Source organism: Arcanobacterium pluranimalium, assembly GCF_016907845.1.
Lineage (GTDB): Bacteria > Actinomycetota > Actinomycetes > Actinomycetales > Actinomycetaceae > Arcanobacterium_A > Arcanobacterium_A pluranimalium.
Genome location: NZ_JAFBCS010000001.1, coordinates 57,672 through 288,357, shown reverse-complemented (window position 1 = coordinate 288,357; position 230,686 = coordinate 57,672). Strand labels below are relative to the sequence as shown.

180 protein-coding genes, 1 tRNA gene, 3 rRNA genes and 1 riboswitch (1 of these 185 running past the window's edge) are annotated in these 230,686 nt (G+C 51.5%); of the genes, 97 read left to right on the top strand and 87 right to left on the bottom strand.

Features of this window, described 5'->3' with window-relative positions; translation table 11 throughout:
• Both JOD55_RS01180 and JOD55_RS01175 read left to right on the top strand, forming a co-directional pair.
• Window positions 1–83, top strand: the 3' end of a protein-coding gene (locus tag JOD55_RS01180; protein WP_204397926.1) for a ribonuclease H family protein. 391 nt of this gene lie to the left of the window's left edge; only the last 83 of its 474 coding nucleotides appear in the window; the start codon falls outside the window, past its left edge; the stop codon is at window positions 81–83.
• An 88-nt stretch (window positions 84–171) separates the two neighbouring features.
• Complete coding sequence (locus JOD55_RS01175; protein WP_204397924.1) at window positions 172–2,292, top strand: S9 family peptidase; 2,121 nt, start codon at window positions 172–174, stop codon at window positions 2,290–2,292.
• Window positions 2,293–2,379: 87 nt separating this feature from the next.
• Here JOD55_RS01175 and mtnN read toward each other — a convergent pair whose 3' ends face one another.
• Window positions 2,380–3,780: a 5'-methylthioadenosine/S-adenosylhomocysteine nucleosidase gene (gene mtnN, locus JOD55_RS01170; protein ID WP_204397922.1), complete on the bottom strand. Its 1,401-nt coding sequence runs from the start codon at window positions 3,778–3,780 to the stop codon at window positions 2,380–2,382.
• Between the two features lie 235 nt (window positions 3,781–4,015).
• Window positions 4,016–4,441, bottom strand: a complete 426-nt coding sequence (locus JOD55_RS01165) for a Fur family transcriptional regulator (protein ID WP_204397920.1) — start codon at window positions 4,439–4,441, stop codon at window positions 4,016–4,018.
• A 741-nt stretch (window positions 4,442–5,182) separates the two neighbouring features.
• On the opposite strand from JOD55_RS01165, the gene nrdH reads away from it, so the two are divergent.
• The 6 genes from nrdH to JOD55_RS01135 all read left to right on the top strand — a co-directional run bounded on the left by nrdH (window position 5,183) and on the right by JOD55_RS01135 (window position 11,401).
• The gene (nrdH, locus tag JOD55_RS01160) at window positions 5,183–5,431 is read left to right on the top strand and encodes a glutaredoxin-like protein NrdH (RefSeq protein ID WP_204397918.1); all 249 of its coding nucleotides are present in this window, start codon (window positions 5,183–5,185) and stop codon (window positions 5,429–5,431) included.
• Between the two features lie 171 nt (window positions 5,432–5,602).
• Window positions 5,603–6,004 carry a class Ib ribonucleoside-diphosphate reductase assembly flavoprotein NrdI gene (gene nrdI / locus JOD55_RS01155; protein WP_204397916.1) on the top strand — a complete coding sequence of 134 codons (402 nt, stop codon included), beginning with the start codon at window positions 5,603–5,605 and terminating at the stop codon, window positions 6,002–6,004.
• Window positions 5,989–8,136 carry a class 1b ribonucleoside-diphosphate reductase subunit alpha gene (gene nrdE, locus JOD55_RS01150; RefSeq protein ID WP_204397914.1) on the top strand — a complete coding sequence of 716 codons (2,148 nt, stop codon included), beginning with the start codon at window positions 5,989–5,991 and terminating at the stop codon, window positions 8,134–8,136. The genes nrdI and nrdE overlap by 16 nt, the downstream gene beginning before the upstream one ends.
• A gap of 101 nt (window positions 8,137–8,237) precedes the next feature.
• Window positions 8,238–9,215, top strand: coding sequence for a class 1b ribonucleoside-diphosphate reductase subunit beta (nrdF, locus tag JOD55_RS01145; RefSeq protein ID WP_131281767.1), 978 nt, complete (start codon window positions 8,238–8,240; stop codon window positions 9,213–9,215).
• A gap of 8 nt (window positions 9,216–9,223) precedes the next feature.
• Window positions 9,224–9,841 carry a low molecular weight protein-tyrosine-phosphatase gene (locus JOD55_RS01140; protein WP_239538927.1) on the top strand — a complete coding sequence of 206 codons (618 nt, stop codon included), beginning with the start codon at window positions 9,224–9,226 and terminating at the stop codon, window positions 9,839–9,841.
• Between the two features lie 291 nt (window positions 9,842–10,132).
• The gene (locus tag JOD55_RS01135; protein WP_204397912.1) at window positions 10,133–11,401 is read left to right on the top strand and encodes a hypothetical protein; all 1,269 of its coding nucleotides are present in this window, start codon (window positions 10,133–10,135) and stop codon (window positions 11,399–11,401) included.
• A gap of 152 nt (window positions 11,402–11,553) precedes the next feature.
• Here JOD55_RS01135 and JOD55_RS01130 read toward each other — a convergent pair whose 3' ends face one another.
• The 7 genes from JOD55_RS01130 to JOD55_RS01100 form a co-directional block, all read right to left on the bottom strand.
• Window positions 11,554–12,456, bottom strand: a complete 903-nt coding sequence (locus JOD55_RS01130; protein WP_204397910.1) for a hypothetical protein — start codon at window positions 12,454–12,456, stop codon at window positions 11,554–11,556.
• Window positions 12,434–12,577: a hypothetical protein gene (locus JOD55_RS01125; RefSeq protein WP_204397908.1), complete on the bottom strand. Its 144-nt coding sequence runs from the start codon at window positions 12,575–12,577 to the stop codon at window positions 12,434–12,436. Before JOD55_RS01125 ends, JOD55_RS01130 begins: the two co-directional genes overlap by 23 nt.
• Window positions 12,513–12,857 carry a peptidase inhibitor family I36 protein gene (locus tag JOD55_RS01120; RefSeq protein WP_338022247.1) on the bottom strand — a complete coding sequence of 115 codons (345 nt, stop codon included), beginning with the start codon at window positions 12,855–12,857 and terminating at the stop codon, window positions 12,513–12,515. Before JOD55_RS01120 ends, JOD55_RS01125 begins: the two co-directional genes overlap by 65 nt.
• 314 nt (window positions 12,858–13,171) lie before the next feature.
• The gene (locus JOD55_RS01115) at window positions 13,172–14,497 is read right to left on the bottom strand and encodes an ABC transporter substrate-binding protein (RefSeq protein WP_338022169.1); all 1,326 of its coding nucleotides are present in this window, start codon (window positions 14,495–14,497) and stop codon (window positions 13,172–13,174) included.
• A gap of 42 nt (window positions 14,498–14,539) precedes the next feature.
• Window positions 14,540–15,433, bottom strand: a complete 894-nt coding sequence (locus tag JOD55_RS01110; RefSeq protein ID WP_204397906.1) for a carbohydrate ABC transporter permease — start codon at window positions 15,431–15,433, stop codon at window positions 14,540–14,542.
• Complete coding sequence (locus JOD55_RS01105; protein ID WP_239538926.1) at window positions 15,430–16,464, bottom strand: carbohydrate ABC transporter permease; 1,035 nt, start codon at window positions 16,462–16,464, stop codon at window positions 15,430–15,432. The genes JOD55_RS01110 and JOD55_RS01105 overlap by 4 nt, the downstream gene beginning before the upstream one ends.
• Window positions 16,439–16,927, bottom strand: a complete 489-nt coding sequence (locus tag JOD55_RS01100) for a SprT-like domain-containing protein (RefSeq protein WP_204397904.1) — start codon at window positions 16,925–16,927, stop codon at window positions 16,439–16,441. Before JOD55_RS01100 ends, JOD55_RS01105 begins: the two co-directional genes overlap by 26 nt.
• A 96-nt stretch (window positions 16,928–17,023) precedes the next feature.
• On the opposite strand from JOD55_RS01100, the gene JOD55_RS01095 reads away from it, so the two are divergent.
• Window positions 17,024–18,280: an NAD(P)-binding domain-containing protein gene (locus tag JOD55_RS01095; RefSeq protein ID WP_204397902.1), complete on the top strand. Its 1,257-nt coding sequence runs from the start codon at window positions 17,024–17,026 to the stop codon at window positions 18,278–18,280.
• Window positions 18,281–18,302: 22 nt separating this feature from the next.
• On the opposite strand, the gene JOD55_RS01090 is transcribed toward JOD55_RS01095, so the two are convergent.
• The 3 genes from JOD55_RS01090 to JOD55_RS09380 all read right to left on the bottom strand — a co-directional run bounded on the left by JOD55_RS01090 (window position 18,303) and on the right by JOD55_RS09380 (window position 19,361).
• Complete coding sequence (locus JOD55_RS01090) at window positions 18,303–18,608, bottom strand: helix-turn-helix domain-containing protein (RefSeq protein WP_204397900.1); 306 nt, start codon at window positions 18,606–18,608, stop codon at window positions 18,303–18,305.
• A 4-nt stretch (window positions 18,609–18,612) separates the two neighbouring features.
• Window positions 18,613–18,960: a type II toxin-antitoxin system RelE/ParE family toxin gene (locus JOD55_RS01085; RefSeq protein ID WP_204397898.1), complete on the bottom strand. Its 348-nt coding sequence runs from the start codon at window positions 18,958–18,960 to the stop codon at window positions 18,613–18,615.
• A 152-nt stretch (window positions 18,961–19,112) separates the two neighbouring features.
• Window positions 19,113–19,361 (bottom strand): DUF2087 domain-containing protein, encoded by a 249-nt coding sequence (locus JOD55_RS09380; protein ID WP_204397896.1) that lies wholly within the window; start codon window positions 19,359–19,361, stop codon window positions 19,113–19,115.
• A 308-nt stretch (window positions 19,362–19,669) separates the two neighbouring features.
• On the opposite strand from JOD55_RS09380, the gene JOD55_RS01075 reads away from it, so the two are divergent.
• From JOD55_RS01075 to JOD55_RS01025, 11 genes are all read left to right on the top strand, one after another.
• Window positions 19,670–20,287: a hypothetical protein gene (locus tag JOD55_RS01075; protein ID WP_204397894.1), complete on the top strand. Its 618-nt coding sequence runs from the start codon at window positions 19,670–19,672 to the stop codon at window positions 20,285–20,287.
• 849 nt (window positions 20,288–21,136) lie between these two features.
• Complete coding sequence (locus tag JOD55_RS01070; protein ID WP_204397892.1) at window positions 21,137–21,643, top strand: hypothetical protein; 507 nt, start codon at window positions 21,137–21,139, stop codon at window positions 21,641–21,643.
• 199 nt (window positions 21,644–21,842) lie between these two features.
• Complete coding sequence (locus JOD55_RS01065) at window positions 21,843–22,517, top strand: hypothetical protein (RefSeq protein ID WP_204397890.1); 675 nt, start codon at window positions 21,843–21,845, stop codon at window positions 22,515–22,517.
• Between the two features lie 341 nt (window positions 22,518–22,858).
• On the top strand, window positions 22,859–23,392 hold the full coding sequence (locus JOD55_RS01060) for a hypothetical protein (RefSeq protein ID WP_204397888.1): 534 nt from the start codon (window positions 22,859–22,861) through the stop codon (window positions 23,390–23,392).
• A 1,119-nt stretch (window positions 23,393–24,511) separates the two neighbouring features.
• Window positions 24,512–25,321 (top strand): hypothetical protein, encoded by an 810-nt coding sequence (locus JOD55_RS01055; protein ID WP_204397886.1) that lies wholly within the window; start codon window positions 24,512–24,514, stop codon window positions 25,319–25,321.
• A gap of 129 nt (window positions 25,322–25,450) precedes the next feature.
• Window positions 25,451–25,651, top strand: coding sequence for a hypothetical protein (locus tag JOD55_RS01050; protein ID WP_204397884.1), 201 nt, complete (start codon window positions 25,451–25,453; stop codon window positions 25,649–25,651).
• Window positions 25,652–25,659: 8 nt separating this feature from the next.
• A complete protein-coding gene (locus JOD55_RS01045) occupies window positions 25,660–27,009 on the top strand; it encodes a hypothetical protein (protein WP_204397882.1) in 1,350 nt (449 codons plus the stop codon).
• A gap of 21 nt (window positions 27,010–27,030) precedes the next feature.
• Window positions 27,031–27,477 carry a hypothetical protein gene (locus JOD55_RS01040; protein ID WP_131281802.1) on the top strand — a complete coding sequence of 149 codons (447 nt, stop codon included), beginning with the start codon at window positions 27,031–27,033 and terminating at the stop codon, window positions 27,475–27,477.
• Window positions 27,474–28,355 (top strand): hypothetical protein, encoded by an 882-nt coding sequence (locus JOD55_RS01035; protein ID WP_204397880.1) that lies wholly within the window; start codon window positions 27,474–27,476, stop codon window positions 28,353–28,355. The genes JOD55_RS01040 and JOD55_RS01035 overlap by 4 nt, the downstream gene beginning before the upstream one ends.
• 116 nt (window positions 28,356–28,471) lie before the next feature.
• Entirely contained in the window at window positions 28,472–29,668 is a 1,197-nt protein-coding gene (locus tag JOD55_RS01030; RefSeq protein WP_204397878.1) for a hypothetical protein, read from the top strand.
• On the top strand, window positions 29,656–29,907 hold the full coding sequence (locus tag JOD55_RS01025; RefSeq protein WP_204397876.1) for a hypothetical protein: 252 nt from the start codon (window positions 29,656–29,658) through the stop codon (window positions 29,905–29,907). The genes JOD55_RS01030 and JOD55_RS01025 overlap by 13 nt, the downstream gene beginning before the upstream one ends.
• 38 nt (window positions 29,908–29,945) lie before the next feature.
• Here the strand turns inward: JOD55_RS01025 and hrpA are convergent, their stop codons facing one another.
• Entirely contained in the window at window positions 29,946–34,166 is a 4,221-nt protein-coding gene (gene hrpA / locus JOD55_RS01020) for an ATP-dependent RNA helicase HrpA (protein ID WP_338022168.1), read from the bottom strand.
• Between the two features lie 229 nt (window positions 34,167–34,395).
• Window positions 34,396–35,835: a cation:dicarboxylate symporter family transporter gene (locus tag JOD55_RS01015; RefSeq protein ID WP_204397874.1), complete on the bottom strand. Its 1,440-nt coding sequence runs from the start codon at window positions 35,833–35,835 to the stop codon at window positions 34,396–34,398.
• 183 nt (window positions 35,836–36,018) lie between these two features.
• Here JOD55_RS01015 and JOD55_RS01010 point away from each other — a divergent pair, with 183 nt between their 5' ends.
• The 5 genes from JOD55_RS01010 to JOD55_RS00990 all read left to right on the top strand — a co-directional run bounded on the left by JOD55_RS01010 (window position 36,019) and on the right by JOD55_RS00990 (window position 41,631).
• Window positions 36,019–37,161, top strand: a complete 1,143-nt coding sequence (locus tag JOD55_RS01010; RefSeq protein ID WP_204397872.1) for a lipid II:glycine glycyltransferase FemX — start codon at window positions 36,019–36,021, stop codon at window positions 37,159–37,161.
• Between the two features lie 207 nt (window positions 37,162–37,368).
• Window positions 37,369–39,528: an anaerobic ribonucleoside-triphosphate reductase gene (gene nrdD, locus JOD55_RS01005; protein WP_204397870.1), complete on the top strand. Its 2,160-nt coding sequence runs from the start codon at window positions 37,369–37,371 to the stop codon at window positions 39,526–39,528.
• A gap of 33 nt (window positions 39,529–39,561) precedes the next feature.
• A complete protein-coding gene (nrdG, locus tag JOD55_RS01000) occupies window positions 39,562–40,104 on the top strand; it encodes an anaerobic ribonucleoside-triphosphate reductase activating protein (RefSeq protein WP_239538925.1) in 543 nt (180 codons plus the stop codon).
• Between the two features lie 122 nt (window positions 40,105–40,226).
• Entirely contained in the window at window positions 40,227–41,261 is a 1,035-nt protein-coding gene (locus JOD55_RS00995) for an endonuclease/exonuclease/phosphatase family protein (protein ID WP_204397868.1), read from the top strand.
• A gap of 55 nt (window positions 41,262–41,316) precedes the next feature.
• A complete protein-coding gene (locus tag JOD55_RS00990) occupies window positions 41,317–41,631 on the top strand; it encodes a hypothetical protein (protein WP_204399785.1) in 315 nt (104 codons plus the stop codon).
• A 54-nt stretch (window positions 41,632–41,685) separates the two neighbouring features.
• Here JOD55_RS00990 and JOD55_RS00985 read toward each other — a convergent pair whose 3' ends face one another.
• The 10 genes from JOD55_RS00985 to purB all read right to left on the bottom strand — a co-directional run bounded on the left by JOD55_RS00985 (window position 41,686) and on the right by purB (window position 57,161).
• The gene (locus tag JOD55_RS00985) at window positions 41,686–42,795 is read right to left on the bottom strand and encodes an App1 family protein (protein ID WP_204397866.1); all 1,110 of its coding nucleotides are present in this window, start codon (window positions 42,793–42,795) and stop codon (window positions 41,686–41,688) included.
• Between the two features lie 145 nt (window positions 42,796–42,940).
• Window positions 42,941–43,696, bottom strand: coding sequence for a GntR family transcriptional regulator (locus JOD55_RS00980; RefSeq protein WP_204397864.1), 756 nt, complete (start codon window positions 43,694–43,696; stop codon window positions 42,941–42,943).
• Window positions 43,697–43,736: 40 nt separating this feature from the next.
• Complete coding sequence (locus tag JOD55_RS00975; RefSeq protein ID WP_204397862.1) at window positions 43,737–44,759, bottom strand: substrate-binding domain-containing protein; 1,023 nt, start codon at window positions 44,757–44,759, stop codon at window positions 43,737–43,739.
• Between the two features lie 208 nt (window positions 44,760–44,967).
• Window positions 44,968–47,109 carry a beta-glucosidase gene (locus JOD55_RS00970; protein WP_204397861.1) on the bottom strand — a complete coding sequence of 714 codons (2,142 nt, stop codon included), beginning with the start codon at window positions 47,107–47,109 and terminating at the stop codon, window positions 44,968–44,970.
• 166 nt (window positions 47,110–47,275) lie between these two features.
• A complete protein-coding gene (gene pgm / locus JOD55_RS00965; protein WP_204397860.1) occupies window positions 47,276–48,955 on the bottom strand; it encodes a phosphoglucomutase (alpha-D-glucose-1,6-bisphosphate-dependent) in 1,680 nt (559 codons plus the stop codon).
• A gap of 82 nt (window positions 48,956–49,037) precedes the next feature.
• Complete coding sequence (locus tag JOD55_RS09280; RefSeq protein ID WP_204397859.1) at window positions 49,038–51,893, bottom strand: lysylphosphatidylglycerol synthase domain-containing protein; 2,856 nt, start codon at window positions 51,891–51,893, stop codon at window positions 49,038–49,040.
• Between the two features lie 69 nt (window positions 51,894–51,962).
• On the bottom strand, window positions 51,963–54,617 hold the full coding sequence (locus JOD55_RS00955; RefSeq protein WP_239538924.1) for a heavy metal translocating P-type ATPase: 2,655 nt from the start codon (window positions 54,615–54,617) through the stop codon (window positions 51,963–51,965).
• Window positions 54,618–54,619: 2 nt separating this feature from the next.
• A complete protein-coding gene (locus JOD55_RS00950; protein ID WP_204397851.1) occupies window positions 54,620–54,850 on the bottom strand; it encodes a heavy-metal-associated domain-containing protein in 231 nt (76 codons plus the stop codon).
• An 82-nt stretch (window positions 54,851–54,932) separates the two neighbouring features.
• Entirely contained in the window at window positions 54,933–55,685 is a 753-nt protein-coding gene (locus JOD55_RS00945; protein WP_239538923.1) for a DedA family protein, read from the bottom strand.
• A 48-nt stretch (window positions 55,686–55,733) separates the two neighbouring features.
• Window positions 55,734–57,161 (bottom strand): adenylosuccinate lyase, encoded by a 1,428-nt coding sequence (gene purB / locus JOD55_RS00940; RefSeq protein WP_204397849.1) that lies wholly within the window; start codon window positions 57,159–57,161, stop codon window positions 55,734–55,736.
• Window positions 57,162–57,392: 231 nt separating this feature from the next.
• Here purB and JOD55_RS00935 point away from each other — a divergent pair, with 231 nt between their 5' ends.
• From JOD55_RS00935 to JOD55_RS00925, 3 genes are all read left to right on the top strand, one after another.
• Window positions 57,393–58,475 carry a histidinol-phosphate transaminase gene (locus JOD55_RS00935; protein ID WP_204397847.1) on the top strand — a complete coding sequence of 361 codons (1,083 nt, stop codon included), beginning with the start codon at window positions 57,393–57,395 and terminating at the stop codon, window positions 58,473–58,475.
• Between the two features lie 525 nt (window positions 58,476–59,000).
• Window positions 59,001–59,753 carry a type I 3-dehydroquinate dehydratase gene (gene aroD, locus JOD55_RS00930; RefSeq protein ID WP_204397845.1) on the top strand — a complete coding sequence of 251 codons (753 nt, stop codon included), beginning with the start codon at window positions 59,001–59,003 and terminating at the stop codon, window positions 59,751–59,753.
• Window positions 59,754–60,115: 362 nt separating this feature from the next.
• A complete protein-coding gene (locus JOD55_RS00925) occupies window positions 60,116–62,149 on the top strand; it encodes an acyltransferase family protein (protein WP_204397843.1) in 2,034 nt (677 codons plus the stop codon).
• Between the two features lie 22 nt (window positions 62,150–62,171).
• Here JOD55_RS00925 and JOD55_RS00920 read toward each other — a convergent pair whose 3' ends face one another.
• The gene (locus JOD55_RS00920) at window positions 62,172–63,266 is read right to left on the bottom strand and encodes a CobW C-terminal domain-containing protein (RefSeq protein ID WP_204397841.1); all 1,095 of its coding nucleotides are present in this window, start codon (window positions 63,264–63,266) and stop codon (window positions 62,172–62,174) included.
• Window positions 63,267–63,318: 52 nt separating this feature from the next.
• Here JOD55_RS00920 and rpmB point away from each other — a divergent pair, with 52 nt between their 5' ends.
• The 5 genes from rpmB to ykgO all read left to right on the top strand — a co-directional run bounded on the left by rpmB (window position 63,319) and on the right by ykgO (window position 64,578).
• Window positions 63,319–63,555: a 50S ribosomal protein L28 gene (gene rpmB / locus JOD55_RS00915; RefSeq protein WP_204397839.1), complete on the top strand. Its 237-nt coding sequence runs from the start codon at window positions 63,319–63,321 to the stop codon at window positions 63,553–63,555.
• The gene (rpmG, locus tag JOD55_RS00910; RefSeq protein WP_204397837.1) at window positions 63,555–63,725 is read left to right on the top strand and encodes a 50S ribosomal protein L33; all 171 of its coding nucleotides are present in this window, start codon (window positions 63,555–63,557) and stop codon (window positions 63,723–63,725) included. Before rpmB ends, rpmG begins: the two co-directional genes overlap by 1 nt.
• Window positions 63,725–64,030: a 30S ribosomal protein S14 gene (rpsN, locus tag JOD55_RS00905; RefSeq protein ID WP_204397835.1), complete on the top strand. Its 306-nt coding sequence runs from the start codon at window positions 63,725–63,727 to the stop codon at window positions 64,028–64,030. Before rpmG ends, rpsN begins: the two co-directional genes overlap by 1 nt.
• A gap of 174 nt (window positions 64,031–64,204) precedes the next feature.
• Window positions 64,205–64,456, top strand: coding sequence for a type B 50S ribosomal protein L31 (locus tag JOD55_RS00900; RefSeq protein WP_204397831.1), 252 nt, complete (start codon window positions 64,205–64,207; stop codon window positions 64,454–64,456).
• Window positions 64,456–64,578 carry a type B 50S ribosomal protein L36 gene (ykgO, locus tag JOD55_RS00895; protein WP_124054563.1) on the top strand — a complete coding sequence of 41 codons (123 nt, stop codon included), beginning with the start codon at window positions 64,456–64,458 and terminating at the stop codon, window positions 64,576–64,578. The genes JOD55_RS00900 and ykgO overlap by 1 nt, the downstream gene beginning before the upstream one ends.
• A gap of 126 nt (window positions 64,579–64,704) precedes the next feature.
• On the opposite strand, the gene JOD55_RS00890 is transcribed toward ykgO, so the two are convergent.
• Window positions 64,705–65,595, bottom strand: a complete 891-nt coding sequence (locus JOD55_RS00890; RefSeq protein ID WP_204397822.1) for a DUF559 domain-containing protein — start codon at window positions 65,593–65,595, stop codon at window positions 64,705–64,707.
• A gap of 155 nt (window positions 65,596–65,750) precedes the next feature.
• Between JOD55_RS00890 and JOD55_RS00885 the strand changes: the two genes are divergently transcribed.
• The 4 genes from JOD55_RS00885 to JOD55_RS00870 all read left to right on the top strand — a co-directional run bounded on the left by JOD55_RS00885 (window position 65,751) and on the right by JOD55_RS00870 (window position 80,164).
• On the top strand, window positions 65,751–66,854 hold the full coding sequence (locus JOD55_RS00885; protein WP_204397820.1) for a putative sulfate exporter family transporter: 1,104 nt from the start codon (window positions 65,751–65,753) through the stop codon (window positions 66,852–66,854).
• Window positions 66,855–67,162: 308 nt separating this feature from the next.
• Window positions 67,163–67,630 (top strand): PaaI family thioesterase, encoded by a 468-nt coding sequence (locus JOD55_RS00880; RefSeq protein WP_204397818.1) that lies wholly within the window; start codon window positions 67,163–67,165, stop codon window positions 67,628–67,630.
• 536 nt (window positions 67,631–68,166) lie between these two features.
• Window positions 68,167–78,285 (top strand): SdrD B-like domain-containing protein, encoded by a 10,119-nt coding sequence (locus tag JOD55_RS00875; RefSeq protein ID WP_204397816.1) that lies wholly within the window; start codon window positions 68,167–68,169, stop codon window positions 78,283–78,285.
• Window positions 78,286–78,760: 475 nt separating this feature from the next.
• Window positions 78,761–80,164, top strand: coding sequence for an ATP-binding protein (locus JOD55_RS00870; RefSeq protein WP_204397814.1), 1,404 nt, complete (start codon window positions 78,761–78,763; stop codon window positions 80,162–80,164).
• Window positions 80,165–80,443: 279 nt separating this feature from the next.
• Here JOD55_RS00870 and JOD55_RS00865 read toward each other — a convergent pair whose 3' ends face one another.
• The 19 genes from JOD55_RS00865 to JOD55_RS00775 all read right to left on the bottom strand — a co-directional run bounded on the left by JOD55_RS00865 (window position 80,444) and on the right by JOD55_RS00775 (window position 104,752).
• Window positions 80,444–81,025 (bottom strand): nucleoside/nucleotide kinase family protein, encoded by a 582-nt coding sequence (locus JOD55_RS00865; RefSeq protein WP_204397812.1) that lies wholly within the window; start codon window positions 81,023–81,025, stop codon window positions 80,444–80,446.
• A 234-nt stretch (window positions 81,026–81,259) separates the two neighbouring features.
• Window positions 81,260–83,368, bottom strand: coding sequence for a neutral/alkaline non-lysosomal ceramidase N-terminal domain-containing protein (locus JOD55_RS00860; RefSeq protein WP_204397810.1), 2,109 nt, complete (start codon window positions 83,366–83,368; stop codon window positions 81,260–81,262).
• A gap of 285 nt (window positions 83,369–83,653) precedes the next feature.
• Complete coding sequence (locus tag JOD55_RS00855; protein WP_204397803.1) at window positions 83,654–84,154, bottom strand: GNAT family N-acetyltransferase; 501 nt, start codon at window positions 84,152–84,154, stop codon at window positions 83,654–83,656.
• Window positions 84,155–84,308: 154 nt separating this feature from the next.
• On the bottom strand, window positions 84,309–85,532 hold the full coding sequence (locus JOD55_RS00850) for an ABC transporter permease (protein ID WP_204397801.1): 1,224 nt from the start codon (window positions 85,530–85,532) through the stop codon (window positions 84,309–84,311).
• Window positions 85,529–86,209 (bottom strand): ABC transporter ATP-binding protein, encoded by a 681-nt coding sequence (locus JOD55_RS00845; RefSeq protein ID WP_204397798.1) that lies wholly within the window; start codon window positions 86,207–86,209, stop codon window positions 85,529–85,531. Before JOD55_RS00845 ends, JOD55_RS00850 begins: the two co-directional genes overlap by 4 nt.
• A complete protein-coding gene (locus tag JOD55_RS00840) occupies window positions 86,206–87,480 on the bottom strand; it encodes a peptidoglycan-binding protein (protein ID WP_204397796.1) in 1,275 nt (424 codons plus the stop codon). The genes JOD55_RS00845 and JOD55_RS00840 overlap by 4 nt, the downstream gene beginning before the upstream one ends.
• A 179-nt stretch (window positions 87,481–87,659) precedes the next feature.
• Window positions 87,660–88,565 carry a hypothetical protein gene (locus JOD55_RS00835; RefSeq protein WP_204397789.1) on the bottom strand — a complete coding sequence of 302 codons (906 nt, stop codon included), beginning with the start codon at window positions 88,563–88,565 and terminating at the stop codon, window positions 87,660–87,662.
• A gap of 294 nt (window positions 88,566–88,859) precedes the next feature.
• Window positions 88,860–89,780, bottom strand: coding sequence for a hypothetical protein (locus JOD55_RS00830; protein WP_204397787.1), 921 nt, complete (start codon window positions 89,778–89,780; stop codon window positions 88,860–88,862).
• 39 nt (window positions 89,781–89,819) lie between these two features.
• On the bottom strand, window positions 89,820–90,248 hold the full coding sequence (locus JOD55_RS09375) for a peptidase inhibitor family I36 protein (RefSeq protein ID WP_204397785.1): 429 nt from the start codon (window positions 90,246–90,248) through the stop codon (window positions 89,820–89,822).
• Window positions 90,249–90,380: 132 nt separating this feature from the next.
• Window positions 90,381–91,283, bottom strand: coding sequence for a hypothetical protein (locus JOD55_RS00820; RefSeq protein ID WP_204397782.1), 903 nt, complete (start codon window positions 91,281–91,283; stop codon window positions 90,381–90,383).
• A gap of 62 nt (window positions 91,284–91,345) precedes the next feature.
• A complete protein-coding gene (locus JOD55_RS00815) occupies window positions 91,346–91,720 on the bottom strand; it encodes a peptidase inhibitor family I36 protein (RefSeq protein WP_338022167.1) in 375 nt (124 codons plus the stop codon).
• Window positions 91,721–91,921: 201 nt separating this feature from the next.
• The gene (locus tag JOD55_RS00810) at window positions 91,922–92,863 is read right to left on the bottom strand and encodes a hypothetical protein (RefSeq protein WP_204397780.1); all 942 of its coding nucleotides are present in this window, start codon (window positions 92,861–92,863) and stop codon (window positions 91,922–91,924) included.
• On the bottom strand, window positions 92,863–93,855 hold the full coding sequence (locus tag JOD55_RS00805) for a hypothetical protein (RefSeq protein WP_204397778.1): 993 nt from the start codon (window positions 93,853–93,855) through the stop codon (window positions 92,863–92,865). The genes JOD55_RS00810 and JOD55_RS00805 overlap by 1 nt, the downstream gene beginning before the upstream one ends.
• 559 nt (window positions 93,856–94,414) lie before the next feature.
• Entirely contained in the window at window positions 94,415–96,625 is a 2,211-nt protein-coding gene (locus tag JOD55_RS00800) for an amidohydrolase family protein (protein WP_204397776.1), read from the bottom strand.
• Window positions 96,626–96,791: 166 nt separating this feature from the next.
• Window positions 96,792–97,661, bottom strand: coding sequence for a carbohydrate ABC transporter permease (locus JOD55_RS00795; protein ID WP_204397774.1), 870 nt, complete (start codon window positions 97,659–97,661; stop codon window positions 96,792–96,794).
• Complete coding sequence (locus tag JOD55_RS00790; RefSeq protein WP_204397772.1) at window positions 97,658–98,692, bottom strand: carbohydrate ABC transporter permease; 1,035 nt, start codon at window positions 98,690–98,692, stop codon at window positions 97,658–97,660. Before JOD55_RS00790 ends, JOD55_RS00795 begins: the two co-directional genes overlap by 4 nt.
• Before the next feature lie 226 nt (window positions 98,693–98,918).
• Window positions 98,919–100,199 (bottom strand): ABC transporter substrate-binding protein, encoded by a 1,281-nt coding sequence (locus JOD55_RS00785; RefSeq protein ID WP_204397770.1) that lies wholly within the window; start codon window positions 100,197–100,199, stop codon window positions 98,919–98,921.
• Window positions 100,200–100,253: 54 nt separating this feature from the next.
• A complete protein-coding gene (locus JOD55_RS00780) occupies window positions 100,254–101,486 on the bottom strand; it encodes a glycoside hydrolase 5 family protein (RefSeq protein WP_204397768.1) in 1,233 nt (410 codons plus the stop codon).
• Window positions 101,483–104,752 carry an alpha-mannosidase gene (locus JOD55_RS00775; RefSeq protein ID WP_204397766.1) on the bottom strand — a complete coding sequence of 1,090 codons (3,270 nt, stop codon included), beginning with the start codon at window positions 104,750–104,752 and terminating at the stop codon, window positions 101,483–101,485. The genes JOD55_RS00780 and JOD55_RS00775 overlap by 4 nt, the downstream gene beginning before the upstream one ends.
• 140 nt (window positions 104,753–104,892) lie before the next feature.
• Between JOD55_RS00775 and JOD55_RS00770 the strand changes: the two genes are divergently transcribed.
• The 10 genes from JOD55_RS00770 to JOD55_RS00725 all read left to right on the top strand — a co-directional run bounded on the left by JOD55_RS00770 (window position 104,893) and on the right by JOD55_RS00725 (window position 119,155).
• Window positions 104,893–105,915, top strand: a complete 1,023-nt coding sequence (locus tag JOD55_RS00770; RefSeq protein WP_204397764.1) for a substrate-binding domain-containing protein — start codon at window positions 104,893–104,895, stop codon at window positions 105,913–105,915.
• Window positions 105,916–106,111: 196 nt separating this feature from the next.
• Window positions 106,112–109,279 (top strand): endo-beta-N-acetylglucosaminidase, encoded by a 3,168-nt coding sequence (locus JOD55_RS00765; RefSeq protein ID WP_204397762.1) that lies wholly within the window; start codon window positions 106,112–106,114, stop codon window positions 109,277–109,279.
• A gap of 77 nt (window positions 109,280–109,356) precedes the next feature.
• Window positions 109,357–110,613 carry an Nramp family divalent metal transporter gene (locus tag JOD55_RS00760; protein ID WP_204397760.1) on the top strand — a complete coding sequence of 419 codons (1,257 nt, stop codon included), beginning with the start codon at window positions 109,357–109,359 and terminating at the stop codon, window positions 110,611–110,613.
• A gap of 163 nt (window positions 110,614–110,776) precedes the next feature.
• Window positions 110,777–111,022: a hypothetical protein gene (locus JOD55_RS00755; RefSeq protein ID WP_204397758.1), complete on the top strand. Its 246-nt coding sequence runs from the start codon at window positions 110,777–110,779 to the stop codon at window positions 111,020–111,022.
• The gene (gene kdpF, locus JOD55_RS00750) at window positions 111,022–111,111 is read left to right on the top strand and encodes a K(+)-transporting ATPase subunit F (protein ID WP_204397756.1); all 90 of its coding nucleotides are present in this window, start codon (window positions 111,022–111,024) and stop codon (window positions 111,109–111,111) included. The genes JOD55_RS00755 and kdpF overlap by 1 nt, the downstream gene beginning before the upstream one ends.
• A complete protein-coding gene (kdpA, locus tag JOD55_RS00745) occupies window positions 111,108–112,751 on the top strand; it encodes a potassium-transporting ATPase subunit KdpA (RefSeq protein WP_204397754.1) in 1,644 nt (547 codons plus the stop codon). The genes kdpF and kdpA overlap by 4 nt, the downstream gene beginning before the upstream one ends.
• The gene (gene kdpB, locus JOD55_RS00740) at window positions 112,748–114,997 is read left to right on the top strand and encodes a potassium-transporting ATPase subunit KdpB (protein ID WP_204397752.1); all 2,250 of its coding nucleotides are present in this window, start codon (window positions 112,748–112,750) and stop codon (window positions 114,995–114,997) included. The genes kdpA and kdpB overlap by 4 nt, the downstream gene beginning before the upstream one ends.
• A 72-nt stretch (window positions 114,998–115,069) precedes the next feature.
• Entirely contained in the window at window positions 115,070–115,672 is a 603-nt protein-coding gene (locus tag JOD55_RS00735) for a potassium-transporting ATPase subunit C (RefSeq protein WP_204397750.1), read from the top strand.
• A 68-nt stretch (window positions 115,673–115,740) separates the two neighbouring features.
• On the top strand, window positions 115,741–118,494 hold the full coding sequence (locus tag JOD55_RS00730; protein WP_204397748.1) for an ATP-binding protein: 2,754 nt from the start codon (window positions 115,741–115,743) through the stop codon (window positions 118,492–118,494).
• Complete coding sequence (locus JOD55_RS00725; RefSeq protein ID WP_204397746.1) at window positions 118,472–119,155, top strand: response regulator transcription factor; 684 nt, start codon at window positions 118,472–118,474, stop codon at window positions 119,153–119,155. Before JOD55_RS00730 ends, JOD55_RS00725 begins: the two co-directional genes overlap by 23 nt.
• Before the next feature lie 53 nt (window positions 119,156–119,208).
• Here JOD55_RS00725 and JOD55_RS09275 read toward each other — a convergent pair whose 3' ends face one another.
• From JOD55_RS09275 to JOD55_RS00690, 7 genes are all read right to left on the bottom strand, one after another.
• On the bottom strand, window positions 119,209–121,059 hold the full coding sequence (locus JOD55_RS09275; RefSeq protein WP_204397744.1) for an ATP-binding cassette domain-containing protein: 1,851 nt from the start codon (window positions 121,057–121,059) through the stop codon (window positions 119,209–119,211).
• 15 nt (window positions 121,060–121,074) lie between these two features.
• The gene (locus JOD55_RS00715; protein WP_204397734.1) at window positions 121,075–122,124 is read right to left on the bottom strand and encodes a FecCD family ABC transporter permease; all 1,050 of its coding nucleotides are present in this window, start codon (window positions 122,122–122,124) and stop codon (window positions 121,075–121,077) included.
• Window positions 122,121–123,110, bottom strand: a complete 990-nt coding sequence (locus tag JOD55_RS00710; protein WP_204397732.1) for a FecCD family ABC transporter permease — start codon at window positions 123,108–123,110, stop codon at window positions 122,121–122,123. Before JOD55_RS00710 ends, JOD55_RS00715 begins: the two co-directional genes overlap by 4 nt.
• A gap of 18 nt (window positions 123,111–123,128) precedes the next feature.
• A complete protein-coding gene (locus JOD55_RS00705) occupies window positions 123,129–124,160 on the bottom strand; it encodes an ABC transporter substrate-binding protein (protein ID WP_204397730.1) in 1,032 nt (343 codons plus the stop codon).
• Window positions 124,161–124,233: 73 nt separating this feature from the next.
• Window positions 124,234–124,995 carry an ABC transporter ATP-binding protein gene (locus tag JOD55_RS00700; protein WP_204397728.1) on the bottom strand — a complete coding sequence of 254 codons (762 nt, stop codon included), beginning with the start codon at window positions 124,993–124,995 and terminating at the stop codon, window positions 124,234–124,236.
• Complete coding sequence (locus JOD55_RS00695; protein WP_204397726.1) at window positions 124,992–126,062, bottom strand: FecCD family ABC transporter permease; 1,071 nt, start codon at window positions 126,060–126,062, stop codon at window positions 124,992–124,994. Before JOD55_RS00695 ends, JOD55_RS00700 begins: the two co-directional genes overlap by 4 nt.
• Window positions 126,059–127,219 (bottom strand): ABC transporter substrate-binding protein, encoded by a 1,161-nt coding sequence (locus tag JOD55_RS00690; protein WP_204397724.1) that lies wholly within the window; start codon window positions 127,217–127,219, stop codon window positions 126,059–126,061. Before JOD55_RS00690 ends, JOD55_RS00695 begins: the two co-directional genes overlap by 4 nt.
• A gap of 407 nt (window positions 127,220–127,626) precedes the next feature.
• Between JOD55_RS00690 and JOD55_RS00685 the strand changes: the two genes are divergently transcribed.
• Complete coding sequence (locus JOD55_RS00685; protein WP_204397722.1) at window positions 127,627–128,934, top strand: MFS transporter; 1,308 nt, start codon at window positions 127,627–127,629, stop codon at window positions 128,932–128,934.
• A gap of 72 nt (window positions 128,935–129,006) precedes the next feature.
• On the opposite strand, the gene JOD55_RS00680 is transcribed toward JOD55_RS00685, so the two are convergent.
• The 3 genes from JOD55_RS00680 to JOD55_RS00670 all read right to left on the bottom strand — a co-directional run bounded on the left by JOD55_RS00680 (window position 129,007) and on the right by JOD55_RS00670 (window position 132,480).
• Complete coding sequence (locus JOD55_RS00680; RefSeq protein ID WP_204397720.1) at window positions 129,007–129,462, bottom strand: carboxymuconolactone decarboxylase family protein; 456 nt, start codon at window positions 129,460–129,462, stop codon at window positions 129,007–129,009.
• Between the two features lie 187 nt (window positions 129,463–129,649).
• Window positions 129,650–131,371, bottom strand: a complete 1,722-nt coding sequence (locus JOD55_RS00675) for an aminotransferase class V-fold PLP-dependent enzyme (protein ID WP_204397718.1) — start codon at window positions 131,369–131,371, stop codon at window positions 129,650–129,652.
• Window positions 131,368–132,480 carry an ATP-binding protein gene (locus JOD55_RS00670; RefSeq protein ID WP_204397716.1) on the bottom strand — a complete coding sequence of 371 codons (1,113 nt, stop codon included), beginning with the start codon at window positions 132,478–132,480 and terminating at the stop codon, window positions 131,368–131,370. Before JOD55_RS00670 ends, JOD55_RS00675 begins: the two co-directional genes overlap by 4 nt.
• 258 nt (window positions 132,481–132,738) lie before the next feature.
• Here JOD55_RS00670 and JOD55_RS00665 point away from each other — a divergent pair, with 258 nt between their 5' ends.
• The 3 genes from JOD55_RS00665 (at window position 132,739) to JOD55_RS00655 (ending at window position 138,758) form a co-directional block, all read left to right on the top strand.
• Window positions 132,739–134,193, top strand: coding sequence for a peptidase U32 family protein (locus tag JOD55_RS00665; RefSeq protein WP_204397713.1), 1,455 nt, complete (start codon window positions 132,739–132,741; stop codon window positions 134,191–134,193).
• Window positions 134,194–134,333: 140 nt separating this feature from the next.
• The gene (locus JOD55_RS00660) at window positions 134,334–137,447 is read left to right on the top strand and encodes a DEAD/DEAH box helicase (protein WP_204397711.1); all 3,114 of its coding nucleotides are present in this window, start codon (window positions 134,334–134,336) and stop codon (window positions 137,445–137,447) included.
• Window positions 137,448–137,534: 87 nt separating this feature from the next.
• The gene (locus JOD55_RS00655; protein ID WP_204397709.1) at window positions 137,535–138,758 is read left to right on the top strand and encodes an SdrD B-like domain-containing protein; all 1,224 of its coding nucleotides are present in this window, start codon (window positions 137,535–137,537) and stop codon (window positions 138,756–138,758) included.
• Window positions 138,759–138,974: 216 nt separating this feature from the next.
• Here JOD55_RS00655 and JOD55_RS00650 read toward each other — a convergent pair.
• The 4 genes from JOD55_RS00650 to JOD55_RS00635 all read right to left on the bottom strand — a co-directional run bounded on the left by JOD55_RS00650 (window position 138,975) and on the right by JOD55_RS00635 (window position 142,142).
• Window positions 138,975–139,048: transfer RNA gene (locus JOD55_RS00650), tRNA-Gly, on the bottom strand.
• 99 nt (window positions 139,049–139,147) lie between these two features.
• Window positions 139,148–140,053 (bottom strand): FAD:protein FMN transferase, encoded by a 906-nt coding sequence (locus JOD55_RS00645; RefSeq protein ID WP_204397708.1) that lies wholly within the window; start codon window positions 140,051–140,053, stop codon window positions 139,148–139,150.
• A gap of 47 nt (window positions 140,054–140,100) precedes the next feature.
• Window positions 140,101–140,670, bottom strand: a complete 570-nt coding sequence (locus tag JOD55_RS00640) for an FMN-binding protein (RefSeq protein ID WP_204397701.1) — start codon at window positions 140,668–140,670, stop codon at window positions 140,101–140,103.
• A gap of 143 nt (window positions 140,671–140,813) precedes the next feature.
• Window positions 140,814–142,142 (bottom strand): ferredoxin reductase family protein, encoded by a 1,329-nt coding sequence (locus JOD55_RS00635; protein ID WP_204397699.1) that lies wholly within the window; start codon window positions 142,140–142,142, stop codon window positions 140,814–140,816.
• 252 nt (window positions 142,143–142,394) lie between these two features.
• Here JOD55_RS00635 and dcd point away from each other — a divergent pair, with 252 nt between their 5' ends.
• The 16 genes from dcd to JOD55_RS00555 all read left to right on the top strand — a co-directional run bounded on the left by dcd (window position 142,395) and on the right by JOD55_RS00555 (window position 160,260).
• Window positions 142,395–142,982 (top strand): dCTP deaminase, encoded by a 588-nt coding sequence (gene dcd / locus JOD55_RS00630; protein WP_204397690.1) that lies wholly within the window; start codon window positions 142,395–142,397, stop codon window positions 142,980–142,982.
• Between the two features lie 282 nt (window positions 142,983–143,264).
• A complete protein-coding gene (locus tag JOD55_RS00625; protein ID WP_204397688.1) occupies window positions 143,265–146,483 on the top strand; it encodes a Na+/H+ antiporter subunit A in 3,219 nt (1,072 codons plus the stop codon).
• Window positions 146,483–146,971, top strand: a complete 489-nt coding sequence (locus JOD55_RS00620) for a Na(+)/H(+) antiporter subunit C (RefSeq protein WP_204397686.1) — start codon at window positions 146,483–146,485, stop codon at window positions 146,969–146,971. Before JOD55_RS00625 ends, JOD55_RS00620 begins: the two co-directional genes overlap by 1 nt.
• The gene (locus tag JOD55_RS00615) at window positions 146,968–148,533 is read left to right on the top strand and encodes a Na+/H+ antiporter subunit D (protein WP_204397684.1); all 1,566 of its coding nucleotides are present in this window, start codon (window positions 146,968–146,970) and stop codon (window positions 148,531–148,533) included. Before JOD55_RS00620 ends, JOD55_RS00615 begins: the two co-directional genes overlap by 4 nt.
• The gene (locus JOD55_RS00610) at window positions 148,533–149,213 is read left to right on the top strand and encodes a Na+/H+ antiporter subunit E (protein ID WP_204397682.1); all 681 of its coding nucleotides are present in this window, start codon (window positions 148,533–148,535) and stop codon (window positions 149,211–149,213) included. Before JOD55_RS00615 ends, JOD55_RS00610 begins: the two co-directional genes overlap by 1 nt.
• Window positions 149,213–149,662 carry an MrpF/PhaF family protein gene (locus tag JOD55_RS00605; protein WP_204397680.1) on the top strand — a complete coding sequence of 150 codons (450 nt, stop codon included), beginning with the start codon at window positions 149,213–149,215 and terminating at the stop codon, window positions 149,660–149,662. The genes JOD55_RS00610 and JOD55_RS00605 overlap by 1 nt, the downstream gene beginning before the upstream one ends.
• Window positions 149,663–149,667: 5 nt before the next feature.
• The gene (gene mnhG, locus JOD55_RS00600; RefSeq protein ID WP_204397678.1) at window positions 149,668–150,045 is read left to right on the top strand and encodes a monovalent cation/H(+) antiporter subunit G; all 378 of its coding nucleotides are present in this window, start codon (window positions 149,668–149,670) and stop codon (window positions 150,043–150,045) included.
• A gap of 177 nt (window positions 150,046–150,222) precedes the next feature.
• Window positions 150,223–150,477, top strand: coding sequence for a DUF4235 domain-containing protein (locus JOD55_RS00595; protein WP_204397676.1), 255 nt, complete (start codon window positions 150,223–150,225; stop codon window positions 150,475–150,477).
• Window positions 150,478–150,684: 207 nt separating this feature from the next.
• Window positions 150,685–150,930 (top strand): hypothetical protein, encoded by a 246-nt coding sequence (locus JOD55_RS00590; RefSeq protein WP_204397674.1) that lies wholly within the window; start codon window positions 150,685–150,687, stop codon window positions 150,928–150,930.
• 71 nt (window positions 150,931–151,001) lie between these two features.
• A 16S ribosomal RNA gene (locus tag JOD55_RS00585) occupies window positions 151,002–152,535 on the top strand.
• 219 nt (window positions 152,536–152,754) lie between these two features.
• Window positions 152,755–155,844: ribosomal RNA gene (locus tag JOD55_RS00580) — 23S ribosomal RNA — on the top strand.
• Between the two features lie 93 nt (window positions 155,845–155,937).
• Window positions 155,938–156,054, top strand: a 5S ribosomal RNA gene (rrf, locus tag JOD55_RS00575).
• Together the 16S, 23S and 5S rRNA genes form the textbook arrangement of a ribosomal RNA operon.
• Before the next feature lie 99 nt (window positions 156,055–156,153).
• A complete protein-coding gene (locus JOD55_RS00570; protein WP_204397672.1) occupies window positions 156,154–156,540 on the top strand; it encodes a YccF domain-containing protein in 387 nt (128 codons plus the stop codon).
• Between the two features lie 112 nt (window positions 156,541–156,652).
• A riboswitch (TPP riboswitch) is annotated at window positions 156,653–156,757 on the top strand.
• A gap of 50 nt (window positions 156,758–156,807) precedes the next feature.
• A complete protein-coding gene (locus tag JOD55_RS00565; protein ID WP_204397670.1) occupies window positions 156,808–157,839 on the top strand; it encodes a thiamine ABC transporter substrate-binding protein in 1,032 nt (343 codons plus the stop codon).
• Between the two features lie 146 nt (window positions 157,840–157,985).
• Window positions 157,986–159,575, top strand: coding sequence for an ABC transporter permease (locus JOD55_RS00560; protein WP_204397668.1), 1,590 nt, complete (start codon window positions 157,986–157,988; stop codon window positions 159,573–159,575).
• Between the two features lies 1 nt (window position 159,576).
• Window positions 159,577–160,260 carry an ABC transporter ATP-binding protein gene (locus JOD55_RS00555; RefSeq protein WP_204397666.1) on the top strand — a complete coding sequence of 228 codons (684 nt, stop codon included), beginning with the start codon at window positions 159,577–159,579 and terminating at the stop codon, window positions 160,258–160,260.
• A gap of 67 nt (window positions 160,261–160,327) precedes the next feature.
• Here the strand turns inward: JOD55_RS00555 and JOD55_RS00550 are convergent, their stop codons facing one another.
• Window positions 160,328–161,353, bottom strand: coding sequence for a glycerophosphodiester phosphodiesterase (locus tag JOD55_RS00550; protein WP_204397664.1), 1,026 nt, complete (start codon window positions 161,351–161,353; stop codon window positions 160,328–160,330).
• A 24-nt stretch (window positions 161,354–161,377) separates the two neighbouring features.
• Window positions 161,378–162,700: a DUF4921 family protein gene (locus JOD55_RS00545; protein ID WP_204397662.1), complete on the bottom strand. Its 1,323-nt coding sequence runs from the start codon at window positions 162,698–162,700 to the stop codon at window positions 161,378–161,380.
• 142 nt (window positions 162,701–162,842) lie between these two features.
• Between JOD55_RS00545 and JOD55_RS00540 the strand changes: the two genes are divergently transcribed.
• The gene (locus JOD55_RS00540) at window positions 162,843–164,270 is read left to right on the top strand and encodes an MFS transporter (protein ID WP_204397660.1); all 1,428 of its coding nucleotides are present in this window, start codon (window positions 162,843–162,845) and stop codon (window positions 164,268–164,270) included.
• A gap of 93 nt (window positions 164,271–164,363) precedes the next feature.
• The gene (locus JOD55_RS00535; protein ID WP_204397658.1) at window positions 164,364–164,792 is read left to right on the top strand and encodes a cupin domain-containing protein; all 429 of its coding nucleotides are present in this window, start codon (window positions 164,364–164,366) and stop codon (window positions 164,790–164,792) included.
• 220 nt (window positions 164,793–165,012) lie between these two features.
• On the opposite strand, the gene JOD55_RS00530 is transcribed toward JOD55_RS00535, so the two are convergent.
• Together JOD55_RS00530 and JOD55_RS09270 are read right to left on the bottom strand one after the other, a co-directional pair.
• Window positions 165,013–165,954, bottom strand: coding sequence for an ROK family glucokinase (locus JOD55_RS00530; protein WP_204397656.1), 942 nt, complete (start codon window positions 165,952–165,954; stop codon window positions 165,013–165,015).
• Window positions 165,955–165,984: 30 nt separating this feature from the next.
• Window positions 165,985–166,635: a molecular chaperone TorD family protein gene (locus JOD55_RS09270; RefSeq protein WP_204397649.1), complete on the bottom strand. Its 651-nt coding sequence runs from the start codon at window positions 166,633–166,635 to the stop codon at window positions 165,985–165,987.
• 226 nt (window positions 166,636–166,861) lie between these two features.
• On the opposite strand from JOD55_RS09270, the gene JOD55_RS00520 reads away from it, so the two are divergent.
• Complete coding sequence (locus JOD55_RS00520) at window positions 166,862–167,515, top strand: TetR/AcrR family transcriptional regulator (RefSeq protein ID WP_204397648.1); 654 nt, start codon at window positions 166,862–166,864, stop codon at window positions 167,513–167,515.
• Window positions 167,516–167,634: 119 nt separating this feature from the next.
• On the opposite strand, the gene JOD55_RS00515 is transcribed toward JOD55_RS00520, so the two are convergent.
• From JOD55_RS00515 to JOD55_RS00500, 4 genes are all read right to left on the bottom strand, one after another.
• Entirely contained in the window at window positions 167,635–168,750 is a 1,116-nt protein-coding gene (locus JOD55_RS00515; protein ID WP_204397647.1) for an IS1249 family transposase, read from the bottom strand.
• A 263-nt stretch (window positions 168,751–169,013) separates the two neighbouring features.
• Window positions 169,014–170,027 carry a dimethyl sulfoxide reductase anchor subunit family protein gene (locus tag JOD55_RS00510; RefSeq protein ID WP_204397646.1) on the bottom strand — a complete coding sequence of 338 codons (1,014 nt, stop codon included), beginning with the start codon at window positions 170,025–170,027 and terminating at the stop codon, window positions 169,014–169,016.
• A 2-nt stretch (window positions 170,028–170,029) separates the two neighbouring features.
• Window positions 170,030–170,668, bottom strand: coding sequence for a DMSO/selenate family reductase complex B subunit (locus tag JOD55_RS00505; protein ID WP_204397640.1), 639 nt, complete (start codon window positions 170,666–170,668; stop codon window positions 170,030–170,032).
• Window positions 170,669–170,670: 2 nt separating this feature from the next.
• Window positions 170,671–173,265 (bottom strand): DMSO/selenate family reductase complex A subunit, encoded by a 2,595-nt coding sequence (locus tag JOD55_RS00500; protein WP_204397638.1) that lies wholly within the window; start codon window positions 173,263–173,265, stop codon window positions 170,671–170,673.
• Between the two features lie 519 nt (window positions 173,266–173,784).
• Between JOD55_RS00500 and dnaK the strand changes: the two genes are divergently transcribed.
• The 5 genes from dnaK (at window position 173,785) to JOD55_RS00475 (ending at window position 178,851) form a co-directional block, all read left to right on the top strand.
• Complete coding sequence (gene dnaK / locus JOD55_RS00495; RefSeq protein WP_204397636.1) at window positions 173,785–175,683, top strand: molecular chaperone DnaK; 1,899 nt, start codon at window positions 173,785–173,787, stop codon at window positions 175,681–175,683.
• 234 nt (window positions 175,684–175,917) lie between these two features.
• On the top strand, window positions 175,918–176,544 hold the full coding sequence (locus JOD55_RS00490; RefSeq protein WP_204397626.1) for a nucleotide exchange factor GrpE: 627 nt from the start codon (window positions 175,918–175,920) through the stop codon (window positions 176,542–176,544).
• A 14-nt stretch (window positions 176,545–176,558) separates the two neighbouring features.
• Window positions 176,559–177,566, top strand: coding sequence for a DnaJ C-terminal domain-containing protein (locus JOD55_RS00485; RefSeq protein ID WP_204397624.1), 1,008 nt, complete (start codon window positions 176,559–176,561; stop codon window positions 177,564–177,566).
• A gap of 77 nt (window positions 177,567–177,643) precedes the next feature.
• On the top strand, window positions 177,644–178,159 hold the full coding sequence (locus JOD55_RS00480) for a heat shock protein transcriptional repressor HspR (protein WP_204397615.1): 516 nt from the start codon (window positions 177,644–177,646) through the stop codon (window positions 178,157–178,159).
• A gap of 65 nt (window positions 178,160–178,224) precedes the next feature.
• Window positions 178,225–178,851 (top strand): NUDIX hydrolase, encoded by a 627-nt coding sequence (locus JOD55_RS00475; RefSeq protein ID WP_204397613.1) that lies wholly within the window; start codon window positions 178,225–178,227, stop codon window positions 178,849–178,851.
• Between the two features lie 64 nt (window positions 178,852–178,915).
• Here JOD55_RS00475 and JOD55_RS00470 read toward each other — a convergent pair whose 3' ends face one another.
• Window positions 178,916–179,686, bottom strand: a complete 771-nt coding sequence (locus tag JOD55_RS00470) for a carbohydrate kinase family protein (RefSeq protein WP_204397611.1) — start codon at window positions 179,684–179,686, stop codon at window positions 178,916–178,918.
• Window positions 179,687–179,786: 100 nt separating this feature from the next.
• Entirely contained in the window at window positions 179,787–181,010 is a 1,224-nt protein-coding gene (gene purT / locus JOD55_RS00465) for a formate-dependent phosphoribosylglycinamide formyltransferase (RefSeq protein ID WP_204397609.1), read from the bottom strand.
• Between the two features lie 211 nt (window positions 181,011–181,221).
• Between purT and JOD55_RS00460 the strand changes: the two genes are divergently transcribed.
• Complete coding sequence (locus JOD55_RS00460) at window positions 181,222–184,362, top strand: ExeM/NucH family extracellular endonuclease (RefSeq protein ID WP_204397607.1); 3,141 nt, start codon at window positions 181,222–181,224, stop codon at window positions 184,360–184,362.
• 143 nt (window positions 184,363–184,505) lie between these two features.
• Here the strand turns inward: JOD55_RS00460 and JOD55_RS00455 are convergent, their stop codons facing one another.
• Window positions 184,506–185,978, bottom strand: a complete 1,473-nt coding sequence (locus JOD55_RS00455) for a catalase (RefSeq protein WP_239538920.1) — start codon at window positions 185,976–185,978, stop codon at window positions 184,506–184,508.
• A 225-nt stretch (window positions 185,979–186,203) separates the two neighbouring features.
• Between JOD55_RS00455 and JOD55_RS00450 the strand changes: the two genes are divergently transcribed.
• From JOD55_RS00450 to JOD55_RS08980, 3 genes are all read left to right on the top strand, one after another.
• Complete coding sequence (locus JOD55_RS00450; protein ID WP_204397605.1) at window positions 186,204–189,854, top strand: MucBP domain-containing protein; 3,651 nt, start codon at window positions 186,204–186,206, stop codon at window positions 189,852–189,854.
• Window positions 189,855–189,962: 108 nt separating this feature from the next.
• Window positions 189,963–190,442: a GNAT family N-acetyltransferase gene (locus JOD55_RS00445; protein ID WP_204397603.1), complete on the top strand. Its 480-nt coding sequence runs from the start codon at window positions 189,963–189,965 to the stop codon at window positions 190,440–190,442.
• Window positions 190,442–191,503, top strand: coding sequence for a glutamyl-Q tRNA(Asp) synthetase (locus JOD55_RS08980; protein WP_239538919.1), 1,062 nt, complete (start codon window positions 190,442–190,444; stop codon window positions 191,501–191,503). The genes JOD55_RS00445 and JOD55_RS08980 overlap by 1 nt, the downstream gene beginning before the upstream one ends.
• On the opposite strand, the gene ybaK is transcribed toward JOD55_RS08980, so the two are convergent.
• Window positions 191,484–192,008, bottom strand: coding sequence for a Cys-tRNA(Pro) deacylase (gene ybaK, locus JOD55_RS00435; protein ID WP_338022166.1), 525 nt, complete (start codon window positions 192,006–192,008; stop codon window positions 191,484–191,486). The two genes, JOD55_RS08980 and ybaK, sit on opposite strands and share 20 nt — an antisense overlap.
• Window positions 192,009–192,349: 341 nt before the next feature.
• Here ybaK and clpB point away from each other — a divergent pair, with 341 nt between their 5' ends.
• Window positions 192,350–195,001: an ATP-dependent chaperone ClpB gene (gene clpB, locus JOD55_RS00430; RefSeq protein ID WP_204397592.1), complete on the top strand. Its 2,652-nt coding sequence runs from the start codon at window positions 192,350–192,352 to the stop codon at window positions 194,999–195,001.
• Between the two features lie 80 nt (window positions 195,002–195,081).
• Window positions 195,082–196,320, top strand: coding sequence for a TIGR04053 family radical SAM/SPASM domain-containing protein (locus tag JOD55_RS00425; protein WP_204397590.1), 1,239 nt, complete (start codon window positions 195,082–195,084; stop codon window positions 196,318–196,320).
• Here the strand turns inward: JOD55_RS00425 and JOD55_RS00420 are convergent.
• From JOD55_RS00420 to JOD55_RS00410, 3 genes are all read right to left on the bottom strand, one after another.
• The gene (locus tag JOD55_RS00420) at window positions 196,290–196,775 is read right to left on the bottom strand and encodes a hypothetical protein (RefSeq protein ID WP_204397588.1); all 486 of its coding nucleotides are present in this window, start codon (window positions 196,773–196,775) and stop codon (window positions 196,290–196,292) included. The genes JOD55_RS00425 and JOD55_RS00420 overlap by 31 nt on opposite strands.
• A gap of 144 nt (window positions 196,776–196,919) precedes the next feature.
• Entirely contained in the window at window positions 196,920–197,999 is a 1,080-nt protein-coding gene (locus tag JOD55_RS00415) for an inositol-3-phosphate synthase (RefSeq protein WP_204397586.1), read from the bottom strand.
• A gap of 275 nt (window positions 198,000–198,274) precedes the next feature.
• Window positions 198,275–198,847, bottom strand: coding sequence for a TM2 domain-containing protein (locus tag JOD55_RS00410; RefSeq protein WP_204397584.1), 573 nt, complete (start codon window positions 198,845–198,847; stop codon window positions 198,275–198,277).
• A gap of 204 nt (window positions 198,848–199,051) precedes the next feature.
• On the opposite strand from JOD55_RS00410, the gene JOD55_RS00405 reads away from it, so the two are divergent.
• From JOD55_RS00405 to pyrB, 6 genes are read left to right on the top strand one after another with little or no spacing between them, the layout of a single operon-like run.
• On the top strand, window positions 199,052–200,293 hold the full coding sequence (locus tag JOD55_RS00405; protein ID WP_204397582.1) for a dihydroorotase: 1,242 nt from the start codon (window positions 199,052–199,054) through the stop codon (window positions 200,291–200,293).
• Window positions 200,290–201,132, top strand: a complete 843-nt coding sequence (locus JOD55_RS00400; protein WP_204397580.1) for a dihydroorotate dehydrogenase electron transfer subunit — start codon at window positions 200,290–200,292, stop codon at window positions 201,130–201,132. The genes JOD55_RS00405 and JOD55_RS00400 overlap by 4 nt, the downstream gene beginning before the upstream one ends.
• Window positions 201,111–202,043 (top strand): dihydroorotate dehydrogenase, encoded by a 933-nt coding sequence (locus JOD55_RS00395; protein ID WP_204397578.1) that lies wholly within the window; start codon window positions 201,111–201,113, stop codon window positions 202,041–202,043. Before JOD55_RS00400 ends, JOD55_RS00395 begins: the two co-directional genes overlap by 22 nt.
• Window positions 202,033–202,761 (top strand): orotidine-5'-phosphate decarboxylase, encoded by a 729-nt coding sequence (gene pyrF, locus JOD55_RS00390; RefSeq protein ID WP_275587003.1) that lies wholly within the window; start codon window positions 202,033–202,035, stop codon window positions 202,759–202,761. The genes JOD55_RS00395 and pyrF overlap by 11 nt, the downstream gene beginning before the upstream one ends.
• A 59-nt stretch (window positions 202,762–202,820) precedes the next feature.
• Window positions 202,821–203,483: an orotate phosphoribosyltransferase gene (pyrE, locus tag JOD55_RS00385; protein ID WP_204397571.1), complete on the top strand. Its 663-nt coding sequence runs from the start codon at window positions 202,821–202,823 to the stop codon at window positions 203,481–203,483.
• 1 nt (window position 203,484) lies between these two features.
• The gene (gene pyrB / locus JOD55_RS00380) at window positions 203,485–204,690 is read left to right on the top strand and encodes an aspartate carbamoyltransferase (protein ID WP_204397569.1); all 1,206 of its coding nucleotides are present in this window, start codon (window positions 203,485–203,487) and stop codon (window positions 204,688–204,690) included.
• Window positions 204,691–204,760: 70 nt separating this feature from the next.
• On the opposite strand, the gene JOD55_RS00375 is transcribed toward pyrB, so the two are convergent.
• The 7 genes from JOD55_RS00375 to JOD55_RS00345 all read right to left on the bottom strand — a co-directional run bounded on the left by JOD55_RS00375 (window position 204,761) and on the right by JOD55_RS00345 (window position 210,671).
• Complete coding sequence (locus JOD55_RS00375; protein ID WP_239538918.1) at window positions 204,761–206,161, bottom strand: MFS transporter; 1,401 nt, start codon at window positions 206,159–206,161, stop codon at window positions 204,761–204,763.
• 79 nt (window positions 206,162–206,240) lie between these two features.
• On the bottom strand, window positions 206,241–207,188 hold the full coding sequence (locus tag JOD55_RS00370; protein WP_239538917.1) for a sugar kinase: 948 nt from the start codon (window positions 207,186–207,188) through the stop codon (window positions 206,241–206,243).
• On the bottom strand, window positions 207,188–207,856 hold the full coding sequence (locus tag JOD55_RS00365) for an L-ribulose-5-phosphate 4-epimerase (protein WP_204397565.1): 669 nt from the start codon (window positions 207,854–207,856) through the stop codon (window positions 207,188–207,190). The genes JOD55_RS00370 and JOD55_RS00365 overlap by 1 nt, the downstream gene beginning before the upstream one ends.
• Window positions 207,857–207,858: 2 nt before the next feature.
• A complete protein-coding gene (locus tag JOD55_RS00360) occupies window positions 207,859–208,785 on the bottom strand; it encodes an L-ribulose-5-phosphate 3-epimerase (protein WP_204397563.1) in 927 nt (308 codons plus the stop codon).
• Window positions 208,782–209,435, bottom strand: coding sequence for an orotidine 5'-phosphate decarboxylase / HUMPS family protein (locus JOD55_RS00355; protein ID WP_204397555.1), 654 nt, complete (start codon window positions 209,433–209,435; stop codon window positions 208,782–208,784). Before JOD55_RS00355 ends, JOD55_RS00360 begins: the two co-directional genes overlap by 4 nt.
• A gap of 1 nt (window position 209,436) precedes the next feature.
• Window positions 209,437–210,423: a phosphotriesterase family protein gene (locus JOD55_RS00350; protein WP_204397553.1), complete on the bottom strand. Its 987-nt coding sequence runs from the start codon at window positions 210,421–210,423 to the stop codon at window positions 209,437–209,439.
• Complete coding sequence (locus tag JOD55_RS00345) at window positions 210,420–210,671, bottom strand: hypothetical protein (RefSeq protein WP_204397551.1); 252 nt, start codon at window positions 210,669–210,671, stop codon at window positions 210,420–210,422. Before JOD55_RS00345 ends, JOD55_RS00350 begins: the two co-directional genes overlap by 4 nt.
• A 62-nt stretch (window positions 210,672–210,733) precedes the next feature.
• Between JOD55_RS00345 and JOD55_RS00340 the strand changes: the two genes are divergently transcribed.
• A complete protein-coding gene (locus JOD55_RS00340) occupies window positions 210,734–211,687 on the top strand; it encodes a sugar-binding transcriptional regulator (RefSeq protein WP_204397549.1) in 954 nt (317 codons plus the stop codon).
• A 40-nt stretch (window positions 211,688–211,727) separates the two neighbouring features.
• The gene (locus JOD55_RS00335) at window positions 211,728–212,561 is read left to right on the top strand and encodes a serine hydrolase domain-containing protein (RefSeq protein WP_204397547.1); all 834 of its coding nucleotides are present in this window, start codon (window positions 211,728–211,730) and stop codon (window positions 212,559–212,561) included.
• Between the two features lie 181 nt (window positions 212,562–212,742).
• On the opposite strand, the gene JOD55_RS00330 is transcribed toward JOD55_RS00335, so the two are convergent.
• Both JOD55_RS00330 and JOD55_RS00325 read right to left on the bottom strand, forming a co-directional pair.
• Window positions 212,743–213,702, bottom strand: coding sequence for an exonuclease domain-containing protein (locus JOD55_RS00330; RefSeq protein ID WP_204397544.1), 960 nt, complete (start codon window positions 213,700–213,702; stop codon window positions 212,743–212,745).
• Window positions 213,703–213,780: 78 nt separating this feature from the next.
• Window positions 213,781–214,596, bottom strand: a complete 816-nt coding sequence (locus JOD55_RS00325) for an exodeoxyribonuclease III (protein WP_204397537.1) — start codon at window positions 214,594–214,596, stop codon at window positions 213,781–213,783.
• A gap of 202 nt (window positions 214,597–214,798) precedes the next feature.
• Here JOD55_RS00325 and JOD55_RS00320 point away from each other — a divergent pair, with 202 nt between their 5' ends.
• The 3 genes from JOD55_RS00320 (at window position 214,799) to fbaA (ending at window position 217,698) form a co-directional block, all read left to right on the top strand.
• Window positions 214,799–215,566, top strand: a complete 768-nt coding sequence (locus JOD55_RS00320) for an SDR family NAD(P)-dependent oxidoreductase (protein WP_204397535.1) — start codon at window positions 214,799–214,801, stop codon at window positions 215,564–215,566.
• Window positions 215,566–216,402, top strand: a complete 837-nt coding sequence (locus JOD55_RS00315; RefSeq protein WP_204397533.1) for a TrmH family RNA methyltransferase — start codon at window positions 215,566–215,568, stop codon at window positions 216,400–216,402. Before JOD55_RS00320 ends, JOD55_RS00315 begins: the two co-directional genes overlap by 1 nt.
• 270 nt (window positions 216,403–216,672) lie before the next feature.
• On the top strand, window positions 216,673–217,698 hold the full coding sequence (gene fbaA / locus JOD55_RS00310; RefSeq protein WP_204397531.1) for a class II fructose-bisphosphate aldolase: 1,026 nt from the start codon (window positions 216,673–216,675) through the stop codon (window positions 217,696–217,698).
• A gap of 153 nt (window positions 217,699–217,851) precedes the next feature.
• On the opposite strand, the gene JOD55_RS09265 is transcribed toward fbaA, so the two are convergent.
• Both JOD55_RS09265 and JOD55_RS00300 read right to left on the bottom strand, forming a co-directional pair.
• Complete coding sequence (locus JOD55_RS09265) at window positions 217,852–219,039, bottom strand: ATP-grasp domain-containing protein (RefSeq protein ID WP_204397529.1); 1,188 nt, start codon at window positions 219,037–219,039, stop codon at window positions 217,852–217,854.
• 24 nt (window positions 219,040–219,063) lie between these two features.
• Entirely contained in the window at window positions 219,064–220,047 is a 984-nt protein-coding gene (locus JOD55_RS00300) for a lipid II:glycine glycyltransferase FemX (RefSeq protein WP_204397522.1), read from the bottom strand.
• Window positions 220,048–220,305: 258 nt separating this feature from the next.
• Here JOD55_RS00300 and JOD55_RS00295 point away from each other — a divergent pair, with 258 nt between their 5' ends.
• On the top strand, window positions 220,306–221,592 hold the full coding sequence (locus JOD55_RS00295; RefSeq protein ID WP_204397514.1) for an adenylosuccinate synthase: 1,287 nt from the start codon (window positions 220,306–220,308) through the stop codon (window positions 221,590–221,592).
• Window positions 221,593–221,809: 217 nt separating this feature from the next.
• Here the strand turns inward: JOD55_RS00295 and JOD55_RS00290 are convergent, their stop codons facing one another.
• Together JOD55_RS00290 and JOD55_RS00285 are read right to left on the bottom strand one after the other, a co-directional pair.
• A complete protein-coding gene (locus JOD55_RS00290; RefSeq protein WP_204397512.1) occupies window positions 221,810–222,538 on the bottom strand; it encodes a DUF3800 domain-containing protein in 729 nt (242 codons plus the stop codon).
• A 120-nt stretch (window positions 222,539–222,658) separates the two neighbouring features.
• A complete protein-coding gene (locus JOD55_RS00285; RefSeq protein WP_204397510.1) occupies window positions 222,659–223,810 on the bottom strand; it encodes a hypothetical protein in 1,152 nt (383 codons plus the stop codon).
• 330 nt (window positions 223,811–224,140) lie between these two features.
• Between JOD55_RS00285 and JOD55_RS00280 the strand changes: the two genes are divergently transcribed.
• From JOD55_RS00280 to JOD55_RS00265, 4 genes are all read left to right on the top strand, one after another.
• Window positions 224,141–225,997, top strand: a complete 1,857-nt coding sequence (locus JOD55_RS00280) for a phosphoenolpyruvate carboxykinase (GTP) (protein ID WP_204397508.1) — start codon at window positions 224,141–224,143, stop codon at window positions 225,995–225,997.
• Between the two features lie 152 nt (window positions 225,998–226,149).
• Entirely contained in the window at window positions 226,150–227,055 is a 906-nt protein-coding gene (locus JOD55_RS00275) for a phosphoribosylaminoimidazolesuccinocarboxamide synthase (protein WP_239538916.1), read from the top strand.
• A 156-nt stretch (window positions 227,056–227,211) separates the two neighbouring features.
• Window positions 227,212–227,988, top strand: a complete 777-nt coding sequence (locus JOD55_RS00270) for a TetR/AcrR family transcriptional regulator (protein WP_204397506.1) — start codon at window positions 227,212–227,214, stop codon at window positions 227,986–227,988.
• A 230-nt stretch (window positions 227,989–228,218) separates the two neighbouring features.
• On the top strand, window positions 228,219–230,570 hold the full coding sequence (locus JOD55_RS00265) for a bifunctional metallophosphatase/5'-nucleotidase (protein ID WP_204397504.1): 2,352 nt from the start codon (window positions 228,219–228,221) through the stop codon (window positions 230,568–230,570).
• The last annotated feature ends 116 nt before the right edge of the window (window positions 230,571–230,686 follow it).

Genomic DNA, 230,686 nt, shown 5'->3' with positions numbered 1-230,686 from the left:
GGGTGCGTGGGCACAGCGGTGATGAAGCGAATGAGTTTGTTGATCGGGCCGCGGTTGCACAGACGCAGGCGCATTCGAAGTAGATCGTCTGATTCGTGTGAAGTAGATGCTCATACTCCCATATAGTTGATTATCAATATCTAATTTGACTCGGTTTTGTAGACTGGGTACATGAGTGAAGTACAAACCTATCCAGCTTATCCAGCTTATCCAGCTTATCCAGTGCCGGATCGCCAGCCCCAGCGGCGCGTCTTTCATGGCGACGAATTTATTGACGACTACGAGTGGCTCCGTGACGAAGAAAACCCCAAGGTCATGGAGCATATTTCGCAAGAAAATGCCCATTACGAAGAGTGCACGAAGCACCTAGCGGGTTTGCGTAAAACTATCGTTGACGAGATTGCTCGCCGCACCCAAGAAGACGACGTTTCTCCAGCAGTTCTGCAAGGCGACTACTGGTACTGGACGCGCACTTGGGAAGGAAAGAGCTATCCGGGACTCTTCCGCACGCGCGTCGTCGATCCAAATATGCGACCCAATCCGCAAGAAATCACGGATACAACCGTTGTATACGATGGCAATATTTTGGCTGCCGGGAAGGAATTTTTCTCAATCGGATCAACGGCGATTGCGCCTGACGGAAAGTTGGCTGCGCTCGCGATTGACGATTCTGGCGATGAAACATTTACGCTGCGTATCCACGATATTGACACAGGTGCAGTGGTTGATGACTCTCTCAAGGACGTCGCCTACGGCTTAGTGTGGAGCGCCGATTCGCGCCATATTTTCTATATGCGTACTGATGAAGCCTGGCGCAGTTTCCAAGTGTGGCGACATGAACTCGGTGCGGATCCCACCCTTGACCAGCTTATTTACCAGGAAGACGACGAAAAATTCAACGTCGGTATTGCGCGTTCTAACGATGGGTGTTGGCTTTCGGTGTTGGCTGGCTCCACGACGCAGTCCGAACAGCGTTTACTGTCTTTGCACGACGTCGATGCGGAAATGATCGTGGTCTGCCCGCGTACTGAGAATTTAGAGTACGCGGCTGAACCAGCAGGAGATCACCTGCTCATTACCCATAATTCAAATAATCCAGACTTTGAAATTTCTCGAGCGCCGATTGCGACCACCACCCCGGAGCAGTGGGAATCCGTTTTTAGTGCCGCCGATGGCGAGCATATTAATAGCGTGAGTGCTTATCGAGATTTTGCAGTAATTCAGATGCGATCTGGTGGTTCGCAGCAGCTTCGGCTGATGAAACGCTTAGGTGATGATTGGCAAAAACCGCAGGTTATCCCTGGTGCCGAACTCGCTTCAATCGAACTGAGCGCAGATGCGAATTGGGAGACGACGTCGATTCTGTTCTCCGTGGAGTCACTTATTCGCCCGGTCACCTATCAAAATTACGATGTGGTTTCTGGCGAGATAAGCATCGTGAAAGTCACTAACGTTCCTGGTTACGACGCCGGGGCGTACGTTGAGTACCGGGAATGGGCTACGGCGCAAGACGGTACGAAAATCCCGCTGACTATCGCTCATCGCGCTGATCTTGATCGCGCCGGGCATAACCCAGGATTGATTTATGGATATGGTTCCTACGAGATTTCGATGGAACCGTGGTTTAGCACTGCTCACCTGCCAATTCTTGACCGTGGCGTCGTGTATGTGGTTGCACATATTCGCGGTGGCGGAGAGATGGGGCGAAAGTGGTATGAGCAAGGAAAAATGCTGCATAAACGCAATACTTTCACCGATTTTATCGACGCCGCGCAGCACGTGGTCGATTCTGGGCTCGTCGATGGTGAAAGGATCGCGGCTGAAGGTGGTTCTGCTGGCGGCCTGCTGATGGGCGCTGTTGCGAATTTAGCACCGTGGCGATTCCGAGTTATTCATGCGGCTGTACCATTTGTGGATGCCTTGACCACAATTTTGAAACCAGAGCTTCCCCTGACCGTTGGCGAGTGGGAAGAGTGGGGAAATCCGATTGAATCCCAAGAAGTGTATGAGTATATGAAGTCATATTCGCCGTATGAAAATATTCAAGCGGTGGAATACCCTGCGATTTTGGCCTCTACATCAATCAACGATATTCGAGTGAGTTTCGTTGAGCCTACAAAGTGGGTCGCTAAATTGCGCGCAACGGTTACCAATGATTTTGGTGCGCGGCCGATTTTGCAAAGAACTGAGCTTGTTGCAGGTCATGGTGGTGGTTCTGGCAGGTATAAGCGCTGGGAAGACCGCGCTCACCAGCTGGCTTTTATGTTTGATCAACTCGGCATTACTGAGTGATTCTGCAGGTAGCAACTAAAATACTGGCGGAAAGTAGCACGGCGCTACTTTCCGCCAGTTCAGTTCACCATTGCCGGCTAAGCTAAGTTATTGCTGGTCAGCCACGGTAGCCAATGCTGAGCGCCACGATCCGTAACGCTGGCGAATTGCAGCTCCTGAGGGGTATTTGCGGTTTCCTGGTAGCGATTTGAGCCATTCAGAATATCCAGCAAATGAAGTGGTTTTATCGTTTTCTTGTGCATAGACGCGGTATTTGATGAGCGCGTTCGTGTAGTCAGTTTCTGTGAACTTGAGTCCGCCGCGCGCTCGGCCACGCTGTGGTTTGAGCCCGATCGACTGTAGGGCATCATTCCAGTATCCGTTGAAACGCTTAATGAGGGTCTGTGATGTAGGTGGCCAACTGTACTGACCGCGGCTACTCGACATCCCCAACTTCTCTTGAATGAGTGCGCGGGTGGAGTCGTAATCTTTGGCTGAAAGGGCACATTGCGTGCCATTGCATTCCTTGATCTTTTCGCGAGCTGCAGCGATGTAGGTCAAAACGGTGTCTAGCTGCTCAGAAGTAGCGAAGTGAAGATGTTGGCGTACAACTTCCACGTAGTCGACTGGCAGTTTAGTTAAATCGGCTTCTGTGAGCTTATTTTTTACGCCAAACATGAGGTAAAGCGCGGCCTTAAGTGCAGTGTTATCGAAGAACTGTTGCACATTGCTCGTCTCGAAATCGATGGCCAGTTGTGCTGCTCGGCGCAGAATTGAGAGAGTTGTGCATGCTGCTGCCTCGGCCACTTCGGAAAGTTCGGCATGGAATGTGACTGATTGTTCATCTGGCTCGCCACACAAATCAGAGATTCCCCGCACCGAAATAAAAGGAATACCCCACACGTTCGCTACCTGCGCAAATGCCTGAGATTCCATATCTGCTGTGATTGCTTCGGGGAACGCCTCGCGTATATCTCCCACATTGGAATCAGTAACGAAGAAGTCTGACGAGAGCATTTGACCAATACGTACAGTGGTTTCAGCTGTAATGAGGTCTGCGGAATCGGTTGGCATCACGCCGTCGTGAATATCGTTGATGAGATCTCGCGCCGAGGAGAGAAGAATTTCGGATCCAGGGAAGACGGCGGGCTGGCCCGGAACTTGACCACGTGCGTATCCGAACGCGGTTCCGTCCGCGCCACCATTGACGTACTGACTTCCAATGACGACTTGCCCTACACGCGCGTCTGGACTGAGGCCGCCTGCTGAACCTATGTTGATAATGGCTCGTGGCAGGTAATGGGTGAGAGCCCACGTGAGCTTAGACGCTGCTGAAACCATTCCGATGCGGCTTACCAACAAGAGGAGGGAAATTGAACCCCGTTTTACGAGATAGCAGTCTCCACCTGGGGAAGGGATAGTGGTGATTGTGTAACCGTCAAGGAGTGACCGGAAAGTGGCCATCTCCTCTGGCATTGCCGCAACTATTAGGGCGTTTACGCCGTTCATATGTATGTATTCTCCAAATATATTGATGGGATTGGTGAGGTGCTGTACGAAGTGATCCGTTCATCCGTTGTTCTTTGTATCTCGCCCAGAACAAAGCTGCTCTAAATTGACATAAGAGAACGGACTGTCCACTTTTTATAAGCTCTTCACACCCATTGTAGCGTGTAGTTAATACTGTTCTGCAAACGAAAGACTCATGTCTTCTATATTACTTGCTTGTTTAGGGTATAATTCCCTATTTTTCCAACTTCTTAACGCAGCGCGGGCAGTAGCCCCAGAACGTCACTTCTGCCTCGTCGATGAGGAATCCGTGGGAGTCTGAGGGTTCTAGGCACGGTGCTGAGCCTACTGCGCAGGGTATATCGATAACCGTGAAGCATGTGTGGCACACCAGGTGGTGGTGGTTATCGTGGGTGGCGATTTCGTAAAGCGGCACAGAACCGGCAGGCTCGATCTTTCGTAACAAGCCTTTTGCCGTGAGTGTGTGTAGTACGTCGTAGATTGCCTGGGTGGATACTGAACCTAATTTGGAGACCACGCCGTTTTTGATTTTTTCCGCGTTGGTGTGTGGTTTTCGGGAAACTTCTTCAAGCACAGAGATGCGTGGTCTAGTGACGCGCAAACCTGCTTCGCGTAGAGCTTCCGAAAACTTTGAATTCATAGGCTCTATTGTTCCTAGTTTTGCTCGAGGCTTCAACATTTCATGATCTTTGTAACCGTGGTTAAATGTCGGTCTTATACCGCTGCTTCTCGGTGGTGAGTGCGTTCTTTGTTGGTGGTCTGCTATTGGCGTGCCGGTGGCGTACGGGTGATCTGTTGGTAGCTTTTGCGCGACACTCCCATCGGCGCGACACGCCGATTTGTGGAGACAAAAATTTTGGAAATTTTCTCGCAGTGGAGAGTTTTTTAGGGAGAACTGTCCACAATTGTGGATATTTTTGTGCACATAGTGGGGAAAGTGGCTAAATATTTGTCCACATCTTGTGGATATGTGGATATTTTGGGTCGTAAAAATCTTTGGCTCATGAACATTCGGCACGCATTTTTGGCAGGAACCGGATTGCACAATAGAAACGTCCAGTTCTAATTCAGTGCCAAACTATGTTTTCTTGGAGCGGTCGTGGATATTGTTGCGAGTTAATAGTGGATTAGTTTGGGGCGGGGTTAGGGGTGAGAGAAAGTGCTCGCAAGGAATCCACATTCTACTCACTTTTGCACCTCGAAAAACAGTGAGATAGAACGCGGCGGCACGCCATCTAGTGGTCTCGAAAAACTTCCACCACTAGGTGTAGTGTCTATATTCGTACCTCGCAGATAGTGTGCGGCGGGCTGATAGATGGCCTGTGGCGAGCTATTTGTGAATATGAAAGTTGATTTATAGCAAATAGTGGAAGGAGAGCCAATGAGCATCACCGTTTATACAAAGCCCTCCTGCGTTCAGTGCAATGCAACCAAACGCGCTCTTGATAAGGGCGGTTTGGAATATGTTGAAGTTGATCTGACGCAGGACGAAGAAGCCCTGGCTACAGTCAAAGCACTTGGCTACCAGCAGGCTCCGGTTGTATTTGCTGACGGTGATCACTGGGCAGGTTTCCGTCCAGACAAAATCAAAGCGTTGATTACGGTCTCCGAAAAGGTTGCAACAGCTTAAATTTCTTAGTGCCGTTGCCGAAGAGCTATTTTCTTTCGGCAACGGCACTAGGGCAACTCTCTAGTAGTGCTAAGCCAATAAAACTGAGCAACAACAGCAGCAACTAGAGAAGCATTGAGAAGCAAAAAGGCAATTAAAACAGCGCAGCTTCAGGCAGGGAAGGCAAAATCGATGGTTAACATCGTGTATTTCTCATCGGCAACAAACAACACTCGGCGCTTTGTTGAGAAATTAGGTTTTCCTGCTCAACGTATTCCTCTCTACCCCTACGAAGATTTTCTTGAGGTGGACGAGGAATATGTGCTTATTGTTCCTACGTATGGCGGAGGAAACGAGCGAGGAGCTGTGCCGAAACAGGTTATTAAATTCCTCAACAACGAAAAAAATCGTTCCCTTATTCGCGGTGTGATTTCGGGTGGGAATACTAATTTTGGTGAGGCATACTGTTTAGCTGGAGACATAATCTCAGCAAAAACTCATGTGCCTCATATGTACAAATTTGAGCTACTGGGCACGCCATTGGACGTGCAAAAAGTTCGTAAAGGATTGGAAGAATTTTGGACACAACTTTAACAGACACTGGTGAAGAAATTACTGATCCAGCGCTTGACTACCATGCGCTCAATGCCCAGTTAAATCTTTACGACGCCGATGGCAAGATTCAGTTCGACGCCGATCGGCAAGCTGCGCGTCAATACTTCCTTCAGCACGTCAACAAGAACACCGTTTACTTCCACGACCTGGAAGAGAAGATGGAGTACTTGGTTGAAGAAGGGTATTACGAAAAGCGTGTGCTTGACCAGTACGATTTTGATTTCATCAAGAGTCTTTATAAAGCCTGCTATGCCCACAAATTCCGTTTCCCAACATTTTTGGGTGCTTTTAAGTACTACACGTCCTATACGTTAAAGACTTTTGACGGCACTCGTTATCTTGAGCGGTTCGAAGATCGCGTATGCATGGTTGCACTCACTCTCGCTGAGGGAAATGAGCAGCTCGCGATGGAGCTCATGGAAGAAATTATTGAGGGACGCTTCCAACCGGCAACCCCCACATTCCTCAATGCGGGTAAAGCAGCACGTGGTGAGCTTGTTTCTTGTTTCTTGCTGCGCGTGGAGGACAACATGGAATCAATTGCACGTGCAGTTAATTCCTCGTTGCAGCTTTCAAAGCGTGGTGGCGGAGTGGCGCTTAACCTCTCGAACCTTCGCGAGCTTGGTGCTCCGATCAAGAAGATTCAAAACCAGTCTTCGGGCGTGAATCCAGTTATGAAACTGCTCGAAGACGCATTCTCTTATGCGAATCAGCTTGGTGCTCGCCAAGGAGCAGGAGCTGTTTACCTGCACGCTCATCACCCAGATATTTTGCGTTTCTTGGATACCAAACGTGAAAATGCGGACGAAAAGATCCGAATTAAAACGCTCTCACTCGGCGTCGTCATTCCTGATATTACGTTTGATCTGGCGAAACGTAACGCTGATATGTATCTCTTCTCTCCGTACGACGTCGAGCGCGTCTACGGAGTGCCGTTCACCGAGATTTCGGTGACCGAAAAGTATGAAGAAATGGTGAACGACAAGCGTATTCGTAAATCGAAGATCAACGCTCGCCACTTCTTCCAAACGCTGGCAGAGATCCAGTTTGAGTCTGGGTATCCGTACATTCTTTTTGAAGACACCGTGAACAGGTTGAACCCAATTGAGGGTCGGATCACGATGTCTAACCTGTGCTCGGAAATTCTCCAGGTTTCACAGCCTTCTGAGTTTAATGCGGATTTGTCGTATGCCAAGGTAGGAAAGGATATTTCCTGCAATCTTGGATCGCTCAATATTGCGCGCACGATGGATTCGCCGGACTTCGGCAAGACGATTCGTACGGCGATTCGCGCGCTGACCGCCGTCTCCGATCAATCGGATATTTCCTCGGTTCCGTCCATTGAGCGTGGAAACCGGATGTCGCATGCGATTGGTTTAGGGCAGATGAACCTCCATGGATATTTGGGGCGCGAGCGGATTCATTACGGATCCGAAGAAGCGCTTGACTTCACCAATATGTATTTCTACACGGTGGTATACCATGCGGTGAAGAGCTCAATGGAAATTGCTAAAGAGCGTGGTGAACGTTTCGATAACTTTGAGAACTCTGATTATGCCAAGGGAACTTTCTTTGATAAATACACTGATCAAGAATGGGTTCCACAGACGCCGCGCGTTGTAGAGCTGTTCAAAGAGATTCACATTCCAACTCAAGAAGATTGGCGTGAGCTAAAGGCTGACGTGCAAAAGTACGGCATGTACAACCAGAATCTGCAGGCGGTGCCACCGACTGGTTCGATTTCATACATCAACAACTCAACGTCGTCGATCCACCCGATTGTGGCGCGAATCGAGATTCGAAAAGAAGGCAAGATCGGGCGCGTCTACTACCCGGCAGCCTATATGACCAACGACAATCTCGAATACTACAAAGATGCCTATGAGATTGGCCCAGAGGCGATCATTGATACGTATGCTGTGGCAACGCAGCACGTGGATCAAGGCCTATCGCTCACGCTGTTCTACCCAGACACAGTAACCACCCGCGATGTGAACAAGAATTACATCTATGCGTGGCGTAAAGGCATCAAGACGCTCTATTACATGCGAATTCGCCAGGCTGCTTTGGATGGAACCGAAGTCGAGGGTTGTGTTTCGTGCATGCTCTAAAGGTTCTGTAGAGATTTATGAGTCTCGAAAAGATCTGTAGCTTTTCCTAATATGGTTACGTGAGATAAGCACGTGAGCCAACGACTGCAAAGAAGGTATCGATGAATCCGCCAAAGTTGAAGCTGGTAGATAGCGTTCAAGCTATTAACTGGAACAAGATTACCGACGAAAAAGACCAAGAAGTGTGGGATCGTCTCACTGGTAACTTCTGGTTGCCTGAGAAGATTCCACTCTCGAACGACATTCAATCGTGGAACACTCTTAAGCCACACGAGCAGATGATGACGACGCGTGTTTTCACTGGTCTTACGCTGCTCGACACGGTACAGGGCACGGTTGGTGCTGTGTCTCTCATCCCCGATGCGATCACGCCGCACGAAGAGGCTGTTTACACCAATATTGCGTTTATGGAGTCGGTGCACGCGAAGTCGTATTCGTCGATTTTCTCTACGCTTATTTCCTCTGAGGAGATTGAAGAGACTTTCCGCTGGTCAGAGGAGAATGAGTACCTTCAGAAGAAGGCGAAGATTGTGCTCGATTACTATCGTGGCGACGATCCGGAGAAGCGCAAGGTTGCTTCAACCATGCTTGAGTCATTCCTCTTCTACTCGGGTTTCTATGCACCAATGTACTGGTCGGCTCATGCGAAGCTTACGAATACTGCTGATTTGATCCGCCTGATTATTCGTGACGAAGCTGTGCATGGCTACTATATTGGCTACAAGTACCAGCAGGCAGTGAAGAAGTCCTCGCCGGAGCGCCAGCAAGAGCTCAAGGATTACACTTTTGAGCTCCTCCTTGATCTGTACGATAACGAAGAGGGCTACACCGAATCGCTGTATGACGAAATGGGTCTGACCGAAGATGTCAAGATGTTCTTGCGCTACAACGCGAACAAGGCTCTGATGAATCTCGGATATGAAGCCTTGTTTGGTCCAGATCAGACTGCAGTAAATCCAGCTATTTTGGCTGCTCTTTCCCCAAGTGCGGACGAGAATCACGACTTCTTCTCTGGGTCAGGTTCGTCGTATGTGATCGGCACAGCCGAAGCCACCACCGACGACGATTGGGATTTTTAGTCAGGTTCATGATGACTTTTCGTGTGCTCGTCGTCTGTACAGGTAATATCTGCCGCTCGCCTATGGGTGAAATCGTTTTGCGGCAGCGGCTGCGCGACGCTGGAATCGATGAGGTTGAGGTGCGATCGGCCGGCGTTTCCACTGAAGAATCTGGAAATCCAGTGGATTCGCGGGCGTGCGCAGTGCTGGCCGAACATGGTTACGATACATCCAAATCTCACCGGGCACATCGTGCCACCGACGACGAGCTGCGAACTTCTGATTTGATCTTGGCTATGACGGTTGGTCACGCTCGCTCGTTGCGGCGGATGGTGGAATCTGCAGGTGGCGATATTAGCCGTATCCATTTGTGGCGCGAGTTTGACGGCACGGTTCCTTTTGCTCAGGGAGGTGTGTTTTCCGACGCCGGTGCGCTGGGGACACGCTCTGAGGTTTCCGGTGTTAATGGAAGCGGGAAGAGATCGCGTTACAGTGATTTTTATTCTTCGGACGGTAGGCTTGACGTGGCCGACCCATGGTACGGCGGAAAAGATGGGTTCTACGCCACGCTTGATACTGTTGAGCAGGGTGCGGACGGCATCGTACAGTGGTTGCGAGGTAGTGCGGAACTCGCTTTGCGTAAGTGAGGTGACGACGGCGTCGTCGTGCGTTACATGTGGTTGCTAACTTGCGGTTCGAACTAAGGTGTGGAACTTGCGGCTGATAGCTGTAAACAACAAGCGAAAAGTAAACTTTTTGTGAACATTTCATGATGTGATCGGATACGTCTCGTATCGCAAGCAAATTGTTGAGAATGTTGATTTCTTAAATAAGTAAGTGGTACTTCTGGTATTGGGACTAATATCCCAAATTGAGCAATTCGACCAAATGGTTTATTACTCAACTATTTTATTGGATAGTTCTCCAGGAGGAACAGCATGAAAATTGCGAAGAAGATTACTGGGGTGGCAAGCGTTGCTTTGCTGGCCTCGGGTATCACAGCAATTCCAGCATTTTCAGCGACGTTCATTAACAGCACGCCGGAAACTGCACGCATTGATAGCCAACTGCCGATGGTTCACACCCTGCGTGGGTCGGATCATCTCAAGGCTAATATCTTGAATCCACGGCCGGTTTGTAACGCAGGTGAAGATTACCGCACCATCGTTTACAAGGTGAATGACCACTTCTTACCGGTCGGTACGATTTCAACTACCAACCAAACCCAAGCAGACATCCCGCTCACCCAGAACCTTTCCAAGACGCAATCCATCAGCATCACCATCAAGGGTGATCGTACTGAAACAGCAGGTGCGAACATTGGTGGAGATGTGTCTGGGAAAGGTGGAAAGGGAAGCTTCGGAATTTCCTACAGCCTGGCACAAAACCTTGGCTTCAACATCTCCTATTCGCTCTCGTGGCAGGTAGGCCAGCAGATCGGCCCATACAAGGTGCCAGCTAACCACACCGGTGAAGCAACCTATGGTTTCCGCGCTATCACCATGACGGGAACTCAGCAGTTCTGTAAGGCGAACGGTACGTGGTCCGATGCGCTGCCTTGGATTTCGAGTGCGCCTGTGAAGAATGAAGTACGAGTCAAGCTCTACGATCTGGCATCTGGATCGATGAGCGAGACGTCGAATATCGGTGTTCAGGCTACCTCTGCAGAGTATCAGCAGGTTATTGAGCCAGAAGTGACTACTCCAAAGGGTGAAGCTCCAGCGGCTCCGCTCGCCAAGGATCTCTCGGTACGGCTCACCGCCGCTGCTGGTAAAGTCCCAGGATTCGCTGGGCTGGTGGCGCTTCGCGTGAAGAACGTGGGCACCGAACAGTACTACGGTGAATATCCAGCAGTGCAGTTCTTGGTGAAGGTCAAGACGGCTGACGGGCCAAAGGGTGTGGATCGCTTGATTACGCCTGGATACTTCAACGGTGCTTACACCGAGGATCTTGGATTTGATCGTAAGACGTCAACTCGTAGCTTCCTTGTGACACTCTCGAATCCAATTGAGCCAGGTGAGGAGAAGCTGATTGCTAACTTGAACTTCGGTGATGGCAACACCAAGCTTGGCCGTTTGACTAACACCATTGAAGTGTCGCAGATTAAGCGCGTTGACGGAGACACCTCTACCTACAACGACATTCGTATGAACTCTCCGGAAATTACTACCACTGACGGTGGTGCTGCACATAACGGCATTTTCTGATGAGGGATTTCTGAGCTGAGCGATATCGGGTTTCGACATGATCTGAATTCGATATTGGTGACGCGAAAAGGCGGGGTGGCTGCCACTTTGAACTTTCACCATGTGAAAGGAAGTGGCAGCCACCCCGCCTAGTTCAGCTATTGCCAGCTGTGTTATTTCATTGGTTTGAAAAGTTCTGGGTGAGTATTGATGTATTCTTTGGCGTTGGTGACTGCATCGTCAATGTGTTTGCGTTGTGCGATGAGTTCATCAGCGTATTTGGTGATGATGGGTGCTTGAAGGTTGGCCCAGATTTCTACGAGCCGTGGAGTAGCGTTGAGTTCTTCTTGACACTGCGCTGCTTTGATAGCGGCAGTGAACGCTTCGGGAGTGCGATCATCTGAGGTGAATCCTTCAACATAGCCAGGGGAATCTTGACTCATTTTTAACCCTTTTGACTCATAACAGGAAGCAATCTCCGAAAAAACTTGCTGTGCGCGCTCGTCCTTCTTCACCTCGCTATATGTGTTTGAGATTTCATCTATCCAGGGTCCTTTTTGTGCGACAGTGTCAAGATCGAATTGGCTAACTTCCGGTTCTGGCCGACACGTTTCCACCATCTTGTCCTTTTGATTGTCTGGAACTTGACTATTAATAGCTGCTGGATGATTGGTGGGCATTTGCTTCGGCGGAGTTGATTTTAAATCTGGATTGCCGAAAGCATTTTTCTCGGCCATAGCTTTCGTCCATGGGCCAAATTGAGAAAAGGCTAATAATTTTCCATTACCCACACGATCGGGGGTCCATCCTACCCATGGGATACCCAGTTTTTCTCGAGCGCATTTCGCCATTGCTGCGCTTCCTGCCGAGAGTAAAATTTGCTGGTCTGCCAAGTTGAATGTGTAACGGTCGCTGGGGAGAGTAATGGTTAACGTGTCATGATTAATGTCTGGTTTAAGATTTAGTTCGTTAGGTGGTGAAGAGCTTTTATTTTCTTCACCACCTAACGAACAACTGGAAGCAAAAAAGCAAAGAATTACTGACAAAGCGAGACTAATTGTTTTCGGTGATTTCATTTAGAATCGTATTCTTTCTGTCGGTTTTGAATGCTTGTTTTGCTTTCAACAGATTTTTAGCAACCGCCGTAGGTGATGCGACTAATTCGGTTACTCCAGTTTTGTCCTGCGTAATCGCCATAACCAGCACCGTTGCTCAGATTGGGATCCTGATAGTTGTATCCCATTAGTGTTCTGCTAAACAGATAGAAGTATGGTCCCTCATTCACAAACCGAGAATCATAGAAGAGGGTTATACTGCAACTTGCACCGTTGGCTACTACCGAGTTTGCGCGATTGTCAATTCCTGAGTAAACAGGTGAGGAATGATCCTCGTTGTATGCGAATCCGCCGTTGTAGTCGTTATATGTCCAAAGGCAGGACGCACCTAGTTGGCAGTTTGCATTGCCAGCGTTAGCGATTGGTGCGGTTGCGAGTAGACTAGTTGTTGCGAGTGTTACGGCCGCGAGGGTTGCCTTAATGCTCCGAGTTTTTTACTCATTGGTTTTCCCTTCGTATAAAAGAGTTTTTAATCAGACGTCTTTGCCTGATAGAAACATATTAATAGTGTCTCAAGCCTCGTGCAATCAATTTGAGAATCATTTTTTAATGATTTACCAACATATGAACTGACCTTTTGCCTGTGGAAAAATTCGAGGATGTTTTCCTATATATGCATCCAATATGGGATATTTCCTTATCAGTAAACCCCTTCTGAATCTTAGCTATTTAGAAACTATTTCATTGCAGAGTTGCCGGCATTTTGGGCATCGGTTAAGCCTTGTTTGACTGGCACTGAACCCAAGAACAGATCCATGAGCTTTGGCATTGCCTTTTCAAGGCCAGCATTGACTTTCATGCCGCGTGGAGCGGGTGTCGTTTTACCAGCGGCGGCATCAACAAACACGGACACATCCACGTTCTTTTTTGCCCAGTAATCAACAAATGCTCGCTGAGCATCTTTCGCTCCAGGGAAAGCAACTCCTTCTGCTGCAAGTGGGCGTTGCCCATCAGCACTTCCAAGCCAAGCGAGCACCTTCTTTGTAGCTTCAGGATTCTTCGTCTTGGCATTTCCAACGGCAGCCACACCGTGAACTACCCCCACACGTCCTTGCGGACCTGCAACCATTGGCGCAACACCCCAGTTAATATTGGCAGACTCTGAGATCTTCTTTAATGAATAAGGACCAGACTGGAACAGTGCCAATTCGCCACGTGCAAACATATCGCGGGTGAGATCACCTTTTGTATTGGTTTCACTTGCTGGCGGTGCTACATGATATTTGTTAATCATGTCGACGACGTACTGGAACGCTGCTTCTCCTGCAGGTGATGCGAAAGCGAAGGTATCGTCGTCGTTTTGCAGTTTGCCACCATTTTGGGCGAGAAAATCGAGCCAGATGCCTTGTAGATCAGCTTGCGCATTGAAGCCAAAAACTTTCGTTGCGGCTGGATTGAACTGCGGCGCGGTAGCGTTATGACCTTGAGCATCAACGGTAAGCTTCTTAGCTGCAGCTAGGAGAGTATCATTACCGCTTGCGTTCGGTGCCCAGGTGAGTTTGCTCGGATCTACACCTGCTTTTGCCACGAGGTCTTTGTTGTAGAACAGTGCGATAGAGTCCCACAGCTGGGGGATTCCCCAAAGTTTGCCGCCCCGCGTGTAGAGATCGACGATCGATTCTTGCCAAGCGTCGTGTTTATCCCCGATAGCTTGGGAAATATCCATAATGTTTCCGGCTTCGGCAAGTTGTGCGAAGTTTGAGGAGTTCACCCAGTAAACGTCCGCTGCTTGACCTGAGGAAATATCAAGTGGAAGCTGTTTCCAGTACGAGTCCCATGGCACCACGTCTACTTTTACAGAAATATTCGGATTCTTTTTCTCAAATTCTGCAAAGGATTTTTTATATGCAGGAGCTGCGGAATCGTCCCATAAACGGAACGTGACGGTGGTTTTTTCGCCGTCGTCTTTCGAGGACTTCGAATCGGTAGCGGGCGAGCAGGCCGCTAAACTTAGCGCAGCTACTGCTGCTAGGGCAAAGGACTTTTTGAGTGATCGGATCACGATTACCTCTTTGAATCAGACAATGATGGTTTTATAGAAAGTCTATACTCTGGTAATGCCAATGGAGCGGATAATTTGCTTGTTGAATAACAAGAAGAGCACCAGAAGTGGGAGCACGCAGAGCGTCGTTGCTGCCATAACGAGCGTCCAGTTGGCAGAATACTGAGTTTGGAGAGCTGCGGTTGCCACCGTGAGCACATGCCACTGGGGATCTTGGGCGATAATATTGGGCCACATGAAGTTGTTCCATTGTGAAACAACCGTGATGAGCAGCAAGGTTGCCAAAATTGGCTTATTGGTTGGCAGCACGATACTCCACAACTGCCGCCAAAATCCGGCGCCGTCCAAGGTAGCGGCGTCAAGAAGTTCTTGCGGAACAGAGCGGAAATTTTCACGGAGTAGGAAAATGGCGTAAGGCGATCCGAGCATAAAAGGCACTACAATTCCGGCAAAAGTATTGCGCAAACCTGCAGCACTTATTGCGCCAAAGAGCGGGATCATAGTAACAACCGCAGGAATCATGAGCGTACACACGTACGCCCAAAAAATAGTATCGCGTCCCGGAAAGCGCAGTCGTGCAAAAGCATAAGCTGCCAAAACGGAGGACGTCATTTGCCCAATAACCATCACCAATACCACTTGAATTGTGATAGCGAGTGGCACGATAAAAGAGTGATCGGTAAAAAGGCTGGTGTAGTTATCAAAAGTGACTGGCGTGGGAAGTGCTAATGCGCCGTCGTTAACTAGCTGTTTCTCGGTTTTGAAAGAAGTGAGAATAGAAAATACAAAAGGAATAAGAGTGAGCAAAGCACCACCGATGAGCAGCAGATACGTCACTACATAACTGAAAAATCGCCGCGGCATGCGAGACTGTGGTGTGCGAGGTGACTGCCGCACCGTCGTCTGCTGTGAAAGCTCTGTTCGGGACTGTTTCATCGCTCATCACTCATTTCATACGTGATTCGCGTGCGGAAATAGCGCTGTTGAGCCACCGTAATCAGCACGACGACGATCGTGAGCAGTACCGCCATAGTTGCTGCTTGTCCGATTTGCGGAGAGGTGAAAGCAGCAGAATATATGCGTGCTGCGATGACGTCGGTTGTGCCGCCTGGATAGCCAGGGTTTCCGCCAGTGAGACCAAATACGAGGTCATAAACCTGAAAAGACCCAATAAGCGACGTGACCAGCACGAAAAAAGTGGTTGGGCGAATGAGGGGCAGCGTGATGGAGAAAAGTCGGCGCACCGCACCAGCACCGTCTAATACGGCAGCTTCGTAGATGGACGCCGGGATCGCTTGCAGGGCAGCAAGGAAAAACAGGGAAATATAGCCCACATTTTGCCAAATGTACACAAACGCAACTACTGGTAAAGCAGTAGATTCATTGCTCATCCATGCAGTTGTAGTGCCTAAAACGTTGTTTATCAATCCGGTGCGAGGGGCGAGAAGCCACGACCACACAATGCCAAGAGAAAGCGGCGCAGCAATCCACGGTAGTACGAAGCACAATTGCAAAAAGCGCGATCCAGGAAGTCTCCTATTCAAACCAAGGGCAATGAGCAGGCCACATACTATCGCGCCGGGGATAGCGAGAACTGAGAACACCGCCGTCGTAAAAATTGAACGCCAAAATTCTGGGTCACTAGAGATGGAGATGTAGTTATCAAAACCCACCCAGTGTGGAGGCGAGATCAGGTTCCATTCGGTAAAAGACAGCACAAGCACGGCAAATACTGGCACGATGAGAAATAATCCCACGCCAATAAAACTTGGCAGAAGCATTGTATAAGCGGTGCGGATTTCCGCTTTTCTTGCACTTGTGCGGGAGCGATTCTGAGCAGAAGCAGGAACAGAAGCAGGCGAATCGCTGGCGTCCTGTGGTGTGCCATTAAGTGAATGAACGTGCCAAGTGGAAGCTTGACCAGGTGACGTATGTGCCGGTTTAGTACGTGAGAAGTATTTTGCCATGAGGGCGTAGCACCTCCCCGTTTCGCTGATTCGTCCATACTAGAGCGAAATGAGGTGAAAATGATCGTGAGCAGCGTGCACATGACTGCACAGAGCGAGGGCGCCGGTGACGTTCCACCGTGTGCCCGTGGGGACACACACCAATCCAGAGCGGTTCAACAGCAGGAGCGTTGCGAATACGCGCTCGCGGCACTCCGCCGATTTGAGTGCAGATACGTGCCCAGTGTGCATCATGCCCATGACCAGGCCCGGCAAGCACGTGAGCGATCTCGTGCAAGATAACACTCCGCACTTCCTGCTCGGAATAAAGCTCCATTAGCGCTGACGAAAGAGAAATCTGCTTTTTCGTAAAATTCGCCATCCCAGCTCGCCGTTTCGCACCATCAAAAACGAGCGCCCAAGAACCTAGCCCGTGGCGATGCATCAAGCCACGTGCCAGAGTTTCTACGCTCGTCAGATCCATAAGTTAAGAATAAACGTAACTTCCCGCTAATTTCCGTTGCCAACCGAGCATGTTCTTCAATGTGGGCAAATGCTCGTTGTGATGTACCGTTGAGATATGCACGATAGCGCGAATTATCACGACTTTACGCCCTCAGCACACAAAAACGAACACTACGCTGACGTGGTAGTGATTGGTGCTGGGCAAGCGGGTCTATGCTCCGCCTATGAACTGTTGCGACGTGGCTTTGTGGGCTACGCGGGCGACCGGCGTCGCCCTGAAAATGCTGATAATGGAGCTGCTTATGTGTGCGGCGATCAAGGTGACTCGGAGAATCTTGAAGCTCGCGAGAAGAATCTTGCGGGTAAAAATGGGCCAGGAGCAGGTACTTTTGTGGTGCTTGACGGTGAAGTTGGACCTGGCGGCGCGTGGCGGCACCGGTGGCGCAGCTTGACGATGTCAACTATCAACCATATTGCCGATTTGCCTGGAATGCCGGTGGGTGAAATTGATCCGGCAGCGCCGTCGTCGCTCTTTGTGTCGCAATATTTTGCGGACTATGAACACGAGTTTGACCTGCCGATTTTACATCTGGTGAGGGTTGTAGCCGTGGAGGACGTGCCGGAAACTGGGCTGCTACGGGTGAGGACGACGTCGGGCACGTGGTATGCGCGGCGCGTCATTAACTGCACGGGCACGTGGACGCGGCCCTTCGTGCCGCATTATGAAGGCGCGGAACTGTTTCGTGGCCAGCAATTTCACACCCAGAATTACCCAAGGGCAGATCGGTTCTGGGGTAAACGGGTGATGATTGTTGGTGGTGGAATTTCGGCGTTGACGCACCTAGATGAGGTGTCGCGGGAAGCGAAAAAGACGATTTGGGTTACTCGCACTCCGCCGCGTTGGCGTGAGGACGATTTTTCACCGATGAACTCGTTGAGCATTGAGGCGGGTCGGGCAGTTGAGCAGCGCGTACGTGAACGGGTGGAGGTTGGGTTGATGCCTTTGCCGGTGGTTGCGGAAACCGGGCTGCCGGAGAATGACATGGTGCGCGACATGCGTGCGCGCGGCGTGCTGAAAAGGCGCGAGATGTTCGATCGGCTCGATAAACACGGTGCGTGGTGGGGCGAGAAGTTTGTGCAGCTTGACGCGATTATTTGGGCAACTGGTTTTCGGGCTGAGTTGCGGCATTTGGCGCCGTTGAAGTTGCGTTCTGAGCGTGGTGGTGTGCAGATGCGCGGCACGCGGGCAGTGTGCGACGAGCGGGTGCACCTGTTGGGATACGGGCCAAGTGCTTCGACTATTGGGGCGCGTCGCGATGCGCGCGTGGCTGTGCGAGAGATTGCGCAGGAGTTATCGGAGAGTGGGAGCTAGGGGCTTGATAACTCAGAAGTTATCAAGCAATGCGGATTCGAGCATCTCCTCGCTCAAATTCGAGTGATAAAGTGCCGCCGATTGCGTTGAGATATCCACGAATTGTACTAAGTTTTGCGTTTTCAATATCGCCCTGTTCGATTTTGGAAACTTGGCGTTGAGATACGCCGATTCGTTGTGCGAGTTGTTGTTGGGTAATGCCTAAGCTCTTGCGTAATTCACGAAGTCGATATGCGCGGACTTCTGTGAGCATTTGTTCTTTGTATTTATCCACTTCGGTTCGGTCGACTGGGTGGGCTTCGAGGAATTGTTCGAGTGTCATTGCCATGGTGCTATCCTTCTTGTTTTGCGAGGTATTGATCGTAAAGCTTATCTGCAATAGGAATGTTCTTTCTATACCATCTGTTCCATTGGTTAGATTTGTCCCCACCAATCAACATAATTGCCCTGCGCTTAGGATCAAATGCGAATAAGATTCGTAGTTCTGTTCTTCCTGAAGATCCTGGTCTTAACTCTTTCATATTTTTGTGACGTGATGCCGTCACGCTATCAACTAATGGACGACCTAAGGTGGGGCCGTGTTCTTGTAAAAGTTCTAACGCCGCAATGACTTGTTGTTGCGACTTTTTATCTAGCGAAATAATCCATTCAGTGATGAGCTCGACATCCAGATCCCACATAAATATATTTTAGAACTTGTAAGTTCTAAAATCAAGAGGGGGAACAAGCTTTGTAGGGCTAGTGCTTGTTCTAATGCGACAGCATTATTGGCACGCTTGTTCAGCAGTTTTGTGTGGTTGTTGTCGCCTATCGAATCTAGTTTTATAAACATTTATAGAGTTTGGGCAGCAGCGATTGAGTGACTGAGCCGATAGGAAGTGCCATCGTTGAGCCTTTCCAGAAGTCCGGCATCGATAAGGTAGCGCCTAAGGGTGGCGAAGTCGTCGGTCACTACTTTCAGCCGCTCGTTAACTTGTGACTCTTGCAGATTGTCACTTTGAGAAAACAGGCGTAGTGCGAGATAGTCGAGGTGACTAACAACGACTGCTCCAGCTGGAAGAAAGTGATTTATCAAAACCATTTGGGCTATGACGAGGTAGTTTTTCTTGCTGAAAGTAAGTATTTTGAGTTGCAAGAAATGCCGTCTTTCTACGAAAATCTCGCTGGCAGTGTGCCCTAAATATATGAGAGTGTTGTGCGAAGCGTTTCCGCCCAAGACCTGGTTTCAGAAAGACGACGGAGCCTCTCAGTAGCGTTGTAAGTTGCGCTAGTTGCTTTGGTTTACTTTGGTGCGAAGCCAAATACGCGACAAAATCTGACACCGCTGTGTAGGATAAAGCAATCTATAGCGATAAATATTCGCACTGTGTGATGGAAAGTGGGTTTCGCATGTCTTGGTGGGAAATAGTTGGATGGACTGGTTCCGTGCTCGTCGTCGTAAGCTTGATGGTTCCCAGCGTGCGTAGATTCCGCATTCTTAATCTCACAGGCTCGTTGATCGCAACGATTTATAACGTGTTCTTTGAGATCTGGCCGTATGCGGCGATGAATGGTGCAATCGTGCTCATCAACATTTACTGGTTATGGCGATTGAGTCAACAAGGTGAAAGTGAAGAACGCGGATATTCCGTGGTGGCGGTGAATGATGATAATTCAATAGTGCAGCGTTTTCTCTCACGCAACGGTGCCTCTATATCCGCTGCTTATCCACAGTTCACCAAAGATGCGCTGATCGGAACACGATCTTTCTTAATAATGCACGACGAGGAAATAATCGGACTATTTGCGGTACGGCTCGGTGAGGACGCGAAAGCTAACGTCGTTGTTGACTATGTAACAGAGCGTTTTCGAAATTTTACTCCAGGCAAATTCATTTACACTAACCACAAGCTTTTTGCAGATTTGGGTGTGCGCACGCTTTTGCTTCCTGCCAATGACACGTCGGACGTGGCTTACTTCAGAAAACAAGGCTTTGATGGCGATATTGTTCTGACGAAGAGTTTCTAGATTGCACTGATCCCTGAAAGTTGGACGGTTATTTGTTTTGTTTTTTGCGTTGGAGATAGATATAGCACCCGATAATCCAGATTAATGTTGCCACGGCAAGTACGGTAATGATGATTTTCGTTTGCGTATGGATTCCTCCAAAGAAGAATGGGAGTGCCCATAAGAATATGATTGAAAAGCTTTGAAAAAGAGCGGCTTTTATATCGTCCATGATTTTTCTTTCTCTCGCTAATATCCTGCGCAACCTAATAGTGTTAAGCCCAGACGTGCGAGTGAGTTAGCATGTCTGAGTGAATCAGCGTGGCAGATTCCTTTCACATCCATCCACGCTTTTGTGATCGCAGTTACATTCTAAAAGGTTGCTGTGTCATGGTTAATGAAACGTAAATATTCTCATTAACTATTCACGCATATGTGTTATCGTTCTCTGCGTGTTTTAATTTCGACGATGGGTGTGCCGGAGTGTACCCTTGTTGAATTTCCGGCAAGTTCCTGCTCCCGCCTGCGAGTTACGAGAAAATTCAGGGTTGATTTAGTTGTATGACGACGACGTAGCCCCAGTAAAATATGCAACAGGATATGGAGGCGGGGATAAATATGTATAGCTTTCGGAAAACATTAGAGTATAAGAACTCTGGTTACAGGGCCTCGTTTGCCTAGGTGGGTCTGTTAATCAAGGAATATTTTCCTCAAGATACGAAAATTTCTAAGCATAAGAGTACCTTTCGGATTCGCCCTTTCTGTGGGCAAGTTTATTGGTTACAGCTGAAGATATTTCACTCCTCATCGAAAATCGGTTTCTCAATAAGGTGTCGTTATCGTGTTCATGGAGCCGGCTACTCTCACGTGGTGAAAATTTCGCAACAAAATGAGAGTCGAGATTTTTCGGACGAGTGTCAGAGTTTGTTGAATGAACTTGTTTATATTGTTTCGTGCATGGCTCATGAGCGTATTTATGTTCATGGTGAGGGTAAGAAATTTTCTTTAGCATTTCCCGTAGCGCCTGGTAGTGAAAAGTTTTATGTGCACACGCGCACGTGGCGAAGTATGCATGTTGATTTTTATGAAGATTCGTTCGAGATTCGTAGTCGCGATAACGTGATTGGCGGCTTTGAGCGGCTTCTGTTGTTCAAACCGCAACCAGGCCAGGTTGGCGGTGTTTCTGGATTTATCACAGAGTTGGAAGAATCGAATGATGTACCGCAGCAATTCACGAACGGCTTTGACTCCAATTACACCGAAAAAGGAATGATTCTAGGATCATTTTGGAACGTTGCGATTACTAAGCGGGACTATATTTGGTTTATTGCCGGTATGTTCATTGCCATTTGGGTGTTTGACCATTTTTCTTCATAGAAGCAAGAATATTTCTAGAAACTTAAATAAAGCGTGGTTCGCTGATTGATCTTCGATTAATCGAATGTTTGGGAAGATATAGCTGCCGTTTTGTGAATTAATATAGAACCCCACGATGAAGTGGATTTATTGGGAGATGTGCAAAGTCCCCCTTGTAGGCAAAAATTTAAGAGATTAAGAGGGAGGTCCTCTCATGCGTGTGAAAGCTCTTGATGTTTTAGATCCTGAATTTTATGGAGGAGGGTTCGATTATCCTCGTTTTAGAGCAAACAGAAACTACCTGGTTCTGGCGAGGTATACCAACATCCAGTATCGCTGGTTTCGTGACCCTTTGGTAGATGAACAGTTTTACATTTTACACGAGGATTGCGATTTTGATCCGTATCTTTCTCGTAGGGGTTCGTATCCGATGTTCTTTCCAGTGAGACTCTTCGAGGTAACAGATGGAGATTGTCTCACGTGGGAGACGCGCGAATACAAAGATCGGAAAGGGCGTGTAGAAAGAGTTATCTCAGCTGATAGTAAATTCTTTGAATTGCTCGACATGCCGGCATTTTTCGACAACATCACTGATGGTGCACCTGAATACTTCGCCGCTCTTTACGAAAAATTCCCGCCCGAGACGTGGTTTGAGGGAGGAGAAGTTGGATATGAGAAGTTCGCTTTGCTTTTTGATGAGTATAAAAAGCTTGTTGATGAATCGTGGAGTTACAACGGAGATCCTACTGAACGGTTAGATACTCTCTCGCGACTGCGACGCGAAATCGGGCAGCTTGAAGGCTCGGTTGAATTTCCGGCAAGTTACGATCCAGAACAGCTTTCTCAATATGATGCAGATGTAGAATCGCTCAAAAACTGGCTGATCTCAAGATAAAATCAAATAATTCTCGCCAGTACAAGTATAAAGATTGAATAGGTCTTTGTTATGTACGCCCAGAACAAAGATGGTTCTTTGCCGTTCAAAAAATACGCTTCGCCGTTGCATGACGTAAATTGCCGAGTTGTTATAGATTCAACCGCACTCAATATTGCACCACTTCGTGGCAGTTGACGATCTTTCATGGCCTGACACGTCGGGGTTTTGAGTTTTCTATTCAGAGGTTCCGTGGGCGTGATATTCGAGGTGGTGAGAGCTGTGCTTACGTGTAAAAGTGGCCGACTATTCATAGGAATGAGCGTCTCGAATACCGACGTCTTACGGATTTTATTTACTTATTGAAAATCGGAAAGTTCTTCCTTTCGGTTACTGATGTCCAAACCGTGGTGGCGTTTCCAAAGAATTTAGCGTGCGAAGTTTATGACGTCTATATTTGCGTTCACCCTTTGGGAATGACGCCGCAGCGCGTAACCATTGAATCGTGGTCGAGTGATCAGGTTCAGCGTAAGCTTGATGTGTTTGACTTTAAGCGTGAAGAGTTCGATTTCTTGGTTGAGAAATTTTCGCACGTGCTTGATGAGCCTGTGTGGACCTTACATCCTGAGGAGATTGAAGACTTGTGGGTCGATGTCTCCATTCGTGAACAGATCAACGATTGCTTGAGTATCCTTCATACGAAGGGAGACGACGTCGATACACCGCGTTTGGCTCGTATCGATTCTTTGTGGCGAAGTTCGATCAAGAACTATGTGGATACGGGTGATCCTGTGTTTTATGGCTATTCACAGGGAATTGATTCGGATCATTGGTGGTTCCATCTCGATGAAATTGCTTCAATCCCCGATGATTCATTTCCGGTGTCCTATCCATAATCTAACTTTGAATTATATGGTGTTTTCTAGCTATATAGAGATGGAATATGGAATACTTAATGCTTCGATGCTGCGATGGAGCGGCTTGTGAAAGTTTCGATGTTGTTGAAATGATGCGGATAGAATCCAGTGCGCTTCAACTAAAATGAGGGCATGGGTGCTTATCGAATGAAAATTAGCCTTAGGGACGGTATCTATGGGTAGATACGATGAGCGACGTAATCGTCGTCGAATAAATAAGCTGAACGTGCTTCTATCAGATAAAGAAAAGCAAACAAATCTTGTTGTTCGAAAATTCAAGTTTGAGAATTCGGTATTGCGATCCGGTTTTCACTTAACTGGTTTCTACCATGGTCAACGAATTCGGTTGAGTAATTATACTTATTTCCCTTGATTGCATAGTTGTGATGATTCGAAGACGATTGCATCTAGATGTGGTCTCGAGTTCCCGAAATCGTACACTCGTGAAGAGTTTGAAAAGTACGCGTTTATTGGACGAGATGATGAAAATATTCGGATTGCTTGGTGTAACTCTGAAACAAAACTCTGTGCACTTCAGACATTCAAACAACCTTGGTTCTTGAATTTGTTCTTGAAGAAACCGCGAACTGAAATCTGGCGATATGACCGAGTTCGGCAGGAGTTAAATCCAGTTGAGCGCGAACTCGCGATAAGTGATTTTGTTTCGCCTCCATCGACATTGAGTGGCCGTCGATGGGTGCACAGAAATATATGGCCTCATAAAATTTCGGGGAAAACATTCTTCTTGATCTTGGTTCTTTGTACACTGTGGTCGTTATTGGTTCGGTTGATCTTTGATTTGATTTGGCCAGTCACGTGAGTAATCTTTGCCCAAGCTTCCAAGTGTTGTGCTAACTGCTTGATTATCACCCATTGACGCTACGATGAAGCGGCTCGTGAAAGTTTCGGTGTTGTTGAAATGATGCGGATAGAATCCAGTACGTCCCAGTTGACCCAAGAAGCAACTTTTTCAGTCGTTCGAGTTGGAAAGGGCATAGAGTACCGATTCAATCGGGTAGAAGCGAACGTATAATTAGTCGATTCCATTTTGACTTATTGAGATACTAAACATGGCCTGCTTTTATAAAGGAGTTTGCTATGAAAGTTCGACCTTTGAATGACGTCCGTCGTTCCTCGGCTAATGGCGAGTTAACTGAGCTCCACAGCACAAAGGAGTACGTGGTCTATGCTCGTGACGACGGCGGAAAATCACCTAAATATTGGCTCATGCCAGAAAGAGGAAGTAGCTTTTCATACGAATTCAATATCTATGATTCAAAGTTATTTGCTGTTACGGACGATTCGGAAGACGGGTGGATCGAATTCCCATACAAACGGCGTAATTTTGTGATGCGAATATTGAATGGTTCACCGTTCGGGGAAGGACTTAGAGGCACACCTAGTTTTATCGAGTGGTTTGGTTGGCCACGTGGAGAGCAAGAACTGTTCTACGAGGGTGAGTTCGTTAGTATGGCAAACTATTTCGAGCTTTTCCCAGAATTAGAACCCGAGTTTTCCTCCCGATACGCTTCAATTGATGAACTGGTAGGGCGTGCAGCCATCACAAATATCAATAGTATCGAGTTGCTGGAATTCATCGAGCAGCGCGGTTATCAGCTAGTGTTCAAACAAATGGACAATTTTTACTCCTATGTAGAAGCTGAGTTTGAGCTTAGCGATGGAATCCAAGTTGGCTTGGGTTTTGATTTTCTTGGTGAGTTAATCTATGTGAACGTCATGCAAACCAGCTTTGAGAATCTCGCTCGGATTGACGGGTACACTAGTGCCGATTTCATTCGCCTTGCAAAAGAACTCGTCACGGGAGAATACACCATAGTTTCTAAGTCACGACGGCGATCAACCTTGGAAACTGCCAGTGGCTTTAAGAGCTTCATTAGACGGAAGTGACTCTTGAAACCGTGCGCATGGGGTATCTTTAATCAACTGATTATTATTTTGGTACTACAAAGGAAATGTTCATACACGCAGATGGATAAAAACTTGGCGTGATGATCATTTGTAATGGAGTGAGTGAAAATGAACGACTTATCGTCAATCAACGACAGTCTGATTGATTTGATTAATGAATGTAATAGCCGTTACCCAGGCTTCATGCATGTAAATGAGACGACGGCGAAACTGAGCGTTTGGATTCAATTTACCAGGTGCGCGGTGCTCACGATCCATTACGGAATTTCGCGCGTCATCGGATGCGGTATCGTGCCGAAGAATTTCTAGGGACACTTATGAATGAAATTCCACGTGGACAGCGGTTTAAGCAAGAAATCGCCCTAAAGCTAGAACGCTTACTGAGTATCCCTCACGAAACGCTAGAGCACGACGACGGTGTTGTTGAGTATCTTTTTGGCTCGAAGTGTTCTTTCAAAATTCTGTGTTTGGATGAAAAGTTTGGTATTTGCGCTGAGTTTCAAGAAATATCTGTGGGTGCGGGGATCGGGATTCCTCGGGTGCTATATTTGCTTGGGAACACTGTAGAGAGCGCCGTGGATTTCTTCAATCATCTTGTGGATTCGCTGTTTGATGGTATGATCTACACCTCGTCCGGTGTTGGTTATTTCCGTGTTGACTGGCTTCCATATCGTTATCTCGCCATTCCCTCGCGAACGAAGTCAGGGAACTTTGACGTGTTTTTCTTAAAGCCTTCTCTTGTTGATGTGAAAAGGCGTTCGCGGTCTTGGAAACTCGACAAAGTTAGAAAATCCTTGGTGGCGCTTAACGTTGACACAATGTGGATTGAATACATGCTTGATCGTTATTGCCAATTGGTTTGGACTATTGAAACGGATTATCCGATTCATGCAGATGATGAGTTTCACAATTCTAAAGATTGGCAAGAAATTTTCTCAGAATGTGTGTATGCGCGAGAACAACTAAATAACTCGATCCCAAAGATGGTTCGGTTCGGTTTAGGCGCATGGGTCAACTATGTCCGTGTCCTTGACCAACTCTTACAACATGCGTTGACGACTTATGAAATAGAACGTTCCATACTTGATTTTCTTGCCGCGCATGAACATGAGCCGGCTTATAAATGGTGGTTCAAGCTTGCCGAAATTTCACTACTTTCGAAAGCTGATTTGCTGACGTTGTATGTGGAAGCTGGTGATGGTACCTCTAAAGAACCAAACTCAGACCTACAAGATCGTGATGTGATGGTGCATCGGTACAGTTCTGATCCTTTTGAATATTCAGATCGTGAATGGCTTGAATCAGTCGAAAAGCTCAATATTGCAACGTTTATAGAAAAAATATACGATGATGAAACTGGGAATCTCAGGCGTGTGAAAGCTCAATATTCTGTTCTTGATATTGTTCTCGGATTTGATCAAGATGGAAAATTTTCTACATTTGAAGTTCCTCATTTTCATCCTCAAAGACATCAAGCTGTGCGCGATCTGGAAGCATCGGAGCTTCGACAAATACTGATCGCTATCTTGATTGGGATGTCTGGGCTACATAAAGGAAAGTTCGTAGCACGACTTGAGGTATTTTTGCCTGAAAAGAAAGTTGTATTTTGGGCTCAACGTATTGTTCTTCAGTATGTAGTTTTAAGGAAATTCTTTCTGAAGCGATGAAGTGAAGGGAACGGTGTGTAGATGAATCTCACCGATGAATGGCTAAAAGAGCTTCACAGCAAAACGTGTACGGTGCTGCGCGTTTTGCATCATGGTAAATCACTCGTAGTTGTTTTTACGAAGCCTTTTCCTGCCCATGCGCTTGACGGAGAACAGTTCCTTGTTTTTACGCTTACCTTTTCGGGTGTGCAGCATTACCAGCAGAATTACCAATCGAAAAATACTCTGCACCACAGTTCAGCGGTGAAATCAGATCCCCTTGATCGTCAAACTTCTCCCTCTGATTCAATGTTTTTGCTCAATGCGCTCGAAATTTCTGGGTTGGATGCTACTTCCACCATTGAAAATTCCGACTTGGTTTCGTGTGCTTTTCCCTGCGATGTAAAGCTTGTTATTGGAAGTAAAGAGTTTTCCTTCACCTGCGACGACATTGCCTTAGACACCTATGCTCAGGACGGTAAAGAATGAAAGTTCAGCTCATATCGACAAGTGTGGAATACGACGTCGTACTGATCCAAAAGACCTGGAAGAATACCTATTTTTATCTCGCAAGCTATTCCGACGACGCTCGCCTCGTTCCTTATGGTTCTCGCGTGCCGCAAAGGCAAGTGAGGGTGCTGGATCCTGCGCAACCAAACTGGGTTTCTCCTCGAAAAATACGCGGTTACTTAGGAACTATCACCACTGATGAGCGTTTAATTTCTTACCTGGAGAGAGAACCATATTTTCTTCGCTCACTCAGGGAAGGAGTTCGCGGACCTGTTGAAATTATTAATCTAATTTTTGCGTCAGACGACACCGCTTTAAGTATTCTTAACGATAAGCGCGATGTCAGTGGTCTACTAGTTTCTCAACAACAAGTAGAGCGATATGTGCGTAGCGAAATGCGGGCTTTGATTTCACGCATGAGCGAGACGGACTGTAACTGCCGTTTTGTCGATGACGTAGTTCGATTCTCCCAAGATAATTGGTGGCTATCCCTCAGGAATGATTCGATTGTCGGTTATGAACTTATGGTTCACGTTCAAGAAGGCGACAAGAGTGTTGGACTTTGGGTTAACGAGGATACGGATGCCTATCCGCTTTTCGAAGCTGACGAAGCATGGCGAACCTTGATGTTCGTGGATGCTGCAAAAATCGTTGTAGACGCGCTGTTTAATGGTGAGATTTACAGCGGAGCGGTTGCCGGGAAAAGCTATCTTGCAGTTCCCGCTGGTGAGGACGATTTGTATATCGTTTGTGAAGGAGAACTAAAGCGCCGTCGTCAAACATTGACGATGACGAATACAACCAAGTGGACCCGTGACCAAGTGGTAGAAATGCTTGTTCCTATTCAAGTTAAGTAAGTAAATCGTGGTGACTGAAATTGAACGACCTTGACTTTCTCAAGCTTTGCAGTGATTTGCCGCTTTTCCATGATTCATTGCAGCGTATTGAACACTTTGACGGTGTATTTTGGAAGGTGAATTTTACACATTCGGCTTCGTGCGATGAAGGATTTGTATTTCATTTTGCCGATGTAGGTGCGTCGGTAGGTCTTGGATCTGTGCCCGGTTATGAGTTTCAAGAGCTCAACGGTAAATGGTCGAGCATATTCCAAGGCGCATGCTGGGTGCTAGATTCGCTGCTTTCGGGAAATATCTATACGCAGCGCATCAATAAAAAGAATGCCTGCGTAGCGATTCCTTCAATGTGGCAGCCAGATAGTTATGACGTATATTTTTCCGATCTTTCACACAAAACCAGTCACGGACATTGTGAGCAATGGACGGCAGAGCAGGTATTTGCACACTTAGTAAAGATCGATTTTTATCGTGATTTGCTTGCGTCGCTCATTAACTTTTACCGGTACGATCTAGAGTTCGACATGGGTATTGGCCCATCTTACGAAAGCGATATTCGTGAAGTTGTGGAGTTTAGATCCCTCATTAGCCGAGCCCTATCAGATATGCACCAGCGCGATATGCACGTTGATCTACGTGTTCTCCGCAAATGCGACGAGCTGTGGCAGGGGCAGTTGGGGGAGTTTTATGCGCGGGGTGGTTCGTTTGTGGGTGAGGTTCCGTTCTCGGATGAGCCGGCTGTGAAGTGGTGGTGTCATTTAGCGAAGTTTGATTCGCTGTCTGGTTCTGATTTGGCGACGGTTTTTGTTGAAGAAGGCGATGATGACGGCGGTGTGGTTGCGTTTCGTTGTGATGATCTGGGTGTGTGTTTAGGTTTAGAGACTTGGCTTGATTGTTTGCGTGATCGTGGCTGTGAGGTGGTTGTTGAGGACGTTGCCGATGGTGTTGATGGTGTGGGGGTGCGTCGTCGTTGGCAAAGGATTGTGGTTCGTGCTGGTTGGTGTGTGGTTCGTCTTGGTGTTGTGGATGGGTCTTTGACTGGGTTTGGTGTGGATGGTTTCGTGTTTCCGCAGCTGTGGCTTGGTAAACGGCTCACGGACGCGCAGATACGCGAACTCACCGAAGCTGTTGTGACCGGTAAGGACGCTTATTTGTGGCACGCTGGTAACTGTGGTTTGCTCACGATCAATATTAACGAGCGTTTTATATGCGGAATTGGGAAAATTTTGATGTTTATCGCTGGAAAGGGAGTATCCCAGCAACAGTTGAGCGACCAGTGGCGCAGTGGGCGCAACCAAAGGTTATGGCGAAACTGAAACGATTCGATGCATATGTGAGCTGGTATAACTCTGTTCTAGGTCAGTATCGAGGAGGCGTTCGCTCGGGTTGTGCCGAGTGTGACGATGAAGATTTTGAGGAAATGATTTTCTTACGCGGAGAACTCAACAAACTGATTCCGTGTTTGATTCAAACGGGACGACATGTTGATATGCAAGAAATTCGCGCTTTAGATGCCGCATGGCAGCAACAGCGTGATGAGCAACGGTGCGACTAGCTACCGTGACTTCCTCAAGCTTTGCACTGATCCGCTAGCTACCTCCCGAGTAGCTTCTTAATCCTCTGAGGTGAGACTTTCACGCGCGTGCCTAGCTGCTGAGCAAATAGCGAAACCCGCAATTCTTCCACCAGCCATCGTGCTTGCACCAATACGGCTGCGCGCGCGGCGTCGTACTCCACCTGCTCAAACTCTTCGCGCTCGCGGTTTACCAGCTCTTCAATATCCGCCACCTGCCATGCGAGCGCATCGTCAGCCGCCGGATTATTAGCCGCTTTCGTGATGCGCAGGCCTGCGGCCTTCAAGAAACGCGGCAAATCGGGCAAATACTCCTCGGGAGTGGCAAAAATGAAGCCATCAAAAATGAGCGCGGTAATCTGTTCACGCACGTCATGCACCGTATTGATCAGCGCCACCGACGTATTCTCCCGGATCAAAGCCTCAACATCTCCCCAGGCCTGCAATACGCGCACCACAATCTGTGCCAGCCGGTACGTCTCGTCTTCAATACGGTCGCGCACATAAGCGCGTAGCTGCTCGAACTCTGCCGCACGTCGAACTCTACCCAGCGGAGTTTTTTCTTGTTTCGCCCATTTCTGCGCAACGTTCCGTGCCGCTGTAAGTTGCAAATCTGCCACAAGAGCTGCGGTATTTTTATAAGGCGACGCCGCGAGCGTGAGCGACTCTGCCCCGGTCCAACGTGAGGTAATGCGCCCCTCGGGAAGCGCCGTCTGCCTGTACACGAGGTGGATGACGCCGTTGCGGTGCTCGCGTACCTGCTCAGCGGGTTCAGCCAACACTCGTAGCTGCACAGAACCACCCGTTACAACGAACGCCGGATACCCGCGCACAACCATGGCATGCGGGCCCTCTGTTTCGATTACCGCAGGCAATTCGCCCTCTTTTATTTGAGCCCAATCGTGGATATCGTCCACCGAATCGCTGAGGATTCCTGCGCGAGATTTCGCTTCAGCAGCGATCTGCGCCTTGCGGGATTCCACTTCCCGCTGGCGTTGATCCTTGCGCGCACTTGCCTCCTGATCAGCCAAAATAGCGTCTCGCGCTTCGTCGAGAGCGCGAGCCACCGCTCCCTTGACCACTGATTCCACCGCGGAGCGCGTCTGCGGAGCTAAGGCTCGTTGTAGTGCCGTAAGTGACGTGCCCTCGTCAAGCACGGCGCCGCGCTCAGAGCGCACACAGAACGTGATCACAAGGTGAGGCGGCAACTCCACCTCAGCCCAAGCGTCGTCGTCGATATCGAAACCACGCAACGTGCGCACAGCCTGTGTGAACGCCTGCGCGAAACTTGGCGCACCCACCTGCCCGTGCGCAACAGAATCCCAAGGCGGTAACAGCGCCACGATCTTGCTGGCCACGTCCGGTGCTGGCACCAGATTGCGCCGCACCCGCTTCGGCAGCGCGCGAATCGTTGCGACCGTGAGCTCCTCAATCATGCCCGGCACGAGCCAGTCAAAGCCCGCATCCTCCAATTGCGGCAGGAGAGTAACTGGCACGTCAATCCGCAGGCCATCGGTATGGCTACCTGGGCTAAAGCTATAAGTAATCGGGAGTGTTACGTCGCCTTGTACCCATTCCTTGGGGAAATCAGCATCATCCACACTCGTTTTGCCAAGTAAGAACTCTTGCGTGAAATTCAGCAGATCAGGGCGTTTATGCTGTGCTTTCTTCCACCACGAGTCGAAATGCCTGCCCGAAACGATGGAACCGGGTAGCCGCTCGTCGAAGAACGTGAATTGCGCGGCGTCGTCTGCCACTAAACCGTGCTGGCGAGTGCGTGCCTCCACCTCGAGCGCCTGCTCAAGCGCTTGTTTATTGTGCTTGGCGAAAGCGTGGTGCGTGCGCCACTGATTCTCCACCAGACCATGCCGGATAAACATCTCGCGGGCGAGCTCGCGCGCTTCAGGCGTACCTACCTTCGCCAGCAGACTCTGCCGATCCGCCACGATGGTCATGCCATAAAGCGTAACTTTCTCGTGTACCATCGCCGCACCCTGGCGGTTTGCCCAGAACGGCTCGGAATATTGCGTCTTGACCAGGTGTTTCGCGGCGCGCTCGATCCACGCTGGATCAATCTGGCCCACCGTGCGGGCGAAGAGTCGCGAGGTTTCTACCAGCTCAGAGGCCATAACCCACGCTGGAGTGCGTCGGTGCAAGCCTGATCCTGGCCAGATTACGAAATGAGTGCCGCGCGCGCCAGCGTAGTCACGCTTGCGTTCGTCCCAATTTCCCAGGTTGGAGAGGAGTCCGACCAGTAGCGCCCGGTGGATTGCGTCCGCAGCGGGAGCGTCCGACGACGCCGCCACAGCTTTCACCGCGTCGGTCACGTTGCGGTTTTGGGTAACGTCCGCACCTGTTTGAACTGCTTCTTCGATCTGCCGAACTGTGGGTATGGTGATCTGTTTGAGAGCTAAACCGAGCGGCTTGGCAAGTTGCCGAAGCTGCGTTACTACGTCTTGCCACTCACGGAAACGCAGCCAGTTGAGGTATTCGCTGCGGCATAAGCGGCGAAACGCGGATCCAGAAAGATCGCGTTGTTGGGTGCGCAGGTAACGCCACAAATTGAGATAGGCGAGGAAGTCTGAGCGTGGATCGGTAAAGCGTGCGTGGAGTTGGTCTGCTTGCGCCTGAAATTCCGCAGGTCTTTCGCGCACGTCCTGCACAGACATCGCAGCTACCAACACCAATATTTCTGCAGCGCAGCCGTTATCGGCTCCGGCAAGCAAAATTCTTCCTAGGCGAGGATCGATAGGCAGACGTGCGAGTTGGCGGCCAATTTTTGTGAGTCGTGGCTTGCGGGCGCCGATACCTAATTCAACCGCACCGATTTCTTCGAGTAACTGTAATCCGGCTCGAATGGCGCGCATATCGGGTGGATCAATAAATGGGAAGTCTTCCACGGCACCCAAGCCCAATGAGGTCATTTGTAGGATTACCGCAGCTAAAGAAGTGCGTTGAATTTCTGGCTCGGTAAATTGCTCGCGGCTTGCAAAATCGTCCTCAGAGTAAAGGCGAATGGCGATACCGTCTGCCACACGCCCGCATCGCCCGGCGCGCTGATTGGCTGAGGCTTGCGAAATCGCCTCAATCGGGAGGCGTTGCACTTTGGTTTTATTGGAAAAGCGCGAGATGCGGGCTGTGCCTGGGTCGATCACATAGCGAATACCAGGCACAGTGATAGACGTTTCGGCAATATTGGTGGCGAGAATGATTCGCCGATGCTGGTGAGGTGCAAAAATGCGGTGCTGCTCGCCAGCTGAAAGCCGAGCGAAAAGGGGCAGCACTTCCACCGCTCCTGGAATATTGGAGCTCCCACCAGGTTCGATATAGCGCACGCCCAGATCATCACGGAATGCTTTCTGTGTTTCGTGAATCTCGCCCTCACCGGAGAGAAACACCAGAATATCGCCAGGGCCTTCGGCGAAAAGTTCCTCGGCGGCGTCGATAATCCCCGTAATCTGATCGCGCGGATCGGCTGGTGCGTCCACGTATTGTGCCTGCGTATTGGTGTGTTGCGTGGTATCTCGCCCCGCGTCTTGCCCGACGACGGTATGCTCTCCTGCGTGACGTGAGTGACCTTCGTGCGCACCCAACTCGGCGTCGGTATCGAGCGGTCGGTAACGGATTTCAACTGGATAGGTTCGCCCTGAAACCTCGATGATCGGCGCTACTTTTCCAGCCCCGCCGCCGTACATATACGTGCCAAAATGCTCGGCAAAGCGCTGCGAATCGATGGTCGCCGACGTAATAATGAGCTTGAGATCAGGGCGTTTTGGCAGTAGCTGCGCGAGGTAGCCGAGTAAGAAATCAATATTGAGCGAGCGCTCATGAGCCTCGTCGATAATGATCGTATCGTATTTGCGCAGCTCAGGATCAGATTGGATTTCTGCAAGTAAAATGCCGTCGGTCATCAACTTCACCAGAGTGGAATCGGAAACTTCCTCAGTGAAGCGCACTTGGAAACCGATTGCCCCGCCCAGTTTCACGCCCAACTCAGAGCAAATACGCTCAGCCACTGAGCGCGCTGCGATGCGTCGTGGTTGAGTATGCCCGATCATTCCCTTGATTCCGCGCCCAATTTCCAAGCAAATTTTCGGAAGCTGGGTGGTTTTTCCCGAACCAGTTTCGCCCGAGATGATTACTACCTGATTGTTGCGGATCGCTTCAGCAATATCGTCTTTGCGCGCAGATACAGGGAGTTCAGCGGGGTATGTGATAGTGGGAACGGCTTTTTCTTTCACGGGGTAATTCTGCCATGTTCTGTGGCGTCGGGAAATTTACGGAATATACAAGGGGTGGATGTTGCGTTGGGTGTGGGCGCTGAGGGTGTGTAGGACGCCGGTGGTGCAGATGGTCAGGAAGCTCGCTTTGGTGTGTGGTTGTGGTCTCCTTGCTGGGGAACTGAGCGTACGGCATCTAACGCAATCGCACTTCAACACCGCAGCCCAGTGCGCCCATACCCAATACCACCTAGTACGCTGCGTGGTTCTTGACTTCGTCGGGAAGCACTGGCTGCGGCGTTGGAAGCATACGGTCGGCTGGGTTAATCGGTTTTGGCGGACGCTTGAGGTTGTACTCAGTATCGTGTTCATCCACGCCAATTGCCGAATAGTCGAATGGGTGCTCACCGTGCAACACTGCCTGCGCACGCTCAAGGTCGAGCGCGTTCGTCCATTGCCCAATCACAAAGGTTGCGATGGCATTTCCTGAGAAGTTGGTGAGCGCACGCGCTTCAGACATAAATCGGTCGATTCCCACAATCACACCAACGCCGTCGAGCATGTCGGGGCGGTATGCTTGCAAACCTCCTGCTAGCGTGGCTAGTCCTGCGCCGGTGACGCCCGCCGCACCCTTCGAGGCAATAATCATAAACACGAGCATGCCGATTTGCTCGCTCATCGACATCGGCTTGCCCATCGCGTGTGAAATAAACACCGCCGACATCGTCAAATAGATCGCGGTTCCGTCGAGATTGAAGGAATAGCCCGTCGGCACCACGATGCCCACGGTAGGTTTCGCCACGCCCGCGTGCTCCATTTTCGCCATCAGGTTCGGGAGCGCAGATTCTGACGACGACGTTGCCACGATCAGCAGGTATTCACGCGCGAGGTACTTCATCAGGAGGAATACGTTGATCCTCGTGGTGGCATAGAGGATCGATCCCAAAATCACCACGATAAACAAGAAGCAGGTGATATAGAACGCCACCATAACCAGACCGAGCTGTGCGATAGCCTTAGCGCCAGTTTTGCCTACCACTGCGGCTATTGCACCAAATGCGCCGATTGGGGCGATCCAAAGAATCATGATAAGGATTCGGAAAACAAGTTTTTGGAGGAGACCGATGGCACGCAAAATTGGCTCGCCCTGCTTTCCCAGGCGTTGTACCGCAAATCCCACCAAAAGGGATATAAACAGTGTTTGTAGCACCGAGCCAGAAGTGAGCGAGCTAAAGATCGTATTGGGAATGATGCTTTGGATGAACGCAATAGTGCCGCCTGCACCTTCCGCTTTCTGTGCGAATTCAGCTCCGGCGCCTGGCTCGATTTTGAGGCCGTCTCCTGGGTGAATGAAGTTGCCAACTATCAGACCGATAGCTAGCGCGAAGGTAGACATTACGAGGAAGTAAACGAGCGCCAACAATCCCGTTTTTCCTACCGACGCCGCCGAACGTACCGAGCCGATTCCCAGCACAATCGTGCAGAAAATTACTGGCGAGATCATCATCTTAATGAGACCTACGAACGACGTGCCCAGCCATGCGAGGCTTGTTGCAAAGCTTGGAGCAGTTAGACCAAGTGCAATACCTGCGATAACTGCCACTATCACCATGATGTAGAGCCAGTGTGTACGGTCGCGCCGTGGCTTTTTCGGCTCAACGATTACGGGATCGTTTTCATGAATTGCCATCATAACCTCCGTTGGTTGATGTAGTATGCGATAAACATCCTCAGAGCTGCGAGTCTATCCGAGTCTAAAGTCCTATTCAATGACTTTTGGAATTTTGTGGGTGATTTGTGACGTGTTTGCGAATAAGATCAATCACCCGAGGAACCTTGCGTGAAATACTGGTTTACGTAGAGAAGGTGGACAATGTTTACAGTGCAGGATGTAGATTTCGCTACTTTTGAGCGAGAAGCCGAAGAAAACGGCGTCGAACTGCCCCTCGAGCAAACCGAGATCTGGGCGAAGTTCCAAGGTGACGTGCCAGGGCGAACCCCTTGGAAGAATCTAGTGGTCAAGAGCTCTGACGCTGCTAAGTCTACCTGTGCATTGGTGAGTTTCATTGAGTACGAAACCCACGGCTATCGCTATCTACGAGCAGTTCACGGTCCGATTTATGTGGGTGTGGCTTGCGTAGAGGCTGAGCGTGCGCAAAATTCCGCTGATGCCACGCATTCTCTCAATCCTTCAACTTCGCCTAATTCCTCAACGTCGCTCAGTCCCGCAGTCTCCTCGCCACATAGTCTTGTTAATCCCGCCTGGGAGCGTGAGATTCTTGCTGCTATCAGTGCTTTTGTGAAGAAAACCCATCCTAAAGTGGTGTTTATGCGCCTTGCAGTGCAGCACTACTTTTCTGCGGAGTGTGCGTCGTTATGTTATCCAGTGCTTTCTACCCGACCTTATGATTCGACGGTGATTATCGATCTTCGCGGCACTACAGACGACGTTCTCTCCCGTATGAAACGGCGCGGACGGCGCGATGTGAACAAGGCGCTAAGGGAGTCGCCGGCAGTGTGCGCGGACGAAACAGAGCAGGCCGCGGCGTCATTCGTCGAATATTATTCGGTCATGGAAGATACGGCACAGCGTGACGGCTTCGTACCGGCACCACAGGGCGATTTTGAGCGTATGTTGGCGTTCCTCGGGCCTGAGCATTGCCGTGTGTATGCGGCACGCGTTGATGGACAATTGGTGGCGTGGTCGATTGTGACGATTCAGCATACTCGCGCCACCCGCTATTATGCCGCGATGTGTACGTCGGCAATGCGAGATTTTGTGAGTGATCTGCTCGTTTTCTACGAACTTTGTGAGCTTCCAAAGCGTGGCGTGATCGATTATGACCTGATGGGAATTGGTAGTTCGTTTAACGAATCTCTTCTCGGACTCAATCCGTTCAAGACGAAGTTTAGTCAAGATGTAGTTTCGGTAGCGCCCGACGCCGATATCCCGCTTCGGCAGGTGTTCTATCGGTGTTTGCGTGTCGCTAAGTGGCTACGATCTTTCAAAAAATGACCATCGCTTCGCAGCAATATTTGCCGCAAAAATGACTCTTAGATCACGCCCGATTTGGGACTTAAGGGCTATGTGTGGGCATTTCTCCAGCAATGGGAAATTTGGAAAAATTCGCAGCAAATAAAACGGGTGTGTTGGAACTAGATAAGCGCACCTCGCGAGCTCTAAACTCAACATCTAGTGGTTGATAATGAAAGGAAGCACAAGATGTTGGTTGATTCGATAACCTCTGCCGGCACAATGGTCGTGAAGCGAGACGGGCGAAAAGTACGTTTTGACCCTTCGAAGATCTATCGCGCCGTCTACCTTGCATTGAACAACCAAGGAATCGACGACCATCCTTTCGTGATGCAAGCAGTTCGCGGCGTCATCGCTGCACTTCCTGAGGGTGAACTGGACATCGCCACGATCCAGACGGCGATTGAAAACTTCCTGATGTCGTCCAAGTATCCAGACGTAGCGCGTGCTTACATCGAATATCGTCATGATCGCGACATTGCACGCGAAGAGAATATGGATGTCACACACTCGGTTGGAAAACTCCTCAAACGCGACAAAACTGTGGTTAACGAAAACGCTAACAAGGATTCCACTGTGTTTAATACACAGCGTGACCTCACCGCAGGTTCCGTGGCAAAAGCTTATGCCTTGCGCTCGATGCTTCCGCGCGCAGTGGCAAATGCCCACATCAAAGGCGAGATTCATTTCCACGACCTCGACTACAACCCTTTCCAGCCGATGACCAATTGCTGCCTGATCGACATTGAAGGCATGCTCAAAGACGGTTTCCAGATCGGCAATGCGCGAGTCGAATCGCCGCGCTCAATTAACACCGCCACGGCACAAATCGCTCAGATCATCGCAAATGTGGCGTCCTCGCAGTATGGAGGGGCTTCGGTTGATCGTACCGACGAAGTGCTCGCTCCCTATGCCGAGATGAACTTTGCCAAGCATATGCACGACGCCGAGCAGTGGGTGGCTCCCGATCTACGCCAAGACTACGCATGGACGAAAACCCGCAAAGACATCTACGATGCCATGCAATCGCTCGAATACGAGATCAACACGCTCTATTCGTCGAACGGTCAAACACCTTTCGTCACTCTTGGGTTTGGGCTTGGTACCAGCGAGTTTGAACGCGAGATCCAGCGGGCAATCTTGCAGGTGCGCATTAAAGGAATTGGTCGCGACCGCCATACAGCGATTTTCCCCAAGCTGGTATTCGGTTTGCGCCGCGGCGTTAACCTTGACGCAGCCGATCCTAATTACGACATCAAACAGCTCGCGCTGGAATGCTCCACGAAACGTATGTATCCTGACGTGCTCTCGTATGACAAAATCACCGAACTAGAGGGCGATTATAAAGCTCCGATGGGCTGCCGTTCATTCCTGCCAAAGTGGGTTGATCCAGAAACCGGCGAGGCGGTGAACGCGGGACGTAACAACCTTGGCGTCGTCACCCTCAATATTCCGCGTATCGCTATTGAAGCTCACGGTGAGCAGGAGCGCTTCTGGAGAATCTTCGATGAACGAATGGAAGTGGTCAAGCAGGCGCTACTCTTCCGTATCAATCGTTGCGAGGACGCTACCCCTGCTAACGCGCCAATTCTGTACAAGTACGGCGCGTTCGGGAAGCGGGTGGATGACGCCGAAACGAGCGTTTCCGAGTTCTTCCAGAATCATCGTGCCACCGTGTCGATCGGATATATTGGCCTGTATGAGGCTGCTACCTGCTTTTATGGTCCAGACTGGGAGTCGAATCCACAGGCAAAGGAATTCACGCTCGATATTGTGCGCCGGCTCAATGATTATGCAGCTGAGTGGAAGAGAGAGTATCCGTACTGGTTCTCCGTTTATTCGACGCCGTCGGAGTCGCTAACTGATCGATTCTGCCGCCTTGATCAGGCAAAATTTGGCAAGATTGCCGATATTACCGACAAAGACTACTACACAAATTCCTTCCATTACGACGTGCGCAAGAAGATCACGCCTTTTGAAAAGATCGACTTCGAAAAGGACTATGCACAGTACACCAAGGGTGGATTCATCCATTACTGTGAGTATCCGAAGCTAACACACAATGTGGCAGCGCTCGAGGCGGTGTGGGACTACGCATACGATAAAGTGGCATATTTGGGCACAAACACCCCGATTGATCACTGCTATAACTGCGGTTTCCAAGGTGAATTCAATCCCACAGCTGAGGGCTTCAAATGCCCTGATTGTGGCAATGAAGACCCTGCTACCTGTGATGTTGTGAAGCGTACCTGTGGTTACTTGGGAAATCCTCAAAAGCGCCCGATGGTGCATGGCCGGCATGTGGAAATTTCTTCGCGTGTGAAACATATGGACGGGCCGCTGCAATGATGTTCGAACGGTACGGTGTCCCCGAGGTGAGAATTGCCTGAAAAGGACGAACACGGAATTGTGCAGCCCAGCCCCTGTGAATGGAGCGGGGCTGCACTGTCACAGGGATATATAGCGGATTACAAGCCGTTTAATTTTGTGGACGGCGAAGGCGTGCGCTGCTCGCTTTACGTATCAGGTTGCCCATTTCGCTGTCCTGGCTGTTACAACCGTGCAGCTCAGAGCTTCAAATACGGCACTCTCTACACTCAAGAACTCGAAGAGAAAATTCTTACCGATTTAGCTCAGCCTTATGTGGCAGGACTCTCGCTACTTGGCGGCGAGCCTTTTCTCAACACGCCCATACTTATCCCGCTGGCGAAGCGTGTGCGCGATACTTTCGGCGCGGACAAAACCATTTGGGTGTGGTCAGGATACACTCATGAGCAGCTCTTAGCCGATACGCCCGACAAGCGCGAACTGCTCGATTTATGCGATGTGCTGGTTGATGGACCTTTTATACAGTCTCTCTATCACCACGATTTGGCGTTTCGCGGATCGAAAAATCAGCGCATAATTCACCTGCGCGCCAAGTAATTCTCTAGTACGCTCAGGAAGCGTTCAGCCAGCATAAGGAAACTCCCAGCGAAAATCGGTAGGATCAAACTTGCGGTCAAGAGCTGTATGAATATTTGAGTCTCGGAGGAATTAGGAAGTATATGGGCATCATTTTGGGAATTGCTTCGCTTCTATGCGCGCTGTTTGCGGCGATCACAGTAAAACCAGATTTTGTTCCTTTTCTTCCAAATCCCGTCTTGACTGAACCGTTTGCGCAACTCTTAGCGATGCGAGGCGTGCTGGCGGTAGTTTTTGTGGGACTCGGCGTCTTACTGCTGTTGATCAGCGTTATTTTGCGTGGGTTCCTTCGCAGATTTTGGCTCACGCGAATTTCGGCAGTGGTTTTGATTATTGCGGGTCTTATTCACGCCGGCGTGGTGTGCGACCGCGGCATTAATAATCCTGACCGCTTACCCAAAGATCAAGGTATCTCGGGCGCGCAGCATGGCGATGGCTCGCTCACAGTGCTTTCTTATAACACTTTGGGTGGGGCTACAAACACCGATCAGTTGGCCGATGTGATCGTCAACAACGGGGTAGACGTGGTGTCGCTTCCAGAAACCTCCACCAAACGTGGCCAAGAACTACTCGCTGAACTGCAAAAACACGGAATGAAATTCCAGATATTCACCACAGAAACACCGAAGTGGAACCCAGAATTTAGCTCTACTATCCTCCTTGTCTCGGAATCGCTCGGAAAGTACAAAAAGGTTTCACTACCGATGCAGGACGTACCGGAACTTTCAATCGTCAGTGCTGAACCGGCGTCGGGAAATGGACCGAAAATCATCGCCGCACATCCAATCGCTCCGACGCATCGCAACATAGACCTATGGAAACGGGAAATTTCGGCCGTCTACGGACTTTGTGAATCGCAGAAAAATTACATACTAGCAGGGGATTTCAACTCAACTGTGGATCACCAGAACGCACTCGGCGCCAATTGTGCGGACGCCGTCGCGGAAGCAGGATCGGCAGGTCTGGGTACCTGGCCAGCAAGTATGCCAGCGTTGTTGAGCGCCCCGATTGATCGAGTTCTTCACGACGGCGCTACCTACCGAGGGCAAAAGGCGACGACGGTGCGTATCGGAAACTCCGATCACCGCGGCATTCTTGTTCGCTTAGGGCAACAGTAAATGAGTTATTTTCCAAGTTTACGTAGGATTGAAGAAACCCGTTGAAGGAGTGATTATGGGATTTTTGAGAACCTTGACTGTAGCCGGTATTGGATATGTGCTCGGTGCACGTGCGGGACGCGAGCGCTACGAGCAGATTAAGACGCAGGCATCCAAGGTCTGGAATTCGGCGAGCGTACAGTCTGGGCGTGAAAAGGCAAAGGAAACGGCATCGCAGACTTTCCATCAGGCTTCCGAAGCTGCGGCAGCCAAGGCTAAAGGTGCAGTTCAATTTGCTTCGGAAATGGTCAAGGAAAAGACTGCTGAGCTGAAAGAACGATCCACAGATTCGGATTTTCAGCCAGAGATTAAAGTTGAGCCGATTAATTAATCACTAGCGTTAATTAATCACAAGCGTGCACTAGCTTGAAAAATATGGAGGCGGTCACGGGCGAATTTCGCGAAATTTCGTGAGAAGCTCGTGGCCGTCTTTTCCGCGGATAACTGGCACACCGTGGCGCTCAATATCGGAATCTTCGCGGGCGCTTTCCTTAGGATCGGGAGTACCGTGAGAAAGAACTTGTTCTACCGGGTTGAGCTCTCGCAATGCGATGAGATCGACTCGTGATGGGTGTTCGCGGGCAAGTTCGTCGTAGATGAGAGGATCGTGTTGGCCGTCGTCGCCCACCAAAGTCCACTCGATATTGGGGAACATAATCAAAAGATTTCGCAGCTGCGTCTTTTTGTGCTCCTGGCCTGAGCGGAAAAGTCCGGTGGGAGTTGGCCCCCAATCCGTCATAAGCAGCGGACCTACCGGGAAACGGAATGTGGAAAGGAATATTTCCAGAGTGGAGAAAGTATTCCAAGCGCCCGTCGAAAGATAAAACACCGGTGCATCGGGGTGCTCTTGCAAAATATTTCGGTAGAAATTAGCCATACCCGAGACAGTCTTACGTGAGTTTGTGTGCACCACAAAGGAATTCCACGCGGCAAGAGCAGCACGCGGAAGCCACGTGACCATAATCGTATCGTCAATATCCGAAACCAGACCTTTCGTTGCCGTTGGAGAAACGATCATCACAGGTGCTTTGACGGCTTCACCAGCAGCGGGAATGAGTTCTACTTCGTGCCAGCCGGGTGTGAGGCCATGATTTTCAACAAGTAAGTCAATGTAACCATTGCGGTCAGTACGAGTCTTAATACGTTTGTCGCCCACAACAACTGTGACTGGCAGGAAACCCACCTGAGTGGTGAAGAATTGCCGCCAACCGCGCTGCGCTTCGGCTCCTGTTTCAATTGCCAGCTCAGCTATATCGCGAACGGCATTAATAGCAGGATTTTTGTGTACTGAATTGCGTAATTTGTCTAGATCAAATAAGGAAGAGCCTTCCTTTGGATCTGCCATCAGCGCGCGTGCCAGGATTTTTACAGCTGAGGTTGAGCCATAGCCACTGAACGGGACGATTTGTGGCAGCCAGCCCTCCCGGCGTCGTCGAACAATTCCGCGCCGGTTAAAATTTTCCTCAATTGAGCGAGCGATGTCTGCAAGAGCCATAGCATCATCCTACTTGGTTTGAGGAATGGGCAGGTAGTTGGAAAAAGTGGGCTAGAACAGTATTTTTATACTTGTTACGACTTGCGAAAGGGTCCAGCTTGCGCAAACGACATGACTTGTCACAACTCCCGCTAAGCCACAGCTGCTACGACGCAGGAACTTGTGAAAAAACTGTGGAGTCATAGCGGTACCGGTCACCCCGATAAGAGTGGTACCCCCATTCGACGATCTTTCCCTCGGCGTCAAAAGCCGTGCGCTCAATGGTGAGTATCGGATCGCGAGTGGTGATGCCCAAAAGCCGCGCAACCGGGCGCTTTGGGCGCTGCGCGCCAACGCTTTGCCGTGTTGAAGCGATGGTAATTCCGAGCTGCTGCAAATGCTGATATAACCCCACGGTGAGCAGCTGTTCAGGGTTCGGTGCGTAGTGGAACGGAAGCCAGTTGTAAAGAATCGCAACCGGAACGCCGTCTTTCGATCTTAAACGCTCCAGTTCAAGCACATCAGAGCCAATCGGGCACTCCAAGCGCCGCGCGATAGTTTCATCTGCCTGCCATTTTTGGTATCGCAGGATTTGGGTATTGGAGACGCCACCGGAACGCCGTATGTCGTTGAATAACGACGACGGCTCCTGGAGTCTGTGTCGCGGTTTAGGGGCGACGACGGTACCGAAACCCCGGCGTCGTAAGAGCAGACCCTGATCAACGAGAGTTTGTAAAGCGTGCCGGGTGGTAGGCCGCGAGACTCGCAGCCGTGAAGCAAGTGAAAGTTCGTTTTCAATCAAAGTCCCCGGTGCGATATCGCCGGCGATGATTGCCTGCTGTATTGGATAGGAAATTTGCTCGTGGAGGGGAACGTCAAGGCTACGATCAAGCGAAATTTGTGGTTTCCACACTTGTGCCATTTTTCGTGCTCCGTTTGTTTTTCGTTCTCAACTCGCGTTCTTACAGCATACGCGATTCGAGGGGAATCTGCGCTCGCGGTCCGGTGCTTTGACGTTCCACGAACGTCGTCGGCACTGTGATAACGCGCCGGTCGCGCCGTGAACGGTTATCGGCCTGCCAGATTAGTGAAAGGGCAGCTTGCTCTCCGATTTCGTAACTTCCCGATGAGAGCGATGATAGCTCAGGTTCGGCGATAGTGCAGGTGATCGAATCGTCGATTCCGATAACGGAGACGTCGCGAGGGACGTTAAAACCTTTCTTCGCCGCTGCTTTCATGAAACCACAGGCCATGAGGTCGTTATATGCTAAGACGGCGGAGGTAGGGTTCGTGCACCATTCGTCGGCTGCTCGTTGGCCGCCTTCAAAATCAGGCGTGTAGTTTTGGGTACGGATAAGTGATATGCCTGTTTCTGCAGCTTTGGCTTGGGCTGCGCGCCACCGCATGGCATTCGCCCACGAGAGTTCTGGGCCGCACACATACGTCAATTTGCAATGGCCAAGACGTGCCAAATGTTCACATATTTGCCCGATTCCGTGCGACGTATCAGGCACCACGCAGGTGTGACCCTCCGAGTATCGATGCAATAATACGAGAGGCCGCGTCTTTTCAATTTTCAGGATTGAAGCAGGTGATAAGCGTGAAGCTGCCAGAGCTATCCCATCTACGGTATCGAGAATATGCATCACAGATCGCCGCTCAAGAGCTTCATTTTCCTGAGAGTTGAGAATGATCACCGAATAATTATTCTTCGTTGCGGTGGCCTGAAAACCTGCGAGCATCGAAGCATAAACGGGATTCGAGAGATCCGCGAGCACAAATGCGAGCGTATGGTTCTCTTCGCGCTGATCAGAATAGGAAGCACCCACTGCGTGGAAGCCCAATTTACGAGCCACATCGAAAATATGTGCCGAAGTATCAGCGCTCACTCGTCCCGGATTGGAAAACGCGCGCGAAACGGTTGATGGAGAAACCTTAGCTTCCCGGGCAACATCATAAATTGTGACTCGCTTCGGCTTCGGCACACTTCCCACCACCTTGGATTCGACTTTGTATCGGCGTTCATTACGCGCAATCTCCGGTATTTCCTTACCTAGATACTATCAATAAGCTTCAGAAATAGCGGAGATTGCGCTGTAAACAAATATCTAATCCCAGTGAGACGCTGACCTTTGAAAAAGACGTGAGTGAGACGCTGACCTTTGAAAAAGACGTGAAGAAACTCGCGTTCCTTTAGAGGTCTATTGTGGCCGTGAGTGGGGTGTTTTCGGAAGAATTGCCCACGTAAATCGTGTATTCGCCTGGCATCGTGACGAAGTCGTCCACGTTGCGATCCCAGACGCCGAATGGGTGCGACGACGCCGCGAGATCAAGCGTCACGGTCACGCGTTGCGTCTCACCTGCGGGCAGATAGACGCGCTGGAAACCGACGAGTCGTTTTGGTGGCTGCCCTGCAACCGGAATCCCGAGGTAGACCTGCACAACCTCGGCACCCGCGCGTCGTCCTGTATTAGTGACGTTTGCGGCGACGCGTACCTTGCCATGAGCACCGGCTCCGGTGTGAACGTCGTCGGTAGTGACCTCGAGGTGCGAGATATCGAACGTGGTATAAGACAGGCCGAATCCAAACTCAAACATCGGTTTGATCTGCTGGGATTGATGCCAGCGGTAGCCCATATTGAGGCCTTCGGAGTATCGCATAACTGGATAACCAGCACCTTCATCAACGCCAGGATAGCGTGACGGGTCATTCGCTACACACGTGTCGTTTTCCGAGGCAGGGTAGCTAATGGGGAGTTTAGCTGAGGGATTGACGACGCCGAAGAGCACGTCCGAAACTGCGTGACCGTCCTCTTCGCCCTGGTTGAAACATTCAAGAATGGAGCTCACTTTATCGCGCCACGGCATCATGATCGGATCGCCGTCTTTGAGCACGAGCACGGTGCGTGGGTTGATGCCCAACAAAGCGTTGAGCATTTCGTTCTGACGCTTTGGCAGATTCGCATCCGGCTGGTCTTTGCCCTCAGTTGTGATCAGACCAGCCATCACAACGACTGTGTCGGCAGCGGCAACAGCGCTTCGTGCTTCGTCGAGGTTGCTCATATCGTCAGCGACGGTAAATACCTCGACGCTGTTGGAAGCTCCGAGCTCTTCGAGAACGTCAATCATGCCTTCGCGCGGCGGCACTTCATAAAGTGGAATCACCTGCGAGGAGCCGCCGCCACAGTTGGCAATATTATTCGCAAAATCGTCGATTCCCACAATGAGAATATTTCCGGCGGTAGCTGGGTCGAGCGGGAGTAATGGCTCGTCTCCAAGTTCGGCAACGGCGTCGTTCTTCAACAGAACAATCACGCGAGCTGCGGCTTCGCGGGCGAAAGCTCCTCCGGCTTCGACGTCGATCGGCGTAACTTCGTAAACATTATCAAACTGCCCAAACTTAAACATTTGGGTGTAACGGCGAATGAGGGCGCGATTAATGGTTTTCTCTTCCAAAATGCACTGGTCGAGAGCATGTTGGATATTGTCCATGTTCATCCAATTGTGATCAGGCATTTCGTGATCCAAGCCCGCGTTGAGCGACTGCGCCGTTGAGCGCACAGCCCAAAAATCGGACTGGACGTAACCAGTGAAGCCCCAATCTTCGCGCAAAACTTTCGTGAGCAACCAATAGTTTTCACAGCCATAGGTTCCGTTGAGACGCTGGTAGGAGCCCATGAGGCAGCCAACTTCGCCATCCTTAACGGTCATTTCAAAGGGAAGCAGGTAGAGTTCGCGCATCACATTCTCGTCGCACTGCACATCGTAGCGGAAGCGCTGTTCTTCTTCGTCGTTCAAGGCAAAATGCTTCGCTTCGGCGATGATTCCCTGGTCTTGGATTCCGCGGGTTACGTTCACGCCCATGACGCCTGAGAGATATGGATCTTCGGAGAAATACTCAAAATTTCGCCCGCCGGTGATGATTCGGGCAAGGCACATTCCAGGACCTTCCAGCAGGTGCTGGCCAAGTGCCCTGGTTTCAGTGCCAGCCAGTTCGCCGTAGCGATAGGCGAGTTCAGGGTCGAATGTGGCAGCCAGTCCGAGTGTAGCTGGGAGCGCTGTTGCAGGTGGAGACGGCGTGCCGTCGCCCATTCCCACGCCTACAGGTCCATTCGTGATATTGAAACGCGGAATACCTAGCTCTTCAACTGGATCGGCGTGACGCCAAATGCGCAGCTGGTTGATTTCTGGATCGTCAATGTCGAGCTTGTAGGGGTTGATGGTTTGCATAGCACCGCCAAGCTGATCAACTTTTTGCTCGAGCGTCATATGCTCAACGAGGAGACGGGCGCGTTCAGCCGGTTCGAGTGAGGTATTTTCCCAAGGACGGGTCATGTGAACTCCTTTTGTGCATCCTTGCAAGGATTTCTGCCTTATTTTTCTAATCTAGGCAGAAATCCCAGATTATGTGGTTGGATTGCCAAAAGTTGCCACACGCTCCCACCTGACCTGCTCAGGCTGATCGAGCCGAGCTGATCGAGCCGAGCTGATCGAACGAGGATCACGCGCCCAGCGCGGCGCTCACCACTTTCTTAGCCTCTTCTTGCACCTGAGCGAGATGTTCGGCGCCTTTGAAAGACTCGGCATAAATCTTATAGACGTCCTCAGTTCCGGATGGACGCGCAGCAAACCAAGCATTTTCAGTGGTCACTTTCAAACCGCCAATTGGTGCATCATTTCCTGGCGCTCGCACCAAGCGGGCAGTGATCGGTTCACCTGCGAGTTCAGTAGCGGTAACATCGTCAGGAGATAGCGCGCCAAGTTTGGCTTTCTGCTCCTTGGTGGCCGCAGCATCGATGCGCGCGTAGGCCGATTTGCCGTATTGATCGGTGAGTTCGCGGTGCAGAATCGAGGGCGTCTTACCAGTCACGGCGAGAATTTCTGCTGCTAGCAGGTTCATTACCAGGCCATCTTTATCGGTGGTCCACACTGTGCCGTTCTTACGCAAGAACGAAGCACCTGCCGACTCCTCGCCACCAAAACCGGTCGTGCCCGAAATCAGCCCCGGCACAAACCACTTAAATCCAACCGGCACTTCTACCAGCTTCTTACCCATGCCTGCCACAACCCGGTCGATCAACGACGACGAAACGAGCGTTTTGCCCACAGCGTCGGTATTCCACTGCTCACGGTGGGTGAAGAGGTATTGGATAGCGACGGCGAGGTAGTGGTTCGGATTCATTAGCCCAGCATCTGGGGTGACGATTCCGTGTCGATCCGAATCGGCGTCGTTGCCGGTAGCAATATCAAACGCCGTATTTCCCTGCGCGTCTGTGGTCATACGCTCAAGCAAAGATGCCATCGCATGAGGTGAGGAGCAGTCCATGCGGATTTTTCCATCCCAGTCAAGCGTCATAAAACGCCAGGTAGGATCCACCTCAGGGTTGACGACGGTCAAGTCGATTCCGTAGCGTTCAGCGATCGCTCCCCAGTACTGTGCGGAAGCGCCACCCATCGGATCAGCGCCAATGCGCACACCGGCGTCGCGAATAACATCAAAGTCGACGACGGACGCAAGATCCTCAACGTAAGAGGAAAGGTAGTCGTGACCACGCGTCGTCTCCGCCGCTACTGCCTGCTCAAACGGAATACGCTTGACGCTCTTCCAACCTTCGCGCAAAATCTCGTTGGCGCGAGCGGCGATCACGCTGGTTGCATCAGAGTCGGCCGGCCCGCCATGTGGGGGATTGTATTTGAATCCGCCGTCTCGAGGTGGGTTGTGTGAAGGAGTAATGACGATCCCATCAGCCAACCCAGGGCCGTATGTGCGCACGCCGTCGCTCTTACCTGCGCCATTAGCAGTGAGGATCGCGAGCGACACCGCGGGCGTCGGAGTCCAGGAATTGCGCGCGTCGATGCGCACTTCAACTCCGTTAGCTGCCAATACTTCAAGGGCTGTGCGTTCAGCTGGCTCAGAAAGCGCATGGGTATCGCGCCCGATATAGAGCGGGCCGTCGATACCTTGACTATTGCGATATTCAACGATTGCCTGAGTTGTGGCAACGATATGAGCTTCGTTGAAAGCGCCATCAAAAGCGCTTCCGCGATGCCCTGAAGTGCCAAAAACAACCGCTTGATCAGGGCTATTTACATCAGGTTCGCAATCGTAATATGCACTAACGAGTGCATCAACGTCGATAAGATCTTCTGATTGAGCAGGTTTGCCAGCGCGTTGGTTCATATGCTTATTGTCTCATTGAAAACGACTACGCGAAAGATTTCAGGGGTAAGCCCATGAAATTCGCAGTGTTTTGCTGCGAATATCAGATGATATTTCGCCGATCAGCGATTCTCAAGGCCAACCAACCGATCGGCACGCGACCCCAGAATGTGAACAGGCGGTAGAGCACAGCAGTGGAAAATGCCACCGAATATGGAACGCCGGCGATGGCTAAGCCACCCGTCAACGCTGCCTCAACTGGTCCGATACCGCCCGGCGATGGCACAGCCGATCCAACTGAGTTCGCCACAAGATAAGTAACGGCCAAGGTAACGATAGGAAGTTCATACCCAAAGGATTTGAGGGCGAAACCAAAACACAACACAAAGGCTGCGCTCATAATCACCGAGCCAGCGAGTCCGAGTAAAATGCGCTGCGGGTGAGTACCAAGCCATAGCATTCGCGGCCAAACTTGGATTAGCGAGGGCTTCACTTTGGCCCAAATCCACGTGCGCAGCTTCGGGATCAAGAAAAGCACCCCGATCACTGATAATACAATTCCGATCACCGTTAGCGTCGGTGCTGATGGCGCGGAGAAAGAGGTGATTTGGCCAGAGACGAGTGTGAGCACAAAAAGTAGCAATAAGGTAGTGACCAACTGCGCTAGCTGCACTAACGAAACCGTAGCGAGCGCCGCCGTCGTCGCCACCCCTCGTTTTTGAAGAAAACGCAAGTTCAATGCAGCAGGGCCAATACCTGCTGGCGCCACCAAAGTAACCACTGAGGCTGCTACCTGCACCAAAACCGAATCGCGCAGCGGTAAGCGTTCGGGAGTGTAGGCTTTGAGCGTGATACCAGCGCCGATGTACGTCACTAGGCCTGCGATAAAGGAAGAAACCATCCAGAATACCGAGGCCTCTTGAATCGCTTCGGAAACGTCTTGAAAATTCATCGAGCCAAGCAGCAAATATATTGCTACCACGCCGATAGTTACGGTCACGATCGTCTTGATCGAGAAACGGCGCAAGGTAACTGGTTCGGCGGAGCTCGTTTCAGGAACTTCGATTTGCAGGGAATCGCGCAGCTCTTGGAATTTTTTATTGCCTTTGAAGGCTTCGCGCGTTTGGCTTGGCATGATCGTGCGCTGCAAGAATGGTGCAAGAGACACGATTTGGTCGAGTGGAATTGAGCGTTTCAGTGAAGCGACGGCGCGCTGAACTCCGAAAACGCTAGCAAACATCGAGACGGTTTGCGCAAGATCAATGCGTCGGGCGGTGTCGGGTGCATTGATTGAACCAGCTTGCCAGGCTCGCAGTTGCAAGCCTTTTTCGGTGACGGTCACGTGATTACGCGTGATACTTCCGTGGCATAAACCGTGCTGGTGAGCGAGCAATAATTCGCCCCAAAAGGCATCGAGCTGGGCATCTGTAATGTGTGCCGTGCTGTGTTCTGAAAGCACCGGATCTGAAATCGCCCGGTTAATGACCAAGATTGAGGATTCATTTCCGCTGGTTGAATGAAAACGCACGGGCGCAATCCCTGCATGCTCAGTGCTGAGCATCATGAGAGTCATTTGTTCGGCGGCTTCCGCCAAGGTTTGAGGGCGACGACGGAATGCCAGCTTAAGCCTTATCTTTTCCCACGCACCCTCAAGCAGACCGAGGATTTTACGATCTTCATCGAGCACAAAGACGTGAAAGTGTTCGCCATGAACATCGGTGGCTATGTAGTTGCGCGAGACTTCGCTTGACGAAGTAAACGTGAACTTCTGGCAGGCAGTCTCCCGCAGCGAGCGAACGTCGATGTGTGGTGCATCGGAGATACTATCGGCGGCCTGGAGATTTTCGGCGGCAGATACGAGATGCCGCGCGTCGATCTCGGTTTTGTACTCGGAGGATTCGTGGGCGGTTGCGCTGGTTGCGTCGCTGCCGCTGGTTGCGGTGCCTGGCGTTTCGACTCCTACGGTTGTGCTGGTTGTGCTGGTTGCAGAAGTTGCGGCGCTGGCGCCGGTTGTTGTGCCGCTGGCGCCGGTTGTTGTGCCGCTGGCGGCTTTGTCGCTTAAGGCATCGTCAGCATCGCTGGATTGGGACTGTGCGCCAGATCCGGTGAGGAATTTGCGCAGTTGCACGAGTCCTTGCAGGTCAGAATACCCAATGGGGGCTGTTGTGATAACGTTCCATGCTCTGATTTCTTCGTCGTCGCGCAGGGCGTCCACTCGAATCAGCTCAGCGACGTCGATTTGTGCACGGCGAACGAGGTCTACCAGGTCTTTTCCGGTCGCTCGATCCGGCTCGGAGCCAATCAACCAGCGCGCAAACATACCGGCTGCAATACCGAGCGAAACGGTGATCAGCGCTCCGGTGATTGTTTGTTGCCCTTGTAGCACCGAAAATATCACGACGGCGCCGAGTAGCCACCAGCCGATTCGCACAATTTGTGAGCGTTTACTTGAACCCATCACTGTGAGGAATGCGCAGATCACCGACACATATGGCAGCAACGAAATGAACGACTGAATCGTCAGTGCCTCCACATATTGGCTGGTAAACGTCGATTGTGGCCACCACCGTTCGGCCACCATCGAAATAAGTTGGGCGATTCCTACGGCTATGGTTGCAGCGAGAAGCGCCGTGCCAATCGTGCGCCAGCGGCGTCGTACGACGGCGTAAGCGAAGAGAAACGCTGGTAGAACGAACGAGACGAGGCCTTCGAGCACATTGACGGGTACGAGAAGCACGGTTTGGATTACCGACGACGTCGCTGTACGCACGTCCGATGTGACGGCGAGCGTGGTGGTTTGAGCGTAGACGGCCAAAAATCCGGAAAAGATTGTGAAGAGCAGCGCAAATATTGCTCCAACGAGGTCGGCCGGATGGCGTACCCACTGCTGTGGAGCGTCCACTAAAACCACAGTTCGGCGTGGCCCTAGTGGCATTTGATTGCTGATTTCATCATTCACACAGCTTATTTTACTTGGAGATACGCAAAAATTCTGTATTGTTTGCTTCTTGTGGTGCAGGTAGCTAGGTTAGCGAGCAGCGGAGCGCAAACGCAGTGAGTTGAGCACTACAATGACCGACGACGACGCCATCGCTGCGGCCGCGAGACCAGGGAGAATAACCCCCGCCACAGCGGCTGGAATGGCGATGAGGTTATAACCAAATGCCCACGCAAGATTTTGTTTAATGATTCTGAGCGTGCGTTTTGAGATGTTGATTGCCGCCGGAACTGCGCGAATATCGGAATGAACGATCGTGATGCTTGCAGCGTCTTGTGCCACGTCTGCTCCGGATCCGAGCGCGATGGAAAGATCGGCGGCCGCTAGAGCTGCGGCGTCGTTAACTCCGTCTCCAACCATCGCCACATGTTTGCCCTCACCTTGGAGTTCCTTAATGATTTGCAGCTTGTGGTGAGGTAGGACGTTTCCACGTGCAGCGATATTGAGGTCAGCGGCGATTGCCTCAACAACTTGGGTAGAATCTCCGCTGGCAATCAGCGCGCTAATGCCAAGGTTGCGCAGGTCTTGAATAGCTGCACGCGCTTCAGGGCGCAGCACGTCGCTGATGTTGATGATTCCTATGGCCAGCGAATTTATGGCGACGACGATACTCGTTTCGCCGCGTGAGTTTGCGTTTTCTACGGCTTGCTGAGCTGGTTCAATATTGACGCCCTGCTCATGGAGCCAAGCGAGGCTTCCAGCACGAACTATTTGGGCTGGAGTCGCGGTGCTAGGCGCTGTGCTCGATGTTGTGCTGCTGGGTGTTATGTCGCTAGGCGCTGTGCTGTGAGGCGCTGTGCTGTGAGGCGTTGTGTTGGGAGTGCCGCCGGTTGCGCTGTTCGGTGCGCCGGGTACGTCACGTATGCCAGGTAGGCCGTCAAGCATGAGGCGGGCGCTAACTCCGCTACCTGCGTGAGCAAGGAACGTACCTGCTTGCAGCGATACGCTCGGTCCTGACGGCGTCGTGGGAACGTCGTCTGGCAGCTGATAACGCACGATTGCTTGCGCCAGCGGGTGCTCAGAATGTTTTTCTACCGCTTGGGCAATAGCCAACACGGCGCGTTCGTCAAATACATCAGCACAAGCCTGCACGCTCGTAACCGTCATGACGCCGGTAGTGAGCGTGCCAGTTTTATCGAGCACAACGGTATCTACTGAGTGTGCCGTTTCTAGAATCTCCGCTCCCCGAATCAAAATGCCACGCTGCGACGCCGCTCCCGACCCCACCAAAAGAGCAGTAGGCGTAGCCAAACCGAGTGCGCAAGGGCAGGCCACCACCAGCACAGTGATCGCTGCGGCCAAAGCCATCCCCATAGGGTTGTCGAAGACAAAAACACGCACAAGTAGGGTGAGCAGCGCAATCACCAAAACACTTGGCACAAATACGGCCGATATGCGGTCGGCGAGATTTTGAATTTGGGCTTTGCCGGTTTGTGCCTGTGTGAGCAGGCGTCCCATCTGCTGCAAGGTCGTTTCCGCACCTACGCGCGTGGCACGTATAGTGAGCGAACCGGACGTGTTGAGCGTAGCGCCAGTGACGGCGTCGCCCTCTTTGACCTCGATAGGAACCGATTCGCCGGTGAGAAGCGAAGCGTCGACGCCCGAATGGCCTTCCACGACGATCCCGTCGGTGGCAATTTTCTCGCCCGGCTTGACGAGAAAAACGTCTCCCACCTGCAATTCCTCGATTGAAAGAACTGCGTCCACAGCTTTGCCAGATGCCCTGCGTAGAATATGTACACGCTTTGCGCCCAGCTCAAGCAGGGAATGGAGTGCGTCGCGGGCAGTGCGGCGAGAGCGTGCTTCGAGCCAACGCCCGAGCAGAAGGAAACTCACAATCATCGCAGCTGACTCGAAGTACAAATGTGGCTGGTCAGCATGCATAAGACCGTGAATTCCGCTCATGTGCATGGTGTATCCCAGTTCGCCAGCACCGCCGAGAATGAGTGCCCAGATAGACCAGCCCATCGAGGCAATCACGCCGAGCGAGACGAGCGTATCCATCGTCGACGAGCCGTGGCGAGCTGCCCGGAATGCCGCTCGATGGAAAGGATATCCACCCCAGAAAGCTACGGGCACGCTCAGCGCAAAAACTAGCCATTGCCAGGCGGGAAATTGCGCGCTGGTGATCATCGATAACGCCACGATTGGCACAGTGAGCAGCATGGATACGATCATACGCAGCCGCAGATCGGCGATTCGGGCTGCGTGGGCGCGCTGGGTAGCTTCTTCGTATGCTGCAATATCGCTACTTGGAGCAGAATTCTGTGCGCCTAACTCGCTGAGCAGGGTTCTTTGCAGGACTTGCGCGTTATATCCGGCTTTTTCGACCACTGCCACGAGATCGCTATCACTCACGCTGCGCGCGCTTTCAGCGATGCTCACGTGCGCTTTTTCGGTAGCGAGATTGACGACGGCGTTCACACCTGCGAGTTTGTTGAGTTTCTTTTCTACTCGCGCCACGCACGAGGCGCAGGTCATACCAGAAATTGCCAGATCAACCTCGGCGTATAGCTCCTCAGGTGACCCATCCGTTGACTCATTGGGCAGCCCGTGAGGTGGCACGTGAGGCTGTGTGCGAGGTGACTTGCGGGATGACTCGTGAGCTGGCGCGTGAGGTTGCTCCTCGGGTTGCATCTCAGAGGTGTGCGCCTGCGCAGAATCTGGCAAGTCGGTATCGTGCATGGTTATCGAAGAATTTCTTCCACGGTGTAGTTGCCCGCTTCGGCCACAGCTTCGCGAAGTTCTACATCAGAAAGGTCGGAATCGGTAATAACGGTCACTGTGGAGATTCCTTGAGCTTCAAGTTCAACCATTACGTTGGACACGCCGTTAAGTTCGGTGAGTTCGTCTGTTACGTGTTGGGCGCAGTGACCGCACGTCATTCCAGATACTTTAAGTTCGATATTGGATGGCATATTTTTCCCTTTCAGTGGCACTGGATCGGCTGGTACCGAACGTGCTGATCGGTTACTAAGAACGTGCTGACCAGGTACCGAGTCAGCTAACGCGACTGAGGGAATCGTCGTCGGTATTCTCGTTAAGAGAGTTCTTTTTGGCCTTATTGCGGCGAACTTTCAGCACTATCCACACGATGATCGCAACAACAACGATTCCAGCAACGATCTTAGTGAGAATTCCGATGTAATCTTCGACGAGATTCCAGTTTTCGCCAAGCGCATATCCGGCGTAGATCAGTGCGGTGTTCCAAATCGCTGAACCTACGGTTGTGAACAGCAAAAAGAGCGGTAAATTCATCTTCACCACACCGGCTGGCAGTGAAATCAATGAGCGGAAAATTGGAAGCATTCGGCCAAAAAAGACGGTTGACCGGTCGTGTTTATGGAAAAATGCCTCAGTTTTATCAATGTCGGCGGTGTCGAAGAGGGGGAGTTTCCCCATGATTGCGCGGGTGCGCTCGCGGCCAATCCAGCGCGCGGCTCCGTAGAGCAAAATCGCGCCGATAACTGATCCTACGGTTGCCCAAATAATCGCAGCTAGAATGCCGAATTGAGTGCCTTGTGAAGCGGTGAATCCAGCCAGTGGCAAAATTACTTCCGACGGAATCGGTGGAAAAAGATTTTCCGCGGCAATGAGCAGGGCGATTCCGACTCCGCCGAGCGATTCCATGATCGTAACCGTCCAGGCAGCGATGCCGGAAAGGTCTTGGGTGGAGGTGCTCGACTGAGTCAGAACCGGATTGGTCAAAACCGGATTGATCTGCATGAAAGCGTTGAGAAAAGCAGGATACATAGCGCGCCTAACAGCTCAGGAAAAGATTGAGTTCGGCTGCGCGATGGCTCAGCCGTTACTCAAAAAATCTACCAGTTGCGTTGCGAGTCCGGTGTAGTTACTCGGTGTGAGCTTGAGTAAACGCTCTTCAACTTCTTGAGGCATGGACAATTCTTTGATGAATTCGTGCATGTCTTGCTCGGTGACGTGACGTCCACGAGTGAGATCCTTAAGGCGCTCGTAGGGGTTTCCCATACCAGTTGCGCCGGCGATTGCGGCTGCGCGCATGGCCTGCTGAATTGGTTCGCCGAGTACTTCCCAAGAGTTGTTGAGATCGGCTTCGAGTCTGGCGGGATCGACGTCAAGCCCGGCAACTCCGCGTTGGAGGTTTTCCAGAGCAAGCAAGGAATGACCAAAGGCCACGCCAATATTGCGCTGGGTGGTGGAGTCGGTGAGGTCGCGTTGCATACGTGACGTTACTAAAGTGGCAGATAGCGAATCGAATAATGCGCATGAGATTTCCATATTCGCCTCTGCGTTTTCGAAGCGGATCGGATTCACCTTGTGTGGCATTGTTGATGAGCCGGTAGAGCCTTGTGCTGCAAGATTCTGTTTGAAGTATCCCAGCGAGATATAAGTCCAAAAATCGGTGGCAAGGTTGTGCGCGATGCGGTTGAAACGAGCCACATCTGCAAAAAGCTCAGCCATCCAGTCATGAGATTCAATCTGGGTGGTAAGTGGATTCCACGTGAGCCCTAAACCAGTGACGAAAGCTTCGGACAAAGCCGGCCAATCGGCGTCGGGAATTGCGGCGACGTGCGCACCAAAAGTGCCGGTAGCGCCGTTGATCTTGCCAAGAAACTCCGTTTTTTCGATGCGGCGCAGCTGGCGACTCAAGCGGTAAGCGAGTACGGCGACTTCCTTGCCCAGCGTGCTCGGAGTGGCCGTCTGCCCATGCGTGCGGGAAAGCATGGGCTGTTGTGCCTGGTCATGGGCAAGTTGTGACAACTGTGCCACGAAGTCTCGTGCCTTGGGAAGCCAAACCTGGTGGACGGCGTCGCGAACGGTCACCGCGTAGGCGAGGTTGTTGATGTCCTCCGAGGTGCAGAAGATGTGCACGATTTCGTGCAGCTTGCCCAGCGAGGTTTCGCCAAGGGAGTGCTCGGCGTTATCGAGACGGCGCTTGAGGTAGTACTCTACGGCTTTGACATCGTGTTTCGTCTCGTTTTCGATCTCTTTGAGCTCGGCGATGTCGGCGGCACCGAAGTGCCGCACGATCGCTCGTAAATATTCGATTTCATTGGCGGTGAGCTTGGGAGCGCCGGGAAGCACGCCGTTGTTAGTGAGGAAAATTAGCCATTCGACTTCGACGTATACGCGCGCCCGATTCAGCGCCGCTTCGGAGAGATGGTTGGTGAGTGGAGCTACTGATGACCGGTAGCGTCCGTCGAGTGGTCCGAGAGCGATTGACGGTTCTATCTGTGCAAAATCTTCCATGATTCTATTCTTTCATGAGGCTCGGGATGATCTTTATCGATTGCGATTGGTGGACGCTTTCATCTCAAAACGTGAGCAGGGGAGGTTGGGGTGTTGTGTGGGTGGCGTGGAGGCGGGGATGGCTCGTGGTATTGGCATGACGGTGCGGTGGTGGTGTGCCGTGTGGGCTGTGGTTTTGGGCAATTTCGCTTTCCCCTTTTGAAATCCGTACAAAGTGGGCATTATTAGATTATGGAATTTCCTCATGAGTCTTTTTTCCGCCCAGAAATCTTAAATCTCCCTGCTTATGTGGCTGGGAAGAGAGCTCATGATCCGGGTGTTATTAAATTGGCGTCGAATGAATCGCCGTTTCCAACATTACCGGCAGTACAGGCCGCAATTGAAGCCCATCTTGGCGGATTGAGTCGCTATCCTGATATGGCAAATGCTCTGCTCACCAGCAAGATTGCTCAGCTCCACGACGTCGATGAATCATGCGTCATTATATCTAATGGTTCTGTGGCGCTGATCGAAAAAATTCTCAGCGCGGTGTGCACTTCCAATTCCCAGGTAGTTGTGCCTTGGCGATCTTTTGAGGCTTATCCGATAGCTATTAGCATGGCCGGTGCTCAGGCGGTGAAAGTGCCATTGCGCAACGACGGAAACGCAGATCTTGCTGCGATGCTTGGAGCGATTAACGCTCGCACGCGAGCAATTATTGTGTGTACGCCAAATAACCCAACGTCGTCGGCATTGAATCATACCGAGTTGCGAGATTTCTTGATTCAGGTTCCCCCGCATATTCCCGTGCTTCTCGATGAGGCTTATGTGGATTATGTGGAGATGGACGATCCTGTGCGGGGCATTGAGCTGGTGAAAGAATTAGGCAATGTGATTTCTTTGCGCACGTTTTCAAAAGCCTATGGTTTGGCAGGTTTGCGTTGTGGGTATGCGGTGGCGGGTGCCGAGGTGAGCCGTCATTTGCTTGCGTGTCTCACTCCGTTCGGCGTTAATACATTGGCGCAGGTAGCGGCAGTGGCTGCGCTTGATTCGGTAGCGGAAGTGTGGCGTCGTGTTGAGATTACGAAGCAGGAGCGCGCGAACGTCGTCAACGCATTGTGTGCATTGGGGTGGCGCAGTGCCAAGCCGCAAGGGAATTTTGTGTGGTTTGATTTGCGTGATGGTGTTGATGAGACGCAGAGGTTTACCCTGCTCTGTGAGGATGAGGGGATTACTGTGCGCACTTTTGCAGGTGAGGGTACTCGGGTGACGATCGCTGAGCCAGAGGGCTCCCTGCGCCTGATTCGTGCGTACAGTGCTTTTCGGAGGATTTGAGAAGTACTGAGCTCTGCTTGGTTGTTTTTATTGTCTGTTCTGCCCAGGTGTTGAGTGTGCTTGGTTATTCTCGCCTGTGGCTTTGTGTTCGCCGAAGCATACTGATTTGCAGGTAAGTGGGCGGCCTTGTGTAAGGAAGTTTGCGGCTTTATGGAAGGTAAGTGGGCGGCCTTGTAGGAAAATGCGTGCTCAAAACGTATGTTTGATTTCCAAGAGCTGAAATAGGCAGACACTATCGATAGTGGTTGTTAGGATGGAACGAGCGGTCACGCAATATTTTGGTGCGATTTCGGCAAGTAGTCGAAATATATCGAGATGTTGCCGAAATCGCCCCAAAAAATGATGAGAACGACACGAAGGTCCGAAGGAACGTCTGAAAAACGCCTGAAAAACGTCCGAAAAGGCGTGAATGTCCGAAAGGGCGTCTGGAAGATTGGCGTGAAGGTTCGAAGGAAGGTCCGAAAGGACGCTGCGAATATCTAAAAACGTCCCAAAAGACACGAATGTCGGAAAGCAGGAGGGTGCATGATTTTCGATGAATCGAAGAAGCCGTCGGTCATTGTGCCTTTGACCGGCACCACTACGCAGATGCTGATCGAGCAGGCATGCGCTGCCGAAGCCGCCGGTGCGGACGTCATCGAGTGGCGGATCGATTTCATGATCGGCGCCCATCAAAACCTTTCGTTCACCTCGCTCGGTCGCGAGATTATTGAGCCAATCCTTGAAAATACTACGGTTCCCTTGCTGCTCACAATCCGTACGATGGAACAAGGCGGGCAAGTGAAGCTCTCCGACGGGCGGTATCGGATTTTACTGGCCGAAATGCTAGACACCTTGAATTACCTGCAAGTTCCCGCGGAACGAATCGGCATTGATCTGGAATTCCGCTTTGAGGGTACGCCGGCTCTGTGCGTGCGCGCCCAGAAGTTGGGCTACACGGTGGTGTTATCTCATCACGATTGGAACGAAACACCTGATCTTGAAGTCATGTATCTTCTGTTTGACGAGATGCTCGAGCTCAAAGGTGCAGTAGCTAAGCTCGCTGTGACGCCGCGTGAGGAGTCCGACGTCGATGCGCTGCTTGCCACTGCACGCAAGGTTTCGCGTGAGCGCCGTCGCCCAATCATCGCACTTTCGATGGGTGAGCTGGGTAAGCGCTCGCGACTAGAGGGGTGGAAGTTTGGTTCGATTGCCACTTTTGCTGCGGTTGGCGAGGGGTCGGCTCCGGGACAGCCAAGTGTTGCAGAGTTGCGCGAGGCGCTTAATGCTGGTGGTTAAGCCTGTGAAATGCTGTGTCACTTAGCACTACCACGCTATGCAACACCGACACTGCGTCTGATACTACGCCATGCAGCACCGGTGCTCCGTCACTACCGTGCAGCACTGGTCGCACCACGCACCGGCACCACGTTACCGCGCTGCACCACCCGGCGCACCGGCATCGCCCGACGCGACACGCACGCCAAAAAATAATTGTAACAATTCGGTTGCAATATCCGAGTGATAATCACGGATATATACCGAAAAATCTTGGTGGTCATACCCAGGTATGACCCATTTCGCTCAAGAATCAATTTAGGGAATGACGAGAAAATATTTCCTTGTTTTAGACTGAGATGGTGGGAGGACGAACGAACAGCATGCAAATCCACAAGCCTGAAAATAACACAATCTCACCGTCGCAAACTTTTCGCTTAGGTGGTCTTGATGGGCTGCGAGCAATAGCTTGTATCGCGGTCTTGATTTACCATACGTGGGCAGTAGTTTTGCCCGGCGGCTTTCTTGGCGTGGACGTCTTTTTTGTTCTTTCTGGCTTTCTTATCACCTCGCTTTTGGTCAAAGACCTCGAAAATTATGGCACGATCAGGATCGGTCGATTCTGGATGCGGCGTTGGCGCCGGTTGTTTCCTGCCGTTTTCACCTCAGTGTTTGTGACGGTGCCAATCGCGGCTCTGATCAACACGGATATTTTGGTGAAACTGCGCAGCCAGGTGGCTGGAGCTTTCACTTTCACATACAACTGGGTGGCCATCGCAACTGGTTCTACATACTTCGAGCAGGGATCGCCTAACCTGTTGACTAATATGTGGACACTCGCTGTTGAGCAGCAGTTCTACATTTTATGGCCGCTAATTATGGTGGGATTGTGGTGGCTCAATCGCACTTTACGAATTGCATCTCCGCTGCTCTTAGCGGCAGTGTCGGTGGGGCTGATGGCGTATGCAGTCGCCGATGGTGGGGACGTCACGCGCGCCTACATGGGCACCGACTCGCATGCGTTTGGCCTGATGATAGGCGCCGCTGCAGCTATTTTCTGTGGTTCTGTGCTTGACCCGGCCGAAAAACCGGACGATCGGCGCGCTCTTATTTCGCCGAACGTCATGGGCGCACTGGGCGTGCTCGGTCTGCTGGGCGTGTTTGCCAGCTTCGTTTTTGCTGATGAGCATCAAATGGTCACCTATCCGTGGGTGATGCTCGCGGTGGTGTTGTGCTCGTTGTTCGTTGTGATGGGGATGACGGCGCCCTACCAGCAAGCAGGTACGGTTGCGTATCGTTTGCGCAGTTTTCTAGATTTGCGTGCTTTTACGTGGATTGGTGAGCGCTCTTATGGCATTTACCTTTGGCATTGGCCATTGGTGGTGATCTGGCAGACCGTATTCCCCGATGCGCATCCTGCTATAGCCACCCTTGTGATCGCCGCAATTTCTGTTGTTGCTGCCGCTTTGAGCTTCAGATTTGTTGAGAATCCGATGCGTTACAACGGGATTAATGCCACGTTGCGGCTTTGGTTTGGGGCCTTGCGCACGCAAGTTTCGTCGATGCGTCAAGCTAACGACGGCGATTCCGCAGTTCTCTCGAAAAAATGGTTTGCTGCCACACGGCTTTTTGCAATGGTTCTATGCTCCTCGCTGTTTATATATGCGCTGGTAGCTGCGCCAGTCGAGTCCGAGGTTGAGGCGGGATTCCAAAAAAGTGAAGAAGTGGCTGCTCAGCAGGGTGCGCAGGCCGGCGCTCAGCCAAACGGAGGAGCGCAGCAGGGTAACGGCACGCAACCTAATCCTGGAGGTGCTCAACCAGGGCACCCGAATGGCTCCGCTGCGCAGCCTGGAGGTGGCGCGCAATCCAACAAAGACTTAGTCACGAAAGCAAATGCCAAGGTAGCAGGAGAAAATATCACAGTTTTGGGTGACTCCGTGATCGCTATGGTCGACCCGGTCATGGCCAATAAATGGCCAGGTATCGTGGTTGATGGGCAAAAGAACCGCTCCCAGCACTCGATCTCCCCGCTGATTCAGCAGCATTTAGGCGATAATACGCTACGCCATTACGTGGTGATTGGAGTGGCGAATAACGGCGCCGTGCGCGATGCGGATATCGACCGCTGGCTTCAAGAAATTGGTCCAGATCGTGTGATGGTGCTGATCACTGGGCATGGCACGGCTCGCACTACGTGGATTCCAGAGTCAAATGCTGCGATTGCGCGCGCAAAGGAACGTCACCCTGATCAAGTGGTGATAGCCGACTGGTACACGATTGTGGAGCAGAATCCTGAAGCCGTCTATCGTGATCGCACGCATCCCAACCCGGATGGAAATCCGCTTTTTGTAGCAGAAGTTGAGAAAGCACTCAACGAAGGCTCAAAACTGGCGCCGTCGGTAGAGGCGAAGAAGTAGCAAGTGGATGCGGCGTGCGCATTTAGTCTTGTTCGCGTCCCTCGCCAAACCACTCGCCCAAACCGTCGTCGGCACCGACCCACGCGTATGCGTCGTCGTGATTATCAATAAGGATTGCGTGAAATGCCTTTTCGATCTTTTCGCAGGTCTCGGGGTTTCCGACGCCAGTGACGATCAAGTGGCAACGTGGTGACAGTGGCGCGGAATCTTCGGAAACGTACAGCTCAGACCATCTGCCGGCGTCGCCTACGCTCACGACACCGCCGATAGCTTCCCAAGAGCAGATGCGGTCGGGACGTGACGGAAGCCAAAAACAGCCGCGTGCGCACACGTTCTCTCCGGCCAGGTCAGCGACCATGTCGCGAAGTCGCTCGGGGTGAAAAGGGTTCTCAGAGTAGAGATCGAGAGTCCAGGTTCCGTGTGAATCTGGTCCGCCCCAGGCCTGCGTGGTGGCAGGGTGGATGCGGTCGACGCCGTCGGCCGGGTCGTGCTCGATTTTGCGAATTTCGTCGAGGAGTGGCTTGTCAATGCCGTTGAGGAGGAGTACGTCGTGGGGGCGCAGATGTTCGATGAGTTCCTGCCCAAGCCCGTTATCAGGGCCGACGGTGAGGATAATGTCTGCGTAGCCCAGGTTCATCATGTGCACCTCGGCAAGGCAGCGCTCGTCGCCGTCGAAAAGATTGGCATTCACTTCGCGCAGCTCACGGTGGCCAAGGAGGTCGTCCGACGCGGTCGCGGAGTCGATAATATGCGTGACTCCAAGGAGTTTGATGGGTGCGCCGGGGATTAGTTCGAGTTCGGTGCTCAGACCAGGAACAAGATGGATGAGTTCAACGCCCGGTGGGAGGAGGAGAAGTGTTTCGGGGCTTGATGTCGCGCGGCGAAGTGTGAACTCGATGATGGCCGAGCGTAGTGCGCACGTTGCGCAATCGCCGTCGATAGGAAACTCGTGAACTTCGCTCGTTTCGAAAGGTGAGAGACTCGAGAAACGTACGGCGCCGTCGTCGGTGAATGCGCTGGTGAAGATGGAAGCGCCGTCGGCAGAAAAAATGAGCGCGGTGAGGTCGCGAATACTTTCGTCAAGTGTTGAAATGATTCCGAGAGAATGCTGAGTCATTTTGGTCACTCCAGATTGCGAATAATGAGAGTCGTTCTATATAGTGCCATGTATGACTACATATTGCCAAGTTACCGGGAAGAAGCCGTCCTTCGGGAACGCTGTATCACATTCCCACCGTAAAACCCGACGTCGTTGGGATCCGAACCTGCAGACGAAGCGGTATTTCGTGCCTTCCCTTGGACGCACGATCAAGCTCACCGTATCCGCCACCGGCATCAAGACCATCGACAAGCGTGGAATCGATTCCGTGGTGGCTGAAATGATCGCACGAGGAGAGAAAATCTGATGGCTGCAAAAGCAAAGGACGTTCGCCCGATTATCAAGCTAATTTCCACAGCTGGCACCGGTTACACCTATGTGACGCGCAAGAATCGCCGCAATAACCCTGAGCGTATGGTGCTGCGCAAGTATGATCCGATGGTGCGTAAGCACGTTGAATTCAAGGAGTCGCGCTAATGGCAAAACGCTCAAAGATTGAGAAGAACAAGCAGCGAATCGCCATTGTTGAGCGTTACGCCGAAAAGCGTGCGGCTCTCAAGGCTGCGAGTGTGAATCCGCACCTCAGTGAAGAAGAGCGGGAGGCTGCGATGTTTGCGCTGCACCGCTTGCCACGTGATGCTTCGCCGACGCGTGTGCGTAACCGCGATGTTGTGGACGGGCGTCCGCGTGGGTACCTGCGCAAAGCTGGCATTTCGCGCGTGCGCTTCCGTGAGATGGCTTCGCGTGGAGAACTTCCGGGAATTCGCAAGTCGTCTTGGTGATGGGTGTGGGCTTGCGTGCGCACCTGTTGATTGCCTGTGCGTGAGCCGGTGCGTGAGGTTACACGTGAGCCGGTGCGTGAGGCTACACGTGAGCCGGTGCGTGCACTTGCCTAATTATTAGCATCTACCTTTAGGCCACGTTGATAATAATTGTCGGTGTAGAAAGAAAAAAATATGAAACCAAATATTCATCCGGATTACCATCCGGTAGTTTTCCGTGATCGCAGTGCAGATTTCGCGTTTTTGACCCGATCAACGGCTACGTCTGACCGCACGATTGAGTGGGAAGATGGCAACACCTATCCTGTGATTGACGTGGAAGTTTCTTCGCAATCCCACCCATTCTGGACGGGCAAGGGTCGCATTGTTGACACCGCTGGACGCGTTGAGAAGTTCCAGCGCCGTTACGGTAAGAAAGTGAACTGATGAAAGTACGTGCATCGTTAAAGTCGCTGGTCAATCAGCCAGGCGCACAGGTTGTGCGTCGCCGAGGCCGCATTTACGTGATTAACAAGCAAAATCCACGTATGAAAGGCCGTCAGGGCTGAGTGTGGCTTGGGTAAGCCGAGTCTTGCTTTTCAAATTGTTGGGGCTGTTTTCGCAACATCTGCATATATATCGAGATGTTGCGAAAACAGCCCCAGCTTTTCGTTTCGTTTGCCGTCTTTCCAATGTCAACGCCGTGAGGCTGCAGGTACTCGGGTTAGTCGGTGATGAATACGTGCTTTCAAAGTATTCGAGAGCACTTTTTGCGTCTCGTCCCATGTGTCCCAAATCTGCTCATAACTGAGCCGAATAACGTGATAACCAAGCGCCAGAGCAGCCAGATCGCGACGACGATCGTTACGATAGCGATCATATTGGCTGTGGTGAGCAGCGCTATCACACTCAACAATAAGCGAATTTCCCACGAGAAGATCTACGCGCCCGACGTCCTCGATATGTACCTGCGCCTCAACTTTCACTTTCCTCAGCAGGAAAAACAGTCGAACTCGTGATTCGCTTCCTGATTCAGAACTCGCGCTAAGATACCTGCTTAGTGCCGCTTTCTTTATTCCGCGGTGGGTCAATGCGGCGCGCGCATCGCTTAGCGACATGATTCCTTGATTTATGGCGGATTTGAGCGCGATGAAGCAAGTTTCTCGATCGTGACATCGCAAAGCGTGACCCATCGCCTCGTCGAAACTGCATATAGGATATGGAGATAAACGCTGTACACGATGCGTGTAGACTTTTCCATAAGCTGCCGAAATATGCCGAGATTCGACGAATTTGTCGAAAAGAATAGGCTGCGTCCGTGACTTTGATATCTCCAAATGCAACCCCGCGTCTCGTTCCACCCATATTCGGTAGTATTTACAGGCGCTCAAACATCCAATGCGCGCTCCTAGCCGAATAGCTGTGACAACAGCAGGATCTGCATTGTCCACTGCATACCAGTTATAGCCGATCCGAGTCAGGGTGCCATTTCGGATGGCTTTATGGAGTTGTGATTCAGTAGCAATTCCCATATCTGGTAGGTCGGCGCGTCGTAAAACGCCGTGAACGTAAGGACTTATGTGCATTTAATCATTACAGCGAAGTTGCAAGACTGTCCGCTTCGCGTTGAATGCAGTTGTTGATAAACCTGTATTTTCGCGCCGTTGTGGACAACTAGGAGCAGCACGCCTCAATGAACTTCCTCAGTTTATGGTACGCTTTCGCCGTATATACTGGCACAGTGACTACCAGACTTCGCCATACAACTGAACATTTTCGCCAATATGTCCCAGGTTTCGCTGTTTCCACGGCTGCCGCTATCGCGGCGGTAGCGATCAACAGTGCGGTTCCCACGTTGAGTGCCCTGCTCTTAGCCATCATTTTTGGAGTGATCGCTCGCAATACGAACCTTCTCCGGTCAGGTATGGAAGCAGGTCTGGCGGTTGTCTCGAAACGCTGGCTGCGGATCGGCATCGTGCTTCTCGGATTTCAATTGGTCTTGACCGACATAGCCAAGCTTGGTTGGGGCGTGCTCGGAACGGTAGTGTGCGTGGTTGCACTGGGCATAGTCACGTCTGTGCTGCTTGGGCGGATGATGGGTGTTTCGCCCACGCTGGCTTTATTGATAGGCTGCGGATTCTCGATTTGTGGAGCGGCGGCAGTAGCGGGCATGGATGGATCGATTGACGCTGACGAGCGTGACGTCGCCACTGCCGTTGCGCTTGTTGTTCTGTTTGGCACTGCCATGATTTTCGTTGCACCGGCGCTGGTGCTTGGCGTGGGCATGGACGCACGCACTGCCGGAGTCTGGGAAGGCGCCGCGATTCACGAGGTAGCACAAGTAGTTGCGGCTGCCGGCATCACCGGTGGTGGAATTGTGAAGACGGCGGTGGTGGTCAAGTTGGCGCGGGTGCTTATGCTGGCTCCGGTGATCACGCTCGTTACGCTTTTCGCAACGCTACTGGGTGTGCACCCTGCGGCGTCGCCTGCCCGCACCATAGTCGAACCACGTGTAGTTGAACCGCCCGTAGCTGACAGAGCGTTCTCGACCGCACGCTTGAATTGCCCGACCGCCATGCTCACGAAGCGTCCTCCATTAGTGCCGCTTTTCGTGCTCGGTTTTATCGGCGCTGCGGTAATCGCGACGTCTGGCATTGTGCCAGCTCAAGGCTTGGCTGCAATAAAGGTTGTGCAAACATTCCTACTTGCCGCAGCAATGTTTGGCCTTGGCTGCGGAGTGAAAATTGTTGAACTTCGCAAAGTAGGGGTGAAACCGCTGGTATTGGGCTTGGTGGTGTCTGTTGTGGTGGCGATGGTTGCTTACGTTGGGGCAATCTTAAGCTAGCGATTTCTCGTGTTGGAGAATAGCAACGAAGAAAAGACGAAGAGAATTGGTGCGTTTTAGGCAACATTTCAACATATATACAGTAGTTGCGAAAACAGCCCCAAGAATCGGGCGTTGGCGTTCGTAAAGTGCGCGCTAACTGTGCATCGCCACATAACCAAGCAGGTGTTCCACTTATTCCATACACCCACTACCTCGAGCACCTCCGCGATTCCCCATGCCACGCCCCATCCTCCATGCGCGCAACTACCCGGTGTGGACGTATGCTGTATTAGGATCATCGAAAATATTTCAGGCAGAGGTAGGAAATGAACCTTGAAGATATTTTGGCCACCACCGCAAATCCGCAGGAAAGAGCCGCGTTTTTTGCTGCGCTTCCTGACGTCACGGCCGAATTGGGTGAAATGTGCGGTTCGGACGTGGTCTCTCAAGGCCTGCGCGCGCATCTCGTTGGCGCTGACCTGATGGTCTGCTCTTTGCCTGTAGACGGAAACCGCCAGTTCATGGGCTTGATGAACGGCGGGTCGACTGCTTTACTTGGTGAAACAACAGGTTCGTCCGCTGCCGTGCTTGCGTCCCCAGAGGGGAAGACGGCGGTGGGTATCTCTATCACGGTAAACCACCATCTTCCTGCAAAAGAGGGGCGCGCCTATTGCGTGGCGACGAAAGTAAGCCAGACGTCATCATTCATCACTTACAATTTTCTTTTCTTCCGCCATGACGGGAAGCTCTCTGCGTCAGGAAATCACACCTGCGCGATCATCGATAAGCGTTAAGCCGTAGAACTCCACAAACCTTAAAGATCCACAAACCCTAGACGTCAACAAACCTTGGACGTCCACACGTTTTGGGGCGCTTTTGTAAACATCTCTACATATATCGAGATGTTTACAAAAGCGCCCCAAAAGTAACGATCCTCCGCGTGACCTCATGCCGTGTTACCTTATGCCACGCCGGCATCCCCCAACGCGCAATGCCTCCGCCGACGCACCAATACCCCATATCCAAGCACCCACCCAACACGTCGCCCAGCACCCACACACCCAACCAACGCCCCCACAACCCCTCATCCTCGCCCCACCCACACCCAACCAACCCCTAAAATGTGACCCCCGCACCAAAATTTTTATTAATACAATTATTGTTGAACATTCAGCCATTTTCTTGATACCCTGAGTCTTGATATATGTATTTGCCCTAGTTTTATTGGTTTGATTGATTGTTACTGACGAGGAAGGGTAAATACGCTAACCACGCAGATGCAAGCTTGAGGGTGTCAAGTATTGCACCGTGATCCTGTGAGAGGGATTGGATGTTAAAGCGAATCACCGGGCAGATCTCTGCCAAGTTTTTAGCCCTGATTGTGTCATTGTTATTATTGTTTCCCGTTGGCATGGCGCAGGGCGTTGGCACGAATGGTGCTATTGACCTCCTTGCCGGCGTGAAGCCTGCAGGAACCTCAACGAAAGAAGTTGTGGGTGGAGCGCAAGCGGCTGGCCTAGGCGAACTGGTCGAAGTTTCGGCCACCGCATCGTTCCCTAAAGCCGTTGAGCAGCGTGAATATGTGCGTCCGGATGGCTCGTTCGACGCCACTACTTTCGTGCACCTTAACGTCTCTGGCCTCGAGAACTGGCAGAATCTACAGCTTTTCGTCAACGATAAGCCTGTTGCTGCGGTGATGGCTGATCCGGCTGCTTCCACAGCGCCGGGGTCAACGGTGCACCCGTGGAATGCTTCGAGCTGGGTCATTCAAAATCTTGGCACTGCCACCGATCCCGATTATGTAGCTTACGCGCCACTCGGTGCTGTGGCTGGTCTTGAAGCTGGCGGCACGGTGAAGTTCGCTGTTTCTGGCGTGGTTCCAACCACCGCGAAGCCAGGTAGCGTTATTGATGTCTCCTCCATTGTGGCTGGTTATGCTTCTGGCACGGAGACTTTTGTGGCTTCTCCTGAGGTGGGCAAGGTCGGCGTGGCTGATCCGAAGCTTGCTGTCTCGAAGTCAGCTACCCCTGCTGACTCTGTGGCTCCCGGCTCTACTGTGACTTACAACGTGAACGTCTCCACTTCTGGTGGTTCTGCTTTTGGCGTGCAGGTCGTTGACACTCTTCCTGCTGGTGTCACGGTCGTGAACGCTGGCGGCGGCAAGTTTGATGCTGCTGCGAATACGCTTACTTTTGCTATGGGTGATTTGGCTTCTGGTGGTTCGCGTCAGGTTACCTATTCGGTCAAGGTTGGCGATAGCGCTTCTGGTGTTTTAGCGAATACGGCCACGGCGTCTGGTTACGCTGCTCCTGAGGTTGCGGGTGTGTCTCGGGTTGCGTTGAAGAGCGTGAGTGCGACGGCGAGTGTGTCGGTTACTGGTAAGCAGCCAAGTATTTCGGTTTCGTCTGCTTCTGATCTGGTGCGCAATGGTGGAGACGTCGATTATATGATTGACGTTCTTGTGCCTGCTGGTACTACTCTGAATGAAACTACTGTGATGGCCGCATTGCCGCAGGGCACGCAAGCTATTGGTAAATGGCATCTTTGGACGCGCTCGGTGACCATTGGTGATGGCACTACTCAAACTCCGTTGAGCTATGAGCAGTTGAGTGCTGTTGACTTGGGCTCTGTAAGGAATATGGGCTGGTATTTTGCTGCTCCTATTGCGCCGGCTGCTACGGATCGCCATATCCAGATCAAGGTCACCTTCGACGTTTTCGGTAATGCGGGCGATCAAGTGGTGCTTCCGGTAGCGTTGGGTGCTAACCCTGCTCCTATTTTGGGTCAAGCTAAGCCGGATCCGCGTGCGTGGCCAGACTACACCTACAATGCAAAGGCGAGCGATCCGGTGACGATCGGTTCGATTATTATTGAGTCGGTGCCGGTAGAACCTGCTACTACGTGGGTTCCGGAGCGAAATAGTGCCACGCCGAAGAAGATTGCTTTTAAGGTAACTAATAAGGGCAACTTGCCGGCCACAGAATTGGCTTTACGGCGAAGTGCTGATGCTGAACCGTTTATTAGATTTACAAGTGATCGCACCACAGATGCAACGCTTGTTCCAAACCCTCGGGTGAAAGAAACCTATGTTACTGGGCATTCTGCCTGGTTCTATATAATCGATTCCCTAGCTCCAGGTGAGACGGTTACGATCGAGCGTAATCTTGATGCGCCGATCAACAATACTTATATTGGGCACGAGGATAAGAATCTGGTCAATTTCTGGCTTGAACCGCAGTGGTACGGGCCATATGGTAATGGAGCTGTTTCTCTTCAAGATAATTTGCCGTACCAGCGGATTTTCTCAAAAGAAGCAGTAACAATTAGCTATCCAAAGCTCACATTTGATGCTCAAATTGAGGGTAGCTCCACCTTTGCCACCATCGACCACCCCACGTTCACCTATTTGGTGACGAACCCTGGCGATGCGCCGATGTATGATCCGGTGATTAACCTTAAATGGTCTGGAACGGCTGGTGACTGGGGTCAAAACCACTCTATTACTGCAAAGTTACCTAATGGCACCACCGTAGCGGGAGCTATCACGTATAACGGCGCCGGCAATCCGACGACGGTCAAATTTAATGGAGTAAGGATTGGTCCAGGCGAGACGCTCACTGTAACGGATCTTGTTGGCACTAATACTTTCGTTCCAGGTGGCTGGACCCTCGATGCCGACGTGAACGCCGCTGATAGCTTCGGAGCCCGTTACATTGGGAGCACAAACCAGTATTGGCTCACGGGTCAAGACTCGCTGTCGGGCACGATTGGTAAGGTCACGCTGGTAGCGTCCAAGCTCCCTACTGATACTAATCATGGCACGATTGTGTCTGGTAAGACCTCCGAATATGCGTTGACTATTCGAAATTCCGGCACAGTAGATGCAACGAATGTGAGCATTTCTGATTCTTTGCCGGCACATTTGACGTATGCGGAAAGCCTCATGACGGGCGGAGTGCCGCAGGTGAACGTGCGCGGCACGTCTGCCGTGCCGACTGTCTCCTTGGTGAGCGGTTCAACTACTGCTAAGAAATGGCTGATTTCCTCTATTCCTGCGGGAACTTCGGTCACGTTGACGATCCCGGTTCAACATGATGGTTCTACTCCAGTAGCCAATGAGGTGGCGGCATCTAATTCGGTTGTGGAATCTGCTTATGATCCGGCACAGACCGTAACTGGCTATCTGGATGTGTTGCCGTTTGTAATCCGCCCGTCGGTGGTGAAAACTGCTGATAAAACGCATGTGATCCCAGGCGATACCATCACTTATACAGTGGATATAACTTTGCCTGCTGGGCAAACTGAAACGCAGTATGGGTTATCGCTGATCGATAAGCTGCCACGTGGAGTGAAGCTCGTATCTCAAAGTGATCTCTCTGTGGTAGCTGGTGCGCAAGTTGTGGCGCAGAAGATGACCACAACCGATAATGCTGTGAATGGCATCAGCACTATCGGTTGGAATCTCGGCACCTGGCAGGCTAATGCTCCGGTGAGCACGGTCTTGCGTGGCACGTATACCGTTCAGGTAGATAAGTATTACACGGGCAGCTCAGAACTGCTAACGCCACCAACGGGAACGATCGTCACGGAGCTGTCCCTCGATAAACTCGGTGGAAATCTTGTGAACTCTGCTGGTATGTGGTGGTCGAGCGATTCGGCATTCACAGCGCCAGCTGCTGCACCAGAAGTGGCTAACCTTGCTGGTTACACTGGGCGCAGTGAGTTTGCGGTTGCAAAAGTGAATGTTGATTCTCCTGATTTGACTGTAACTAAGACGGTTGATGCGCAGGTATGGGATCCAGGTGATACTGCTACGTTCACTGTGAAGATCACAAATAAGGGTGATCTGGCGGCAACGAATGTGCTTGCTCACGATGATCTCGGTAGCAGCTCAGGCACAGGTTACAAGCTCACTGACGTAGCAGTTGCGTCGGTCACTGGTGGTACCGCTACGGTGGCAAACGGAAAGATCTCTATTGCTGCTGATTCGATTCCTGCCGGTGGAACGCTGACGCTGGTGTACACGGCGAAAATGCCGGTATCGGGTGACCTCAAGGCAACTTATATCAATGGTACTCCAGTCCATGCCAAGGTAGTGAACCAGGTGACGATCGATTCGTTCACCGCTCCAAATATGGCACTGGCGTGGACGAACCCAATCACCGCGAGCGTAACCACCTACGTGCGCGCACCGTATTATTGGACCTACGATGTGAACATTGAACAGTGCCAATCGGGGCTTACCAAGGGTCAAGCTGCAGGCTTGAGTTTCACTGCAACGATAGGAAATCACAACTTTGGTGCATCGATGTCACCTCAGCAGGGTACAGCCTATGATTCGGTGATGACTTTACAAATCCCGATCGGTATTTCCGTTACCTCGGTATACGTTGGGTCGCCATTGAATAAGACGTTCCAGGTGGCAGATGTGCTGGTATCTGGTGATGGTTCCACTACTAAGCAGACCTTGAAGATTCCATTAGGTGATGTGCCTACAAATGCCAATGTAAGTATCCAGGTTGCTGGTGTTGCAGCGAAGGATATTACTGCTTATGGTTTTGAGCAGGCGAGCTTCCACCTCACCTGGAAAGATTCTCTAGGTTCCGTCAACTATGGTGCAAACGTAGGAACTCCCGTGGCATATGTAATGGACGGGTGGTCGTCGTGCTACAAGTCCATGCCAAACCTCAATACTACGTATGGCCCACAGACTGCGAAGCCAGGAGCTACTGTTACATTCAACGGCACTTTCATGAGCAATATGTTTAATGTGTCTGGTAACGGTACGTTTGTTGACACTTTCCCTGCCGATGTTACCTATGTGCCAGGTTCTGCAAACTTGGTGGATACGAGCACCGGAAAGACCTTAGTGATCGGCACCGACGTAACAGAAACGATCACTACTGTTGGCACCGGCGTTGATGCGTACCAGGTTGTAACGTGGAAAATTCTGCCTGATCTTCCAGAGAAATCCGCTATCACAATAGCTGTAAACGCTGTTGTTGATGCAGATGCGAAAGTGGCAAACACTGTTTATAACAATATGAGTGTGTACTACGATTCCATGAAGCAATTCTGGAGCGATGGCACATTGCGTGGGCAAAGTGCGCTGTATATTCTCGATCCGAAGAGTATTAAGCTCGACGGAAATATCACGCCAAATGAGGTGATCGCTGGTCAACCTGCCAAAGCAGAACTGATCCTCACCGTACCCGCAATGGACAAGCTCACGGACGTAGCTTGGAATGTAAGTACTGAAGGTGACTATTTCCAGGCAGGAACACCCACCCTGGAGTGTGTAAGTAACTGTAGCGATATTCCGAACCTGCCGCGAAGCCTCTCATGGTACACCGATACAAATTACAACGTGGTAAAAGCCCCCGGATCTACTGGAATGCTTTACACAAGCATTAAATTCAACAATATTCCAATCACTGCTACGGAACGCGTATTCAAATTGAGTTACGATTATGTTTCACGCGATCCTAATTCAGTGGCAAATGGTTGGACCCCACATGATGGAAGTTTCAATTCGTGGGCGGCTCATTACGTTGCTGGCGCGTTGAACTCTCAGTCGACTAAATTCGCATATATCATCTCAGAAGCCGCTGAACCTGTGGTCGGTGCGCAGTGTAGCCCGTCAGTGGTTGGGCCGGTACAGGCTGGTGGCGCTCCAAACGTCACCTGTACCTATACGGTGACGAACCCATCTATTAAAGCAACCATTAACTCGTATACCTTGGTTGCGGATCCACGTGAGCAAAGCGTGCAACAGTACCCAGGTGCTCAGTCCACCATCGGCTGGAAAGTTGTGGACGCTGGCACCGGCACGGCAGGATCGGATGCTACTGTGCGCTGGAATGATGTGACTCCACTCAAACCAGGAGAGTCGCGCAGCTACACGGTGAAATACATCGTTGATGGTATTTCTCAAGCGCAACCCGTTGATTACTATGGAAATAAGGTATATCAGCCGGCTACAGTAGATGTGCGAGTGACCGATTGGGTGCTGTATTCCCCCGGTTCCTTACTCGGGCAATATGCGATCAGCCGCACCTGGGATCAATCGGCGAATAATGTGAATCCGGTGATCAACTTTGCGGTGCCAAGCTTAAGTATCCAGCAAGGCGCAATTATGCCTTTGAGTCGGGATATTTCGCGCCCAAATGATTCAGAGCGCAATCCGTATGGCTTTGAAATCGATAGACGAGAGCATCATTTCCAGGATCTGTATACAGAATTATCACGTTACCCTGAAATGTATCCCGGAAATGAGAATGGAAACTCTTCCTACCGACCTGCTGTTGAACCAGAAGCGATGATGGTGACGCCGGGTAAAGCCTTTACAATGGCCACAGCTATCGATGTAGCTGGCGCTTCGTTGATGAATTCGATGCAGATTACTGCCAAGTTACCGGCTGGATTTACGTACGTTCCAGGTTCAGCTCATCTAATTGACCCAATAGACAGTTATTCAGGTTCATATGGTCTTGGGAAAAACTCGGCGGGGCAGTATATCGAGTTGCGTTCCGGCAATGTCGTGCCTGCATTCAAAGATCCAACAGTCGGTGCGGCGGTAAAGACTACCTGTACGAGCGATCATACTGATCCAAGCGATCTGGCATCGGTGAATACAGGCGGAGAAGCGTTGAGCTGGCAGCTTACTCCAGCTGATCTGCTTATGGATCCATATTACAACCAGTTTGCCGCAGATATCTCTCATAAGATTCTTATTTACGATGTGATGCCGGCACCGTCTTTAGCTGATTGTGTGAATAATAACTCCTACGTGTGGGATCATTGGAGCACCTTCAAAGATTTTCTCACTCAGGGGGGCGCTGATCCAAGCGGCATTGATTATTCCCAGATCAAATTGCGGGTGACTGCTTTCACTACAGAAGCAAATGGCTCCATGGAGTTGCTGGATCGCCCTGGCGACCCAATGCTCGCCTCAGATACGGATAATGTGACGATTTCTGATCCACTCAATGTGAATTCTGGCCCAGATGATGCCCCAGTGAAAGCTGGCTCAGCTGCTGCTGCCTTTGAAGTCACTGCCTCTTATTCAGCTGGTAATATCTCTCCAGATTTGACGATTATCGATACGATAGACGGTGCTGCTAATTACAAGCCAGGTACGGCGACAGCTATCGATGCTAAAGGCACGGTGGTGGCACTGACCGAAGAAATTATCTCCCAAACTGCCACCCAAACGGTAGTGAAATGGACTATTAAAGGAACCACGGATCAGAATAAACGCACCTATCAAGGTACTGGTGGAGAGAACGCACTTAGTGGCAATCCTGCGCCTGTAGTGACGTTAGTTCCTTCATCAGTGAAGATCAGAATCCCAGTGGAGATTCCGACTTCCACGCCTGAAGGCACCAAAGTGACCAATACTGCTCAAGTAACTTCACATGAATTCACCTCTCCTCTAGGCGCGCTCAATTATATGGTGCCTTGGTATGCGTTAATGCTTAATGATCAACCAGAACAGTACTACACCTATTCAATGATGCCATTCCGGGAGATCACTAAGACTGACGTTGGCTCACTTATTGTGCGCAACCCATCGGCACCTCCAGTGATCACTATGAAAGTTGATCCAACGGTGGCACCAGGTGGTACCTACACGGTGTCAGGCCCATTGGCTCTGCCAGCGAACCTGGCCTGGTCAAGCGCCTACGTGCTCTTCACGGTACCTGCCCGCGTGGAAGTAACCGATGCGAAGATTGATGTGTGTGAATCAGGCGCCAACTACTGCACCGATCTCGCTAAGCAGGTCAAACTGTGGGATCCGGTGAAGAACGCAGATGGCACCACCACCTACGGTTACTGGCTCGGTGATATCGGTGCATCTGGTGACGTGCGCACCTTGAGCAATACGTTCAAGCTCCACACCACGAATCCAGATGGCACCCCATCCGTGGTAGCAGGAGATCAACTCCCTGTGAAAGCCACCGTCTATTCCGACACGGACGCTGCCACCGGCACGGGCACCGCAGAAGTTGCGGCAAACCTGCTCGGTTCGCTCACCACAGGTGGAGGACTCCTGCCATCAGGCTTCGGTGCAAATACGCCAGCGCCTATCACAACTAAGGCCACGGTAACGCCACCTACGACGATACCTACCGCACCGCCGTCGTCCACCTACTTCCCGCCAGCCGTTTCGAATGGCGTGACTGTAGTTGGCGAACCGAAGTTGGCAATCACAAAGTCCACTCCGACTCCACAACCGGTAGCGCTCGGCGGACGCATCGACTATGTAGTCACAGTGACCAACAATGGCACCGCACCTGCATACGGTATTGCGTTGACCGACAAGGCCGATCAGAACCTCGTCAACGTATGGGTAGACGATCTTGGCGGCATGGTGCTGCGCAAGGGCTGGACGGCAGCCGCTCCGTGGATGGAACTGCGGGCGCCAGTCATTGATCCGGGTCAGACGCTTACCGTGACGTACCACGGTACGGTGTCCACCGCGATTGATCAGTCGGTCTCGATTGTGGATCACCTGACGAACACAGTGCAGCTAGGGGACTTCGCCTCACAGCCTGCCCCGTACCCAACCGGTACCCGGATTTACCCAGGCTCGACCGTTGGCACCCAAACCACCACGGTGAAGATCGCTGCACCAGGCGTGGCTATTGCAACCAACACCGGTGCTCAGTGCGACAACCCGGTAGCGATCGGTGCGCCAAACCAGACCATGCACTGGTGCTCAACCATCACGGTTTCGCCACAGTCGGCACTGAATAATGTGGTGCCTACAGTGAAATTGCCGTCCGGCTGGACTCCGGTTGCGGGATCCTACATGGTTTCGCAGGTAATGAACCCAGGTGACACACCAACGCTCACTCCGGTGACGCCGGTCTATGATGCGGCTACGCAGACGCTCACGTTCCCACAGCTCGCGTCCATGCCAGCTGGTTCCTCGTTGCGCTTCGTATTCGATGCAACGCCATCGACGAACGCTGAGGCACAAGGCACGATGGTTACCTCCGTAACTGCGAGCACGCCGTCGGGATTGAATATTTCCGACTCGCAACCGACCGCATACACGCTGGTAGGCACCGATCTGGGCGTAGTAAAGACGCCTGCGATGATCTCGCGTGGATTCACTGGCGCTGCTGGTGCGGACGTTGTGTGGAAGGTCGTTGTTTCTAACACCTCGTCTGTGGATCAGACCAACGTGCACGTGGTTGATACCCTCCCAGGTAAGACTGGCGTGGGCAATGTGACCATGAAGAACGTGGCCGTCGTGGCTGCGGGTGGGGCAAGCACTCCAGCTCCTGCAACGGTAACCGCCGGTGCAGACGGACGCGAAGTCCTCACCTGGGATATTGCTTCCTTGCCGGCTGGTAGCCAGGTAGAGTTCACGGTGACGGGTACAATCAGTGCGCTGACCACCACCGGCATCGATGTAGTGAACTGGACCAACGACGTTCAGGCAATGTCGAACCTCGTCACAACAGCAGTTGTGGCACAGGCGAAGTTCGAACTCCTGCGCGGCGCCACGATCGCCAACACGATCTGGGATGATCTGAACGGCAACGGCATCCAAGATGCAGGCGAGCCTGGTTTGGCTGGCGTGGAAGTTCAGCTCACCAAGGACGGCCAGGCCGTTACGGACGTGAACGGCAACCCTGTGTTGACGGCTGTTACAGATGCGGACGGTAACTACCGCTTCGCTGATCTGCTTGCAGGTACTTACCATGTGGCAGTTGTGCAACCTGCTGGCGTGACGCTCACCGATACGGGTAAGGGTACCGATAAGGCGCTCGACTCGGACGGAATCACATTCGATGTGACTGTGGCTAATGGCCAGGTAGAAAGCTCATTCGATACGGGCATGTACAAGCCTGGTAACGTGAGCGGCGTCGTCTGGAAAGATGCGAACGGCGACGGTATCCGTGACGCAAGCGAAGAAATTTTCGCGGGCGTAACGATCACCCTGCTCGACGGCACTGGAAAGCCGGTACTCGACGCTTCCGGTAATCCAGTGAGCGTAATCAGCGGTGCAGATGGTAGCTACACGCTCACTATTCCGCGCCCAGGCGATTACACGCTGGAGTTCAAGACTCCTGACGGATGGATGAGCGTGCCTGTTCATGCTGGAACCGATACTGCGATTGACTCAGACGGCCCGTTGGCTGGGCTGAGCGTGATCTCCGGTGCGAAGTTTGTGAACGTAGACGCCGGATTCAAGCCAGTACCAGTGCCACCAGCTCCGGTTGATCCGACGCCGACCCCGGTAAATCCAGCGCCTGTGCCGGTGCCTGTGGCTCCGACGCCAGTTCTGGAACCAGAGCAGCCGGCAGCTGAGGCTCCTGCAAAGGGTCTTGCCCGCACTGGTTCGCAAGTACTCGGTTCGGTGCTCGGCGCGATGATGATGGTTAGCGCTGGTATGGTGCTGGCTGCCCGCCGTCGTAAAGAAACCGAGGTGTGATAGTAGGCGCTGGGCGCTAGGGATAGCGCCGCGCTGGGCCTCATGCCAGACACCGGCTTGGACGTTAATCTGAGCTGGTAGATACTAAGCCGAGGAGGATTGCTGAGACGATCAGCAATCCTCCTTTGGCATGCAAAAGTAGTGTTTTGTTTGTTACCTGGGGAGCGTCGCTGTTAGTTGACGGTTGGTTGACGGTTGGGGAGAGCGGCTGTTGGTGGCGTTGGTTGGGGCGTTAGCTGTTGTTCATGGCTTGGTTGTTGTTAGTTCCCGTTGGCGAATGTGATTGTTATAGCTTATTTGGGGATGTATTAAGGCTCTGACCAGTGTTTTTGCGTCTACTATAAAGTACTATAAAGCAAAATGTTAGAGCACTTTATAGTAGCGTTAGAGCTTTGGTGAAATCGAGTAAACCTGCAGCTCAAAGGTGGTACTTAAAGTTAGCTCTAAAGTACTATAAAAATGTTATAGTTATAGCATGTTGCCATCTGATGTAGATAGGGCTTTGAGTCTCCCGAAAAATCAAATCGCTCAAGCGCTTAACGAAATTCCTGAAAATCAATGGTTTGAACGAAAAACAGGAGCTATTCAGCCGCCTCAGTTAGCGATTCCAATTGTTGCGATGGCTAACTCAGAGGGTGGAATTATCGTTGTTGGACTGCATGGTGGAAAAGTCGTTCCGGTGTCCGATAAAAGTAGCAACGACTTTCGTCAGGTTGCCTTAGACTACACCACTCCTACCGTTCGAGTTCAAGTTCAAGAGCTTATGCTGGACGAGGGGAGAATTCTTATTTTTCGTGTATCTCCCGGAGAGTATGTTTATGAGACAAACAAAGGTGAGTGTTTTCAACGTGTTGGTGACGAGTCGAGAAAACTAACTTATTCTCAGAGACAGCAACTGGAGTGGGATCGCGGGCCGCAGATATTTGATGGAGTAGCTGCACCAAATATTGACTTTGATGACTTAGATTTTGAGCAAATTGATCAATATCGTGCCGCTTTAGGGGCTACGGATATTAAAAGGGCGCTTCAAGCTCGAAATCTTCTTACTGTTGATGGAAAGGTGACTGTAGCAGGTTATCTGTTATTTGCGAAACAACCGCAAGTGCTCTATCCGAACGCGTGTGTGCGAGTGTTGAAATATACCGAGAATGAGCGTGGTGTGGGGCGCTATCAAAATTTGGAAGTTGGCGCAGATGTGCGTTGTGAAGGTTCTATCCCGCAGCAAATTCACGAGGCTGTTGCGGCTATTGAAAACTTTATTCCGAAAAAGCGTGCGTTGACCGAGGCGGGAGTTTTTGAAAACATACCAATTATTCCACGAGACGCTTGGCTCGAAGCCTTGATCAACGCCGTCGTGCATCGTTCGTATAGCATGGCTGGTGATTATTGCCGGGTGGAAATATTTCCAAATAGAATCGAAGTTACAAGTCCAGGCAGGTTTCCAGGGCAAGTAGATCCCTCAAATGCTGAAATGATTGTACGATATGCAAGAAATCCGAGGATTGCTCGTGTGTGTGCAGATTTGGGAATAACACAAGAACTTGGTGAGGGTATTCGACGTATTTTTTCTGAAATGCGTAGAGTTGGGCTATTGGATCCTCTGTATGTGCAATCTGCAGAAGCGGTGCGGCTGACTTTGCCTGCCACGCAAGCGGTGTCTCCAATTCTTGCAAATGAACTAGGCCCGACCAGTATGGAAATTCTCGATAAATTACGGTTGGCGCAACGTCCACTTGGAACTGGGCAAATCGTTGACCTTGTTGGAAAAGCGCGTCCTACGGTGATCCGCAACTTAAATCGATTGCGTGAGGCCGAATTGATTCGGTGGGAAGGCGAATCGCCTCAAGATCCGCGTGCGGTGTGGATTTTGATTCAGTAGTACAGGTTGGTGAGGGTCTTGCGTGGATATGGCTTTCGATGGGTGATGAATTGTTACATCCTTTTGAGTGTTATAGCTTATTTGGGGGTGTATTGAGGCTCTGACCAGTGTTTTTGCGTCTACTGTAAAGTACTATAAAGCAAAATGTTAGAGTACTTTATAGTAGCGTTAGAGCTTTGGTGGAATCGAGTAAACCTGCAGCTCAAAGGTGGTATATATCTATTACAGGAAGTTTTACTTCGCTTCTGTTGAATGTCTCGTTTTTGGGGTAAGAGTCGCTTAGCTTTGGTCGGTTGAGAGTCGAATATCAGCGATCTGCGTAACGTTGAAGTGTTCGTAAATGGCAGTCTCCTGATCCGCCCAAACCTGCCAATACTCCGACCAGTCATAGGAATCGCGCGCCTGTACGCGCTGCTTGCGCACCCGCGCGTCGGCCTCAACCCATACGGTGAAATCGCAACCGGTAGCTCCTGATCCGCAACCAGTTACAAGGTATAACGACGCCGGTGCCACCAGTTCCGCTGCGCGCCACACGTTCGCTTCCCAATCCCAACGGGAAGTTGTGACGCCGCTCGTATCGCGTAACTCGTGAATAAGTGCGCGCACTCGATCCACTGCACCAGCCAGATCAAACCAACCGGCGGCCCATTCTTCGACTTCAAAAATCGCGGTAGATATGCCAATTGTGTGAAAATCCGCCGCTAGTGTGTGTGCTAGCGTGGTCTTTCCGGAACCGCTGCGGCCATCTACGGCAACGAAAAAAGGCGTTGGCGTATAGCGCTCATGTTGGCGGCGCAGTTCATTAAACAACTCGTGATAGCGTGGCAGTTCTGGCCACTCCTCGGAAGGGATCTGATCCATAAAAGAATCCTTGCAAATACCAACAGCTGGTGCAACGTGCCAATGTTTCACGTGAAGCAAAGCTTCACCGATTGGCACGTTGCACCAGCTAAGTTAGCGCTGCACAACCCGGAAGAATTGCCGAAACCCTAAGGCGCAGTAGCCTAAGGCCTAGTACCTTAAGGTGCAGTACTTTAAGGTGCTGCACTCTAAAGCGCTGCAAATTCAGCGGAAGTCAGCGAAAAACCGAGGAAATCAGCGAACTTCAAACGGTTGTGAGGCTCCTGAGTAGGGGCTGATCACGCCATTCCAGCCATTCTTCCAATCTCCCTCTTGAACAAGGCGATAGGTGCCAGCTGGCGTGTCGTTGCGGATACGCCATTCAACCGTAGTACGCGAGTATGACACGCCTTCACGCTTCCAGATAAACGACGTATCCCAGTCACGGTCGGTGAGATAATCAACCCACACGCCGTTCTCGAGACGCTGTACTCGCAAGAATGTGCCGAGTGTGCGGAAGTTGTTCTTCGGGTGTGCGCCACGGAATTCGGCACGGGCGGTGTCACCTGCAGTATAGCTAGCATGTGGTTGCACAAGTACTTGGCCAAATTCTTCCTTAGCTGGCTTATCATCAAGCACAACTCCTGGACGCTGCACCCACAGTTTCGTATTAGGAAGCGTTGGGAGCGCGTCGTCTACCACCGGCTTATTCTCGATCATCGCGTGTGAAAGACCATCCAACTCCTGCATAAACGCACCAAGCTCATGTGGTCCAAACTCTGTCGATGCACCTTCGTATTGCTGGGTTGCATACTCGGCGCGCGTGGTTAGATAGCCGGCATAACCGTTAGCCGGACCGGACAATTCAACGGTATCCACGCCGTCGTCGGCAAGAATCTTCGCCACGCTTTCTTTCATGTGCCGGGCAGACATCGTGGTGGCCTCAATCGGAAGACCCAAAACTGCTAGATTGCCAATACGGACAATCTGGACCGGCAGCACAGTAGGCGTCCAGCCAATCTTGCCGTCCGGAACCAAAATTGGCTTCTCCGCCTGGCATGGATCATCGCCCAAGGAGATAGTCTTTCCAACCAGGCGAACTATCGTGCCAGCAAAGGACTGATCGATCTTATTAATCGTGTCGAAAACATTGAACGTACCCTTAGTCATGCCCTCATAAACACCTGGAATATTCGACGGTCCATTTTCACCACCAGGAGCGAATGAGAAACCGCGCGCAGAAACGCACAATTTCTGTTCGCCCTCACCGCTCGTATACGGGGCATGCACCGCATAACCAGGCATTTTCACATAGCGGGTGCGCGAATCAATGCGTCCATGAAGTGGCTTGCCGCCGGCGTTAAATAGCTCAACAGCTTTGTCGAGTTGCTGTTGACCTGCGATTTCGGCATTCTGATAGTCGTCGGGTAGACCCTCAAAGCCTGGTGCCGACACAGAATTTCCTTGAGCTGCCACCACATCACCCGTTGCAGAGTTAGCGAAAGCTGCAACGAAAGCGTGGGGATCGGCAGGATCGGATCCCATCTTCTTCTCGAACATGTACTGGGCGTAGCCCTTGTTATCGCCCGAGATGAGCGTCCAGTGAATATTGAACGAGGTAGGGTGTGTGGAGAACCAGTTCAGCACGCCGAGCGGCTTGCCAGACTCGGACTTAAACGCCAGCTGCGTCATGCCGGTGGATACGTTGTCCGCATAGTTTCCGGCGTCGGGATTGGCATTATAGCCAGGCAAAGAACGATTCTTCGTAGCGCCCTTCAGCTCGCCCTGCTGGAGCTGAATGGTGCCCGGTTGAAGATTATTGTGTGCACGCTCGATTGATGCGACGATCCCGGCGATCATCGTGTCTACAATGCGCTGGTCGTAATTGTAGCCAGCGCCGTCGTTGCTCGCGATGCGATACAGCTCGTCAACTGCCATGCCGCCATTGCCGACATGCGTGTGGGTGGCGCTGATGAGCACGTTATTGCTGTTGTACAGATCGCCGTACTTTTGCTTGAGTTTTTCAAGCACGCCAAGCCGAATATTAGGGAAGATTGCGCCTGTATCGACGCTCACTAGCACCACGCGATCCTTGGTTTCAGGATCGCCGACTATAAACGTGTGCGAATAAAGGCGTTCATGAAGTCCAGTCATTTCTTGGCCGGAGGCATATCCAAATGAGCCTGTTTCTACAACAGCACCGGTCACGTCATAAATGCCTGTGCCAACCAAATATGTTGACGCATCTGCCGATTCGGTGTCGGCAAAGGCATTGTGGGCGATGGGAGCTGCTGTGAAAATGGCTGCCGAAAGCGTGAAAGCTGCAATTCCTGCAGCCAGACGCCGTGTGAGCTTACGTGCCATTGTTACTCCTCGTTGAATAAGTATCCAGGGCAAACCACGCAAAATGGCATGTGCTGGAAGTGTTGACGATTGCGCATGGATACGAAATCGGTTAATTCAACATTATAACAGGAAGGAGTGATGTGGGCTACAATCCTCAGCAGCGTAAATGTGTCACCGGGTTCTAGGTAAGTGGTGGGATTAATGGCTGGTCTGTGGGGTTGGGTATGGTTCCGCGGGCTTGTGGCGGGCCCGCGGGGTTTTGGGTGCTAGGTGCGGTTAGGTGTGGCTCTGCGAGGGTGGCCGCTAGTTGAGCCGAAGCGTCATAATGACGCCGGTGTCCGCCGGATCGGTGCCCACGACCGTAAATCCAAAACGTTTGTAGATTTTCACCGCCCGCAGGTTTTCGTGGTCCACGTGCAGCGCAATAAATTCACACCCTTGAGTTTTGGCCAGTTCGCATGCCGCAATGAGGAGTTTTACTCCCAGTCCGCGGTGAATATTACGCGGCTCAACGGCGATTGCTAGCTCTGGAATGTTTGGGTCAAGATTTGCAAAACCTACGGCATCTTTGTTTGCCCAGTGGCGGAGCCAGACGCCGCCTGCTGGTACGCCCTCTGGCTCAAGAGCGATGACCCCGCCGTCGTTCTCGGGACTCCAATCGGAGACGTATCCTTGGGAAAGTTTGCCAAAAAGGGAGCTCACGGGTTTGGATTCGTCGCCATAGACGTCGGTGAGGTAAAAGAGCCGGTGGATGTAGGTGCGATCCTGTTCAGTTGCTGCGCGGAATGTGAAGTGATTGGTCATGTACTTAGCTTATGTGAAGTTTCGGGCTGGCGCGTGGTTACGGAATTCTGCTTTTGCTGTTTCCTTTTGCCCTAACTCAGGCGCTGGCTTACTTCGTCATCTAACACTTCCCATAGCGCCGATGTGTAAGGAATCGCTTAAGTTAGGGCACACCTTAATCAGAGCGCACTGCAATAGCTGGATGAATGGCCGACGCGCGAATCGCGGGATACGCCGATGCCACAATCCCAACTACTGCGCCGAGCACAGGGCCAAGTGCGATCCAGCCGAGATTGAGGTGCGCAGTCCAGTCGCTGATTATTGCAACGACCACCATGATACAAGCGGACACAGCGCTACCGATCAGACCGCCAAGCACGCCAGTGAGTGCACCTTCGACCCAGAACACTGAGGCAACTCGGCTGCGGGAGCTTCCGAGTGCGCGCCGCACGCCAATTTCGGTGGTGCGCGCTGTTACCGATACGATCATTGAGTTTGCAATGAGCAATATCGTAAGCACAATCAGAAATGCGCCGACCCAAGCAGCTTGCCTTGCGAGCTGGCCTGATACGTTGTCTCTAATTTTTTGCACAGAGGCCACTTGGGAAGCTAATAGCTTTTCAGTAGCTTGCGGCATGATGGCTACACGCGCCGCATTCGACACTTGCACGCCAGCGCCGATTTTGGTGCGAATGAGAATTTCTGAACCGCGATCAGTTTTCGTCATGTTCAATGCGGTTTGGTAGGGGATCATAACGTCATTGTTGAGACCGTTCTTCGTGTCGATAACTCCCGCTATAGAAAATTCCGTATTGTTGATCAATATGGAAAGTCCCTCGAAATCTGTGGTGTCCGGGATTTCAAGCTTTTCAGCTGCGTCTTTTCCAAGAAAGGCAACTGGATATGAGCTGTTGAGCATCCATGAGGTAGGCGGCTTGGTGATTTCAGCTGCATCAAAGTAGCTTTCGGTGATTCCAGATAGCTCAAGAGCTACATGGTCAATAGCTGCAATTGGCCGGGTTATTTCTACGCTCATTATGGACTGAAAATTGATTTTCCGACCCACGGCATCAATTGTGGATATTTTCTTGAGTCGTTCTTCAGTGTCCGGTGGGAAGAACTGCTGGATCGTACCGGCTTTTATCTCTTCGGGAGTGCGGTCGGGCACGGCTTTTTCGGCGGGAGTGACCAGCACCTGATTGATCGTCGACGCTGCGATGTCCGCATCTACTTGGTATGCCGCATTTTGGGCGATTCCAACTGATGCTAATAGCGCGCCGGTGCTCAGTGCCACTGCGCTGATCATTAACACGGTGCGAGCCATGCGTGCTCGCAGCTCAATAGCTACGTCAACGAGCAGATCGACGAACGATAGGTGGTGTTTACGTTTTTTACTCATTGGCCGCTCTCCATCGAATCGATCTTGCCGTCACGCAGGTGCACTACGCGGTCTGCCCAGCGTGCGAGCCGGTCATCGTGAGTGATGACGACGATGGCCACGCCTTTGGCTGCCTGTTGATCGAACAGGTCAAGTACGATTTTTGCGTTGAGCGAGTCCAAGTTTCCAGTGGGTTCGTCGGCAAGAAGCACTTGCGGGTGAGTAATGATGGCACGCGCAATGGCGAGTCGTTGTTTTTCTCCGCCGGACAGTAGGCGTGATAGTGAGTGTTTACGTTCGAGTAGACCCACATTGCTCAGCGCGTCGTTAATTGCGGATTCGCGTTCCGCATGCGGAACGCCGGTTATGGAGAGTTTTAGGTCGAGATTTTCCGCTACAGTGCGGTGTCCGAGCACGTGGTAGTCTTGGAAAACGAATCCGAGCACGTCGGATCGGAGGTGATCCCGGCGTCGTCCGCTCAACGATTGCGTCTCGTGGCCTGCAAGTTCGTAGGTTCCCGACGTCGGAACGTCGAGTAGGCCCATGATGTTGAGTAGCGTCGATTTTCCGGCACCAGAGTAGCCGAGGATTGCAACCTTTTCACCAGCATCAACGTCGAGATCGACGCCGTGGAGGACTGGCACAGGTGGTGTTACGTTGTAGGTTTTGCGAATGTCTCGCAGGTGAAGCACGCTCATTTTGCTACAACCACAACGTCGTCTGTTTTGAGCGTATCGCCCTCCAGTAGTGCGAATCCCTCCGAAATACGCGCCACTTTTATTTCGACTTTCTTGCTTTCGCTACCTCGCTTAAGGATTACGTAGGTTTTTCCTGCTTCTTCTCGCAGCGCGGTGATTGGAATTGCGTTTCCTTCTGTTGCGTTTGCGGTGCTAGCAGCGGTAAGCACAACTTCTTGCCCGTCTTGGAACTGCTCGCCAGGTATGGCCACGGTAATGTCGTAGCCAGGTACTTGCGAGTGCTCGCCTTCGGAGGCTTGACGGAATTCGCTAACGCCTATAACGCTCACTTTCTGACCAGTGCTCGTGGAACCCGATTGGGCGATATCTACACTCGCGCCCACGCCGAATGAAGCAATATCTGCAACGCTCACGCGCGCAACGGCAACGGCTTGACCTGAGCGCAGTGTGGCAAGTGGGGCTTCTGGGGTGATGTGCTGATTTACTCCCGCGATTGAAACTATAGTTGCTGGGCCAGCGGTAAGCGAAATGAATTCTGCTGCCCGGATCGGCGGCAACGGTGGAGCCGCAGGTAGCGTCGGTGCTGGTGCAGGTGCTGTCTCTGTACTCACGCTTCCTTCGCCGCGGCTAGACGCTGGTGCGCTGGCAGGAGCTGGAGTTGCGGTGGCTCCTGATGATGGCGCGGCACCCGCCGGTGATACTCCCGTGGACGGCGGGGTGGATCCTACTCGTTTGTATAGTGCTTTCATTGCGTTCGCAGTACGAGCGTCGTAAACGCCGGTGATTTTCCCTTTGTAGAGTCCAAGGCGAGCAAGTGCGCGCTGGATTTCTTTGACGTCCGCCCCGTCGTTGCCTTCGTTGATGTCGCGGTAGAGATCGAATGGCAGGTCAAGCGCAATTACTGGCCGACCCGACACAAAAGCGAGTGTTTGCCCTGAGTTGAGCGTTTCTCCAGCGTTGCGGGTAACGCGTGTAACGACGGCCTGGTTACCCTCGGAAGCAGTAACGACGACGGCTCGTGAAGCTCCTAGAGATGCCTTGCCTTTAGCTTCAACCATGACTGCTGGGAAGTTGCGTTTTTCAACTTTTGCGGTGATTTCTGGCTTGTACTGAGAGTTCTCGATGGCTTCTTCGTTTTTGGAGTGAACAAATGTGCCCGCGAAGAATGCTCCTGCCACCACAAGCAAGGATATGAATACCGTGAGGAATATCCACATGAATTTTTTCTTCTTATTTTCACTTGTGCTGGTAGTTACTTCTTCGTGACTCATGGTTTTTCCAATTGTTGATTCGAGTTTTGCTGTGGTGCAAAACGATTTAGGTGACTGTTATAGGCGTTGATCTGGCTTAGTGTGGGGTGGCTCAACGCCACCCCACACCATAGAGATTGGTGATTATGTGTGTTGGAAATATCCTATCTTTTGGTTCCCGCTAAATTTGATGGCCGATATTATTTCGGCAGTTCAAAGAGTTCTGGGTGGGCGTTGATGTATTCTTTTGCATCTGAAAGTGCCTTGTCTATTTTTTGGCGTTGGGCGATGAGTTCATCGGCGTATTTGGTGATGATTGGCGCTTGGAGGTCTGCCCAGATCTCTACCAGACGTGGAGTGGCGTTGAGTTTTTCTTGGCACTCTGCTGCTTTTATTGCGGCTGCGAAAGCTTGAGGAGTGCGATCTTCAGCGGTGAAACCTTCAACGTATCCAGGCACTTCTTTTTTAGACTGAAGTCCTTTTTCTGCGTAGCATTGCTCAATTTCTTTGAAAACTGCTTGTGCTCGCTGATCCTTCATCAGCTCATATCTGGTATTTGCAAGAGGAGTGGTCCATGGGCCGCTGGGTGCTATATTTTCAAATTCGAATTTGGAAACGTCTGGTTGGTCGCTGCACGTTTCGTGCATTTTCTCAATTTGGTCGTCGGGAACAGTGCTGTTGAGATTGCCAGGGTGGTTTGCTGGTTTTTGCGTAGGGGTGGTGGTTAGTGAGGGATTTCCGAATGCGTTTTGGGTGGCGAGTGCTTTTGTCCAGGGGCCGAATTCGGTGAAGGCGATGTTTTTTCCATCAGCCATATCTGTGATGCGCCAGCCTACCCAGGGGATTCCGAGTTTTTCTCGAGCGCATTTTGCTGTTGCTGCGCTTCCTGCCGAGAGGAGTGTTTGGCGGTCGGATTCGGTGAGGGTGTATCGGTCTGATGGGAGTGTGACCATGAAGTTTGTTTTGTCGATGTCTGCTTTGAGGTTGAGCCCGGCGGGCGCTGAAGAGGTTTCTTTTTCTTCAGTGCCCGCTGAGCAGCTTGAGGCACAAGCGCATAGCGTTAGCGAAACGGACAAAGCAATCAGTTTATGGATTCTTGTTTTCATGTCAGCTTTCCTGTCCCTTTATGTGTAGGTAACACTGCTAGAGCTTGTGGCCATTAGGATTCGTCTTCGAATTCGGATGACCACGATTCAGGTATCAAGCAATCGCTTGCAGTATTGTCACTGATTTTCTTGCTACCTCCAGTTTAAGTTATTGCGCTTTAGCCGCTGTCATACCCTGGTATGAATTTTCGAAAACAAAAGTACACAACTCCGATATTTGCTGATGTTTGCAACACTATTAGGCATAAGTCACCATGATCCTCTCGATACTGATACCGCCGGCTTGTTTGATGCTTATTTTGGTGGTTCGAAGAGTTCTGGGTGGGCGTTGATGTATTCTTTTGCGTCTGCTACTGCCTTATCGATTTTTTGGCGTTGGGCTATGAGTTCGTCGGCGTATTTGGTGATGATTGGTGCTTGGAGTTCAGCCCAGATTTCTACCAGACGTGGAGTGGCGTTGAGTTTTTCTTGGCATTCAGCGGCTTTTATGGCTAGTTGGATGGTGTTGGCATCTATACGGTCAACGTCGGCTCCCTCTACGTAACCAGGGTGGCCTGGATACATTTTGAGTCCGGCCTCGCTAAAGCATTGTTTTAGTTCATCGATAATTGCTTTTGCTCTTTCGTCTTTGAAGAGTTGGTTGCGCGTATCGTTAAGTTCTGCGATCCATGGACCATGTGGTGCGAGGAATTCAGGGTCGAATTGTTTGACGTATTCTTTTTCGTGGCAGTAGGGTCCCATTTTTTCGATGTCTTTTTCAGGAATTCTTGAGTTGTATATGAGTGGGTCTTTGGCATTAGGGTCTGAAGGTTTGTTCAAATGTTTGGTAGCTGGATGGTAGATCGACGGATTTTCGAAAGCGTAAATCGATGCCATCTGCACTGTCCAAGGACCAAATTCAGTAAACGCTGGAGGTTTTCCAGAAAATGTTCCTGGAGCTGCGCCAATCCAAGGTATTCCTAATTCGGTGCGAGCACAATAAGCTACTGCCGCGGTTCGTGCTGCTTCGAATGTGTAGAACTCTTGGCTGAAAGGCTTGACGTATGCAAATCGTTCACTCGGGAGCGTGATCGAATAATGTTCCTTGTCAATATCCGCTTTAATGTCAAGGTTATTGTCCCTGGATTGTCCTATCTGACTGTTATGTGAACAGGACATTAAAGATATTGCAAGGGCAATGCCTATAATTCCAGATGTGATTTTGCGAATTTTCATGATTGTCCTAAATTGTCAGCATTGCCCTTGCGCTTGTTGTTATCTACAGTCTGCGTAGGTGACGCGGCTGATGCGATTGTCCCAGTTTTGGTCTCTAAAAGGTCCTTCGCCTGCTCCATTGCTCAACAATGGGTCACGAAAATTGAAACCTTCCAAATACTGGCTACGTAGAAGTATATAACTGCCGTCATTCCCGTCTCGCCAATCAAAAAACTGTGTAAAGTGGCAAGATCTCCCATTTGCTGCGATCGATGAAGCTTGGTTGTTCATGTAGGCAATTACTGGCGAGGAATGATCTGTATTGTATCCATACCGTCCATTGTAGTTAGATTCTGACCACATACACGACGCGCCGAGTGGGCATGCTCCTGTTCCTGCGTTTGCGATTGGTGCTGCCACGACTAGGCTGGTTGCAGCGAGTGCTAGGGCTGCGATGGAAGCCTTAAGGCTTCTTGTCTTTTTGTTCATCTTTATCTCCTATGATAAGGACGTTTTCAGCATTGATAATTAAGCGGTTTGCTTAATTATCAATTATGGTAGCGCACACACAATCTCAATGGAAGCAATTTTGATAAATATTTCCATTAATTTAATGTTTAATTATTTTGGTGGTTCGAAGAGTTCTGGGTGGGCGTTGATGTATTCTTTTGCGTCTGCTACTGCCTTATCGATTTTTTGGCGTTGGGCGATGAGTTCGTCGGCGTATTTGGTGATGATTGGTGCTTGGAGTTCAGCCCAGATTTCTACCAGACGTGGAGTGGCGTTGAGTTTTTCTTGGCACTCTGCTGCTTTTATTGCGGCTGCGAAAGCTTGAGGAGTGCGGTCATCCGAGGTGAAGCCTTTCACATAACCAGGCGCTTCTGGATTCATTTTCATTCCTTTGGACTCGTAGCATGAAGCAACCTCAGAAAAAACCTGCTTAGCACGATCGTCCTTTAATAGCTTCTCACCTGCTTCAGTGAGTTCAACCGTCCACGGACTCTTGGGTCGTAATTTTATAGGGTCAAACTGACTTACTTCTGGTTTAGGGTGGCAAGTTTCGACCATCTTGTCCATTTGATTATCTGGAATTTTGCCGTTAAGTATTCCTGGGTGGTTGGGTGAAACATTTGTAGGAGGAGCTGATAGGATGTCTGGGTTGCCGAATGCATTATGCTCGGCCATAGCTTTTGTCCATGGGCCAAACTCAGAAAAAACTGTTCTTTTTCCACCGCCTACGTGGTCTAAACTCCATCCCACCCAGGGGATATTAAGTTCTTCTCGTGCACATTTAGCCACGGCAGCACTTTGTGCAGATTCAAGGAATTGTCGATCAACGTTATTGAGAATATAACGAGAAGCTGGAAGCGTAACGGTCAGAGCTTCTCGATCAATGTCTGCTTTAAGATTAAGGTCGGTTGATGAGGAATGTTCTTGTGGCTCTTCCTCATCAACCGAACAACTTGAAGCACACAAGCAAAGAGCCACCGATAGAGCAAGCGTGGCAATTCTTCGGGGTATCATGACATATTCCAATCTTTCCTATCGGTTGGCTTTATTTCTTCGCTTTTGTTTGCTTTTACTAGTTAATAGCAGTGCATGTAGGTGACACGACTAATCCGATTAGACCAATTCTCGCTAGCCCATTCAGGATATTCTTCTGGTCCTACCCCAGCACCATTGCTTAAATTAGGATCTTGATAATTACTACCAATGCGTGTTCTGCTATATAACATAAAATAGCTGCCAGAATTGCCGTCTCGATAGTCGTAAAATGCTGTTACGGGACAGCTAGCGCCATTTGCTACAACTGAATTTGCTCGATTATTTATCCCTGAGTATACAGGTGATGAATGATCTTCGTTGTAGGCAAATCCGCCATTGTAGTCATTTTGTGTCCATAAACAAGAGGCACCAGCTTTGCAGTTTCCCGTTCCTGCGCTTGCGATTGGTGCTACCACGACTAGGCTGGTTGCAGCGAGTGCTAGGGCTGCGATGGAAGCCTTAAGGCTTCTTGTCTTTTTGTTGATCTTTATCTCCTATGATAAGGACGTTTTCTTCGTTGATAATTAAGCGGTTTGCTTAATTATCAATTATGGTAGCGCACACTCGATCTTAATGGAAGCGATTTTGATAAATATTTCCATTAATTTAATGTTTAATTATTTCGGCAGTTCGAAGAGTTCTGGGTGGGCGTTGATGTATTCTTTTGCGTCTGCTACTGCCTTATCGATTTTTTGACGTTGGGCGATGAGTTCGTCGGCGTATTTGGTGATGATTGGTGCTTGGAGTTCAGCCCAGATTTCTACCAGACGTGGAGTGGCGTTGAGTTTTTCTTGGCACTGCGCTGCCTTGACTGCCATTGTAAGATTTCTTGGAGTGATTTCATCTGGAATGACTCCCTCAACGTAGCCAGGAACTTCCGAACTCATCTTAAGTCCTGCTTGGGTAAAACATTGATCCAATTCACGGATTACATTTTGTGCTCGTTTGTCTTTTAATAGCTGGCTACGCGTGTTGTTCAGCTCTTCGGTCCATGGGCCGTTAGGAGCCAGTTTGCGAGTGTTGAAATGATTTAATGTTTCTTCTTTAGCGCACTGGTCGTTGACGGTTTGTCGTTGTTGCTCGGTGAATTGGCTGTTGTATTCGAGTGGGTCTGTTTCTCCTGCTGGAATTTTGATTCGTGTTTCAGGTATTAAGGCATTGAACATAGAAGGATTCGAGAAACCATACTTTTCTGCAATTTTTACATTCCACGGTCCAAATTCGGTGAAAGCAAATGGTTGACCGTCGCTGAGTCTCCAAGTGGGGACGCCCATAATCGGGATATTTAGCTTATTTCTTGCGCATTCTGCAATGACTGCGGATTCAGCGGATTGGAGTATTATTTCGTCGCTACTTAACATTTGGATATTTGCATAACGATCACTCGGGAGCGTGATCGAATAGTGTTCCTTGTCAATATCCGCTTTAATGTCAAGCTCGGTGGAGGGAATGGATTTTTCCTCCACCGATCCTGAGCAGGAACATAAACCCAAGCATGCCAAAAGAATAAGACTGACCGTGCGCACCTTGCAGATTGCCATTTTCTTGTGTGTGTTCATTACGGTCCAACACTTGTATTAGTGCGTTTCCACTCGTAGAAGTATTGAGGATTCTTCGTAACGAATTCGCGTGCTTGTTGCACCATCTCGTCTATCCGACGGCGATTCTCAACAAGTTCGTTAGCATATTTTTCGATCATTGGAGCTTGCAGCTCAGCGAGGGCTTCAGCAAAGCGTGGAACTGCATTGATCTTCGTTTTGCAATCAACTTCTACCAGTGCCATCTTTATCTGCTCAGCATCAATGATTTCAACCCGTGCACCTTCAATCGATCCTCTGAAATCTTCACTAGGTTTGTAGCCTGCCGCTATGTAACACTGCTTGAGTTCTTCAAGAACAGTTTTCGCTTTGGCACTTTGCTCGAAGTTAGATGAATAGCTCGCGACCTTACCAAATTCGGGTACGTACATTGCAGAAAGTGGATATTTATCGGTTTCAGGGTTTGATGAGCATTCTTCTTGCATCTTTTCAAAATCCTGCTCCGAAATTTGTGAATTTGGATTATCGGGATCAATCACTGGATGCTCTTTCAAATACTGAGCTTCTTTTGCTGCTTCTTCTGGAGACGTCATTTTTGGCCCAACATAAGGCTTAGTGATGGGTCTGGTTGCGTAGCCGAGCCGTTCTGTGCGCTCTTTGATCCATGGGCCAATTCCGTTCCATACAACATCGTTGGGGTCGCCCTTGCTCAATGACGCCTTCCATGGAATTCCGAGTTTTTCATGGGCACATTTCGCCATCCCACCCGTACTTGCTGCAGTGATCAGATTCTGCTCTTCATTAGAGGGACCGAACCTATCGAGAGGTAGCGTCACTCGGCCCGTTTTGAAATCGACGTCGGCTTTCAGATTTAAGCCCGATGTAGCTGATTCGCTGGACTCCTGGGTTTTCTCAACGGCGCTAGTTTCGTCCTTTGCGGTGTTGCTTTGACATGCGCCCACGAGCATGGCGCACAGTGCAAGTGATGCCACAAATAGTTTACTTGTTTTCATAATCCTAGCTTTCACGTTCTTAGTAGCGCCTTGAGCGCTCCTGCTTCGTTGCGGGGAAAGTGTCATTTCTGAAATATAAAGTCTGAAATACTAAGTCGTTGTTGATTATAACAGTTCCTGATTGCAACAAATATAGATTCAGCTGAGCGAGTCTATATTTCAATCAAAACAGCTGCATACGCGGTAAACAGCGCACTAGGCACGCCGCACACCCGCCAAACCGCAAGCACAGCAAACCGCAACCCCGCAAAACCACATACCCAACACGCCGCAAACCCACCAAACCACGCGCTCAGCGCTCCACCAACAAAAAGAAGTGTGGGGTATGACGTACACTGCGCTTTAGCGCGCGTGCCATCATACCCCACACCCTGTGCCGATTTGCTGCTGCGATTTTGTGTAGATTCACTACTCGAACCCACAGTAGGCGTGTCACCGCAACACCACGGTAGATTCACCATCGCAAAACTGCAGCATCACCGCAGATTGCCACCGCAACGCCGCTGTGGTTTTGTCACCGCAAAATCACAGCAACATTAGCGGTACGCATACGTGGTGCTTAATGCTTATTTCCATAAGCAACTGCACCTTCCCAGGTGCGCACGTATGCTTCCGTTGAGCTCATGAGCTCTTTCTTCATCTGTGGTGCGTCCTTTCCTGCTTGTTGTAGCAGGTCAGTGAGGTAATCTGCCAGTAAGCCGTAATGAGACATGCCATCCTTGTTGAAATCCCACGTGCGTTCACCAGTCACGTTGCGGTCAAACACTGCTCCCGACGGCGCGGTGATCGGGTACTTCAAAGGATTCGTTGCGGCATCCTTGCGAGCCACAGGCAAAGGTCCCATACCGTTAATATCAGTGCCGAGACCAAAATGGTTCAACGACGGCGTCACGCTATGATCCGAGCGCCAATCGTTCACCTGTTTATCAGTAGGAGACAAGTAAGACGCGTAGAATCCTCCCTGCTTAATGATCTCTTCATAGAACAGCGGATCAGACCAGGTGTGATTAGACATCACGCCAGGGTAGCCGGCTTCTTTTGTGATCTCGAGAGTGCGCTTGATCGTCTTCACGCTCATATGATCAACGTTAATCACCATGCCCCGATCCATGAGCTGGCGAATCAAGTATTCACCAAGCTCGGTAAGCCCTTTGCGGTTGCAAATCTTGCCTGAAGGATAAATTGGCAGCGCGCCGTCGTAATCCTTGCCGAAAACTTTCTTGTAGACGTCGAGCAGCTTGTCGTTATTCATAACGAGTGGAAGGTCGGCTGGCCCCTCACCCTCACACTTTTCTACCTGGAAGAACGTGCCATTGGAGACGACGTTTCCAAAGGTCATAATCGTGCCGGTGGTTCCATTATCGAATCGCGTGCCACCAAAAGCATTATCGAACTTGTGAATAGGGAAGACGTTGGAAACTCCCATCTTCTCCAATTCATCAAGACCTTTATCGATGTCTTCCTTTGAGCAGCTGGTGATGCCAGTGCAACCAAATAATTCCGACACCTCAATGCCGATTGATACTGCCATCTTTCCGCTCGCCACAATACGGCGCATATCTGCCGGAGTGCGGGCGATCTGCAAGAATCCCTTTCCAGGGCCGCCGTTTTGTGCGTCCACATAATCAATAAGCTGTTGCATTTGAGCTGCTTGCGCACGCACCTGCTCCATCTCGTTGCAGCTTGTGCCCTTAATCGGGTAAATATCGCAAATCACTCGGTTGCCCACATATATAACATTGAGCGCACGCACGCCTGCTTTCCATGCGCGCTCCAGCCCGGTGTAATACCCAGTTTGGTGAAGGAGCGCAGTAGGCGTTGGGCGGTTGGTGAACGTAGGCCAGCCATCAACATTTCCATACATCTTTGTGCCTGCTAATAGCATCTCAAAGAATGTACCTGCACCGGTTCGATGCGACTCACACGGCGCCAAAGCCTCTTGAATCCCACCTGGGTGGAAAGGCTTTCCGCAGAACAGATGCCCGCCAAAACCCCATACCGAGAGCAAATGTTGGTGTGCGTCGATGATTCCATTCAACGTTCCATCAGGGTTCACCGTAGGCTCGGTCGGCTCGGATATCATGTTGATTTGCCCATGCGGAATTTGTGCGCAGCCGCTGGCGGGAATCAGTGTAAATGTGGTGTTTTTATAAGAATCTCCACCGCCCACGGCAAGTTTTCCGAAGCGGGTACCTAGCTGCTGCCCGGTCTTGGTGGCAACAATCGTGAAGGCATCACCTTTGGGCGTGATGGTCCAATCTGCACGATCACCATAGTTCTTTCCTGCCCATACTTCGTCGAAAATAGAAGCAAAAAGTGGGCGTCCTTGCTGATCAACGAGACGGTAGCGGCCCAAAGTGGTGGCTTCGAAAGCGATTGGGGTGGCCTGCCCTTCCTCAGCATTCGTTGGATAGCCGATATCCGCAGTGCTCACGAACTTGCGGCTGCTCGGATCGTTGGCTGCATCTGGAGTATTAATACGCATCGTGAAACAACGATTGTCGAGGGAAACGTAAGGCGTAAGGGTGGCTTTCGGCATCGATTCCGTTAGTCCAGCGCCAAGTTGCATCGAATTGTAGCTCGTCACGGTGGCTGGTTTAGCGTTGTCCGCCGTCATTAACGAAAGTGTGTCCTTATCTTGCTCTGATTCGGTGGCGACGGCGTTCGATAGCGTCGCGACCGAAAGCAACGGTAGCGAGACTGCTACCGCTAATATTTTGCGTATTTTGCGCCGAGTGCGCGGTTTGTGTATGGTGTGGGAATTTGTCATATTCTTGCCGTTCTACTACATCGTCGTTGATGTTTGCATAATTTGGATATTTACTCCAAACGTAGCAAAAAGCACAATAATTTATTGCGTGCAACCGATTGTAGCACATATATAGAAACGGCGGTATTGTTTGCAGATTTCTTCCCGAAATGATGTGTTTTTCGAATTATCCTTTCACGGCACCATCGGCAACGCCACGGAAAAAGAACTTTTGTGTGAATGCGAAAAGCACAATAATCGGCAGGAGAGCAAGCATGGTTCCAGCTGCTACAACGCGTGGGTTAGCTGCAAAAGCAGAATTGAGGTACTGCATGCCCACAGTGAGTGTGTACTTCGCTGGATCGGAGAGAACTACGAGCGGCCACAAGAAGTCATCCCATGCTTGAATAAACGACATTAATGCCACTACGGAAGCCATTCCGCGCACATTTGGCCACACCACGTAGCGTAGCCGTTGCAAAGTATTTGCGCCGTCAATCGTGGCCGCATCTATTACGGCGGATGGGATAGAGCGGCAGGCAGTAGCCATGAGGAGCACGTTGATCGCGGTGATGGCGGTTGGTAAAAATACTCCAACGAGCGTATTTGCCAAGCCCATCGACTTAATGGTCAAGTACTGCGAGGTGAGAGTCACTTCGCCAGGCAGCAAAAGCGTGGAGAGGATAAAAGCGAGTGCGAAGCCACGCCCGCGGAAGCGAAGATTGGCGAGGGCATAACCGGCACACGTGGAAAATACGATATTCGTAATAACCATCGTGACCGAGACGAACAGTGAGTTCCACGCATACTGCACAACTGGAATTGCGCGCGTTACTTCACCATAATTCGCCAATGTAGGATCTTGTGGTATCAAATTGGGAGGAAAGGAGTAGATGTCTTCCCAAGGCCCTTTTAGTGACGTGGACAGTTGCCACAAGAAAGGTCCAACTGCGATCACTAGCATCAGAATTAAAAGTGCATAGCGTCCAATGATCCCCAGCGTGCTCGAGCGTTCAATCCCGTTACCGCGAAGTATTTCAAAACGCGACTGTTTCATTGCAGATTCTCCCTTTCTTCAGGGGCGACGTCGGTGCCAACGGTTGTGGGAGCCGCATCTGTAGTAACGTGACCACTTGCTACGCGACCACTAGCCACGCGAGCTTTTGCGGTGCGACGTGCGAGCTTCGCCGTCTTACGAATTCTGAGCGTTTCGCGGATTTCCTCGCCTTGATTGATATACAAGACGAAAAGCAAAGGAATGATTGTTAACGCGAAGAGCACAACAGAGATAGCCGAAGCGTAGCCAAGATTTCCGTTCAGGCCTTTGCCAGTTTGCTGAATAAGCATTACCATCGATTGAGATTTACCACCGGGCCCACCCGAACCATTCGTGAGTACGTAAATCTCTGAGAATACGCGCATAGCTGCCACGGTGATCAGTGCCGATACCAGCATCATAGCGCCACGTACCCCAGGAACGGTCACGCTCCAAAAGCGGCGCCACCAGCCGGCACCATCAAGAGCAGCAGCTTCATACAATTCTTTCGACACGTTTCCCAAAGCTGCAAGATAAACCACCATGTAATAGCCCAAGCCTTTCCAGATGGTCAGTGATGCAGCGGAAATAATAATGAGCCACCGGTCAATCAAAAAGTCGATTGGAGCATCTGTGATACCAATAAACTGCAAAGATTCGTTGATAATTCCGCGAGAATCAAAAAGCCAACTCCAAATGATTCCCACCACTACAACTGACGCAATGACCGGGAAATAATACGTGGTGCGAAATAGAGAAATTCCGGGAACCTTCTTCTCAACAAGCAGCGCCAAAAGCAAAGGGAGAAAAGTCAGCAGTGGAACGCATAAAACAACGTAAAGTAGGCTCGTCACCAGTGCATATATGAATCGTTCGTCGGAAAACAACTGTGTGAAGTTATCAAATCCAATGAAGTGTGGTGTGCGAAGCGGGCGCGCATCAGTGAAAGCGAGATATACCGTATTCAAGAACGGCCAAATCGCAAAAACTGCCACCCAGATCAGGGCTGGCGCGAGTAATAAATAAGGCGTATACCAGCGTTGAAACTTCATAGTTTTTCCTTGCGGTTTGGATTTGAGATATAGGTGAGAGCGGAGAGGGGAGGAGAAAAGGAAGGGGAAAAATGGGACGACAGCGAACCTGTGAGCTGGCTGGTTGGGCAGGGAATCCATTCAGCTAAATCGATTCCCTGCCCAGTTTTGCCAGGTTTGGCGAACTGTGCCTACGTAAGCAAACTGTGGCTATTCCAGCAGGCGTGCCTACATAAGCGAACTGTGCCTACTTTTGCAGGTTCTTGTTGGCGTAGTCCATAGCCTTGTCAAGAGCTTCTTGAATACCAATCTCGCCCTTGACTGCAAGTGCCATTTGCTGCTTAAGGTACTTGTCCATGTCATAGGTGAACTGGATCGGGTACTCAGGGGTTGCCTTGCTCAAAGCTTCAGCGGCAGCGGTAGTTGCTTTCTTTTGCAATTCATTCTTCACTACACCAGTGAAGGATTCTGGCTTTGCATTCGCTTCGTTGGTACCAGGGAAGAAGCCCTGCGCGATCTTCACGAACTCAATTTGGTTTTCATTACTGGTCAAGAACTTGGCAAAGGCAAGAGCGGCTTCAGGAGACTTCGAGTTCTTCGCAACCGAAATTCCCTGAATAAACAACGGCGGGTGACCGATACGCGGCGTCGCTACCGTCGTCGCTAGCAGCGATGGAGCTTCTTTCTCCAGCTCGGAAGCGAAACCTGCCGAAGCGGTGGTCCACGCCGTCTTACTTGCTTTGTAGAGGTGCGAGTTTCCTTGGTAATCCGCGTTTAACGCCTCAGCAGGCATTGCACCTGCTGCGTATGCGTCCTTGTAACGCTGCACTACTTTGACGGCTTCTGGCGAGTTAAACACGAACTTGCCATCCTTGATGATCTCCACGCCGGCGGATGACAGCGTGCCGGTTCGCGGCACGTCCGAAATCATCTTCACCTGGCCATTAGTTGCCTTTGCAACCTGATTGGCCATAGCGAAGAGAGAATCTAGATCGGTTGGCAGCTTGTTGATATCAATGCCGGCTTTCTTGATCAGGTCGGTGTTGTACCAGTTCAGATCGGTACCTAAGTACCAAGCGTAGGCGTACTGACCCTTCATACCTGGGTAGCGGTACGCATCAGTTGCTTGCTTAACGTAAGCGTCAAGCGATTTTGCATCTGCCTTTTCAAGATCGGTTAGCATATCTGCCTGCGCCAACTTATATGCAAACTCAGGCGGGAGATTGATTACGTCCGGCAGCTCATTGGAGTTAGCTTGCTGGAGGATTTTGTCCTCATAACCATCGCCAGGCTGATCGATCCACTTGACCTTGACCTTTGGGTTTGCTTTTTCAAAGTCGGCGATGATCTTCTCAAAATATGGCGTGAAGCGGTCATTCTTCAAGCTCCACGACTGGAACGTGATATCGCCCGCAACTTCTCCCTTACCGGAAGCCGAATCGGACTTGCTGTCTGAGCTACCGCCCGTACAAGCGGTCAATGCGAGAGCACATACTGCTGAAATAGCAGCAAACTTTTTGAATCGCATGTCTTCTCCTTTGAAGAGTGTTGTTGAAGATGTCTGGTCTTGACGGCAAAGAAACTAATCCTCACCTCCTCGATCAGCTAACCGCAGCGCCCGTACATCGCCGTCTAAAGCAAGGTCAATCCATGTGTCGAAGATTTGACCATAGGGGTTGCTGAGGTTTCGAGTGTTTTCATCGACGACGACGGTCAACGATTCGCGTTTAACTCCGGCCTCGTTCTGTGCGGCGTTGCGGCGCACGACATTACTTGCCTCGGCGTCGTCAACAAAAGCCCATTTCTTAGCCGAGACTTTGAAAGCTTCGCCAATCGGTTTAATATTTCCGTGTTCGTCAATGAGACCCAGCGAATGCTCAAAATAGGGGAAATCGACTAGCTCAGAGCTGACGTCGTGTGAGCACCACCAGGTAATGGCTTCAAGGTTAGGGCTGACGCCCCCGCCACGAGCACCCATGAGGGCATCAACCGTATCAATAAGGAATTCAGGAGCTTTCCCAACCGACACGTAGTTTTCGGGAGCACCCACCTCTTGCAGCCAGATTGGCCGGTGTGGATCGTTGCTCCACGCCGCAGCTAGTTCGCATAAATAACGAGCAAACCACGGAAGTAGGGGAGAGTCAACGCCGTAGCGCGGACCAAGTGCGCCGAATACCCACGAGTGTACAGTAGTGGAATCGCCACGTGTTACTGCTGCTTGCGGGCCAAATGGTTGCGATGGTTCGAACCATAGATCGTCGTCATGCGATTGCACGTGACGCCCGTGCGGCCAGACTCGTTTCGCTTCGCCCAACAGTGAATCAAGCCAGGTCAAAGCCTCTTGGGGAGAAGTCTTGTGGCGGTGCGGATGGCGTTGAGCAGCAAACTGCATGAACTCGTTGCCCAGCGTCAAGCCCGTGGTGCCTGGAATATCTCGTAGGGCTTCACCGAGCACGCGCACGAGATCCTGCTGAGCAGCCACAACCTGCGGATCGGTGAAAATATTGCGATCATGCCAGGTGGAAACCCACGAGGGGAGGAAATCGAAAGACGAAAGATGCCCTTGTAGCACGTCGATACTTGACTCTAATCCTGCTTCATGCGCTAACTGTGCAGTTGTGACCACTGCATCCACTGCCGCAGTGCGAATGAGATTACGATTGGGTTGCAAGAGCGGCCAAAGCGGGAAAATTCGCACGTGATCTGCGCCGATGCTCTTAATCTGTGCAAAATCGGCGGCCACTGCACCAGCGTCAAAATCGAGCCAAGAATAGAACCAGCCTTGACGTGGCGTGTAATTAACTCCGAATTTCATTGCTCCTCCAAGCTGAACCGCAACGTTGCGACCTGGAATGCTCCCAGCTCAAGTGTGTAGTTTTCGCCGTCGCGTTCGATGTGAGGTGCGCTATCGACGTCTTCGTACAGCAAGTTCGTACAACGCACGTTGTGAGCGTGGTTGATGCGCAATTTCGCCGCTCGCGGTCCACCTTCGGCTTCGTAAATACGCACGACGACGTCGCCCGAACGATCCGGCGCGAGCGCGACGGATTCAACAATGGCACCATCAACTGCGATAAGCGGTTCACATACGAAGGTACTTGCGACGTTGCCTTCAAAGTTACTTGCGAAATTCTCTGCGAGTTCATCTGCTAAATCCCCTGTGAGCCGTGCATAACGCTCACCAAGATTTAGAGTCTGTCCCTCTTGCGTGGCACGCAGCACCGAAGCCCCCGGAACAATGCGGAAATTCCACGAATGTCGGCCTTGGTCTTGCTCAGGATCAGGGAACTTTGCCGACTTCACCAGCGTTGCTCGTACCAAACTCCACGTGCCACGCTGTGCATTGGCATGTCGCGTGACATCCCAGCCGTATGTGGAGTCGTTCGCAATCGCCAGGCTCTGTGTAGAATTAGCTAAACGCAGCCAACGATGTGCAGAAACTTCAAATCGGTAAGCATCCCATGAGGTGTTTTCGTGCGTCGGGCGTTCGATATAACCCATCTGGGTTTCGTATTGCGCGCGATCTGTGTGGATATTCGTGGGGAAGGCGATCTTGAGGAGTTTTTCCTGCTCATGCCAGTTGGCTTCCACGTGAAGATTAAGCGCGTCGTCGGTGATCCGCCACGTGAGCCGAACTTCTGACGAATCGAAGCGGGCGCTGGCGTGAACGCGCACTTCACCGGCGTCTTCCTCAATCGAATCGAGAGTCATATCGCTCACTACCGTGCGTGAACCGCGATAGAAAGGATCGATATCCCACGCGTCCCACATATTGGGGAAATCTTGGTGAAGATGAAGTTCGCCAGCTCGTTCACCTGCGGGGATGTATTCGGTTCCGGCGTGGTCGCGCATGCTTGTGCAGCAGCCGGACTCATCGAATACGAGCGTTAGCGACTTGGTGGAGACAGTGCGCGACTCATTATCCACATGGAGTTGCGCAGGTTCACCTACAGCAATTCCTATGCTCATTGGCTGCACGCCCCGGCACGTGAACGACGAAGCATTGGCGATAATGGCAGGCTGATAATTTCCGACGCCGCCGCCCGTAGGCACGCAGGCTGCGTCACGATCGAAAGTGTTTTGGCCAAGTGTATTTTCTGCAAGTACGCTGAGCGCTTGCCCAATCAACCACTCACATACCGCCGCGAGCTTAGCGTGCAACTCGCGTACCTCTCGATATGCCCATGCAACAGAAGTCCCAGGAAGAATATCGTGGAATTGGCACAACAACAGATCGCGCCATGCGAGTTGCAATTCCTCGTAGGGGTAATCCATCAATTTGCGAGCAGCAGCCGTAGCACACCAGAGTTCAGCTTCACGCAAGAGCGCTTCACTCCGACGATTTCCCTGCTTAACGCTGATCTGAGATGTGAACGTTCCACGATGGAGCTCAAGATATAGTTCACCAACCCAAACAGGGAGGTCTGTGTAGTCGCTTTCGGCACGCTCGAAGAACTTATGTGGAGATTCCACAACCGTGCGCGGTGCACCTTCCAGATTCTCAACACGAGCGAGTCGCTCCATCATCTCACGGGTAGGGCCGCCACCGCCGTCGCCATAACCGAAAGGAAGCAAAGAGCATGTAGCTTTGCCCTTGTCTTTAAAATTCTCAACAGCATGGATGAGCTGGGCGCCCGTTACTTCTGATCCATATGTATCGGCAGGTGGAAAGTGGGTGAAGATGCGAGTTCCGTCGATTCCTTCCCAAGCGAGCGTGTGATGAGGGAACACATCTACCTGGTTCCATGAAATCTTCTGGGTGAGGAAACGTTCAATCCCTGCTTCTTTTGCAAGCTGTGGAAGCGCGCCCGAATAGCCGAACGAATCTGGCAACCAGATTTCTTTGCATCGCACACCCAGCTCTTGCTGGAAGAAATTCAATCCCTCCACTAACTGTCGGCACATGGCTTCGCCACCAGGGAGAACGGCATCAGGCTCTACCCACATTCCGCCAACTGGCACGATCGAACCTGTTCGCACGCACTCGCGAATCCTTTCAAATAATTCAGGATCAAGTTCCTTAACCCATGCGACGTGTTGTGCGGCGGGGAGTGCAAAAACTAATCCAGTGCCATCTTCGATCAGGCGGACGACGTTCGCTAGCGTTCGCACTACCTTGCGTTTTGTTTCTCGAATTGGCCACAGCCATGCCGAATCGATGTGGGCGTGCCCGACGGCGCTGAGCCTGTGCGCGTTTGGAAGCGCCGGTTTGGCCAGCTCAGGAGCAAGAATTTCACGTGCGTGGTGAGCAGTTCCGGGAATATCGTTGAGATCGAGAGCGTCGAGCGCTCGGTTCAGGCAGTGCAAGATGTTCCACTCGCGGTCACCGAAATGTGGCTGAGCGTTGATTAGCTCAATGAGCACAGAAATATCGAGCGCTAATGCATAAACATCGCTGTGGCGGATTGTTAAATCGGCTTGTGCCAGAGTGTAGAGGTCTGTGAGCGACGACGTGAGCTTATCGCCGTCGTAGGATGGTTGGAATGGCGGAACTGCTAGTAGTAGCGGATTCGCGGCGGCTTCGATGTTGAACTCGACTGTTTCGCCTGGATTTTGGGGTAGCGGTATCCAACGGTTCTTAGGATTGAGGGCTTTAATCGCTTGACCGGCTTGGTTACGTACTAGCCCCTCGCATTGAAAGCCTGCAGAATGATCGGCCCAGCCGAGGTCTATCACTGCTTCGAATACGTCTGTGCTGTTTAGGGTGAATTTAGAGGGGTTGTTAGGAGCTGATTCAGAGGCACTGAGATCAGGGATCGTGGTTTTTACTGTAAACCAGACTGTTTCCCACGGCGCACCCCATGACTGGCCTGCATTTATATGCTCAAATTCGCTCCAAGGAATCTTGGTGAAGTCAATTGGCTCACCAATAACGATGCGATTTTGTGTATGGATTCCTTGTGCTGCGTGTGTATCCTGCTTTTCGGGCGTTGTATATACGCCCTGTGTAGTGTGCGTTTCGCGGGGGACGCGCCAGTACTTAATATCAAGTGGGGCGACGACGGTGTGCTGTGCAGGCAGGACCTTCTCGCGCAGAGTGCGTTCCACGCGCTGCGTAAGAATCTGACGGTTATCGTGCACGGATCCTCCTCATGAGAGTGCCTCATTGAAATCTCTTATTCTGTAGCATATGAACTAAACCGTTTTAGTGCAAGACTTTGCGTGAAATTTGTGCGAAAGTGTTTCTAGGAAATTAAACGATTAAGCAAATAGGGGTGCGAGTGTCGCGACCAACGATCAAGGATATTGCCAAATTGGCTGGGGTCAGCCCTGCTGCTGTCTCTTTCGCGCTTAACGGACGTGCGGGAGTGTCTGATGCGACCCGGCAGCGGATTCTTGAAACGGCTAAAAATATTGGTTGGGTGCCAAATGCTGCGGCAATTGCGCTCTCTGGTTCGCGAGCTGGTGCTGTTGGGCTGGTGATTGCTCGACCTGAATCTGCGTACTCCAATGAGCGATTCTTTTTTGAATTCATCGTGGGATTGCAGCGTTCATTGCGTGAAGCGGGTCTTGATCTGGTGTTCCATACAGCTGAAAACCTTGCTGAAGAACTGTCTATGTATCGACGTTGGGTGGCACAGCGCAAAGTCGATGGCGTTGTGCTGATTGATCCTCGAGCTGACGATCCTCGCTTGGCGCTTCTGCAAGAGTTAGGATTACCTGGAGTGATTGTTGGTGAACAGTTTCCGGGATTTGGTGCTGTGATTGCTGATGATGCGGCGATGATCAGGGCTATTGTTGAGCATCTGGACGAAAAAGGTGTGCAAAGAATTGGTTATGTAGCTGGAAATGGCGCGCTTTTGCACACACAAAAACGGTTTAAGGCACTTCGAACAGGAGCGCAAAAATTTAGTATGGACGCTGTGATTGCGCAGGACGTGGACGTCACAGAGGCTTCCAGCTACAGTGTGGTGGAAAGCTTGCTGGCTGCGTCAGTGCCACCAGATGCGCTGGTATTTGACAATGAGATTTTGGCATTAGGTGGTGTTCAAGCAATCCAAAACTGTGGGTTGAAAGTCGGTGTGGATGTGCTCGTGGTGTCCTGTGAGGATTCGGATGTATGTAGAGTGCTCAATCCGCCTATTTCTGCAGTGAGCAAATCTGCACGTTCACTTGGTGAACACGCTGGTAGTGTGCTTGCTCGTTTCTTTGACGATGGCGAGTATTACCCCATTCGCGAAGAGCGTGCACGTTTGATTGAGCGCGCCTCAAGCATGGGTATGGTGATTAGCGTTCGTCGCTAACTCGACTCGCTGAGTTGATTTGATTTGCGAACTGATGGGAAGAAAATTCTCTGCTTTGGGGTAGTTTGGGCGATTTGCGAAAAATCCTTGTCAATGTCTCTTGCTATTGATTAGGCTAGAGTTCACTAAACCGATTTAGTTTCTGGATTGATCGGTTGATGTTGAACTGAAGTTGACCAAAGCGAAGGGGCTTGGCATGCGTTCCGTGCGTCGTCGAATAGCAGTTATTTCCACATTTTTCCTCACTATTGCTGCGGTTGTGCCGGCATATGCTGCAGATTCCTATCCGCCGTTAGGTGAAGCTGCAGTGGGTACTGCACAACCCGTCGTCTCAGGATATAGAGTTCAAAGCATCCGAGATTGGAGTCCTGACTCAGATCCCTTTGCCCAGCAATTACGAGCAACTATACCTCTTCAAAAGAGAATTCCCGCCAATGCGCACACTCAAGTAAAACCAATGCTTGACGGTAAATCAGAAATTATGTTGATGCAAGGGGACTATGGAAACTCCTTTTTCGGATCCACTCCGTACAACAACACTTTTTCTGATCACACATTCAATTTTTGGCAGTACGCCGATTACTGGTCTCCGTGGCATGGTGCGGCTTCGCACGGCGTTCCGCAATCAATTTACGATCCGGCATCGTCGAATTGGCAGGATCGGGGATTCGAGTTTGGAATTCTGAGCATACCCACACCTGAATATACAAATGCGGCGCACCGTAATGGAGTAAAATCTATTGCCGTCATCTATTTCGATCCCTATTTCCGGCCGGGTCTTACTTTCGGTGAAATGTTTGACAAAGATCCAAAATCTCACGGGTACGTCATCGCTCAAAAGCTTGTGGAAATGGCGAAATATTATGGATTTGACGGGTACTTTTTAAATCAAGAAGAGCGTGGGACTGATCCGAGCGAGTTCAAAGATTTCATGGCTTTTCTGACGCGTCAAGGACTTTACACACAGTGGTACGATACAAACTCGCAGTTCAACGCAGATAAAGCTCAGTGGTTACGAGATCCTAAACATGGAAGAATCCACAATTCAGTATTCGTTAACTATGGCAATGACGGTAAAGCGATGAATGCATGGGCTACAGCTAACGGCTTTGACCCATATCGGGAAGTTTTTGCGGGAGTAGAAGCCAATCAGACCGGTTTTTCCGGAACGGGAGGTGTGGATAAAGGTTTTATCTCGCAAGCCAATCATTCTCCTCTCACATCGATAGCGTTATTTACGCCGTCGGACTACTATCAGCGCGGATTAGATGATCAAATTGAGCAAATAACAGGCAGAAAAGATAAAGATTTGCCGTTTATGCAGCAAGATTCCTATCAATGGATGATTTCTGAACGCGAACGTATGTATTTTTCGGGTCCGAAACAGGATGTGACATCCACGGGCGCAGAAAATCTCGTTACCAGAGAAGATGTGGGAATTACCAAGACTGGGTGGATCGGAGTGGCAGATTTTGTGCCGGCCAGATCGGTGATCTCCGGGAAAAACTTTTATTCGGTGTTTAACACAGGTAAAGGAATGCGCACTTACCAAAATGGGCGAATTAGCTCTGAACAAAAGTTCTCCAATATGGGCGCGCAGTCGATTCTTCCCTCGTGGCAATGGTGGATAACTTCGAATGACAAACCCACACTGAAAGCAGACTTTGATTATGGCAAAGAACTGCGAACCGATGTGTGGGGTAAAACTATCCAAGCTCCTTTCGTGCCGATTGGCGGATATGATGGAGGAAGTTCGCTCGTTCTTTATGGTGCTGCCTCACAACCGCAAACAATTCGACTGTTCAAGACGGATTTGAGTTTAGATCTGAATTCAAAAGCGGCTGTGGTGTGGAAAAATACGCAAGCTTATGCAAATGTGCAGCTAGCCGTGGTATTCGCTGATGCTCCAACTGAAGTCGTTACCTTCCCATTAGGAGATTCGTCAAGGAATTGGCAAGAATCCGTTGTTGAGCTGGGAAAGTATTCGGGGCAAAAGGTTGTAACTTTAGGAATTCAAGTAGAAAACGCAGCTCAAGATAAACAATCGACACAAGTGAATATAGGGAAGCTTGCCATCAGTGACGGCTTACCTGCGCCAAAAGCGCCACGAGGGCTGCGAGTAGATGAGTATTACGCAGACGGCCAGATGAATATCTCTTGGGAAGCTGCGTCATTTGACTCGGTAGATTCATATGTAGTGGAAGCGGTGGATCAAGATGGAGCTGTGCGCGAACTGGGCCGTGGATATGGGCGCTCGCGGTATGTGAAGAATGTGGGTACAAAAGACGATTTTGTACTTCAGGTGCGTGCAATTGGTAAAGATGGACAATCATCTGCACCTGCAAAAGTGCTTGTAAAGCAGTCAATGTTGCCGCAGAATCTCACTATCGACACTGCACTTGATGAGCAGGGAAATTTTGTGCAGGCAAAAAATGCTGGTGCTGTGAGTGTTTCGTGGGATCCTGTATCGAATGTGCGTGGATACGAGATTCGTCTAAAAACCCTTTATGTTGATTCTGCTAACCCCTATCATGGAGAAGCTAAAGTTAGAGTTGATGCATCCCAAACCGATGTGACTATTCCTGCACCTTTGGAGGGTGAACGATTCCTTATCTGTGTGAAGCCGCTTGGAATTGAAAGCGGCTCGGTTAAAGAATCCTGCCAAAGAGGAAGGTATCACGATAGTTATGCCGCTCCAATGCTGATAAATGACATAAAACTCCTCTCTGAACGAAATTTCCACCTGCAGAATCCAACGTCCACTGATTGGCAAAAAATAACCTCGCATGGCGATGAAACATGGGTTGCAACTCGTGGTAAGAATAATAATTCTCGTTGGGGAAATAATGATGAAAACGGGCGTTTGACCGTGGATCGATCGGTGGTTAATAGCATTTCCTATACGCTCACCGATTATGCGGGTAATGTTTCGCAACCTGTGGAACTCGTTCCTACTGGACAAGGGCTAAAAATTGTAGATCAGGCTGCTCCGGAAGTTTGGGGAACGCCATGGAACGCACAGGTAGTTCTGCCGGGCAGAGAAATAGTGCCGATCCAGATCACCACGCGAGACAATATTGGCACAGTCAAAGTGTCTGTAACAGTAGAAGACCCACAGCATGTGGGAAGATTGAGCATGCCTGTTCCGAAACTTTCCACTCATTGCGCACAGAGGGCTGCAAGAAAAACTCTGGTCTTTGACGAAAAAACAGGAACAATTTTTGGTACTCCAAATTGGAAAGGTGTGCGCAACGTCGTCGTAACTGCTACGGACGAGTCCGGAAATTCGAAGAAAATGTCGATTCAAATAACGGGGAGTCGCAGAGCAGATTTTTGGTCAGCCATGCAATGTAACCTGCATTAATATACAAGACTCTTCTGGTAGGTATAAAATTTCGGGCATACGAAAATAAAAGTTCATGCAACCGAAAATAGGTGAATATGCCGGTCTCGACCCCTCCTTGTGAAACGCCTCTACCTCCCGCTACGAAGCAGAAGTCCAACCGAATCATCGGATTGCTTGGTCCAGCATTTGTGGCAGCAGTTGCCTACGTTGACCCAGGTAACGTAGCTGCTAATATCACTGCGGGATCAACGTACGGATACCTCCTGACGTGGGTGTTGGTAGCGGCGTCGGCAATGGCGGTACTGATCCAGTATCAATCGGCGAAGCTCGGAATCGTAACCGGAAAATCGATACCGGAATACTTAGGCGATACCTTGCGCCCGACCGCGCGTCGTCTGTACTGGTTGCAGGCAGAAATCGTGGCTGGCGCAACCGATTTGGCAGAAGTAATCGGCGGCGCGATAGCTCTTCATCTGCTATTTGACCTCCCACTCGTGTGGGGAGGCGTGATCGTAGGCGCTGCGTCAATGCTGTTTCTCGTACTCAAAGATCGCCGCGGTCAAAAAATCTTCGAAAACGCAGTGATTGTGTTTCTTACAATCATCGCCGTCGGCTTCCTTTCAGGGCTATTTGTAAGCCCGCCGGCTGCACATGACGTGGCTCGTGGGCTTATCCCCAATTTTCAAGGCCAAGAATCGGTGCTGGTAGCGGCCTCGATGCTTGGTGCAACCGTTATGCCGCACGCGATCTACCTCCATTCCTCGCTCGTGGGCGACCGTTACGGAAATGAACACAGCGAATCGAGAATTCGGCGGCTGTTGCACGCTTCCAAAGTGGACGTAGTAGGCGCCCTCGCGCTCGCAGGCGTAGTGAATATCGGGTTGCTACTGCTGGCTGCGTCGGCACTGCGCGGAGCGGACGGAACCGACACTATCGAGGGTGCGCATGCTGCGGTTTCATCAACTTTCGGCACAGGAATTGGCTTCCTTTTCGCACTTGGTCTCCTCGCTTCTAGTCTCGCTTCCACATCAGTAGGTGCTTATGCAGGCTCGGAAATTATGCGCGGGCTTCTCAAATTCCAAGTGCCGCTCTATGTGCGCAGAATAGTGACGATCATTCCAGCCATTATTATTCTCGCTATGGGCGCCGAACCTACTTGGGCGCTCGTGATCTCACAGGTAGTGCTCTCGTTTGGAATACCGATGGCGATCATTCCGCTCACGCTGCTCACGCGCAGTGAGAAAGTGATGGGAAAGTGGCGCGACGGCGGTGTGATCGGCTCACTGATGGTGGTCGTTTCGCTGCTGATCGTGGCGCTCAACTTGTGGTTAGTAGTGCTCACGCTGCAGTGAAGATTTGGCTAAATCACAGTAAATCGGTTGAATCACCGTAAAAATATGCACCTGTGGATCACGGTAAAGATGTGTGCCTGCCGCAATGAGATCTGTCAGACACCGCGTTAAGAGTGCGTCAAGATTGATTTCGTACTGCTAGCAGCGGCGTTGTAATGAAATCATGATCTACGATGTACTTTTGTTGATCGTGACGCTCGCCCTCGGTGGCGTGCTCATGCCCATTATTTATTCGCTATATACGGAATCGCCCACACAGGCGGTGCACTCTGCACAATCCGCACAATCGGCTTCACCCGTGCAGTGCACGCAATCTGCTTCACCTGCACGATCTGCATTACCCGCACAGCCTACCCAGCCTACTCAGCCCGGTGAAAAACCAACCGGAACGAACTCGGGGAGGCGCTGATGTGGGAATCAATAGCAGCGCTCGTGCTTGGAGTTGGCGCAGTCATCTACCTCTTGGTCGCACTATTTGATCCGGAGCGATTCTCATGAGCGGATACATACCTTACGTGATCGTATTTGCAATGCTCGCTGCCGTATACGTGCCCTTGGGAAATTACATGGCGCGTGTGTTCACCAGCGAAAAACACTGGCGAATCGAGCAAGTGTTCTACCGGCTTATCGGAATAAACGCGCAGCAAAGCGTGGGATGGCGCAGCTATGCCCAGTCGGTCGTGGCATTTTCAATAGTTTGCATCGTCGCTTTATACCTCATAATTCGGCTTCAAATATTCTTACCCTGGCATTTTGACGTCCCACCAATGCGACCAGACCAAGCGTGGAACACGGCTGTGTCGTTTGTGACCAATACGAACTGGCAAACTTATTCCGGGGAGACGGCGATGACCCTCTTCTCGCAAATGTTCGGCTTGGCAGTACAAAACTTTCTCTCGGCTGGAGTGGGCATTTGCGTTGCGGTTTCCCTGATTCGTGCCTTGGCTGATACCCGCGGGAGTGGCCATATCGGCAACTTTTGGGTAGATCTCACCCGGTGCGTGATTCGTGTGTTGCTTCCACTGGCAGCTCTCGCCACTGTGTTCTTGATCAGCCAAGGTGTGGTGCAAAACCTGCATGCGCCAGCGTCGTATCACTCTTTCTCAAGTGGAACTTCGCAGTTGTTGCCGGGTGGCCCGGTAGCCAGCCAAGAGGCAATTAAAGAGCTGGGCACTAATGGTGGAGGATTTTTCAATGCCAACTCAGCGCATCCTTTTGAAAACCCCACTGAGTACACCAATATTATGGAGATATTCCTGATTCTGGTGATACCGGTATGCCTCACGCGCACTTTCGGAGTGATGGTGAAACACAAAGCGCAGGGTACCGCCGTCTTAGGAGTAATGGCCAGCATTTTTGCGATTTCGCTTGCGGTGGTGAATTACGCCGAAGCTCATATCGGTATATCCGCTGGTGGTGGACTTGAAGGGAAGGAACTGCGTTTCGGTGTGGCACCGTCGTCGCTCTTTGCCGTGGCCACAACCAGCACTTCTACAGGCGCGATCGACTCTGCCCACTCGAGTTATTCGCCCATCGGGGGAGCAATGCTCACGTTGAATATGATGCTGGGCGAGCTTTCGCCTGGTGGCGTGGGTACGGGCATCTACACGATGCTGATCATGTTCGTGTTATCAGTGTTTATTGCGGGTCTGATGGTTGGGCGAACGCCAGAATTTTTGGGCAAGCGGATTCAAGTTCCGGAGATCACCTTGGTGTCGCTATTTATCCTGGTTATGCCAGTTTTGGTGATCGCCGGGGTGGGTGTATCGACGGTAATTCCTGGGATACGCCAAGCGCTGTCTACTGGCGGCCCGCACGGTTTCACGGAACTCGTCTATGCCTTTACGAGCGCCTCGAATAATAACGGTTCAGCTTTTGCTGGCATCCATGCCGACGCTCCTTGGCTCACGATTTCGCTGGCAGTGGCGATGTTTTTGGGGCGTTTTTTGCCAATCGTCTTCGCGCTTGCGCTGGCCGGAAGATTTTCACGCGCCAACGCAATTCCCGAAACTGCTGGCACACTGCCAACTCATCGACCTTTATTCATTGCGGTAGTGGTAGGAATTTGTCTGATAGTTGGCGCATTAACTTTCCTCCCCACCCTTGTGCTCGGCCCAATTGCGGAGGCTGTACTATGAACAATTCAAATTCGACGAACCAGAAAAACGGCAAAAAATCCGCACTTGCCAGGCAGGCGTGGGAAGCGATTCCTATGGCAGTGCGCAAACTTGATCCGCGTGCGCTTATCTACACCCCGGTCATGTTTTTAGTGGAAGTAGGAGCAGCATTTACGCTGGTATTAGCGATATTGCATCCCTCGGTGTTCTCGTGGTCGATTACGGCGTGGCTGTGGTTTACAGCGTTTTTCGCTACTTTGGCCGAAGCTATTGCGGAAGGTCGTGGAAAAGCGCAGGCTGCTTCCTTGCGGGCGACGCGCACCAGCCTTATTGCCAACCGTGTGGTGAATGCGCAAGCAACGACGGATGTGGAAAATTTTTGCACCGAGCCTTTCCCCTCCGAAGATTTGCGGGTGGGCGACGTCGTGCTCGTGAGCGCCGGCGAGCAAATTCCTGCTGATGGCGACGTCATTTTCGGGGCTGCGAGTGTAGATGAATCTGCGGTTACTGGGGAATCTGCGCCGGTTATCCGGGAAGCGGGCGGTGACCGTTGCGCCGTCACTGGTGGAACTCGCGTGCTCTCGGATCAAATAGCCGTGCGTGTGAGCAGCAAACCAGGTGAGAGCTTCATTGATCGAATGATTGCTTTAGTTGAGGGTGCTTCTCGGAAGAAAACACCCAACGAAATGGCGTTGTCGATTTTGCTGATCGTGCTTTCGTTGATATTTCTGGTGGTAGTTATTGGTTTAGGGCCAGCTGCGGCGTTCGCCGGGGTGCGTTTGACGCCGATCGTCTACGTTGCGCTGTTGATCTGTTTGATTCCGACGACGATTGGCGCGTTACTTTCGGCCATCGGTATCGCTGGTATGGATCGTTTGGTGCAGCATAATGTGTTGGCAATGTCTGGACGCGCCGTTGAAGCGGCGGGCGACGTCTCCACATTGCTGCTGGATAAAACGGGCACTATCACTGTTGGCGACAGGCAGGCGGTAGCTTTTGAGCCTGCTCCTGGCATTGTGCAAGCAGATTTGGCACGCGCTTGCCAGCTTGCTTCGGCAGCTGATGAAACTCCTGAGGGGCGTTCAATTATGAAGTTAGCCCGAGAATTGGGAGCACCTGAACTGCATGATAGAGACTACCGTTTTGCTCGATTTATCCCGTTTACTGCAAAGACGAGGATGAGTGGCGTACTCTTCGATACGAGTTCCGGTTTTTGCGCAAGTTTCGATGCAAGTGGCGATGCAAGTCTCGGCGCTCATGTTGGCACTAATCAAGAGAACACCAACAACAGCGACGCTACTGTAGGTGCAGGCAAGCAAGACACAGCAACGGGCATAGTTAAAGGCGCAGCAAAAGAGATTCTCGCTCTTGTTGCCCGCAGTGGTAACGCTGTGCCTGAGCAGTGCGAAGAATTAGTTGAGAGCATAAGTCGTAGCGGCGGAACTGCACTAGGCGTAGCAGAGATTGAAACGAAACAGCCCAATAGCGAAACGTGTGGCTCTGGCGAATTGCCTGATATCGTCGTCGCCCGAATGCTGGGGATTGTGCATTTGAAAGACATCGTCAAAGACGGCGTTGCTGAGCGTTTCGCGCAGCTGCGCACAATGGGTATTCGTACTGTGATGATCACGGGCGATAACGAACTGACGGCGCGGGCGATAGCTCGTGAGGCCGGCGTCGACGACGTGCTCGCCGAGGCTACTCCGGACGACAAAATGGCTCTCATTAAGCGCGAACAAGCTGGTGGGCACATGGTTGCGATGACTGGCGACGGAACCAACGACGCTCCTGCGCTTGCCCAAGCAGATGTGGGAGTGGCGATGAATACCGGCACGTCGGCCGCGAAAGAAGCTGGGAATATGGTTGATCTTGACTCTGATCCCACCAAACTGATCGATATTGTTCATATTGGAAAGCAGCTCCTCATTACGCGTGGAGCGCTCACCACTTTCTCTATCGCGAATGACGTTGCCAAATATTTTGCGATTATTCCGGCGATGTTTGTGGCTGCTTTTCCGGGTCTGGAGATTCTGAATGTGATGCATTTGCACAGCTCAGAATCGGCAATTCTTTCTGCCGTGATATTTAATGCGCTGATTATTGTGGCGTTGATACCGCTTTCTTTGCGCGGTGTGAAGTATCGTCCCGGTTCGGCTGCAAATCTTTTAGCTCGTAATTTGGCCATATTTGGATTGGGTGGCCTTGTGGCTCCGTTTATTGGAATCAAAATTATCGATCTGGTGGTCGGCGTTGGGCTTGGGATTTAGCGATGGACGAGTTCGTGCATTGGGGTTTAGTGATCCGTGGCCGCGGATCTGTGATTAGTGAAGGAGGGCGTGATGTCGCTCAGTAGAATGAAGCGTGTGGCGCTCACTGCCACGAAAATGTTTATCGCCTTTACAGTGTTGCTGGGTGTGATATATCCACTGGTATTTGTGGGGGTGGCGCAGGTTTTTGCAGATAAGGCGCAAGGTTCGCTCTTGACGCGCAATGCAGACGCGCAGGTCGTTGGATCGACATTGCTCGCTCAGCCGGTGTCGAAGCCTGGGTACTTCTACTATCGCCCGTCGCATGCCGGTGATGGATGGGATCCGATGCAATCGGGGTCCTCGAATCTTTCCCCGGGGAGTACCGAGCTGCGCGATATGCTGGCGCAACGGCGTCGAGATATTGCGCAACGTGAGCAGGTTCGAGAAGAAAGCGTTCCGGTAGATGCGGTGACGGCGTCGGGCTCTGGTCTCGACCCGCATATTTCGCTCAACTATGCGCGCTTACAGGTAGCTCGGGTGGCGCTTGAGCGCAAAATGACTCGCGAAAAACTCGAACAGATTGTAAATAGCCAGGTAGAGCGGGTATTTAATGGGTACGCAGACGGGCAGATCGTCAATGTGACGACTTTGAATTACGCCTTGGATATGGTGGCTGGAAGTGGCAAGGAGTAGGGTAAAACCGTGGTCGTTGTACGAGCGATTTGTCTGGAGTATGCATTTTTATGCGAAAGAAGTAGCGCATGGTAGAACGCGGGCGGCTCAAGGTCTATCTCGGATTCGCTCCGGGAGTTGGAAAGACGTACACCATGCTTCGCGAAGCACACGAAGTATCGGCTCGCGGCACGAAAGTGATTGTGGGCGTCGTCGAAGATCATGGCCGCCCCCATACGAAAGCGCTCATCGACGGCCTAACGGTGATGCCCCGCAAAGAAATACGCATTGGGCAATCCACCTTCGGTGAGCTAGACGTCGATGCGTGTATAGCAGCTGCTCCCGAAGTGGTTTTGGTCGACGAGCTGGCGCATACGGTAGTAGTTTCGCCAAAGGCACCAAAGACGACGACGGCTGCGGTCACGAACACGAGCATGAGTAAGAGCACGAGCGCGACGACGGCGAGCGCGGTTGCGCCAGATCCCACGACGACGGCGAGCGCGCCAAGTCCCGCCACAGAAGCTACTCAAACAAAGCGGTGGCACGACGTCGAACGCCTGCTCGATGCCGGTATCGACGTCGTCTCCACGCTGAACGTGCAGCACATCGAATCGCTGAACGACGTCGTCGCTGCCGTAACTGGTACCCGCCAACGCGAGACCGTGCCTGACCACGTGTTACGCAATGCAGACGAGATCGAATTGATTGACCTCACCCCGGATGCGCTGCGGATTCGTCTTTCAAAAGGCGATATCTATCGCGCGGAGCAAATCGAAGCAGCGCTTTCAAATTATTTTCGGCTCGGAAACCTCTCTGCACTGCGCGAACTTGCGTTACTGTGGCTGGCAGATCGCGTCGATGAAGGGCTTGCCAAATATCGGGCGGCAAAAGAGATCACCGACAATTGGCCTGCTCGCGAGCGTCTCATCGTGGCCGTTCGTGGATTGCCAGGAGATGAGACACTCATTCGCCGTGGGGCGCGCATTATTGGTCGTATTCCTGAAGGGGAGATGATCGTGGTGCATGTGGCCAGCGGAGACGGGATTCGCCTTGCGAATAGCGACCATTTGGAAAGGCTGCAAGAGCTTACGGAGTCTTTAGGAGCGCAGTGGCGGCTGATCGTGGGAGACGACGTCGCCGCAACTCTCGTTGATTTCGCACGCAGCGTTAATGCCTCACAACTCGTGGTTGGTCTTTCGCGACGCGCGGTGGGCTTCGTTGGCGGTTTGACCTCAAAAAGGCTGATCAAAGCCGCAAAAGGCATCGATGTGCACATCGTTTCGGCAGAACCTGCGCATCGATCAACAAGGGAAAAGCTCATTGAGCAGCGTTACACGAGGTCAACATTGCGCCGAGCGATGAGTTGGCTGGTAGCAGTAGTGGGACCAGTAGTGCTAGCGGGACTTGTTTCACTGTGGAACCCCTCAGAAGAATACTTGAGCACGATATTACTCAGTAATTTGACCGTGGTTGTTTTTACAACACTGCTGGGTGGTTTATGGCCAGGGATAGTGTCTGTGCTGCTGGTTTCCTTTCTCGTGAACTGGTTTTATACCCCGCCTGTACACACCCTAACTATCACTGAACCGGTGAATATTGCTCAGATTGTGCTCTTTTTCGTGATTGCTTCGGCGGTGGCGTGGGTTGTTGATATTGCAGATCGGCGCGCTGCGCTCGCGGCGCGAGCGCAGCGTCGCGCCACTTTGCTAGCAGACCTCGCCTCAGGTGTTATCTCGGGTGGTGATGATCTGCGTGGCTTATTGGAACGCTTGCGGGAAACGTTCACCCTTGAAGCGGTTGATCTACAACGCTATGACAAGCGCTATAACCGCTGGATAACCGTTGCGTCGAGTAATCGTGCTCGAATTGGCAGCCAAAACTGTGGGGTAGATTCTTCGTCCAATCCAGAGCAGGAGACGGCTCTCGAGAAGCCAATAGTGTCTGAAGCATCGGCATCTCAAACAAAAATTACCATCGACGATACGATGCGATTTGTGACGCAGGGCAGAGCACTTACCGCTGAGGACATCGAAATTATTGAAGCTCACGGGCCGCGCATTGTGATTATTCTCGACCGGCAAGAAATTGATGCAATGCGCAGAGCAACAGCTGCCCTTGAGGCAGGTAACCGGGTGGGAAGTGCTGTATTAGCGGCAGTTTCACACGATTTGCGCACACCGCTAGCTGCTATTAAAGCCGCCGCATCAACATTGGCACTGGACGATATTCAGTTGTCGAATGAAGATCAGCGCGAATTGATCGAGAGCCTGTGCGCATCGACCGATAACCTCGATATTGTTGTTGGAAATTTGCTTGATATGAGCAGGCTAAATTCAAATGCGGTGCGGATACATCGGGTGGCCATCGACGTTGGCGACGTCGTTGACGCAATGCTACGCGAGCTTAACGACGCTGCTGCCTGGATCGACGTCGACCTCCCTGAAGACCTCCCTTTGGTGGAAGGGGATCCGGGTCTGATACAGCGAGTTTTGGCGAATCTGGTAAATAACTGCCGGCGTCACGCGCCAGATTCGCGAATTCGTATAGTGGCTGGTGCTGTCTGGGATACCGTGGAAGTGCGGATCGTGGATCACGGGCCAGGAATACCGCGGGAGAAATGGGATGACCTTTTCACTCCGTTCCATAATATTTCTGACCGGCAAGCTGGACTCGGGCTGGGATTAGCTGTTGCCCACGGTTTTGCGCAGGAGATGGGCGGCGACCTCACAATTGAGGAGACGCCGTGTGGTGGCGCCACTTTTGTGTTGAGTCTCAGGGTGGCGAAAGATACGGGATTCAAGGCAGCTAAGGAAAATGAGCATGGTAAAAATATTGGTTGTTGAAGACGACGTGCAGCTCGCCTCGACGCTGGGCGTGATTTTACATTCGCACGGTTATGAGGTGGTGTATGCGCGGCAGGGAGCTGAGGCGATCAAGTTGGCCTCGGCGGCGAGTCCGCAATTGGTGCTACTGGATTTGGGTTTGCCTGATATTAGCGGTTTAGACGTGCTGCGCACTGTGCGTACATGGAGTGAAATGCCTGTTGTGGTGGTTTCGGCACGCCATGAAATTGAAGCGAGAATTAATGCACTCGACGAGGGCGCAGACGATTTCGTGACCAAACCATTTGATGCCGGCGAGCTGCTTGCTCGCATTCGAGCTGCATTGCGGCGCGTACATCCGGCCGGTGAGGAGACGCCGGTTATTGTGACGCGCGACGGATGGATAGAAATCAATATTCCGGCAGCTACATTGCGTGTTGATGGAAAACTGGTGAAACTGACTCCCACGCAATGGAAAATCGTCTCCTATCTCGCTCATCGCCACGACCGCCTAGTGCCGCAATTAGAATTATTGAAGGCCGTGTGGGGAGATGCTTACGAGAAAGAGACGAATTATCTGCGCGTCTTTCTCTCCCAAATTCGGGCGCGCACTGAAAAAGATCCATCCCAGCCCCAATATTTTATTACCGAGGCTGGGATTGGGTATCGATTTGTCTTGTGAGCCTAAAACTGCAGCTCATATAGGTGCTGGCGTATGTAGCAGCGTTCCAAGGTTTAGGAGGCTTCAGCGCGGCCGCGCCGCCAATAGCCCATAAATGCAATATTCTTTCGGTCTATTCCTCTTTCTTGTACTAAATAACGGCGCAGCTCTTTAATCTCACCGGCTTCACCAGCGAGCCACGCATAGAACGGCGTTTCCCCAGCCGGAACGGTCTCCCAGAGAATAGTTGTATCTACATCTACGTCTGTTAGTTCTTGAAAATTGGATTTGCACGATGTGGCAGTGTGAATATCGGGCAAGACCTCGTGACTAACATCGCGAATTGCATTGAGAAGTAGGTTGGGATCCTCGCCAACGAGCCACTTTATCTGCACATTTGATTCTGAATGTATTGCAAGTGCATCACGTTCGTGCCCAACTTTGATGAAAGCATGGCCGAAGTAACTTGAGTCAAGCGACTCTAAAATCGATGATATCGCAGGTAGTGCAGTTGAATCTCCTGCAAGGAAGATATGGCGAGCTAAACCTGGGCGAAATTCAATTCCGCCATAATCGTCAGTAGTGAGTTTATTATTGGGGCCTAAAATCACTACTGAATCTCCAAGTTGTGCATCTCTAGCCCACTGGGCTGCTTGACCGCCCTCATGCACCACAAAATCTATATCTAATTCAGGAACGCGCGCATGCGAATGTGTGCCACAAGAACCATCAACCTCGTCATTTTGAGAGGAACGAAAATCGCGCACGGTATACGTGCGAAGCACCCCACGCTCAGATTGGGGAATTTTTAGCCAATCCTTATACCACGATTGTAGATTAGTGGAGCTGAGCGATGCCGTTGGGCGCAATAGCTGTAGATGATCGACTGCGCCTGGAACAACGATTTTGATGCGTAGGTCAAGTGGATGTGAGTTAGTGCCAAAATTTACTAATTCTTCACCCTCGAAGGTGATACGCATAAAATTGGGCGAAAGTTGAGTTTTCTTGGCAACCTTGACTGAGAAAGCTAAAGTTGGTGCCACGTCGAGTGCCAACCGTTTAGGTTGAGGAACCACGAGCGGCGTTGCGGTATGTGGATCGGGAATTATTGTGGCATCGAGATCGAAAACCTCACGCATCAGTTCTGAATTCACCACCGTTTGGGGTGCGCCTTGTGCATGAATTTGCCCATTTTTGATTGCCACTAAGTGATCGGCATACCTCGCGGCTAAATTGAGATCGTGAAGTACGATCACCACAGTCGTACCGCGCTCGCGGTTGAGTTTCGTGACGACGTCGAGCACGTCCAGTTGATGTGTGAGATCGAGATACGTGGTTGGTTCATCAAGCAGCAGAACTTCGCTTTCCTGTGCGAGAGCCATAGCAATCCAAGCGCGTTGACGCTGCCCGCCTGAGAGTTCTTGCACATCACGATCAGCTAAATCAAAGATGCCGGTAGCGGACATCGCGTGGTCGACGGCGTTTCGATCCTCTTGGTTTGAGATAGCGAATATGCCTTGGTGAGGGAAGCGTCCTCGCGTTACGAGATCGCGAACAGATATACCATCTGGTGCAATGGGGTGTTGGGGCAACAATGCGATTTTTCGTGCCACGGATTTAGGACTTTCCCGGTGAATGTTTTTGCCATTGAGCAGTACTTCGCCACGACGGGGGATGAGTAGTCGCGAAAGTCCACGTAAAAGAGTGGATTTTCCAGATCCGTTCGCACCCACGATAATCGTGATTTTTCCAGGAGGTACAGTAAAACTGACGTCTTGGATAATTGGGGTGTCGGTGTATCCAAGCTCAAGATTGTGAGCTTCGAGCGTCACGGGAGAATGTGATGTTCCTGCGCTCCGAGAAACGTCGGAGCGTGAATGTGCTGGTATAGACCAATTGTTGCGAATGCTTTGGAGTAGATTCACGAAAATACCTCATTATTATTCATTGCGAAGTTGTGGGCTTTTAACTAGGAGAACAAGCAGGAAAGGTGCCCCAATAAATCCAGTCACAATACCTGCTGGAACTGACACAGGTATTAAAGTATGCGCAGCTAAATCTGCGCAGAGCACCAATAATGCACCGATAGCGCTGCTAGCCCATAAGAAAGCACCAAGAGGGCAACGTTTACGGAACGCTCTTGAGAGCAAAAAACGTGCAATCGGACCGCTGAGGAACGCGATGAATGAAATAGGTCCAGTCACCGCAACTGCTACTGCGTTGATAACAACTGCCAGCACAATCAAAACAATACGAGACTTCACCGCGCGTACGCCAAGTGAGGTGGCGACGTCGTCTCCCAGCTCTAAAATGCTCAGACGTGAAGCGAAAAGAGCCACGAGGCACAGCAAGAATATCAGGCAACTGCTGAGAATAACTGCCCGTTCCCACGTGGAAGTATTTAGCGAACCAACCATCCAGTGAAGAGCGTCTTGGGCGATGCGGACGTCAGCCCGACTCAACACAAAGGTGATGGTGGCCTGTAACGCCGCTGCAACACCAATACCTATGAGTATGAAACGCCCACCTTGACCACGTGAAATACCCAAAACAAGTGTGGTTGTTATCAGCGCCCCAGCGATCGAAATGCCGAAAAGAGCTAATCCTTGAATTGCGAATATCGTCATGGCGAGTACTGTTGCGGCTGATGCGCCAAAACTTACGCCGATGACGTCGGGAGATGCCAAAGGATTGCGCAATAGAGTCTGAAATATTGCACCCGAAATACCGAATGAAATGCCGGCAAGAACACCAACGGTTGCTGCTGGAAGGCGATGGTTGAACACGATGAAGTGGAGGTGAGGTACGTCCTCGCCCTGCAAGAGCAGAGCAAGATCGCCAGTGCGTACCAAGGGATCACCAAGCATTACTCGCAGTGCGAAAACGAGAATAACTGATGTGCTGATCGCACATAATACGAGTGCGATGCGTAGTTTCTGTGAATGAAGCAAAGACTTGCGGTGAATAGTATTCGCATTTTCTGAGCTCATAGTTGCACCTGCTTTCTGGTGCGCACTAGCGCAATAAACACCGGCGCTCCAAGGAAAGCCGTCATGACGCCCGCTTGTATCTCAGTAGGCGGTAGGATAATTCTGCCAATGACATCAGCGCCGATGAGGATTAGTGGTCCGAGGATGAGGCTTAAAGCGAGGATCTGTTTATAGTCGCCGCCAATAAGCAGGCGTGCGGTGTGTGGCACAATGAGCCCTAAGAAACCTATCGGTCCAGCGAGTGCAGTGGCAGCTCCAGCAAGGAGCACAACAGTTATCGCCAAGAACATCCTAGCCTTATTCACATTAATTCCAAGGCTAGTAGCAGTAGCATCTCCTAAAACGAGAATATTAAGCAATCTTGCTGCAAACGCTATGACGACGAGTGCACCTAATCCGATAAAAGGTGCAATGATGAGCGTTTCATATACGGTGCGAGCACCTAATACGCCCATCTGCCACATCCGAAACTGATTTACTGCCTGTTGATCGATCAGTAAAATAGCGCTGGTTATAGAACTTAGCCCGGCGGTGAGAGCTGCTCCAGCAAGTGCTAAGCGAACCGGCGTAGCTCCAGTCTTTCCAAGTGAGGCAATGGTATATACGAGAGCAGCGGCGCAAGCTGCGCCAATGAAGGCGCAGCTTGCGTAACCAAGTACAGATCCGGTTCCGAAAAGGTAAATGCTCAGCACCACCGCACTGGCAGCACCTGCATTAAGACCAAGCAGACCTGGATCGGCTAGTGGATTACGAGTCATTCCTTGCATTACGGCACCAGATAACGCTAATGCGATTCCTACCAAGAGACCTGTTAAAGTACGCGCTAAGCGCGAGTGAATAACAGCCAGATCTGGGCCAGGAACCTGCGAGGGGTCAATCCAAGAATGCCATAGTGTTTCTATGGAAATAGGGCGTGCACCAACAGCCACTGAAAGGATACATGCACCAAGAAGCAGTGTGGTGCAGGTGATAATATGCCAACGCATATGCCGAATGCCTACTCGTTAATTGCGAACGTTCTTGACTGCTTTCACTACATTTGGCACGAAATTATCGATCGCCCACGGCAGGCTGAGAATCGAAGCAGCTGAGATCGAAAGTGTGGTGTGATCATCGTTAGTGACTACGAGTTGATGATTCTTAACAGCTGGAATCTGGCCAAAAAGTGGGTGAGCTTCGATATCTGAAATTTTGGTGTCTTTTGAGATCCAGGAGTAGAAGATATCTGATTTGAGTTCATCGGATCGTTCGGGCGACCATTCGAAGAAGAATTTACCTTTTACGGTGTTGTTAGCGACGATCGGTGCTTCAGTGAGTCCAATCGAGGCAAAGAAATGACCGCGCGTATCTGCGCCGGTGTATACGCTGATGTTATTGGTAGCTGGATTGAGGTTTCCCGCTATAAAGCTAACGCCTTGGAAATTGTTTTTCTTACCAACATCTTTCAGCTGCGTTTCTAGGCTAGCGATCATTTTTTCGGCTTTTTCGTCCTGGCGCAGGGCTTTACCTACGGCTTTAGTCGCCTCTTGCCATGTGGTGGTGTAATTGGGCGCGATTGGGCCAATGACTGGGGCAATTTGTGCCAGCTTATCGTACTGCTCCTTGGAAATGCCTGAGTACGCTGCAACAATCAGATCTGGCTTGACCTGCGCGATGGCCTCATAATTGACTCCATCTACTTCCGAATACTGTTTGGGTGCTTTATCGCTACCCCATTGCGCATTCAGTTCTTTGAGCTTTGCATCGATCCAATCGGTAGATTTGTTCTTATTTCCACCCCAGTCGACTGCGGGAACACCGACGGGCACGGTGTCGAATGCCAGGACGGTATCGGTATTAATCCACGATACCGTTGCGATACGCTGGGGAACATTCTTTATTGTAGTAGTGCCGTATTCGTGTTTGATTTCGACTGGAGATTCCGATGAACTCGTGGTGTTTTTGCTAGCGGGTGTCGAGGTTCCGCAACCACTGATCAGCAGCACAGATGCGAGAGCTGCACATGCGGCAGCTGTCAATCGATTGAATTTCTTCATACTTTTCCTTCAGTTTAGTTAATGAATTTTGGGGTTATTTGATAAGCGACGGCATCACGCAGTGGACGCAAACTCAAGCGATCACCGGGCATACCACCACATGGTCGTTTTGCCGGATAATCGTCGTCTCAACGTGGTAAACCTTGGCAAGCAATTGGGGGTTGAGAACCTCTTCTGGCGTTCCGCGCCCTGCAACGCGCCCATTTTCTAAGAGCACGATTTCATCGCAGAAAGCTGCGGCGAGGTTGAGATCGTGCAAGATGACGAGCGCCGTACCGGATTGCTTTTGCACGTTGCGTTTAACGATTCGCAATACGTCTAATTGATGTTGAAGATCCAAAGCCGAAGTTGGCTCGTCAAGCAGCATGATGTCTGGTTCTCGGACGAGCAGTTGGGCAAGACCCACGAGCTGACGTTGGCCGCCGGATAACTCACCGAGGTAACGATCTGCGAGATGAGCGATACCTACATCGGAAAGTACGCGAACGGCGTCGTCAATATCTCCAGCATTCAAACGCAACCCGCCGGTTCGTCGCGCCGCCACCATCACCGATTCGAGCACAGTGAGTGATACGCCGTTGGGAATGCCTTGCGGGAGATACCCCAGACGCCGCGGCGCGCTTAGCTGCGATGCGTCCGTTTTCTCGCCGTGGAATGTGATCATGCCAGTGTGCGGCTGTATTCCAGCAATTGCCTTGACGAGCGTGGACTTTCCAGAGCCGTTTGGGCCGATCAGTCCCACCATCGATTTCAGCTCTGGCAGATCGATCCCATTTAACACTTGCTGCTTGCGGTATGAGCTGCACAGATTGGAGATGGAAATAGATTTATTCATCGGATTCCCCCAAAAGCTGTACGTTTCTTACCGAGAATGATCGTGAGGAATACTGGCACTCCAACCAGGGCAGTTACGATTCCGACCGGTAGTGATACGCCTGGAACGAGGATTTGGCTTAGTGCATGTGCGCTGGAAAGTAGTGCTGCGCCAGATAGAACAGACGCAGGAAGCACGAAGCGCTGATCGTCGCCTACTAAGATGCGGGCAACGTGTGGTCCCACTAGTCCGATGAATCCGATAATTCCAACGAAAGATACTGCTGCGGCAGCGAGGATCGACGAGATCATAAGTACGCCGATGCGCAGGTTCCCCACTTTCACTCCAAAGGCCTGAGCTTGGCTTTCGCCGAGGCGAAGAGCTGTGAGGCTCCAGCCGAGCACGCGGAAGATCGGTATCGAGATCACCAGTAAAATTCCCATGACGACGACGGAGGCCCAGGTTGCGCGGGTGAGCGAACCGAGCGTCCAGAATACGATCTGGGTGAGAGATTCAGAGCTTGCTCGATATTGCATGAGTGCTAGGAGAGCCTGGAATCCAAAGACGAGTGCGATACCAAGTAGAACCATGGTTTCGGCAGATCCGCCGCGGCCCGCCGACACTGCCGCAATGATACAAGCAGCCAGTAGAGCCATAAGGCCGGCGCTGGCGGTGATAGTCCACTGGCCTGCGAAGCTGAGGTTTCCCACAATTGCTAGGGCGGCGCCGAATGCGGCTGCGGCAGATACGCCAAGTGTGAAAGGTTCGGCGAGAGGGTTGTCTAGAATTGTTTGCATTTCGAGTCCGGCAATGCTCAGTGCTGCTCCAACTAAAAATGCTAAGAGGGCAGATGGAAGCCGGAGGTTGACCACTACTGTGCGATGTTCGGCTGGGGCATTGGGATCTGTGAGGGCACGGAAAACTTCGCTCACGCTGAGATTAAGTGGGCCGAGCATGAGCGAGATAAAGAATGATATGAGGGCAATTGTTGCAAGAATTGCAATGATTATGATGCGGCGTTGGCGCCGGCGCCGCCACGCCAACAGGGCGTGGCGGCTTTCAGATGTACTGGCGATATTTTTGGTCATTTGATTGAGGTGATGAAAGTTCCTGATACTGGCCAAGGCATGAAGCGGTCATGGAATGATTTCCAATTGGCTTCTGGATCTAGGTCTGCAAATTCTTGTGGATGTGCCCATTTTGCAAATGCCTGGATTGCCACGAAATTGTAGGGAGCATCGTAGAACTGGTGGTAGACGCCGTGAACGCGACCGTCGTCGTAGGCTTTGAGATGATCGAAACCTGGCTGTGATCGCAAAGCGAGGAGCGAATTGCGAGCTGAGTCAGGATCGGCGTTGTAGCCAAGATGTAGGAATTTGACCTTGTCGTCTTTTGGCTTTTGGTGACCCCATTCGCCGCCCGTTGCAACGATCATGTTTGGTTGGGAGGTGATGATTTGCTCTGCGGTGAGTGCACCCTCTTGACCTGGGAGAAGATCGTCGGAGATGTTTTTGGTTCCGACGGCGGTGAGCATAGCACCGAAGTTGGAGGTGGAGTATGTGTTGCAGCATGGGGAAATGCTCGGTGCGCGCCAGAGGAATGACGTTGGCTTATTTTTGAGTTCCGAGCCCTTTTTGAGCACAGGTTCTACCTGCTCTTGGTAATATTTGTTGAATTCTTCGGCTTTTTCTTCGTATCCAAAGATTTTGCCGAGCAGGGTGACTGTGCGGGTGGTGTTTTCCAGTGGCTTGTATCGGAAATCGGTTACAGCATATTTGATTCCTGAAGAGTCAAGCTTTTCGGTTAGGCCAGACTTTTGGGCGGCTTCGTAGGCGTCGAGCGTGATAAGGAAAATATCGGGATTGTGGGCGACGAGGCCTTCGATAGATAGGTCGTTCGTGTATACGCTACCAATGGTAGGAATGTCTTTCGCCTTCGGGAATTTTTCGAGGAGCTTGTCCCACACATCGGGTGCGGCTCGCTTCATGTCGGTACCCCATGCCACGACTTTTTGGGTGGGGTTGTCTTTATTGAGGAACAAAAGAGAATAGGCTTGGCGCGATTCGCCGAGGATGATGCGTTGAGGTTGTTTGTCGAGCTTAACTGTGCGTCCGGCGGCGTCGTTGAGTACGAGGCTAGCAGAGTCTTGTTTCTGGGAGTCTGACGATTGTGAAGCTCCTGAGCATGCTGCCAACGAGATGGCGGCAGTGGCGCACAGCGCTATGAGCTTTGTGAGGGGCCGCATAAGGGTCCTTTCCGGAATGCTTTGACGTACAAATACCTACCTGGCTTAAGGTAAGGCTTACCTAAGGTATCAATGTTGAAACGCGGGCTCAAGTGGAAAGGTGTGTATAAATCCGCAGCGCACCGAATTATGCAAGGAATAGCTTGCGAAATTCTGGTGAGATGATTTGCTCACAGAAAAAAACCAGCAGGGCAGAATTATTGCCAGATAGCCGTGAAATGCATCGCCACTCAAAGTTGATATAGCGGAGTTTTGTCCTAACATTCCGTTCCGCAACGCGGTAGTCTCGCCTGTGGTGACCGGCGTCGAAATCCGGCCGCCACGACGGAAAGACGCACCCATCGGCGTCGTTCCATACAAGACGCAGGGGAAACTCCTTGCGTCAAAACACAGCAAGAGGTGGCTACGTGAGTATCCTACAGAAGAACGGTTTCGAAACTAGAGAGCAAGTTTCGGCATTCTTCACCATCGTTTTCTCAGGTCAACTAGTGTATTCGGCGTTCGAATCGCTCAAAATCCCGTTCTACGACAAGCTCATTTCCTATTACGGTTTAAGTGATACGCAATTTGGCCTGCTCTTCACTATGCTCGGCGTGGCAATGTTTTTCTACATTCCTGGGGGCTGGGTAAATAACCGATTCAATGTGCGCGTGGTGCTGATCGGTGGTTTGGTGTATCGCCTGTTCAGTTCGCTATTTATTATTCTGGTGCGCCCATCTTTTGGCGTTTTGATGTTCGTGACGTTCACGTGGGGAATGCTCGATGCTATTTTTTGGCCGGCCGTAGTCAAAGGAGTGGCACTCTACTCGGGACGAGCCAACAAGGGCGTAGGGCTTGGCACCCTCGCTGCGCTTCGTGCCGGAGGAGAAGCCGTGCTCAATGGTATTCTCATCGGAGTTTTGACGCTTGCCGGTGGGTCGATGCTCGTATTTAAAGCCGGAATGATTGTGTATGCGCTGCTCACGATCCCAATGATTGTGTTCATTTATCGATTCGTTCCAGGCGATCCACGCGTTGAGGGTCACGTGCCAGATGATTACGACGCCGTGCACGTGGGTGCGAAACAAGCTTTTCTCGCGTTAGTGGATACGCTCAAAATTGCGCGAGTATGGAGTGCCGGAATCTGCGGCATGTGCGTGTACTGGGCATATATGACGCTTTTCTACACTGAGCCGTATCTCACGCGGGTGTACGGGATGAGTGAGGAGGAAGCTTCGTGGTTCTCAGTAGTTAGCACAATCGTGTTCGGCGTAGCTGGTGGAATTATTGGCGGCTTGATCTCGGATAAGATCGTAAAATCTGCAGCAAAGACGTTGCTCATCGTTTCGCTTTCTGCCACAGTGATCATGATTTATTTGGCGGTCTTGCCTAAAAACTCTGCCTGGCTGGGTGGTGCAGTAATCGGAATCGTGGCACTCACATTTGTGGTGATTATGGGCGCCGGAATCCAGCAAGCTCCTGTGGCAGAGCTTCATCTTCCCACTTACCAAGTGGGATCGGCAATGGCCGTCAACTCGTTCCTCGGTTTTGCGTGCATTTTATGGGCGATGACTATCAATGGGTGGATACTTGACGCTCATGAAACTGAACCGGCAAAAGCGTTCACTCAGATATTTATGCTGATGGCCGCAGTGAGCGCAGTTGGTGCAATAGCTGCAGGCCTGCTTGTGTGGCTGAATAAGCGAGTGGTAAAGACGCCGACTTTGGCAGCTTAGAATCGGCATGCGCGTGTTTAACAGCTATCGCCGTTAAACACGCGCATGAGTCGTTACTGTGTTGGTTTTTGATTATCTGGCTTTGCGCACAGGATGCTCAGACATAATCGACACCCGGTTATAGGTGTTGATCAGGATAATCGACCATTCCAAAGCGGCTACTTGTTCGCGGGAAAACACTTCAGCTGCTCGCTTTGCTGCCTTGCTATTCTTTTCTCCGGCTGGAAGTAAGGTGATGGTTTCAGCCAGTTCGATAGCGGCGCGCTCCTCCTCGGAGTAAGTGTCTCGAGCTTCACGCCACGCAGGAAGAAGATCGATTTTCTGTTGAGGTAGACCGGCTTGAAGTGCCCGTGGAATATGCACAGATAAGCAAGTGGCGCACTGATTGAGCTGGCTTGACCGAATCAATGCCAATTCGACTGTAGTCGGATCTAGGCCTACCTCATTGCTCACCTGTTTTGATATCTCAGAAACGTTGTTTAATGCTTCGTAAATCTGTGGAAAAGTTTTATCAAGATAGAGTTTCATAAAAACACTTAATCCTTTCTTCGTCGTCTTAATTCTGTATGGAACATGTATTATATACGCCGATAAGGTTCATATATATCGAATCGGACGTATCCATCATTATCGACGTTCCTGAATATTTGCTGGATGTGCTGCAAGCTTATCCAAGTATTTGAATCAGTTTGAAAGTTATCTCTGGTAAAGTCGATTAGTCCAAACAGGCAGACGGAAGCACAAACGTACGCAAAGCATCGAAAGCTTCGTTGACGACGCCGTCGTCGGAAATACTCGTGACGCCATTGGCGAACACGTGCTGCGCGTCGTTAAGAATCTGATCCATAGTAGGCGTGACTGGACGCGGACGCTGCGGAAACACTAAATCGCCATTGCGATCGTAAGCGAGCTGATTCAGGTGAAGCGAATGATCTTCACTAATGCGGCGATGGCGCCAGATACCCGTTGTAGGATCGAAACGATACTCGGGCAGTAGTCGCCAGCCGTGCTCGCCCACCATACGCACCGCTTCAATAATGAAATCGGCCGTCGCCTCGTCAATAAAATAGTTGAAACCAAGGCGAGCCCAGCCCGGTTTGATGCCCTCAAACCCAGCCGTAATAAGTTCTTCAAAGCGAGGCGTGAGTGAAGCGTCAATCCCGAGGAGTCGGTGGCCATACGGCCCGGCACACGAGCAACCACCTCGTGCTTGAATGCCGAATAGGTCGTTGAGCAGCGCAACTGTGAAGCCGTGGTGAAGCGCATTGCCCTGAGGATCGCGAGCTACGAATGAAATAATAGGCAGACGCGGCACGTCGAGCGGGCCAAGGATACAAATGCCGGGTTCCTTGTTCCACACTTCTAAAGCGCGCTGGAGAAAGCCCTGTTCTCGCTGGTGGATTTTGGCCACACCTACTGCCTGCTTGAGCTGCATGACGAGTCCTGCCCGGATCGATTCGACGATCGCAGGAGTCCCCGCCTCCTCGCGGTGGATAATATTGGTGAGGTAATCGTGATCATCCGGACCAACATAGGCTACCGTGCCGCCACCAGGCACAACGGGTACGCGATTTTTGACGAGCGCACTTCGAACTGCCAGCACACCAGGCGTACCTGGTCCACCCACGAATTTGTGCGGGCTAAAGAAAATCGCATCAGCATAGGCAAGCGGGCGCTGCGGTGAGGCGTTCATATCCAAGCTGATATAAGGCGCACAAGCAGCATAATCAAAAAATGCGAGCGCTTCGTGTTCGTGGAGCAGCTCAGCGATTGCGTGTACGTCGCTGAGTATTCCAGAAACGTTCGACGCCGCCGAGAACGAGCCGATTTTCAGCTCCCTATCTGCGTATCGTTCGAGTTCTTCGCGCAGATGGTCAAGATCGATTCGCCCAGCACAATCTTCACGAATGGCGACGACGTCGGCGATCGATTCGCGCCAGGGCAGTTCGTTGGAATGGTGTTCGTAAGGACCAACAAACACAACCGGGCGATCGGCGTCGGGAATATGTTGCGAAAGCTGGTATCGGTCCTCCAATACGCTGGGGATACGCAGCCCCAGAATGCCAATGAGTTTGTCGATTGCGGCGGTGGCGCCTGCGCCGGTGAAAATAACGTTGACGTCGGAGCCGGCACCTAGCGCGGCAGCAATGATGTTGCGCGAGTCCTCACGGAACTGCATGGTTTGTGCGCCTGTGCTGGAGGTTTCTGTGTGCGTATTGGCGTACCAGGGGAGTACGTGATCCTTGATGAAATCTTCAATGAACGTGAGGCTGCGGCCAGAGGCTGTGTAGTCGGCGTAGATAAGCGGACGCACGCCGTAGGGGCTTTCGATTGGTTCGCCGTCGCCAATCACTGACCTGCGAATATTGAGCAGCAATGCGTCGATAGACGAAACTCGGATTGGGGAGGAGTGCTGCGTGAGCTTTTGGTTGTTCATGAGATTCCTTGTGTCATTGATTCAATAAAGTTTTGGAAGAATGGTAGATCCCAACCAACGACACCGCGACGTCGTTCGCCGATAATGCCTGCGTCGATAAGGCGCCGACGATACTTTCCCACTTGGGCGCTTGACCAGTTTAGCCGTGTGGTTATGTCGGAAATTGCGCTTTCGTTGGCATCAGGCAACATCGCTTCGAGGAACTTAATATCGCTTGGTGAGAGTTCGTTGTATGTAGTGCGTAGAATCCGGTCTTCCATTTCTATTTGAGCAATTCTCACGCCTTGCTGAACATCTTCCAAGGTAATTTCTACTTGGGTGGGGGCGATATCCCACGCCCGAAAACCGACTAGTTGGAGGAGGTAGGCGAAGCCGCCGATATTAGAAACAGCGCAGGTGAGAGCTTCGTCGGATATGGTACGTCCGCCGTCGTTAATTGTTTTGAGAAGAGTTAAACGCACATCGAAGTCTGCGATGTTTCCTAATTTATGGATATTGGCACGGCGTACGAATGAGGCTGATTTACTGCTAAGTAGCTGGGAAACTGCTTGTGGTAGACCTGCCATGATCAGTGCTACTTGCCGATTCTCGCGCACGAAATGTTGATACACTGCCGCGAGCTCGATCATCTCGTCGAGAGTTGGATCGATTTCGTCAACAGTGATGAGCAGCCCGGAGCTAAACTGTTCGAGAGCATCGAGTAACTGAGTCATCCTGCTTCGCCAGTTTGAAAGCGGCGTTTGCTCGTTATCGAATTCGACTTCGACGAGTTTGGGGATACCGAGCTTTTTGATGCGTGCTGTAGTTTTAGTGTCGGAAATTAGGTCATTTGCTTGGCGTTTTGCAATTAATTCGATATCGTCAAGCATTCCGGGCAAGGCGGTCGTGCTTGCTGTTATCCATCCGTGTTCAGTAGCAATTCGGGCTGTTTCCGATAAGAGAGTAGTTTTTCCAGTGCCGCGAGCGCCCGAATATATTGCAGTAAGTTCTGGGTGACGGGAGTTTGAACTAAACGCCCGGTCAATTTGTTGCATCAGGTAGGTGCGGCCAGCTAGGTGATCAGGAGTCTGCCCAAAACTTGGTGTGAACGGGTTGGGAAATTCTTCCACAGCTAAAGCTCCTAATCGTTGTAGATGTTGTTCTATAAAATGTCTTGCCTCTTACTGTAAGTATCGCACATGTTTGGTTAAAAGTGGTTAAAAGTGGTTAGGAACGGTTAGGAACGGTTAAAAGCGGTTAGGAATGGTTAGGAACGGTTAAAAGCGGAAAGTGTGACCACTGTAAAGTCAGCATGGTCGCTGTGACGAGAGTAGCTATTCTTACTTCGAGGTATCCACCGCACACCCCTTAGACTGGACTACGTGTTCATGAATTTTCCACCGATAACTCGACGTCAAAAACCCGAAGTACTTGCTCCTGCGGGTAATCTCGACACTTTGAAGACCGCTATTGATTACGGTGCCGATGCCGTCTATTGCGGTGGCCAAGCCTTTGGTATGCGCACGGCGCCGAAAAACCTCACGCTCGAGGACTTTGACGAAGGCGTGAAATATGCACATGAACGTGGGGCGCGCCTTTTCGTGACCTGCAACATTTTGCCAACTAGCAGCGAAGTTGCGGATATGAATGCCTATATGGCGCAACTCGGCGAAATCGGCGTCGACGCCCTCATCGTCTCAGACATCGGCGTGCTCATGGCGGCGCGACAGGTGGCGCCGAACACCGAAATTCATATTTCCACGCAAGCCGGCGTAACGAACTTTCAAGCAGCCAATGCACTCGCGCAGCTTGGAGCTTCACGTGTGGTTTTGGCGCGTGAACTCGATTTGGCTGCTATCCGCGATATTCGTGCCAACGTTTCACCTGAGCTGGAAATTGAAGCGTTTGTGCACGGTTCAATGTGTATGGCGTTCTCTGGACGCTGTTTGATTTCGCAGCACACAACCGGGCGCGATGCGAATCATGGCGACTGCGCGCAGTCTTGCCGCTGGAAATATCACGTGGTTGAGGAGAAGCGACCAGGGCAATTCATCCCGGTTGAAATCACCGATCAGGGCACGTTCTTGTTCAATTCCCAAGACATGAATCTGCTCGCGCATGTGGACGACGTGCTTGACGCTGGCGTGACCAGCTTAAAGATTGAGGGTCGTGCTAAAGGTGCCTATTATGTTGCAGCGATGGCCAATGCGTATAAATGCGCTGTTAATGAGTATATGGTGCAGCGTGGTTACGAGGATAGTGACGGCAATGTGCTGAAGCCTTTTGATAGCCGCGAAGTTCTCGAGGCTTCCTTAGCGGCGCGCGCGGAACGAGCGCTTGAGACGGATAGCATGGGTGGCACAGATAGTATCGGTGGCGCGGATGCGGTAGACGACGCCGGAGCCACGTTGCGTCCACAAGGTGCAGTTTCTTTGCAAAGTGCCTTGCCAAAGGTCGAATTCCCACAGTGGTTGCTTGAGGAACCGGAAAAAGTTACGCACCGTGAATACTGCACGGGTTTCTATTACCCCGAAAGCCCTGCTAGTGAGAACATTGTGTCCGGTGGGTATATCAACACGTGGCGTTGGCTTGGAAACGTGGTTGGTTACGACGCAACTGAACGTCGTCTGCGTATCTATGCGAAAAACAAGATCGCGCCCGGTATGGAAATTGAATTTTTGTTCCCGAACCACGCGCCCGTCGTCTACGTAGTACCTGAACAGGGGTTGCAAGACGAACGTGGGCACGCGGTAGCGGAAATTAATCACCCAGCGCATGAGTTTTCGATTCCATGCGACGACGCGATCCCGGCCGGGTCGATGATCCGCGCGCGGATGCGGTGATCCCTTTTCTAGAGAAATACTTTAAGAAGTTCATTCTTTAGCATATTTACAAGCCTTGAGTCGGGCATGCCTAACTAAAAATATTTACCAGTGGTAGATAAACTAAATAAATCAGATACTCGCACTGAAAAGGCATGCTCATGAACAAAACTGATATTCTCGACGCATGGATCATGGTTGAGCATCTTTCCGAAGGTGATATAAATCCTCATCATGCCAACCTCGTCAAGTTTGATAATATTGACGACCGAGATTTTTTCCGTCTTTTTCGCACGGCGATAGAAAAGAAGAAGCTGGCCAATAATCCGCATGCTGGTTTGGTGTTTTACGCCGATATTTTTGATTTTGGGGATGTAGTAGATTTTCTACGCCACGAGTTTAGGCTTCCAAAATTAGAAGAAGACTTGAAATATGGAAATAAATTCAGTTTCGTTCTGTGTTTTGGTTCGAATCTCACCTATGATGGATCGAAATTCTTTTTTACTGAAAGTGGATACATCAAAAAGCGATCAAAGCTTCCGTCACAATCTGAATTTAAACGGTTTGAAGTAGATTTCGGTAACAGAATTGCGCAGGCTTTTCAGGATCTTGAAGGTGATGCCGATCTATTTAACAAAACATTAGAAAATATTTTGGATCAAGCGGGTATCTCATTAAAGAATTGCGCATTTGAAGTAGTGAAAAACCTCGATAGTGACATCGCAAATCTTCATTCATTTTTCATTGCAGACCTTGAATCTGCAAAGGATATTTCGGCGAAAAACTTGGACGCATATCTATATGGCGGCAATCCCGTTAAACGGATCAATCTCGATAGCAACAAGGATTCCTCTAAGTTTAATGGTGCAGCTCTTGAAGCGATTTTGGATCCCGAGAACTATCCACTCGGAAGATTTCCAAGCAATACGGACTACGGTCTTTCTTTGATGCAACAGGTTGCAGTCAATCTGTGCATTGGTTTTGACTATCAAGATATCCGCAGTGTTAATGGCCCGCCTGGAACTGGAAAGACTACTTTGCTTAAGGACATTTTTGCTGAACTCGTGGTGAAACAAGCGCACAATATCTGTCGTCTCGATAACCGTATGATTAAAGGAACTGCGGCAACAGTATATTGGGATAAAGCGAGTATCGGAGAAGTGCCCGATTCCATCGCAAAGGATAGCATCGTCGTCTTGAGCTCTAACAATGGTGCCGTTCAAAACATCGTCAAAGAACTGCCTCTATCCAAAGGACTAGATGCGCGACTCCTAGATGATCTTCTGTATGTGGATTATTTTACGGATATCGCTAATGCGGATGTTCAATCCATGTGGAAAAAGGCCGAAAATGGGAAGATGAAACACGTAGTCGTGTCGAAACCACAGCAACAGAAAAACTGGGGCATGTTCTCACTTGAGGGTGGCAAAACCGCAAATATTAACAATATGCTTGACCGTATCGAATTAATGCGCGATTATCTCACACAAACGTATCAGCCTAACCCGGCTATTTACGAGATATTTGAGGGGCAATATCGGCGCGTTAAGGACATGCGCGCTAGAGCTTCCGATATAAAACGGGCGATTGAGGAGCGAATGGAAGTTGAGAAACAACTGAAGCATCTCCAGAGCGAATACCCGAAACAAAAAGTGGTCAAGACGCAGGAAGTAGAGACTGTAGTTCAAAAGGTAAAAGGACTTATTGCTCAAAGCGCTCAACAGGTTGCGGATTGGGAGGAAAGTGGCGCTCGTATTCGTGTGGCGCGTTTGGAGCTAAGTGATCGAATTATTGATCATGAAGCGAAGTTATACCACAAAGAGAAAGAGAAACCTGGTTTCTTCGCAGGGAGGAAAGCGCGGAAGAAACACCGCGAAGACATGGGCGAGATGCGTCGTGACTATCGGGTATTACTTCATAAAGATAAGAAGCTGGCAGAGGAAGAGAGCACGATAGAACGCCGCGTGCTGCAGGTTCATACAGTATGCGCGCAAGCTGAGCTAGAACGTGTCGATATTCAAGAGAAATTTGAAAAATGGGATCGGAATATACAGTCCCAAATGGCAGAGCTCGGCAAACGAATTAATTCCTTGCGTGCAAGGGAGAGTGAACTGAGTGGAAAACCGCTAGATCTTTCGTTATCTTATGACGAGCTGCAACGTTCGAGCCCTTGGTTTGATTCAAAGTATAGAAACGCGCAGTCGCAATTATTTGCTTTGGCATTGGCGGTGCGAAAAGAGTTTCTGTACGAGAATGTTAAGAACCTTCAAGCCGCTATTAATATTTGGTCTAGGCAGGATGCTTACGCCGACAATAAACGTGCAATCAAGGCTGCGTGGAACTGGATTAGTATGGCTATTCCAGTTATTAGCTCTACGTTTGCAAGCGTTTCGCGGATGTTGCGCAATATTGGACCACGGGAGCTGGGCCATGTTTTCATTGATGAAGCGGGTCAAGCCTTGCCGCAAGCGGCAGTAGGAGCAATATACCGAGCGCGTGATGTGACGGCGGTTGGTGATCCATCTCAGATCAAACCAGTTTTGACGTTGCAGTCTAATGTCTTGACTATGCTTGGCAACTATTACCAGACGAGCGAGCGGTACCTGTCGGAAGCAGCATCGGTTCAAACTCTGGTAGACATGGCCAGTCAGTATGGCTGTTATCCCAAGGTTAACGATCCTGAGTCGTGGATTGGGATCCCGTTGTGGGTACACCGACGTTGCCAGTGTCCAATGTTTACTATTTCGAATGAGCTTTCCTATCACGGGCAGATGGTGCAAAGTGACGATTGTGCTGGGGAAGCGCAGTGGATAGATATTGGTGGGCGAGCGAATAATAAGTATGTGAAAGAACAAGGTGAGTTTCTTCGTCAGCAGCTCCAGGCCATGATCTTGCAAGATCCGAGTATCAATGACGCGCGCGCAAAAGACGTCGTCTACGTTATTTCTCCTTTCAAGAATGTTGCCGATTGTTTAGCTAAAGAGCTCGACAAGATTGGATTTACTCGCAGAGTTGCAGGAAAACCAACGAACATCGGGACGATCCATACATTCCAAGGTAAAGAGGCTCCTATAGTGTTTCTCGTGCTTGGTGCAGATGAGAATAGTAAAGGAGCAGCAGCTTGGGCAGTGCGAGAACCGAATATGATGAATGTGGCTGCGACTCGAGCAAAGCAGAACTTCTACATCATTGGTAACAAATCGCTCTATGAGAGTCTTGGTAGCGAAACTGTGCGCAAGACGATTCGAATTATTGACGGGCACAATGCCGCATAATCTCACTTTTTCTAAGTGGTTTTTATGGGCAAAATAAATATAATGTAGTTGAAATTTCTTTTATTTATTATTGTTGAGGTGTTCATAGTGAGTCGTAAACTTGCATCGAGCGTATCTGCGCTTTTATTTGCTATCGTGACGCTTCTGTACGGCGCAATTTGTGTGGCACCAAAAGCCCATGCTGAGATGCCGGTGTTTATCATAGGTGACTTGGTGTGGGGAGATTTGAACGGTAACGGCGTTCAAGAAATGGGTGAACCTGGATTTATTGGCGTTACTGTTTCGGTAACTCACCTAGACGGATCTCCAGTTATCAATCCTATTACGAACACTCCGATTGATCCTGTGGTCACGGACGACTTTGGAATGTACTCGATTGTTATTCCTTTTGATGCTTCTGATCCAGCCAACACTAGTCCTGAGGCGACGCAGTTTATCGTTCATTTCAGGCCGCCTGACGGGTATGTGCCAACTACGGTGAACAGTGGCGACCCAATGTTGGACTCAAATGGTTCTGATGCTTTGGTCAATAGTCTCACTTTTGCGAAGTATGAGGATAATTCCATCGATGCGGGTTTTATCCCAGAAGTAAAGATGGATGTAACTACGACTGACGCAACTGGACGTGCTGCGCCGTCGTCGTCCATGACGGTGGAAGTTGACGCAAGTGCCCCATCCGTGGATCTCGTGCACAAGGTGACGAACACGGGTAAAGATGAGCTACTCGTTAAGAATCCGTCATACCAGGTGCTTGCTAATACTTCGGGAGTGATCGGGAAAAATCTGAATTGTGACTTCAGTGCGTTGGGTGAGGCTGATAGTAGCGATTATGTGGGTATTTTACCCGTCGGTGATAGCTTCACGTGTACATCACAAATCAACGATATTTCTACCACGGAACACATTAGTGAATTGACGGTCGATGCGGTTGGTGTCTGGACAAATAAGGATATTGTTGGGCGATCAGAGTTCCATGCCATCGTTCCGAGAAGTGTTCCTGACAACCCGTTGCCTGAAAACCTGCCAGAAAATCCGATAACTGGGCCTGTGCCTACTACGGGGAATCCTGACGTTTCTACTGGAATTGCGACGCTCACCGGTTCGGTGAACGGCTCGACGACGCCTTCCGTTGCGTCCAGTAGCGTAGCGGGAGCTTCGTCCTCACAATTGACGACGACGCCGGCACCCCATTCCGTCCAGGGGCAGGAACTTGCAACGACCGGCTCGGTGAAAGCGGGAATTTTGCTTGCCTTAGCTGGCTGTTTGTTTGTGGCAGGACTGGGCGTGCTGAGTCGGGTCAAGGATCGTTGATTTTCAGGTAAAGACTCGTCGGCTGGTTGTGGTGGCCGGTTAGTCTGGCGCGTGCGTGTACTGGAGTGTGCAGGTGTGCGTTCTGCATTTCTATCGAGGATATATTTTCTGATAACAATATGTTCTCTACTCGACCTGGCATACTGCCAAATCTGACGTGCTACTAAAGTACACTCGTTAAATATGTGATGGAGTTTGTTAGTGTCCATGTCATAGTGGAGCGGGTGACGGGAGTCGAACCCGCCTCTGCAGCTTGGGAAGCTGCCGTTCTACCGATGAACTACACCCGCGAACGCGTTTGCGTGCCAGTAAATCTTAAGCTATTCGCGCCCCAATATTCAATTCTGCATGCTCGAGGCATTCCTTAGCCTAGCCTCCAAAATCCGCCGTCATTCCCACGCACCTATTCGCCAAGCATGCTCGGTGTCCCCAGTGTCGACGCCGAAGGCGCTGTATCCGCCAAGCTCACCAAACCATTGGGCTCCCTCGCGTCCACAAACCACTAGGGCTGTTGAAGCTATCTCTGCCACTCCGGCGTCGGGCCCGATCACTGTGGCAGAGCGTGCGCGCAATCCGTTTGCGCCAAACGGATTCACGATATGCATTCCGCGCTCGTAAGTGCCTGACGTCGTAATCGCCGCGTTCGTGACCTCGAAACTTGCCGCGATCGCGCTGGCGTCGTCGGGATGCCGCACGCCGATTCGCCACGGAACGGGCGTGCTTTCTGCCTTCGATTCCGTGCCAACGTTGTACAGCCCTGCCTCACCGACCAGCTCACCAGTACCAGCCGCCTCAGCCACACTGTCGCCAGCCACTCCCGCGTGTCCGCGGTTAACCACGTCGCCACCTGCATTAACACTGAAATTATCTATTCCATGTTCGCCCAAAATGAGCGCCATTTTCTCGGCAGCCCATCCTTTGACGTAACCCGACGGGTCAAAACCTCCTGGTACTGCCCATGGATCGAAAGCGCCCTGAGTGACCGCCTTTCCCCATTCGCAGGCTTCGATCACCTCAAGCAGCATGGCGTCGGCGCGATTGTGCCGATCGAGTTCGTAGCGCTTGCGCCAACCGCTGCGATACGCGGTAACAGCGGAATCGTAGCGGAAAGTAGATAGCGTGGCATCGACGTCGTGCATAAAAGTAACGCACTCGGCAAACGCTTGGTCAATCTGTGAATCTGCTGGTAAAACGCTACCGGGCAACTCGCGCACGTCAATCGTAACCACGGTACCCCAGATATCTTCGCTGTGCCGACGCGCTCGCGTGTTCGCTCGCAAAAGTTCAACATTCATCGCACAATTCCTATTACTATCTCGCGTTTCCTATTGCGTAATTCCAGCTACTTAATGCCAGCCTGATCCAAGGCTGCCTGCAGTGACTGCTTGAACGCTTTCACGCTGTATGTAGCACCGGAAATGCCCGACACTTGCGCCGACTGCTTCTGCAAGGCTTCTTCCACGAGAGTTGGCATCGCCCGGCTGTTGATCTGCTGAGATTCGTGGTCACCGGGGACTTTCAACACTTTGATGTCGGTGATTTTTCCGTCGCTCACCCACGCCCGCACCTGCGTAGTTCCATATCTATTCCGCGCGGTACCGTCGTAAGCGGTGCCTTGTGCCGAAGTTGTTGACGACGACGTGCCAGACGACGTGCCGGACGGTGCCTTGCCGGATGACGACGCCCCATTAGCACCGCTGCTTGCCTGGCTCGCTGGTCCGTTCGTCGACGTGCCAGTATTGCTGTTCATTCCAAAACCGGAATCTTGCTCTGCCTGTGCAAAAACATCTGACCCCTGATCGGGACCTTGAGAATTTTGCACCAGCTGCAGAACCGGGTTAGAGGCGAGCACGCCGAGCGTGCCCAGCAAGGTTGCACTTCCAATAGCGATGCCTTTTCGAGTTGTTTTCATGATGTTTCTATCTGTTGAGTTCGGGTCAAAATAATCTGTCAAAATAGCCTGTTGAGTCTGCTTCAAAATAGCCGATTGAATCTGGTTGACAATCTGGTTGATTGTCTGGATAGCAATCTGGATAACAAACGGACTTGGCGTATTTACCAGTCGAAATGTTCAACGTGTACGTTCTGGGCGGGCACGCCGAGCTCGGTTACTGCCGCTTGCACCGTCTCGTTAAAAGCATTTGGGCCGCAAATATAGATGGCTGCGCCACGCACGTCGCCAAGCAATGTGCCCAGCATCTGCGCATCCATGGGGTAGATCGCACGCGAACCAGGCAAAATATGCACACGCGTCTGTGGAGTTTCTTCCAAAGCTCTGAGATCGGCTCTCAATGCCACTTCGGCGTTATTTGATACGCGATACACCAGGTCAACCGGCTGTGTGCCAGCAATAGCCCTCGCCAAGGAGATAATCGGAGAAATCCCGATTCCGCCAGCAATCAGCACCGTGCGGTTCGTGCCAAGCGCGTGTGCATCGGTGGAAGCTCCATAAGGCCCCTCAATATAGGCGCGCGTACCAGGCTTTATAGTTGCAAGCGCTCCCGAGGCATTGCCCAAATTCTTCACGCTGATTCTCATCCGGTCATTAACAGGCGTTCCCGACACCGAATATGGATGGGACTCGTAAGCCAAGCCTGGAGCATCGAATCGCCAGTTGAAGAACTGTCCGGGCGCAACTTTGAGCTTACGCAACTGGGAGCCACGCACGACGATGGATACGACGTCGTCGCTCTCTCGAATAACTTTCTCCACCACGAGCTTGTGCCTGCGTGAGCGCAGGTAGGGCACTGCAACGCGATACCAGGCGATCATTCCAAAGACGACGCCGTAGCACGCCACCCACAAAGCCTTTCCGAAACCTTGTGCGAACGGTCCGCCAATTTCGACTTGGTGGAGGAACGCAAAAAGCACCGCCAAATACATATAAAGATGGATGGTCCACCAGGTTTCGTGCTTGAGATGTTTACGTGCACGATTCCACGACGTGATCCCCGCGACGAAAAACAGAATCAGACCGATGAGCGCTGCAAATACCCATTCCATGGTGAGCACATCGTTCCACAGGGCGTTAAACCAGTTGCTCATCGCGGAAAAACCGCCCGCAGCGTCCAGTACGACGAGAAAGACGTGTGCGATGATCAGCCACAGCGCCCACGGGGTATAGCGTTTATGCCATACCACCAGGCGGTCTTGGCCGTATGCGCGCTCAATGATCGGAAGGCGCGAAATGAGTAGCAGCATAATGAGAATGTCGTACGTGCCAATAACTGCTGCAAGAACGGAGAGGTTATAAATCCACGTGCCACTTGCGCTCGCGAGATTGAGGAGGGTCAGACCCAGTAATATTCCGCCGATGAGGCCGACGCCGCACAGGGCGAGTAGTGCGCGACGTTCGAGTCGCTGGGTGTCACGTTTCGTTTTCATGAGATTAATTAGAGTGCCGGAGACTCTTGTAACCCTAGGAGTTTTCTGGGAGTTGACTGGATGTGATTTTCTTATTGGGAATTGGGTGTGTCGCACAGTGATTTTAAAAGGTGAATACTGTGCTCATAGCGTCGATGGGTGCTGAAAATAAGGGCTTCCTTAAATGGGAATGTGTGGTGACTTACATTTTCTAAGGAGGAGGGTGGCGGATGATTATTGTCGATTCGTGGGTATTCATGACACAATTTAAGGGTGTTACTTTCAGATCGTGATATTCGTACAGCTGTTACCGATGAGCGCATTGCGCTAGATCCGTGGGATCCGCAGATGATTCAACCATCTTCGGTTGATGTACATCTGGATCGATACTTTCTCCTGTTCAACAATCACCGGTATGAAGTGATTGATCCAGCGGCTGATCAGTCCGATCTGACGACGCGCGTGGAAGTTCCCGCCGACGGTTCGTTCGTTCTGCACCCGGGTGAGTTTGTGCTTGGTGCAACCTTTGAGCAGGTCACGTTAGCTGACGACATCGCCGCCCGGCTCGAAGGAAAGTCCTCACTTGGCCGCCTTGGATTGCTCACGCACTCGACGGCTGGATTCATTGACCCTGGTTTTTCTGGACACGTGACCCTAGAGCTCTCGAATACCGCAACTATGCCGATCAAGCTCTATCCAGGCATGAAAGTGGGGCAGCTGTGCTTCTTCCAGCTTTCTTCGGCTGCTGAGCGTCCGTACGGTCAGGGCGCTACGGGATCGCGTTATCAAGGTCAGCGGGGGCCAACTGCTTCGCGTTCGCATCTGAATTTTCACCGTATCGACGTCTCGCGCGAGCTCTGATTTCTGTGATTTTACTGCATTGTGACTCTATCTCACTGCGACGTTGCCGTTTGCTTTGAGCTGATAGCTGACACTCTCGGCCTATATACCATTGCTTCGATAAGATGTTAGCGACGCCTTGTGCTGAATCCTCGGAATTGCGCTGATTAATCGCAGTGTTTTCCAGGACTCACACCTCGTAGGTGCCCTTTTGCTGTTGTGATGTTGCAAATGGTGGTTCGCGAATAATGCAAATGATGCAATGGCACTTGCGAGTATGAACTGTTGCTATCTTGGAGGACAATGCTCGCACTAATGACGCTGTACGTGGTATCCGCTCTTTTTGCGCCCATTGTTATGCGTCGTGGTCGGCTTGGTTTCTTAATTCTTGCAGCGGTTCCCGCGGTATCTTTCGCTTACGTCGCAAGCTGTTACGACGACGTCGTGCGCGGTGCGTTCCCAACGAGCAGCTTGGCGTGGGCGCCACAGCTCGGTTTCACCTTGAACTTCCGACTTGATCATTTATCGTACGTTTTGGCGCTGATCGTCACCGGAATTGGCGCACTCGTATTAGTTTATTCGAGCCGATATTTTTCCCAATCAGCGCAGGGACTCGGCCGATTTGCTGCAGTTTTTATTGGCTTTACCGGAGCCATGCTCGGATTAGTCACTACCAATAACACGCTCTCGCTTTATATGTTTTGGGAGCTCACAACGGTGCTTTCGTTCCTGCTCATCGGTCATAGCTATAGCCGGAGTTTTTCGCGTCGTGCGGCAATGCAGGCTCTTATCGTGACCGTGACGGGTGGGCTTTCGATGCTCACCGGTTTGATCATTCTTGGCACGATTCCTGGTGGTTCCTTTGATATAGCTGAATTAGTAGATCATGCGCAGGCAGGAATGATCGGCGTAAGTCATGGCAACCATGCTGGTACGTCGGCTGCGCTTATCACCACAGCGATAGTGCTTATTCTGATTGGTGCTTTCACTAAGTCCGCCATCGTGCCATTCCACTTTTGGCTGCCTGCAGCTATGGCTGCACCGACGCCAGTATCGGCTTATTTACATTCGGCTGCGATGGTTAAAGCCGGAATCTATCTAATTGCGCGTTTTGCCCCAGGCTTGGCGTCGTCTGACGTGTGGCGAATAGCGATTCTCTTCGCTGGAACGATAACGCTGATATTGGGTGGTTATCGTGCGTTGAAGCAGACGGATCTGAAATTGTTATTGGCGTTCGGTACGGTCTCCCAGCTAGGCCTACTTAGCATGTTCGTCGGCTACGGAACTGCTTCGATGATGTTGGCTGGACTCACTATGTTGGTGGCTCATGCACTGTTCAAATCTGCGTTATTTTTGTGTGTTGGAGTGGTCGATTGGGCTACCGGTACCCGAGATTTGCGCGAGCTGAATGGGCTGTGGCGTAAAATGCCGATTTTGAGTGCTATGGCTGCCATAGCAACCGCATCAATGATCGGCCTGCCACCTTTCTTGGGCTTTGTAGCAAAAGAAGCAGCTCTTCATTCTCTGCTTGTTGAAAATAATGCGGTAGCGTACGTTTTACTCCTCGCAGTAACGGTAGGATCGCTTTTCACAGTTGCTTATGGACTGAGATTTTGGTGGGGTGCTTTTGCTGATAAGTCGGCAGGCGCCAACGAACCGACAGGCTCCAACGAACCTGCGTATGCTAATAAACCAGCAGGTTCCAGCAAGCCAGCCGTTGCCAATCAGCAGCTAACTGCCAATAACTCGTCAGCAGCAAGCCTAGAACCGCACAAGAACTCTCTACTCATGCTCACTCCAATCGCAGTGCTGGTCGGAGGGGGCATTGCGTGTGGATTCTCGTATGCGGGGTTTGACCGCATGTTCTCTCCCTACGTGGAGCAACTTTCTGGCAGTCCAGGTGAACTTGTGCTGTGGGGTGGCGTTAATACTGCCTTAGCGATCACGGTCAGTATTTTGGTGCTGGGCTTGGTTATTTTTGCTGTCAATCTTCGCTGGTTTGAAACTTTGCAAAATATCGAATTCCCACTTCGAGCAGAGCGCGCTTTTCACATTGGTATCGAAACACTTGAAGCTTTTTCGCGTCTTATTACATCGCTCGTGCAACGCGGCTCCTTACCCGTGTATCTGTCAACGATCTTCTTCTTTATGCTGGTAACTGGCGGTTTCGCCTACCTCTTTGCTGGTGGAAATTCTGATATTTCTCTGCGAGCCTACGACGCCCCGACGCAACTCGTCGTCGCCATTATTGCCGCACTCGCTGCCTTACTTGGGGCGCGTGCGCGCCACCGCATGAAAGCGGTTTTGCTTATTGGAGTCTCTGGTTACGCGGTTGCGCTGATATATCAGTTGCACGGAGCGCCAGATCTTGCATTGACGCAGACCTTGGCGGAAACTATGACGCTCGTCGTCTTTATTCTGGTATTGCGGTGCTTGCCTGCATATTTCTCTACTCGACCGATTCGTTGGAATCGTTGGGTTCGAATTGCGTTGGCGTCTGGAGTAGGGGCAGGAGCAGCGGTTTTGGCATGGTTTGCTGCGAATGCGCGCATGGCCGCATCAATGACGCAAACTTTCCACGACGAAGCTCAGCACTACGGATACGGAAAGAACATCGTGAATGTAACCCTCGTAGACGTGCGTGCTTGGGATACTTTCGGCGAAATCTCTGTGGTGATCGCGGCGGCCGTGGGTATCTCCTCACTCCTATTTATTCGAGATCGCAGCGGGCGCATCGACCGTTTTCGGAATTTGCCACAGGTGGATCGCGCCGGCATGAATGCTCATACCTCCTACTTCATGCAATCTAAGAATTACATTCAGTGCGAGCACGCCGCAGCTATTTCTGAGGATGAAGCGCAGATCCGCAGTCGAACGAGTGAAAAGAAACGAGTCTGGCTGGCAGGTTCGAGCACTTTACCTGAGGTGCGGCGTTCGGAAATTTTCGAAGTAGGCACTCGCATCATCTTCCACACGATGGTGATCGTTTCCTTGTTTTTGCTCTTCTCTGGGCATAATCATCCAGGTGGCGGCTTCGCTGCCGGAATTATGGCAGGTGTGGCGCTGGTTTTGCGTTATGTGGCTGGTGGCCGATATGAACTGGGAGCAGCTTTACCTCTTCACCCTGGGCACGTTATGGGTAGTGGCCTGTTGCTTGCCGCGATCTATGCTCTGTTCCCGCTGCTCTTTGGCGGTACGATCATGCAAACGGTGAAATTGGAAGCGGTGTTGCCCGCTTTTGGTCCGATAAAACTGGCCACTGCACTGTTCTTTGACGTGGGAGTTTACTTGATCGTGACCGGATTGGTTTTAGAGATTTTGCGCTCGCTCGGCGCCGAAATTGATCGGCACGGAGATCTCGACGCACATGCGCACCACGATACTGCCCAGATCACGCCCGCGCTCGACCGTCGTCGTGAGGAAAGGGACGCGTGGGAGGCAGCCCATCAGCACGACGACGATCCTGGACGCCGCTACCACGACGCAAACGGTGCATCTTTGCGCAGCTTGGGAGGTCACTGATGAATGTGTCATTCGCACTTCTCCTATTGGGCGCGATCCTCATCGGCGTTGGAGTTTATTTGATTTTGGAGCGTTCGCTGGCGCGTATCGTGCTCGGACTTGCCAATCTCACCAATGGAATTAACGTGCTTTTCCTCGTTGCAGGAGGTAAAGCAGGTGCGCCGCCAATTGTGGGAACTGCGCCTGCACATGAGATGGCAGATCCGCTCGTGCAGGCAATGATGCTCACCGCGATTGTTATCGGTTTATCGACCACAGGATTTTTGCTGGCGATGGCGTATCGGTCGTGGCAGCTCGAAGGTAATGACGAAGTTCAAGACGACGCCGAAGACACGCGTATCGCTCGTCGCTTTGAGAAAGATCGGCTGGCAGCTCGAGCAGATGTGCCGCTCCCACTCGAAGAGGATGCGCTTGATACGCATGATGAGACTGAGGATGCGCCAGTGGATAGAAGCTTTGCTGGTGAGCAGCGGGGTGATCGTCAATGATGGGAAACTATATCATTGCCCTTCCTATCGTATTGCCACTATTCGGGGCAGGGGTTTCTTTAGCATGCGCCTCGTGGCGTCGATTGCAGTTAATTGTCTCGGTGGCCGTTTTGGCATTAGTGCTGGTAGTGGCGGCAGTATTGCTATGGATGGCTCGCTCACAGCCTGTGGTACTCGATATCGGGAACTGGGCCGCTCCGCTTGGCATCACACTCGTAGCTGATCAACTATCGTCGATTATGCTGCTTACGTCGGTATGTGTGACGTTTTTGGTGCTACTCTATTCGATTTCCCAAGGTGTTTCAGACGGCGCGGACGCGGCTCCTTTAGCGGTTTATCATCCGGCATTTTTGATACTTTCAGCTGGGGTTTCTAATGCATTTCTCTCCGGCGATTTGTTCAATATTTACGTTGGCTTCGAGATGCTGCTGCTCGCTTCGTTTGTGCTGATCACGCTTGGTGGAACGCGGGAAAGAATCCGGTCTGGCACCGTGTATGTGGTCGTCTCGCTCGTCTCATCTGCGGTATTTTTGCTCGCTATTGTGATGATTTATGCAGCTACCGGCACTGTGAACTTGGCTCAGCTTTCGCTTCGACTGCCAGAAGTAGATGCCAACGTGCGGCTCTCGATTCAGGTGTTGTTGCTTGTAGGATTTGGGATCAAAGCGGCGATATTTCCGTTATCTGCATGGCTGCCTGATTCTTATCCGATTGCTCCGGCGCCCGTGACGGCGGTTTTTGCTGGCCTGCTCACTAAAGTGGGAGTGTATGGCATTATTCGCACGCAAACTTTGCTTTTCCCGCCAGACCAGCCCAATGGGGCAGCCGTTAATGAAGTGCTGGGAGTGTTCGCAGCTCTCACCATGATAATCGGCATCCTTGGCGCTGTGGCTCAGGTGGATATTAAACGCTTACTATCCTTCACGCTGGTGTCGCATATTGGCTATATGATCTGGGGTATTTCGACTGCGTCGGTCACAGGTCTGAGCTCTGGTATTTTTTACGCGGTGCACCATATTACCGTTCAGACGGTGTTGTTCCTCGTCGTCGGCTTGATCGAAAGGCGTGGCGGATCGACGTCGCTCGTTAAACTCGGCTCTTTAGCGAAAACGGCTCCGGTGATTGCTGTTTTGTATCTTTTGCCTGCTCTTAATTTAGCTGGCGTACCACCATTTTCGGGATTTTTCGGGAAAATCGGTCTAATGCAAGCCGCGGTGCAGCGTGGAACGCATATCGACGGGATGCTCGTGGCTGCAGGAATTATTTCTTCCCTGCTCACTCTGTATGCCGTGATGCGCGCATGGAATATGGCGTTCTGGCAAGATGCGCCAGAAGTTCTGCCGTCAAAACCGACTCCGTCGGGAATGGTGGGCGCTACTGCCGCCTTGCTCTCAATAACTATCGGCATCTCGTTACTTGCCGGCCCTATCAGCACCTATACAGCTTATACTGCTTCTGATCTGTATAAACGCACAAGTTACGTCTCGGCTGTACTCCCAGATGGACTGCGCGGTTCGGGAATTTCCGAGAAAGTGACCTCCGGTGAGCGAGGTGACAACTGATGACGAAAGCTGCTGAGACGATCAAGCGTGCCACCCGGCGTCCAGGGCGGTTTCCCCACGCGTCTATGGGGATGCTGGTGTGGCTCACGATCGCCTGGGTGATGCTGTGGGGAGATTTCACGACAGGAAATTTCCTCGCTGGTTTTTTGGTTGCGCTGCTGGTGACGACGGTTGCCCCTTTTCCCACAGCTCCGTTTGATGGCCGTTTCCGCCCGTGGGGAGTTGTGCGGTTGGTTGCGATTTTTCTGTGGGATATTGTGCGCGCTTCGTGGATTCAAGCTGCGTTTATCTTAAGACGACGGCGGCCTCGCGGAGCGATCATTCGCGTGCAATTGCGTTCGCATTCGGATGTATATCGTGCGATGGTGGCGGGGATGACGGGCTTGGTTCCCGGCTCGGTCGTTGTCGATTCTCATCAGGCTACAGGCACGCTTTATGTGCATGTTTTTGATACTGAACTTGCTGGTGGGATCGCTGGCGTCCATCAGACGCTATTAGAGCAAGAAGAACGGGTATTGCGTGCATTCGCTTCCCACGACGAACTCGTGGCGGCTGGTTACGTTCCAGGCTCGTCGCCGTCGGCAGGGAAAATGCCGACGCCGTACGCACCAGAAACGCTCGGTGCGCGGCGAACGTCGTCTGCCTCGGAAAACGACACAAACTGCGCAAACTGGAGCTGATGTACGCGATCTACGAGATGTACGAAAAGAGGATGGACGAGATCATGGTTAATCTTGTGCTTGGCGTATGTGCTGGAATGTTGGTGGTATCCGCCGTCTTCGTTCTGGTGCGGGTAGCGAAAGGGCCGACGACGCTCGATCGAATGGTGGCCGTGGATATGATGACGGCAATTTTCGTCGGCGCGTGTGCGCTTCTCGCAGCTCACACGAGGCGTTTGGATCTCTTGCCGGTGTTTATCGTGCTCTCGATAGTCGGTTTTCTTGGATCGACGACGCTCGCGCGCTTCTCAGTGCGCGGCAACAACCGACGCAGACCAGGGGAATTAGGTGAGCGAAAAACGCGGCACGAGCAGACGGAACAATCGCTGGGTGCCGATGGATCGGCGTCGTCCAATGAATCTTGGGAAATTGGATCTCAGGAAACGCGGAAAATGAGCGAGGGTGAGTGAAAACCATGAATCTTACATATGTAAATTGGGCTGGCATAGCAGACGCGGTGGGGCTTTTCCTTATATGTATTGGCACGGTGTTCACCGTCATTGCAGCTCTTGGTATGCTGCGCTATCCGGATCTGTTGTCACGCCAACATATTGCTACGAAACCGCAGGTGTTTTCAGTGATCATGTTTTTACTGGGAGTGATCCTGCTTGTGCGGGAAAACTCGATTACATGGACTCTTCTAATTGTGATTGCGTTTCAACTAATATCCTCGCCAATTTCAGCGCACATGATGTCGCGAGCAGGCTATCGTGCTGGTCATGTGGCTAAGGAGGAACTTGTGGTAGACGAACTCGGAGAAGATATGGGAGCTTCAACTGGACGCGAAGCATGAACGACGCGTGAAATAGGAGACTAGCGTCGGCAGGTCTTCGTTTTGCGAGGCCAACTCATTCGTGCATTTTTTAGAACAATACTATAGAAAACATTTGCGCGCACAGTGGAATGCGAGTGAAAACCTGCGGTTTCTCCGAAATGTTGAGATAATGAGTTCATATCGAAAGGTGGAAACATGAATCTCGGATGGAAGCTTGTAACGCTCGGAATCTCAGCTGGATCTGGTTTCGTTGCGCAAAAGATTGTGGAGACGGTGTGGGAGAAGGGTCTCGGTAATACCATTCCACAAGGAGATGAGACGGATAGTGAGCTACCAGCGGTACAAGTTATTGTGTTCACCGCTGTGACCGCTGCAGTCAATGCTGCTGTAACGGAAGTATTGCGTCGTAAAGCCACAAAAGCTTATGGCAAAGACCCAAATGTAAAGTAAATTTGTAAAGCAAATTGCTTCAAAATTTTTTATGTGAGTAGTGACACGGCGTCCAGATTTGACCCTGACCTGCGTGTCCGCATAAAGTATTTTCCTGTCGCCAAGCGAACGGAAAGCCGGCGAAACGCCGAATTTCCTTTGCGAGTGGCATAGATCTCCAAAAATGAGCATGACTCAGATTTGAAAACTAATCGAGCATGTACTAAGATGGAGAAGTTGCTTCCCTGGTGGATGGCTCCTCTTTTTGTGGGGTTGTTTGTTGGGTGTGGGTTTGTTGTTTGGGATCTCAATAGTGTGTCAGCTTTTTATGATATGTTTTGTTGTCTGGCTGGTTGGGGCTGCTGTTTGGTGGTTTTGGCTGGTTGGGTGATGTTTTTTGGCTGGCTGGGTGCTTTTGCTGCTGCTTGTTTGTGGTGGTGGGGGTGTTTGGTTGGCTTTTTTGTTTTTTGTTGAGTCTGTTTTGGGCTTTTCATGTATGGATTGGATGCTTCTGCTGCTGTTGTGGTGGTGGGGGTGTTTGGTTTTTTGTGGAGAGTTTGATCCTGGCTCAGGACGAACGCTGGCGGCGTGCTTAACACATGCAAGTCGAACGATGAAGCTTCTCGCTTGCGGGGGGTGGATTAGTGGCGAACGGGTGAGTAATACGTGAGTAACCTGCCCCTGTCTTTGGGATAAGCCTTGGAAACGGGGTCTAATACTGGATATTCTGCTGTTCTCGCATGGGGATGGTTGGAAAGATTTTTTGGATGGGGATGGGCTCACGGCCTATCAGCTTGTTGGTGGGGTGATGGCCTACCAAGGCTTCGACGGGTAGCCGGCCTGAGAGGGTGACCGGCCACATTGGGACTGAGATACGGCCCAGACTCCTACGGGAGGCAGCAGTGGGGAATATTGCACAATGGACGCAAGTCTGATGCAGCGACGCCGCGTGGGGGATGAAGGCTTTCGGGTTGTAAACTCCTTTTAGCACTGAACAAGGCTCTTTTGGGTTGAGGGTAGGTGTTGAATAAGCGCCGGCTAACTACGTGCCAGCAGCCGCGGTAATACGTAGGGCGCGAGCGTTGTCCGGAATTATTGGGCGTAAAGAGCTCGTAGGCGGTTTGTTGCGTCTGCTGTGAAAGACCGGGGCTTAACTCCGGGGCTGCAGTGGGTACGGGCAGACTAGAGTGCGGTAGGGGTAACTGGAATTCCTGGTGTAGCGGTGGAATGCGCAGATATCAGGAGGAACACCGATGGCGAAGGCAGGTTACTGGGCTGTTACTGACGCTGAGGAGCGAAAGCATGGGGAGCGAACAGGATTAGATACCCTGGTAGTCCATGCCGTAAACGTTGGGCACTAGGTGTGGGGCCTTATCCACAGGTTCTGTGCCGTAGCTAACGCATTAAGTGCCCCGCCTGGGGAGTACGGCCGCAAGGTTAAAACTCAAAGGAATTGACGGGGGCCCGCACAAGCGGCGGAGCATGCGGATTAATTCGATGCAACGCGAAGAACCTTACCAAGGCTTGACATGCACTGCGATGTTCTAGAGATAGGGCAGCCTTCGGGGTGGTGTACAGGTGGTGCATGGTTGTCGTCAGCTCGTGTCGTGAGATGTTGGGTTAAGTCCCGCAACGAGCGCAACCCTTGTCTTGTGTTGCCAGCACGTTATGGTGGGGACTCACGAGAGACTGCCGGGGTTAACTCGGAGGAAGGTGGGGATGACGTCAAATCATCATGCCCCTTATGTCTTGGGCTTCACGCATGCTACAATGGCTGGTACAGAGGGTTGCGATACTGTGAGGTGGAGCGAATCCCTTAAAGCCAGTCTCAGTTCGGATTGGGGTCTGCAACTCGACCCCATGAAGTCGGAGTCGCTAGTAATCGCAGATCAGCAACGCTGCGGTGAATACGTTCTCGGGCCTTGTACACACCGCCCGTCACGTCACGAAAGTTGGTAACACCCGAAGCTCATGGCCTAACCGCGTTTGTGGGGGGAGTGGTCGAAGGTGGGATTAGCGATTGGGACGAAGTCGTAACAAGGTAGCCGTACCGGAAGGTGCGGCTGGATCACCTCCTTTCTAGGGAGCCCTGTTTTTGTGGTGGCCACTGTTGTTGTGGTGGTTGCTTTTTGTTTTGGGGTTTTCTGTGGGTTGTTGTGGGAAGTTGGCATGCTGTTGGGGTTCGGGATAATTGGTTCCGTGCTGCCTGTGTCTGGATATCGCTGTTGTGTGGTGTTTGGGTGTGGTGTTGGTGTGGTGGTTGAGAATTGTATAGTGGACGCGAGCATCTTTGGTTTTTTGTAAGTGTTTAAGAGCGTTCGGTGGATGCCTTGGCATGTAGAGCCGATGAAGGACGTTGTAGCCTGCGATAAGCCTCGGGGAGTTGGCAAACGAGCTGTGATCCGAGGGTGTCCGAATGGGGAAACCTGGCCAGAGTTATGTCTGGTTACCTGCGTCTGAATGTATAGGGCGTGTGGGGGTAACGTCGGGAAGTGAAACATCTTAGTACCGGCAGGAAAAGATATTCTGTGAGTAGTGGCGAGCGAAAGCGGATGAGGCTAAACCGGGTGTGTGTGATAGGTATCAGCTGTTGCATGTCCGGGGTTGTGGGATGCGTTTGTGGGTCTTCTGATAGGGGCCCGGGGAGTGAGAAAGTTGTGGTGTAGGTGAATAGGTTGGGAAGCCTGACCGTAGAGGGTGATAGTCCCGTAGGTGAAACATTGCAGCCTCCCTAGAGTGTGTTCCCGAGTAGCACGGGACTCGTGAAATTTCGTGTGAATCTGCACAGACCACTGTGTAAGCCTAAATACTCTGCGTGACCGATAGTGGATAGTACCGTGAGGGAATGGTGAAAAGTACCCCGGGAGGGGAGTGAAATAGTTCCTGAAACCGGACGCTTACAATCCGTCAGAGCCTTCTTGGTGGGGGTGATGGCGTGCCTTTTGAAGAATGAGCCTGCGAGTTAGTGGCATGTAGCGAGGTTAACCTGTGTGGGGTAGCCGTAGCGAAAGCGAGTTTTAAAATGCGTTGTAGTTGCATGTTCTAGACCCGAAGCGGGGTGATCTACCCATGGGCAGTGTGAAGCACGTGTAAGAGCGTGTGGAGGCGCGAACCCACTTCAGTTGAAAATGGAGGGGATGACCTGTGGGTAGGGGTGAAAGGCCAATCAAACTCCGTGATAGCTGGTTCTCCCCGAAATGCATTTAGGTGCAGCGTTGCGTGTGCTTTGTGGAGGTAGAGCGACTGGATGGCCGATGGCCCTGACCGGGGTACTGACGTCAGCCAAACTCCGAATGCCATAAAGTTGAGCGTGGCAGTGAGACTGCGGGGGATAAGCTCCGTAGTCGAGAGGGAAACAGCCCAGACCATCGGTTAAGGCCCCTAAGCGTGTGCTAAGTGGGAAAGGATGTGGAGTTGCTGTGACAACCAGGAGGTTGGCTTAGAAGCAGCCATCCTTGAAAGAGTGCGTAATAGCTCACTGGTCAAGTGATTCTGCGCCGACAATGTAGCGGGGCTAAGTACACCGCCGAAACCGTGGCAGCAAGAATATTTTTTGTTGGGTAGGGGAGCGTCGTGCGTGAGGTGAAGCAGCCGTGTGAATTGCTGTGGATTTCGTACGAGTGAGAATGCAGGCATGAGTAACGAATGATGGGTGAGAATCCCGTCCGCCGAATGACTAAGGGTTCCAGGGCCAGGTTCTTCCGCCCTGGGTTAGTCGGGTCCTAAGGCGAGGCCGACAGGCGTAGTCGATGGGCAACCAGTTGTTATTCTGGTACCGGTGAAAGACCGATCAATGTTGAAGCTTGTGATACTAACCATCCTTGATGCTGTGTGATCCTTTCGGGGGTTGTGTGGTTGATGGCGTGGGATCTGAACTTGTGTGTAGGCAAGCGTGTTAACAGGGGTGACGCACAGTGGTAGCTTCCGCGTGGCTAATGGCTTGCCACGTTTAACAGCGCAGCCCGTTCCTTAGGTAAATCCGGGGGACATGGAGGGTGAGGCTGGATGATGACCCAATTTTTTGGGGAAGTAGGGTGATCCTGTGGTGCCTAGAAAAACCTCGACGCGAGGTCTGAGCCGCCCGTACCCTAAACCGACACAGGTGGTCGAGTAGAGTATACTAAGGCGTTCGAGTGAATCGTGGTTAAGGAACTCGGCAAAATGCCCCCGTAACTTTGGAAGAAGGGGGGCCTGATCCTTGAAGATCTTTACGGTCTAGGGGTGATGGCCGCAGAAACCAGGGAGAAGCGACTGTTTATCAAAAACATAGGTCCGTGCGAACACGTAAGTGGATGTATACGGACTGACGCCTGCCCGGTGCTGGAAGGTTAAGAGGAACGGTTAAAACCCTTTGTGGGTTTGAAGCTGTGAATTTAAGCCCCAGTAAACGGCGGTGGTAACTATAACCATCCTAAGGTAGCGAAATTCCTTGTCGGGTAAGTTCCGACCTGCACGAATGGCGTAACGACTTCTCCACTGTCTCAACCGCGAACTCGGTGAAATTGCATTACGAGTAAAGATGCTCGTTACGCGCAGAAGGACGGAAAGACCCCGGGACCTTTACTATAGCTTGGTATTGGTGTTTGGTACGGTTTGTGTAGGATAGGTGGGAGACTGTGAAGCATGCACGCCAGTGTGTGTGGAGTCATTGTTGAAATACCACTCTGATCGTGCTGGATGTCTAACCTTGGACCATGATCTGGTTCAGGGACAGTGCCTGGTGGGTAGTTTAACTGGGGCGGTTGCCTCCTAAAAAGTAACGGAGGCGCTCAAAGGTTCCCTCAGCCTGGTTGGTAATCAGGTGGCGAGTGCAAGTGTACAAGGGAGCTTGACTGTGAGACTGACAGGTCGAGCAGGTGCGAAAGCAGGAACTAGTGATCCGGCGGTGGCTTGTGGAAGCGCCGTCGCTCAACGGATAAAAGGTACCCCGGGGATAACAGGCTGATCCTGCCCAAGAGTTCATATCGACGGCATGGTTTGGCACCTCGATGTCGGCTCGTCGCATCCTGGGGCTGGAGTAGGTCCCAAGGGTTGGGCTGTTCGCCCATTAAAGCGGCACGCGAGCTGGGTTCAGAACGTCGTGAGACAGTTCGGTCCCTATCCTCTGCGCGCGTTGGAAACTTGAAAAGGGCTGTCCCTAGTACGAGAGGACCGGGACGGACGAACCTCTGGTGTGCCAGTTGTACCGCCAGGTGCATGGCTGGTTAGCTACGTTCGGAAAGGATAACCGCTGAAAGCATCTAAGTGGGAAGCCTGCTTTAAGATAAGGTTTCCATACAACCTTTGGGTTGTGTGAGGCCCCCTATAGACCATGGGGTTGATAGGCCAGACGTGGAAGCCCGGTAACGGGTGAAGCTGACTGGTACTAATGGCCGATCACTTACAACAAAACAAGTTTCAAAGACTGTTTCGCGTCCTCTATACAATTCCCGACCACCAAACCATCAGAGTAATGCATGGTGTTGATTGTCCAACCGTTTTGACGGTGGTCATAGCGGCAGGGAAACGCCCGGTCCCATTCCGAACCCGGAAGCTAAGCCTGCCAGCGCCGATGGTACTGCACCCGCGAGGGCGTGGGAGAGTAGGACACCGCCGTCACCCAAACCACTGGCCCTGGAAACACAATGTTTCCAGGGCCAAAAAACACCCAAAACAAACACACACAAACAAACTGGGCGTGCGAGAGGAGCACACAATATGAGGTTTATACTTAACGTCATTTGGCTCGTACTCAGCGGGTTTTGGCTGTTCTGGTCGTATGTATTTTTCGGCGTCATTGCATGTCTATTTATCGTGACTATTCCAGCAGGAGTTGCCTGTTTTAGGATCGCGTTCTATGTGCTTTGGCCGTTTGGTCGCACCGTTGTTCCTAGTCCGAATGCGGGCTTGGGATCAGATCTCATGAACGTGGTGTGGTTTTTTGTTGCTGGCTTGTGGCTTGCAGTTGCGCATGTAATAACGACTTTCGCACTGGCCGTGACGATCATTGGCATCCCGATGGCCTGGGCAAATCTTAAACTTATTCCGGTGACGTGCTTCCCGTTTGGCAAGCAGATTGTGCCTTCAACGAACTCCGCTTTCTAATAATATGGAATGCAGCTAATTCGGTGATAGGATTTAACTCCTCGCGACTATGCCTTCATTTACCCATCGCCTTAGGTTGAGTAGCGTTAAAGCGCATATCGAAATATAATGAAAACACCGACAGGGGAGCGCCACAAGGCGCTGAGAGTGCAATTGATGCAGACCCTCGAACCTGATTCCGGATCATGCCGGCGAAGGAAGTCGAGTTCTCTCCGTTTCGTGCAATAGCGCGCGAAATCGCCCTCCAATACTCTATTTGGAGGAAAAATGTTTTCTCTTCGTAAAGTTGCTGCTACAGTCGCCGTGGCAGCTCTTGCACTAGCAGGTTGCTCAGCGGCCGATCAAAAAAAGGCAGATTCGGGCAAAGGCTCAACCGTCACAATCCTGACCCATGATTCGTTCAATCTGAGCAAAGAAGATATCGCAGCCTTTGAAAAAGAATCAGGATACAAGCTCAAAACTGTATCGACAGGCGATGGCACGGTGCTTAACCAGCTGAAACTCAACAAAGATAAGCCCACAGTGGACGGTTTCTTCGGCATTGACTCATTCAATGCGCAAGCTGTCGTTGACGCCGGTCTCGCAGCCGATTTTGTACCAAAAGACTTCTCGTCACCTTATATCGTGGACTATAAATTGACCCCGATTGATCGTGGTCACGTTTGCCTCAATGTGGACAACGAATGGTTCAAAGCCCGCAACCAAGCCGCGCCGGCGAGCTTCGACGATCTCCTCAAACCAGAATTCAAGAAGCTCACGGTGCTCACTGACCCGCTCACGTCCACCCCAGGGTTCGCCTTCCTCACCGCAACTATCACCAAGTACGGTGACGACTGGAAAACCTACTGGACGAACCTACTTGCTAATGGTGCCAAGATCGACGACGGGTGGTCGAGCGCGTACTACACAGATTTCTCCGGTGGTGATGGAAAAGGTGCGTACCCAATCGTGCTGAGCTATTCGTCGTCGCCCGCATATTCGCAGGGGAAAACTGGATCGGTAGACGCTACCTGCATTGAGCAGGTCGAATACGCCGGAGTAACCGAAGGTGCGAAAAATCCCGATGGCGCACAGACATTCATTTCTTTCTTAGTCTCCGAGAAAGTACAAAAGACGATCCCGGAGAACATGTACATGTATCCGGTGCTCGATTCGGTTAAGCTCCCTGAGGACTGGCAGAAATACGCCCAGATGCCGAAAAATCCTATCGAAGTTGATCTGAAGAAAGTAGCGAAGAATCGCGAATCTTGGCTCAAAGAATGGTCGGAACTCTATCAGAAGTCTAACCCTGCCAAATAGGCTCAACTAGTCTATTTGTGCGGTAAAGGCCTAACACAAGAAGATCTCAAGAACACGTGAAAGTATTGAGCAAACTTGGCTGGGGCAGCGCGATAGCGCTGCCCCTAGTGTTCATTCTTATATTCTTCATCTGGCCAGTAGGTGCTATGTTGGCCCGAGGATTCCTTGGACTAGATGCAGTAGCCGGAACAGATGTAACTTCAGCTGGTCAAACAGGAGTATGGTCGGGTTTCTTCGCGGTATTTGCCGATTCGCACACCTGGAAAATCATTTGGCAGACCCTCTGGATGGCGTTCGCGGGCACAGTGCTATCGGTCATCCTGGGTATTCCGAGCGCTTACACCCTGTACTGCCTAGATTTCCCTGGCCGGCGCCTACTGCGCGGCATCATTGCGATACCGTTCGTGCTGCCCACAGTGGTCGTGGGTATTGCATTCCGTTCACTTCTCGAAGGTCCACTCAGCTTTCTCGGACTCGCCAATTCCACATCAGCAGTGGTCATGGCGATGGTATTCTTCAATTTTTCGGTCATCGTGCGCACAGTCGGCACAATGTGGTCTGGTATCGACCGCCGCACAGCCGAAGCTGCCCGCACGCTTGGCGCCTCGCCAATGCGCGCTTTCCTCAGCGTGACTCTCCCTCAGCTCGCACCCGCTATAGCTGCCGGAGCTGGCCTCGTATTCCTCTACTGTTCAACTGCGTACGGAATCGTGACCACGCTCGGTAATCCCGGATACGGCACGATTGAAATGGAGATATATCTTCAAACGGTCACTTTTTTCAACCTCGACCGAGCCGCCATCCTCAGCATTCTGCAATTCGTCATAGTGGTATTTGCACTGCTAGTTACCACAACTTTGACGAAGAAAACCGAGGTTGCCTTGCGGGTGAGTAAAGATTCTTCGCGTCCAGTTAAAAAGGCCGACGCCGGTGCTCTGGTAGCAACATTCGCATCAGTTGCGTTTATAGCAACTCCGTTAGCAACTCTAGCTATTCGTTCGCTCCGAGTTAACGGCGAATTCTCACTAGAAAACTACCGGCGACTACAAACGCCAGGCACCGGCTTCACGGGTGGAACCACCGTATTTGAAGGTATATCCCACTCGGTAAAAATAGCTACCGACGCAACTCTAATCGCACTCGTCGTCGCTATTCCCTTAGCTCTTGTGCTATCGCGGCGAGTGAATGAACTCGCAGCTCGTTTTCAACAGCTGCTTGATGGTTTCGTACTTTTGCCGCTCGGAATCTCAACAGTGACCGTGGGCTTTGGTTTCCTTATCACCTTCGGCCCCACAGCCTTTGGGCGCTCCCCACTGTTGGTACCGGTGGCGCAGGCAGTGGTTGCTTTGCCGTTAGCTGTGCGCGTGCTGCTTCCAGTACTGCGGGCAATCGATCCACGACTGCGAGAAGCAGCCGCCACGCTCGGTGCTTCGCCAGCGCAAATACTGCGAACGATCGATATGCCATTTCTCTTGCGTGGTTTAGGCTTGGCTACGGGATTTTCTTTTGCCGTGTCCCTGGGCGAATTTGGCGCCACCTCGTTCTTGGCAGATCCGGCCTATCAAACGCTACCTGTGGTGATCGTCAAACTGCTCTCGCGCCCAGGTGAATACAACTATGGGATGGCGCTAGCCGGGGCTGTGATTCTCGCTGTGGCGACGGCGTCGGCCATGATTGCAGCAGAAATGTTGAGTATGCGCCGCCAACCAGTTCCGCTCGTGGAAAGGAAAGCGTAATATGGCAGTTCAAAATATAGCTTCACCTGCGCAAACAACTCCTGCGCTGGAACTGCGCTCAGTGAATGTTACGTACCCAAATGGTTTTACTGCAGTCACCGGCGTCGATTTGACGGTAGCGCACGGCGAAATTGTGGCGCTCCTGGGCGCTTCTGGCTCGGGAAAATCAACGTTGCTACGGGCAATCGCCGGACTAGAGCGCGTTAGCGCGGGATCGATATTTCTCGATGGAAGGAACGTGTGTGACGTTCCAGTTCACGAGCGAAATACTGGCATGGTGTTCCAAGATGGTCAGCTTTTTCCTCACCGAAACGTATTTCGGAATATTTCCTACGGACTCGAAATGCGCCGTATGCCACGAAACGAACGCGAGGAACGAGTTCGTGAGCTGCTCAAACTCGTGGATTTGGAAGATTTTGCTCAGCGGCCAGTAAATACGCTTTCTGGCGGACAAGCTCAGCGCGTCGCATTAGCACGCTCACTCGCCCCGAAGCCATCGTTATTGCTGCTCGATGAGCCACTCTCAGCGCTTGACCAAAAGCTGCGTCAGACGCTTGCGGTGCAATTGCGCAACATATTGACGACGACGGCGACCACCAGTATTTTCGTCACACACGACGAGCACGAAGCACAGAAGGTGGCGGATCGGGTGCTCGTTATGGAAGCTGGAAGAATTTCGGGCTAACCTGCTTTGGCTCAAACTACTTTGGGATAAACCACTTTGGGTTAGAACATTTTGGGTTGAGACACAATCACGATTGACGATAATGCCCTGCAAGACGCAGCTCGCGCCGGCTCGGGCGCTTCATCTCTACAGAATTGGCACGAGTCGTGTGCTTTTGCGCGGATGCGCGCCCTGCCGATTGCGAAGAATGAGTCGCCGATGCAGATGGAGTTGGCGCCACCGGGCATACTAGCAGCTCTCCGCGCTTATTTTGGGCCTCCCTGTTGACCATCATCTCGATTGCGCGTTCGGGATAGTCAGTGGTAACCGCGTCGATGCCCATATTCCAAAACTGATTCATAGCCGTAAAAGAATTCACAGACCATACGCGCACGCCAATACCCAGATCGTGTGCCATAGACATAAACCGCTCGGCGAAAACTGGATTTCGCATCAAAGGTGAAACAACGCCGTCGTAAGGAATGTGAACCCAATTCGCCACCCGCAATTGCGGATCAGGTTTCAACCCCAAACGGGCGCAGCGGATAAGCTCGGCAAGATTCTCCCAGCCTAAAGTGCGCTGCAAGATCGGAGAGGTGCGGGCGCGTACGTCCTCTAAATATGCAGACCAGGAGTGTGAAACGCAGATTCTTCCCGCGCTTCGAGTACGGTTGATTACTTCGATGAGCGGCTCGATCGCCGCTGGATTTTTGATGTCGATAATGAATTGTGCATACGGAAATGCCACCAGCAAATCATCGAGCTTGAGGATTCGATCGCGCCAACCATTTGGTCCGTGCACCACCGCCGTCGTCGCCAGTATTTCCCACGTGTATCCGATAATCGGACCGTTGAGATTCGTGATGCGATCTAAGGTTGCGTCGTGAAAACAGACCACAACGCCGTCGGAAGTAACTTGAATATCCGTTTCTAAAACTCGACATCCGCCATCCCAGGCATGGCGAAATGCCATCATCGTATTCTCAGGGTAGAGCCCACTCGAACCGCGGTGTGCAATAACGCGCTCGCGGAAATGCGAATCGAAACGAGGAGGAAGCGGGCCTTCAAATTTCTTTGAAGTCCCTATTACCTGCGGCAAACGTGCTTGCTCCATAACGATGTGTGTCGTCCTCCGTGATTACTGAAGAGCAGGGTTGTACTTGAGTGAATTTACCCGGCAACTACACTCACTCGCAATATTGATATTGTTCGCAATTTTTCCTTCGGCGCGAAGCTCGAGCAATTTCGGCACTACACGGTCACGCAAAGCCCACGGGTCGATGGTGTTAACGTAAATCTTGGTGCCGCCCTCGAAGCCCGCCAGCGTAGACACACGCCATTTGATCAGCACTTTCCACGGGATCGCCACATCAGCATCAATCGGCTTGCAATGCCACTCCTCATTGGTGGGCACGTGCGTTCCGGTTGCCGCATGCATAGCGTGGATCAAATCAGACATTCCTTGCAGCTCTTCACGGCTGTGCTCCCACGGCTGGCAATGCTCGGATTTTGACCAAATCTCCAGCGTCGGATACCGGTGGCCGAATCCGGCAATTGCTACCGCATACTTGTTTTCAGCCAAAATCAGATTGTGGAAGCTGGCATAATCGACGGCGGCTTCATTGTAAATATTGGGATTCTCGCGGGCTTTTTCAACTTCCATCTGCCCATTGACTGAGCGCTGATCGATAGCCACAAGCTGCTTGTGAAGATGATCGAAAGAGGCGCCAGCCGGTTTCAGCCAGTTCTGGAACACCTGCACATACTTCGCATAGCGGTTCGAATTGTAGATGTCCTCCATAGCGTCAACGGTGAGCCGGATATACCACTCGTGCTCCTGGGGTGAAAGCGTACCTGAGCCGGCAAGCTGAGTATCGTCCACGGCGTCGTCCACGAAATGACGGCGAGCCACAATGAGATCGTGACCTGAACCGAAAAATGACTTCGCGTACTCGAGCTTCTCGACGTCTGGCATCGCTGCGACGTCGTCTGCATCCATAAACGCGCGCAACTTGGTATCGAGCACACCCATCACGTGCGCACGGCCAGCAGGATCGGCGAGATAAGCCTCCATGCGCTGCTCAGCTTCGCGAGAGAGTTTATGCCCGTAATTCTTCTCCCAGTACATAAACGACACGATTTCAAAAAGGTTCGGGATACGGCGAAAATCCCATTCGCGCGTGAGCATATCGACTCCAGTAGAACGGTAGACGACGGCGTCCTCCCGTTTGCGCACAAGACGCGCTTTCTCTGGAGGGGTTTCGAGAACGCGCTGGGTACAAAATGCACAATGATGGCCGATAGCGTCAGGATTAATCGGCTTTGGTTCAGGAACCGTGATGTCGAGTGGGCGATGTGCCCGGCCCGGAATCGTCCATACTTCTGTTTCTGAAAATGGATTGATCTGCTTGATCGTTCCGTCCGCCATCTTCGTCAACGGTGGTCTAAATGCATTTCCCATATCTCCCACTTTAATGCCCCAGGCGTTGAAAAGCTCGCATCTTTGAGATGGTACGTACAATATCTCAGACGTGATTATCCGGACATCGAAAATAGCGACGGTCGGGTCGAAAACTGTGGGAAATGTTGATAGACACGTATATGTGAATGAAAAAGTAAAACTGCCGCGCGAAATTTGGGTACTGGTTGTTGCCGCCGTCTGTATTGCCTTAGGCTTTGGTATCGTTGCGCCAGTTTTGCCACAGTTTGCCAAGAGTTTTGATGTAACGAATACGATGGCGACGTTCGTGGTATCTGCATTTGCGCTGATGCGGTTGACGTTCGCTCCGGCATCGGGCTGGCTTTCGGGAGCCTTCGGCGAGCGGCGAATGTACCTTATCGGCATATATATTGTGGCGCTTTCTTCGTTCATCTCGGCGTTTGCACACAGCTATTGGCAGTTGCTTCTGTTCCGGGCCCTCGGTGGAATTGGCTCGGTTACATTTTCCGTGGCAGCGATGTCGCTTGTATTTCGGCTTGCTCCTGCGCAGGCGCGTGGACGCGCTTCGGCAGCGTATGGTTCGGGATTCTTGCTTGGAAATATTATTGGCCCAGTGATAGGCGCCTTGCTCAGCACACTCGGGTATCGTGGACCGTTTATCATCTACGCAATCATGCTGGTAACTGCCGCAATTATCGTCACTATTGCGATTCCGGCAGGGGCTACTGATCAGCAGCGCAAGCCGGTTGCATCAGACGGGCAGCGCAGGCCAGTTGTGGCAGATTCTATCGCATCGCAGACTTCACCAGCTACTGCGCTTCCAGCCGATGCGGAGTCGGGTATCCCCGATGCGCTCGCCGCCGATTCGGGTACGGGCAGCATTTCTGATGCTATTTCTCCGCAAACGCAGAGCGAGGCATATCAGCAGGACCAACGTACCGAACACAGCAGATCTGAACGGAGAGCACGACGTCGGGCACGGCGTCGCACTGTACGTGACGTCATGACGGTTACAGAAGCGCTTAAGGTTCCGCAATTTCGAGTGGTGCTGCTGACGGCGTTCGCCCAGGGGTGGACGAATCTTGGAGTGAGAATGTCGGTTGTGCCATTGCTTGCGGCTTCGTTGGTAGCAGCCCCGACTTGGCTACCGGGAGCTTTGCTCGGTGGATTTGCAGTGGGCAACGGTATTGCGCTATTGCGAACCGGGCGGTGGTCCGATATTTACGGTCGACGTCCGATCGTAATTGCTGGTCTGACGGTATCTGGTGTGTTTACCTATGGGATGGGAATTTTTGACAGTCCGGTGCTGTTGCTGGTGATGAGCGTGGTTGCTGGTCTTGGCTCTGGTTTTGTGCAGCCTGCACAACAGGGCGCTGTGGCAGACGTGATCGGCAACCGTTCAGGTGGGCGAGTAGTTTCGTTCTTTCAGCAGTCAGCTGATTTAGGGCAGATTATCGGACCAATTGTTTCTGGAATGATCATCGATTTTTGGGGATTTGGTGCGGCATACGCAGTGGCCGGAACGATTTTGCTGGTGGCGGCATTGATATGGCTTTTTCTAGTCAAAGAAATCAAACCGCAAGTGAAGTAGTATGGAAAATGTGACAAGTTAAAGAGCTGAAAATGGCCAATAAGTTGGTTGTTTTTGGTGACGTGATGAGGAACAAAGAAAGAGGAATCGCACATGGCTTACGATCACCAGTATGACGATCAGGGCAAGAAGCCTTGGGTTATTGATATTGAAAAAGAGACACTGAACAACGAGAACTTCCGTACGACTATGTGGACCGGCGAGAAGTTGCAGCTCACCGTGATGACGATTCCGGTTGGTGGAGAAATCGGTTTGGAAGTGCATCATGGCATTGATCAGTTCTTGCGCATTGAGCAAGGAAAAGGCTTGACCCAGATGGGGCCAAGCGAAGATAACCTCGATTTCGAAGCCGAGGTTTCAGACGACGACGCGATCTTCGTTCCAGCCGACACCTGGCATAACGTGACGAATATTGGCGATGAACCGCTCAAACTCTACACAATCTACGCTGGCCCGGATCATGTGCCAGGAACGGTTCATAAAACTGCACAAGACGCCGAAAACGATCCAAATGAGGACTGAAAATTAGCATTGTTTTATGCTAAGTAGATATTGTTTGTGGCTCCCGCTTATTCGGTGGGAGCCACAAAAGTATTGGCCGGTAGTCGCGAACATATTGGCGAAAGTGGCCGCAAATACCATTGGCGAACGCTGCCGCAACGAGTTGCTACGTCGCGTTCTCCCGACGAGTTGCTACACCGCGTTCTGGCACTATGTTACTGAACCAAATTACTGCACAAAACTACTGCAACGCGAGATTCGCGGCGCCGATCAGTCCTGCTTGATTGCCTAATTTCGCGATCACCATTGACGGTAGGGGACGTAGCGTGCGAGCAGTGAGCCGCATTTCGAAAGCATTGCGCACCGGAGCCAGAAGCAAATCACCAGCCTCTGAAACGCCACCAGAAAGCACGAAAACTTCCGGATCGAAAATTGCTGCCAGATCAGCAATCCCTTGGCCAAGCCAGCGGCCGAGATCCTGGAAACAATCGCGCGAAGCTACATCGCCATCTTGCGCTGCTTGTGTAACGGTATAGCCGTTAATCGCATCGATATTTCCCTCAGCTAATTCAAGCATTCGCTGTGCTAATGCAGGCGATTTTGTAGCACGCTCCTTTGCAAGGCGCACAAGCGCATTTCCAGAGGCGTACATTTCCCAGCAGCCATTTTCTCCGCATCCGCACAGTAGTCCCTCAGGCACCATATTCATATGCCCGATTTCAGCGGCAAAGCCGTAGGAGCCGCGGAGAAGATTTCCCTCCATGATCACTCCGCCACCAATACCGGTGCCGACTGTAACCGTGATTGCCGAGCTGCGTCCTTTGGCTGCACCAAAGCGATATTCGCCCCAAGCTGCTGCATTTGCATCGTTTTCTAAGAACACAGGTAGGCTCACTGCCTGCGCAACTTTCATCGCGAGCGGTTCGTTCTGCCAGCACATATTAGGTGCCAAAATCACTGATGAACGAGAATTGTCGATGAAGCCCGGCGCTCCAATCCCCACTGCTTCAACATCGTACGATTTTTTAAGATCGTTAATGACGTCGATAATCGTCTGAACTGAAAGCTGGGCGTTCTGCGCGGGAGTTGGCTTCCGTGAGATCGCAAGAATTTCGCCGTCTTCGTTGACTACTCCTGCTGCGATCTTTGTACCGCCAACATCAACTCCTATTGTTAATGTCATGATGATATTCTTACACGAAATATTGGAAAATCAGGATTCCATAAGTCCTGAATAAAGTTCATTCATGGCTCCTCGCGACAAAGCGATCACTCCTTGCAAGAACTTTGTGTCCGCTAGTTTTTCAGCGTTCTCCAAAAATTCCGGTACCCATTGCGCGAGGTGCTCGTTATGAAAGGCGACGACGGCGTTACGGTAGCGTTCGGCGTCGTTAGGAGCGTTGTGTTCGAGGGCCGTAAGCCACAACGATAGTGCTTGGGCGATGAAATCAAACTCAAGACCGATGTGGTCATCTGGCTCACGGTTGAGGTTCGGTGCTTCAAGATTGAGCTCGCGGTAGAAACTGCGCACTTCAAGAGTTTGCGTATCAAAAACTAGCCGATCTTGACCGCGATGGACTGATTCATAAGGGGCGATCTTCGCAGTTGCGGTGCGCCCGTAGAGCAGATTGAGATCGTTGGCGATGGCGTCGTCGCTCTCTCCTGTATCGAAAGACGCTGCCCACAGCGCTAAGCCGTGCGTTGTATCAGTGCAGGTGGGGGTGCCAGTAAAGGATTCTTGAAGAGGCCACTCAGGATAGAGCTCGCGCAGTTGCTCGAGGGTTGCAGAACCTGGAGCCTGGAGGTGTAGGCGCGCAAGAGTGGAAAAAGACGTAGCAAGTGCTGCTAGTTGAGTGGGATTCACGTATCTCTCATTTCAAAGGTGGGCGAAGAGCGAAGCAGAGCAAAAATAGAAACGCTGCACGTGGCAACACTGCTCTCGCACATCTCATCTTAGTAAATTTAGGTGCGCAAACGCATCTTGAGTTGCGGTGTTAAATAGGACGAAAGTGCGAATTTTTCCTTAATTTTGCAAAGATTCTTCACGAATAAAGCAAGGGCAGTTATCCTAAGTGAAGTAGGAATGAGGGATGATGCAACACAATACTGATCCGCGATTTGTTCGTGTGCGCGAGAATCTGCGCGCTGCGGTATTTGAATTGGCTGCTCATAAACCAGTAGAAGAAATATCGGTGGCTGAGCTGACGCGCGCTGCGGGCATTTCTCGCACCACATTCTATAAGCACGGTGTGAGTCCAGCTCAGTTCATCGCAGATCTCATTATTGAAGAACTTGAACCGCATCTCAATAAGATGAGCGCGATTATCGACGAACCTACCGACAATTACCTAGTGCAATGGCGCGATGTTTACGCCGATATTTTGCGGGGTATCAAGGCCAGAAAAGAAATCTATGTGCCGATGTTTTCACGGGCCAATTCATCTGGTGTGCTCGGATATGTGATTAGCTATCTGGCTGATTTCTATGAGGGGTACGTGCAGCTCTTTGAACAGCACGTAGAAAATGACCTCACAATGCTGTGGAAAGAAATGGCTGTTAGCCAGCAGGTTCACAATTTTTTGGCGGTTATTGGAGCGTGGTGCCGGCAAGATTGCGTCGACGATCCGGTTGCCGTGGTGAACACCTACCTTTCCCTCGCGCCGCCGTGGCAGTTGGCGCGATTTGATGCGCATGGGAAGACGTCGTTGGGGCGGTCCTTGCGTTTCCTGCAAGAGCCCGCGTAATGTGCCTCATATCCTGCAAACCTCGCAGTCTCGTATCCCGTATGCCGCACGCTTAGATAGAAACATCCCCCAGAAGAAACTGCCAGTTTAAGGGTTATAGGACAAATCGTGTTGGTTTTTTATACCGGTCCTTGCCATTGGCCGTTGTGGTGGAAATCGGTCCAGTTCACTGCTGTTCCCCATCGCTGGATTTCTTCTTGGGCATGGTGGTGACTGGCTCGGGTGAACATGGCTTCGATTTGGCTATCCGTGTAGGTAGTTTCCAGTAACTGCGCTGGCGTGTTAGGAAACTCCGTGTGTTGATAACACCACCATAAAATCGTCTTGACCTGGTGATCGATCGGCATTCCACGATGCGATCTCAACACATGTCGTAAACGCGAGTTCAGGGATTCAATCAGGTTAGACGTTGCAGGAATCGGGTCATCATCAATACTCAGACTCGGATCAAGATAGGTAAATAACGTTCCATGACGTACCAGAGTATTAAGCGAATTTTTAGCACGAATAAGCCGTGCATGAGTGGGAACAATCTGACCGTTCGCAAGGCGAGTTTTCTCAGCAAGGAACGCCTTCCATGCCGTATTCCACACCGCTAACTGACCCATCCATGCAAGCGCTTCCTCACGCGTGTGGATGTGTAATAAGTCTTTCGCAAGACCATAAAGCTCAACACCAGCACGAGTACGTGGCCGGCTCGTGGTATAGCGCTTGACAGTGCTAAAAGCGTGAAAGACACAGCGTTGAATACGGGTAGTGGGCCATGAAATTTTCACAGCCGAAGCAATTCCTGGACCACCATCACATACAACAACATCTGGTGGTGCAATACGTGAAAACAATGCTTGCCACGCAGCCGTTGTCTCACGACGTGCTACATACCAGCCAAGAACATGTGTTTTCGTACAAGCGATCAGCACAACAAGTTTGCGTGACAGATATATCCCATCCACAAAAACCACGTGATGAACCTCCTCAACAACTGGACTCACTGGCCATAACTGCCAAAACTGGTGGAATCGACGCCGAGCATTTCGCCCCTGACCAGGCAGATCCCGATAACGCAGATCCGAGGTCACGAAATTGAGAAAAGCTGCGAAATAACGAGCAGTGACATCATTAGAACGACTTTGACTCGCCCGGCACGACAGACAACGGAATCGGGGCCGACCAGAACCACTCTTGCCCCACTTTTGGGTAACTGAACCACACAATGAACAACGAGGATTTCCCATACCCTCAAGTCAACCGAGTTCAAACCCTACTTTCACCCGCAATACCAACAAAAAACCAGGCCAAAACCAACACGAAATGTCCAACCAAAAACTCGAGCCAAACCGACTTCAAACCCGACTATTGCTTACCACACCAACAAAAACACACCCAAAAACCAACACGATTTGTCCTATAGCCCCAGTTTAACCAGCTAATCTTCTGGGGGATGTTCTACTTGCTGTAGTCGATGCTTGTTACATCGCTTGCTTCAAGGTGCTCGCTCTTAGATTCCTACCTGTACTAGCGAATCGTAGTGGAGAGAGCGTCCCATCAGCTCACTAATGAGCACGATTGCGAATACGCCGATTACTAGCCAAGCAAGCGGAGCAGGCTTGGTTGCAAGGGTTTGACCAGCAATCTTGTAGGTGTAGATTGCCATCACGATTCCTGCGCCGGCAAGGAGCAGGAGTCGGATATAGAAGAAACCACTAGCGAAAATACCAGCAGCTGCTTGAGCCGTTGGATTGCCCGTTGCCAAATTCGCAATGTGAATGATGTAGGTAATCAAGATGACGGTCGCAACAACAGCTGCGGTCACGGTTAGCGCACGCACAACATTGGCGATAATGCCCCACTCTTTTTCAGTGGTAGGTGCATTGATTGCCTGCGCATTGCGGTGCCAACCAAAGGTATCTTTCTTGGCTGGAACTGCAGCTCGCTCAGGAACTTCCACGGGCGCCGTCGTCTTTTCTTTCTTGAAACGAACCATGGTGGTCACCATCAACGCAGCAGCCACGATCAATGCACCGAGGAGCAGCGTCGTCGCGAAGAAAAATACCAGCGTAGCAGGAGTGCTCCAGGCCGGAACCGCCTTGAGTACCATGTAGATCATCGTCATGGAGATAATCAGTCCAATACCAACGAGACCAGTGACGATACCCAGCACCATACGAATGCGCGTAGAACCAATCTGGAACCACTGCATGAAAGCGAAAAGGAATCCAAGCCCAGCAAATCCCGTGCCAAACAAGATTTCGCGCGTCAACCAGGAAGAATCCCAGTGTCGTAGCACGTTAAGCACATGGAACGGATCGTTCATGTGGAACATCGAGACGATGAGTCCAGCAATCATGATCGGGCCGATCGCGTAGAGCACCGGAAGCGTAAGCCGCTCCACAGTCTCGTTGCCGTGCTTGGCGGCAAGGCGCAGCTGCATCACACCGAGAATGATGAATGCGCCCACGCACATCTGCGCGATCACGGTGAAGAGGATCATCGGTAATTCGTGTACGTTCATTCTCAGATCTCCTTCGGATTAACGATGTTTCCGCTGGCAGCATCCCATGCTTGTGCGTCACGGTGGGGTTTGATAACCAAGTGTGGATTCGTGATCGACGGATCTGGAAGTGGCGCAACGGCGTCGGTCTCGCCGTACTTCTTACGCAGTTCCTTGATTGGACCCCAGTCCAGAGCGCGTGATGGGCAAGCCTCCACACAGGCTGGATCTTGGCCGGTAGAGCGGTAGTCGTAGCACAGATCGCACTTAGACATATGCCCAGTTTCCGCATTGAACTGTGGAGCCGAGTAAGGGCAAGCCCATTCGCAGTAGCGGCATCCCACGCATTTATCCTGGTCAACGTAGACGGTGCCGTCTTCGCGTTGGGTCATCGCGGTGGTTGGGCACACCTGCATACACACCGGGTTTTCACAGTGGTTGCATGAGACGGACGTGTAGTAGGTGAACACATTCGGCGCGAACGTGTTACCCGAACGCTGCCATGAGCCGCCAGTGTATTCGACGACGCGGCGCCAGTTCACGCCCACAGGCAGATCATGCTTGTCTTTACATGCAATCTGGCACGCCTTACATCCGGTACAAATCTCCTGATTGAAGAAGAATCCGTAGTCGGCGCCAGCAACAGTTGCTTTCTCAACCATGTTTACTTACCTGCCTTTGCAACGTTTGCCAATACTGTGTGGCTGACGAGTCCGCGCGCGAGCGGCGTCGGGTGGAGGGACGTCAGCGTATTTACCGAGCCTGCGGTATCGACTGGTTTCTTTGGATTCGCACCCTCTGGAAGATCGAATTCCGAGCTTGGCAATGGCTTGTACCAAGCGCCTTGTGGAATCGACATAACTCCTGGTGCAATACGTTCGGTCACCTTGGCCTGGAGCTGCACGGTGCCGCGTTCGTTGTAGACGAAGACGACGTCGTCGTTCTCGATGCCGCGCTCGCGAGCGTCGATTGGGTTGATCCATGCAGTCTGGATGTGTGCCTCTTTGAGCCAGTCCACATTTCCGTAGCTGGAATGGGTGCGACCCTTGAAGTGGTGACCGATCACCTGCAGCGGATACTTCTTGTTCTCGCGTGCTTCGAGTGCGCTTTCCCACGTGTCGGTGAACTCTGGGATAGGTGCGATGTGTTCGCCACGCATCTTCGGGCGGAAGACGCCGTATTCCCACTTCTCGGCGAGGTTCGCCAAACGCTGGGAGTAGATTTCGATCTTGCCCGACGGCGTATCGAGTGGATGCGCGCTCGGATCGGCTCGGAAATCCTTAAGTGGGATGGTTGAGCCTTTGTTTTCGCGGTAGATTCCCATCTTCTTCCACTCATCGTAAGTAGGAAGTGACGGGGTCTTCTCGCGGGAAGCTTCGATAGTGGCTCGAAGCCATTCTTCACGGCTCTTTCCGCCGGTGTAGACGTCTTTGACGCCGAGCTTGTCTGCGAGTTCAGTGCAGATGTCAAACATCGACTTGCACTCGTAGAGCGGTTCGATTGCCTGCTCGGACACGATTCCGTAGGCCATGGGGCCGCCGTTTTCGCCACCGTGGTAATCAAATTCTTCGGCGGTCGATGTCCCTGGAAGAATGTAATCCGAGTAGCGAGCCGAAACGGTGTACATGATGTCGCAGGTGACGATGAGCTCAGCCTTTGACTCGTCTTGGAGGATTTCAACTGAGGTGTTGTTGTCTCCTGTCTGATTGACGAGGGAGTTGGAGCCGTACTGGAACACTGCCTTGATAGGAACTTCAAGCTTGGTGTTTTCCGGCTGCATATTCGCATCAACCGGAACTTTCAGTTCGCGGGAGCCATCTTCTGGCTTCACACCAACACCTGCATTGAATGTGTCCATCTTCGGGCCGTGATCCACAGCGTCAAGCCAGCTAAAGCAGGAGATGATCTTCTTGGACGAGTTCTTGAGTCCAGAGACGAACGGGCGCTTAATGCCGAAACCAGCTGCTGCTTCGCGTGCTCCGGTACCGCCACCGCTGATACCGATATTTCCAGTGACGCAGGCAAGCAAGAAGATTGCGCGGGAAGTGTTTTCGCCATTCGCGTGGCGCTGTGGTCCCCAGCCCTGGGTGATAGCGCATGGTTTTGCTGTTGCGATTTCGCGAGCGAGTTGGCGAATGCGGTTGGCTGGAACGCCGGTGATGTCCGCTGCCCATTCTGGCGTTTTTTCTACCTTGTCGTAACCGGTGCCATCAATGTAGGAACGGTATGAGGTATGAGGTTTAGCTCCAGCTGGGAGGGTGTGCTCATCAAAACCAACCGTGTACTTGTCCAAGAAAGCTTGGTCGTGCAGGTTTTCTTTGAGCATCACGTGGATCATGCCAGCGATGAGCGCGGCGTCGGTGCCTGGACGCAACGCTACCCAATCGTCACCGAGAGCTACCGAGGTTTCGGAGTAGCGTGGATCAACGACGATGGTGCGTACACCAGCGTTTCGTTTGATTTCCTGGGTGACGAACGTGTGGCCGCCGCCCGACATACGGGTTTCGAGCGGGTTATTGCCAAACATGACCTGAAGTTTGGCGTTGCGAGCGTCGTCGAAAGAATTCGAGCTAACCCAGCTGCCATAAAAATATGGGTAAGCCTGGGTGATATTTGTGGTGGAGTAATCCGAGTAGTGATCGAGGTATCCACCGAAAGCTTTGAGGAGGCGCGCGGTTGGCGAGGCCTCTGGTGGCCAGGAGCAGGCCATGATTGAGCCGAGGACGCCGGTTCCATACTGAATGTAGAAGGCTTCGTTTCCGTATTTGGATTTGATTTCCTTCATCTTATCGGCGATTTCAGTGAGGGCTTGATCCCAGGAGATCTCTTCCCATTTTTCTTCGCCACGCTTGGTACCAGGCTTGCGCTTCATCGGCTTCTTGAGACGGTCTGGGTTGTAGATGCGGTGACGCATCGAGCGGCCGCGCACACAAGCGCGAACTTGCTGGTTACCGAGGGTGTCGTCGCCAGTGTTATCTGGAAGAACGCGTACAACCGTGCCATCTTTTACCTGCAAGCGCAGTGGGCAACGTGAGCCACAGTTAACGGTACAGGCAGACCATACGGTTTTATCGACGTCTTCCATTCCTTCAACCGGAGCGGCATTAGCTTTGGTGGGCATGCCAAGGTTGGTGGTTGTGGCCACGAGTCCAACAGCACCTGCTGCTACACCTGACCACTTGAGGAAGGTACGGCGAGAAGGTCCACGCTGCGTGGTAGGGGTGCCTTGTGTTTTGGCACTGGTAATGGTGTTATCCATGTTTACCTACTTCTCCTTGTGTCCTCAGGATTGAGTCCTAAGTCCGATTCGTGATTTCTCGTAAAAGGATTGATTTTTAGCTTTGAGTGCTTTGTGGGCTGATCTTGCCTGGTGCCTACAGTCGATATTTGTGCAGGTGAGGCAAGAGGGCACAGTGCGGCTCTTGCTTAAAGCTTAAATTAAGCGACACCTGTCGTTTAGGAAAAGGGTCCCGAAAGTCCTAGATTGGTGAAAATTTTGTATGTTTTCGCAGGTCAGGAATTCATAAGTGTTATTTTGCGTAAATGGTCTGATTGGGTAATTCCTTGGCGGTTTCTGTGGTAACGCAGATCTCATGAAATTCTTGGATGGGTATGGGAATAATATTGCACATATGAAAGTTGAGTGAAGTAGACTCAAGAATTGATAAGTCTATTGGACACAACTTCAATTGGGTGCAAAACTTGAGAAGTATCAACAAACAGAACTTTCGAACACCTCATATTACGAGGGGTTCACATATAAAAGGAGACAACAACAATGGCACGTGCAGTAGGCATTGACCTTGGAACAACCAACTCGGTTGTTACCGTTCTTGAAGGTGGCGAGCCAACCGTTATTGCAAACGCTGAAGGCGCACGCACCACCCCATCCGTCGTCGGCTTCTCCAAAACGGGCGAAGTGCTCGTGGGAGAAATCGCAAAGCGTCAAGCGGTCACCAATGTGGATCGCACTATCTCCTCGGTAAAGCGTCACATGGGAGATAACTCCTGGAAACTCGATATCGACGATAAATCCTACAATGCTCAGCAGATCTCAGCTTTTATTCTTCAGAAGCTCAAGAAAGACGCTGAGGCATACTTGGGTGAGCCCGTTACCGATGCAGTGATCACTGTGCCGGCATACTTCAACGACGCTCAGCGTCAGGCAACTAAAGATGCTGGACAGATTGCTGGTTTGAACGTTCAGCGCATCGTTAACGAGCCGACGGCCGCGGCGCTTGCTTACGGCCTTGAAAAGGGCAAGGAAGACGAACTCATTCTCGTCTTTGATCTCGGTGGCGGCACGTTTGACGTCTCCCTGCTCGAAGTGAGCAAGGATGCCGACGACGATTTCTCCACCATCCAGGTGCGCGCCACCTCGGGCGACAACGAACTCGGTGGCGATGACTGGGATCAGCGCATCGTTAACTGGCTTGTTGAGCAGGTCAAGAACAACTACGGTGCAGACCTTTCGAAAGACAAGATTGCACTCCAGCGTTTGAAGGAAGCCGCTGAGCAGGCAAAGAAAGAGCTCTCCTCGGCAACCTCCACGAATATCACGCTACAGTACCTGTCGATGTCCGAAAACGGTCCAATCCACTTGGATGAGAAGCTCACGCGTGCAAAGTTCGAGGAAATGACGAAGGATCTCCTCGAGCGCACCAAGATTCCATTCCAGAAGGTTATCGACGACGCCGGTATCAAGCTTTCCGAAATCGATCACGTCGTACTCGTTGGCGGTTCGACCCGTATGCCAGCCGTTACTGAAGTTGTTAAGGAACTCACTGGTGGACGTGAGCCGAACAAGGGCGTCAACCCAGACGAAGTAGTTGCTGTTGGTGCAGCTTTGCAAGCAGGTGTTATCTCCGGCGATCGCACCGACGTGCTGCTTATTGACGTCACCCCACTCTCACTTGGAATCGAAACCAAGGGTGGAGTGATGACTAAGCTCATCGAGCGCAACACTGCTATCCCGACGAAGCGCTCGGAGGTGTTCTCTACCGCTGAGGACAACCAGCCAAGCGTTCTCATTCAGGTTTACCAGGGTGAGCGTTCCTTTGCTCGCGATAACAAGTTGCTCGGCACTTTTGAACTTTCGGGTATTGCTCCAGCTCCTCGTGGCATGCCACAGATTGAGGTCACGTTCGATATCGATGCCAACGGTATCGTGCACGTAGCTGCAAAGGACCGCGGTACTGGCAAGGAGCAGTCTGTGACCATCACTGGTGGTTCGGCTCTCTCGAAAGAAGACATCGAGCGCATGGTTAAGGAAGCAGAAGAACACGCTGCTGAAGATGCTAAGCGCAAAGAAGACGCCGAGGTGCGCAACACTGCCGAACAGCAGGTCTACTCGATCGACAAGCTCATTGCCGACAATGCAGACAAGCTTGACGATGCGATAACCACTGAGGTCAAAGAAGCAAACGATGCACTGCGCAAGGCTCTTGAAGGCGACGATCTTGAGGCAATCAAAAAGGCACAAGAAGAGCTGAATGCCAAGTCGCAAAAGATCGGCGAAGCCCTTTACGCTCAGGCTCAAGCTGAGCAGGCTGCAGGCGGTGCGACGCCAGGAAGTGAAGGCTGGACTGACGCAGCTCAAGCTGCTAAGAAAGCTGGCGAAGACGACGTCGTAGATGCGGAAATCGTGGACGAAAACGATCAAAAGGGCAAGAACTGAGCTTCTTGAACGCGATTGTGGCTGAGTGAAGCCCCGTGCTGATGCTCCATGCTCAACACAAATCTTCACGCTGTGGTGGCGCACGGCCGATGGGCGGTGCGCCACCAGCCGCAAGTGGAAAAGAACCAGGAAAAGCCAGATTGGGATCTCATAGATGTTGAAATCGCACGGGTATTGAGATCTCGCAGGTAATGGCCAGAACGTGATCGAGATAGATTTAGGTAAGGAGCCACGATGACTGAGGAAAATCTACACGACAACCGCGAAGCTGAGGAAACTCCGTTAACTGAAGCGCAAGCTGGTGAATCTGCGCAGGTGAACGAGGAAAACTTGGGCTGTGAATGTGAGCGGGAATCTGCAGGTGAGGAAAACTCCGCCGAGGAAGAATCGCAGCAGGTTGAACTGTCTGAACTTGACCAAGCTTTGCTTCGCATCACCGAACTTGAGGATGAAGTAGCACGTCGCAAGGCTGATCTGTACAACTTGCAGCAGGAATACAGCGGGTACGTCAAGCGTGCTAAGGCAGATGCGGTCAACCAGCAAGCATTTGGAGTGTCAAAGGTATTAGAAGCGCTCATGGGAGTGCTTGATAATGCCGATTTGGCACGTCAGCACGGCGATCTTGAAGGGCCGGCAGGCGCGGTCGTTTCAGAACTCGAAGCAACCCTCGAACGCAATTTTGGACTCAAACGTTTCGGCGAAGTCGGAGAAGCATTCGATCCAGAAGTGCACGAAGCACTCATGCATCAGACCTCGGAAGATGCGGAAACTGAACACGTTGCCCACTTGATTCAGCCTGGATATCGGCAAGGTGAAAAAATTCTGCGCCCGGCACGCGTGGGAGTCGTTTCGCCACAGTAGGAGGGTGAAGCTTAATGGCAAGTCAAGATTGGATGCACAAGGACTTCTATGCCACTTTGGGCGTAGAAAAATCTGCGTCACAAGACGAAATAAAAAAGGCGTACCGCAAACTGGCGCGCAAGTATCATCCCGACCAAAATCCGGGTGATAAAGTAGCTGAGAACAAGTTCAAAGAAGTTTCTGAAGCTTTTCAAGTGCTTTCGAATGAGCAAGACCGCCAGCAGTACGATGCGATTCGGACGATGTCTGGTGGGGGTGCGCGTTTTTCACCTGGTGCTGGCGGTGCCGGCGGCTTTGAGGACGTTTTCTCCTCGATGTTCGGCGGTGGGAATGTTCGATTCAACACCGGAGGTGGCACTCCAAATCCGGGCTTTGAAGATATCCTTTCTTCGATGTTTGGCGCTGGCGCACCAAAAGCGGATTCACACAGTGGTTTCGGTGGCTTTGGCGGCTTTGGATCGCGGCGTCGCGAGCGTGGCGACGACGTTACCACCAGTGCGTCTATCCCGTTGCGTGACGCAATCGGCGGCACCACGGTTTCGGTGACGACGCCGTCGGGCAAAGTGACTGCACGCATTCCCGCAGGTGTGACTGACGGACAAAAAATCCGTATTAAAGGTAAAGGTCAGCCAGGAATTAACGGCGGTGAACCGGGCGATATTCTTATCAAAGTCGCGGTGGAACCTCATCCCGTCTATGAGCTGCGTGGCAAAGACGTGTACGTCAATGTGCCGGTGGCTTTTGATGAAGCGGCCTTGGGAGCAACGGTTGATGTGCCAACCCTTTACGGAGAGACTGTACACGTCAAAGTGCCTGAGGGATCTTCTTCAGACAAAACGCTGCGAGTGCGTGGTCGGGGAGTGCAGCCCACAAAAGGCGAGGCAGGCGACATGTACGTCCGCTTGAAAGTAGTTGTGCCCAAGAAGATGTCGGACGAGACGCGTGCAGCCGTTGAAGCGTTTAGAGATGCTTCAGAGGGTGCTGATCCCCGAGCCGAATTCCAAAAAATGGCTGAAGTGTAAGGCTGAAGTGTAAATCTAATCGGAAACGATAGAATTTATATTGAAGTGGGATAGATTAAGTTCTGAGAGGAGGGGCGATGGCTAAGGTTTCACGCAGTGCGCCAATATTGACGGTATCGGTTGCTGCTGAGCTCGCTGGAATGCACCCGCAAACCGTGCGTCAGTATGATCGGCTCGGGCTTGTGGTAGCTGGGCGAACCCGTGGTGGTGGTCGTCGCTACTCTTTGAACGACGTCGATAAACTGATTGAAATTCAGCGTTTATCTCAAGATGAGGGAATCAATCTGTCTGGGATATCGCGCATTTTGAAGCTACAAGCCGATGTGGAGCGCTTAACTGAGCAGCAGATTCGTCTTGAGAAACAACTTGAGCGAGTGCGGCAATTGGGCGAGTTTATGCGTGATGAACTCGAGCGGCAAAATCGGCGCGAACGGCGCGTTTTTGCAGCTACTGCTTCTGGTGATGTGACGATGGCCGAGCGTATGGACCTTTTGCGCCGCGCGCTTCGCAGGCAAGCTACTAGTAGCGAAAATCAAGATGTGGTGATCTGGAATCCACGTAATATGATCGTTTTGCCTGATGAATCGCTATAACATCGCGGAGTGATAAGAGTTACTTGCCAAGCAGGGCACGGCACGAGGAGAGTCTGGGTGAGAAGATGAATCGCTTAGAATCACACGCTACTGCCAATACTGCGCGTCAAGCTGCGGTGCTCGTCTTGCTGTCCAGTGGGGACGGCGAGACGAGCATTTTGTTTACCGAGCGTGCCCGGAGTATGCGTTTTCAAGCTGGGCAAATTTCTTTCCCTGGCGGTTCGCGTGATGGTGTGGAATCGGCAGAAGAAACAGCTGTGCGAGAGTGCTTCGAAGAAGTGGGAATCAACCCGGAGCAAGTGAGTATTCAAGGCCGACTCCCAGAAGCGATATTGCGTGGCAATCTTTTTCACGTGGTGCCAGTGCTTGGCCGGTGGCGTGCGGATATAGCGTCTTGCAGGCCGAATAAGGATGAGGTGGAGCAGATTCACCTCATCTCGGTGGACGAACTAACTGATCCTGCCAATCGCTGTACCTGGCATTTTGCAAATGAACAGGCCAAAACTGGCAAAGAATTAGTGCACAGCGGACCCGCTTTTGTGGTGCGTGACCTGTTTATTTGGGGTTTGACGGCCGACATCACAGATGCACTTTTGAAGTTAGCGGGGTGGGAGCTACCCTGGGATCGCGAGCGATTCGTGCCGGTTCCGCCGCGCTTTTTGGGAGCTACGACTGGCCTAAATCCAAAATGATCGGAAGGGAATCTGCTCGGCAATGATGGCGTTTGTTCACCACGATGACGCGGGCGCAACCGCATCAATCGCCAATATCGAGAAAATCTCCAGGCTGCTCAGCAACACCGCTGGCCACATAGCTGCCAAAGCGAGCTACTTTCGTCAATTGCCAGCCTTGGGCTAGACCGTTGAGTGTTCCTGCAATAAACGCTTCGTCCACGCCGCAAGTGTTTGCAATATTGCATTCGAACGTGCCGATGAGTGCGACGTCGTGATCAGGCTCGATAGCTGCGGCGCCGGAGCCAAAGGAGTGGATGAGATACCACAGAGAGCTGGCCCTGGCGTGAGTGCGCAGAGAATTGAGTTTTTCTGCTGTGATGGCATTGATTGCTTCGCGTTGGGATACCACGATGCCATAAATACCAGCAATAATGCCATGAGTATCAGCATTTTCGCCTCTTGCGCTGATTTGCTCAAGTTCTGAAGCCGAGTGCGCAGCGAGTACGACTTTTACCTGCTGGGTATCGACGAAATCATGCCAGGCAGGGAAGTGTTGGTGCAGGTGGGTGAGTGCTTCAATATCTGCTACGAATACGAGTGCATGAGTGAATTGCTCGGGAGCCAATTGGGCGGAATTGATGAGTTCCTCTGCGTCAATATGCGTGCTAGCAATTCCTAAGGCATGCAAATTTCGTTCAATATGACTGGTATTTAAGGCGTCACGGCTGGCGTCTTGAGCGCCGGGAAGTGTGGGAAGTGTATGCAAAGCCTCGCCTGCCGCGTGGGAGTTCGCGGTTGAAATCAGATAAATAGGCAAGAGGCGATGCTTTGGTGGTGTTGATGATGAATTCATAAGACCCCCATTTAGCTGTGCGTAATATTCCCAAAGCAATCAGAATAAAACGAGTGTATCAGCAAATAAGCGCTTATGTTATCCGAGTTATCGCGGTTAATTATGCCGATTCGATTTCAATTGCCGCTATTGCTGCTTGGGCAGCTCGACGCGCAGATGTAATATCCTGTGCTCGAGCTGCGGCAACGGCCATGCGACGGCCGGGGTGAGCGTGTGGTTTGCCAAAAATTCGCACGAGCGCGCAAGGGTCTACCAGGGCTGCTTCGATGCCTCGGTAGCGTGGGTTTGTAACGTCAGCCTGAGCTTTTAATGGTGCCGACGCCGCTGGGCTAAGTAGCGTTGTATCGATTGGTAGCCCAAGTATCGCGCGAGCGTGGAGATCAAATTCGCTTTGCGATTGTGAAGCTAGAGTTACGAGACCGGTGTCGTGTGGGCGAGGTGAGAGCTCGGAGAAGAATACGTCGTCGCCTTTAATGAAAAGCTCAACGCCAAAGATTCCTAAAACCGGATAGTCTTCGTGTTGGGATTCTTCGGCTAGGGCATCAATAACTCTGCCTGCGATTTCTTTCGCTCGCTCGAGCGCGAGTGGACTCATAGGCTGTGGTTGCCACGACTCTACGTAATCGCCGTTTTCTTGGCGGTGGCCAATTGGCGCGCAGAAACTCGTTTGGATTTTGCCGTTTTCGAGGTGGCGCACGGTGAGCAGTGTTATTTCGTAGTCGAAATCGATCTGGCCTTCTACAATAACTCGGCCAGTGTTGGCGCGGGCGCCCGCGCACGCTTCATCCCATGCAGCTTCTAGTTCTTCTGCTGTTGTGACGCGAGATTGACCGTGACCAGAGGAGGACATCGTCGGCTTGACGAAGCATGGAAAACCGATTGCCTTGGCTGCTTCGCGAAGTGACTCGAGCGAATCGGCGAAAGCGAAGGTGCTGGTAGGGACGCTTGCTTTGTTGGTAGCAAGGGTGCGAATACCTTGGCGGTCGAAAGTGAGTTGCACGATTGTGGCCGAGGGGGCTACCCGAATCCCGTCCTGAGCAGCCTGAGTAAGTGCCTCGACGGCCAATTTTTCCACTTCGGGAACAATGAGGTCTGGTTGCGTCTCGTTGATAAGCGTGGTGACGGCGTCGGCGTCAGTCATATCGATGACGGCGGATTGCGCAGCAACGCTCATAGCAGGCGCGTTTCGGTAGGTATCGCAGGCGATAACGTGGCAACCAAGGCGCTGAAGTGAAATGGTGAGTTCTTTGCCGAGTTCTCCGCTTCCCAGGAGGAGGATACGGATAGGTAAGGTGAGCGGGAAGTGTGCTGCATGAGAAGTCATACTTATATTTTACTTTTGACAGGCAGAGCGTGTGTTGTGTCCGAATATTGTTACGGTTTTGTCTCACATAGAAAATTTTGGACCAACGGATCGGAAATATTTCTTTAAGATTTTCAGTAATCGCTTTAATTTTCATCAGTGTGAATATAGCCTTATAACGTGCGATGATGCACAGTCACGATTCCCATACGGACGCATTAAAGGGGAAAATATGCGTAAGAAGCTAATGCAACTTGCGGGGCTAACTGTCGCTGCAGGTTTAGTTGTCCCATTCGGAACAAGCATTTCAGAGGCCGCGCCAGTAGGGTCATACTCTACAGGGGCATCAATTGTGATCAGTGAAGTTTACGTGCGTGGTGGTAGTAGTGATGCTAGATTCCGTGATTACGTTGAACTATACAATCCAACAGATAAGGATATTTCGCTTGATGGAATGTCGATTCAATACTTCACTAAAGACAAGCTCAGCAGTAGTAATTCCTTCGCTTTACACGGCAAGATTGCTCCAAAAGGATATTTCCTTCTTGTTGGAAAAGCAGGGAATTCTGGCACTGAATCTCCTTTGAAAGCAGATCAGGAAACTACTCTCAACGCTTCAGCAAGTGCAGCGACAATTGTGCTTGCACAGGGGACGCAAGCACAAACGTTATTTGACGGAGACCAGAGTGCAAACACCGGCGTAATCGATACTTTCGGTTGGGGAGCTACGAAATCCTTTGAGGGGAAGGCACACAAGGCACAAACTGCTGGAGGAACTTCCTATCAACGTGCCGATGGTGGCATTGACACAAACGACAACTCGGTAGATTTTTCGGTTAAATCAGCAACTCCGCAGTACAGTGGCGGCGATGCTACTGGCGCATCGGGAAACAATGAACCAAAAGATCCTAGTTCGGGAAATACCGATTCTACGAACTTGCCTGTTGATATTCAAGAAGTCACGATTGCCCAAGTGCAGGGTGCGGGAAGCCAAAGTCCGTTACAAGGGCAGAAAGTCAAGACGCAAGGTATTGTTACCGGAGTCTACCCTACCGGAGGGTTCGACGGAATATATATCCAAACGCCTGGTACTGGCGGCAAGAATGACGACGGCGTTTCGGACGGTCTGTTTGTATACAGCAAAACTCTCGCCCAAAGTGTGAAAATTGGAGATTACATTTCTGTGGTTGGTGAGGTGAACGAATATTATAGTCTCACGCAATTAAAGGCTATGAGCTGGGAAAAACTCGAGAAAACTGCAGAGGTTGTGGATCCAGTTCCGGTAGTCATCGATGCTGCGCCTACTGAGGAAGCAGATCGTGAGGCGCTTGAAGGCATGTTGATCGCCGTAACTGGAACTCATACCGTTACCAACAACTACGACACTAACAAGTATGGACAAGTGGGTTTGGCGATTGGTGCCGAGCCGTTGATCCAACCTACCGAGATGTTCAATCCGAGCGAAAATCCTATTGGCTTCAAAGCAATGAGCGAGGCGAATGCGAAGCGAAAAATAACGTTGGACGACGGATCTAGCTGGTCGTATTTTGGCAGCAAATACAAGAATGATTTGGTGCCGGTTCCATACCTCAACGTCAAGGATCCACTTCGAGTTGGTGCTCACGTGACTTTTAAGAAACCAATGATTTTGGATTTCCGGTATCAGTGGAATTACCAGCCAACGGAACCTGTGAACGTGATGGGTGCTGATGATCCAAACTCGTATGTGGACAATTCTAAGGATTGGATTACAATCAGCAACAATAAGCGTCCTGCGGCTCCTGGAAACTTTGGTGGAGACGTAACGGTATCGTCATTCAATGTTTTGAATTATTTTGTGTCGTTGGGTGCGCAGGAAGCCAAGTGCCAAGGCTGGCCTGATCGTAAGGGCGAACCTATTACCGCGAATAAATGTAGCGTACGAGGCGCCTACACTGAGGCTGCGATGAAGCGTCAGCAGACGAAGATCGTGGCGGCGATTAATGCTCTTGATTCAACGATCATCGGACTTGAGGAAATCGAGAACTCGGCGAAATATGGAAAACCACGTGACACCGCCTTGGACAACTTAGTTCGAGAACTCAACAAGGCTGCTGGTTACGATAAATGGACGCGGGTAGCGTCGCCGTCGGCAGTACCTCAGTCCGAAGACGTTATTCGACTTGCCTATATTTACCAGAGCAAAAACGTGAAGCCAGTGGGAGAATCAAAGATCCTCATTGGAAATGAATTCATCAGTGGCTTTGCTCGCGAGCCTTTGGCTCAAGAATGGCAAGGTGTAAATGCTCGTGGTGAAGGATTCGGGCAGACCTTCGTGACGGTTGTTAATCACCTGAAGTCAAAGGGATCGCAGGCAACTAAGATTCCTAACGATGTCGATAAGGGACAAGGAAAGAACAACCTGCTTCGGGTGGAGCAAGCTAAGGCGATGCTTGCATGGGTCGAGCAAAACTTCGCGCAAAAACCAGTGTTTATCTTGGGTGATATGAACTCCTACACGGAAGAAGATCCACTTCGCACCATTGAGAACAAGGGATATGTAAGCATTGCAAAGAAATACAACGTCAAGAACCACTCGTATCAGTTCAGTGGTATTATTGGCTCACTCGACCACGGTTTCGCCAACCCGGCTGGGGAAAAGATGCTGGTAGGAGCTGATGTTTGGAACGTCAATGCAATGGAGCCAGCGGCTTTTGAGTACTCAAACTACAACATGAACGTCAAGGTCAACGATCTGTTTGATACTACGCCATACCGGTCTTCCGATCATGATCCGATCAAGTTTGCTCTCAAGCTTGGGAAGGTAGCAGATGTTCCAAATGCCGACGACGCAACCCAATGTGTGAAGCCAATGGGGCACGTATCTAAAGTGTTCCCGAATACCAAAGCAATTGAGGACTGGGGTAAGAAACATCCAAACAATAAATTTGGGATGAAGAAAGCGAAGAAGAACAATGGGGTTGCAACCCATTTCTGCGGTTTCACTCCAAATTCACCCGTGAAGTTCTACTTCTACACGGATGCAAAGCTCATCGGTGAATCAACGACGACGGCAACTGGAGAAATCGCATTTGACTTTGCTGTTCCTGCTGTCGCTGAGCCAGGTCTGCACTATGTGGTTGCCTATTCCGAAGTGGATTCGTCGGTAGCTGCGATGCAGGTACTCGTTGAACCAGCGACTGCCGCAGGAGCTGGTGGAGCTGACGCTAGTGCTACCGGAACTGCCGGTGTTGGAGGTTCAATGAGCGGGGATGGCAATCGACTTGCCACCACAGGTTCCGACAATTTGACGATTGCACTTAGTGGCATTGTGCTGGCGCTCGTTGGTGCAAGCCTTGTGAGCGGAATCGGATTTGCCAGAAGAAAGAAGTAACAGTGTAGGTGATTTCAGCGATCGCTAATTGTTAGGGGAGCACTTCAAAGGAAGTGCTCCCCTAACTCAGTTAACAAAGCCACCGTTATTTATGCGCGACCTAGTGATAGACCTACTAATACCTTTTGGTACGTGCGTGTTCGTTATACACGCGCGTGAACGGCGTCTTCAATTTTTTGACCGGTGGCGGCGTCGATGTTCTTCCAGTAAGTAAATGCACGCTCACGAACTACACTCGACGCTTTGACCAACATGTCGGCAACAGTTTCAACCAGATCAGTGACCTCTTCGGGGGTGTAGACTTCGCGTACAAGGGTTCCGGCTTGTGTGAAATCGTCGTCGTCCTCACGTAGCGTGTAGGCAGCACGGATCATCTCGCCGTCGGCCTCCCATGAGTTTTCCACAGTCCCTTCGAAGTCCGAATAAGGTTTTCCGTAGGAATTAGGAGCGTAAGTAGGATCTGAACCGTTGTGGTGATACGCCATTGGTCCGTCCTGCTTATAGGTGAGGACAGCGGCGTTCTTTGGTTGGTTAATGGGGAGCTGATCGTAGTTCGGCCCGATGCGGTAACGCTGGGCATCCGCATAAGCGAAGACGCGTCCGAGTAGCATCTTGTCGGGCGAGAAACCGGTTCCAGGCACGAAGTTCGAAGGGGCGAATGCTGCTTGTTCGATCTGTGCGTGATAATTTTCCGGATTCTCGTTGAGTTCGAATTCACCCACGTCAATCAGCGGGTAGTCATGGTGCGACCACGTCTTCGTCAAATCGAATGGGTTGATGTGGTAGGTTTTTGCTTCCTCATAAGGCATGATCTGGACTGAGAATCGCCATTTCGGGAAGTTCCCTTCGGCGATCGCCTCGAAGAGGTCGCGTCGATGGAAGTCTGCGTCGACACCAGCAAGCTCTTGTGCCTCGGCGTTCGACAGATTTTCGACTCCTTGTTGGGTGTGGAAATGATACTTGACCCAGAATCTTTCTCCGCTTGCGTTGATCCACATGTAGGTGTGTGAACCGTATCCGTTCATGTGACGCCAAGACCGTGGCAAACCGCGCGGCCCCATAAGATAAGTGACCTGATGTGCGGATTCAGGATTGTTAGTCCAAAAATCCCACTGCATGTCCTCAGACCGTAGACCAGAGTCTGCAGTGCGCTTTTGTGAATGAATGAAGTGCGGGAACTTCATTGGGTCACGAACAAAGAATACAGGCGTATTGTTACCTACAATGTCAAAATTGCCTTCATTGGTGTAGAACCGCAGAGCAAATCCTCGAACGTCGCGCCAGGTGTCTGGTGATCCGAGTTCACCTGCAACAGTTGAAAATCGAGCGAGCATGCGCGTCTCACGACCGGGCTGGAAGAGATCCGCCTTGGTGTAATGCGAAACGTCGTGGGTAACACGGAAGACGCCGAACGCTCCCGATCCTTTGGCGTGTGGGCGGCGTTCAGGAACGGATTCGCGGTTGAAGTGCGCGAGGTTATCCACAAGATGAACGTCATGAAGAAGGAGTGGTCCCAGATCGCCTAAAGTAAGCGAATTTCTATCAGATTCTGCTGGGGCGCCGTTGTACATCTGGGAACCGGTTGAGCTACCGATGTTGTTGCTGTTCTTTGTCATTTTTCCTCCTCATTAGTCAACGTTCGAATAACCTTTCTAACGTTTTTGGATCATTTTCAAATTATCGAATTTGGTTGAGGTAGGGGAGGGATTTAGGTGAGAGCTGAATTAGAAAATATTCAGAAAAGCAGTGACGCGTATAACCTTCATATCTATCAAATTATCCAAAAAATTTAATCTCTTAACTGTATGCTGGTGGCGATCTTTGTATTTAAAGGAGAAAATATGGCAACGGTTCGTAGGATTATTAGTGTTCCAATAATTTTCTTGCTGGTCTTTGGAACATTTATCGGAATTGATTCTTCTGCTTTTGCCGCAAGTGGCATTAATGATCTCCGAATTACCGCGTCAGGACCAGCTCAATCGGTGGCACAGAACACTGCCACCTATAGTGTTTCTGTTACGGCAGTAGGTAATCCTAGTGGACCGTCCTCACCTGCAGATGGTGCCGTTGTAAAGCTTCAGTTCCCAGGAGGAACGAACGCCAAAATTCCGACCGACTGTGTCGCTAGTGGTGGTGCTACTTGTCCAAGCGATTGGACTTTGGACGCGGCAAATTCTCTGATTACCGGCACTATTGGTAGTTTGCCCACCAACGGTAAAATTGATTTTACTTTCTCAGACACCCTTCCCACGGCATCTTCAGCTTCAATGACGGCAACTATTACGGTACCGGCAGGTATGACGGATCCAGATACTAATACCAATACTTCTACCGTAAACACGGCAATTCCTACCGGCAATATCAGCGTTATTGGTACCGCGGCAAAGACGACAGACCCCGCAACGACGTTCATAGATTCAGTGACTACCACTGGGAGTGCTCCATGGATGGACAGCACTGTATGGACTGTAACCATTGCTAATAATGGACAATTTGATGCAGTGAATGTTAAAGGTCGTTTCACTTTAGAACCGTCATATGCTACTGCAACTTTTGATCAGAATTATAGCTGCATTGCCGGCGGTTCGGCAGTCTGTCCTCCCGTAACGATATCGACATTTTCTTATGGCGATGCGACGTTTACAATTCCTAAACTGACGCCAAGATCGTCAATTACCTTGACGTTTACCTCTCATAATAAAACTGAGTATTGTGACTTAGGCAATATTGCTGTCGGTTTACGAGGGACGGTTACTGCCGATGGGTACGTGACAAATAATTACTGGAAAAATGCCCAGTTGAACAAGCCTTGTCTTTATATTAATGGTGTGACCACAATCGCTCCTGCTTCCAATCCGACGTCTGCGCTGGCGGATGGAACGGCGCTACAAGCTGGACAACCTTACGTTGTTACTTGGACTTTGACGAATAATTCAGGAGTTGATGCGACCAGTATTATACCCAACCAAGCTATATATGTTGGTGATCCGGCAACTAATACCGTGACGAATCTGAACTGTGCATCTACTGGCGGTGCTACGTGCCCAAATGTTCCGCCAGTGGCATCTAATGGAACGAATCAAGTAGGAGTTCTTGGTTACGTATATTACACAGATGGTGTTCCAGTGGATATGCCCGCTGGCTCTACTCTTACATTCACATATACAGTCACTCCCAACTTAGGCTGCGGAACTGCAAACAATTGGACAATCCAATCCTATGTATCAGGTAATGGATACAGGTTGCAACAGCCGGTGAAAACGCCGCGTAACGTGCAAGCGCAAACGTGTGGGATTATTGATATGAGCGTCTCTGCTGCGTTGGTAAGCGATCCAAGCACGCCAATCGTTGCAGGCCAAGTGATCAAAGAAGGTGAAAATGTTCTCTATACCGTGACGCTTACAAATAATTCTGGCGTTACCGCTAATAACGTATTGTTGGGAAGCAAGTATCGAGATCTTTGGAATTGGGCAATTGGTGTTGATGGCTCCACGGGAGCTGAGCCTGTCTGCGTTGCTACTGGCGGAGCCAACTGCCCGACGGTATGGCCATCGAATCCAACTACTCAAGTTAATTCGAACTGGTTGCCTATACCGAGTGATCAACCTGTAGAAATCGGTCAAATGCCAGCTGGCTCTTCGATTAAAGTGACGTTCCAGCTCAATCCCAGTTCGAAGTTGTGTAATATTCAAGATCTTAAGCTGAACAACCCAACTTTTACTTTTAGTGCGGACGCATTCCAGCCACTATCCGTGTGGTATCCGAATGCGGCTAAATTGGATGCGGGAGCCTGCGTTACATACGCGATTGATACAACCTTAGCCATGGCAAAAGATCCAAGCGTGGTATTGAATCCAAACTCTATACTGGGCTACGGCACCGACTTAACTTCTACAATTACCTATACCAACACCTCGAATCTTACAGCGACGAATCCGACACTTGACGCAGTAGTACTTGATTGGTTTGACGTCGCGTCGTGGCGTGGTCCAATCACCTGCCAGGCAAAAGGTGGTGCTACCTGCCCGGATGTATCCCAACTATCGCTCCCTGCGGACGGAATACCTCTGGGTCAGTACCGGATTATTCAAAGTCTGGAAAATTCTGGTGGTCTTCCTGTTCCAGATATGCCAGCAGGTTCTTCTTTGTCATTCACTTTTGGGTTTACATGGCAACCAAATTCGACTCAATCTCTCACGGATTTTGTGATATCTTCTACTGCTAACGCTGATTCGATGGCGCAAAGTGCTCAAGGGACCGCGCAGTTTCAAAATATAAACTTCGATTTGGTGTCCACTTTGGGTATTCTCAACGCAGACGGAACACCAGCGCCTAACTCACTTCCAGCAAACGCGCCGGTTGTGTTAGAAGGAACGATCGTTAATGGAAAAGGTTTAGCGATTAGTGCAGATGCAGTATTCCAGTTGCCATCTGCTCAGAACTTTGTTTTCGATGGCGTAGATAAGATTGAATGTGTTCCAAACGCCGGCGGGGTGTGCCCTACGTTCACCTACGATGCGATAACTAATCAGGTTAGAGCATCATTTGGGAATATCAATGCCGAGCCTTACAAGATCCGAATTCATGGAAATACGGGAGTTGTGAAAGCTGTTTCGGCCGCGGCTAGTTTGACTGCAAATTCAAATGGCATATTCGCATATGCAAAAGAAATCAATGCTGATTCCAATACTGCGTCGGTAACTTACGGGATTGACAATGTCCAAGTTAATTTCTCTGCTTCCTATGTGGTGAAGACTATTGACCAATACGGAACCGTTACAGCAGGCCCGCCAGTAGATTTAACTTTGACTGGCAAGGTTCACTGCGTGGCGCAGGGAGATTTTGCTTGGTCAATTCCTGCAGCCAAGGGTTCGGAAACCACGTCGATGTGGACAACGCCGATTTGGACTCAAGACACCTGTGCTTTCCAGCCGGATATGAATGGCTTGCCAGCAGGATATGTTTGGGACAATATCACCGTGGTTTCACAGGGAACTAGCGGAGGAAGCACCCCGCTTGAGGTGGACAAGAGTGAAACCGTGCGCATCGATGCTGTCATTCGAGAGCTCCCGTCGGGTTCTGTAACCGTTAAATATGTCGATGCAGAAGGAAACGAGATTGCACCTTCTGTTACGGACACCGCAGGTGGGACTATCGCTGGGACTCCTTATGATGTTACAGATCATAAAGTTCAGGAGATTTCTTTTAACGGACGTGACTATGTGCTGTCATCATCCCCAGTTGACAATGAAATAGGGGTAGTTATTCAAGGAAGTACCGTAGTCACATACGTGTATGATCTGGTGCCACTTCCAGTCGATATACAAATTCCTCCTGGTAACAATGAGGCTCCATCGCCAGTTCTCGCTGATTCTGAGTTACCCTTGGCTAAGACTGGTGGAACTTTAGGTGCGGCGCTCGGCGTCACTCTTGCTCTCCTCTTTGCTGGGTTTGTAGGACTGCTAAGTAAATCTCGCCGTCGCGAACTTTGAGTTTCTTACCAAAGAAGGATTAGACAATTCGATATAGGAGTTGTAGCTACGTTCCGTGGGGGTGTCACCGCTTTGTTGGTGACTCCCCCCACGGGCATAATGGCATTTATGACCAGATCAATCAAGATACGCCCCGCTCAACCAATGGACGCTGAGGAAATTGTTCAGCTCGCACGCCCGTACGATGTTACGTTCGATGCGCATAAGCTAGAATTCTCCTTTGCGCTACCAGATTCCTCTGCGTATTGGGTTGCGCTCGCAGAAGATGACGGCGCGATGGCGGATAATGATGCGATCGGCGTCGTGCATATTGTTGGATTCATTGTGGCGCGGGCACTCGGCCCAAATCAGCCACGACTAGTTGGCGCTGACTGGTTCTTGACCGATAATAATCTTGACTCGAGCGAGGTTATTGTGGCGACCATGCGCCTTCTGGAAGTGGCTCTTGGTGATATGCCTGCCTTATTCACGGTGCCGCAGAAAACTTCGCCGGTAGTCTTAGAAATTCTTTCGTCTCACGGGTTCCAACGGACAGGTGAAACTACCTCCAATTCTCATTGTCCGCAGTTGATAGAGCTCATTCGCTGATGACTAACGGTACTTTGTTAGATGGGGTAAGTATGCTCGGCGACGGAAGATATGCACCTTCGCCCTCGGGAATTTTACACGTGGGAAACCTGCGCACGGCGCTCTTGGCGTGGACGTATGCTCGCAGCTCGCAGCGTGGATTTCTGCTGCGCATTGAAGATCTAGACGGCCGTTCACGCCCGGAATTTGAGGCTGCGCAGTTACGCGATTTATCAGAATTGGGCATTGATTGGGATGGTGTGCCAATCCGGCAGTCTGATCGCGTCTCGATTTATGCGTCGATTACTGATGCACTGAGCGCCCAAAACTTAACTTTTGAATGTTACTGCTCGCGCAAGGACCTAGCCGAAGCCGCCAGCGCTCCTCACCATGAACTGGGATTTTATCCGGGAACGTGTCGTGATCTGAGCGTGCAGCAACGAGCCGAACGACGTTCTCTCACCGGCCGCGCTCCGGCGATTCGCCTGCGCTCCGAGGCGGTGAGCGTGGCTTTCACAGACGAAAACTACGGCAGACACAGCGGGCATTCTGACGACATCGTTTTGCGGCGTGGCGATGGAACATACTCCTATAACTTCGTGGCGGTTGTGGACGATATCTTGGGTCAGAGTACCGATCCGAGCCCGTTAATAGCTAGTGTTTCCGCTGGTAATGGCAATGCTGGCGAGGGAGTTGGAGATAGGAGTGGTAGCGGCAACGAGAAGCGTCCAGATGCAAGAGCCTTGTTAACGCCGCAGGTGACACAGATCGTGCGTGGAAATGACCTGCTTTCGTCCACGCCTCGCCAAATTTACCTGCAGAAATTGCTTGGATTCGAACCTCCGCAGTACGCGCACGTGCCGCTCGTCGTGAATCACGACGCCGTTCGTCTCTCGAAGCGCGACGGTGCGGTTACGCTGCCACAACTTCACGAACTGGGCATATCGACGTCGCAGTTAGTGGGCATGTTCGCTGAGTCGCTGGGATTCCCAGCAGTAGGCTCTGCACAAGAGTTTCTCGAGGTCTTCCAGCCAGAGCACATGAACAAAGAGCCGTGGGTTTTTACTGAGCCGAATGTTTAGTGTTGCTGCTGGTGTCGGCCGCAATGGCGAAAAATTGTGCGTTGGTGAGCGATGCCAAATCCTGTGCTCGCAGTGCCACTGATAAGTTTCTTTTCCCGCCGGAAACGAGGATTCTTTCGTGGATGAGCGCTGATTCGTCGATGAAAGTTGGGTAGAGTTTGCGCTGGCCAAGGGGAGAAATCCCGCCGGTCACGTAACCGGTAATCTTTTCGGCTTGAGCGGGGTTCATCATCGCCGCGTTTTTTGCTCCGGCGGCTTTTGCCAAGGCTTTCAAGCTAAGTTGTGACGACGCCGGCACAACGGCGACGACGGCACGCCCGTCACATTCGGTAAGCAAGGTTTTGAAAATACGCGCGGGCTCAATGCCGAGCACTGCGGATGTGTCGAGCGCATATCCATGTTCCATCGTGGCTGAGTGTTCGTATTCGAAAAGTTCATACTTCACGCCTGCGCTGTTGAGTGCTCGAAGTGCGGGAGTTCCTACTGGGTTGGACTTTTTGGCCACGTGCCGCCACCTTTCTTTTGTTTCTCGAACACTGCACATGAACATGCAACACTACACACAACACTGCACATAACACTACACATGTTGAGTGTTGTGTTGAGTGTTGTGTGTAGTGTTCGGTCACGTTGGCTGCATGGAGAACTTCATAGCAACGGGGTTACGTCACATCGCATCTATACCCAAATCCCTTCCGCTCCCGATCTGACACAACCTCCCATTTGCCCTGTTTGTGGACGCAAACCAGCTTACCTATCGACATGCTAAGTTGAGTGGAATAGACTCAACTATTATTGCGTTACATTGAGTGAATATTGACTTACATCAACAATCAGGAGAACGTCATGGACAAACTCACAACTAAATCACAGGAGGCGCTCGCGCAAGCGATCCAGAGTGCCTCCGCAGCAGGAAATCCGCAACTCGAACCACTCCATCTCCTCGCAGCTTTGCTCAAGCAAACGGGAGGTGTGGCAGTTGCGTTGCTGGACGCCGTCGGCGTTGATCGAAACGCAATCGCGGAACGTGTGCAAGCGCAGCTCACTGCGCTACCTGGAGCTTCAGGGTCTAGCGTGGCACAGCCACAAGCTTCCCGTAATCTCTCGCAAGTGCTCAACGACGCTGGTCAAGAAGCCAGTGCGCTGGGTGATTCGTTTATTTCGACCGAGCATCTTCTCCTGGCAATTTCTAGCTCGCACAGCTCGGCAGGAGATATTCTGCGCAGTGCCGGTGCAAACCGTGATCAGTTGTTTGCTGCTCTGCCCTCGGTGCGTGGCTCTGCAAAAGTGCAGTCTCCTGATCCGGAGGGCACTTTCAAGGCGCTCGAAAAATACGGCACAGATCTCACTCAAGCTGCTCGTGAGGGAAAACTTGACCCAGTGATTGGCCGCGATTCCGAGATTCGCCGAGTGATCCAAGTACTCTCGCGGCGTACGAAGAACAATCCAGTGCTGATCGGTGAGCCGGGCGTTGGTAAAACTGCGGTTGTTGAAGGGCTTGCGCAGCGTATCGTGGACGGCGATGTGCCTGAGTCTTTGCGTGACAAGCGCCTGATCTCGCTCGATATCGCAGGCATGGTTGCTGGAGCGAAGTATCGTGGCGAGTTTGAGGAACGCCTTAAGGCGGTGTTGCAAGAGATCAAAGATTCCGACGGCGAAGTGGTCACCTTTATCGATGAGCTCCACACGGTGGTCGGCGCAGGTGGAGGTGCTGAGGGTGCCATGGATGCGGGTAATATGCTCAAGCCGATGCTTGCCCGCGGCGAATTGCGACTCGTTGGTGCCACTACGCTCGATGAATACCGCGAAAATATCGAGAAAGATCCGGCGCTTGAGCGTAGATTCCAGCAAATTTTCGTTGGTGAACCGTCGGTCGAGGATACGATCGCTATTTTGCGTGGCATCGCACCTAAATACGAAGCGCACCACAAGGTGACGATTTCTGACGGAGCGCTCGTAGCTGCGGCAACGCTCTCTGATCGCTATATCTCTGGGCGCCAACTTCCCGATAAAGCCATCGATTTGGTAGATGAGGCGGCCTCGCGGCTGCGTATGGAGCTAGACTCTTCGCCTGAGGAAATTGACGTGCTCCAACGGCAGGTAGACCGCTTGCGGATGGAGAAAGCTTATCTGGAAGAGACCGATTCGGAAGACGACGCCGGTGCAGCTGAGCGTCTTGAGCGCTTGGAAGCCGAGTTGGCTGATAAATCTGAAGAGTTGGCTGGGCTCAACGCGCGCTGGCAGGCCGAAAAAGCTGGTCGTAACAAAGTGGGCGATTTGCGCGTAAAGCTCGATGAATTGCGTACGGAACTGGAAAAAGCTATCCGTGAAGGGCGCTATGAAGATGCTGGACGTATCCAAAATGGAGAGATTCCACAGGTGGAGCGGCAAATCGCGGAGGGTGAGTCTGAAGAATCTCAGGTTACAGACGCCGTGCCAATGATTGCTGAGCGAGTAGATGCAGAGGGTATCGCTGAAGTGATTGCTGCCTGGACTGGTATTCCAGTGGGTAGGCTCTTGCAAGGTGAGACGGAGAAGCTTCTCGATATGGAGAGCTACCTCGGCAAACGCCTCATTGGTCAAGATAGTGCGGTGCGTTCGGTGTCTGACGCGGTGCGTCGCTCGCGCGCTGGCGTGTCCGATCCGAATCGCCCCACCGGCTCTTTCTTATTCCTTGGTCCGACGGGTGTGGGTAAAACGGAACTGGCAAAAGCTCTCGCAGATTTTCTTTTCGACGACGAGCGCGCCATGGTTCGTATCGACATGTCTGAGTACGGTGAGAAACACTCCGTAGCACGCTTGGTGGGTGCTCCTCCGGGATACGTGGGTTACGAAGAAGGTGGGCAGCTCACGGAGGCAGTGCGGCGTCGTCCTTATGGTGTGGTGCTGCTAGATGAGGTCGAGAAAGCGCATCCGGAAGTGTTCGATATACTTCTCCAGGTGCTCGACGACGGACGCCTTACGGACGGTCAGGGGCGCACGGTTGATTTCCGAAATACGATCTTGATCTTGACGTCGAATCTTGGATCGCAGTTCCTCTCTGATCCTGAACTTGGTGTGCAGGAGAAGAATTCGGCGGTGATGAGCGCTGTGCGTGCTCATTTTAAGCCCGAGTTCCTCAACCGTTTGGACGACGTGATTATGTTCGAGCCGCTGACGATTGAGCAGCTTGGGAAGATTGTAGATTTGCAGGTTGCGCAAGTGGCGCAGCGGCTTGCCTCGCGCAGAATTTCGCTTGACGTGCTGCCGGCGGCGAAAGATATTCTCACTGTTGATGGTTATGATGCAGCTTTTGGTGCCCGCCCATTGCGTCGGTTGATTCAACGCGAAATTGGTGACCAGCTTGCCCGCATGCTCTTGGCTGGTGCAGTACAGGACGGCGATGCCGTGGTAGTTGACGCCGCAGATTTTGACCTGAGCGATTTTGAGAGTGTCGCAGGTGGTGGGAATCGTATTGACGGTGTTCATCAACGGTTAAAGCTCAGCGTGCAGAAGTGAATAAGTGGGTGTGTCGCTAAAGTCCTAAGGATTTCTTTCCGGTGAGATTATGATGGGAGAGATCTAAGGAGTTGAGCTGTATGGAGCACCATGAGCATTTAGGCGAACGCCAGCATCCCGGCGGGAATCAGGGGCATCCAGGTGAACGCCGAGCTCATCCAATCGTGCGCGAAATCCGGCACGATTTGAATGAGAAACCGTTTATCGCGATCTGGGAGGTTACCAGAGCGTGTGGGCTTGTGTGTGCACATTGCCGAGCCGAGGCGCAGCGTCATGCTGCGCCCGGCCAGCTCACCACTGAGCAGGGGAAAGACTTGCTGCGTCAACTTGCTAGTTATTCGAAACCTCTGCCGCTCGTCGTCCTTACTGGTGGAGACTGCTTCGAACGTGACGACCTCGTTGAACTGGTGCGCTACGGAACTGAACTGGGGCTTTCGATGTCGATTTCGCCATCCGTCACTCCTTTGTTCACCAAGGAACGCCTAGTTGCCTTGCGGGAGGCTGGCGGTAAGGCGATGTCAGTGTCGATGGACGGCGCAACTGCTGAAACGCACGACGCTTTCCGTGGCATCAAAGGCACTTTCGACAAAACTGTAGAAGCTACGAAAATCATCAATGAGGTGGGGTTCCGCTTGCAGATCAACTCCACCTTGACCCGCGGAAATATCAAGGAAGCGCCGGCTATGCTCGCAAAAGCGATCGAGTTGCAAGCCTTCATGTGGTACATATTCATGCTGGTACCAACTGGGCGTGGTGCTAATTTGAACATGCTTTCGCCGCTCGAGCGAGAGGACGTATTGCAGTGGTTACACGATGTGTCGGATCGGATTGCGATTAAGACGACGGAGGCGCCGCAGTATCGGCGTATTGCTTTCCAGCGTGCGCGAGCTGCTGAGACTGGGAATGCTTTGCCTGAGCATGGAGAGCTGTATTATTGGCTGACGCAAGAGACGACGCGTTTATTGGGAGCTACTCCGGAAAAGACTCGGGTTCCGCGCACGCCGTTGGCTGTTAATTCTGGCTCGGGGTTTGTGTTTATTGACCATGTTGGGGATGTGTATCCGTCGGGATTTTTGCCGATTCATGTAGGATCGGTGAAAGAAACGCCGTTGGCGCAGCTATATTCCGATTCGCCGGTAATGCGGCAATTGCGCAGCCCTGAGCTTTTTGGTGGGAAATGTGGAGTGTGCGAGTATAACCACTTTTGTGGCGGGTCGCGCTCCACGGCTTACGCCCTGACGCGCGACCCACTTGCTGCCGATCCATCGTGTGCGTATATACCTGAGGGTTACGCAGGTGAAATGCCTGCTACGTGGTGAGGATCCGCTCCTCGCGCGAGCCGCAGGAAGGCCACATTAAACGCGAGAAAGAGGAGCTCGGCGAGCAAAGGAATCGTTAGTTCGTTAGCGTAGTCCCGCAGTAGACCGCCCGTGCTCGGAAGTGCGGTGAGTTTCGTTAACGCAAAGATTGCTCCAATTGCAAAGACGATAATAGCTGCACGAAGTGCAATAACAATTCCGATTGCATAAATCTTGTGCCGAGTCGAAATAAGAGCTGTGCATATTGCCAGGACTTCTAATGCGATAATGGCGATACCTAGTGGCTGTGTGAGCCAATGGAGTGGGCTTTTTGCAAGCATGTAGAAATATGCGAACGTTGCTAGAGCTAGTGAGGGAATGATTCGACTGGCTATATTAAGTGCGGATGCTGCCGGCCGTTGTGAACTGATGTAAACGTTGTTGAAATTATTGTGCGTCATTGCTTTCTCGCTCACTGTTATAATTCGATTTGTTTCTGTTAGCTTCGCATTTCAGAAATATAAAGTCGAACATTTTATCTCAGTATAGCGGCGGGGGTGGATATGGGAAAATACCCATCTCCACCCCCACACAGCAGAGTTAGCCTGATAATAAGTCGATCAGCGCTGTACGTCGCCGCGGATAAATCCTTCAACTGATTCGCGGGCGATGTTATCGCGACGCTGCTCAGGTGGCGATTTCATCAGGTAGGACGAGGCCGAAAGGATTGGCCCACCGACGCCGCGATCAAGCGCGATCTTTGCGGCGCGGATAGCGTCAATCACGATGCCTGCTGAGTTTGGCGAATCCCAAACTTCAAGCTTGTACTCCATCTGGATTGGTACTTCACCAAAGGTCGTGCCCTCAATGCGCACGAAAGCAAACTTGCGATCTTCGAGCCAAGGTACGTAATCAGATGGGCCAACGTGAATATCATGATCGTTCACTGGACCAGTCATATTGGAAGTGACGGCATTGGTCTTAGAAATCTTCTTCGACTCAAGACGGTTGCGCTGCAACATATTCTTGAAGTCCATATTTCCACCCACATTGAGCTGGTAAGTGCGATCAATCCGCACACCGCGCTCTTCCATGAGTCGCACGATATCGCGGTGCGAAATTGTTGCGCCATACTGCGACTTAATATCGTCACCCACGATCGGCACGCCCGCAGCCTCGAACTTTGCAGCCCACTCAGGGTTGGAAGCGATAAACACCGGCAAGCAGTTCACGAATGCCACACCGGCGTCGATAGCGCATTGCGCGTAGAAACGGTCGGCTTCTTCTGAACCCACTGGCAGGTAAGAAACGAGCACATCTACCTGGGCATCTTTGAGAGCTTGCACAACATCGACTTCGGGAGCGTCAGATTCTTCAATTGTGGCCCGGTAGTATTCGCCGAGACCATCAAGAGTCTTGCCGCGGCTTACGGTCACTCCCATATGTGGAACGTCAGTGAACTTGTAGGTGTTGTTTTCACTGGCCCAAATAGCTTCGGAAAGATCCTTGCCAACTTTTTGTGCGTCTACGTCGAACGCAGCCACGAATTCGACGTCGTTCACATGGTAGCCGCCAAAATTGACGTGCATAAGACCTGGGATCGTATCGGATGGGTCTGCATCGCGGTAGAAATGGACGCCTTGCACTAGGGAACTGGCGCAGTTTCCGACGCCAACAATACCTACGCGAATCTTGTTCATATATTCTCCTCGTTTAGCCATGGTCTGGCCGAGATCGGATGGACGTAAATGTCCTAACATTTCGATCTTTCCACGTTGAAGCAAAATTATCAATTGTCTTAACAAATTTAAATCGGCTCAGTTAATACAGGCTCGCCAAAATCGGTCTCCAAATAACCAGTTTTTAAGAAGAAACTGCGGGCACGCACGTCGGTAAAATCCACATTTTACCTGCTCATACGCCTAAAAGGAGCCAGTGCGAAAAGCCGTGCGCCAATAACGTCAGGCTCAACCAGTTAATACTGTGGCATCGGAAGTTCGCGATAAATTCCGCGTGCCATGCAAATCTGGATCAATTCAACACCCACGTATATTGCCACGGGCAACATCATAAGGAGGATTCCCGAGTAGAAAAACGCAAAAAGGCATGCTACCCACAACAGCACATCTAAGATTCCTCGATTGACGTGCCCCCAGTAAAAATTGTGTGCACCTTGAAACCCAAAGAGCAATCCCAGGACGACGGCGGTGCCACGAGTTTTCTTTTCAGCGTCGAAACGTAGTGGGCGCTGCGGCGTCGTAAAACTACTGTAACTGGATGGGGTCGGGGCGACGTTCGGCGACGGCGGCTGCACCTGTTTGCGTCCGAACTGTGAGGGGTGAGCTCGCCATGCGGACATAAAATCAGGATGCACCTTGCTGAAAGATTCTTTAGCGCACGCACTCATGCCCTGCGGGCTGTGTCGCGAAAAGAGCGAACCTGGCTCGTAGATGTTGACGTCAACGTCAGCACGTAGATCAAGCAGCGGATCAGGCGCTGCGCTAAATACAGAGTTGTCACGTTCAGACTTCTGAGTCTTATCCTCCATGGAGCTAACTGTACCGGAAAACTTTGGATTCCCTAATTTTGCTTTTGGCGGCTCTATTTAAGTCCGTAATGTGACGCGCAACGTTCCGAATTTTGATAATCGCATTGACTTTGGATGCTGAGAAACTTATTCTTGTTCAGAATCAACGTCAGGCGCACGCCCGCGCTGCCCACGATGAAACCTTGAGAGGTTGGCATAACAGCGATGATTGCTTTGACTAAGCCCGACTCCACTCAATGTAGTGGAGCGATACCAATTCCTCCGCGTATCCCTGATGAAAATCCACTCCTTGAGTTTCTCAACTCGGATAGGTTTTCCGTTTTTCCCGGCTTCTGCGATGTGCATGTGCACTTCCGAGAGCCGGGTTTTTCTTATAAAGAGACGGTGGTAACTGGCACGAGAGCTGCGGCGCGAGGTGGCTTCACCGCCGTCGGCACTATGCCAAATCTCGATCCGGTTCCAGATTCATTGAAAAATATTGCGTTGGCGCAAGAATATATCGACGACGCCGGCGCCCCCATTAACGTTTACCCTTATGGTTCGATTACTGTTGCCGAACGAGGAGAGCGTCTCGCTGATCTGCACAACATGGCACCTTATGCGCTCGCGTTTTCCGACGACGGCATGGGAATACAGTCGCGTGAACTGATGCGCGAAGCGATGTTGATAGCCAAAGAGCTGGGAAAAGTGATCGCAGCGCACTGTGAGGATGCCCAGCTTAAAGGCAATGGTTATATCAACGACGGCGATTACGCGCGCGCCCATAATCACGTAGGTATTCCGAAAGAAAGCGAATGGCGTGAGCTGGAACGAGACCTCGAACTTGCGAAAGACACCGGCGTCGCTTTCCACGCGTGCCATATTTCCTGTGCTGAAAGCGTAGAACTCATGCGGCAAGCTAAAGCTGATGGCATTGACGCAAGCTGCGAAACCGCACCGCATTACCTTGTTTTCGACGATTCGATGTTGCAAGAGGACGGGCGCTTTAAGATGAACCCGCCTTTGCGTTCGCCTCGAGATCGTCTTGCGCTACTTGAGGCAGTCGTCGATGGCACAGTGGATATGATCGCCACAGATCACGCACCACATTCGGCTGCAGAAAAATCCCGCGGACTGGCCGGATCCGCTTTTGGCGTGGTGGGCATCGAGACCTCTTTTCAAGCAATATATACGCACCTCGTGAGGCCTGAGGTGATAACAATGGAACGAGCAATGCAGCTCTACGTGCATAATCCGCGCAAACGTTTCGGTATTCCATTGGGTGAGGACTTCAGTGTATGGGACTTGGAGTACGTCCAAGCGCTCGACCCTAGTGAGTTCCTTTCGAAAGGGAGAGCGACTCCCTTTGCTGGAACAGAGTTATTTGGAAAATGCCTGCTCACAGTATGTGGTGGGGATATTGCATATCTAGATTCTGCCGCGATTAGTGCAGAGGAAGGTCAATGATGATTCCACCAGCGAAATCGACCATGATACAAACCCTGCTCACAGTGATGCGCAACCGCGAAATCGCCCGCAATATTTTTGAAATAAAGCTGCGTGGGGATATATCGGCCATCAAAAAACCAGGGCAGTTTGTAAATATAAAAGTTCCCGGATTTTCCACGCGGCGCCCACTGTCCGTGTGCGACGTAACTGCGCCTGAAAACAATGCCGCAATAGCAGAGGTAACTGACGCGCAACGCGGGCGCAGCGGCGTCGTCACACTCATATATAAAGTTCTCGGCGAGGGGACGCGAGCGTTATCGCAGATAGGAGAGGGTGAAAGACTCGATGTTCTCCTCGGGTTGGGAAATGGTTTTGACGTTTCCCGATCAGGAAGCGATCCAGTATTGATAGGCGGCGGCGTTGGAGTGCCGCCTTTATTTTTGCTCGCGCGCCGGCTGGTTGAGTGCGGCGTAACGCCAAGAGTTCTCCTCGGATTCAACACTGCCAGCGAGGTCTTTTATGAAAAAGAGTTCCGCGCTCTCGGGTGTGACGTGCGCGTATGCACTGTTGACGGAAGTGCCGGCGAAACAGGTCTCGTCACGACGGCGCTCACGCAGCTCGCTCAGGAGGAACCGATCAGTTACGTGTATGCGTGTGGGCCGCACCCGTTGCTTGAGGCTATTGCCGCACTGGACGTCGCACCTGGGGAGTTGAGTTTTGAGGAGCGAATGGCGTGCGGTTTCGGGGTGTGTATGGGGTGTTCATTTCGCGCTGCCGACGGCGGGTATCGGCGTCTGTGTGTGGAAGGTCCAGTTGTGCGAGTGGAAGAGATGGCATGGAACAGCGACTGCGAGTGAATTTATGCGGGATTGACCTGGTGAATCCGATAATTCCGGCCTCGGGAACTTTTGGTTTCGGCTATGAGTTTTCGCAGCTTTACGATCTGAATATTCTGGGCAGTTTTGCATTTAAGGGCACTACCGGGCAGGCGCGCTTTGGTAATCCCACGCCGCGGGTGGCCGAATGTGAAGCGGGCATGCTCAATGCGATTGGCCTGCAAAATCCTGGTGTGGCAGAAGTGAAGCGCGTGGAATTGCCTCGGATTAAAGAGTTCTTTGCTAAGCCGGTGATGGCAAATATCTCGGGATTCACGGTTGAGGAGTACCAACACGTTGCGAGCGAATTGGACGAGGAAGCGAATATTGGCTGGTTGGAGCTCAATATCAGTTGCCCCAATGTGCATGGTGGTGGCGTGAACTTCGGTAGCTATCCTGACTCGGCAGCGCAGGTTACGGCAGCAGTGCGTGAAGTGACCGGCAAGCCATTGGTGGTGAAGTTATCGCCTAATGTGACCGACGTCGTGGCCGTTGCGCGAGCGTGTGTGGAGGCCGGAGCCAACGCTCTGAGCGTTATAAATACGCTGATTGGGATGCGTTTTGACCTCAAGACTCGCGCGCCGATACTTGCCAACCAAGTGGGCGGATTTTCAGGCGCAGCTATATTCCCGCTTGCTTTGCGGATGGTTCACCAAGTGAGCAATGCAGTAAACGTTCCGGTTATTGGAATTGGCGGCGTGCATAGCGCCGAGCAGGTGATCGAAATGATGATTGCCGGAGCGACGGCGGTGCAGGTGGGTACTGCAAACCTCGTTGATCCTTTCGCGTGCCCGCGCATCATCTCGGAGTTACCAGCGGTGATGGATCGCTTGGGTATCGACACTTTAGAGCAACTTATCGGAGAAATAGCACAGAAAAGGAATGGAGAATGAGATGGCCAAAGATGTGATTGTGGCGTGTGATTTTGCGGGTCAAAGTGCTGTAGAGGAGTTTCTTGACTTATTTGAGCGCCAAGAAACAAAGCCCTTTGTGAAAATCGGGATGGAGTTGTTTTACGCTAGCGGACCGCAGATTGTGCGGCAAATAAGGGATCGTGGCCACCGGATATTCCTTGACCTCAAATTGCACGATATTCCCAATACTGTGCGGCGCACGATGGCGGTGCTCAGTGAATTAGGTGTTGATATGTGCAATGTACATGCAGCAGGAACGATTGAGATGATGAACGCGGCGCGCGAGGGGCTGGCGTGCGCTGAGGGCACGCGACCAATACTGATCGCCGTCACTCAACTCACCAGCACCGACGAAGTGCGTATGCGCGATGATCTGCTGATAAATGAACCATTGGAGCGAGTGGTTGCGGCATATGCTGCGAATGCGCGGGAAGCAGGGCTTGACGGCGTCGTTTGTTCCCCGCTGGAAGCGGCGGGCGTCCATGAAGCTTGCGGCGCAGAGTTTCTCACCGTTACCCCAGGTATTCGTTTTGCGGAAAATGACGACGCCGATCAGCGGCGCGTCATGACGCCGCGAGCTGCGCGGGAGGCGGGTTCGGATTACATCGTGGTTGGCCGTCCGATCACGCAGGCAAAGGATCCTGTTGCTGTTTATGAGCAGTGCTTACGTGACTTTTGTGGTGAAAAGTTACGTTAATGCAGGTGGATGCAGAGTTGAGAGATGAAAACGATTGGGAGCGTGGGATGGAGAAGCAAATGAACGATACGAGCAGTGAGATTATTACGAAAGACCTCCTTGATATTCAGGCGGTGTTTTTTCGCCCCGATGATCCGTTCACATGGGCAAGTGGAATCAAAAGTCCAGTGTATTGCGATAACAGACTGATTTTGACGGCGCCTGCGGTGCGCAACCGGGTAGAGGAGGCCTTTGCACGACTGGTGAAATCACAGTTCCCGGCCGTTGAATGTTTAATGGGCACAGCCACAGCTGGAATCGCTCATGCCGCAATAGTGGCAGACAAGCTGGGTTTACCGATGGGATACGTGCGTTCGGGAAGTAAAGATCATGGGCGGCAAAATCAGATAGAGGGACGCCTGGAGCCGGGCATGCGGGTCGTCGTTGTGGAAGATCTTATTTCTACAGGTGGATCGGTGCTGGATACGGTAAAAGCGCTGCGTGAGGCTGGTGCGCAGGTGCTCGGCGTCGTCAGTATTTTTACCTACGGAATGGAACGAGCAAAGCGAGCTTTTGCGGACGCCGGTGTGGAGGAAGTTTCGCTTGTGACCTTTGATGATATTGCGCGTGTAGCAGCGAAAACGGGGTATATCGACGTCGCAAGTGTGGCAAAGTTGCTGGCTTTCCGCGCGAATCCGAGTGACGAATCGTGGCAAAACGCGCAGCTAGACGAGGAGAATTGAGATGGCGGCGGAAAAGAACACGCTGACCGCGGCGGGGAATCCTGCGGGCGATGCCGCGGGGAAGCTCACGGCAAGATCCGCAGCAAAAGTAGCGCGCAGCCTCATTGATATTCTCGATTTGAATGTGGCGGAGATTGAGCAGCTTATCGCGCGCGCAGTAGACATTGCCGACAATCCTGAAAAATATTCGCGTGCATGTGCAGGAAAGAAGCTTGCCACACTGTTTTATGAGCCGTCCACTCGCACGCGGCTCAGCTTCGAGGCGGCAATGTACGAGCTAGGTGGCAGAGTGCTTGGTTTTTCTGAGGCGAGCAGCTCGTCGGTAGCTAAAGGTGAGAGTGTGGCGGATACAGCTCGGGTTATCTCGTGCTATGCCGATATTGTGGCAATGCGGCATCCGTTCGAGGGGGCGCCGCTGGTAGCGGCGTTGAATGCGAGCGTACCGGTGATTAATGCGGGCGACGGCGGGCATAATCACCCAACCCAGACACTCACTGATCTTTTGACGATTTATCGAGAAAAAGGGCGATTGAGCGGGCTGACCATTGGCTTTTGCGGGGATTTGAAGTATGGGCGTACGGTTCATTCCTTGGTGAGAGCTTTGGCGCGGCATGAGGGGATAAAGATGGTGTTCATTTCGCCCGCAGAACTGCGGATGCCGGACTATATTGGCGCCGATGTGCTCGGAAAATGCGGTGTTGAAGTGATGGAAACTGAGAGTTTAGACGAAGCGCTACCGTACCTTGACGTATTGTACATGACCCGTATTCAGCAAGAACGGTTCAAGGATCAAAACGAGTATATGCGCTTGAAGGACTCGTACATTTTGCGACGGGAGAAGCTCGTAAAAGCGAAGCTCGATATGTGTATTTTGCATCCGTTGCCGCGTGTGAATGAGATTGCGGTTGATGTAGACGACGATCCGCGAGCTTGTTATTTTGAGCAGGTTTTGAATGGCAAATACATACGTATGGCGCTCATTAATGAGCTTCTCAATGGGAGATGGGCGCAGGCTGGGGTGGAACCAGTGGCCGATATGGAATCGACATCGAACATGCACATTGAACAAGCGCCGGAAAAGTGCGGCAATACGCAGTGTATATCAGCAGCTGAACCGAGTATTACGCCACTTGTGCGGCCGGTGGCTGAGAAAAGTCAATACCGTTGCTTTTACTGTGAGAGTTTAGTGGAGACTGCGAAGAACTGAGTATATTGGGGGAGGTAGATAGGTGGGTGGTTTGGGGGCGGACAACCACCGCCCCCAACCCAACCTAAATTCACCCGATCTGTTCGAGTTGCTTACCAGCAGTTTCTTCAGCTTGGAGATAGATAAATCCACCTGCAACCAGCAAAACTGCGAAAATCACGAACGGTAAGAACACAACGTCAGGGGTTGGCTTTCCGCCACCGATGAGTGCACCAACGAAGTATGGGCCAACTACCTTTGCAATCGCGCCGATGCCGTATCCCAAACCAACACCGGTGGAGCGCACATCGTTGGGGAACTGCTCAGCACCAAAGGCGTTGAGGATACCGAATGCGCCGTCGCCAAAAGCCATAGCAATGACGATTCCGATAAAGAACACAATTCCAGCCGTATGCGTGGTGCTGGCAGTCTCAGCACCGCCACCGCTGAACATGCCCGATGCAACTTTCGCTGAAATAGCTGCAATAACGCAACCAACCGCGCCAATCAAACCCCAAATGAACATTGTGCGGCGGCGTCCAATCCGATCAGAAATCCAAGCCGAACCGAGACGTCCAAGCAGATCGGCGAGAGAAACACCCATGAACATGTACGCAACAGTGGAAACATCAAACTTGAAACTCTCGCCCAAAATACTCTGACCCCACGACTGAACGGTAAAGGCACCCAAAATAAAGCAGAATGAACCGAGTGAAATAATCACCAGCTGCTTTGGATACTTGCGCAGCACGAATCCATATGAAGCATTCTTGGTTGCTTTTTCAGCGGTATCAGAAGGCAAGGCGCCTACTTCACTCTCAGGAATGTTCATTGCCCAAGCGTATGCTTTACGTGCTTCGTCAATCTTGCCTTGAGCAATTAAGAACCGTGGCGATTCAGGAACGAGCGCCGCCCAAGCAATAAGTACTACCGGAACGCAGCCCAATGCGATAAGACCCTTCCAACCGAAAGGCTCGCCGAGCACCTTCGTAGCGAGCGAACCAAGGAAAATGCCAAGTGGAATGAACACGGAGGTCAAACCAGAAAGCAAGCCGCGCTGTTTCGCAGGTACGAACTCCTGCACGAAAGGAATCGACGTAATATTGAGGCCGCCAACGCCGATACATACACCGATGCGGTACAAGCTCAAAAGCTGCCATTGACCTGGCTGAATAGTGAGCGTGATAGCCGTGAAGAACACGAGCACGCCGATGCACCAGATGAAAGCCTTTTTCCGTCCAATCATATCGGCCAAGCGGCCCCACAAAATAGCGCCAAGCACGGTACCAATACCCGAAGCGGCACCGATGACTCCTGCCTCAAAACCGGTCAGTTGCCAGCCCGGCGTCGTCATCAAAAGATGAATAACGAATCCGATGAGGAAGAGATCAAAGAATTCGGAAATATTGCCCACAATCGTGAGCCCGATAAGTGATTTTTGGTTTCTCGTTAATGGCAGGGTATCTACCTGCTCCATTGCAGTGAGTGACATATTGTTTTTCCTAATTTTGGGTGTACTGCGCCCTCAGCGCTGACGGTGCAGTACACAGTTGAATGCTTGTGAATGTTCGCTATCGAATGATGTCAGTCGTTTGTGGAAGATCGAGTTCCATAGCTGAGATATGAGTGAGATCGCCGTGATGGGTGAGCGCAAAAGTGGAAACACGTTGCCCGTACTTCACGCCTGCGCGCACGTCGCCCTCAAGGAAGCCGTGAATGGTTCCTGCTACGAATGAATCACCAGCACCAGGACGGTCGATAACAGGCACAACCTTTACCTCGAACTGTTCCTCTCCACGAGCGTCAGAAAGGTATACGCCCTCTGTTGAATCCGTGGATACAACTGTAGGAACTTCCAAGAACTCCCGCGTCTTCTTACACACTTCAACGCCGCTCAAATCTGGCATTCCAAATACTGTTTGGGCGTCTTTACGCGACGCGAATACCAAGGTGGACATGCGTGCGATAGGTTCAAGTACCTCACGGGCTTGCTCCGCATCCCACAGCAAAGAGCGGTAATTAACGTCGAGCGCAATATCGATCCCACGCTCATGAGCCTGCTCGCAGAAAAACCGAACGATCTTCGCCGTATCTGGAGACAGAGCCGCGGTAATACCGGTAACAAATACGAGCCGCGTGTCGAGCATCGACTCCCAGTTGACGTCGTCAATCTGGATACTACGGAAAGGGGTGTGCAAGCGATCGTAAATAACCTTTGAAGGCATGGGGTAATCGCCAGGCTCCATGAAATACAAGGCCACGCGACCGTCGTCGACCCGCACCATATTGGACATATCCACGCCCACGGAGCGAAACTCTTGCAATACGCGAGTGGCGAGTTCACCGCGCGGCATCTTGGAGCACCACGACGTCGAACGGCCAAGCTGCGAAAGGAGACCCGCCACATTCGCTTCAGAGCAGGCGGCAGACATGCGCAAACTAACCGCATTCACCAAGCGCTCTCCACGTGGAACAGTGAGTCGGATCTGGCCCTCACCAATAGTCGTCAAGTCAAACATCACTTACTCACTCCTAACGATGCGTTGATGGTTCCATAGCGGTTGGAGTAGCGATCGAAGTTGGCTTCGATCTCAGCTTGAGGCAGTTCTTCTACCTGCCCAAGACCCATTGCGATAGCCACTGTTCTTGCCACGTCTTCGACCATAACAGCAGCTTGCAGGGCCTTGGTGATCGACGTACCCATGGTGAAAACTCCGTGCTGTTTGAGTAACACTGCAGGTGAGCGCCCTCCACATTCTAATATAGCTTTGGCAATATCGAGTCCACCGATAGGGGCGTATCGTGCACAGGGGATGGCTCCGCCAAATTCGTCGGCAATCGCGGTGAGGCAGCAGGGAATATCCTTGCCTACGGCCGCGAAAGCAGTTGCGTAGCGAGAGTGGGTATGGATGATTGAGCGCAATTCCGGGCGGGCTGCGTAGAGCGCAAGGTGGGAAGCGGTGTCCGACGACGGTCCCAAATCTCCCTCGATCACCTTTCCGTTTGCATCAACAACCACCATTTTTTCTGGCGTCATTTCCTCGTAGCGCACGCCAGAGGGCTTGATGACGATATATCCCGTCTGCGGGTCTAGTGCGGAAAGGTTGCCGCCGGTCCACGCTACGAGCCCGTGCCGTTGCAGCTCAAGGTTCCCTTCGCACACTTTTTGTTTGAGATCGTCCAGCATTCTTAACTCCTTTGTTGTTCACGTCGTGTACGAGATACTGAGTTGTGTGTATGTGCCGGAATTACGGAAATTCCGGCCTCTTGAAGCCATCCGCTCACCGTTTGGCGGGCATCGGCACAGATAGCGACCGAGTTTGGTGAATCGTCGTTCCACATTTCGAGCATGATCCTGCCGCTCCATTTTTGGCGGGCTAGCTCGGTAAATGCGGCGTGCCATTGGACGTTTCCGGTGCCGAATGGAACGCGGCGAGGTTCACCAGGGCGAGTATCTTTGACGTGGATTGCGAGCATTTTCCCGACGCCGGCGCGCAGTTCCGTGGTTTCGTCTCCTCCGTGTTCGGCAATGTTGCCAATGTCTGGGTAGGTCTGTAACCAGGGATTATTGAAGTGTTCTACGACTTCAACCGCGTCTGGAATCGAAGAAATATCGTGGCCGTCCACGTTCTCGATGCCTAGCATTACGCCTGCTTGTGCGGCATAGGGAAGAGCGGATTCTAGGCAGTCGAGGTATCTTTGCCGTGCGTCAGGATCGGGCGCTTCGTAGTAGGCAAAGTAGCCTGCTACTTGGCAAACGCTCACTCCGAGGTTGTGGCACAGATCAATACCTTTGCGGTAAACGTCAAGAGCTTGTGCCCTGATGAGGGGATCTGCGGAGCCTGGCATCACTTTGCGATGTAGAGACAGGCAGATCCCGCCAATCAAAGTGCCTTGATCGGCTGCAGCATTGCGCACTTCACGGCAGGTTTGTTCGCTCCAGTCGAGGCGGGCTGCACGCTGTGGTGTTTCGTCCACTGAGAGGTCGCAGAAGCTGAATCCAGCTTCGGTAACGTCGGCGAAGAAACGCGCCCAATCGCCGTCGGGCTTGACCGCACTGCCAATAGGACTGACCAATGCTTTCTCATAAATACCCAGGGTAACTGTGGAATTCATGGCCACACCTTGCGCATTGCTTCGTGCATTTGTGCGGTAGCGCTGCGCGGATCGGCAGCGCCCACGATGGAGCGTCCAGCGATTACGACGCCCACCGGCTTAGCTGCGAAAGTGTCGAGTTCATCGACTTTGATTCCGCCGGTCACGGACACGGTGAAGCCGAGTTCGTGAAGCGCGTCAATCTGCTCGAATTCCTTTTCGCCCCAGGTGAGCGTTCCTGCAGCTTCGAGGTCGCGTGAGCGTTTGACGATCACATGTTCGACGCCGATAGCTCGCCATTCCTTCGCCCGGTCAAGAGAGAAGTGTTCGGCGCTGAGCTCAACTTGCACTTCGCCGTCGTGCTCCTGTGCAACCTCTACCACCTGGCGAATTGTGGTCAATGACGCGCCCGCCACACAAGACACCCAGTTTGCACCGGCCGCGAAACAATCGCGGGCGATAATGGAACCGGCTTCGGCGATACGCACGTCCGCGAGGATAGTTTTATCGGGATAAACTGCGCGAATAGCACGCACTGCGCGCAAGCCTTCGTTGAGAATCAAGATCGTGCCACATTCGATCACCTCTGCGTCGCTTCCACCGCGGCTCAATGCGCTGAGCGCGTCTTCCAGCGTGCGGGTGTCGAGGGCGATTTGCAGGCGGGGAGTCATATCAGGCTTCCTTGCGCATCGTGAAGAACGTACGAGCGTTGTTGATAAGCAGGTCACGTACGTATTCTGGATCGAAGCCTTCGGCGATCATGCGTGGGCCGTCCACGGCTGGGTTGTAGTCCACGCCGGTCACCGAGCCATAAGCCTTCTGGTAGGAAGCTTTGCCAGAATCGGTTCCGAGGAGGATCCGCTTTCCGTAGCCCTTTTCGCCAAGCTCGCGCACTTCCATGATGCGGTTGGAGTCTGGCTGGTACTTGATGCGGTTTGTGCCGTCGATCTCGAGGTAGGCGCCGGTGTCGAGGATCTGCTGGAGATAGTACACGTCGGCGTTGCGCTGGATGTGTCCGATGGCGATTTGATCGGCCGGCACGCCCATCGCGATGAGTTCTTGTGCCTGCTCAAGGCCGCAGGTGCCGAATGTGGTGTGCGTATTGATCGGTGCGCCGGTTTCGATGGAGGCGTTGGCGCAGGCCTGCATGCACTTGCGCTCGAAGTCGGTGATCATGCCGTAGGAGGTTGCTACCTTGATGCAGCCTGCTTTGACGTCGGTGCGATCAACGATTGGGCCGGAGTAATCGTGGCGATCAATACCTTCGTTGATATCGGCGATGAGGAGTTCGGTGATTTGATCAACGCTGTAGCGCGTTACCCAGTGGGAGCGGGTTTCGAGGTAGACCTTCTCGCGGTGGAAGCCGGTGGTGGCTATGATGTGGAGGTCTTTGACTCGCTTGTTTACTTCCACGAGTTTGTCCATATCGCGGCCGGAGTTAGCTGGGCACATATCTACGACTGTGCCGGTGTTTGCCCAGTTCTTTGAGGCGTCTACGAAGAGCTGAGCTTCGTAGACTGCTTTATCGACGTCGGCGAGGAGGTGGTCGGGGTCGATGTAGACTTCGCCTGCTCCGGTGCGGATGAGGTGGTCGTGGGCGTTGACGACGCCGAGTTCGGATGGATCGACGTCGCCGAGGATTGTGCGTGCGAAACTCATTGTGATCTCCTTTGATTCGGTTTGTGCTGCGGCTTGTGTCGTGTGCTTTCGCGCTTCCGGTGTGTGTTGCGTCCGACGTGTGCTTTCGCTTCGTCGTCTGCGCCAGAAGGTGTGTACTGAGCCAGGTGGTGCGTACGAGCATTTGTTGCCGCAACGGTGTGTTCTTCTCCAGAATCACACGGGAAAGCGGGCTTGCCAAGGAAAAAGTTGAACATTTGTTCATTTTGATATTTTTCGAAAATGGACATGTTTGGATAATGTGCAGGTAAATAGGGGTTCCGTTTTTGGGAAAACGTGGCAGAATGAACATATGTGCAATAGTGATGGTGACCGTAGGCGTTTACATCTACTCATCGATGTGGCTCGTGCCTATTACGAGAATGGCGAATCTCAAGCGGAGATTTCGCATAGGATTGGATACTCGCGTCCAACGGTGTCGCGAATGTTGCAAGAAGCTAAAGACTTGGGGCTTGTGAAGATCACGATTTCGCATCCGCTTGAGCGCCTGGAGCGTTTAGAGGAGCGAATATGTGCACTATATGGAGTGGAGCGAACACTTGTATCGCAGCGCTCTGGGCCGATCGGGCCACCGCAGTTAGCTGCGGAATTTGTGGCTTCGCAGACGCCGCGCGATGGCTTGATTGCGGTGTCGAATGGAAGTTCAATTTCGGCCACGGTTGACGCATTGCCGCAGCAACATCGCAGCAATTCGTGTGTGGTGCAGATGCTTGGATCTTTGGGAAGATCGAATCCTTTGGAGGATTCCCCGGAGATTTGCCGGAGAATGGCAGCAAAGCTCGGTGGTACGTATCGTATTTTGCCGGCACCGCTCGTGTTGGATTCGCCGGCAACTGCGAAGTTCTTGCGCCAAGATGGGCAGGTTGCTGCTGTTTTGGAGCTGGCTGCGCGTGCCGATTTGGCTTTGGTAGGTGTGGGAGCGCTGGTAGCCGACGTGCCGGGACAGATTTTTCACGGCTGGTATTCGGCCGATCTGGATCGGCAGATTGCCCGCCAAGGCGCGGTGGGGCATATTTGTGCACATCATATTGATAGCTCGGGTAACCATATCCAGACGCCGTTGTGCAGGCGGATTATTGCGATGGACGTGGAGAAATTGCGTACGATTCCACAGGTCGTGGCTGTGGCGTGGGGGAGTGAGAAGATCGCTGCCTTGCGTGCTGCGTTGAAAGGTGGCTATATCAATACCTTTGTGACCGACGAAGCTACTGCGAATGCGCTGGTACACAGTGAGAGCATAAGTTAAAGAAGTGAAAGCATTGGTTAAACAAGCGTAGGGTATAGGTATGCGCGATTCGGCTTTGAACTCAGACGGTTTTTCTTTTGATCACGTGTATATGGCTTTTTCGGGTGAGAGTGCTCGGGGAGCGGCTGGCGGCAGTGTAGCGTGCACTTTGCTGGTTGGTGATCCTGATGAAGTATTTCCGCTGGCATCGGTGACGAAGCCGATTGCGGCGTATGCCGTTTTGGTTGCGGTTGAGCGTGGTTTGGTGGATTTGGATGCCGACGCCGGTCCCGCAGGTAGCACAGTGCGGCATCTGTTGGCGCATGCGTCCGGTTTGCCAGCAGAGGCAGGGGAAGCTATTGCAAAGCCAGGGCAGCGTCGGATTTATTCAAATTATGGTTTTGACGTATTAGCGCAGGCGATAGAATCGTTGGTTGGGATGCCTATCCAGGAGTGGATTCGCGAATCAGTGTTGGATCCGCTGGAGATGGATACGGCTGAGATTGCGGGCAGTATTGCTCATTCGGGACGGGCAAGTGCTGATTCCTTGGCTAGGTTCGTGTTGGAATTGATGAATCCGCAGCTGATTTCGCATGAGTTGTTGACGGAAGCTGTGCAGGTGCAATTCGGCGGTATTGCCGGTATCGTGCCTGGCTATGGCCGGCATGGCGACAATTGCTGGGGTTTGGGATTCGAACTGCGCGGGGAGAAATCTCCGCACTGGCTGGGCGGAAATTTCTCCCCGGCCACATTCGGCCACTTTGGGCAATCAGGATCTTTTATCTGGGTGGATCCGCAGGTTAATAAAGCGGGATTGTTTTTAGGCGCACAGAATTTTGGTGACGAACATATTAAGTATTGGCCAGGGCTAACGGATGAGATGCGTGGGTTGTAGTACGTTCACTCGACACAAACCATGGTATTTTCCGAAGTAATACCCTGGTAAGAATACCTTCTAGATCACCTTGAAGGTAGTGCTCCGCCGGGGCTTCGTGAAGATTACATCTAACTTAAATAGAGTTACTCAAAGAGTAAGTATTGGGTTTTCTTTCCAGCCCTCACACTTGGAAGCAATCTCACCCAAACAATCCGAAGAATTCTTTTGCCGTCAAAATCTTGATTGGGATTCCTAGACTCTCGAAGCGCAGTGCCTCGCGCAGTTTGCTAGACGGATTTGGGCGCTCACGTAAGGGAACGGCGTCGTCGCCTCCTACTACCACGATCGTCGTCGACGGCCCTACCGAACCAGCCACGCTCGCACCTGCCGCTTGAACGATAGCCTTGAACTCGGCACGCGAGAATCCGGGAACTGCGCCCGTCACGCATACGCGCTCACCTGCCAGAATACCGCTTCCAATACAAGCGCGCTTGAATGCTTCGAGCTGCGCGGGAGGGATCGAAACTCCGCCTGTACCCTGTCGCCGAGATCCCGACGTGCCTACCGTGCGTGACCGGCTACGCTGGCGTACGGCGTCGGAATATCCGACTATCGGCGGGCAGACCGCACAGAGGTGATCGTAGCCGTATTCGTGCTGGAAGCGGGTAAAAATCTTGCCCGCAGCGTAGGCGTCGTCAATCGCGCGGTGATGCAAAAAGTCTTCATCTGGGAAGTAATGCTGGAACACCGCGTCCAGATTCTTCTTCGGCAGCTCGTGTGTGAGCAGCGCTCGCGAAAGGCGTAAGGTGCACGAACGCGGATTCTCAAAAGGTGCATAGCCGTAGAGTCGGTTCAAATCGCTCAGCACATAACCGTCAAAAGCCATATTGTGTGCAACTAGTGGTAAATCGCCAATAAAATCTGAAATCTGGGCGAAAAGGTCGCCCCATTCGGGCGAATCAACCACGTGGTGCGCTTCAATGCCGTGAACTCGCACGTTACCCCAGTGGAACTCGCTCATCGAATCGTGCGGACGAATCAACGTGTAGAGCGAATCAGCTGGCGCGCCGGCGTCGTCAAAACGAACCAAACCCACCGAACAAGCTGAAGCACGGTTCGAATTCGCCGTCTCAAAATCAAGAGCTACAAAGGGTTGCATAATGACGAGTCTATACCTTGATCGCTGCTGTGGTTTATGGTTGTGCGGTGTTTGCCAGCATCTTGCCCAGATGCAAACTCAGGCGGAGAACTCCACAATGACCGGTACGTGGTCTGAAGCGCCCTTGCCTTTGCGTTCGTCGCGGTCAATTTGTGCCCCGACCGCCTGAGTGCTCAGCGCTGGCGAAGCATACACAAAATCGATGCGCATACCTTGATTTTTCGGGAAACGCAGCTGCTGGTAGTCCCAGAACGTGTAATTCGTGGCGAAGTTGCGAGTAACCTCGCGCATTCCCGTCTCTTCGAAAGCGAAAAACGCCGCGCGTTCGGCGTCGCTCAGGTAGAGGCCGCCCTCCATCGCGGACGGATCCCACACGTCGTCGTTGGTTGGGATCACGTTCCAGTCGCCCACAAATGTAAATCGTGCATCGGGGTTGGCGGCAAGCATATGCTGCGCATATGTGTTGAGATGGGCAAGAAAGTCCAGCTTGTAATGGTAGTGTGGATCGCCTACTGCACGGCCATTTGGCACGTACAAACTCCAGACGTCTATGCCGTTGATCGTTGCGCCGATCGCGCGCGCTTCTGGCATATCGCCAGGTAGATAGAGCGCGTCGGTATCCGGTGTGCCCTTGGTGAAGCCAGGCTGGTTCGGGAAACTCGTGCGAACATCGCTCAGTTCGAGTCGAGAAATCAGCGCCACCCCGTTCCACTGGTTGAAGCCGTGGGCTGCCACTTGGTAGCCAGCGGCTTCAATCTGTTCGGCGGGAAACTGTTCTGGTTTGCATTTGATCTCTTGGAGTGCGAGTACGTCGAGGTCGTGGCGTTGGAGCACGTCAAGGATTCGATCGGCGCGGGCGCGGGCAGAGTTGATGTTCCATGTTGCGAGTTTCATGGGTTTAGTCTAGCGGGCGGACTGCGGGTGTGGCAGCTGTGGTAGGTGGGCCGCAGAGATAACTGTGGGCGATAAACGCAACTTCTCGATATATATGCAGAAGTTGCGTTTATCGCACCAAGAATCCGAGCTACGCAGACAAATTCGTTTCTCCTTTGGCGATCATTTCAACGTGCCCGCTCAAAAGCGGTAGGCTACTTGCATGGGAAGAGCACTGATTACAGGAGCGAGCTCAGGTTTAGGCCGCGAATTTGCCTGGACCTTGGCCGCCGAAGGAAATGACCTCGTACTAGTGGCACGCAATCGCGACCGCCTCGAAGAGTTTGCCAATGAGCTGCGCCAAAAGGCGAATGTGGGCGTGGAGGTGCTCCCGGCAGACCTCAACAGCGCGGAGGGCGTCGATGCAGTTGCCCAGCGTATTCAGTCGGTCAACCAGCCAATCACCCTGCTCATTAACAATGCGGGCATGGGGCTTGGCCAAGATTTCGTTGGCGGCGATATTGCGCGCGAACTTAATGCTGTGAACGTGATGGTCAATGCGGTGCTGGTGCTCACCCATGCTGCGGTGAACACAATGGTGGCGCGCGGGCGCGGCACGATTATCAACGTTTCTTCGATCACGTCGATGACTGTGCAGGGCACGTATTCTGCTCACAAGGCTTGGGTGAAAGTTTTCACGGAGGGGCTGGCGACTGAGCTTGAGGGCACGGGTGTGAATATCACAGCCGTCATGCCTGGTCTTATGCACACCGAGTTCCATGAGCGTGTGAATGTTGACGCTGGTCAGTGGCAGGAATTCATGTTTATGGATCCGCAGATGGTAACGAATGTGGCGCTTGATGCAGCGCGTCGTGGGCAAGTAATTGTTGTACCAACTCCGATGTACAAATTTACGTACGGACTGCTCAAGTTTGCTCCGCGTGCGTTGGTGCGCAAGTTTGCGGGTCCGAAAATGTCGGGAAGGCTGTGATGACGGCGAATTCCGAGAAGGATTTTTCAACGACGACGGCGCCCGGTTCCGTTTCTGGTGCAGGTAGCAATGTGGAATTGGGAGCGTGCTCGAATTCAGACGACGGCAAGCCTGCTGACGTTGTTGCAAGTGTTAGCGACGGTGCAAGTGCAGGCACTGTTGTAAATTCTGATGCTGAAAACCACTCTGAAGTGCGTGAAAAGTTGCGTATAGACCAAAATGACCCGGATTATCAGACGCAGTCGCCGGGAGTTGGTCCTTGGGAAGGGCCGTGGCCGAGCGAGTCGCGCTATGACCCTGAGCTGCTAAAAAATGGTGATCGCCGCAATGTGGTAGATAAATACCGCTATTGGACGCTTGAGGCGATCAAAGCGGATCTTGATACCACTCGCTCTGAGTTGCATATTGCGATTGAAAATCTGGAGCACGACCTCAACATCGGCTCCATCGTGCGCACTGGTAATGCTTTCAACGTCGGTGCCGTTCATGTGGTGGGGCGTAAAAAGTGGAACCGCCGTGGTGCAATGGTTACTGATCGGTATATGCACGTGCATCACCATCCAGATCCAGACGATCTTTTCACTTGGGCACAAGAGAATGACTACGCTGTGGTGGCAGTAGACAATATGGATGGATCGACGCAGCTAGAGAAAACTGAGTTACCCAAACGCTGTATTTTGGTGTTTGGGCAAGAATCCAATGGGATTTCGCCTGAGCTACTGTCGAAATGTGAAAAAGCAGTGTATATCCCGCAGTTTGGTTCTACACGGTCGATGAACGTCGCAGCCGCGGCTGCGATTGCTATGCATTGGTGGATTGCTCAGTACCGCGCATAGTACAAAACATCGCACACAGCACAAAACATCACGCATGGAACAAAACACAAATAAACACATAAACGTCACATGTGACCTGCCAACCCTAATAAAAGGCACAAAGCGCGCATACGGTACATAGTATGCGCGCGGTGGTGGTCATTTCAGCCATCCGTTCATACGAGCTGCACGTTGGTGCTAGGATCACTTGTGCGGGTCTATATACCCAATACTGAAGCACTTTAAGTGAAATACTTAAGGTGTTCTCATCCCACATCGAAGGAGTTTTTCGTGGCAATCGCAACCCCAGAAGTTTATGCAGAGATGCTTGACCGCGCTAAGCGCGATAAGTTTGCTTACCCAGCAATCAACGTAACCTCATCGCAGACGCTCACCGCTGCACTGCAAGGTTTTGCTGAGGCCGAGTCTGACGGCATTATTCAGGTTTCCGTTGGTGGAGCTGAGTACTGGGCAGGTTCGACGATCAAGGATCGCGTTGCTGGTTCGCTCGCAATGGCTGCATATGCCCGTGAGGTAGCCAAGAACTACCCAGTTACTGTTGCACTTCACACTGATCATTGCGCTAAGCAGAATATTGACTCGTGGATTCGCCCAATTATGGAGCTTGAAGCTGAAGAAGTTAAGGCTGGCCGCGATCCGTTCTTCCAGTCACACATGTGGGATGGCTCGGCTGTTCCGCTCGACGAGAACCTCGTTATTGCTCAGGAACTTCTTGAGCTTTCGCAGGCAGCACGTACGATTCTTGAAATTGAGATCGGCGTTGTTGGTGGCGAAGAAGACGGCGTGAAAGCAGAGATCAACGAGAAGCTCTACACCACCGCTGAAGACGGCATCAAGACTGTTGAAGCTCTCGGACTTGGCGAAAAAGGCCGCTACATCACTGCTCTGACCTTCGGAAACGTTCATGGTGTGTACAAGCCAGGTGCTGTTAAGCTGCGCCCAGAAATTCTTGGCGACATCCAGAAGGCTGTTGGCGAGAAGTTCAACGCTGGTGATCGTCCATTCGATCTCGTTATGCATGGTGGCTCCGGTTCGACTGCTGAAGAGATTGCGACGGCGGTTGCCAACGGTGTTATCAAGATGAACGTGGACACCGACACCCAGTACGCATTCTCCCGCCCAGTAGTTGATTGGATGTTCAAGAACTACGACGGCATGCTCAAGATCGACGGAGAAGTTGGCAATAAGAAGCAGTACGATCCACGTGCGTGGGGCAAGGCTGCTGAAGCTGGCATGGCAGCCCGCGTGCTCGAAGCATGTGAGCGCCTTGGTTCGGTAGGCACCAAGCTTAAGTGAAGCCTGCTCAAGTGAAACTCCTCAGTAAGCAGTCCAATAAGACTTACTAGGCAGTAAAACTTACTTCTACAGGGGAGGGGAAGCGTTCATCTCCATGAACGCTTCCCCTCCCCGCCAATTGCCCTAACTTAGGGCAAAGTTAACCGATCACTATTAGCTCTCCCACAACGTTTTAGCCAGATTCTTGCGATGGTGAGCGATCCGCGCTGTGCGCAGCGGATTCCTATCGACCTCATAATCAAGCGCGTTTCCAGTATTGGCGAAGCGCGATTCTTCAGTGAAATACTCCAAAGCCGCTCCCTCGAGCTGCTCAGCTACGGCTTCCCGGGTGGCAGTGATCCAGTTGAAAGGCTGACGCACGATCTGCGGTGGCTCCTGCCCAAGTAAATCGCGCATTGCCACATCAATAAAGTTCACACCATTGAGATTGGCGTAATAGAAACTCCGCCCGAGCCGCGTGTTCATCTCGAGCACGTACGGCACACCACTCACTGCATCGACTTTGAAGTCGATATTGAAAAAGCCTTCATAGCCGAGCTCACGCACGATTTTCTCGCAAGTTTCTAGCAGGTTAGGGCGATTAGTGTCGGTCAAAAGGAGATGATTACCCACCCACATCGGTCGATGATCTGAGAGCACCGACCGTGCGTGTGCGAAAACGCAATTGCCGGTGCGGGGGCTGCGATACCCGTTGACCGAGTACTCTTGCGTGTGATCGCCGTTGATATAAGTCTGCACGATCATCGTACCGGTAAATCCCGAGCGATAAACTGCCGACAAATACTCGCGCGCGCCCTCCGGCGTCGTGGCGTGAAAACCCTTGTGCTTCTCAGGGAAATCGTAGGAATTAAACAGCTCATAGTTAGCTGCTTTTATGAATTGCGGCCCTTGAAGCGGCAAATCCAGGTAGTTTTCCGGCGTCGCATTATACGTGCGTGGAATTTCGACGCCGAACTGGGCCATTTTCTCGTAAAAGAAGCTCTTATCCATCAGCGCACGCCCCAGTTCTTTTTCTGGGTAGGGTAAAAACGGCTTAAAGTCGAGTAAATCGAGGGATTTATACAGCGTGTGCAAGTATTCTTCGGTAGGAGCAAAGATCATCACGTCGGTAACTTCGCCTGCATGCTGGTGATACACCGAATTGAGGAGCGCTGCGAAGGCGTCGAGATCAGTGGAAAAGTTCGGATCGGTGTGGATCTCGGCAATCGTCGTCTTATAAAAAGGTAGGAGGACGCCGGCGCCACAGACCGTTATTTTTTCACCCGTCGTTTCGTGGTAGCTTCGCGCGATGGTGTAAGAATTTTCGTCGGTGCCAAGTGATATGGCGAGGATTCTACGCACTTTTCCCTCTCAAATCTTTACGTATTATTTCTTGATGAAGTGCCCGTACGTATCCGGATCAATCACGATGTCCAAGTTCCCGATCCAGGATACGACGTTGTCCTCAGTGAACTTTTTCTTGAACTGGTACAGACCGTCGTCTTCATCTGTGGAGAAAATGCCACCCATATCGTAGTAGTCGCAACCAGCTTGCGCGGCGTAGCAAATCTCTTCGTAGTTGATCTGGTAGCTCTGGCCGAGGTTGTATTCGTGCGTGTCAGCGCCATAAATAGAGAAAGCGCGTTTGCCGAAAGTGATGAGGAACGACGTGGCGATGGCTTCGCCGTCGTACATCGAGAAACTCAGTCGCGTATTGTTTGGGAAAGCGTCATAGAGCTTTTCGAAGTATTCGTAAGGGCGGTAAGACAGCCCGTGGTGCTTGTTCATGATTTCGAGAATGCGATAGAACTCGGGGAGGTCAGCGCGGGTACCTACCTTATTGCTGATGCCAAGGCGGTAGGAGCGACGCACGGTTTTACGAGTTCCGCGAGACAGCCCGGTGAGGATTTCTTCCCCGGAGCGTCCACCAATATTGAGCACCAGACTTTGAAGTGGCTGCGTTGTGTTTTTTGGATCTTGGGTGAACGTGTACCCGGCGGCGGCGTACTTCTCTACCAGCTCGGCGTCGTAGGGAACTTCTGGATCGATACGTGCCACGAAACCCTCGTGTTCACGCACGTAGTCGGTGACTTCAGCGAATAGCTCGGTGACGGTATCGACGTCGTACAAATCGCAAACAGGCCCGCGAGGTGCGTAGAAGAAATATCCGCCTGCACGCTGGTCAAAAATGGACAGCAGTGAGATGGCAGCCTGGATTTCGCCGTCGCGCTCAATATACAAATGATGGCTTTGCCAGTTGTCCTTGACCTTGGCCCAATTTCGGGTTTGAAGGATGGTGGCATGGGGCGAGTGGGCGAGGAATGTATCGAATTTTTCCACGCTGGGCTTATTGGTGACGTCGAGAATCATATGAACAGTATATATAGAGACGGAATTAGTATTTTCATTTCACACACGCCTTGTAGGGAGATTCTCTACTTGGCGCCTTTTGCGATGAAGAATTGCAGGATATGAGACTTTCCCTCTCGGCATGTGAAACATGTCGTCATGGCGGCTTGGAGGTCGCTATTATTACTAAGTAAAGCGTGCTGTGGAATTTTTCCGTCCGCGTGGCGTTTTACGAATAGGCGAAGAGCTCATCAGTAAACGTAAAGGACGTGAAGCAAGATGCCAGCAGTTATTATCGTGGGTGCTCAGTGGGGCGATGAAGGAAAAGGTAAGGCCTCCGATCAGCTTGGAACCCAAGTGGATTACGTAGTGAAATATAATGGCGGAAACAATGCTGGGCACACCGTCGTCGTCGATGGTGAAAAATTTGCTTTGCACCTGCTGCCTGCCGGCATCCTAACCTCAGGTTGTACGCCGGTGATCGGCAATGGGGTAGTGGTTGATCTTGAAGTGCTTTTCTCGGAAATTGAAGAGCTTAATTCGCGCGGGATCGACACCTCTAAGCTGCGCATTTCTAATAACGCGCACATCATTCCTTCGTATAACAAGACGATGGACGCCGTCAATGAGCGCATGCTCGGCAGCCGCAAACTCGGTACCACCGGGCGCGGCATTGGCCCAACGTATGCCGACAAGATGAACCGCATTGGCCTGCGTATTCAAGACCTTTTCGACCCCTCGATCCTGCGGCAAAAGGTGGAGGGCGCGCTTCAGCAGAAGAACGGCATGCTGGAAAAAGTGTATGGCGAGGACGGGTTCGACGTCGATGCCGTCACCAACGAGCTGCTTTCCTATGCTGATCGCGTCAAGCCGATGCTGATGAATGTGACGGCGGAGCTCAACCATGCGCTTGATCGTGGTGAGACGCTCGTATTCGAGGGCGGACAGGCTGTGATGCTCGACATCGATCATGGCACGTATCCGTTTGTGACGTCGTCTTCTTGCTCGGCTGCCGGCGCCTGCACGGGCTCTGGTGTGGGGCCGCGCCGCATTGACCGGATCGTTGGCGTGGCGAAGGCGTATATCACTCGCGTTGGTGAGGGGCCGTTCCCGACTGAACTTTTCGACGAGTGGGGCGAGCGCTTGCGTGAAGTTGGTGGAGAGTATGGCACGACGACGGGGCGGCCGCGTCGTTGCGGATGGTACGACGCCGTGGTGGCGCGTTACGCCAGCCAGGTCAACTCGTTGACGGATATCGTTTTGACGAAGTTGGATGTGCTTACTGGCATTGAGCAGATTCCGGTGTGTGTTGCTTATGAGTTGGATGGTGAGCGGATTGAGGATCTGCCGGATTCTCAAACTGCCATGCATCATGTGAAGCCAATTTATGAGTACTTCCCCGGGTGGACGGAAGATATTTCGCAGTGCCAGACTTTCGAGGAGCTGCCGCAGGCAGCGCAGGATTATGTGCTTAAACTCGAAGAACTTTCTGGTTGCCGGATTTCTTCGATTGGTGTTGGGCCTGGCCGCGATCAGACGATTGTGCGTACTTCGTTGCTTGACTAAAACACAGATACGGAAATGGGGAGTTTTTTGCAACATCTCGATATGCGTCGAGATGTTGCAAAAAACTCCCCAAGTTTCATAGTTTTCATACGGATCATGTGGCCATCTGACATGAGGGTTGAGCTATCTCAATAATCAGATTTGTCTTGCGCCAACGATGAAGATCTGGTTATGATTTTTTACGACGAGTCCGTTAGGAAACGTTGTCGCCGGGTCCTTAAGAAAAGGACCCGAGCTTTTTATCGGCGCCATTTTCGAGCCGTTTTGATATATTGTCCTGTAGTGGTTTGTAAACACGCTGGCAGGCTCTCTTCGTGGATTTAGAGGAACTTGTATTTTCGTTGAGACGGCGATGGAGATAAGCAACAATATCCGCACTTTGAACGCCGAAATGGTTTCGCGAATCGACAAAATTGATTGTAGGGTCGATGTGAAGAAGCTTTTGGCTACGGTATCCTAGGGTTAATGCACCACAGTAATATTCGATACGTTGTTGATAAGTGGCTTCATCGGGGACAGTGTCCGCGATAACTTTACAGACCTCACTAGTGTGATATAAATGCTCATTTATCCGTTCAAGCAGGTGGCGTAAACAGATCTCGTGCGGAGGGTCAGGATACTTATAGCGATCATTAAGCCGCTTGGTGTCAACACCCTCGATGAAAATCTCTACTCCAGATTGAGAAATTGCTGTAGTTAAACGGTGAAGAAGAGTAATGGATGAACCAAAGTTTCCATTAACAGCGACCCAGTCATCACGACCCGTCATGATGGAGTGCCCGTGAAATTCTGGGAGGTGGGGGAGATTATTGACGATTTGGTAGTAGCTAGCTATCTTCAAAAAACGGCTTTCCAGATCAGCCAATTGGGATGCTGTCGCCAGCACACCAGCAATGTAGTAATGCCCAGCATTGTATGACTCGTCAACAAAAAGTGTATATTCCACGGCAACTATTAGTTTCTTCGTTTTATGCAGCAGCAACAACGTTGAGTATGCGTGTGTGATCGCTCGTTGTGGTGTGGGCGGGAGCTTCAAGCTCCCGCCCACACGTCCATTTACATTGATTTATTGCTTACGCCAGTTGTTGTAATCGGGGGTGTCGTCCTCGGTGCCGTCAGTTGACGGCGCTGGCGCGGTGCCTGGCGCAGTTTCCGATGCCAACGGAGCGTCGGCTGCCGGCGGCACTGGCAGGGTTGGTTCTGCCGGTGCCACTGGTGGTACAGGCTCGCCTGGTTGCTGAGCAATTGGTGGGACAGGTGGTGCTGGTGGAACCGGTGGCTGACCTGGCATTGGCTGTACAGGCGCCGGGGCTTCTGCATATGAGAATGGCGATCCTGAACTTTGCTGCGGCGCACCTTGCGGATTGTATTGGTAAGGAGCTCCTGGTGTAGGTTGCTGGCCGTATGGATTTTGACCATAAGGAGACTGTCCATCAAAGCCATAGCCTTGCGCAGGATTGTCATTGGACTTCTTGCGAACCAAGAAGAATATGCCAACTCCGATTAATCCTAGAACTACAAGTCCGCCCAGTGCCCATGGCAGGATTGAGCTTTCTGACTCTTTTGCCTCATCAGAGCCGGAGTCTTTCTTAGCTTCGGAGCTCTTCTTTGCGTCCTTCTTGGAATCGTCTTTCTTGTCGTCTTTAGTAGTCGCTACACTACCCTTAGCGCTCTTCTTACCCTCGACGGTGATCTTCTTGGATAGGATCTTTATGTCGTTGTAGGTCGCCGTGTTGCCATTGACCGTTGCTCCATCAGCTTTGACAATCTCGCCAGGCATCTTGACGTTGAACGAGAACTGCACGTTGAACTGCTTGAACATCTCAAGATCTTGTTCTTTAAATTCCGTTTCGCCGTCGGTGCCAAAGTTCAGGATGTAGCTATCAGGTGTTTCGATCAACGTGTCGCCATTGACCGCGCTACCTTTTGACTTAATAGTCATAGTGCAGTCGAGTGTGTTGCCTGATGAGTTGTCGGTCATCTGGATGTCGGTAAGCACCTTGTCGATTGTCGTGATGTCCATTTCTTTCTCAAGATCTTGGCACTTAAACTGTTGTGCAAACATGCCAGAATCGTCTTTGAAATGAAGAGCAATCTCCATCGATCCATCTTCGTGAACTGCGACGTTATTGTGCGATTCACAAGCAGTGAGCAGCAGGGCGAAAGGAAGCAGGAACGCTGCTACTTTTCTCCGAGATTTTTTGGTAGCACCTTGCATGCTGTTCTCCCTAGGTAAAGAGTGAATGTGATATTTCATTTTCAACTATAACGGAAGAAAATAAATTTTCGCAGAAAAATATGGATACACGAAAACTTAGGACTGTCTACCTTGGTTGGCTCAATTTCGCGCTTAGCCGTATTGGCGTTAAAAGTAGAGAAACTGCATGAAACAACAGAGAATGGAGACGAAGTATACGCGCTGGTATTTCGCAATATCATAAGGAAAATCGCGAGCCGATAGTCCCACCAAATCCGCGCTACTTCAGTGGACAATAGTTATTGGAAGAAAATCCGGTACAACATCGCCCAAACTCTAGGAGGATATGCGATGACAGACAAGACCTACACAGTTGACGAAGTACGCGAAGGTGCACCTTCCATCGCTCCAGCTGATCTCATCGAATGGGTAACTGAGGTTGCAAACCTCACCAAACCAGCGCAGATCGAATGGTCCGATGGCTCCCAAGAAGAATGGGATCGTCTCACCACGCTTATGGTTGATAGCGGAATGTTCACCCGCTTGAACCCAGAAAAGCGTCCGAACTCTTTCTTGGCTCGTTCCCTTCCATCTGACGTTGCACGTGTTGAGTCCCGCACCTACATCTGCTCCGAAAAGGAAGAAGATGCAGGCCCAACCAACAACTGGGCAGATCCAAAGGAAATGAAGGAAACCCTCATTGGCGAGAACGGCGTGTTCCGTGGTTCGATGGCTGGACGTACCATGTACGTTGTTCCTTTCTCAATGGGACCACTCGGCGGCCCAATTTCGCAGCTTGGTGTTGAGCTCACCGACTCCCCATACGTCGTCGTCAACATGCGTATCATGACCCGCATGGGCGCTGAGGCACTGAAGCTCATCGGTGAAGGTGGAGCTTGGGTTCCAGCAGTTCACTCGGTTGGTAAGCCGCTCGCTGAAGGTGAAGCTGACGTTGCATGGCCATGCAACGATGAAAAGTACATCACCCACTTCCCAGAGACGAACGAGATTTGGTCCTTCGGTTCCGGTTACGGCGGTAACGCACTGCTCGGCAAGAAGTGCTTCGCACTGCGTATCGCTTCGACGATGGCACGTCGCGATGGTTGGATGGCAGAGCACATGCTCATCCTGCGTCTTACCGATGAAAAGACTGGCAAGCAGTACCACGTAACCGCTGCATTCCCATCGGCTTGTGGCAAGACCAACCTCGCCATGCTCCAGCCAACCATCGAGGGCTACAAGGTTGAGACCGTTGGCGACGACATCGCTTGGATGCGTCCAGGTCCAGACGGACGCCTCTACGCAATCAACCCAGAAGCAGGCTTCTTCGGTGTTGCTCCAGGAACCTCGTACGATACCAACCCAATGGCTATGGACTCCATGAAGGAGAACGTAATCTTCACCAACGTCGCATTGACCGACGACGGTGACGTGTGGTGGGAAGGCATTGACGCCGAGCAGCCAGAACACCTCATTGATTGGCAAGGTAACGATTTCACCAAGGCTGATACCGAAGCGGGCAAGAAGGCTGCTCACCCTAACTCGCGCTTCACTGCTCCTGCTGCTCAGTGCCCAATTATCTGTGAGGATTGGGAGGCACCACAGGGTGTTGCTGTTGACGCAATTCTCTTCGGTGGACGCCGCGCAAGCAACGTTCCACTTGTTGCAGAAGCATTCGACCAGACCCACGGCGTATTCGTTGGCGCAACGGTTGCTTCCGAGCAGACCGCAGCAGCAGAAGGTGCCGTTGGCTCCCTGCGTCACGACCCATTCGCTATGCTCCCATTCTGTGGCTACAACATGGCCGACTACTGGGGTCACTGGCTCGAGATGGGCGAGAAGCTTGGCGAGAAGTTCCCGAAGGTATTCCAGGTTAACTGGTTCCGCAAGGATGAGAACGGTAAGTTCATGTGGCCAGGATACGGCGAGAACGCTCGCGTTCTTGACTGGGTTGTGCGTCGTTGCGCAGGCGAAGTTGATGCAATTGAGGGCATGACTGGCCGTTACCCGAAGTTTGAGGACTTCAACCTCGAAGGCCTTGACATCACTGCTGAGGATTGGGCAAAGCTCTACGCTACTGATCCAGAGGCATGGAGTGCTGAAGCTGAAGATTCGGCCAAGTACTTCGAGCAGTTCGGCGACAAGCTTCCTGCTGCTATCGCAGCTGAGCTTGACAAGCTTCGCGCACGCATCGCTGATGCCAAGTGAGCTGAATAGTAAGAGCTAGAACTTAAGCGACATGAGGGCTGGAGCAATTTGCTCCAGCCCTCATGTTCTAGTGAGATATGCGCACGTTCGTGTGTTATTTTCGGTGAGCAACCAGTACGCTTGCACTAGTGGCTTCGACGAGGAAGAGAGGTATGATGAGCGCCTTTTCTTCGGGCATTGCATCAATTCCGGGATGGTCACATACGTCTAGCGGCAAAGTTCGTGATTTGTATGTGCCAACCAGCGCGGATTCGTATTTTGGCATGGAAACTATCATGATGGTCTCTTCTGATCGGATAAGCGCGTTTGATTTCGTGATGCCCTCTGTGATTCCAGACAAGGGGAAGTTTCTGACTTTCCTTTCGCGCTGGTGGTTTCAGGAGTTGGCAGGGATTGTGCCTAATCATCTGCTCGACTGCGAGATTCCCGAGGCGGTGCAAGATCGGGCTTTGGTTGCACAGCGATTGAAGATGTTTCCGGTGGAGTGCACGGTGCGCGGATATTTGGCGGGTGTGGCTTACGAGGAGTATCAGCAGACGGGTGCTGTAGCTGGGCAGAAACTTCCTACTGGTATCGCCGATTCGGAAGAACTTGCCGAACCGATTTTTGTGCCGTCGATTAAAGCGGCGCGCGGTGAGCACGACGAGAATATTACGTTCGCCCAGTTTAAAGAGATTGTTGGCGCGAGTAATGCGGAATTGATACGCGATTATTCGCTCACTGTGTATCGCCAGGCTTATCGCACGTCGTATGAGCGGGGCTTGATTCTCGCAGATACCAAGCTTGAGTACGGGGTTCCCTACGATAACGGGGAAGACGACGTCGTGTTGGGGGACGAGCTTCTGACGCCGGATTCGTCCCGTTTTTGGTACGTCGATAAATATCACCCTGGTCGACCGCAGCCATCTTTCGATAAGCAGGTAGTGCGCGACTGGTTGGTGTCTGAGGAGAGCGTGTGGACGCCGTCGTCGCGCCTTTCGCCACCGCAACTACCGCAAGATATAGTGAATAAAACTCGAGAAGCATATCTCGCGGTTGTGCACACTTTAACAGACTGAAAATGTGCTGTTTAGTGGAGAAATATCACGTTCATTTTGCTGGATTTTGCGCCTGCGCGAAGTAATTGAATGCTATGTTTATTAAGTCTATTTTGAGGACTATAATAGCCAATATGGTTATGTGATTTACTCGATTTCGTGTTTATGGGGAAGTTAATGCCAACGATGATGCCGGATAATGGAAACAAACAGGACGGTCGTGCGCTGCGCTGGGTTCGTCACCGCGAGGAACGCACGCGTAAATTCGTTGAAATTACGTGCGATGTGGTGCGTAAATATGGCTATCAGGTGTCGATGGATCAAATTGCTGACTATGCAAAGACGTCGAAATCGATTTTGTACCGCTACTTCCCGGATAAGGTAAGTCTGCAGTATACGGTGGGTTCTTACATCGTAGGGGACCTCGTTGGGCGAATTAAGTCGGCTATGATGGAAGAGACTTCACCTGAGTGTATGATCAAGTCCGCCATCGACGTCTATCTCGATTTCATGCTTAAAGATCTTGACCTCTATATCTTTGTGCGCATTGGCGATCTTGAGGGTGAGCCGGGCACTTCGAAGCTGTTGAATTTCGATGAGGTATTCCTTTCGACGGCGGTGGGTACAGCTGTCGATGACCAGCTTGATTACGTACATGGCTCGCGGCTCGATGCGAATGTGGGCGACGGAAAAGTAGATTTCGGCGAGGGTACTGAGGGCAATCGCAAGCAAAAGTTGGTTCGTAGCCATATTGGCTCGGTTGCTTTGGTTTCTGTGATTCGGTCAGTTGCGGAGACGTGGCTTTTTTCGAAGCGTATTGTGGAGCGGCCTGCTGATTATCCAGGTTTCGAACTCGATGAGGCGGATCGTTTAGTGGCGGAGTTGAGCCAAGATGAGATCAAGGATTACATCTACGCTTGTGTTGAGGGTGGAGTGCTAGGTAACTTCCGATAAGCACCCCTATTGTGCTCATTATATCTACTAGTTAATGAGTGTCATGGTTGTGGGTGTATTGGGCTGTGAAGAATTCTGCTCTCGCATGGGAGAAATTTGCGAGTGGCGGCATGCCTCAATAGTAAATTCCCTGTAAATCGCTAGTAACAGTTTCATCATTTTGCCTGTAATGCCCCAAAAATTCACGTACCATGAAAAAGCACATGTATACGTACTTAAAAGGGGTAAGTATGAATTCTCATTTGTTGCATTCCCGTGCGTCAAAAGCAGTGGGTGCGGTATCGGCACTCATGCTGGGGCTGGTGGGAATAACTGGTACTACTGCAACAGCTGCAGATGGCGATATTGCCATTGATTTGGCAGCTATCTCTGACTTTCATGGTCAGATAGACAAAGCTGCAGCGCTAGATTTTCAGATTGATGCGATGCGTACCGCCAATCCCAATACGCGGTTCGTTTCTGCTGGTGATTCGGTAGGTGGTTCGGCGTATGTGTCGTCGATCGACAACGATACGCCAACGTTGGAGATCCTCAAAGCAATGCAGCTATCGGTAACTGCTGCGGGTAACCACGAATTCGATAAGGGCTACAGAGATCTCGTTGATCGTATTAAGCCAGGTTTGGGCGTACCAGTGCTCGCGGCGAATCTTGTGGGAGCTGCGGATCTCAATACGCCGCCGTACCATATTGAGACTATCGCAGGCGTCAAGGTCGCTTATGTCGGCACTGTTACTGACGAGATGCCGACGCTCGTCTCTGCAGAGGCGATCAAAGGATTGACGTTCACCGATCCGGTTGCCGCAACCAATAAAGTAGCGGAACAACTCAAGGACGGCAACGATACGAACGGTGAGGCCGACGTCGTCGTCGCCCTCATTCATAAAGATATCGCGGCAGCGAATCAACTCGGACCAAAAGTAGACATTGCGTTCGCGGGCCATTCGCATCTTTCCCAGACAGGGAAAACTGCCTCCGGTGCTCCTACCTGCCAAACTGTGAATGCGGGAGCGGATTTTGCCAAGGCGCATATCGTGGTCAGTGCTGATCACAAAAAAGTGACTGCAACGTGCGAATTGGTCAATATCGATCCGAAGGTCGGCGAGAGCGACGATATCAAGAAACTCTACGAGGCTGCTAAAACTAAGGCAGATAATCTTGGAAAAGAGCCTGTTGGCACTTTGGCTAATGGAGCCTGGCGCGGCGCGGCACCAAGCGCTGATCCAACAAAGCCTGAGGCAATCGGGATCGGCGGCAACCGCGGCACTGAATCTTCGGCAGGTAACCTTTTAGCAGAGGTTTTCTACCAGTACTCAAAGAAATTCTCCAAGCCGGCTCAGATCGGAATTATGAATCCTGGTGGAGTGCGCGCAGATTTTGAGCAGGGGCAGGTCACGAAAGGTCAATCGTTTACGGTACAGCCGTTCGGTAACGTTTTCGGGACGAAAGATTTGACCGGTGCACAGCTCTACAAGCTGCTTGAACAGCAGTGGAAGACGGATCCGCACAACCCTGATCCAAAGGTCTCACATCCATTGCTGCGACTGGGGCTGTCGAAGAACGTGAAGTATGTATACGATCCGGCTGCTCAGCTGGGCAAGATGGTTTCGGAGATCTACGTTGACGGTCAGCTCGTTCCAAATGATGCCTCAAAGGTATACACGGTGGCGTCGAATACGTTCCTCCTCGGCGGTGGAGATGGGTTTACCGTGTTCAAAGAGGGTACTGGATTCGTTGATACCGGCATGAAAGATAATGATGCTTTTAACGACTTTCTCACGAAAGCGACTGGTGAGCAGGGGCCTTACCTCGTTGACTATTCGCAGCGTTCCTATGGTTTGACACTCCCAGCCGAGCTCGTTGCAGGTACAACTGCGAACATTGAGATTTCTTCGCTGTCTATGACCGCTAATGAACCAAAGGCCACACAGGCTGAGGTGTCTATTGAGGGCGTGGGCTCGCAAGCTGTCACGCTCGATAACGCGATCATAGCTAAACTTGATGAGACGGGCCGCGGCAAAGCCGTGATTGCAATTCCTGCCAATACGCCGGCTGGAAAATACACGGTGAAAGTGTCGGCCAAACTGCCAAACGGGATGGTTTCTGAGGTTACAAAGCAGATTATGATCAAGGCGGCTGAGCAGGCTACCGGTCCGGTTTTTGCGGACGACGCCGCAGTGAAGGGTTTCATTGACGCCTCCGGTGTTTCAGTGGTCAACGTTGCTGCAGTGCGGGGGCAGAAGATCGATTTGGTGTTCCCAGGTTTAGCGGCCAATGCTCAAGCTGATGTGTATTTCTACTCGCTTGCCAAGCTCATTGCGACGCAAACTGTGGGTGCCGACGGCGTTCTCAAGGTTTCCTATACGATTCCGCAAGATATTGCGTTAGGTACGCATTACGCGGTGGCGCAGACTGCCGATAGGTCTTTTGCAATACTGCGGATCGTGGTTGGCGAAGCTCCAGGTGTTGGCACTGAACTATTGGCCGAAACAGGTGCTAAGAATAGTTCGCTTGCCGCTATCGCTGTACTGTTGGTGCTCTCAGGATTAGGCGTGGTTGGAATTGTGCGCCGCAGTCGATCTTGAGATAACTTTGCTTGAGTGTGCATGTTAATTGTGCATGAGCAGGCTTAGCAGGGGCGTTTGCGCCATAATGCCGCAAGGCACGGCGCAAACGCCCCTGTGTTCTTCAGTGGATTTTT

Excerpts from the sequence above, each read along its gene's own strand:
- JOD55_RS00845 (WP_204397798.1), bottom strand. The coding sequence starts at position 86,209 with ATGAGCGTGCTTCACCTGCGAGACATTCGCAAAACCTACAACGTAACA.
- JOD55_RS00275 (WP_239538916.1), top strand. The coding sequence starts at position 226,150 with ATGATGAGCGCCTTTTCTTCGGGCATTGCATCAATTCCGGGATGGTCA.
- kdpB (WP_204397752.1), top strand. The coding sequence starts at position 112,748 with ATGAACAATTCAAATTCGACGAACCAGAAAAACGGCAAAAAATCCGCA.
- JOD55_RS00805 (WP_204397778.1), bottom strand. The coding sequence starts at position 93,855 with ATGAAAACAAGTAAACTATTTGTGGCATCACTTGCACTGTGCGCCATG.
- JOD55_RS00620 (WP_204397686.1), top strand. The coding sequence starts at position 146,483 with ATGAATGTGTCATTCGCACTTCTCCTATTGGGCGCGATCCTCATCGGC.
- JOD55_RS00370 (WP_239538917.1), bottom strand. The coding sequence starts at position 207,188 with ATGTTTGACTTGACGACTATTGGTGAGGGCCAGATCCGACTCACTGTT.
- JOD55_RS00345 (WP_204397551.1), bottom strand. The coding sequence starts at position 210,671 with ATGTCCATTTTCGAAAAATATCAAAATGAACAAATGTTCAACTTTTTC.
- mtnN (WP_204397922.1), bottom strand. The coding sequence starts at position 3,780 with ATGAACGGCGTAAACGCCCTAATAGTTGCGGCAATGCCAGAGGAGATG.
- JOD55_RS00680 (WP_204397720.1), bottom strand. The coding sequence starts at position 129,462 with ATGAAACTCTATCTTGATAAAACTTTTCCACAGATTTACGAAGCATTA.
- JOD55_RS01010 (WP_204397872.1), top strand. The coding sequence starts at position 36,019 with ATGTTTACAGTGCAGGATGTAGATTTCGCTACTTTTGAGCGAGAAGCC.
- rpsN (WP_204397835.1), top strand. The coding sequence starts at position 63,725 with ATGGCAAAACGCTCAAAGATTGAGAAGAACAAGCAGCGAATCGCCATT.
- JOD55_RS00475 (WP_204397613.1), top strand. The coding sequence starts at position 178,225 with ATGAATCGCTTAGAATCACACGCTACTGCCAATACTGCGCGTCAAGCT.
- JOD55_RS00890 (WP_204397822.1), bottom strand. The coding sequence starts at position 65,595 with ATGCACATAAGTCCTTACGTTCACGGCGTTTTACGACGCGCCGACCTA.
- JOD55_RS00355 (WP_204397555.1), bottom strand. The coding sequence starts at position 209,435 with ATGACTCCCCGCCTGCAAATCGCCCTCGACACCCGCACGCTGGAAGAC.
- JOD55_RS00785 (WP_204397770.1), bottom strand. The coding sequence starts at position 100,199 with ATGCGATTCAAAAAGTTTGCTGCTATTTCAGCAGTATGTGCTCTCGCA.
- JOD55_RS01100 (WP_204397904.1), bottom strand. The coding sequence starts at position 16,927 with ATGGATCTGACGAGCGTAGAAACTCTGGCACGTGGCTTGATGCATCGC.
- JOD55_RS00450 (WP_204397605.1), top strand. The coding sequence starts at position 186,204 with ATGGCAACGGTTCGTAGGATTATTAGTGTTCCAATAATTTTCTTGCTG.
- JOD55_RS00270 (WP_204397506.1), top strand. The coding sequence starts at position 227,212 with ATGCCAACGATGATGCCGGATAATGGAAACAAACAGGACGGTCGTGCG.
- clpB (WP_204397592.1), top strand. The coding sequence starts at position 192,350 with ATGGACAAACTCACAACTAAATCACAGGAGGCGCTCGCGCAAGCGATC.
- JOD55_RS00490 (WP_204397626.1), top strand. The coding sequence starts at position 175,918 with ATGACTGAGGAAAATCTACACGACAACCGCGAAGCTGAGGAAACTCCG.
- dnaK (WP_204397636.1), top strand. The coding sequence starts at position 173,785 with ATGGCACGTGCAGTAGGCATTGACCTTGGAACAACCAACTCGGTTGTT.
- JOD55_RS01055 (WP_204397886.1), top strand. The coding sequence starts at position 24,512 with ATGAAAGTTCGACCTTTGAATGACGTCCGTCGTTCCTCGGCTAATGGC.
- JOD55_RS01045 (WP_204397882.1), top strand. The coding sequence starts at position 25,660 with ATGAATGAAATTCCACGTGGACAGCGGTTTAAGCAAGAAATCGCCCTA.
- JOD55_RS00870 (WP_204397814.1), top strand. The coding sequence starts at position 78,761 with ATGTTGCCATCTGATGTAGATAGGGCTTTGAGTCTCCCGAAAAATCAA.
- JOD55_RS00325 (WP_204397537.1), bottom strand. The coding sequence starts at position 214,596 with ATGAAACTCGCAACATGGAACATCAACTCTGCCCGCGCCCGCGCCGAT.
- JOD55_RS00660 (WP_204397711.1), top strand. The coding sequence starts at position 134,334 with ATGAACAAAACTGATATTCTCGACGCATGGATCATGGTTGAGCATCTT.
- JOD55_RS00340 (WP_204397549.1), top strand. The coding sequence starts at position 210,734 with ATGTGCAATAGTGATGGTGACCGTAGGCGTTTACATCTACTCATCGAT.
- pgm (WP_204397860.1), bottom strand. The coding sequence starts at position 48,955 with ATGAACCAACGCGCTGGCAAACCTGCTCAATCAGAAGATCTTATCGAC.
- JOD55_RS00615 (WP_204397684.1), top strand. The coding sequence starts at position 146,968 with ATGATGGGAAACTATATCATTGCCCTTCCTATCGTATTGCCACTATTC.
- JOD55_RS00800 (WP_204397776.1), bottom strand. The coding sequence starts at position 96,625 with ATGACAAATTCCCACACCATACACAAACCGCGCACTCGGCGCAAAATA.
- JOD55_RS00950 (WP_204397851.1), bottom strand. The coding sequence starts at position 54,850 with ATGCCATCCAATATCGAACTTAAAGTATCTGGAATGACGTGCGGTCAC.
- JOD55_RS00705 (WP_204397730.1), bottom strand. The coding sequence starts at position 124,160 with ATGAAGAAATTCAATCGATTGACAGCTGCCGCATGTGCAGCTCTCGCA.
- JOD55_RS00300 (WP_204397522.1), bottom strand. The coding sequence starts at position 220,047 with ATGATTCTCGACGTCACCAATAAGCCCAGCGTGGAAAAATTCGATACA.
- JOD55_RS09380 (WP_204397896.1), bottom strand. The coding sequence starts at position 19,361 with ATGGTTTTGATAAATCACTTTCTTCCAGCTGGAGCAGTCGTTGTTAGT.
- JOD55_RS00695 (WP_204397726.1), bottom strand. The coding sequence starts at position 126,062 with ATGACCAAAAATATCGCCAGTACATCTGAAAGCCGCCACGCCCTGTTG.
- JOD55_RS00570 (WP_204397672.1), top strand. The coding sequence starts at position 156,154 with ATGAGGTTTATACTTAACGTCATTTGGCTCGTACTCAGCGGGTTTTGG.
- JOD55_RS01165 (WP_204397920.1), bottom strand. The coding sequence starts at position 4,441 with ATGAATTCAAAGTTTTCGGAAGCTCTACGCGAAGCAGGTTTGCGCGTC.
- purB (WP_204397849.1), bottom strand. The coding sequence starts at position 57,161 with ATGGAAGATTTTGCACAGATAGAACCGTCAATCGCTCTCGGACCACTC.
- JOD55_RS00985 (WP_204397866.1), bottom strand. The coding sequence starts at position 42,795 with ATGGCTCTTGCAGACATCGCTCGCTCAATTGAGGAAAATTTTAACCGG.
- JOD55_RS00780 (WP_204397768.1), bottom strand. The coding sequence starts at position 101,486 with ATGAAATTCGGAGTTAATTACACGCCACGTCAAGGCTGGTTCTATTCT.
- JOD55_RS00445 (WP_204397603.1), top strand. The coding sequence starts at position 189,963 with ATGACCAGATCAATCAAGATACGCCCCGCTCAACCAATGGACGCTGAG.
- JOD55_RS01090 (WP_204397900.1), bottom strand. The coding sequence starts at position 18,608 with ATGGCAATGACACTCGAACAATTCCTCGAAGCCCACCCAGTCGACCGA.
- JOD55_RS00675 (WP_204397718.1), bottom strand. The coding sequence starts at position 131,371 with ATGAACAACCAAAAGCTCACGCAGCACTCCTCCCCAATCCGAGTTTCG.
- pyrB (WP_204397569.1), top strand. The coding sequence starts at position 203,485 with ATGGCGGCGGAAAAGAACACGCTGACCGCGGCGGGGAATCCTGCGGGC.
- JOD55_RS01050 (WP_204397884.1), top strand. The coding sequence starts at position 25,451 with ATGAACGACTTATCGTCAATCAACGACAGTCTGATTGATTTGATTAAT.
- JOD55_RS00295 (WP_204397514.1), top strand. The coding sequence starts at position 220,306 with ATGCCAGCAGTTATTATCGTGGGTGCTCAGTGGGGCGATGAAGGAAAA.
- JOD55_RS00795 (WP_204397774.1), bottom strand. The coding sequence starts at position 97,661 with ATGAAACAGTCGCGTTTTGAAATACTTCGCGGTAACGGGATTGAACGC.
- JOD55_RS00470 (WP_204397611.1), bottom strand. The coding sequence starts at position 179,686 with ATGAATTCATCATCAACACCACCAAAGCATCGCCTCTTGCCTATTTAT.
- JOD55_RS00755 (WP_204397758.1), top strand. The coding sequence starts at position 110,777 with ATGATCTACGATGTACTTTTGTTGATCGTGACGCTCGCCCTCGGTGGC.
- JOD55_RS00860 (WP_204397810.1), bottom strand. The coding sequence starts at position 83,368 with ATGGCACGTAAGCTCACACGGCGTCTGGCTGCAGGAATTGCAGCTTTC.
- JOD55_RS00840 (WP_204397796.1), bottom strand. The coding sequence starts at position 87,480 with ATGAGTCACGAAGAAGTAACTACCAGCACAAGTGAAAATAAGAAGAAA.
- JOD55_RS00850 (WP_204397801.1), bottom strand. The coding sequence starts at position 85,532 with ATGAGTAAAAAACGTAAACACCACCTATCGTTCGTCGATCTGCTCGTT.
- JOD55_RS00765 (WP_204397762.1), top strand. The coding sequence starts at position 106,112 with ATGCGTTCCGTGCGTCGTCGAATAGCAGTTATTTCCACATTTTTCCTC.
- JOD55_RS00625 (WP_204397688.1), top strand. The coding sequence starts at position 143,265 with ATGCTCGCACTAATGACGCTGTACGTGGTATCCGCTCTTTTTGCGCCC.
- JOD55_RS00395 (WP_204397578.1), top strand. The coding sequence starts at position 201,111 with ATGGAACAGCGACTGCGAGTGAATTTATGCGGGATTGACCTGGTGAAT.
- JOD55_RS01110 (WP_204397906.1), bottom strand. The coding sequence starts at position 15,433 with ATGAAACAGTCCCGAACAGAGCTTTCACAGCAGACGACGGTGCGGCAG.
- mnhG (WP_204397678.1), top strand. The coding sequence starts at position 149,668 with ATGAATCTTACATATGTAAATTGGGCTGGCATAGCAGACGCGGTGGGG.
- JOD55_RS00605 (WP_204397680.1), top strand. The coding sequence starts at position 149,213 with ATGTACGCGATCTACGAGATGTACGAAAAGAGGATGGACGAGATCATG.
- JOD55_RS00715 (WP_204397734.1), bottom strand. The coding sequence starts at position 122,124 with ATGAGCTCAGAAAATGCGAATACTATTCACCGCAAGTCTTTGCTTCAT.
- JOD55_RS00505 (WP_204397640.1), bottom strand. The coding sequence starts at position 170,668 with ATGGTTGAGAAAGCAACTGTTGCTGGCGCCGACTACGGATTCTTCTTC.
- JOD55_RS00590 (WP_204397674.1), top strand. The coding sequence starts at position 150,685 with ATGGAGAAGTTGCTTCCCTGGTGGATGGCTCCTCTTTTTGTGGGGTTG.
- JOD55_RS00265 (WP_204397504.1), top strand. The coding sequence starts at position 228,219 with ATGAATTCTCATTTGTTGCATTCCCGTGCGTCAAAAGCAGTGGGTGCG.
- JOD55_RS00640 (WP_204397701.1), bottom strand. The coding sequence starts at position 140,670 with ATGAAAACAACTCGAAAAGGCATCGCTATTGGAAGTGCAACCTTGCTG.
- JOD55_RS00560 (WP_204397668.1), top strand. The coding sequence starts at position 157,986 with ATGTTGGCCCGAGGATTCCTTGGACTAGATGCAGTAGCCGGAACAGAT.
- JOD55_RS09375 (WP_204397785.1), bottom strand. The coding sequence starts at position 90,248 with ATGAACAAAAAGACAAGAAGCCTTAAGGCTTCCATCGCAGCCCTAGCA.
- JOD55_RS01140 (WP_239538927.1), top strand. The coding sequence starts at position 9,224 with ATGATGACTTTTCGTGTGCTCGTCGTCTGTACAGGTAATATCTGCCGC.
- JOD55_RS00920 (WP_204397841.1), bottom strand. The coding sequence starts at position 63,266 with ATGACTCAGCATTCTCTCGGAATCATTTCAACACTTGACGAAAGTATT.
- nrdI (WP_204397916.1), top strand. The coding sequence starts at position 5,603 with ATGGTTAACATCGTGTATTTCTCATCGGCAACAAACAACACTCGGCGC.
- JOD55_RS00530 (WP_204397656.1), bottom strand. The coding sequence starts at position 165,954 with ATGACATTAACAATAGGAGTTGATGTTGGCGGTACAAAGATCGCAGCA.
- JOD55_RS00315 (WP_204397533.1), top strand. The coding sequence starts at position 215,566 with ATGACGGCGAATTCCGAGAAGGATTTTTCAACGACGACGGCGCCCGGT.
- JOD55_RS01130 (WP_204397910.1), bottom strand. The coding sequence starts at position 12,456 with ATGAAATCACCGAAAACAATTAGTCTCGCTTTGTCAGTAATTCTTTGC.
- JOD55_RS00955 (WP_239538924.1), bottom strand. The coding sequence starts at position 54,617 with ATGCACGATACCGACTTGCCAGATTCTGCGCAGGCGCACACCTCTGAG.
- JOD55_RS00710 (WP_204397732.1), bottom strand. The coding sequence starts at position 123,110 with ATGCGTTGGCATATTATCACCTGCACCACACTGCTTCTTGGTGCATGT.
- aroD (WP_204397845.1), top strand. The coding sequence starts at position 59,001 with ATGATTTTCGATGAATCGAAGAAGCCGTCGGTCATTGTGCCTTTGACC.
- nrdH (WP_204397918.1), top strand. The coding sequence starts at position 5,183 with ATGAGCATCACCGTTTATACAAAGCCCTCCTGCGTTCAGTGCAATGCA.
- JOD55_RS00500 (WP_204397638.1), bottom strand. The coding sequence starts at position 173,265 with ATGGATAACACCATTACCAGTGCCAAAACACAAGGCACCCCTACCACG.
- JOD55_RS01175 (WP_204397924.1), top strand. The coding sequence starts at position 172 with ATGAGTGAAGTACAAACCTATCCAGCTTATCCAGCTTATCCAGCTTAT.
- JOD55_RS00545 (WP_204397662.1), bottom strand. The coding sequence starts at position 162,700 with ATGGGAAATGCATTTAGACCACCGTTGACGAAGATGGCGGACGGAACG.
- JOD55_RS00365 (WP_204397565.1), bottom strand. The coding sequence starts at position 207,856 with ATGCTGGACGATCTCAAACAAAAAGTGTGCGAAGGGAACCTTGAGCTG.
- JOD55_RS01105 (WP_239538926.1), bottom strand. The coding sequence starts at position 16,464 with ATGGCAAAATACTTCTCACGTACTAAACCGGCACATACGTCACCTGGT.
- JOD55_RS00535 (WP_204397658.1), top strand. The coding sequence starts at position 164,364 with ATGGCTTACGATCACCAGTATGACGATCAGGGCAAGAAGCCTTGGGTT.
- JOD55_RS00690 (WP_204397724.1), bottom strand. The coding sequence starts at position 127,219 with ATGCGGCCCCTCACAAAGCTCATAGCGCTGTGCGCCACTGCCGCCATC.
- JOD55_RS01125 (WP_204397908.1), bottom strand. The coding sequence starts at position 12,577 with ATGGCGATTACGCAGGACAAAACTGGAGTAACCGAATTAGTCGCATCA.
- JOD55_RS00330 (WP_204397544.1), bottom strand. The coding sequence starts at position 213,702 with ATGCAACCCTTTGTAGCTCTTGATTTTGAGACGGCGAATTCGAACCGT.
- JOD55_RS01015 (WP_204397874.1), bottom strand. The coding sequence starts at position 35,835 with ATGGCAATTCATGAAAACGATCCCGTAATCGTTGAGCCGAAAAAGCCA.
- JOD55_RS00835 (WP_204397789.1), bottom strand. The coding sequence starts at position 88,565 with ATGAAAACAAGAATCCATAAACTGATTGCTTTGTCCGTTTCGCTAACG.
- JOD55_RS00875 (WP_204397816.1), top strand. The coding sequence starts at position 68,167 with ATGTTAAAGCGAATCACCGGGCAGATCTCTGCCAAGTTTTTAGCCCTG.
- JOD55_RS00665 (WP_204397713.1), top strand. The coding sequence starts at position 132,739 with ATGAATTTTCCACCGATAACTCGACGTCAAAAACCCGAAGTACTTGCT.
- JOD55_RS01075 (WP_204397894.1), top strand. The coding sequence starts at position 19,670 with ATGTCTTGGTGGGAAATAGTTGGATGGACTGGTTCCGTGCTCGTCGTC.
- JOD55_RS00335 (WP_204397547.1), top strand. The coding sequence starts at position 211,728 with ATGCGCGATTCGGCTTTGAACTCAGACGGTTTTTCTTTTGATCACGTG.
- JOD55_RS00565 (WP_204397670.1), top strand. The coding sequence starts at position 156,808 with ATGTTTTCTCTTCGTAAAGTTGCTGCTACAGTCGCCGTGGCAGCTCTT.
- rpmB (WP_204397839.1), top strand. The coding sequence starts at position 63,319 with ATGACTACATATTGCCAAGTTACCGGGAAGAAGCCGTCCTTCGGGAAC.
- JOD55_RS01035 (WP_204397880.1), top strand. The coding sequence starts at position 27,474 with ATGAAAGTTCAGCTCATATCGACAAGTGTGGAATACGACGTCGTACTG.
- JOD55_RS00790 (WP_204397772.1), bottom strand. The coding sequence starts at position 98,692 with ATGAAGTTTCAACGCTGGTATACGCCTTATTTATTACTCGCGCCAGCC.
- JOD55_RS08980 (WP_239538919.1), top strand. The coding sequence starts at position 190,442 with ATGACTAACGGTACTTTGTTAGATGGGGTAAGTATGCTCGGCGACGGA.
- JOD55_RS00425 (WP_204397590.1), top strand. The coding sequence starts at position 195,082 with ATGGAGCACCATGAGCATTTAGGCGAACGCCAGCATCCCGGCGGGAAT.
- JOD55_RS00730 (WP_204397748.1), top strand. The coding sequence starts at position 115,741 with ATGGTAGAACGCGGGCGGCTCAAGGTCTATCTCGGATTCGCTCCGGGA.
- JOD55_RS00410 (WP_204397584.1), bottom strand. The coding sequence starts at position 198,847 with ATGGAGGATAAGACTCAGAAGTCTGAACGTGACAACTCTGTATTTAGC.
- JOD55_RS01085 (WP_204397898.1), bottom strand. The coding sequence starts at position 18,960 with ATGTGGGATCTGGATGTCGAGCTCATCACTGAATGGATTATTTCGCTA.
- JOD55_RS00555 (WP_204397666.1), top strand. The coding sequence starts at position 159,577 with ATGGCAGTTCAAAATATAGCTTCACCTGCGCAAACAACTCCTGCGCTG.
- JOD55_RS00700 (WP_204397728.1), bottom strand. The coding sequence starts at position 124,995 with ATGAATAAATCTATTTCCATCTCCAATCTGTGCAGCTCATACCGCAAG.
- JOD55_RS00485 (WP_204397624.1), top strand. The coding sequence starts at position 176,559 with ATGGCAAGTCAAGATTGGATGCACAAGGACTTCTATGCCACTTTGGGC.
- nrdD (WP_204397870.1), top strand. The coding sequence starts at position 37,369 with ATGTTGGTTGATTCGATAACCTCTGCCGGCACAATGGTCGTGAAGCGA.
- JOD55_RS00935 (WP_204397847.1), top strand. The coding sequence starts at position 57,393 with ATGGAATTTCCTCATGAGTCTTTTTTCCGCCCAGAAATCTTAAATCTC.
- JOD55_RS00980 (WP_204397864.1), bottom strand. The coding sequence starts at position 43,696 with ATGGCACAAGTGTGGAAACCACAAATTTCGCTTGATCGTAGCCTTGAC.
- JOD55_RS00360 (WP_204397563.1), bottom strand. The coding sequence starts at position 208,785 with ATGAATTCCACAGTTACCCTGGGTATTTATGAGAAAGCATTGGTCAGT.
- JOD55_RS00830 (WP_204397787.1), bottom strand. The coding sequence starts at position 89,780 with ATGAAAATTCGCAAAATCACATCTGGAATTATAGGCATTGCCCTTGCA.
- JOD55_RS00855 (WP_204397803.1), bottom strand. The coding sequence starts at position 84,154 with ATGACCAATCACTTCACATTCCGCGCAGCAACTGAACAGGATCGCACC.
- JOD55_RS00970 (WP_204397861.1), bottom strand. The coding sequence starts at position 47,109 with ATGACCCGTCCTTGGGAAAATACCTCACTCGAACCGGCTGAACGCGCC.
- JOD55_RS00280 (WP_204397508.1), top strand. The coding sequence starts at position 224,141 with ATGACAGACAAGACCTACACAGTTGACGAAGTACGCGAAGGTGCACCT.
- JOD55_RS00995 (WP_204397868.1), top strand. The coding sequence starts at position 40,227 with ATGGGCATCATTTTGGGAATTGCTTCGCTTCTATGCGCGCTGTTTGCG.
- JOD55_RS00945 (WP_239538923.1), bottom strand. The coding sequence starts at position 55,685 with ATGTATCCTGCTTTTCTCAACGCTTTCATGCAGATCAATCCGGTTTTG.
- JOD55_RS00375 (WP_239538918.1), bottom strand. The coding sequence starts at position 206,161 with ATGTCACTCACTGCAATGGAGCAGGTAGATACCCTGCCATTAACGAGA.
- pyrF (WP_275587003.1), top strand. The coding sequence starts at position 202,033 with ATGGAGAATGAGATGGCCAAAGATGTGATTGTGGCGTGTGATTTTGCG.
- JOD55_RS00725 (WP_204397746.1), top strand. The coding sequence starts at position 118,472 with ATGGTAAAAATATTGGTTGTTGAAGACGACGTGCAGCTCGCCTCGACG.
- JOD55_RS00520 (WP_204397648.1), top strand. The coding sequence starts at position 166,862 with ATGATGCAACACAATACTGATCCGCGATTTGTTCGTGTGCGCGAGAAT.
- nrdF (WP_131281767.1), top strand. The coding sequence starts at position 8,238 with ATGAATCCGCCAAAGTTGAAGCTGGTAGATAGCGTTCAAGCTATTAAC.
- JOD55_RS00515 (WP_204397647.1), bottom strand. The coding sequence starts at position 168,750 with ATGGGAAATCCTCGTTGTTCATTGTGTGGTTCAGTTACCCAAAAGTGG.
- JOD55_RS00760 (WP_204397760.1), top strand. The coding sequence starts at position 109,357 with ATGCCGGTCTCGACCCCTCCTTGTGAAACGCCTCTACCTCCCGCTACG.
- JOD55_RS00415 (WP_204397586.1), bottom strand. The coding sequence starts at position 197,999 with ATGAACAAGATTCGCGTAGGTATTGTTGGCGTCGGAAACTGCGCCAGT.
- purT (WP_204397609.1), bottom strand. The coding sequence starts at position 181,010 with ATGACTTCTCATGCAGCACACTTCCCGCTCACCTTACCTATCCGTATC.
- JOD55_RS00645 (WP_204397708.1), bottom strand. The coding sequence starts at position 140,053 with ATGAATGTTGAACTTTTGCGAGCGAACACGCGAGCGCGTCGGCACAGC.
- JOD55_RS00900 (WP_204397831.1), top strand. The coding sequence starts at position 64,205 with ATGAAACCAAATATTCATCCGGATTACCATCCGGTAGTTTTCCGTGAT.
- JOD55_RS00925 (WP_204397843.1), top strand. The coding sequence starts at position 60,116 with ATGCAAATCCACAAGCCTGAAAATAACACAATCTCACCGTCGCAAACT.
- kdpF (WP_204397756.1), top strand. The coding sequence starts at position 111,022 with ATGTGGGAATCAATAGCAGCGCTCGTGCTTGGAGTTGGCGCAGTCATC.
- JOD55_RS01025 (WP_204397876.1), top strand. The coding sequence starts at position 29,656 with ATGGCGAAACTGAAACGATTCGATGCATATGTGAGCTGGTATAACTCT.
- JOD55_RS00480 (WP_204397615.1), top strand. The coding sequence starts at position 177,644 with ATGGCTAAGGTTTCACGCAGTGCGCCAATATTGACGGTATCGGTTGCT.
- JOD55_RS00320 (WP_204397535.1), top strand. The coding sequence starts at position 214,799 with ATGGGAAGAGCACTGATTACAGGAGCGAGCTCAGGTTTAGGCCGCGAA.
- kdpA (WP_204397754.1), top strand. The coding sequence starts at position 111,108 with ATGAGCGGATACATACCTTACGTGATCGTATTTGCAATGCTCGCTGCC.
- pyrE (WP_204397571.1), top strand. The coding sequence starts at position 202,821 with ATGAACGATACGAGCAGTGAGATTATTACGAAAGACCTCCTTGATATT.
- JOD55_RS00865 (WP_204397812.1), bottom strand. The coding sequence starts at position 81,025 with ATGGATCAGATCCCTTCCGAGGAGTGGCCAGAACTGCCACGCTATCAC.
- JOD55_RS01135 (WP_204397912.1), top strand. The coding sequence starts at position 10,133 with ATGAAAATTGCGAAGAAGATTACTGGGGTGGCAAGCGTTGCTTTGCTG.
- JOD55_RS00820 (WP_204397782.1), bottom strand. The coding sequence starts at position 91,283 with ATGATACCCCGAAGAATTGCCACGCTTGCTCTATCGGTGGCTCTTTGC.
- JOD55_RS00510 (WP_204397646.1), bottom strand. The coding sequence starts at position 170,027 with ATGAACGTACACGAATTACCGATGATCCTCTTCACCGTGATCGCGCAG.
- JOD55_RS00350 (WP_204397553.1), bottom strand. The coding sequence starts at position 210,423 with ATGAGTTTCGCACGCACAATCCTCGGCGACGTCGATCCATCCGAACTC.
- JOD55_RS00880 (WP_204397818.1), top strand. The coding sequence starts at position 67,163 with ATGAACCTTGAAGATATTTTGGCCACCACCGCAAATCCGCAGGAAAGA.
- JOD55_RS00735 (WP_204397750.1), top strand. The coding sequence starts at position 115,070 with ATGTCGCTCAGTAGAATGAAGCGTGTGGCGCTCACTGCCACGAAAATG.
- JOD55_RS00405 (WP_204397582.1), top strand. The coding sequence starts at position 199,052 with ATGATTGCTTTGACTAAGCCCGACTCCACTCAATGTAGTGGAGCGATA.
- JOD55_RS00810 (WP_204397780.1), bottom strand. The coding sequence starts at position 92,863 with ATGAACACACACAAGAAAATGGCAATCTGCAAGGTGCGCACGGTCAGT.
- JOD55_RS00610 (WP_204397682.1), top strand. The coding sequence starts at position 148,533 with ATGACGAAAGCTGCTGAGACGATCAAGCGTGCCACCCGGCGTCCAGGG.
- JOD55_RS00550 (WP_204397664.1), bottom strand. The coding sequence starts at position 161,353 with ATGGAGCAAGCACGTTTGCCGCAGGTAATAGGGACTTCAAAGAAATTT.
- JOD55_RS00400 (WP_204397580.1), top strand. The coding sequence starts at position 200,290 with ATGATGATTCCACCAGCGAAATCGACCATGATACAAACCCTGCTCACA.
- JOD55_RS01095 (WP_204397902.1), top strand. The coding sequence starts at position 17,024 with ATGCACGATAGCGCGAATTATCACGACTTTACGCCCTCAGCACACAAA.
- JOD55_RS00285 (WP_204397510.1), bottom strand. The coding sequence starts at position 223,810 with ATGCAAGGTGCTACCAAAAAATCTCGGAGAAAAGTAGCAGCGTTCCTG.
- JOD55_RS00635 (WP_204397699.1), bottom strand. The coding sequence starts at position 142,142 with ATGAAAACGAAACGTGACACCCAGCGACTCGAACGTCGCGCACTACTC.
- ykgO (WP_124054563.1), top strand. The coding sequence starts at position 64,456 with ATGAAAGTACGTGCATCGTTAAAGTCGCTGGTCAATCAGCCAGGCGCA.
- JOD55_RS00455 (WP_239538920.1), bottom strand. The coding sequence starts at position 185,978 with ATGACAAAGAACAGCAACAACATCGGTAGCTCAACCGGTTCCCAGATG.
- JOD55_RS00595 (WP_204397676.1), top strand. The coding sequence starts at position 150,223 with ATGAATCTCGGATGGAAGCTTGTAACGCTCGGAATCTCAGCTGGATCT.
- JOD55_RS00460 (WP_204397607.1), top strand. The coding sequence starts at position 181,222 with ATGCGTAAGAAGCTAATGCAACTTGCGGGGCTAACTGTCGCTGCAGGT.
- JOD55_RS00990 (WP_204399785.1), top strand. The coding sequence starts at position 41,317 with ATGGGATTTTTGAGAACCTTGACTGTAGCCGGTATTGGATATGTGCTC.
- JOD55_RS01040 (WP_131281802.1), top strand. The coding sequence starts at position 27,031 with ATGAATCTCACCGATGAATGGCTAAAAGAGCTTCACAGCAAAACGTGT.
- rpmG (WP_204397837.1), top strand. The coding sequence starts at position 63,555 with ATGGCTGCAAAAGCAAAGGACGTTCGCCCGATTATCAAGCTAATTTCC.